Origin of the sequence: Sinorhizobium mexicanum (genome assembly GCF_013488225.1) — a bacterium.
Classification (GTDB): domain Bacteria; phylum Pseudomonadota; class Alphaproteobacteria; order Rhizobiales; family Rhizobiaceae; genus Sinorhizobium; species Sinorhizobium mexicanum.
In genome coordinates, this window is sequence record NZ_CP041238.1 from 1,787,355 (window position 1) to 2,014,806 (window position 227,452).

The window sequence follows — 227,452 nt, forward strand, 5'->3', positions numbered from 1 at the left end:
CGTTGACAAGCTGCGCGCACGCGTTCGTCTCAGACAGACTGCAGCTCCGCAGGCGGCGTGAGTTCAGAGACAGCACATGAAAAACCACAATCCGCACTCGGACGGGTTCGCGCCCGAGTTTGCCCTCGGCCATTGGGGACTGCACAGAGTCGTGCGCGACGGCGCGGGCAAACCAGGTCTCCGACAGTGGGAAGCCGATGCGAATCCCACCCGCATTGGCCTCGACCAGCTGTCTCCGGAAGTCCAGTCACTTCGCGTCCGGCGTCCGTCGTTTCGGGAGAGCTGGCTGAAGAACGGTCCCGGTGCCGACAGCGACCGCCGCGGATGCGACAGGTTCGTGGAGCTTCCTTGGGACGAAGCTCACGAGCTTGTGGGGCGGGAACTCGGCCGCGTCATCGGCGAGTACGGAAACCGCGCCATATTCGGTGGATCGTACGGCTGGGGTAGCGCGGGCCGCTTCCATCACGCCCAAAGCCAGATCCACCGCTTCCTGAATATCCTCGGCGGCTATGTCCGTGGACGTGATTCCTACAGTTACGGCGCTGGCTCGGTGGTGCTGCCCCACATCGTCGCCCCGATGGAGCAGCTTCTGGACGAGCACACCGACTGGACCACACTCGCGGAGCATAACGAGCTGTTCGTCGCGTTCGGTGGCATACCGCTACGCAACACGCAGATGACGGCTGGCGGCCCGAGCAGTCACCGTGTTCGGGAAGCTATGGATCGCATGAGGTCGAGGGGCGTTCGCTTTGTGAACATCTCACCCCTCAGACAGGATATCGAGGGAGCGGCCGAGTGGATACCCATTCGTCCGAACACGGACGTCGCATTGATGTTGGCGCTTACCCATGTGTTGCTTACCGAGCGCCTGTACGACGCGTCCTTCCTCGAGCGCTTCTGCGTCGGGGCCGAACAGGTAAGATCGTACGTACTTGGCGAAAGCGACGGAGTACCCAAGACGCCGAATTGGGCTTCCGGCATTACTGGCATTCCCGTGGCAAAAATGATTCAACTTGCCCGGGACATGGCATCCTTGAGCACCATGGTAAACGCCTCGTGGTCGCTTCAGCGTCAAAGCCACGGCGAGCAATCCTACTGGGCTTTGGTCACGCTAGCCGCTCATCTGGGACAGATCGGGCAACCCGGAGGCGGCTTTGGCATCGGATACGGGACACTGAATTCTGTCGGTTCAAACGAGCTGAGGATATCCGGTCCGCGCCTTTCGCAGGGGCGAAATCCCGTCGGCGAGTTCATCCCTGTCGCGCGCATCGCGGACATGCTCCTGAATCCGGGCGGAAGTTACCAATATGATGGCGGAACGTACCGGTATCCGGATATCAGACTGGTTTACTGGGCGGGCGGAAACCCGTTTCACCATCACCAGGACCTTAACCGCTTCATGTCGGCATGGCAGCGGCCGGAGACAATCATCATCCATGAGCAGTTCTGGAATAGTAGTGCGAAGGCGGCCGACGTCGTCCTGCCCGCAAGCATGACGTTCGAGCGAAACGATGTCGGCTACGCATCCCGAGAAGGACACCTCGTGGCCATGCGGAAGCTACAGCAGCCTATCGGTGACGCCCGGAGTGACTTCGACATTTTCAACGGCATCGCGCGGGCAATGGGGAAGGGCGAAACGTTCAGCGAAGGACGTACCGCGGAACAGTGGTTGGAGCACATATACGCGGAATTCCGCGCCCGGGTAGGACAGCAAATAAGCCTGCCGGATTTCGAAAGCTTCTGGGAAGCGGGAAGGATTGAAATTCCGCAATCGGTTGGCCCGACCGTCATGCTCGAGGCTTTCCGGGCTGACCCCGAGAAACATCCCCTCACAACGCCTTCGGGGAGGATCGAGCTTTTCTCAGAGACGATTGCCAGCTTCGGCTACGAGGACTGCCCAGGGCAGGCGACCTGGATGGAGCCCGTAGAGTGGCTCGGTTCAGACGCTACCTCGCGCTTTCCCCTGCATCTGCTCAGCCAGGAGCCCCGCCGCCGGCTGCACAGTCAGCTCGACCATTCCGCCTACAGCCGCGAAGGCAAGGTTCACGGACGGGAGCCTGTCCTGATCAGCCGGGCCGACGCGCGAGCGCGGGGCATTTCGGAGGGCGATGTCGTCCGGGTATTCAACGACCGGGGAGCCTGTCTGGCCGCTGCCAAGGTAACGGAAGACCTCGTGCAAGGCGTAGCGATCATCGCGACGGGTGCTTGGTTCGACCCCGTGCAATGGTCACCGGAAAACCGCCTCGAAAAACACGGAAACCCTAACGCGTTGACGATCGACGTCGGGGCTTCGAAGCTGTCGCAGGCGACCGTCGCGCAGTCGTGTCTCGTTGAAATCGAGCCATTCCAAGGAAACCTGCCCGAAGTCACGGCGTTCCGGCTGCCGGAATTCGTCGGGGAATCGCCGAACCGATGAACGTCATTGTAGACACAATACTGATGGGGATGTATGTATACTCATTGGTATAATTGGGCAAGTTCACGTGCCGGATCGCCGGGCCGAAGCGACGGCCTGGAGTCACGCGGCCGCAAGAGCGAGGAGCAGCATGGAAAACGCGCACAGATTCTACATTGACGGAAAGTGGGTAGAACCCGCGGGCGGAACGACGAGCGACCTTATCGATCCCGCAACGGAGAAGGTCTACGCGACCGTCGCCATGGGCTCTGCGGAAGACATCGACAGAGCGGTCAAGGCCGCCCGCGAGGCTTTCGCCACGTATTCTCGGACGACCGTAGAAGAACGCATAGGGCTCCTGCAGAAGATCGAGAAAGCGTTCGTCAAGCGCGAGCGTGAGATTTCCGAGACCGTTACGCAGGAGGTCGGAATGCCCATCTCCGTGAGTTCCGGCTTCCTCTTGGACTGGTGTAAACTTCACATTGCCGAGACGATCGAAATTCTCCGGAGATATGAGTTCTCGGAGAACCTCGGCACCACGACGGTCTATAAGGAACCGATCGGCGTTGTCGGGATGATCACTCCGTGGAACTTCCCGATCGGGCAGATTTTCACGAAGATTCTTCCGGCGCTCGCGACTGGCTGCACGATGGTGCTGAAGCCCAGTCAGCTGACGCCCCTCGACGGCATCATCGTTGCCGAAATCCTGCACGAAGCCGGGGTTCCCGCGGGCGTGTTCAACCTTGTCAACGGGGATGGCCGGGTGGTCGGCGAGGCGATCTCGCAGCATCCCGACATTGATATGGTATCCTTCACCGGTTCGACCCGTGCGGGTATCCAGATCGCGAAATCCGCCGCCGATACCATTAAGCGCGTCGTGAACGAACTGGGCGGCAAGTCCGCGAACATTCTCTTGGACGACGCGGATTTCGAGACGGCAGTAGAGAACGCGGTCGGAAATTGCTTCTTCCTCAACGGTCAGGCCTGCGATGCCGGAACCCGTCTGCTGGTTCCGCGCAACCGCATAGAGGAGGCTACGAATATCGCCGTCAGGGTAGCGAACGGCTACGTTTCCGGCCCTCCTAGTGATCCGTCCACGACCCTTGGTCCCGTTATGAACGAGAACCAGTTCAAGAACGTCCAAAAATACATCCAGTCGGGCATCGACGAAGGCGCTCATCTGGTAGCTGGGGGTGTGGGCAAGCCTGACGGCATCGATGCAGGATACTTCGTAAAGCCGACGATCTTTTCGGACGTAACGCCGGAAATGACAATCTACCGCGAAGAGATTTTCGGTCCGGTTCTCAGCATCAGCGCGTACGAGGACCTCGCGGACGCAGCCAGGATGGCCAACGACACCGTTTACGGTCTGGCTGCCCACGTGACGGGCAAGGACATGGACAAGGTCCGCCAGCTGTCTCGCGAGCTGCGCGCGGGCTCGGTTTACGTCAACTCGCCGGACTTCGACCCCAAGGCTCCATTCGGCGGATATCGGCAGTCGGGCAACGGCCGCGAATGCGGTGAACATGGTTTCACCGAGTTCCTGGAAATAAAGGCGGTAGTCGGCCACGGCTGATCCCACTTCCGAGGGCCGCGGCAACGCCACGGCCCTCTCCCTACTCGCAAATCCGTTAGTTCAGTGCTCCCGTGATTGCCGCGCAAAGTAGAACAAACGGGAAGCCGAGGGGTGGTCGTATTGGACATCCAAACCAACGACCCGAAAAGCTCGTTCCCTCGACGGTGTGACTCAGACCCATCCATTCCGAACGGACTACAAAAATCGGAGGCAAGGTCTTCATGATGACCACGGAGGTCCCGAGAGACAGGATCGTGACCGCCAAATGCGATCCGGATAATCTGTGACGCTGCGCGATCTCCGAGCGTTCGTCCCGGCTATCACATGAACAAGATGCATTGGATCTCCATTGCGGCAGGTGAGGAGCATAAATGAGGATCTGACCGAACGCGTTGCCTCCGACGCCTACAGTCTGATCGCTGGGAAATTGCCTCGAAGCAAGCGACCCACGAAATAGCGTAGGCGTTTGTAACTATATCTGGGAGCGCACCCTGACGCCGAAATTCTCACTTTCGAAGGTGCGAGCCACGACCCTCATTGGGAGCATCCCAGATAGGCGGCGGAGGGTATCCTGAAATTCCTCGCTAGCGAGTGTTTACACTAGCAAACCGCGGTCACGAAAAAAGTGCTCGATCGTCGTTCGTGACGGTCAAGTAATTATACGAAGCCGCTTGATTTTCGGTGCAATCTTGTTACAAATTATACGCTATCGTATAATCGTGAACGTACGGGTACGTCGTTGGCCTTGAAACCAGATTGTTTCGTCCCTGCGATCTTTGAGAACTGAGTCCGCCAATGTCTGTCCTTTTCCAAGTCAAGAATTCGATCGGCGTAGTGACGATCGACCGAGCCGCGAAATTGAACGCGCTCGATCTCGAGACTTTCCGGAAAATCGAGGAGATCGTGGATAAGGCCAACGACGACCGCGCGGTCCGGGGTCTAATCTTCGCCGCAGCGCCCGGCAGGGCATTCAGCGCGGGCGCAGACATTAACGACTTGACCGGGTTGTCTCCGGAGGAAGCCGGAAGAAGGGCATCTTATCGTCGGGGCGTATTCCAGAAAATTGCGACAGCCGACGTGCCTTCTATAGCGGTTATTAACGGCTTTGCTATGGGCGGCGGCGTGGAGCTGGCTTTGGCCTGCACGTTCCGCTTCGCTACCAGGCAGGCGACCTTTTCCATGCCTGAAATCAATCTCGGGCTGCTACCGGGAGCGGGCGCTACCCAGCGGTTGCCCCGCCTCATTGGAATGGCCAAGGCCCTCGAAATGATGCTGACGGCAAGCAAGGTCGCCGCGGAAGAGGCGCTCCGGTGCGGTCTGGTTGATCGCATTATTGAAGATGTCGAGACCGAGCCATTGAACTTCGCCGTCGGATGGCTTCCGTTCAGTCGCTCCGCGATCAAAGGCATAATTGCGGCCGCGCGCGGTTCGGAATTGCCGATGGAAGAAGGCCTCGCTCGGGAAGGAGAAGAGCTTGCAATGCTCAGTGCCTCTCCAGACGGAATCGAAGGCGTTGCGGCGTTCCTCGAAAAGCGGAGGCCAGCATTCAATCAATAAGCCGGTTCGCGAAGTTCGCACGGCGAGCAGCCGCGAAGTTTCGCGATCGGCGGCAGAGAGCGCAGGAAGCGTTGGTACTCAACGTTCTGCAATGGCGTCACCGGTGCGTATGAAAGCCTCAAATCGATAAAAGAAGGCAGTCCGGTGCGCAGGGGAATAGGTGATTGTTAGCCGCGGGCGTTGCCGTGGCACACAAAAAAGGGAGAATCGGAATGCTGAACAGTTTCAAGAAGGCAGTACTTACCGCCGCGAGCGCGCTCGCCCTGGCGACAGGTGTGGCACATGCCGAGGAGACGATTACGTTCGTCACCTTCAGCGGTTATTATCCTCCAAAGCTATTCGAGGAGTTTGAGGCCGCCACCGGGATCAAGGTTGATGTGGTAGAGGTCGCGACAAACGAAGAGACCATGGGCAAGATGATGGCGTCCGACGGGACCGGTGTCGATGTTATGATCGTCTCGTCGCCGTTCGTCACAGCTCTGCAGAAGCTCGACATGCTCAGCGAAGTCGATCATCAGAAGATTCCGAATATGTCTAACCTTTATCCGGAAGCGATGAAGCTGTCCTACGATCCCGGGCTGAAGTATTCGGTTCCCTATGCTTGGGGTTCGTTCGGCATTTGCTACCGCGACGACATGCTGACGACGAAGCCCACGAGCTGGATGGATCTCCTGAAACCGTCCGATGAACTCAAGGGCAAGTACACGCTTGTGCCCGATGAGCGCTGGTTCATGGAGCCCGCGCAGCTCGTCAGCGGCAAGTCGATCAACGACGTTTCGCCTGAGACACTTGAAACCATCCGGCCGCTCCTTATCGAAGCGAAGAAAAACGTGCTTGCATTCGACAACTTCACAATGGGAAGTCGCCTTGTTTCGGGGGAAATCGCTGCAGCTGCCGCCTGGGAGGCGTGGTGTTCGATGGCGATGCGCGATGGTGGTGGCGAGAACATCAAGTACATCATCCCGAAGGAAGGCACCGACACTTTCGTCGACGTCTTTGTGATTCCAAAAAAGGCGGAGCACAAGGAAGCTGCAGAGAAGTTTATCAACTTCGTTCTCGAACCGGCACACCACGGCTGGATGATCAGCGAACTCCTTTACAAAATCCCGAACAAGGCTGCCATGGACGCTGCCGATCCGGAGCTTGCAAAGAAGTACTCGCCGCTGCGCATGACGGCAGAAGAGCTTCTGAAGAACGAGATTCTCGCGGACCTCGGCGCTGATGCCCCGCGCGTCTCCAAGTTCGTTACGGAAATTATGTCGGCACAGTGAAGCCTTCTATGGGGCCGGTCCGCGTGCTCGGTCCCAGTTCTCTTCTCGTGAAATCTGTCAGCAGGCCCTGCGAATATTGCCTGGCGTAATGCTGTGGCGGGCTGGATTTTTGGAGAGTTTTGACTTGGGTTCTCCGCTCAAAATTGTAACATTGCACGTGTCCGGCGAGCGCCACTCTTGCGTGGCTCCGGGGAAGAGCGTGCTGCCATGAACAGGAAGCTTGGTCCTTTCCTATTGGTTGCCCCCGGCCTCGCCTTTTGGCTGGCGTTCCTCATTATCCCCTGCGGACTTGTGCTCGCCTACACGTTCATGGAGCGTGGGACCTACGGCGGCGTCATCCCGAATTTGAACTTCGATAACCTCGCGAGAGCTTTCGACGGTCTGTATCTCGAAATCTTCGTTAGGTCTGCGCGCATTGCGCTCGAGGCCGCGATCGTGGCCCTCGTCATCGGTTATCCGGCGGCGTTGGCTATCTCGAAAGTTAGCCTTCGCTGGCAGATGCCGCTTCTGCTCATCGTGATCCTTCCGTTTTGGAGCAATTACCTGATCCGGACGTATGCCTGGATCGTGATGCTCAACCGGGCGGGCATCGTGAACCAGGCCCTCTTGTCGACCGGTCTCATAAGCCAGCCACTGAACCTGCTTTATACCGAGGCTTCGGTGGTAATCGGCCTTGTCTACAGCTACCTGCCGTTCGTGATCCTCACGATCTACGCTTCCATCCAGCGGCTCAATCCGGAGCTTACGGAGGCGAGCGAAGACCTCGGCGCTACACCGTGGAAAACGCTGACCAGGATTACACTGCCGCTCACGATGCCTGGCATCGCCGCAGGAGGTGTGTTCGTCTTCGTGCTCTCCATCGGGAACTTCGTGACTCCTCAGCTTCTCGGAGGTGGCCGCATGAAGATGGTCGGAAACCTGATTCAGGATCAATTTACCGCCGCTCGCGACTGGCCGTTCGGATCGGCGCTCGCGTTGGTGCTCATAACGATCATGCTGGCCCTTTTGACACTGCAGGGGCGCATCCAGCAGCGCATCCGGAAAATCGAGAAGGAGGAAGAGGTTGCCTAGACGTAATACTCTCCTGAACGTGCATCTCATAGGAACGCTTCTGTTTCTCTATGTGCCGATCCTCGTGCTCGTCGTTCTCAGCTTCAACGCATCGGGCCTTCCCACCGCCTGGGGCGGGTTCTCCTTCAAATGGTATGTGAAGTTGGCCGGGGATCAGAAAATCATCCGGCCCCTGATAAACACGCTGATTGTCGGCGGAACGACCGCCGTCCTTTCGACCGTGATCGGTACGATGCTGGCTCTGGGAGTCGAGAAGATGCGCTCGTCGTCTCTCCTCGACGGTCTCCTGCTAACGCCGATGGTTATTCCGGATATCGTCCTGGCGATCGCGCTGCTGAGCTTCTTCGTTGCGATCAACATGACGCTTGGCCTGCACACCATCGTAATTTCGCATGTCGTGTTTTGTATTGCCTTCGTCACGGCGGTCGTCAGGGCTCGGCTAGACGGTTTCGACGGTTCGCTTCTTGAAGCATCGACGGATTTGGGGGCGGGGCGGTTCACAACGTTCAGGCGGATCACCATGCCTCTCATCATGCCCGGTATCATCGCAGGCGCTCTGCTCTCGTTCACTCTGTCCTTTGACGAATACATGATCGCTTCGTTTACCGCCGGAACGTCGAGCGCGTCCGAAACGCTTCCGATGCGCATCTACTCGATGTTGAAGTTCGGGATTAAACCGGACATCAACGCGCTCGCCGCGGTCACGCTGCTTGTCAGCTTCGTACTGGTATTCACCGCCCAGCGGTTCAACAGGGAGGTTTTCGGAGACCTATGACTGCATCAGGCGTTATTCAGCTCAAGAACATCCTTCTTAAATACGGCAACTACTGCGCCATCGACAATGTCTCGGTGGACTTCAAGGAGGGCGAGTTTTTCGCGCTCCTGGGCCCTTCCGGGTGCGGGAAGTCCTCGCTTCTGCGCATCGTGGCCGGGTTCGTCGAGCCGACCTCGGGCGAAGTGCTGCTTGACGGGAAGGATATGACCAGCGTCCCTGCGCGGCATCGCCCGATCAACATGATGTTCCAAAGCTACGCGCTCTTTCCTCACATGAGCGTCGAGCAGAACGTCCGCTACGGGCTTGAGATGGCGAAGCTGCCGTCGGCCGAGATCAAAGTACGGGTCGACGAAATCCTCGAGACTACCCACCTGACAAGCATGGCGCGTCGGCGGCCGAACCAGCTTTCCGGCGGCCAGCGGCAACGCGTGGCGCTCGCGCGCGCACTAGTGATGCGTCCACGGGTTCTGCTGCTCGACGAGCCCCTCGGCGCGCTCGACAAAAAGCTCCGCGAAGCCATGCAGCTGGAGCTGAAAAGGCTCCAGCACGACATGGGCCTCACCTTCGTGGTCGTCACGCACGATCAGGAGGAGGCGCTCGTGATGGCCGACCGGATCGCCCTCATGCGAGCAGGGAAGATCGAGCAGATCGGCACGGCAAGTGAACTGTACGAGCGGCCTGCCTCGCGTTTCGTTGCCGATTTCATCGGAAGAACCAATTTTTTCGACGGCGTAGCCAGTGCCGGAAAGGTCGGCGTCGATCAGCTTGGTACGCTCACCGGGGATGTCGCCGCGGAGGGCAGGGTCACCTATTCGATCCGGCCAGAATGGATTCGCCTCTTCAACGACCGACCGGCCGGCTACGACAATTGTCTCGAGGGAACGGTAGAAGAATTGAATTACCACGGGCAGGGCGAAAACGTCATGGTCCGCCTACCCGGACAAACGCAGCTTGTCACAGTGCTCAAGCCCGCAAACCAGGCCACTCCGGCGACGGTCGCCTACGGCGGCAAAATCTGGTTGGCCTGGAACGGCCAAGACGCCCGAGTCCTTACTCGGTAACGCGGGCGGGGCAGGCAACACGGGCGGACAGCGCCTGCCCATTGTTTCGCCCAGAGCAGTGGGCCGATCTAAGCTCCTCAACAAGCGCGCCGACGCTCACCGCGCCATTCACGACCATGCTTTGCTTTCGATGTTGTTCCCCACTTCACAATGGAGCGGGGATTTCGCGCCCCGAATCGACCGAGCATACGAAAAAATTTCGCAACAATAAATTTTCAGTATTGTACTACTAAGAATGTGTTTGTACTAATGAGTACGGTCGCGCCTCGCAAAATTGGCGAACGCAGCGTCAGCGGTTGACGCCGAGCTGTCCGCATGGAGAACAACATGAAGATTCTCGTCCCCGTAAAAAGGGTAGTCGATTACAACGTGAAGATCCGCGTGAAGCCGGACGGCTCGGGCGTCGAGCTGGCGAACGTGAAGATGTCGATGAACCCCTTCGACGAAATCTCGGTCGAGGAAGCGCTGCGGATCAAGGAGCGCGGCGAAGCTACGGAAGTCGTGGTTGTTTCGATTGGGCCTTCGAAGGCCGAGGAGACGCTACGCACCGCACTCGCCATGGGCGCGGACCGTGCCGTTCTCGTAGAGACCGACGACGCAGTCGACCCTTTGGCGGTTGCCAAGATTCTCAAGGGTTTGGCTCAGGCTGAAGAGCCGAGTCTGATCATCGTCGGCAAGCAGGCGATCGATGACGACTCCAACCAGACCGGCCAAATGCTAGCCGCCTTGCTTGGCTGGGCGCAGGCTACGTTCGCCTCGAACGTAAAAATCGGCTCCGCCCAGGCGACGGTTACCCGCGAAGTGGACGGCGGCCTCCAGACCATCGAAGTCAAGCTTCCCGCCGTCATAACGACTGATCTTCGTCTCAACGAGCCACGGTACGCCAGCCTTCCCAATATCATGAAGGCCAAGAAGAAAGAGCTGGTCAAAAAGACGCCCGCTGACTTCGGTGTCTCTACTGAGGCACGGGTAAAGATTCTGAAGACCGAGGAGCCGTCCGCCCGCAAAGCAGGTGTTCTCGTCAAGTCCGTTGCCGAGCTCGTCGAGAAGCTCAAGACGGAAGCAGGCGTACTCTAAGGTTTAGGAAGGAACCCTATCATGGCCATTCTTCTTCTGGCTGATCACGACAACGCGACCGTCTCCGACCAAACCGCCAAGACACTGACTGCGGCTGCGAAGATAGGCGGTGACGTTCATGTGCTCGTCGCGGGCAAGAACGCGAAACCCGCCGCTGACGCAGCGGCTGCCCTCTCCGGAGTTGCGAAGGTGCTGCTGGCGGACTGCGAACCTCTTGCCGAGCCGCTCGCGGAACTCATCGTGTCACTGGCTGGCAAGTACGACACTATCGTTTCGGCCGCCACTTCGACCGGCAAGAACGTCCTTCCTCGGGTAGCTGCGCTCCTGGACGTGGCGCAGATTTCCGAGATCGTCGAGGTAGTATCATCCGACACCTTCAAGCGCCCGATCTATGCGGGCAACGCGATCCAGACCGTCCAGGCCACCGACGCAAAAAAGGTCATTACCGTCCGGACGGCTTCGTTTTCCCCGGCCTCCCAAGGCCCGACTGCTGCCGTCGAGCCCATCTCGACGGCAGCTCTTTCTTCCGGACTGTCGGCAGAGATCTCGACTTCGATCGCTTCGTCCGATCGCCCCGATCTGAACTCCGCCAAGGTCGTGATCGCAGGTGGACGCGCCCTTGGCTCGGCGGAAAACTTCCAGGAACTCCTTCTTCCGGTCGCGGACAAGCTCGGCGCTGCCGTGGGCGCAAGCCGCGCCGCGGTCGACGCAGGCTACGCGCCGAATGACGCGCAGGTCGGCCAGACAGGTAAGGTCGTCGCCCCGCAGCTTTACGTCGCCGTCGGTATTTCCGGTGCCATCCAGCATCTCGCCGGGATGAAGGACAGCAAGGTGATCGTTGCCATCAACAAGGACGAGGAAGCGCCGATCTTTCAGGTTGCCGACTACGGACTTGTCGGTGATCTCTTCGAAATCCTCCCGGAACTCGAAAAGGCGATTTGACGGGAGGTCGTTCGGGTGACATCTCAGGCGTCGAGGAAACGGAAAGAGGATCTCCTGCTCTGTGAGTTCGGGCCAGTAGCCCCGGGGCCGGAGCCACGAAAGTTCGCTGGCGGCCGGCCGGCGGACTTGCATGATGTCTTTCTGGCGATGGGCGACATCCTTCTCAAAGAATCCGTTCCGCTCATGGCCAAGTTCACGGCCGGAAAGCTCATCGGTCTTCTGGATCGGCGAGGGGTCGTCCTCGATATAGCGAAACCCGAGTGCGACACGTCGCTGACCTCCATCGCGTGCGCGATCCTGAGGGACGCCGCCCTTCATTCCGCCTCCCACAGACGCCTTTCGACCGGACTTCAGTCACTCATCGGCCGATTGAATTGGTATCGGGGTAGGGGCGGGCCATTCGGCAGCGTGAAATTCGAAGACAACCACATCCACGCCCTGCTTGCTGGGCCCAGAGCACTTGAACACCGCGAAGACCTGAGGATCGGGCTCACGGTCCTTGGCCCATACACGCGCTTCCCGGATCATAACCAGTTCCACTCCCGCGTCTTCCTGCCACTCTCAGATGGCGAGTTCCGTTTCGGAGAAGGAGAGTGGGTTCGTGCGGACATCGGTGACGTCATGTTCAACGCAGCCGGATATCAGTGTGCAATCCGATGTACGCGAAATCCAATGCTGCTGCTTTGGTGCCAGCTGGAAGCGCCCGAACGGCAGTAATCACACGCGACAATTCGAAATGCGGCCGACAACACGACGGAGAATTTCATGCGATTAGTTCTGCTCGGCCCGCCCGGCGCGGGGAAGGGTACCCAAGGCCAAAAGCTCGCCGAAGCGTTCGGCGTGCCCCAGCTCTCGACTGGCGACATGTTGCGGGCCGCGGTACGCGCCGGAACCGAGATAGGTCTCGCGGCGAAAAGCGTCATCGAGTCAGGTGGTCTTGTCGGCGACGACATCGTGATTGGCTGCGTACGGGAGAGGCTTGAACTCGAGGATGCCAAACGGGGCTTCATTCTGGACGGCTTTCCGCGCACGACCGCACAGGCGGAGGCGCTGGATCGCCTGCTGGCCTCCGACCAGCGCCGATTGACCGCGGTGATCGAGCTGTGCGTGGACGAGGAGCGCCTGGTGGAACGCATCGAGCGGCGCGCGCAGGAGGCAAGGGAACAGGGCGAAAGCCCTCGTTCTGACGACAACGCCGAGACGATGCGCAAGCGATTGAAGACCTACCATGAAAGCACCGCCGCGCTTTCGGAGTTCTACCGGGCGCAAGGTCGGCTCAGCGTCATCGATGGGATGCGGGACATCGACCGGGTGAACTCTGACATCTTGGGAGCGCTGTCATGATCGCGTCCCTGGAGATCGAAGGGGGAGCACCGCTTCGCCTTTGGCGCGGTGTGGTCCTACCAGACTGGCTCGACTACAATGGTCATATGACGGAACACCGCTACCTGCAGGCGTTTGGCGAAACCTCGGACGCCCTTTACGGGGCGCTCGGCGTTGACTTCAGCCGGGCCGTCGAGAGCGCATATTACACGTTGGAAACACACATTCGTCATCGCGCGGAGGCGAAGGTTGACACGCCGCTCTGGAGCGAAACCGAGATTCTGGGGTATGACGAGAAGCGTCTCCACCTCCACCATACCCTTTTCGATGCCTCCGGAAAGTTGCTTGCCACAGGAGAACATCTGTCGATCCACGTTACGGCTTCCTCGGCGGCTCCAGCGCCGGAAGCGATGCTCGAGACGATCAAACGGTTGTTCCTGCTTCAAAGAAACCGTCCGTTACCCGATGGAACCGGTTCCGTTCTGAAGAGGCGACTGTCACATAGCAGGGGCGCATAACGCCAGCATCGCATCGCCCGATGCCGCTCGAGGCATCGTCTACCTACTGAACAAAGCTCGGCATCACAGCCGGGCTTTTTCGTTTTGCGGGCCCCGGGACGATCCGGGTCCGACACTTGAACGACACTCAACTGTCACGAAAGCATTCAATTGCGCCATTCCGCAAATGAATATCATATAGCTCTCAAGGAGATGCACTTGGAAGTATCGGCCCAGTAGTATCTGAGCGCACGAGCTTCCTAACGTGTCGCCAGCTTCAAAATACCTCAAAGCAATAGGCGCGGCCGTCAGCCGCGGAAGGCGACGCATTTTGTCGTCTGAGGGGAACCGCGTGCGCAGTCAGGAAATCAGATACTTTGACTACATCGTTGTAGGTGGCGGATCTGCCGGATGCGTGATCGCTTCACGTCTCTCCGAGAACCCCCGAAACCAGGTGCTGCTGATTGAGGCGGGCCCCGACAACAGAAGGTGGCGGGTCGATATGCCCGCGGCGGTTGCCGACCTCGTACTTGATAAGCGGTACACGTACCAGTATCGGACCGCTCCCGAACCGTATCTTGCAAGTAAGGTGATCAACCAACCGCGCGGACGCGTTTTGGGCGGCTCTTCCTCCATCAATGGAATGGTATTCACGCGCGGCAATCCCGGCGACTTCGATATCTGGGAGAGCGAATACGGCTGTGCGGGGTGGGCATACAAAGACGTCTTGGCGTTCTTCCGTAAGCTCGAGACTTCGGACTTCGGAGAGACCGAATACCGGGGCGGTCATGGCCCGATGCGGATCGTGGTGCCCAAAATGCGGAACCCGCTCAATCAGGCATGGATGAAGGCGGGAAAACAGGCGGGGTATCCGCTTCTTCGGGACTCGAACTCCGCCACGCAGGAAGGCTTTGCACCACACGAGCAGAATATCGTGAATGGGTATCGTTGCAGCACCGCGTACGCATACCTGACACCCGACGTGCGGCTCCGCCCCAATCTAACAATCTACACGGACAGCACGGTCGAAAAACTCGTTCTCGTGGGCAAGCGCGTCACCGCTGTCGAGATTCGTCGACTTGATCGTCATGAAGTGGTCGAAGCTGGACGGGAGATCATTCTGAGTGGCGGAGCCGTGAATAGCCCGAAACTGTTGATGCAATCGGGAATCGGCAATGCCGAAGAGCTCAAACAAGTCGGCGTGACGCCAATCCACCATCTCCCAGGTGTAGGCGAAAATTTCCAGGATCACCCCGACGTCGCCATACACATGGCCTGCAAGGTGCCGTCGGCGTCCCTGCTTTCCGCGTCCCGTTTCCCGAGGAAGTACCTTATCGGGTTGAAGTGGTTTCTTTGCAAAAGAGGCTTTGCAGCCACAAATCACTACGAGGCGTGCGCGTTCCTCAAATCACGCCCGGAACTGGCAGAGCCGAACTTCAAGTTCGAGCTATTCCCGGCCGCGATGCAACCCGACAGCTACGAATTCTACCCGCAGCCCACGTTCCAGATGAATATCGGTTTGATGACCGTGGCCAGTCGGGGGAAGGTGAGTATCTCCGGCCCGCGCCCCTCGGACCCACCCGTTCTGCTTTTGAACTACCTCAAAGACCCCATCGACCTCCAGTCGCTCCGCGAAGCCACAAGGATCGCGCGTAGGGTATTGGCGCAGCCAGCAATGTCGGAATACGCGGGCGCGGAACTCGACCCCGGCTCCGACGTGCAAACTGACGAAGAGCTCGACGCTTGGATCAGGAAACGCTGCACGACCGCTTACCACCTCGCGGGCTCATGCAGAATGGGACCTGCCACGCACCCGGACACCGTAGTTGGGCCCGACTTGCGGGTTCACGGCCTCCATGGGCTGCGCGTGGCGGATGCCTCGGTAATGCCGACGATCGTGTCCGCGAACACGAATGCAACCTCGATAATGATCGGTGAACGGGCCGCGGACTTCATCCGGACCGCCTGAACAGGCGCTGTCACGGCGGCAGGAAGATTGTGCGGTCCGCGCCAGGCGGTACAGCCAAGCGGCCTGTACTCAAGGCGTCAGTTGAAAGGAAGATTTACGTGTTCGAGAACAGCACCCGCTTCTACATCGACGGTGAATGGATACGGCCATCCACGGATGCGACAATCGACGTCATCGACCCGTCCACGGAACAGCCCTTTTCGAAGGTGGCAGCAGGAAACGCGCAAGACGTGTCACGCGCCGTCGCCGCCGCGAGGGCCGCGTTTCCGGCCTTCTCCAGCTGTAGTCGCGTCGAACGACTGGAAATCCTCGACCGGATATTGAAGGTTTACGATCGACGTTCCGATGAAATGGCCCGCGCGATAAGCCGCGAGATCGGCGCTCCGATCACGCTCGCACGCCAATCCCATGTGCGCGGCGGACGAGCACATCTGGAGGTGACACTCGCCGTATTGTGCGAGTACGAGTTCGACCGCCAGCAAGGCTCGAGCCTCATTCGGAGAGAGCCGATCGGTGTCTGTGCATTGATCACACCCTGGAACTGGCCGATCCACCAGATCGCGGCAAAGGTCGCTCCTGCGATCGCGGCCGGGTGCACTATGGTACTCAAGCCGAGCGAAGTCGCTCCGCTTTCCGCGATCCTGTTCGCGGAAATCCTCCACGAGGCGAAGGTGCCTCCTGGCGTATTCAACCTCGTTAACGGAACGGGTCCGGAAGTCGGTCAAGCACTGTCCGCCCATCCCGACGTCGACATGGTGTCCTTCACCGGGTCCACCCGCGCGGGCATCGCGGTCGCCGAAGCTGCCGCACCGACGGTCAAACGCGTGGCTCAGGAGCTTGGCGGAAAGTCGCCGAACATTCTTCTCGATGACTGCGATCTCAGGTCGGAGGTCACGACGGGCGTGCATAAGGTGCTGCGCAACTCGGGCCAGACTTGCGATGCGCCGACACGGATGTTGGTGCCGAAAGACCTTCACGATCAAGCCACGGCCATAGCCAGGAGTGCTGTGGAAGAGTTCGCCATTGGCGACCCGCAACGCGTCGGAACACAGATGGGCCCAGTGGTAAGCGCCCAGCAGTACGACCGAATACAGACACTGATTTCCGCCGGCGTGGCGGACGGTGCCGAAGTCGTCGTAGGCGGTGTGGGCAGACCCGAAGGGCACGACCGAGGTTACTACGTCAAGCCGACGGTCTTCGCGAACGTGCGTGCCGGGATGAAAATCGAACGCGAGGAAATCTTCGGACCGGTACTCTGCGTCATTCCCTATTCCGATGAGGAGGAGGCGATACGCATCGCCAACGACACGCCCTACGGCCTGGCGGCCTATGTGTCGTCTGCCAGCCTCGATCGTGCGCGAAAAGTCGCCGAACGCCTGCGCGCTGGGCAAGTCTTCCTGAACTACGCGCCCGGCGACCTGACGGTGCCCTTCGGCGGATACAAGCAGTCGGGCAACGGCCGGGAGTACGGTCGATGGGCGATTGATGACTTCACCGAACTGAAAGCGGTCGTTGGGTTTGCTCCGACAACGATGCCCGGAGGCTGACGCGAACGAGCGTTGGCAATCAGGAACTTCAACGGAAAACTCTAAATGCTTCTCTTGGAAAACACTGGAAAAGAACTTCTCAGGGCGCAGGGTGTGCGCCTCCCGCGCGGTCATCTTGTGAAAGACGACGTCGAGTTTCGCAGCGCAATCGTCCGCTTCGACGGACCTGTCGTCCTGAAGGCGCAAATCTTGTCGGGAGCGCGCGGTAAAAACGGGGGAATTCTCTTCGCCCGAAACCATGATGAAGCCAGCCGGGCGTTCCTGAGCCTGTTCGAGAGCACGGTGAACGGTCACGTCGTTAAAGAAATCCTGATCGAAGAACGGCTGGAAATCCTGGCTGAAAGGTACATGGGCGTCCTGGTGGATTCCGGCGACGTGTGGCTGCTCATCGGGCGTGACGGGGGTGTCGACGTCGAGGAGGCCAGCCAGAGAGATCCGGACAGCATCGTCCGCATCCCCATCGATTTTCTTCGGGGCATCCCGAGCGCGGAGGTCTTCGCGTCGTGTGAGCGCCTCGGGCTGACAGAGCCTCAAAGGTTCGTGAACATGGCGGAGCGTCTGTGGAAGGCGTTCCGCGCTGCCGACGCGACCACCGCGGAGATCAATCCCGTTGCCGAACTGGCGGACGGATCGTTGGCGGCGCTGGACTCCCGCGTCGTTGTCGACGACTCCGCTCTGTTCCGGCATCCCGAGCACGCGCAGAAGCAAACCTGCACAAACGACGGCTCGCTATCGCCGCCGCTCGAGAATCTCAAGGAACTCGGCGGCGGGAAGGTCCTGTACGCCGGGATCGGTGGCGGGATCGGGCTGACGATCGCCGACTGGATTGCCGACGAAGGTCAGAACGTTGCCGCGCTTCTCGACATCGATGACCTCATCCTGCACCACCGGACCCGCGAGGGTACACTGGCCCTGTTGGATCGGCTGGACAACGACGAGTCTCTTCGCGTCGCCTTCCTGAACATAACGACCTGCGGGTACGACCTCGCAATCGTTGCGAACGATGTGTTCGCCGCGTTGGCAGCGCGCCCGCGCGATCGCGCCAAGCCCGTGGTCTTCCATTTTCATGGCAAGGGGGAGGACGAATCCAGAAGGCTGTTCGACGCCAGCGGAATGCGGAACTTCGAAAACCTCAAGAGCGCGATTACGGAAGTCGTGTCGATCGCGAGCAGGGAGGCGGGCAAATGAGCATCCTGCTAAACGCGCTGACGCGGATCGTCTTTTACGGTGCCGACACGCCGCACGGCGCGCGCCAACGCAAAGCTCTATGTGAATCCGGCGCTCTCCTGGTGGCGTCGGTGGGGCAGGAGGGGCCCTCCGGCCCGGGAAGCAAGGCGGTTTACACAACCGCACGCGAGGCCGTCTCCTCGTCGGGCATAATTGACCTCGCTGTCATCTTCAGTCCGCCTGCACGGGTACTCGAAGATACCAAGGATGCGCTTGCGGCGAATATTCGAAGCATACTGATCACTACCGAATACGTTCCGGTACACGACGCCCTCGAGTTGAAAGCCCTTTCCCATGCGGCGGGCGCGGTCCTCGTCGGTCCGAATTCCAGCGGCATTCTGACGCCGGGCGAGGCGAGGGCTGGATTTATCTGCAATTCAATCTGCATCCCGGGTCGGGTTGGGGTGGTCGCCAAAAGCGGCTCCGTGACCTTCGCAGCGATGTCGGAGATGAAATTTGCCGGGCTGGGGGTTAGCACCGTCGCTTCGATCGGTGGCGACCTCGTCAAGGGCACTGATTATCGCCGCCTGCTGGATCTCTTCGAGCGCGACCCGGAAACGGACTGCGTTCTCATACTGGGGGAGGTCGGCGGTGCCGACGAGGAACTCGCCGCAGCTCACATCGCGAAACATATCGGCAAGCCAGTCGTCGCGTTCGTGTCCGGCAGGCTCGTCAAGCCGGGCCAGAATATCGGGCATGCGGGCGCGATCGTCACCCAGGGTCGCGGTGGTTACGAGGGAAAGGTCCGCGCGTTCAAGGAGGCCGGGGTGAGCGTGGCCGAACAGTTCTCCGACATCGTTCCGATGCTTCTGCGGTGTCCCGCGCCTCGGACGGCGAGGCGCTGAGCAACTCAGCGTGACCAGGCGGACAGCGCCGCGACAATATGAGAGTCCGATTGACGAATTGATGCAACTCAACCGCAGAAGAGAAGGATACAGGGCATGACCATGAGCTCCCAGAGAACGAACCTTCGCAAACTCGTCACCGCCGCTTCTTTGGCGGTGTGCGCGACGTTTCCGGCCTACGCCGACGATTATCCGACTGATCCCGTAGCGGCAGGTCTCGTTCCCGCCGCGCTTCGCTCCGAAGGAACTCTGCGGATCGCGATGCCCGACCAAGGCAAACCGTATAACTATCAGGAGGGCAATGAGCTGAAAGGCATGGAGCCGGACCTGGCGCGCGCGATCGCGGCGACGTTGGGCCTAAAGCCGGAAATGACCTTGGTGCCTTACACAGCAGCGCTACCTGGCCTCCAGTCGGACAAGTTCTCCGTCTCGTTCGGACAGTTTTACATTCGCGCGGAAAGGCTCGAAGTCGTCGATTTCGTGAGTGACTGGAAAACTTTCAATGTCTTCCTGGTTACCGAAAAAAGCGGTCTTCGGCCGACCGACTTCAAGGACCTGTGTGGTCGCAGAGCGGGTGCGATGGCAGGAACGGTGAACCTCGAAGGACTGCAGAAGAATGCCGACAAATGCGCGGAAGGGAAAATCGACGTCCAGGCGTTCCCCTCAATGGCGAGTGCCGTTCTCGCACTGAGCAGCGGTCGCGTCGATGCCGTATTTGTCGACCCGCAGATATCTCGTGAAGCACAGAAAACCGAGAAGGGCCTTGTCGAAAGCGGCACGCTTGGGGAGGGCCTTACGGCGATCGCAATCGCCCGCAACGAGAAGACCAAGGGGCTTCCCGAAGCCATCCAGGCCGCCTTGGTTCATCTGGACAAAACGGGCGAATACAAGAAGCTCCTGACCGCGCACGAAACCGATTACGGTGCATTGACGCAATTCGACATTTATACGAAAGGCTCAACGCCTCCCGTTTACGAGTAAACCGGGGACGCGCCAGCCCACACTAAGGTTTGGCGCGTCAATCTCCACTGCTATAGCTGACTTCCGATGAGCACGCTTTCGATTGCGCGACGAGCCATCGCCGAAACGCCTTGGCGGCGCTGCTCAGCCTGATTTCTTCCCTCCAGCAAACATGGTAGCCGTTTTCGCCGTCCGTCGAGTGTTCGAAGAGGCGGACCAACCGCCCTTTAGCCAAGTCATCCGCGATCAGCGTACTCCTGCAAAGGCCTATCCCCTGGCCGTGCAGCGTCGCTGCAATGGCCATGTGCTGGTCGTGGAGAACGAGCTCATGGCTCAACGGGAAATCCGTTAGTCCCTGACTGGCGAACCATTGTCTCCAGCAGGAGAGATTCTGATCGTGGATCAGTTGGTGGCGGCGAAGATCTGTTGTTTCGCGCACCTGCCCGTGCCTTTTCAGGTATTCCGGCGTGCACACCACAATCAGCGACCCGCCGAGGATTTGCTGGCTCATGTACCCCTCCCAAGTGCCGCTTCCGTATCGTATGCGCAGGTCGGCGGCGTCGTTCGGGGCGGATTCGCCCATCAGGGTGTAACGGAGGTTAACGTTCACGCGCGAGTGCTTCGAGAAAAATTCCGACAGCCGCGGGATGAGCCAGTGTATGGCGAAAGATGGGAGGCTCGCCACGGTTACGGTGTCCTGCTGTTCGTTCTCGATCAGCGTTTCCGTTCGGTCTCGGACCAGCGCCAAGGCTTGAGCGACCGCCACGAAGTATTCGCGACCTGCCAGGGTAAGGGAAAGAGAGCGACCGCGTCTTTCGAACAGCTTGATCCCGAGAGCGTCTTCCAACTGTCTGAGCTGGTGGCTGATGGCGGATTGCGTGATGCACAACTCGAGGGCCGCGTCCTTTGCCGATCCCGTTCTTCCCACGGATTCAAACGCACGGAGGGCATGCAGGGGAGGTAAGCCTGACCGCAGTTTATGCGGGCCTTGCAACATCTTGGACCTCCTCCTGAGGTGGATCTAGCCTTCAGACAGCTTCCGGAGCGACTTCAAAATGCGGGGTACTCGCTCTTGAATGACGCTCTCGCATGCGCCATGCGCATGTCACCGCTCGGAGCCAGCTTTCGGTGCCAAGACTTCCCGCATTTGCGAAGCAGCGTCTGGATATCTTCGATGTAGCGTTCAGTGTCATGGCCCCGCAGTGCGGCACGAACGCCGCCGATGTCAGGAAACCGCTTTGCAGCTTCACCCCACATCACACGGCCCGCCAGGTAGCCGCTTGCGCCTGCCCGGAAAGCAAAGGTCAGGGTTCGCCGATAGGCATCGCGGCCAGCTCCGGCAGACATCATTACCCACGGCCGATCGAGCAGGGAGTCAATACGATTGTACGCGGACTGCACGTTAGCGCTGGCGGCGCTGCCGTCGTCGGGATCGACAAGATCGCGGTTGCGAATGGGATTTTCGAGTTGAAAAAGATCCAGCCCGTAGCGCTCCTTGCGCAGTTCGCAGAGCGTTTCTTCTAGGATCGCCGGTTGCTTGTGCGGTTCCCATTGATCCGGGTTCACCTCGCCCGGGAACGCGTAGGCCATGGGGCAAATGAGAAACGCGATGTCATGTCGCCTGCATTCACGCCCAATCGCTTCAACGAATTCTCTTTGGTGTCGCAGGGTGTCGGGAGAGGCCTCAGGCCGATACCAGACGGTTACCTTCACGGCATCGGCACCCAGTCGTTTGATTTTCTCTACCGACCAGCCCGGATTCAGGAAGTTCCGCCTTCCACCCTGGTCTTCGTCGCAGGTGCCTGCTTCGGCTGCCACGATCAATCCTCGGGACGGGTCCAGACTGCCATAACCATATGGATAGCCGTAGTCCGGATCGACCTGTATTGCCGTGCCAGACGACGACAGCAGTTCGATCAACGTCTTTTTCAGCGCGCCGATTTCGTCGTAAGTCGCGACATCGCGTCCTACACACTCGGCCACTAGCGCCTCCACGGCAGGACGCTGATCGACGGCATTCATCATAAAGAAGCCGTCGGGGCTCGAAAGACGGCGCATTGACCAAAGTTTTCCGGCCGACATTTCCATCGCGCGGCCGCCCCTATCGCCGCACCTTGCCGAAGAAGGCTTGTGCACGTTCGGTTTGGGGTGAGTTGAAAATGGCCTCCGGGGACCCCTGTTCGACTATGTAGCCTCCGTCCATGAAGGTGACCGTATCGGCGACCTCGCGGGCAAAACCCATCTCGTGAGTGACGACGACCATCGTCATGCCCTCGTTGGCGAGTTCCTTCATCACACCCAGCACCTCGCCGACTAGCTCGGGGTCCAGAGCGCTCGTGGGCTCGTCGAAGAGCATGACCTTGGGACGCATCGCGAGCGCGCGCGCAATGGCCACGCGTTGCTGCTGGCCGCCGGAGAGTGTGCGAGGATAGGCGTCGCGCTTATGCGCAAGACCAACCTTCCTGAGAAGCACCATCGCGTAGTCGATAGCCTCGGCCCTTGAGACGTTCTTTACACCGACCGGCGCTTCGATGATGTTTTGCAGGACAGTCATATGCGGAAAGAGGTTGAAGCTCTGAAACACCATCCCGATGTCTATCCGTGTTTTGGCGATCTCATTGGGTCTCAGTTCGTAGAGCTTTCCGTTACGCTCGCGGTATCCGACAAGTTTCCCGGCTACCGACAAACGTCCGCCATCGATGCGCTCCAAATGGTTCATGCAGCGCAGGAACGTGCTTTTGCCCGATCCTGACGGTCCAAGGATGCAGGCTACCTTGCCGTAAGACACGTCGAAATCGATACCCTTCAGCACTTCCAGCGGGCCGTAGCGTTTCCGCACGCCTTCCGCAACGACTGCCAGCGCGCCATTTTCGACGCCAGTTTTATTTGTGGTCATCGTCGTCGCTTTCCTCATCGATTGCTGTAGAACGAGTTGATGCAAGGTCACTCCTGCCGAAATGACGCTCGAGGTAATGTTGTCCAATCGACAGCACGGTCGTGATCAGGAGGTACCATAGCGACGCGACGATCAGCAGCGGTATCGTTTGGAAGGTAGTCGAGTAGATCAATTGTGCGGAATACAGGAGTTCCTGAAGCGCGATCACGCTTACGACGGACGTGGTTTTGAGCATTCCGATTAGCTGGTTGCCCGTCGGCGGAATGATCACCCTCATCGCCTGCGGGAGAATGATGCGGACGAGAATTCGGCGGCTGCTCATCCCAAGGGCCTCTGCGGCTTCGCGTTGTCCCGGATGAACGGCATTGAGGCCCGACCGCACGATCTCGGACATGTACGCAGCCTCGTTCAGGCCGAGACCGAGGGCGGCGGCGACGTAGACGGTGATGTATGTGTTGGCGTCCAGGCTCGCGAAAGTCGGGCCGAAAGGAATCCCGATCTCGATCACCGGATAGAGGGCCGCGATATTGTACCAGAAGATGAGCTGGACCAGCAGCGGCGTTCCGCGAAAGGCCCACGCGTATGCGGCTGCGGACTGGCTGAGAACAGGGTTCTTCGATGAACGCATGACGGCGACGACCGTACCGAGGGTGACGCCGATGAACATGGCCACGACCGTCAGCCACAGGGTGTTGTAGAGACCGGAAAGGATCGAGGCGTCAAAAAGATAGTCCCATACCACCTGCCACTGGAAGCGCGGGTTGGTTACCGCTGATCGAACCATGGCGGCGAGGACTAGAAGGATCAGCGCGCCCGCAAACCACCGTCCGTAGTAACGGACCCGAACGACGGGCATGTCGACCAGGCGAGATTGCTGTGCGCGTACATCGGTGTTGGACATCACCGTATTCCACTTCATTGGGAGACACGAAGAACGAGATTTCTTGCGCTATAACCGCCACCTGGCGATTGTCTGCATCAAGGCAGGTTCGGCGAGAGGGGATCGCCGCCCATGGCGGCGGCCCCGACGTCGGAACTATTCTTCCTTGTAGACGGGAGGGTTCGATCCTTCTGCATAGATCGCGGCTTCCTCGATCGCGCCGTATGCGGTCTCGTTCTTCTCGAGAATGCGCCTGTACTCTCCCGACTTGATGAGGTGATCGAGCGCCGCCTTGCTGGCGTCCAGCATCTGCGTTGAGTTTTCGTTGCGAGCTACCGCGATGGCACAGAAACCGCCCCCAAGCTTCCCGGTGTTCACGAGGCCGGGGGTTGCACGCATCATGTCACTTGCGACGCCAATATCGGCGCGGACGGCATCCACACGTCCGCTGACAAGAGCGAGAACTGCGCTGCTGCTGTTAGGAAACGCCTCGACCTTGATTCGCGTGCCGTCTGCGCAGTCGTTCTTGGCCTTCTCGAGCGCTACCTGGTCTACGGATCCGGTCATGACAGCCACCGACTTGCCGCAGACGTCGGAGACCGTCGCCGGCATAAAACCCTTGTCCTTGTTCACGAGGAAGGTCGCATATGTCTGCCAGCTCGTAATGAAGTCCGCGGTCTTCATTCTCTCCGCCGTGATGTAGAATTCGCCGAAAGAGATGTCGAACTTGTTTGCCTGCAGACCGGTAAGCGCAGAAGCAAAAGGTATCAGTGTGACTTCCGCTTCCAGCCCCATCGTCGCTGCCAACGCATTGGCAAGGTCGACGTCCATGCCCTTCAGTTCGTTTCCGACCTTGTACGCGAAGGGCTTGCCCTGGTCGGGCATCGCGATCCGAAGCTTTCCGGCTTCCTTGATCGCCGCAGGAACTTTCTCCACGACTTCGGGAACGGCCGCGCTGTCCTGGGCGAAAGCGGGAGCAACACCCGCGACGACGAACAGCATTACGGCCAAGCCTTTAAGCCCGCGGCTAAGGGGGTGCAGCATATTCTAACCTCCAGTTTGAAACGCGGCCGCACATGGTTTCCATTCCCGATTTCTATGAGGTACGGCTCGCGATGATTAGTATACGCACAAGTTTAATATATAGTCTAGTGCGTTTGTTTTTATCCCATCAGGATTTTCGAGTGTCGCGAATGCCTAACTCGGGTCGCTTTCTGGCTTCGCTGCGCGACCAAGCTGCTTCCCCGATGAACGTAAAAAGGCCCACCGCTGAAAGCGGCAGGCCCGGGCCGTTCGTTTGAAACGCGACGTCTAAACGCTGAGGCAGAGGTATTTCATCTCGGTGTAGTCATCGAGGCCGTACTTCGATCCCTCGCGGCCTTGGCCTGACTGCTTTACACCACCGAACGGCGCGACTTCCGTGGAAATTAAACCCGTATTGATGCCCACCATGCCGTACTCGAGTTCTTCCGCGACGCGGAAGATTCGGGAGACATCCCTGGAGTAGAAATACGAGGCCAAGCCGAATTCAGTGTTGTTCGCCAGGAGGACGACCTCCTCTTCGGTGTCGAACTTGAAAAGCGGGGCGACCGGTCCAAACGTCTCCTCGCGAGCGACCTTCATCTCGGTCGTCACGCCTGTGAGAACGGTAGGCTCGAAAAACAGGCCGCCTTTCTTGTGCGGCTTCCCGCCGACTACGATGGCGGCACCCTTTGAAACCGCGTCCTCGATATGCTCTTCGACCTTGGCGAGGGCTTTACGATCAATGAGCGGCCCCGCATTCACTCCGTGTTCGAAGCCGTCGCCAACCGTCATCGCCGCGACACGGTCGGCGAGCTTTCTCGCGAACTCATCGTAGATGCCTGACTGGACGTATAAACGGTTCGCGCAGACACAGGTCTGCCCGTTGTTCCTGTACTTCGAGACCATCGCGCCCTCGACCGCCGCATCGACGTCGGCGTCGTCGAAGACAACGAAGGGTGCGTTACCGCCCAACTCCAAACCGAGTTTGAGGATCTGGTCGGCTCCCTGGCGCGCCAGGACCCGTCCCACCTCGGTAGACCCGGTAAAGGTGAGCTTTCGAACCTTGGCGTTTTCGGTGAACTCCTTGCCAATCGAAGGCGAGTCCTTGGACGTAATGACATTGAAGATGCCTGCCGGAACTCCTGCGCGTTCGGCGAGCAGCGCGAGAGACAGCGCGGAAAGCGGCGTCTCTTTTGCGGGCTTTGAAATCATCGCGCACCCGGCGGCGATCGCCGGGGCCATCTTTCTCGCCAGCATAGCGTTCGGGAAATTCCAAGGGGTGATAGCCGCGACGACGCCGACTGGCTGCTTCACAACCAGGATACGCTTGTCGGAAAGGTGTCCGGGTATCACGTCGCCGTAGAGCCTCTTGGCCTCTTCGCCGAACCACTCGACGTAGGATGCGCCATACAGGATCTCGCCGCGCGCCTCGAGGAAGGGCTTGCCCATCTCAAGCGTGAGGATGGTGGCGAGGTCGTCCGCATTCTGGACGATGAGATCAAACAGCTTGCGGAGTACGGCGGCTCGCTCCTTGCCCGTCTTTTTGGCCCAAGCCTTCTGTGCCCCGTATGCAGCTTCGATCGCTCTCCTTGCTTCCGCGCGGTTCATGTCGGGAAGGGTTGCAAGAACTTCCCCGGTGGAGGGATTTGTGACGTCGAATGTGCTTCCGCTGTCGCTGGCGGCAACCCATTCACCAACGATCAGCGCCTTGTCGACTGCGAGGCTCGGGTCCTTGAGCCTGGAGAGGACGGAATCTGACAGCGTCATTCTCAAGCCTCCTTGGCGGTGTCGCGGATAGCCTTCTCGAGTATGTTGAGGGCTTCGGAGAACACGCTGTCCTGAATGGTGATCGGTGCGAGGAAGCGGATTACGTTACCGTGGACCCCGCATGTCAGCAGAATCAGTCCGTTGTCGAGTGCCTTCAGCCTTACGGCATTTGCGAATTCCGGGTTAGGCGCGCCAGAACCGGCTACGTTGAATTCGACCGCGTTCATGAAGCCCGGGCCTCGGATGTCGGCGATCTGTGGCACCGCTTCGCGAAGCGAATCGAGTCGCTGCTTCAGTCGGTTCCCGAGCAGGTCGGCCCGTTCGTTTAGGCTCTCCTGCTCGATGACGTCGAGCACCGCATTGCCAGCGGCAACGCCTACCGGGTTTCCGCCATACGTTCCACCGAGACCGCCCGGGCCGGGAGCGTCCATGATATCCGCGCGGCCGGTTACGGCCGCGATCGGAAAACCGCCGCCGAGCCCTTTCGCCATGGTCGTGATATCCGCCGCAACGCCGTAGTGTTCCATCGCAAAATGCTTGCCCGTGCGCGCGAAACCGGTTTGCACTTCGTCGGCAATAAGCAGAATGCCGTACTTGTCGGCCAGTTCGCGGAGCTTATGCATGAAGGCACGGGGAACTTCGTAGAATCCGCCTTCGCCCTGAACGGGCTCGACGATAAAGGCGGCGACCCGGTTCGGATCGACGTCAGCCTTAAAGAGCTTGTCCAAGACCGACAGCGACTCTTCGACCGAGGTGCCGTGTAGCTCGACAGGGAAGGGGACGTGGAAGACATCACCCATCATCGCGCCGAACCCGGTCTTGTAGGGTACGACCTTGCCCGTAAGCGCCATGCCCATGAAAGTCCGGCCGTGGAACGCGCCCGTGAAGGCGATGACCGCCGAGCGTTTGGTGGCAGCACGAGCGATCTTGACCGCGTTTTCGACGGCCTCCGCTCCGGTGGTGACGAAGATCGTCTTCTTTTTGAAGTCGCCGGGCACGAGCGAGTTCAGGCGCTCCGCGAGCAGTACGTAGTTCTCGTAAGGCACTACCTGGTGGCAGGTGTGAGTGAAGCGGTCGAGCTGCTCTTTGACCGCCTCGATTACCTTCGGATGACGGTGTCCTGTATTGACAACCGCTATCCCGGCGGCGAAGTCGATAAAGCGGCGGCCCTCGATATCCCAGATCTCCGCGTTTTCTGCGCGTTCGGCATAGACCTGCGTTGTAACGCCCACTCCCCGCGAGATAGCTTCGGCGCGGCGGATGGCGATTTCGGTGTTCAGCATGCAAAAACTCCTGGGTAGGATATGTCGGGACTACATGTTCGGATAGACCGGGCCCTCGCCACCTTGGGGCGGTACCCACGTGATGTTCCCATTTGGGTCCTTGATGTCGCAGGTCTTGCAGTGGACGCAATTCTGCGCGTTGATAACGAACACGTCTCTGCCGTCCTTCTCTACCCATTCGTAGACGCCGGCGGGACAGTAGCGGTTCGACGGACCTGCATAGATGTCGTGCTCGGACCGCTTTTGTAGATCCATGTCCTTCACCTTGAGATGAACCGGTTGGTTTTCCTCATGGTTCGTATTCGACAGGAAGACCGAAGACAGTCGATCGAAGGTGAGGACACCGTCCGGCTTCGGGTAGGCGATCGGCTTGTGCTTCGAGGCGGGCTCTAGGCTCTGCGCGTCGGTCTTGCCGTGCTTGAGCGTGCCGAAAAACGAGAAGCCAAAGAGCTGGTTGGTCCACATGTCGAGACCACCCAATGCGACGCCGACGGCCGTTCCGAAGCGCGACCAGAGCGGCTTGACGTTGCGGACACGCTTCAAGTCCCTGCCGATGTCGCTCGCTCTCCAGTCGTTTTCGATCTCCACGACTTCGTCGTTGGCGCGTCCTCCGACAATCGCCGCCGCAATTCGGTCTGCCGCCAGAATCCCCGAGAGAACGGCGTTATGGCTGCCCTTGATGCGCGGGACGTTGACCAGTCCCGCGGAACAACCGATAAGCGCGCCGCCCGGGAACGACAGTCTCGGGACGGATTGATAACCACCTTCGGTAATGGCCCGCGCGCCGTACGACACACGCTTGCCGCCCTCGAAGGTGCCGCGGATGGCAGGATGCGTCTTGAAGCGCTGGAATTCTTCGAACGGATACAGGTAGGGATTCTTGTAGTTCAGGTGAACCACGAAACCCACGGCCACCATGTTGTCTTCAAGGTGGTAGAGGAAGGAGCCGCCGCCCGTGGACATGCCGAGGGGCCAGCCGAACGAGTGCTGTACCAGCCCCTGCTTGTGGTTCTCCGGCTTGACCTGCCAAAGTTCCTTAATGCCGATCCCGAACTTCTGCGGCTCGCGCCCCTTTGAAAGGTCATATTTCGCGATCAGTTGCTTGGCAATCGAGCCGCGCACGCCTTCGCCGATCAACGTGTATTTTCCGAGAAGCTCCATGCCACGCGCGAAGTTCTGGCCGGGCTCGCCGTTCTTCTCGATACCCATGTCGCCCGTCGCGACACCCACAACTGCGCCATCTTCGTTGTAGAGGACTTCGACCGCAGCGAACCCGGGGTAGATTTCGACGCCGAGCTCTTCGGCTTTCGCCGCGAGCCACCGACAGACGTTTCCGAGCGATACGATGAAGTTCCCGTGGTTGTTCATTAGGGGCGGCATGGCGAAATTCGGCAACCGAACGGAGCCCGCAGGACCGAGGAGCAGGAACTGGTCATCCGTGACCTCTGTCTTGAACGGATGGGCGGGGTCATCTCGCCATCCGGGCAGGAGATGGTCGATGCCGACGGGATCAACCACCGCACCGGACAGGATATGCGCGCCGACTTCCGCGCCTTTCTCCAGTACCACGATCGAAAGGTCCGGATTTACCTGCTTCAGTCGAATCGCGGCCGATAGCCCGGCAGGCCCACCGCCGACGATTACGACGTCGAATTCCATGCTCTCGCGATCGAGGCTCGTGTCCATGTTCACCGATTTCCGATAAGTTAATGGGCAGACGCCGAAGCGCCTGCCGCCAGAGAGTTGAGCCGCTCAGTCCAAATCAACGTAATTAGTACGAGGTGACGCTCTGCAGCTTGTCGACTGCCTCGACGTACTCGTTCAGCATGCGCTCAATTTCGGATTTGACGGTCGTATGCTCGTTCATATCACCGACGGCCTGACCGACAGAATAGGTCCAATAGTCGAGGTTACGGCCGCGCTCGGCCCGCTTGAAAGGATAGCCGTTCATGATCGACTGCATCGGCCAGTCGAGGGGTTTCGGCGAATCCGGCCGGTGCCATGCGTCCACATACTTCGTGTAAAGCATCCGGCCCTGCTTGCCCGTCATGGCCTTCGAGAGACGGGCGTCTTCCGAGACGGCCGCGAAAAGCTTTTCGCGCATTTCGATGCTCAGGTCGCTTTCAGCGGTTCCAAGCCACAACGAACCCATCCAGACGCCCTGGCAGCCCAGCGCCAGTGCCGCTAGAATCTGTGAGCCGCGCGTCACACCGCCTGCCGCGAGAACGGGTATACCCTCCGCCGCGTCAACCACCTGCGGCCACAACACCATCGAAGCGATATTCCCGACGCTGCCGCCCGCTTCCGTTCCTTGCGCGACGAGAACGTCGACGCCGGCCGCCCTCTGTTTGGCGGCATGCTTCGCATTACCGACCAGCGCGCCAACTTTCACGCCCTTGCTGTGGGCTTCTTTCGTCACCCACTCCGGGGTGACCCCGAGCGCGCCTACGATGAAATTAACCGATTTCCGGCTCAAAACGATTTCAAGCTGCTCGCGGCTCTTCTTGTGCGTCATCGCCATCTTCCGCGCATACTCCACGAGGTAGGCGTCGCGATCCGCGTCCGAAATGTCGGCGATCCCGGCTTCGTCGAGAAGGTTCTTCACGAAGTTCAAGTGTTCCTTGGGGATGAGCTTGCGGTATTCCTCAGGCGTCTTCTCCACGTCCTCGCCGCCGGTGCCGGGGAAGACCAGATCGACCGAGAAAGGCTTGCCTTCAACGCGCTGCTCGATCCAGTCAAGGGACATCTCGAGTTCTTCCGGCGTCATCCATGCCGCGCCCAAGGACCCCATGCCCCCGGCTTTCGTAACTGCAGCGACCACGTCGCGGCAGTGCGAGAAGGCAAAAATCGGCAGATCGATACCGAGAGTCTTCGTCAAATCCGTTTGCAAGTTAAGCCCTCCGACGCTTTTCGGGATCCGCCGTTTAAAGTCCACCGGCCCCATGCATTTGTCTACTCATGAGTATAAATTACATTATCATCGGTATGTTTGTAAAGAGGGGATTGCGACGGTGACGCTTTTACCGCCGTGATCGACCATGCGAAAAACAGCAATCATCCCGATGAAGCCATTGCGCAATCCAAGGAGTACTGTATTGTACGCGCGGGTATGTTGTCGGATTTAGGAGGGGCGACCCCCGTGGTGGTTCCGTCGAAGGCCGATCGCATTCGTTTCAAGGGTCCCTTCGAGTGGACCGATTCTAGCGCAGCTGAAGGAGCTTGAGCATGTTCGACTTTAAGGGAAAAGTTGTTGTTATTACAGGCGGCGAAACGGGGATAGGTGCCGCAACTGTCGAAGCATTCGCTCGTGCAGGGGCTGACGTGACGATCGCCGGATACCTGGAAGACAAGGGACAGGAAGTCGTCAGCGCGCTCGCGTCCGAGGGCTTTACGGTCGATTTCATCCAGACCGACGTCACGCAGGAAAGCTCGATTAACAACTTCGTTGATGCCGTTACCAGAAAGCACGGCCGTATCGACGTGCTCGTTAACAATGCGTCCATCTTTGACGGTTTTGCTGGTGCCCTCGATACCTCGAACGCGCTGTGGGACCGCGTCATCGATACAAACCTCCGCGGCACTTTCTACTGCTGCCGTGCGGTCCTCAAGGACATGGTGGCCCGCGGCGAGGGCCGAATCGTAAACGTCGCTTCAGTCGGCGGTATCATCGGCGGGGCCGACGGTCTGGCATACACGGCTTCGAAATTCGGCGTAATCGGTCTGACCCGACAGATGGCCGTGGAATTCACCAAGGCGGGCGTATGGATCAACGCGGTTTGCCCCGGCATGATCCAGACGGACATGCGTGGAAACTCGGCCCGTATTCTCGGCGGCGATGCCCCGAACATGGCTCGCGGGGTTGGCGTAAATCCCGATGCGCTGAAGCGGGTTCCCGCTGGCCGTAAGGGCGTTCCGCTGGATATTGCGAACGCCATCATGTTTGCGGCGTCTCCCTACGCTGGCTACATGGCTGGGCACTCGCTCGTAATCGACGCAGGCTGGACAATCCAATAACACTCACGGCCGTCGCCATTGGAAACCGAAACTTGGCTCTCGTTCACGGGGGGCAAGCCGATATGCAGATCTCCGCAATCTGCGGTGACGGCCGTGTCATCGATCCGCCGGCGAGCGCGTTCTGGGCGGTTCTTTTTCTATTAGCGGAACTGTGTATGCGCGCGGTCGCGCGAGTGACTTCGCTGAAGCGGTTGGGAATTCAACTGGCCCGAATGGAAGTTCGATTTCCCGACCTATTTCGAAAGGTCGGAACTCCCGTCCCGCGGCGATTCGTCCGTGGCGGCTTTGAGTCGCCGCACACCTATGTACCGGATGCCAAGGCCGATCAGTCGAGCGTTATCAAGGCAGGCCGCAATACGGGCTTACCCGATAAGGATACTAAGTCATGAACGAAGTTGTTATGGATCGGACAATGAGCCAGAACGTCTCTACACCGTATGATTCATTGCTATCGGTCGCCAAGGGCCGCTACTCCTGCAGGGCGTTCCAGAAGAGACCCGTCCCGAGAACCGATATTGACCGGATTTTGGAGGTTGCCCGGACGGCACCGTCGGACTGCAATACGCAACCTGCGAGTATGTTCATCCTGAGCGGCAGCGCCCTCGAAGCCCTGCGGGCTGAAATGTACGAAGCTGCCGCCACCGGTCGGGAACGTACATCCGACGTGCCCCCGATCGGGACCTATACGGGGGTTTTCCAGGAACGGCGTCGAGAGTGCGGCTTGTCGCTCTACAATGCGGTCGGTATCCAGAAGGGCGACCGCGAGGCGTCAGGTAGACAGGCGCTTGAAAACTTCCGTTTCTTCGGTGCGCCGCATCTGGCGGTGGTCACGGTACACAATGATCTGGCAGAGCGCGGCCTGTTCGATACAGGCATCTACCTCGGGCACTTCCTGCTCGCAGCGCAGGCGCTCGGAGTCGCGGCAGTTCCGCAAGGCGCGATCGCGCATTATGCGGACGTTATCCGTAGACACGCTCCGATTGCTCCCGAGCTTCGTGTGGTTTGCGGCGTGTCGTTCGGCTACGAGGTCAAAGATCACGCAGCCAACAGCTTCCGCACGGATCGCGTCGAAATCGCTGACAGCGTTGTATTCGTTGATTGAAAAGGGAAGGGGGCGGACGCCGCGGCGTCACGCTCCCCGCGCGACGCCCTTGATGAGCTGGTCCGCGAATGCGGACGCGACGTCTTCTGCACTATACTTAGACGATCTGCGGAACCACGTGTATGGCCAATTGCAAGCGCCGATAACGCAGCAAACAGCGAGGAAGGGGTCCGTTTCACGAAACTCCTTGGACGCGATGCCCTGCGAATACAGGTCCTGAATCTGCTTGTTGTATTTCCGACGATTAGACGTAACCGCGGCGCGCTGCTCCTCGGTCAGCTCGTTTTCGTCGCGGTTGTAGATCGTTGACCAATCCTGGTGTTCCATCACGTTGAGCGAGTGCATCTTGACGATCTTCGCAAGTAGCTCCGTGGGAGTTCCACCGGAACTCAGCGCTTCTTCCAGACCCTTCGCGTAGGTATGGTCGATCTTCTCGAAAATCCTCCAAAGGATCTCGTTCTTGTTTTTCATATAGTAATAGACGATGGATTTGGTGAAACCCATTTCAGCGCTAATATCGTCAACGGTAACGGCGCGGAAGCCACGCGCTGCGATCAACCGGGCGGCAGCGTCGAGAATCTCCTCTTGGATCAACTCGGTTTTCTGCTGCTTAATTCTGCCCCGGATATTCGGCTTCGAAGACTCTTGCGGTGCGTCCATGTCCATCAGGTGCCTCTATGAGTATGTTTTCGTTCTTTACGGTATAAAAAACCGAAACACAAGCTTTATCGCCGTCCTAACCGGTTTGCCCAACGAGAGCGCTTGAAACCTGTTCATGCTAAACCGTTGTTGCCATTGAGGCTTCTCTTGGTTCATGTATTGTATGACCCGGCGTGCCACTGTTTCTCCGCCTTCCAGTTCGGAGAGAGAGTGGAGAAGCGTTCGAGGCCGAGTCCTTTAATGGGAGCGTTGGTCGCCCCGTTTAACGTAAGTTCGGACATGGCAATCCCGATCGCGGGGGCCATGCCGAAACCGTGTCCCGCTCCCGCCGCAACCAGCAGTCCCTCGGGATGGTCGAACCGGTGGATAATGGTTTTCTGATCGCGCGTGATATCGAGCACCCCGGCCCAAGTGCGCAGCAACTGCGCTCCTTTTGCTACGGGGAAGGCTTCGATCATGCGACGGACAAGGTTCCGGACGATCGGGGTGTTGGGTTTGTTCGGCTCGCTGTCCGCGTCCACGTCCACCCACTCGTGCGGGCCGCCGTTCGCGTGGAGGTTTCCACGCCTCGTCTGCCGGATGGACAGCCCGTTCAGCCCGATAAAGCCAACCTCATACATTGGTGGCAGGGGAGTGGTTACAAGTGCTTCGAGGCGCACGGTGGCCACCGGGAACAGGACGCCGAACGGCTCGAGGAGCTTTGCGTTATAACCACCCGCGCAGAGAACGACGCGCTCGGCGTATAGGTCGCCGGACTTGGTCTTCACGCCTTTCACCTTTCCTGCTTCCTCGATGACCGAATAGACCGGAGTATGCTCGAGGATGGTCCCGCCATGGTCCTGGAAGGCCCAGGCGAACGCTTGCGACACACGCTGCGGGTTCGCATGACCGGAGCGAGGCGTGTACAGCCCGGCGCGCGTTTCCGGCGAAAGGATGGGTATCAGCTTGCGACAGGCGTCCGCATCAATTAGCTCGAAGCCGAAGTCGGCGCGCGTGAATGCCTTGTAGGTTCCCTTGAGCTCTTCGACCTGCTTGTCGGAGAACGCCACCCAAAGGCGTCCCTTCTGCGTCCACTCCGTTGGATAGCCGAGTTCCTCATCCAGAGTGTCCCACAGCTTTTCGGCCATTCCGGCGAGCGGGGCTTCATCCGGATCGTCGGCGCGGAGGCTCAGGTAACCGGTTGCCCGCGAGGACGCTTCGTATGCTACCGAGCCACGATCGATGACGAGTACACGTGCCCCGGATTTTTGTGCATGGTATGCCGTCGAGAGGCCGAGGAGGCCGGAGCCGACGACGATCACGTCGTAATTGTTCATCTTCTTTACCTCTGTGCGGAGCCTGCGACGCTTTCAGGCACGACTTCCTCATGCATCCAATGCGGCCACTTTTCGCGGGTGTGATAGTCGTCGTCTTCAGCTGCGATCAAAGCCATGTCGATCGGGCGGACAGGGAACCGATAGCTCCCCGGCTTGATGTCCTTGAGAGGTACGCCGAAACGCTGCGAGAGAAGGATCGCCGCTTCGTCACGGCACCTTTTGCCTTGGCAGTGTCCCATTCCCACGCGGGTCATCCGCTTCAACAAATCCTGGCTGATCTTGGGTCCGACGTCTCCCCCCGTGACGGCGTCGTGGGGGTGACGTAGTCCGCTCTTCAGGTAGCGAGGCGGCTGAAGGTCGAGGAATTCACCCCGGGTAACCGTCTCACATTGGCAGAGGATTACGCCAGTTCCGCCCGTCTCGGAGAGCTTGGAAACCCAGAGATTGATATATTCAGCCGGGTTTGTACCTTCAGCGGTGCGCTTTTGCTGGACTGCTGACCGGGACTCGTCGCCATCGATGGCGGCAAGTGCGCGGGCTACCTGGTCGTCCACGTCGTTGAACGTCGACACCCAATACACATCGGGGACGGTCGTCTGGAAATTGGCGTCCAGAATGGGGACCCATGCAGGGATAGCCTCGGCGAACTCCAGACCGCACCCCATCGCCGCCGGGAGCTCGATGTTCGGGAGCTCCGCGATAGCAACGCAGATCGTGTCGCAAGTAACTTCGCTCTTGTCATCCTCACCATCCAGGCGAACAACGGTCGCCGAAGATACCTTGTCGGTACCGCTGGCCTCCAGGATCACGCTCTCGAAATGTATCGGGATACCTTGTTCCCTTGCCCACGCCTCGTCCGCTTGTCCGGCACGGAATGCCGACGTCGGTTCCACGAAGCCAGCGATATCCAGTCCCCGCTCGCGGGCGGCGCGGGCAAACTCCACGGCGAGGGAAGTGGTACCTAACACGAGGCAGTTGCTGCCGTTGAAGCACTGATAGGAGACGAGGAGTTTCGTCGCTGCCTTGCCGCCAAGAACGCCCGGCAGCTCCCATCCTTTGAACGATGGCACGAAATCCCGCGATCCCGTTGCCAGAACGAGCGCGTCGTACTCGAGCAGTTCGTTGCCCTCGCGGGAAACGACGCCGACCTTGGGCGTGCCGATATGCTGCGAATTGGCAGCGTTGTGGAACGCGCCCCAGGCGACGACGCCGACTTTGACGTCCACTTCGTTCTCCACGCATTCGAGGAGAGGCTCGTTCGAACTCAGGACATTGTCGAACGCGGCCGTTTCGTCGCTCAGCGACGCCGGCAGCCCCGAACCGTAGAAATACGGCGCGTCGAATGACATGTTCTTGAGTTCCTGCGGATGCTCGTCGACCAACGCCACCTCGTGGCCTGCCGCCCGGGCCGCCAACGCGAACTCACATCCCAGTCGGCTCGCTCCGACGATCACGATACGCTTGCCACTCATTTTGCGTTCCCTCTTGTGAACCGGCCCTAGCCTGGTCGTTATTCAGTTTGTTGAGCCGGCCCGGGAAGACGGCGAGACCATCCCCGGCCGCATAGGTTAGAGCTTCCGCATCGCGGCTGACAAAATCTGCTCGTAGTCACCCACGATACCGATATCCGCTACCTTGAAGATACCCGCTTCCGGATCCTTATTGATAGCGATGATCTTTTTCGCTCCGCCAATCCCGGCAAGGTGATGGACCGCTCCCGAGATGCCGACGGCAACGTAAACGTCCGGACTTACCTTTTGGCCGCTGAAGCCAACCTGGCGCGACGACGGAACCCAGCCCATCTCGACCGCGGCGCGGCTTGCGCCGACCGCCGCACCCACCTTGGCAGCGAACTGCTCGATAACCTGCCACTTATCGGCGGAGCCGACGCCGAGACCGCCGGAAACGACCCGGCTGGCTCCGCGGAGGGGAATCCCGCCCGTGTCCGGCAGCGCTTCCGAAGCGATGAACCGAGCGCGGCCCTGCTCGACGGCCGTCGAAGAGACCTGTGCGTCGACATCGGTACCGGAAGAAGGAGCGAGGGCTTCGCCGCTGTACAGAAGGACCGCCTTTCGATCCCCGAGCGAGACGGACTTCTGCACCATTGCGCCCATAACGGGGGCGGTAACGCGCAGGCCGCCATCGGCAGCCTCGATTGCCTCGCATGCAGTCAAATACTCGGCAGACAACGAAGCCGCGACCTGAGGTGCCCAGTTTCTGTTGGCGATGGTTCCAAGGCCGACTACGAGCGACATCGATGCATCCGCTACGGCTTTGCCCACGGCGTGCACCAGGAACTCGGCACCGTCGCCGACCGGACTTTCCGGAGCGATCGCCGACACGGCGCGGAAGACGTTGCCGTGCTTGATCGTCACGGAAGCCGATCCGGTGGTATTCAGGACGAGCAGATCGGAGGTGTAGCCTGCGCTGGCGACCGCAGAGGCAAGAGCGGCGAGGGTGGCGAACTCCGAGGCGCGGGTGTCGGGGGAATTATGAATGACAAAGAGAGCGTTCTTCATTTCCCGTACCTCACTTGTCGAGCGCCGCGAGAAGGGCGGAAGCCTTGTCCTCGTCGGAACCTTCTATGAATCTCGTCGCCTGGACGGCACGCTGGCCTTTCTTCGGCGCGTACTTCGGCGGCACGGTCGAATGACCGCCGACGTCCGTTTGGATGACCTCGATAGTCGCCTTTTTGGACGCCATCACTCCTTTGAGTCCCGGTGTTCTCGGCTTGTTGATCTCGTTGGAGACAAGCAGCATCGCCGGAAGCGTCACCTCGTATTCATCGATCGTGGTGTCGGCCAGCTTGCCGACAGTGATCGTCTGCTCGGAGGCCGCCTTGATCGAAACGATCGGGGCGAGCGCCGGAATGCCAAGGCCGTTGGCGACAAGATAAGGCACATATCCGGCATCGGCATCGGACGACTGACGCCCGGCGATCAGGAGCGACGCGGCTTCTTTCTGCTTGAGGGCCGAAACGATAGCCTCGGCGGTCTTGAACGGATCGCGGCGCGACTGGCCGTCGAGTTCGACCCGAATCGCGTTATCGGCACCCATCGCGATTACGCGGCGAAGATACTGATCTGCTGACGCGTCATCGGCAGTGACCACGGTGACGGTCGCGCCCTGTGCTTCCTTCAAACCGACCGCGGCCTCGACCGCATTCAGATCGTACTGGTTGATCGTGTATTGCGAGGAAGCATGAAGCACTATCTCGTCCTGAGACTCGGAGATCGACACGAGCTGCTCGGGAGTGTTCGGATCTGGAACCCTCTTGATTAAAACGACAATATTCATTCGACTTCAGCGCTCCTGCCGCTGGTAGCTCCGCACCATTTCGACACCGTTCGGATCGTCCAAACCTCAGAGCCGTAGACGGGCGGTTATTTTGACGTTCAAGCACCGGTTCGGGCATGGAACATGACCTTCCAGATGCCCTGCTGACAAACCTCGCCACGCTGGTTGCGGACTTCAAGCCAGAAATTCACGATCCCGCGGGAGGGATTGGACGTACGACGGACTTCCTCGACACGCTGGTAAACGTGGATCGTATCGCCCATTTTCACCGGAGCCTTGAGGTCCCAGGTCATGCCGAGGAAGGCGATTGCCGTACCTTCTTTAATGCCAAGGCGGAATTCGAGACCCGTGATAATCGCGAAGACGGCGGGTCCGTGAAGGATACGGGCACCGAAGGGCGTCTGGCTGGCGAAGATTTCGTCCGTGTGTACCGGGTTATGGTCACCCGTAAGCGCAGCGAACATCACGATGTCCGTCTCGGTAATCGTGCGGCGCGGGGTGATCCACTCCTGTCCGACCTCGAAGTCATCGAAGTACATTGCGTTCGAACCAACCACGATTGCCTCTTGAGTGTTCGTCGCGTCCATTAAGTCCCTCCTAGTGCGCCTCTGCGCATGGATTGCCGCGCCAGGCGCTGCAGTCGATGTGTGAATCTGATTTACATACTGTTGAGAATGGATTTTCTACTAGCGAGTGCGTGCTGTCAAGCGAACAGTACGTCGCCGCTGGTCCGAGGCAGCGGGTTTCCGCTGGCCTTAGACCCAACCCGCTTCCCGAAGCGCTGTCGCCAGATCGCGCTGGGCAACCGAGTATTCAACGTGCGTGTCGGGGATCAGGCGGTTACGAATGCCGGACTGCATTTCCTCGGAGATGTGGGCGATCAGGCCGGGGAAGGTCGACAGAATGGCCAGGCCGCACATCTCCTGAGGAGTGAAGCCCATCTGCACCATAATCGCGGCAAGCATGCCGACGTCGTTTAGTACGAGATCGGGTTTGTTGCTGGCGACCTGGAACGCCCTGTGGACGGCTTCGTACCACTCGGTGGCTTCGCCCCAGACGCCTTCTGCTTTCGCGATGGCCTTCAGCCGCTCGGAACGGGGATCGACGCCACGGAATACCTGATGTCCGAAGCCCGGTACCCGGCGTTTGACCGAACGCAGTTCCTCGACCAACGAAGCCGCAGCCTCGTCCATCGGTCGACCGCTTTGCTTCCATGCGGCGAAGTTCTCGGAGATGAACCGCCCGGTATCCTCGGGAGAGAGGGCGTACTCACCAGCCGCGAGTACCGCAGCGCCCAAACCGGCCGTCATCACGGGATTTACCGACACGACCGCCCTTGCAGCCACGGTGCCTGATTTCTGAAGGCCGTAGTCCAGGATCGAAGAAAGAATGACGTCCATCATCTTAGCTTGACCCCGCGTGGGGAGCTCTCCGCGCACGAGAAGGTACGTGATTGCGGAGAAAGGCACGCTGCCCACCAACTCGCTCATCGCATATCCGCGGATATAGATGTCCTGAGGAGTTATCTGGCTCACACCAGTGATCCAATGCGACGGCGTTCCTTTGGTCATTTTCTCCCCCGGGGTGTGGAATTTCGCGAAGTGCGGGCCATTCGTTGAGGAGGTCCCTTCGCCGTGCCGCCAGAAAGAGGGCGGGACGATCCGGAAACCGGCCGCAACGCCGTCCGATGCTGTCGCATACTAGATAATCCGTGGAACATACTCAAGGGTACAATTGAGGTTCTGTGAAAATCTCTAGTGTACGCATGGGGATAAAAATGGGTGCCGAAGGGAGTTTCGTACTTTCAAGTATGGAATAAGGCGCTATTGGTATGTGGTGGCCCTCGGCCTCCGGGGCCCGGCATGGATCTTTTACAGTGGAAGGAATCGTTAAATGTTGACGCCAGTGAATCCGCCCGAAGCCAAATGGCCGGGCCTTTCCCAGGGAATGGTTTTAAAGGGCAGCGGAATATTTGTTTCGGGAGGACATTGCGGCCTTGATGCGTCTGGCGAGCCAGTCACGACCTCGCTCGAGGACCAGATCGTCGCTATGTTCGAAGGCTTGAAGCTGACACTCGCCGAAGCGGGCCTCGGATTCGAGCACGTCGCCCGTACGACGTGCTTCGTCACGGAGTTCCGGCCGGAACTGTTGGCGACTATCAAACAAGTACGTGCTCGTTACTACAACGGCGACTGCCCTCCGGCGAGCGTCATGGTCCAGGCTGGACTGTACGACGAGCGCCTCTACGCCGAGATCGAAGTGATCGCTGTCGTGCCGTAATGCTCTCAGGCACGGGCGGCTCGAACCGCCCGTGCCGAACGCGCCTAAAGAGCGTTTGCGATCTCGCGGGCGAGGGAGAAAGTGTTCGAGGTCCCGCCGCAATCGGGTGTGAGCAGGAGGGTCCGGCGAGTGATCCGGGAGAGGGCGGCGAGGAGATCGGCGGAAGCTTCCCTCTCACCGAGGAAATCCAGCATCATCGCACCGCTCCATACCGTCGCGATCGGATTGGCCGCGCCGGTACCCGCAATATCGGGCGCAGACCCATGTACCGGTTCAAACATCGACGGGACGCCGCCAAGCGGATTTATGTTGGCGGATGCGGCAAACCCAAGGCCACCTTGTATTGCCGCCCCGATATCGGTGAGGATGTCTCCGAACAGATTGGAGGCGACGACCACGTCCAGTGTCTCTGGATGCGTGATCATCCGAGCCGACAAGGCATCGATATGGTAACGGGTAACTTCGACGTCCGGGTACGCCGGAGCGAGTTCTTCCGTAATCTCGTCCCACATTACCATCGTGTATTTCTGTGCGTTAGATTTCGTGGTTGACGCCAGTTTCCCGCGCCGTAGTCGCGCTTGCTCGAAGCCGAAGCGGAGAATGCGTTCGACCGAGTGCCGCGTGAAGATCGACGTCTCGACGGCGACTTCCTGAGGCGTGCCGACATGAACTCGCCCGCCTGCTCCCGAGTACTCTCCCTCCGTATTCTCTCGGATGCACAGGATATCGAAGTCGGATTTCGCCAGTGGTCCCGAAATGCCGGGCAACAGCCGATGGGGCCGGATGTTGGCATAGAGATCGAACTGCTTGCGGATGGGCAACAGCAGGCCATGTAGCGATACGCTGTCGGGTACCGTCTTCGGCCATCCAACCGCTCCAAGTAGTATGGAGTCAAAATCGCGAAGCGTATCGATGCCGTTCTCCGGCATCATCCGCCCCGTCTTCAAGTAGGTTTCGCAACTCCAGTCGAAAGAAGTCTCCGTCAGTTTGGCACCGTGCTTCGAGGCGGCTGCCCTGATAGGAATCAGTGCCGCTTCGATAACCTCTTTCCCGATACCGTCACCGGGGATGACTGCGATCTTGTAGTCCTTCACGTTGTTATCTCCTCTTGCGTTGCACCGTCGCCTCACCAGGCGGGGCAGAATGCGGCCTTCATACCAATAAGTACGGTGAACATACGTATATGAATAATCGAGGGGCGCGCAAGCATGTGAAGCTTGCAATGCGCGCGCTTAATGGATACACATACCGAATAGCATGTGTAACATACGTAACGGTACATCTTGGGTGCCCTGGATTGTGCGACTGAGGACGAGGGGCGATAGGCTGAAAATGACAAATGTCTGTCTCACGTTCGATTTCGACGCGGTCTCCCTCTGGATCACCACCATGCGGCAAACGAGCGCGACCCCTCTGTCGAGGGGCGAGTTCGGAGCGCTGGTAGGCGTCCCTCGAGTTCTTGCGCTACTCGCGGAAAAGGACATCCGCGCGACATTTTTCGTTCCCGCGCACACAGCGGCAGCGTTTCCCGCGGAAACGCTGCAAATCCGAGACGCCGGTCACGAAATCGCGCTTCACGGTTATTGCCACGAGACCCCTGTGGGGCTCTCCCGCGACGACGAAGGCCGGATGCTCGACCGCGCGCTGAAGAAGATGCGGAAGGTGCTGGGAGCCGATTTCAATCCCAAGGGCTATCGCTCGCCAGCATGGGATCTGACGGCTGATACCGTCTCGCTCCTCGCGGAAAGGGGACTTCTCTACGATTCCAGCATGATGGCCGACGACTATCGTCCATACCGAGCTCGGACGGGATACGTCGCCACCGAGGATCAGTACGAGCGCGGAGAACCGAGCGACGTGATAGAGATTCCGGTTGCTTGGGAACTGGACGACTTTCCCCATTTCACGTTTTTGAACAAGCCCATGTATCTCGGCATGCGGACCCCCGTGGAGGTGTTCGAACTATGGAAAGAGGAGTTCGATTTCTGTCACTCCCTCGGGGACGGCGTTTTCACGCTCACATTGCATCCTCAGGTCATCGGCCGCGGTCCAAGGATCGCGATGTTGTCGCGTCTGATCGATTACATGCGCCAAGCGCCAGGCGTCGAGATTCGGACAGTGGCGGAGGTCGCCGAGGAACGCGGCCGCCGCTTGCTCAGGACGTAGCAGGCCTTCCGAACCCCTGAAGAACACAGGATATAGAAACTGAGAACTCACATGGAAAATTTCGAGTCACAAAAGGCGTCCGTCTATAATGTATTGCTGCGCGCTGCCCGGGACCGAATGGATAAGGTCGCGATCGTCTACGAAGATTCGGAGATCACGTACGCCGCACTGCTTGAAAAGATTGAGCGAGTCATCGCGCGCCTACGATCGCTGAACATTCGTCGCGGCGATGTTTTCGCAGTCTACGGACAAAACCATCCGGAACAGCTGTTCTGCTACTACGCGGCCTCGAAGACCGGTGCTGTTTTCGTGCCGGTCAATCCCAACCTGACGGCAGCCGAAGTCGCCTACAACTTCGATCATAGCGGTGCCAAGGTCCTCTTCTACGACGATCACGTCGCCGACACCGCACGGGAGGCCGTCGCCGCGGACAAACTGGTCCATATTTCGGAACTCACGTCGCTTCCCGGGGAAGGCGAACACGTCGCCGCGGTTGCGTCGCCCGACGCCGATTTCATCATCACCTACTCGTCCGGGACTACCGGTAACCAGAAAGCGGTCGTCCTCGACCAGCGTGCTCAAACCGATGTCGCGTCATCACTGGCGAGGATGTGGGGTATCAGCGAAACCGATACGACCTTGGTTGCCTTGCCGCTCGGATATCTTTTCGGTGTTTCAACAGCCGCGGCGACGGGACTTTCCGTCGGCGGTACCGTCGTTCTGCTCCGACGCTTTCACCCCCGCGACGTGCTTGAAGCGCTCGCGAGATACAGCGTTAGCGTCTACCACGGCGTCCCGACCATGTTTTCCATGATGATGGAATACTGCGAGCAACGAAATCTATCTTTCGACCTGTCACACACACGCCTACTGATCTGCTCGGGTGCACCGCTCCCGGATGAGGTAGCCGAAAGGTTCGTCGCCAGGTTCGGCAAACCACTACAGAACTACTACGCACTGACCGAGGTCACTCCGGTGTTCGGACGTTACTACGACGATCCCGTCGAGCTTCCGCGGGGTGCTATCGGCAAAGCGGCCCCCGGCGCGGTTATCAAGGTACTCGACGCGGACGGCGCGGAATGCGGCACCGACGAACCCGGGGAGGCGTTCGTGCGCGGGGCCGCGACGCTCAAACGCTATGCTAAAGACCCGGAACTCACGGCTGCGACGCTAAGGGACGGCCTTTTCCGTACCGGAGACCTGGTCAGTCGCGACAGTAACGGTTTCTACTACATCGTCGGCCGTATCAAGGACATCATCATCCGCGGCGGCCACAACATCTCCCCCGCCGAGGTCGAGAAGACGATTGTGAGCCATCCGGCTGTCCAGGATGTAGCGGTCGTCGGCGTGGCCGACGGCATATTCGGCGAGGTTCCGGTAGCGTTCGTCGTTCCGCGGGCCAACTCGAAATTGTCGCCGGACGAGTTGATCTCGTTCGTCGAAGAACGGATCGCGGACTTCAAGGTCCCCAGGACGATCCACTTCGAAAACGAGCTTCCGCAGGGAAAAACGGGAAAAACCGACAAGAAAGCGTTGAAGACATTGGCGGAGCGCCGGGCCTCCGGGACTTGAGCCCCGAAAGAATGCGAAAGGCTGCCCAATGAACAGAAATGACTACCGGAAGCGGGACGCGCTCGACCTGGCGAAAATGCTGCACAGCAAGGAGCTCACGCCACTGGAGCTCATGGAATGCGCGATCGAACAGGCTGAAGACCTCAATCCCAAGATTAACGCGCTCTGCCACACCGAGTACGACCACGGGCGTGAAATCGCACGGGAAGCGACGCTCAAGGGGCGGTTCGGTGCGCTTCCGTTTCTGCTGAAGGATTCGGGTCTTGCCTATCCGCCGCTCGCGAACTCCCTCGGCTCACGCCTTTTCTCGGGCTTGAAGATCAATTTCAATTCGACTTTGACTGACCGTTTCCTTGGCGATGGCATGCTTCCGTTCGGAAGGACAACGGTGCCGGAATTCAGCATGGCACCCACCACCGAAGCGGTTGCCAATGGCGGTCCCACGCGAAACCCGTGGGACCGGACGCGCTCTCCGGGGGGCTCAAGCGGAGGTGCGGCGGCGGCTGTCGCCGCCGGAATCATTCCTTTAGCCCACGGCAGTGACGGTGGCGGTTCAATCCGGATACCCGCGTCGTGCTGTGGCATCTTTGGCCTGAAGCCTTCCCGCGGTCTGATTCCTGCCGGTCCGGCGCGGGGCGAGGGGTGGGGCGGTCTAGCGACTGACGGCGTCCTCTCGCGATCCGTCCGTGACACTGCCGCGGCGCTTGACGGGATCGCCGGAATGGAAGTCGGCGCGCCGTATGCAGCGCCAGCACAGGACAGACCCTACTCGTTCGTGATGAACGAGGCGTTCGACAAGCCGCGCCGGATAGCGATGTGGTCCAAGGGATTCGAGGACATCGCGATCGACCCCGAATGCCTGGCCGCTCTGGCGACCGCGAAGAGCCTGCTGGAAAAGCTCGGACACGAAGTGGTGGATGCGCCGCTGCCACCCGTCCAGTTCTCGAAGTTCGTCGAGGCACAGGTCAACATAATGGCCGCCAACGTGACAGTGACGGTAAACGGCAAGGTGCGAAACAATCCGGACTCAGGCTGGGAGCAGATGCTGGAGCCTGCGATCCTGGATGCCTATAGTCGGGGCAAGTCTCTGAGCGCTGAAGCCTATGCATTGGCAATCACGCGGTTTCACACCATCGGTCGGCAGCTCGAAACGTACATTCAGGAGTACGACTTCATTCTGACGCCGACACTCATGGAACCTCCTGCCAAGCTTGGGGCGATTTCGACGAATGACGATTTCATGGGGTTCAGAACGAAAGTGAGCCGCTACGCCACGTTCCTGGCGATCATAAACGCATCGGGGCAACCTGCCGCCAGCCTGCCTCTTCACTGGTCTGCTTCGGGCCTTCCGATCGGAGTGCAACTTATCGCCCCGTTCGGGGGCGAGGCCGATCTTCTGAGAATGTCGGCCCGCATAGAGGAGGCCCAGCCATGGTTCGATAAGGTTCCCCAGCTATGACCCTGCGAGCGCTCTTTTCCCGGTTTTTCGAGAGGTATCTCGCGGCTTTCGAGGGCGGAGAAACGAAGAAACATTTCACCGTCGCGCTGGGGGGAGGCTGCCTCATGGTCTGGCCGGACGGGTCTGACGCCGACAAGAAGTACGGCGAGCGCCGTCTACAAAGCGCGAGCGGCCGCCGCGATTCGTGGACAAGGTGACACTGTAAAATCTGGAACACGGTCGCCCTATAGTGGGATGACATGCGACTTCTGCGCCGCGTCACGGCGCTCTTGTTGCCAGAGGACACCGCATGATGTCCTCTGGCAATTTCGTTTATGCAGGCTGCGCGGCCGCCGCTTCGTCCCAGATCGCCCGAAGGGCCTTCTTGTCGATCTTTCCGGTCTTGCCAAGCGGGAGCTTCGCTTCGAAGTAGACTGTCGCGGGGAGCTTGAACTTGGCAAGTGACTGCGAAGCGAACGTGATCAGTTCCTCGCCTGTCAGCGGGGAGTCATCCTTCTTGACGACATAGGCGACCGGTACTTCCGCAAAGATCCGGTCCGGCACGCCGACAACCGCGGCGCTCAGAACATCTGGATGCTTCAAGAGGACGTTCTCGATCTCGACGGGCGCGACATTCGCGCCGCCGCGCCGGATAAGGTCCTTGATCCGACCCGTGATATACACGTAGCCCTGTTCGTCTTCGTAGCCGATATCACCGGTCTTGAACCAGCCGTCCGCATACGACGCCGCCGTAAGTTCAGGGTCTTTGTGATAGCGCTTTACCATCGAAGGCGCTTTCAGGAGGAGTTCTCCGTGGGTTCCCTTGGGGCAATCGCGACCGTTTTCGTCAAGCACCCTGACCGCTGCGCCGGGGGCGAGTTTGCCAACCGAACCACCCGGCGGCTCGACCGGATCGTCGGAGCGACGGCCAAACACCGGGTAGCATTCCGTCATGCCGAAATAGTTCTGGAGGTCCTTGCCGAAACGGTCCTTGAACCGCTTGCGAAGTTCATCGAGTAGGGGCGAGCCGGAGCAGATTAGCGCGCGCATCTGGGAGAGGTCGTATCTGGCATTCTGCTGTTCGGCATACTCGAGCATCATCGAGAACATCGTCGGCACGCCGTGGAATAGCGTAGCTTTGTGTTTGATCAGTGCGTCAAGGATTTCGGCCGGGTGGAAGCGGCGGTTCACGACGACCTTAGCACCAGCTAGAAGCGATACCATCGAGATCGTGGAAAGACCGAGAAGGAACCCGAGCGGCGCTCCGAGGACGGTCGTATCCTCGGGGGAAAGGCCGAACATTTCCTTGAAGGACGCGGCGGCGTTCAGCTGGGCGCGGTTGCTAAGTGCTACCGCCTTCGGTTGACCAGTCGATCCCGAGGTGTAGGCGATCAGCAAATCCTCGTCAATGTCGATGTCGACCTGCCCGGCGGACGAATCGACGCCCGACAGGTCCGCGAGGTCCTCGATTCGATGGCTCGTTCCTTCCGGCAGATTGAGTGCCTTGAGGTCCGCGACGTGCTCGTCGTGGAAGAGCAGCTTCGCCTCGCTGTGGTCAAGGATGTACTCGACCTCGGCCGTCGTCAGGTTAAAGTTTAGCGGTACGAATATACCGCCCAGTTTGGCGGTGGCGAAGTAGCAGAAAAGGAACTCGGGGCGGTTCTGGCTGAAGACAGCGACCGCGTCGCCCTTGGAGATGCCGAGAACTGCGAGTTTATCTGCGACGCCGTCGATGCGCTTCACGAGTTCGTCGTAGGTGTACTCGCGGCCGTTGAAGATGAGCGCCACCTTGTCGGGTTGCCTCTTACTGACTTCTCGAAGTGCCTGATAAATTGTGCTGTTGGTTGTCGGCGCGGACATGCCGTGGTTCCCTTTTTGCATCGTGGTAGGCCTGAAGGACTGTACCGAGTGGTTCTTTTTAGGTACGCATAAGTATAATAACAATGCGAGTCGCCGAGCAAGGGGAAACGGTTCGACAAGTCCAATCCAGCGGTAATGGCGGACGAAGCTTATTGACCGCATACTGTAGGGCACATTATTGTACTTAGTCGTACCAATAGGTCGTGGCACTAACATAGGGTCGTCTGCCTGCGCGCTCATGCGTTCCGATCAAACCAGTGCCTCCTTCGAAACACTCATCAGCAAACGGACATCCGCCATGAAGACCGGAGAAACCTTCAAGACCGAAACGCTTGAGGTGTCGAGCAAGGACATCATTGATTTTGCCGCTCTCTGGGACCCGCAGCCCTTCCATCTCTCGGCAGAAGCCGGGAAGGGGACTCAGTTCGGGGGATTGATCGGCAGTGGCCTGCAATCGCTCTGCTCGATGGTCAAGCTCGGAGTGGAATCGGGTTTTCTCACGAAGAACGGCATCGCCGGGCTCTCGGTCGAGAACCTGCGCTTCCGGGCTCCGCTTAGGCCGGAGATGGTCGTGTATGCCGAATTCGAGGTGAAGAACGCCCGTCCGTCGAGCAAGGACCCTCAACGCATCATCGCGACCCTGGCCGCAACCTTGAAGGATGTTGCCGGGCCGACGATCATAACGGCCGATCTGGTGAACCTGTACCACAACACAGAGGGAGTGTAGCGGTTATCCGTCACCGGCCGATCACGAAAAAATTGGATGACGAGGAAAACCGCGCCGGAACTCCGTGGGTGAACCTTCTGGATGACCGCGGGAAGTGCAAGTAGCCGGAACCGCGGAGTTGGACGGCTTGAAGCGGGATCTCAAGGCAGGCCCATCAAGCCGCTCGTCGATTGGGCAAGACGCCTGTGCAGCAGGCCTCAGGCCGATGATGCCCGACATGATGCCTCACGTTAAGCGGACCAGCGACACGAAGTCTTCTATAACACCCGGCACGGCCGCGAAGGGTGGACCCTCTCGTCGGCGACTGCCCAGATCATAGCCCCCGCTGTCGAAGGACATGTGAAGGTGAAAGGAGGGAAAACGGCTGCGATGGGCAGCACTAAGACATCTTTATTTAAACAGGGGTTCGCGCTTCTCTAAGAATGCGCGCGCTCCCTCCCGTAGGTCTGATCCCGCGAAGAGTTCGGAATACGTCGGTCTAAGGCGCTCGCAAAGCGACGAGGATGGCTCTATTAGGGAGTTGACGATGCTCTTTATGGCTTTCAACGATGCGGGCGAACGGCTGGCAAGTGTCTCAGCATAAGCCCTTACGCCGGATGCAAGTTCTCCGGGCGGGAATACCTGATCCACAAGGCCCCATGCCATGGCTTCGTCCACTCCGACGGTTCTAGCCGAGAAGAGCAGGTCTTTAGCACGAACAGGTCCGATCTTTTCGATGAGGCGGGCGGAGTCCTCCGCTCCATAGGCTATCCCCAACTTGGACGCCGTGATGGAGATCATCGCAGTTGAATCGGAGAACCTGAAATCAGCCGACAGCGCCAAGCCGAGACCACCCCCGAAACACGCACCCCGAACTTCGGCTATGACGGGGCAGGGAATACGACGGAGCGCGTCCTCCACATCCCGGTATCTTCCGTTGTATCGGTCAGCGGAAGCTTGGGAGCGGTAAGTGTCCGCGAACTCGGTTATGTCGGCCCCGGCGCAGAAATGCTTCCCCGCGCCGGAAAGCACCACAACCCTGGTCCCGTCGCTCTTCGAGATGAAGTCACAGGCGTCTAGCAGCGCGCTCCACATGGCTGCGTTGATGGCGTTACGTTTGTCTTGCCGATTGATCAAGACCTTCGCGACGCGTCCGGACTCCACCAGAATGGCTCCATCCGCAAAACTTGTCGTTTCCATGTCGAGTCCCTGTCTTATCCGTAGGATTGCGCTTGACCCGTTGATTCACGCCCCGCAAATCCAGCAAAGCGGGTGTCGTTCCCGATCCCGTCGGGTCTAACGACGGACCATTACCTACTGAGCACTACGCGGACTGACAAGTCTCCCCAGCGTACCGCACGGTCGGAAGGTCGTGGCCCGCAACAACCGCGCTGCCACAGGCTCGCGAGTGATATCCTCATTCGAACTAAAACATACCAAAAAGACAGTTGCAAGAACTAATCAGTAGTGGCAACATACTCATGGGTAGGAGAAACCAATGAGCGTGCATGCCACTTTAGCAGCCAGTCACCCTCAAACGCGAAACACGTCCACGGACGCGTTGGATAAGACACCCGACCCCGATGGGTATGTCGTTTTCGACCGCGTCCAGAAAAGCTACGACGGTGTTTCCCTCGTCATTAAGGACCTCAATCTCTCCGTTTCGAAGGGCGAGTTCCTCACGATGCTCGGCCCCTCCGGGTCCGGCAAGACGACCTGCCTCATGATGCTGGCAGGTTTCGAGATCGCCACGCATGGCGAAATCCGCCTCTCGGGCCGGGACATCAACCTCGTGCCGCCTCACAAGCGCGGGATCGGCATGGTGTTCCAGAGTTACGCGCTTTTTCCCCACATGACGGTCGCGGAAAACCTGTCCTTTCCATTGGAGGTGAGGGGGATCGCTAAATCGCAACGCGAGGCCCAGGTAAAGCGGGCGCTGGACATGGTAAAGATGGGGTCGTTCGCCGACCGCCGCCCGGCACAGCTATCCGGCGGTCAGCAGCAGCGCATCGCATTGGCCCGTGCCCTCGTTTTCGACCCAGCGCTCGTTCTAATGGACGAACCGCTCGGCGCGCTGGACAAACACTTGCGCGAACACATGCAGCTGGAAATCAAAAGCCTTCACGAGCGGATCGGCATAACGGTCGTCTACGTCACCCACGACCAGGGTGAAGCCCTGACCATGTCGGACCGCATCGCCGTCTTCAACGACGGGAAAATCCAGCAGCTGGCCCCGCCCTCCGAGGTGTACGAGAAGCCGCAAAACAGCTTCGTCGCCCAGTTCATCGGAGCAAACAACAGCTTACGCGGCGTCGTGGAGCAAATCGCGAACGGGCGCGCCAACGTCCGACTCTCCAGCGGTGAACTTATCGACGCGACCGCTGTCGGCGTGAGCGAGAAAGGGCAGCCAACCTCGGTCTCGATCCGTCCGGAACGGGTCGAATTCAAACCCGACCTCATACCTCAAGGGGCCAATAGCATCGACGCGGAGGTCATCACGACCGTCTACATGGGTGACATCCTTCACTGCCGCCTGCGGGCGGCGGGCAGCGACAACTTCGTGGTGAAGATGCGCAACACGCTTGGTCAGGCCAGGTTGTCTCCCGGCGACCGCATCAAGATCGGATGGCATCCCGAGGACGCGCACGCGCTCGATCCCGCATAACGACCTGTTGGCTCGCCGACGGGAAAAAAGAGTGCCGCGAAGGCACCGACGACTGGGAACTATAACCTATCAAACTGGGAGAACTGCACATGAAGAAGTATCTTCTCGCGACCACGATGTTCATGGCGATCGTGACCGGGGCAAAAGCCGACGTCGTTGTCATGTCGTGGGGCGGCGACTACGGTGCCGGACAGGTTGCCGCGTTCAATAAGCCTTTCACCGAGGCGACCGGAATCAAGTCCAGCATGGTCGACTCCGACAATCCGACGGCGTTGATCAAGTCCATGGTGGAAGCCAACAACGTGACGGTCGATGTCGTCGAGGTCGAGTACCCGGACGCGATCCGCGGGTGCGACGAAGGACTGCTCGAACCGGTCGATCCGGCTATCCTCCCGGCGTCGGCGGATGGCGCGTCCGCGAAAGACGATTTCATGGAAGGAGCCATCACCGAGTGCGGCGTGGCTACCGTTGTCTATTCGTGGGTGTTCGCGTACGACAACAAGAAGTTCCCGCAAGGCCCTGTTACGATGGCGGATTTTTTCGACACGAAGAAGTTTCCCGGAAAGCGCGCCCTGCGCAAACAGCCTAAGTTCGCTCTTGAGATGGCGCTGATTGCCGACGGTGTTCCTGCCGCGGATGTCTACAAGGTTCTTGGCACGCCGGAGGGCATAGATCGTGCCTTTGCGAAGCTCGACAGCGTCAAAGGCGACCTCGTATGGTACCAGGCCAATGCCGAGGCCGCGCGCCTCCTCGCTGACGGCGAGGTGGCAATGTCCTCCGGTTCCGCGAACCGCTTCTTCAATGCTGCCGTGTCCGAAGGCAAACCGTTTACAACGGTCTGGGACGGCCAGATCTACGACTTCGCCATGTTCGTCATTCCCAAGGGCGCTCCTCACCTGGAAGACGCCAAGAAATATCTCGCGTTCGCGACAGATACGAAGCAACTGGCCGGGATGGCGACCGAACTACCCTTTGGTCCGGCGCGCAAGTCGGCCGTTCCGCTCGTCCACTTCTTCAAGGACGGGAAGACTGACATTCGTCCGCACATGCCAACGAACCCGGACAACCTCAAAAACGCTCTGGCGGTGTCCTCCGACTTCTGGGCCGATCATGAGTCCGAGCTGACAGAACGCTTCAACACCTGGCTCACCTCCAACTGACCGTACGTCGGGGCGGGTCCGGAAGGGCCCGCCCGTTCACTGTCGTAGGCGAGGAGGGGACATGAATACGATCACTCAGTTAACCACGGCAGACGGCCGTCCGTTGACGCTGGCGCTTTCGACGGCGCGTCAGAAGGCTCGGCGGCGCGCCATGTTGCTCGTCGCGCCGCTTTTTCTCTTCATCGTTGTCACGTTCGTGGTGCCCATCGGACAGGTCCTCTTCCTTTCGGTCAACAACGACGGGTTTTCTCAGACCGCGCCCAAGCTCGGCGCGTGGTTCTTGGCCAATACCGATGGCACGGTCCCAGACGAAGCGGCTTACGCTGCGCTCGCGGCGGATCTCGACCAGATGCGGCGGGAGAAGACTGCTGGAGCAGCAGGGACGAGAATAAACGACGTTGTCCCAGGCTCCCGCTCACTCTTTACGTCTTCCGCGAGAGCGTCCCGCGACTTTAAGCCACCCTACAAGGAAGCCCTGATAGCGAAAGACGCGCGCTGGGCCGATCCTCGCGTATGGCACGCGATGCGAGCCGCCGCCAACCCGAACTCGCTGGACTACTACATCATCGCGGCTGATCGCCAGCGCGCCGAGGACGGCAGCATCCAGCAAGTTCCGCCAGAGCGCCGGCTTTATATCGGATTATTTGCCAGCACGTTCGCCCAGTCGGCGCTCATCACGTTTCTCTGTCTGATGCTGGCTTTTCCCATCGCGCATCTGATCGCACACGTGCGCCAGTCGACGGCAAACCTTTTGCTGATACTGGTCTTGCTGCCGTTCTGGACGTCGCTTCTGGTGCGGACTTCCAGCTGGATCGTGCTGCTCCAGCGGCAGGGAGTGGTCAATAACGTCCTTGTAGCCCTCGGGCTCGTCGACACGGATCGACGTCTCGAACTCATATACAACAATGTCGGCACGATTATCGTGATGACGCATGTATTGCTGCCCTTCATGATCCTCCCGATCTACTCCGTTATGCGCATGATCAATCCCGCGTATGTCCGGGCCGCCCGCAGTCTAGGTGCCACGAGCTGGACAGCGTTCCGTCGCATTTACGTGCCTCTTACGCTCCCGGGCGTCGCGGCCGGGTCACTGCTCGTGTTCATTCTGGCGGTCGGCTACTACATCACTCCGGCTCTGGTCGGCGGTGCGGACGGACAGCTCATTTCGAACATGATCCAGTACCACCTGAGCGCGTCGAACTGGTCGCTGGCCGCTGCGTTGGCTTTCATTTTGCTCGTCGGAGTTCTCGTTCTTTACTGGATTTACGACCGCCTCGTCGGCGTCGAAAACCTCAAGCTGGGATAGCACCCCCTCGTCGAAGCGGAACATCCACGGAGCAACAAGATGAAGCTTCCCGCCCACGCAGACCTGACCGAGAGAACCTGGCGTTGGATATACCTGGCGCTTTGCGTGGGCATCTTCGCCTTCCTCGTCGCCCCGGTTCTGATCGTGATCCCACTGAGTTTCAATGCCGAGCCCTACTTTTCGTTCACAGAGAAGATGCTCACTCTCGATCCCGACGGCTTCTCCTGGAGATGGTATGAATTGCTCGCAAAGTTCGGGATGCAGCAGCCCGAAGCCGCTTTCGGTATGGGTTGGCTTGCCGATCTCTGGAACAACTCGACATGGTTTAACGCCGCCAAGAACTCCATGTGGGTGGGCATTTGGTCCACGGTACTCGCGACCGTTCTCGGCACGCTGGCGGCTCTCGGCCTGACGCGGCCCGAAATGCCTTTCAAGCGCACGATCACCGCCATCCTGCTGGCTCCGATGATCGTTCCAATCGTCATCATCGCCACCGGGCTGTTCTTTTTCTACTCGAACCCTTGCGGGATTATCGGGCTCGATTGCGGTCGCCTTACCTCGACGTTCACCGGACTGGTCCTCGCCCACACCGCCCTTGGCGTCCCCTTTGTAGTCATCACGGTGAAGGCGACGTTGACGGGCTTCGACCAGTCGCTGGCCCGCGCTGCCGCCAGCCTCGGAGCGTCCCCCACACAGACGTTCGTCAGGGTCGTTATGCCGCTTATTCTTCCGGGCATCGTGTCCGGCGCGCTGTTCGCGTTCGCGACCTCGTTCGACGAGGTCGTAACGGTGCTCTTCGTGGGCGGACCGCAGCAGGTAACGGTCCCGCGTCAGATGTGGGGCGGGCTCCGCGAGCAGGTTAGTCCCGCGATCCTCGCGGCCGCTACCATTCTCACTTTGGTGTCGGCGGGGCTGCTTGCTACGGTGGAGCTCCTGCGGCGGCGTTCCGAGCGGCTTCGCGGCATTAGGGCTTAGCATCCGCGGACGGGAAGAGCTGGCGATCGTTGTCGCCAGCTCTGTGCGCGTCCGTGATCACGGTGTTATTTGAAGACCGCTATCGGCGCTCCGAGAACTTCCATATCGGGTTCGACACCCAATCCGGGCAAGTTTGGGGGAGGCATGTGCCCGTTGATCGTGCGCGCACCGCGCTGCGGGGCGGGGTCGACGGTGATGTAATCCTGGCACGACCACGCGCCGTAGAAGCGGTTGGCCGGAATGGTCTGGGCGAAATGGGCCGCTACCGTGTCATTGATGACCGTGCCCGCCATGCACATCATGAAAAGGTTGATGTCGTACGCAAGGCAGAGGTCGCGGATCGCGCGTGCTTTCGTGAGGCCGCCAACACGAGCCAGCTTAATGCTAACCAGTTCACAGCCGCGGTCTGAAAGCGCGCGCACGAAGTCCTTGAGTTCCACCATGCACTCGTCGAGCGAGATCGGCTGCCGGGTTCTCGTGCGCACGTCGAGGCACTCCTCGTATGTGAGGCAGGGCTGTTCGAAGGTGGTGTCCAGATGACTCACGGCGTTCATCAGGCGCGTAGCTTCGTGAGGGCTCCAGCCGCCGTTTGAATCGAAGATGAAGAACTCCCCGTCCTTCCGTTGCTCCATTACGGCCTTGATCGTTGCCACGTCCGATTCGAAACCCTGACCGACCTTGATCGAGTAGTTCTTATAGCCAGCGATCCTCTTCTGCTCGATTTCGGCTTTGGTCTCATCAAGGGAGTGAAGGTGGATCGATGCCATGCGCGGTACGGCGTTCTCTTCCTTTCCGCCGAGGAGTTCGTAGATGGGCTGCCCGGTGGCTTTGCCTATGATGTCGTAGAGCGCGAAATCCACGGCGGCCTTCGCATAGATGTGGCCGGCCAGGATGCGGTCCATGTACCGCACCAGAACATCAGGTCGCGTGGGGTCGCAACCGATCAACTGGGGAGCCATTTCCATGAGGGCTGCTCTTACCCCGCCGGGAAACGCGGGTAGATAAGAAGAGCCCCAGGGGCAGACCTCGCCCCATCCGGAAATGCCCGCGTCCGTGTCGATCCGGATAAACGTCGAGTGGAATTTGTCGAACACCCGGCCTCGGGAGAGCACCTGCGGTGTCTCGAGCGGAAGTTCCAGCGCGTACAGGGATATTCCGGATATTTTCATAGTTGTCCTCCACTTGTAACGAATGATCTGAGTGCCTTAGTCCTCCGGCACAAGCGCGATTGGCGGACTTCAAATCTCCGAGAATCGCTTTCCACTTGGGGCGAACCGTTTCTACTCGGGGGCACACTCCGCTGCGCGCAGATTGGGATTGCGGATTCGGTCAGTCAAGCAAAAACATACGCCATGCCCCATTTTGCGAACGTATAAAGACGAGTGAAAAACCTTTGAGTATCTCGGGCCGCCGTGAGCTTCAAGGCAGTGTTCTCAGCCAAATTATACTACTAAGTATCTTTAGGTACCCGTCCGTTTAGCAGAACATTAAGTTTGTAATCGTAATTTTTGCTCGTGTCCGCGGGCTGGGCGGGGATGCGGTTTCAGCGCTGAAAACAATGGGCATTTGATCAACGGCGCGGCAGCTTCGCGCTCTCCGAAGGATTCGAGAATATGAGTAAACCTAGACAAGTTTCGCTGGCGACCAAACTTATGCTGGTCACGGGGGTGATCGTTTCAGGCGTGCTGATTGCGTCGAATGCCGCGCTGATCCTGGAGACGCGCGATCGCGTTTCGGATCTCGTCCGCGATAAAGCTGCTACCGAAGCCCGGGCGATCGCATCGCAGATCGTGGGCGAGGTATCGCTGCTCACCGGGGCCGCGACAGCTACTGCGAAGTCGATCGCGCACAGCCACAGCGAGAAGACGATCGACAGGAGAGGTCTGATCACCCTGCTCAAGGCGAACATGGACAATCCGCTCGCGCTCGGCAGCTACTTCGCGGAAGTCGATAAAGGCTTCGATGGTCAGCGAGACGAGGTGAAAGGCAGAACCGAACTCGGTGCGAACGAGGAGGGGCACATGAGTCCCTACTGGACCCGCAACAAGGCGGACTCTTCGCTAGGTCTCTCGACATTTCCCTATTCCGAGAGCGAGCCGTATTTCGCCACCGCGGCAAAAACCCTTCTTCCGCATATGAGCCTGCCGACGATCGGCACCGGTGATACCGAGGGCGTGCTAATGGTCACCGTGGCCCATCCGGTCATCTCAGCTGGCAAGTTCATAGGCGTGGCAGGCATCGACGTTTCGCTTTCAAGCCTTTCCGAGCAGGTCGAGAAGGCGCAGCCTTTCGGCACGGGTAAGGTGATGCTGCTCTCCCAGGACATGAAATGGCTCGTGGCGGACCGTCCGGAAAACGCCATGAAGACCTATGAGGGCAGCCCGATCGACGGCGATGCAGGAGCGTCCGGAGAGGTGCAGCCGTTCGAAATCGGTACGGTGAGCGACGTCAACGGGGAGTTCATGCGGTTCGCATACCCGTTCAATCTTCCGGGCTTGAACGCCCAGTGGACGCTCCTGCTAGACGTGCCTACCTCCGCCATTCTCGCGCCCGTTCGAAACCAGACCTATTTGATGCTCGCGGCAGGCGTCTGCGTTATGCTGACGGTCATCCTCGGTCTTTACATGGCCGTCCGACACCTCGTTCAGCGTCCGCTCGACGGTCTGGTGGGTGCGGTTGGGAAGCTGGCGCGCGGCGACTTCGCGACCGAGGTGGAAGGACAGCATCGCGGCGACGAGATCGGCAAGGTCGCGCAGGCACTCGATGGCTTCAGGCACCGCCTTGCGGAGACGAAGACACTTGATTCTCGGCAACTCGCACGGCGAGCGAGTTGGAAAGGCAGCAACGTGAAACCGAACGCCAGGCTTCCGACGCAGCACAGCGCGACGTCGTGAACTCCCTTGGCGAGGGGCTGCGGCACCTGTCTGCTGGCGATCTCACATTCCGCCTTTCCCAACGCTTTGAGGAAAACTACGACCAGCTTCGCGTCGACTTCAATTCGGCCGTCGATGGGCTTGTCGATATGGTCACGAAGGTCAACGCTTCGGTGGCCAACATAACGAACGGCTCGCGGGATATCAGTTCGGCTGTGAATAACCTGTCCCAGCGCACAGAACAGCAGGCCGCTAACCTCGAAGAGACCGCCGCCGCGCTTAGCGAACTGACCGCGCAGATCAACGCGAGCGCCGAGCATGCGAAGCAGGCTGCGATGACCGTCGGCGAAGCCAGCAAGGACGCCGAACGTTCGGCCAATGTTGTAGTCCAGGCCATCGAAGCGATGCATGATATCGAGCGGTCCTCCGCCGAAGTTGGCCGGATTATCAGTGTCATTGACGAAATCGCATTCCAGACAAACCTCCTGGCCCTTAATGCCGGGGTAGAGGCAGCGCGGGCAGGGGAAGCCGGAAAGGGTTTCGCCGTCGTCGCGCAGGAGGTAAGAGAACTCGCACAGCGGTCAGCCGCCGCTGCAAAGGAAATCAAGACGCTCGTCCAGAACTCATCCTCGCAGGTAGCAACAGGAGCTGGGTTGGTCGGAACTGCGGGTGATGCCCTTCGCGGAATCTCTTCTCAGGTCCTCCAGATCAACGAGGTCATCCGTCACATTTCCGCTTCGGCATCCGAGCAGGCGACCGGACTTAGGGAAATCAATAACGCAGTTGGCCAGCTTGATGACTTTACCCAACGGAATGCCGCGATGGTCGAGGAGACGTCTGCAGCAAGCGCCGGCTTGACTGACGAGGCATACTCGCTCAGCCATCTCATCGAGCAGTTCCGCATTTCGCCGTCGCCGGCCACCAACGTAGTGCGGTTCGCGGGCAAGGTGAGCGTCGGCTAGGCATCGCAAGCGTCAGAGCCATGCCCCCCAGAGCCCGCCGCCTTCGCGCGGCGGGCTGTCGTTTTGGAACCGCTGTGCCGCACGACCCACCGACGCAAGCTAAATGGGTTGCGTGAGCATTCTTGTGGTAATTTTTTCTTGACCACCGGGTATGTCGATGTGCTAACCGACGCCGCAAGCGCGAGCTGTGGAGGATAGCATGGACGGATTCGCAACGAGGAATGTTTCTCGAGCTGTGCAGGAGGAGGCGGGCCGTCTCACCGGCAGATTGGGCACCTGGGACATCATTTTCACTGTCCTGGCCTTCAATGCCCCTCTGACTGTCGTGACCAACTTTACTGTCCTCGTCATTAGCATGGGGAATGGTCTCGGCACGCCCGTTACATACCTCGCCGGGGCGCTACTCCTTGCGCTATTCGCGGTCGGTTTCACGACGATGGCCAAGCACGTTCCCAATGCCGGGGCCTATTACGCCTACATCACCGTAGGTCTGGGCAAGCGTCTCGGGCTGGGGTCCGCGTTCCTTGCAATCCTATGCTACGTGCTCCTTCTCATGGGTATCTACCTTTTCACGGCGATTGTATGGGGGCAGCTCGCAAAGACGATACTCGGCTACGATGCACTGTCATGGTGGCAATGGGCATTAATCGTCTGGGTGCTTGTGTCGCTGTTTGGCTATTGCCGGATCACTCTTTCTGCTCACGTCCTCACCGTGGCATTGATAGCTGAGGTCCTCATTGTCGCGGTCTGGATAGCAGTCGTGGTCTACACTGACGGCGGATCCAGCGTGCAGACGTCCTGGCTAACACCGCGCAATATCCTTTCGGGTAATATCGGGATCGGACTTCTTTTCGCGGTGACGTCTTATGCAGGCTTCGAGGCGACGGCCGTGTTCAGGGAGGAAGCGCGCGACCCCGACAAAACCGTACCGAGGGCGACGTATGGTGCAATCGCGGTCATGGCTACCATGTTCGCGGCGGGCAGCTTCTTCCTGATTAATGCAATCGGGGCGGGGAACGCGGTTTCGATAGCGTCCACCGATCCCGCGGGTGCTGCAGTCGCGACGTTCGGAAAGTACCTCGGCCATTTGGGCACGATGACCCTCGAGGTCCTCCTGTGTTCCAGCACGTTCGCCTGCGCGCTGGCGCTTCACAATGTGCTCGCCCGTTACGTCTACTCGATGGGGATGGACGGCGTCTTCCTCAAGTCCTTTGCCGCGGTACATCCCAATCTAGGGTCGCCTTATAAAGCCTCGGTGCTGCTGAGCGCGGTCTTCCTTCTCTTTATCGGCGCGCTGATCTATTTCGACGCCGATCCCGTGGTTGGCTACGGCGCATTCGCAGGAGCGGGAGGGCTGGGCCTGCTATACCTCCTCATCTTGACGTCACTCTCCGTCATCTTTTTTTTCAATAGGCGCGGATCCAAGGCTTCGGTGTCCTCCTGGAAGATTCGATACGCTCCTGCGGTCAGCCTAGTTGCGTTTGCGGTTTGTGCTGCACTGGCAACGGTGAACATCGATCTAATGACTGGGAGCGTTGAACTCGGCTATGCATTGGTGGGCTTTATGGTCTTGGCGCTAGTGGGCGGCATGGTCTACGCAAGCCACCTCAGAAGGAGCTCGCCGGACGTCTTCGAGGCGATCGGGCGTCAAAAGGTCTAGTTAAGAGCCGCCAAAGCGGCGGCGGAGAATAGAAGATAGTGAAACTGCTGCCGCACCATCGGATATATGTCTGCTTCTTCCTGTTTGCGGTGACCATGGGAGCCCTGATGGCAAGACTTCCGGATCTGCAGCAGAAGCTGGGGCTGAACGAGTCCGAGCTTGGACTGACCCTGACCGGCGCGGCGATCGGGGCGCTCCTGTCCCTGACGTTCGGGTCGTCGATCGTCGAAAGGCTCGGCCCGCGCAACACGGCGTTGCTGACTGTGCTCGGAATCCCTGCTGTGCTCGTCTTTGTGCCGTGGATGCCGAGCGCCCCTCACGTTTTCGGTCTGCTTGTCGTACAGGGACTCCTCGCTGGCCTTCTCGAAATCAACCTCAATGTGGAAATCGACCGTATTGAAGCTCAGTTGGGCAGGAGCGTAATGAACCGCTCCCATGGGTTCTGGAGCGTCGGGTTCTTCGTTACCGCGCTCATATCTGCACCGATCCGACAAGCCGAAGTCTCGATGCACGTCCACCTAGCCGCGATGCTTGGCGTGGCCCTTGTCGTCGGTAGCGTCGCGATCCTTGGAATGCGTAAAGCTCCGCCACGCCATACAAGCACTGCCGCTCACGCGCAGCGTATTGCGGTACCAACATTGGGCATGCTGCCGTTCTGCCTCATAGGGATCGCGGCACTACTCGTGGAAGGCGGCGGCATAGACTGGTCGGCGATTTACATGCGGGACGTCTTCGAAGTTGAGCCACTCGTTGGCGGGGCGGGGTTGACCCTCTTCGCGCTTTTCATGGCAGTCACGCGCCTCACTGCGGACCCCGTTGTCGACCGGTTCGGGGCGAGGGCGGTCGCTTCCGCTCTGCTGGTGGCAGCGGGAGCCGGGCTTGCCACGGTGTGGCTGGCTCCCACCCCACAGATCGCTCTCGTCGGCTTCGCTATGATGGGAGCGGGGTGTAGCGCGGTGTATCCTCTCGCCATTTCGGCCGTGGTGCAGAGGACGGACAGGCCTGCCCACGTCAATGTTGCTGCCCTCGGGCAGGTGTCGTTTATCATCTTCTTTCTGGGGCCGCCTTTCCTCGGGCTCGTGGCGCATGGTTTCGGCATACGCAACGCCTTCCTCGTCTGCCTGCCTGTCATCTGCGCTGGATTGGTCTGCACCGCCGCCTTCCCGCAGCGAGGTCGGGAGTGCTTTGGGGTCAAAACGCAATCTTGCTGCCGCGCTCGCACGGCTGGGACGTATCGCACAAGCGCGCAAGGTGGGGAGGGAATTTCTTTCAGAATTTCCGAGTTTTTCGGCCCAGCATTGGGGCAAAACGCAGCCGTTCCGCGATAATGCCGATCGTCAGCACTTTATCCAGGGCTATCTCAAGGCAGGTCTGCCGGAGTGAGCAGCAGACCGATGTACGTGATGAATAACTCCCACAATCCGCTAGAGAGATGCCTCGGCTAAATCCATTTCTGCGCGAGACCTGTAGGCTCATATACACGGCTACGTAGTTGTGCTTATCTTTGAGCGCACTAATGGCCGTCGAAGGCTGCGATTAGTTCAGCGAAGATTCGTTTTCGGTCTGGGGGACGAAATGCGTCTGGTTATCGGCCTAGCGACCACATGGCTCGCGGCGTCTTCTGTGATGGCGCAGCCCATCACCATTGTTTCTTACAACGCTGAAAACCTGTTCGACACGGAAGACGACCTTTCGAACCCGCGGGATGACACGTACCTGCCTCTGGCGGTCAAAGATCAGAACCGGCAGGCCCACGACGCCCGGTGCGAGCAGTTCAACGGGACGTCCGGGTTCTACGTCAACGAATGCAAGACGTTGAATTGGGATAGCGCGACATATGCCACCAAGCTAAAGCGCTACGCGGACGTGCTCTTGGCCATGCCGGTTCTGCCGGATATCGTTGTTATTCCCGAGACCGAGAACAAAAAAGTGCTGGATGATCTCGTTTCCCAGCACCTGGGAAGCGCAGGCTACAACGTCGTGCAACTCGACACGAGCGACGAGCCAGCAAGTCGCGGTATCGATGTCGGCATGCTGACGAAGCTGCCGCTCGTGGGCACTCCCCAGGCGCATGTCGTCGATTTCGGCAGTGCGGCTCAAACGTGTGGCAAGACCCGCGATATTCTTCAGGTCACCGTCAAGCTCCCCGATGGGGAGAACTTGACGATCTTCGGGGTTCATTTTCCGTCGGGCGCAAGCCCATTCGAGTGCCGCGTCCGCGCACTGAAGCAGGTGAGCAGTCTCTCAGCTGCCTTGCCTGCGGGAAGTCTTGCCATTGCTGCCGGTGATTTCAACGTGAACTGCGGCGAGTCTCCGACTGAGGGTTTTTCGCGGCTCCTACAGCGCGGGAACTGGTATGTGTCGCCCTTGGTCACCCATGGCTGCAACGCTCCTGGCTCTACCAAGTTCGTGGATCGCGTTATGGATAATTGGAACACCTGGTCTTTCCTCGACATGATCCTGGTGAACCCTGAACTCAGCGCGACCCGCCCGTCTGAAAAGAACTGGTTTGCCGATCTGGGCAGCTTCGGGACTGTCGTCGTGCACCCGGAGCAGACCATGGTAGACGAGGACAACAAGGGATTCATCGAACCCCGCCGCTTTGATGCGACGACGGGCCGTGGCGTCAGCGATCATTGGCCGGTTATGATGCGGTTACTCCCTCGTCGCAGTTAACCCCATTAGGGCGGCAGGAAACCAAGAGGACGACTGGGGGGCGAAATCCAGGATATCCTACAACGTGACGAACAGGCGAGGGTCAATATGCCGACTGGCAAGGTGACGTTTTTCAACGTCGACAAGGGCTTCGGTTTCATAACGCCAGATTCAGGCGGAACTGACGTTTTCGTTCATGTCTCAGCCCTGCAATATGGAGACGTGCTGAGAGAAGGGCAGACGGTGTCATACGACTTAGGACAAGATCACAAGACTGGAAAATCGAAGGCTGAAAACGTTAGGCCGTCCTGACACCGAAATTCCTGGCGTGAGGCCCCGACTACGCCGGAGCCTCATTAATCCATTACTTGTTGAGCGCATCCTTGAGCGCCTTCGCCGGCGAGAAATTGAGCTTCTTCGCAGCCGCGACTTTTATCGTCTGTCCCGTTGAGGGACCAAGGGTTCGACGTGTGATCGACTTCCACTGCCATCTGGACCTGTTTCCGTCGCCCGAACGGACGGCCGATGCCATCGAGCGGGCAGGGACGTATCTGCTCTCCGTCACCAACACTCCGAAGGCCTTCCCCAAGACCGCGCAATCGGCCAAAGGAAGAAAGCGCATCCGGACTGCGCTCGGGCTGCACCCCCAGCTGGTAAAAGAGCGGCACAACGAAGTTGCCTTGTTCAAACGCCTGCTTGGTGAAACCCGGTATGTGGGAGAGGTTGGAATCGACGGAGGCGACGATTGCGCTCCGTTTCTCGACCTCCAAAGGGAAGTTTTTGACGAATTGCTGGAGGCGTGCTCGTCGGTCGGTGGCCGCTTCCTATCAATTCACAGCCGGCATGCAAGCGGCGAGGTCGTGGAAGCTCTGACGAAACATCGAGCAGCTGGCGTGCCGATCCTTCACTGGTATTCAGGTTCGCAGTCTCACGCCGACAAGGCCGTCGAAATAGGTGCATGGTTTTCCGTCTGCCTGCCGATGTTGAGAAGTCGCCGGGCAGGCTCCTTGATCAGACGGCTTCCGCGCGATCGTATTCTGACCGAGACCGACGCGCCGTTCGTTTCGACCCCGGATATAGACTACCCAGTTCGAGCGGTGTCCGATGCGGAAAACGCGTTAGCACGACACTGGGAATGCGATGTTACCGAGGTTCGTCGTCAGCTTCACGCTAACCTAGCCTCGTTGGTCGAAAAGTCGTCAAAGTTTCCTCTTTCGAACGCAGGATGATTACCAGCAATTAAAATGGAAAAAGGCCGCCTCCGAAAGGGGCGGCCTTTGCGTCCTAGCAAGCCAAGCTTAGCTCCAGGGCTGTTCCGGCTTTCCGTCGGTGCCCTCGATGAGCAGGATGGGTTTGCCTCCGACCATTCTCATGTGCACTCCTCTCGTTTAACTGAGCTTGAACTTAGCGCACTTTCGTCGGCAAGTCTTACCGGATGGACGCACTTCGTGTAGGAGCTGGCTTTTTGAAAATCTCTCGAAGGTTCAGTTCTTTAATGAGGATTGGATGCGTTTTCTCAAAGTAATCCTTCAAGATTTTTTGGTCTTTCAGCGGCTTCTCGTCTTCGAAAAGGGGCGCGCGGTAATTGATAACCGGGTGAGAACGGTTGAACGTGCCTTTGTTGAGGGCACAATGCAGCGCGACTGCGACTGCCTTCAAGGCGAGAGCGCCGAATTGACTCAATAGCTGCGGGTCGTTTCCGGTATGGGCGGCAATTATGAGGGCCTGCGTCGGCTCCTCGATCCGCCACGGAAACAACTGGTTGAACCACAGCACTCTCTCGAAGTATTTGGTTTGGTCTGCCCGGTCCTTGATTGCCGACGGCTTGACCGCGCCGAGCGAAGCCAGCTCGGCAAGGATATCCATCTCGTTCGTCAGATTTTGGAAGTGGAAGAGCGTGGCCAAAGGAGACCGAGTAGGCACTTCCATCTTCTGTAGTGTGGCCAATTGTTCTCGCGCAGCTGACTTCAGGTTCGCCCGTTCCTTCGCTACGGATTTGCTGTCATCACCGCGATGAATGCGCCCGTAAATGTATGAATTCCAGAAATGGTAGTGGCATACGATCGCCTGGGAATCCACCGTCCTACTGCCGAACGGCAGGTAGGTCAGAAGGTCGACGATCCCGCCATAATGGTTCCGGAACGAGAGAAGCGTCTCGGGGTCGGAAGCTCCTTTGCCATCGACATAGAGCTCCATTTCCGCGAGAGCCCTCGACGTCATCGACTTAAAGATCGGCTGATATGTCTCCTGCACGAAAGAGATAACCGCGTTTGTCAGAGGAGGCGGTGCTTTGTCTACGCCCGAGATGCCATACGGGTTCGCCGGAAAGCGGTACAGATGGGTATCCGTGATGTCGGTATCAGGAAGGCGTCTGAAGACCTCCGGGAGCGTCAGCTCCCTTTCACGAAACCCGGTAGCCTCCAAGTCCTTTGCGTCATCGCGGAAGCGACGGAGCACACCGAGGCGTATTGCCGCTAGGACAACATGCGGAGATTTCTCTTTCGGTTCCCAGAAATCGAATTCGTCATCGACGTCATCCACTGGCAGCCCTCCATCCACCCGAGCTTAACAGAGTACACGAAGCGCTTCTCCACGAAAGGGGCGTCCAGTGTAGGACGCTTCAGTGAAGTTCGGTACAGTGTACACGCTATGCGGTAATCAGAGAAATTTTACAACCATGTTCAGCTTGCCTCGATCGGAGCCCATCCGTGCTGGCTCCCAACCGTGGGTAAAAAGACATGGCCGCGAAAGTCATCGAATCGTTCGGCAGCTTCATGAAGATGCTGGCGACAGCGAGCGTGATCGCGATCGTCGCCGTACATGGGGAATCCATGCGGCACAATACTCAAGTCAACTCCGGGGCAGCCTGCGTGGAAGTCGCGCCGGAAGCGCTCAATACCCTGACGCTGAGCCGCCAGGATATCGTCGACCTCAAAAAGGTCGCCACCACCGAAGTGGTCGGGTCGCTGAAAAGCCCGGCCTTCGAGAACCAGGTCCACGGCGTTGTCGACACCATTTTGAACCGGACGCGTTCTGGGCACTGGGGCTCGCTCAAGGATGTCGTCAACGCCAAGAACCAGTTCTCCGCGATCGCCGGTCCGCGATCCCTGAAGCCGTACGGTAACGTCGACAACATGCCGACCCGCGCCATCTCCTCCAAGATTGCCGAAGAGGTCGACCGCTGGCTTGAGATGCGGGCGCGGGGCGTTCCATCGGGCGTCGGCGACAATTTAAACTATCTCAATCCGCTGTACTCGTCGCAGAGCAGCCTCCGCGGTTGGGGCTGGTCGGTGGTCGCACAGGCCAAGAAGTCCGGCTACGTCATGGGTGCGGGTAAGGCAACGCATTACCATGGCACCTCGCGCGATCTCGTAAAGTACAAGCCTGGTGCCTTCCGCGTGGTCATCCACGACTAAAGCTTCCGGACTACCGCGCGAAGCCGCTCTTTTGGAGCGGCTTCGTTTGCGTTCGGACGAGGGCGCGTCAGTCGCTTGACGCGTAGTCAGAACTCGGTCCGCGTCGCCCGCGATCCACGTTTATGAGATCGTCTGCCTGACCAATGAGACGATCTTGGGCCTGATTTCCTCGTGATCGACCTGGCCCCGGAAGCACCGATAGATGATCTCGATTAGAGTGAGGCCAAACAGCGTCTGCATCGATCCGCTCACGCCTTCACCCACCGTGGCCTCCTCGAGGAAGGTGCGATCCAAGAACACGAACGTCGGCGTTTCGCCGCTGAAGTCGTCCGTACGGCTAACAGCACAGGCTAGCTTTGCAAGCGTTCCCGCCAAGTCGAACCGCTGTGTCGACATTTCTCGAATATCCTGTGGCATTTCCTCGAAGTTCGCCACCTGAAGGGAAAGCTCATGGACTTCGGTGTTGCCTATCAGTGCACCGATCTCGTTTTCGAAGGCTTTAAAAAAGTACGCCAGGCATTGTATCGCCGCGGCGGTTGTCGGAGTGTCGTCCATCGCCAGAAGGCTGATGGTTACAGGCTCGCGCAGTTCCAAAGTGACCGTCCAGATGCAATCGTCGTTTTGCGCGTATCTGACATCCAGACCTGGGACCGATCTCGTCGTTGCCGCTGCAAACCTGCTGAACACCGACAGCCCACGGTTATCTTGGGAAAGGAAGGGCAGCAGGAAACCGGGGTAGAGGAGTCGCCACCTTTCCCCGGCGTCCTTTACGTCAATCGAGAGCGCCTCGATGGCGTCGCAAACCACCTCAAGCAAAACTGGTCTTACCAATGGCGGCAAATTGCTGCGAAGACTTTCGAAATGGCGACCAAGCATCCGAGTGAAGAAATCTCGCGGTGCCTGCCGGAGCATCGGCTCGACGAGCTCGATAAACAGATCGCCCAATGCTTCATCACGAGGCGGCGGCAGCCCATACGCCTTGCACATCTGCTCGGCGTAGAAGGCTTCCTCGAAATCGAGAGCCAGCTCCGACGCGCGAACGATCGCGTGGTCGTATCCCTCGGTATCGGGGACTAGGAGGAATTGCGAGGCGGCGTTGAAATACGCGACCGCGGCAGCGGCGACATTTCCCATATCTCTTTCCGCGGATGCCAATTCGACATACGACCGGGCAAGCCCCTCGTGGTAGATGGTGTCGGTCAACAACCCGATAGCATGCAACGCAAATACCTTGGCTTCCTCGAAGCGATCAGCCACGACATCCTTGCTCTCTTCGAGGTCGTTGAGGACACCGGCTCGCAGGCGCGAACCGTCCGCCTCTATATCGCGGCGGGCGCAACGCTGAGCCATTCGCCCAGCCAGGTCGTAAGCCTCTAGGGCCTTGGCGACCTCTTTCTTGTCGCGGTAGACGTTTCCGAGGTTAATGTAGTTCAGTGCCGCGAGCTGCTCTTCGCCTATCTCCAAGCTGAGCTCGACGGTCTCCTTGGTCACCCGCTCAGCGTCGTCCAGCCGTCCCGAGGTCCTGTAACGACGACTGAGGATGTTGTTGTGCCACGCCCGCTGACGACGCGGATCGATAGTGGCGCTTGCCCGGATCGTGATTCGCTCGATAATCTGGTCGACCTCGACGTCGTTTCCGGGAATGCCTGCCAACGCCGCCGCGAGATTGCGCTCGGTAAGCTCGACGCCGTAGTCGTCTTCAATTTCGTGGAACTCTGCCAAGGTCGGGCGCAAAACCTCGACGGCCCGTTCAAACGACTTGCTGGAGATATAAAGCGCGCTGAGCTCCAGGCCAATTCGCGCGTGATCCCAGGTGAGGCCGAGTTCGGCGTAGCTCCCCCAGATTTCAAGGAGACCCTCGACATCGGCCGCCGACAACGTACGCCGTGCTTGCGATGCCAACTTAACCTCGGCAACCCGTGCAACCTGCTCTTCACCAAGGAGTTTAGCCAGCGCCTCCGCCTGCTGCAGCAGACTGGAGGCGCGTACTGCGTCTCCCATGAGGTCCATCGGATAGATGAGCATCAGCATCAAATCGAGCGCGTCATCTCCGCGGTCGTGGTCGGTGGCATCTTTCAGCAGGCTCTCTACAATCCGCCGTCCAGTGCGGTTGTCGCCGACCATTGCCGATTGCCGCAGCGCCGATTTGCTGAACTTTTCGGCTTCCTGCGCACCTAATAGTTCGGCGACCAAATATGCCGAGCGGAAGTCCGATGCCTCCTCGAAGTGCTGCTCCAGGCGCGTCACGTAGAACCGCAAGCGTTGTGGCGTCGAAATCACGGCGTTCTTGAGTTGCTGTGAAATATCGTCCCGAGCGAGCCGGAAGCCCACCGGACTGTCGTCGACCAGCCGGCTGACCGAACGAAGCTCCGCATAGAGCTTCTCTATCCCAGCCGTACCGTCGCCAATGAGGGCTAGAAGATCGTCTGCCGCCAAAGGTATCGGGCTGAGCACCATATAGTTGAGCGCCTCTTGAGCCACGACCGTCGCGTTCGATCGCAGCCACAAATCGATCGGCTCGCCTTTCGACCCCAAGAAGAGAAGTAGTGAGCCGCTTGCGCCCGCACGTGCGCCAATGGTCTCCGCCTCGGCACTGGAAAACTCGGGTATCTCGAGGAAGGGAAGGTCGGGTAGTGGATCGCGTGACGTGACTATTACCCGCCTCGCCGGAGACGTGTCCCCGCCCAACGCCAGGGCCCTCAGCAATTCGTCGGGGAACTCGCACTCGTCGATGACGAGCGTCACATTGTCGGCATCCGCCCAAGCAGAGGAAAACGCCAACATGGCACCCTGCAGCGTAGACGGCGTTTTGCCCGCTTCAGACCCATTGAGTGCTTGGGCGCAAACACCGAACAACTCGAAGGGCGTCAGGCCGTTAACGCGGACGTACTTCGCGCCGTGCTTCGCCGCGAACTGTGCCGTCAGCGTCGTTTTACCGATACCTGCTCGACCGACGACAACCAACGTCGGGTCTTGCTCCGATCGACGCTTCAGCTCTTCAATAAGGGCTTCCCGATCAAGGAGGGTTCCCTGTCTGCTGGTCGCACGATTGAGCAACTCGGCGGGCGAGTTTTCCAAAACGCCACGGGCGAGCTCCGGCCGAAGCACGGATCGTGTGATCTCGGCGGTGACATCGTCCCGGATTCGGTTCTCCAGCTCCTGCGGCTCGCCGTAAAACGAGATGACCAGATCGGAGGAAGTGCCTTCGATCATCTTCTTGAGCCGCTCCTCGCGGCCCGTATCGTCGCGCAATACGTAGAGCAGGGTAGGGATGCCGTGGTCGCGAGCATATCTCAGCTCGTCTTCAAGGCCCGAGATTGTCATCCCGCCCTGGACATCGATGTAACCGTATCCCAGGCGGTATATCGCCACCATGATCTGGGAGTCGCGAAGACGCGACAGGTACATCGACCGCGGGCTCATCGATCGCGCGCCGATGTGCTCGAACAGGATGGGGTTATGGTTGATGCCCTGGATCGCATTCCGGGCGACAGTTCGCTCTGCTCTGCACTCCTGCAGGCGCGAGCTTACGAAAATGTCCAGCTTGTCGCGGGTGATTACCCGATCGAGGTCCTCAACCCCCACCATAACCGAGCCTCACGAACTGCCGCTGATTGATATTGAATTTGGTGGATACCTCCGCGCCGTGGCCCCGGAGAACCGCTGCCACGTCCAGCTCCAGCTGGCGAGTCACGACGGCAATCTCGATCTTGCCGATCGTGTCGGGAAGCGTCGTCATCTCCACCCTGAAAAAGGTGCGATCCCACCATGTTTCCGCCGAGAAGTCTTCCATCGGATAATGGTCCAGTCCGCACCACTCGCGACTGAGCTGCACATTGATTGCGGCCTGAGTCGCCTGGGCGATAGTAATATCGTCGACCTTGAGATGGTCCACGAGCTGCTCATGGAGTTTCAGTCGGCGGACGCGGTCCCGCGATACCGCAAAGGCAATGTCTATCACGCGCTGGCGACGCTGTGCGATCTCTCGGGGTTTCGCGATTTTTGGTTTGCCAAGAGATGGCTTTCGACCGTCTACGATATCGAGCAGCAAGTGATTTGGATTTTCTTCCTCGGAAGCGATCTTGAGGTCGAACTTGACGAAGGTCAGTGCGCCGGGCACGCGCTTGATCGTGTCTATCTGCGGAATCCCAAACTTGGACTGCGCGGTCGCTAGGCTGACCAAAACCGGAGATAGCTTGGAACGTGTGTCGTCCTTCCATTGCAGGAGGATCGGATTGGTGGAGTCGATCTTCTTGATCCAGGTTGCACCGAAAAAAATGACGTCCTGCAGGTCCTGATCCTTGGACATACGGTACATTCCGCGACGAAGATTCGGCTGCATACCGAAAAGGTAGCTGCCATCACGGCGCAGAACGACCTCAATATCGACTGCATCACCGTCGTCCTCACATCCCCATTCCTTGAGGATTTCAGAGGCCGCAAGCAATTTGTCGGCTTTCTCTCCCACGATCGTCAGGGCAGGCACTGGAAACGGATATCCCGCAGCCGTGTCGTATCCATATGCGCAAGCGAAGACCTTGGCGTCGACCATATGTTGGTTGAACGCAATGCTCGACGTATGCGCGAAGAGGGATTTTCTCAGATGGCCGAATTCGAAGCCCCGAACCTTCATCGACGATTGTTCAGTCTTTGCTTTGCGTTGATGCCTGCGCTTTCCCATGCGCAAACAATAAGTTGTAGAGTGCGTGTTTCACAGGGGAACAGCTCAAGGACCTTCTTGGGATAAACGATATTCACAAATATTTTGCAGAGCTCGCCTGATCATTGCAAGCAGCTCTCTTGGCTTGATATTGACGCTCTTTGCCTTGGAGATAGGGATCTTCAGGTCCCCGGAGGGCATGACGGCCGTCACCGAGCGGCAGCGCTCGACGACCTCTGAAACCTGCTTTCGGGAGTATCTCGACCCATATGTTCCGCCCGTCGGCATATGTGCGTACTCGGCCACAAGACCAGCTTTGACAAGGAAGCCGAACTCGTGGCCGGGAATTCCAGTGATTCGATCGTCGTGCCGTACCACGGCCAGCTTCGACCGCCCGCGAAAGTCCGAGGGTCTTTCGGGTAGAGCACCTTCAACACTTCCTCCCTTTGTTCAAGAAAATTGACCTCAGATGTCCATTCTGACGGCGTTGGAGCGCGGCGCTGAGCTCGCTATGTCTCCTCCGAACGCGACCAGTCCGGTTCGCACGCGACCGACGGTTGCTCAGGGCGGTCGTGCTGGCTGTCAAATAGGGAAGATGGACGAATGGCCTACAACCTCAACGTCAATGGTCGCAGCATGACCGTGGAATCGGACGGCGATACGCCGCTGCTTTGGGCTCTGCGTGACATCCTCGGTTTCAAAGGCACTAAGTTCGGGTGCGGCGTGGGTCTCTGCGGTTGCTGCACCGTGCATATCGATGGTGTCGCGACGCGGGCTTGCCAGACGCCGATCGACAGCGTCGGGACATCCGAGATAGCAACGATCGAAGGGCTGGCGACCTCAGACCCCGGACGTCGTATTCAGAAGGCATGGCTCGATTTCGAGGTCGTCCAATGCGGGTATTGCCAGCCTGGTCAGCTGATGTCGGCAGCCGCATTGCTGACCGAAACCCCTGATCCGACAGATGAAGACATAGACGCGGCGATGTCCGGAAATCTGTGTCGTTGCGGAACCTACAACCGCATTCGCGACGCGATCAAGTATGCCGCTCACCTCGATGCGACGATGGAGAACGCACAATGAAACACGTCTCCGATCGGCCACACGCCGGACTGTCGCGTCGTTCCTTCCTCCTGGCCAGTGCCGCGGCCGGAGGAGGTTTTCTGATCGGCGTTTCCTTCGACCCGGCTTCCGCGAAGGAAGCTGCCCAACAGGCCTTCATCCCGAATGCCTTCATCAGGATCGAAACTGACGGCACCATTATCCTTACGATGCCGTACGTCGAGATGGGGCAGGGCACGTACACCTCCGTTCCCATGTTGATCGCTGAAGAACTCGAGGTCGGTCTCGACGCCGTGCAACTCGAGCACGCGCCGGCCAATGATGGGCTTTATGCTCATCCGATTATGGGCGCGCAGGAAACAGACGGGTCGCTCTCGATGCGGGCTGCATGGGAGCCCATGCGTCAGGCAGGTGCCGCTGCCCGGATGATGCTCGTCGCCGCCGCGGCCATCCGCTGGGGCGTGGACGCCGCCGAGTGCCACGCTGACCGTGGCTTCGTGGTGCACGGCAAGTCTGCTCGACGCATCGGTTACGGTGACCTTGCGGCGGACGCCGCGACGATGCCCGTGCCCAAGCAGGTCGTCCTCAAAGACCCGTCATCGTACAAACTGATCGGCACACCACAGAAGCGACTCGACGCACCGCAGAAGGTGGCGGCGACAGCGCAATACGGGATCGACGTCAGCCTACCTGGCATGAAGATCGCCGCAGTGATTGCGTCGCCAGTACTTGGCGGCCAGGTATCTAGCGTCGACGACAGTGCCACGCGAAAGATCGCGGGCGTGCGCGATGTCATACGCATCCATGACGCCGTTGCTGTCATCGCGGATCACTGGGCCGCCGCAAAGAAGGGGCTGGATGCCCTTGTGGTGACCTGGGATGGCGGGCCGAATGCCCAGTTCTCGACAACTCAGCACATGGCCAATCTTGAAAATGGGGCAGAACGCGATGGTGTCGTCGCTGTCCAGAAAGGCGACGTCGCCGGCGTCTTTTCACGGGCTGAGCGTCGCCTGGAGGCGGACTACCGGCTTCCGATCTTGGCGCACGCGCCAATGGAGCCGTTGAACTGCACGGCACACATTCACGATGGCAGGTGCGACGTCTGGCTCGGAACGCAAGCGGCAACGCGGGCGCAAAAGGCGGCGGCTGCCGCCGCCGGCCTACCGCTGGACCGCGTCGAAATCCATAACCAGTACCTTGGGGGTTCGTTCGGTCGGCGGGCCGAGGCAGACAATGTCACCCAGGCGGTACTGATCGCACGGCAGGTGGATTATCCGGTCAAGGTTATCTGGAGTCGGGAAGAGGATACCCAACACGACTTCTATCGCCCCGCCTACTTCAATAGGCTGAAGGCTAGCCTCGACACCGAGGGCCACATCACGAGTTGGTTTCACCGTGTCGTCGGTCCGTCGCCCCTGGCGCGGTGGCTGCCGGTAGCCGTGCAGAACGGTCTCGATCCCGATGCGGTCACCAGTGCGACCGGGCCGTATGAACTGTCGGACATCCATGTCGACTACGTCCGCCACGAGGATCACTCGTTCCAATCCGGTTTCTGGCGGGGAGTGGGCACCACTCACAACGTCTTCATCGTCGAAGGCTTCGTCGACGAACTTGCAGCCCTCTCCGGGAAAGACCCGCTCGAGTTCCGGCGCGCGCACGTTAAGAACAATCCCCGTGCGCTAGCAGTCCTCGATAAGGCCGCGGAAGAATCCGGCTGGGGCACGCCGCTACCCGAGGGCACCGGCCGAGGTATCTCGCTTCTCCAAGACTTTGGCGGAACGATCCTCGTGCACATCGCCGAAGCCACTGTTGACAAGGCAGGGGCGGTGAGAGTGTCGAAGGTCACCTCGGTGGTCGACTGCGGAAAAATCATCAATCCCGACACTGTCAAAGCCCAGATACAGGGCGGGGCGATATTCGGGCTCTCAGCGACTCTGTACGGGGAAATAACCTTCACCGACGGACGTGTCGACCAGGGCAACTTCGACACGTATGCAGCAGTCAGGATGGACGAGGCCCCGCGTGTGACGGTCCATCTGATCGATAGTGGTGACAAGCCCTTCGGCGTCGGCGAATCCGGCACCTCTGGTATCGGCCCGGCTGTCGCGAACGCGGTCTACGCTGCAACCGGGAAGCGGGTCAGACAGCTTCCGATCACGCCCGAACTGCTCAAGTCATAACCCACCGAACTCGCTCGCTTACACCGGATCGTCGCATCGATCGGCCCAGTAAAGGAGGCTACAATGTATCGCTCGTTTAAAATTGCCTTGGCCATGGTCTTGGTCATGCCGATCCACCTGTCTGCCGCACTGGCGGAAGGCAGCCTGGAGCAGGGAGAGAAAGTATTCAAACGTTGCGCTGCATGTCACGCAGCGACGGATCAGAACAAGACGGGCCCGGGACTTGCGGGGATCGTAGGAAGGACGGCCGGGAAAGCCGCCGACTACAACTATTCTCCCGGTTTGGCGTCCTCGACCCTGGTTTGGGATGAGAAGACCCTGGACAGCTTCCTTCAGGGCCCGCGAAAGCTCGTACCTGGGACCAAGATGACCCTCAGCGTTCCAAAGCCCGACGAACGTCAGAGCGTCATCTTGTACCTCAAGTCCTTGGCCGCGGGGAACTGACGCGCATCGGCGCGAACCTTGCATGTGTTTGGAAGCGCCGGCCCCCTTCCAGAGGCCGGCGCGCGCAACCGAGGCATCAACTCTGACAGAGCGAACGGGCCCTTACTGTGCTTTCAGTTGCCTGACCGCTCCCGCCCAGTCCTCCACATGATAGGAGTGCGCGATCTTGCCATCGCGGATCGTCTGGATGTCGATGGACATGATCGTGAAGGATTTGCCGGTCGGAGAGACTCCGAAAAAGTCCTTCACAGGCGTCCCGCTTGCCTGACCACGCACGATGACTTTGTCGCCGGCCACGGCCACGTCGCGGATTTCCCACTGTAGGTCGGGGATTGTCTCGCCCCGCGCCTTGAAAGCAGGGACCAATTGCTCCCGGTTCAGGCATGAGCCTTCTCCCCTACAAGTGATCCAATCGTCGGTGGTCGCCCTCGCGAGCAACGCCGCCACGTCCTTCTTCGCAGGCTGATTCAGGGCGTCGTAGAACGGCGCGATGATCTCCTTCGCCTGGTCGACACTAAGGTCGTCGGATTTCGCGGGCGCGGCGGGTTCGACCCAAAGACGTCTACGCGGCTCTTCCAGGTGACCACCGTCGACTACGTCGCCGCACTGCTCGCCCCTGCGCTACGCGCCGCGTTGGCGGACGAGGCTCCAGGAGTTCGGTTTTCTCTGCGGTTCGGTACTGGGCAGGCTGCACTGGATCACGTGCGCACAGACGACGTGGACCTCGCCATCGGGCGATTTGACCTCCTGCCGGATGGCTATCGGGCGTCCTCCCTGTCCGAAGACAGCTACTCGGTCGTCATGAGGAAAGGACACGTGTTTGCCGAGCAACCAGACCTGGAGCGCTATCTGGAAGCCGAACATCTGCTCGTGTCTTTCTCCGGCGAACATTACGGATCAGCCGACCGGGCGCTGCTGACGGCTGGGCGAAAGCGCCGTGTTGTAGCATCCGTGCCGCTCTTCATGGCCGCTCTGAGTACGGTTGCGAATACCGATCTATTTCTACCGTTCCCAAGAGGCTGGCAGATACTTATGCGGGCACCTTCAATTTGGAAAAGGTCCCGCCGCCGTTCCCGATGGAGACGTTCAGTCTCAATGTCGTGACCCACTCGCGCGCGAAGGATGCTGGCCTGATCTGGTTCGCCGACTTGCTACATCGTGTCTGGCAGGAAGTGTAGCCACGGCGGCAAGCATCCCCTTCAACGATCCCTGACGTCATACAAGACAACGGGACAAGCGTCGCGAAACTACGAGCCTCCCCAAGACGGAGCAACTCTCGATGACGAACGACGCAAAAGAGAAATCACTGACCACTGCCTCCGGAACTCCGGTCGTGGACAACCTCAACATCCAGACCGCAGGCCCCCGCGGTCCAGCGCTGCTGCAGGACGTCTGGCTGATCGAAAAGCTGGCACACTTCGACCGCGAGGTTATCCCGGAGCGCCGTATGCATGCCAAGGGCGCGGGCGCGTACGGGACCTTTACCGTCACCCACGACATCACCCGTTACACCCGCGCAAAGCTCTTCTCCGAGGTCGGCAAGACGACGCCCATGTTCGTGCGCTTCTCGACAGTCGCCGGAGAACGCGGCGCAGCGGACGCCGAGCGCGATATCCGCGGCTTCGCCATGAAATTCTACACCGAGGAAGGCAATTGGGACCTCGTTGGTAACAACACGCCCGTGTTCTTTTTCCGCGACCCGTTGCGCTTCCCCGACCTAAACCACGCCATCAAGCGCGATCCGCGAACTGGCATGCGCAGCGCCCACAACAACTGGGACTTCTGGTCGTTGCTCCCGGAAGCGCTTCACCAGGTGACTATCGTGATGAGCGACCGCGGTATCCCGCGAAGCTTCAGACACATGCACGGCTTCGGTAGCCACACTTTCAGCTTCATCAATGCCGAAAACCAGCGGTTCTGGGTGAAATTCACCTTGAAGACGCAACAGGGCATCGAAAATCTGACGGACGCCGAGGCGGAGGCGATCATCGCGAAGGACAGGGAAAGCAATCAGCGGGACCTCTTCTACAGCATCGAAAGCGGAGACCTCCCGCGGTGGACGATGTATGTGCAGATAATGCCGGAAGCCGACGCGGCGCGCTATCGTCTCAACCCATTCGATCTCACCAAGGTTTGGCCTCACGCCGACTACCCGTTGATCGAAGTCGGGGTCATGGAGTTGAACCGGAACCCCGAGAACTTCTTCGCGGAAGTCGAACAGGCGGCATTTTCGCCGGCGAATGTCGTGCCGGGTATCGGCTTCTCCCCCGATAAGATGTTGCAGGCCCGCCTGTTTTCTTACGCAGACACTCAGCGATACCGTCTGGGGGTCAATTTCAACCACATCCCCGTCAACGCTGCGCGGTGCCCCGTACACAGCTACCATCGCGACGGACAGATGAGGGTGGACGGCAACCTCGGCCGAACACCTTCGTACTTTCCGAACAGCGCAGGGGAGTGGCAGGATCAGCCCGACTTCTCGGAGCCACCGCTTTCCGTCGACGGTCCCGCGGCGCATTGGGACCACCGCGTGGACGAGGACTACTATTCGCAGCCGGGCAACCTCTTCCGGATGATGACCCCCTCGCAGAAACAGGTCCTGTTCGAAAACACGGCCCGAGCGATCGACGGAGCGAGCCAGGAGGGCATACGGCGACACATCGAGAACTGCCGGCGCGCCGATCCGGCGTACGGGGAAGGGGTGGCGAAAGCAGTCGGGTTCTCGCTCTAGCAGACCGCAGTCCCGAGCCGCGGTTTTGTCAGCTCCGCGATCGATCCAGGCGACACGTTTCGCCGTGAACGCCTGGACGCAATGTTCAATATCCGCCGCTACCGTGAGATTCTGCCGCGCAGCGCCCAAAGGAACCAATCCATGACTAACGTAGAAAAGTATGACCTCGTCGTCTTCGGTGGCGGTAAAGCGGGAAAAACGCTTGCCATGGACGAAGCCCGCGCGGGAAGGAAAGTGGCAATGATCGAGGCCGGGATGATAGGCGGCTCATGTATCAACGTCGCGTGCATTCCGAGTAAGACGTTCATCCGTAGTGCCGAGATCGCTCATACGCTCGGGCAGGCGGCGCAGTTCGGCTTCCCCGAAGCAACAGCCGAACCGGATATGGGAGTTGTCGCCGCCCGTACCGCGAACGTGGTGGGCGAGATGGTCAGGACAAACCAATCGGGGTTCGACGCCAGCGGCCTCGAGCTGTTGTTGGGGTGGGGCGCGTTCGTGGCACCCAGAATCATCGCGGTGGCGGGCACCGCTGGTCCGCGGCACGTGACAGCCGACAGTATTTTCATCAACCTCGGCACGCTCGCCGAAATCCCGGACCTCCCCGGACTCAAAGACGCCAATCCCCTCACACATGTTGAAGCGTTGCGCATCGGCGAACCTGTCCGCAAGCTGCTGATCCTCGGTGGCGGCTTCATCGCGCTTGAGCTTGGTCAGGCCTTTAAAAGACTGGGTACCGAGGTGACGATCATCGAGCGTGGCCAACGTCTCCTGCCGCGGGAGGACGCGGACGTCGCCGACAGTATACTGGCGGCGATGAAGACCGAGGGCTTGGAAGTGGTGCTCGGGTGCGACGTGGCTGCAGTTGAAGGGAAGTCCGGCTTAGCCGTCACGGTGACGGCTGCTGATGGGAGACGCTTTGACGGCACGCACCTGCTTGTCGCCACCGGCCGCCGGCCGCGGACCAAGGATATCGGCCTGGAGATCGCCGGCGTAGCGACCGACGAGCGCGGCTTCATTGAGGTCGACGATCATCTCAGAACCACGGCGAATGGTATTTGGGCCATGGGGGAGGTCGCCGGAACGCCGATGTTTACCCACGCGTCGCTCGACGACTACCGGATCGTCAAAAGTGACCTTAACGGCGGGACCCGACGCACGACCGACAGAACCATTCCATATTGTGTTTTCATCGATCCGGAATATGCCCGCATCGGGCTCAATGAAGAGGACGCTCGTCGGGAAGGTTTGGCCTACCGTGTTGCAAAGCTGCCGATGGACGTCATCCCACGCGCTCGAACGTTATCCCGCCGGGAAGGGTTCATGAATGCCATCGTTGCAGGACACACCGATGAGATACTTGGATTCAGCATGCTCGGCGAGAACGCCGGCGAGGTGATGAGCGTCGTCCAAATGGCGATGCTCGGGAAACTTCCCTATACGGCTCTGCGAGACTGCATCTTCGCGCACCCGACCATTTCGGAAGGCCTGAATATGCTTTTCGCGAACGTCCGCGCCCCGGATTGAGCGGAAATATGTAGCATCTCTGCAACAACCTGGGGAAAACCGGGACTTCAATAGTCGTACAACTTATACGCAGGTATGGTTGCGCCTTTCGCGACTTGCTGACGATTGACTCACAGCCACCCTGACGTGTTGTTTCGCACAGGACGCGTTAGATAAATCATGACCCCATAGCGTGCACGGAGTTGGAATGAAGGTCCTCGGTTCGCCCCGCCCCACGGATGAGCAGCTCAAGATAATTGCGGAGGTTCGGACCGGAACGGAAATTATCCGTGGCGCGGCCGGCAGCGGGAAAACGACCACGGCGTTGCTCCGCCTACGCAATCTGAGCGATATGTTCAAATCACGGCACGCTCGGCTGGAAATCCAGACCCCGGTCAGGGCGTTGGTTCTCACTTACAACCGTACGCTTTGCGGTTACGTTGAAGCTCTGGCTCAGCAACAGGCGTCCTCGGGCGGAGGCGTGGAACTCGAGGTTGCCACCTTCGCTCAATGGGCCATGAGGTTCACTCACAACAACGACGTGATCGGCCGCGACGCGCGCGAATACGCGCTGGCGAAACTTTCGGCAGTTCATGACCTCAAACTATCCTCGACCTTCCTCGCATCTGAGGTTGAATACCTCCGCGGCCGCTTTTCGCCCGCCGACTACAAAAGCTACTTGGATACGGAGCGGACTGGGCGGGGAATCTCGCCCCGTGTCGAGAAGGCCACCCGCGAAAAGATACTATCGGTCATAGATGCCTACAACGCGGAACTGATCGCCAAGAGACAGGTCGATTGGGAGGACATCACGGCCGCCGCGGCTAACGCAGCCAGCATGGGATATCAGATCATCGTTGTCGACGAGGCGCAGGATTTCTCCGCAAACCAAATCCGCGCGTTGCGCAAGCACCTCGCAGACGACGCCCATGCATTTACGCTCGTTGTCGATACCGCGCAGCGTCTCTACCCGCGGGGCTATACGTGGAAGGAAGCGGGCATCGACGCCGGTCAAGCCCAGTTTCACCGCCTGTCCAAAAACCACCGAAACACGGTGGAGATCGCGGCATTCGCAAGCGGAATCGTCGCCGGTCTCAAGCTTGACGACGATGGGACGATGCCTGACCTGAAAATGGCGACAAGCCATGGCCCCAAGCCCGCCGTCCTCAAGGGCAAGTACAACAAGCAACTGTCCGCGGCCATCGGCTATATCAAGGGCAATGTCGATCTGGCCAATGAGACGGTTGCGTTTCTAAAGCCGCAGGGCGGTGGATGGTTTGCAGACATCAGGGATCGCCTCGACGCGGAAGGACTGCCCTATGAGGACATCACACGCGAGCGCACGTGGGCAAACAACGACGTCAACATCGTTCTCAGCACGATGCACAGCGCCAAAGGCCTGGAATTCGACCACGTCATCATCATTGGTCTCAATCAGGAAAACACCCCCCACGACGAGGACGCTGATGACGACCAGCATCAGGTGCTTCGCCGACTTCTCGCGATGGCCGTCGCACGCGCGCGCAAAAGCGTCGTCATCGGTTACAAGCCCTCCGAGGCTTCGGGTCTGGTGAAGTATTTCGTCCCGACGACGATCGATGAAAGCGAACTGTAATGGGCGAAATCAGAGACTTCGCCGTCGGCCGTGGAATCACGGAAATCCTCCATTTTACGACAAACAAAGGCCTTACTGGATGCCTTCACACCAACGCTTTGCTTTCACGTCATCGTCTGAAAGACGAGGATAGCCTTGTTCATATCCTGACGTTGAATTCCAAGTTCAGAAAGGAAGAGGAGAGCACGTTCAATCAGCACGAGAATTGGATCGACTACGTCAATCTGAGCGTATCGGAAATCACAACAAACCTATTCAGGGCGTCACTGAGATGGCACGCGGGAAAGGATTTGTTCTGGGTCATTATGGCTTTCGACCCGGCCATCCTGGATGATGAAGGCGTATATTTCTCGACGACCAACAACATCTACAGCGGGACGCAACGCCAGAAGGGCCTTGCAGGGTTCAAGGCGCTATTCGCCGCGTCGGTCTCGCGATGGTGGAATAACACCGTTCTCCGCAAAGACAGACCCGACCACCTCACGACCTGTGAACAGGCTGAGGTTCTTTACCCGGGGCAGATTGACATGCGGAACCTCAAGCGTGTCTACGTAGCCGACGGCGACCTCGCCGACCGGATTGCAGCGTACCTCGGCACCTATAATCGTGCGGATGTGGAGGTAGTTGTGGCCCCGGCAAAATTCGAGGGTCAAGGCAATTGACGGAGGTTGAAGCTGTGACGTCCAGAGACCGACAAGCAGCCGTGATCGGATCGGCTCTTTGGGCCGCGGCCGGCGATGCTCTGGGCTGGATCACCGAGCTCGGGGACGAGGGAACAGTGCGCCATCGCACAGGTTCTTCGTCCGTATCTCGTACCGTTGAATGGCGACGCCGCATCGGCGGAAAGTTCGGCCCGACTGTAAGGCTGCCTGCCGGAACCTATTCCGATGACACCCAACTCAGGTTGGCTGTGGGAAGAGCTACAGGCCCTACGGGTGTATTCGATGCCGAAGCCTTCGCTAAGATCGAACTGCCTGTTTGGAGCAGCTACTCACTGGGCGCAGGACGCGGAACCTCGGCCGCAGCCTCAAATCTCGCGAAGACGAGCGTAAGCTGGTTTAATAACTTCTTCGGTCAGGCCGACGGCCGTAACTACTTCGTTGCCGGCGGAAACGGTGCCGCGATGAGGATACAGCCCCACGTATGGAAATCTGATCCCTCGCGGCCTGATACATTTCTGCCCGACGTCCTTCGTGATTCCGTGATCACGCACGGCGCTCCCAAAGGCATCGGCGGTGCCGTGTTCCATTCGCTTTGTGTTGCCTACGCGCTGAACGAAGGACGGGCTCCCGAACTCAATGAATGGCGCAATTTCATACAGCATCTGGAATACTGCGAAGCCATCATCAAGTCGGATGACAAGTTGGGGCTTTTCTGGCTCAAAGCCTGGGAGAGCAAAGCTGGCCGTTCCTTGGGTGATGCGTTCAAGGACGAAATTACGCAGGCGCAACGGGCTATCGGCGAGATAGCCGAATTTGCCGACAGCCCCGCAAGATATGAGGATGTGCTGCAGGCACTTGGCTGCCTTGACGAAGCCACGAGAGGGGCAGGCATCGGGACCGCTTTGGCAGCCGCAGTGGTCGCGAACTACGTGGGGAAAGTGGGAGAGGAAGACGCGCTGCTCATAGCTGCCAACGCACTCCATAGTGATACCGACACAATTGCATCGATGGCCGGGGCTATTTTCGGATGCTTCGCGTCGGTCGACATGACTTGGGATATCCAGGATAAGGATTACATCGCGAGCGAAGCCAGACGCATGGCTGCTTTGTCCAGCGGCCAGAAGGTCCCCTCATTTCACTACCCCGACCTCCTGTCATGGACTCCCCCAACAACGCAGAGCGATGGCGTCGGTCTTCTCAACGGCACGCTGTTCATGGCGGGCTTGGGCGGACTGAAGGAAATCGGCGAGGAATACGAGACCAACGACGCCATCTGGCAGTGGGCCTCGCTTCCCTTCGGACAGACTGTTCTAACAAAACGGAGGCGTAAACCCCGGTTGCTCGGCCCCGCCGATGCACCTCTAGTGCCGGTGCCAGCGAAACAGGCATCGCAACGATCGCCAGCACCATCTCCACCCAAATCTCGGCAACCCGACTTCTTCGCGGGAAGCCAATCCAGTTTCGTAACGGGTGGGAATGTCGAAGCTCGGCGCGTCGTCGAACCCGATCTGGAGAAGTTGGACTTGGACGCCCTGACGTCCCTGGTCATCGATAGTGGTTTTCCGGCTGCGCTGATTGGGCGAATACTTCTCGCGTTGGCCACTCGCGAAAACGGTGTCGAGGCCGCGATTGCTTTCTCGGCAATCGTAGCCAAGGCAGTAAGGTCGCGACGCAAAAGGGTTTAAGTGTGCGTTAGAGACGCATGGAGTCCGCTAGAGCGCCAACGGAATGGCGATAACCGCCGCGCACAAGGGCGGTGGCACTGAGAGCGGCATCGGACCATGCCTGGCGAGTCTCCGGTAAAACCGTCGTCCAAACGTCGTCAGCCTCCTCGACGGTTACGCGCTCGGGATAGACCCTCGCGACATACCTAAGCTGGGATGCATGGATTTCGCCGTCGCGGTGGAAAACGTCATTCAGGACAGAGGCTGCGGCCTCCCAATACGAACGAGAGTCGCGATCTGTAACTGATTCATGGAATATGGCTTCGTAGTCAGGCGGGTCAAGGCGATCGCTGGTGTGGGTCGAGAGGCAGTAGGCTGAAGCGGCGTCGATCATTGGGCAATCTCCATGGGGTTATTCTCCATGGTCAATCGATTGCTTGCCTCAGACAAGCGCCGGCGGAAGGTTGATCTGCGCATCTGAAGGCGGTGTCGGCGGCTCCCGACCCCGCCAGCAAGTCACCTCGCGAGGGCGACTTCGATAAAATGAATGAGGCAGTCGACTTCTACGGGCTTGGCGAGGAACGCCAAAGCGCCGCCATCCATCGCTGAACTGCGGGTTTTCTCGTCTCGATACGATGTCATGAAAATGATGGGCGGCTTGGGCGGTTGGTGATTTAGGCGGTCCTGAAGTTCCAAACCGCTGAGACCCGGCATTTTGACGTCCAGGAGGATGCAGCCGATCCCTTCCCTGTCGCCATGAGCCAGAAAGTCCTCTGCGGATGCAAAGACCTGGCTTGTGTACCCGCAAGACTTCACAAGGCTGTCAAGAGCTTCTCGGATGGCGTCATCGTCGTCAACGATGGCTACGGTCAAGGGCGAGGACACGGACGTGGAGCTTTCGTGGGTCTGGTTCAGGGTTGACGATATCCCGGAACCGGAGGCCGCGGTATCATACGTCGGTGTGAGGCTGATTGGCTTCCAGCATTTCAAACTTCTTGACGAGATCGGTGACGGACTTTGCCTCCATTTTCCTCATGCCGTTCCCGCGATGAATCTTCACCGTAATCTCGCTAATGCCGAGGTTGAACGCGATCTGCTTGTTCATGAGCCCCTTCACGACCTCCTGCATTACCTCACGTTCGCGCTGCGTGAGGCTCCTGTATCTTGCCGCAAGTGCGCCGATCAATTCGGATTGTTGCTGTCGCTTGGCGTTTACTTCGAAGGCCTCGCGGACGGCGTCGAGCACGTCCCGGTCTCCGAACGGCTTCGCGAGGAAATCCAGAGCACCCGCCTTCATCGCTCTCACGCTCATCGGAATGTCTCCGTAGCCCGTCATGAAGATAATCGGCATGCGGATTCCGGTTCGTTCGAGCTCACTCTGAAAGTCGAGGCCATTTACCCCAGGCAGGCGGACGTCCAGCAGTAGGCAGCCGGGTCCCCGGAGACCTGCAGAGTTCAGGAAGTCCGCTGTGTTCGGGTAGGTTACAACTGCGATATCGGCGGAGCGGAAAAGGTCAGTCAGCGATTCACGAAAAGCCTCATCGTCCTCGATAATGTGGACGGTGGGCACTGCTTCGGGAGATGTCTGCTGCGGGCTCACTGCGTCGCCCTGAGAGGTATCGTCATTTCGAACAATGCTCCATTGGTTGCATTCATTCCGGTCAGACTTCCTCCCATTCCCTCCATCGTGGCGCGGCTGATAGAAAGACCGATTCCCATCCCGTTCGGTTTGGTGGTGAAAAAGGGGGCAAAAAGCTTCTCCTTTATGTCGTCGCTCATCCCCGGACCAAAGTCTCTCACTTTCAGCGACAGCGCCTCACTGCCCTTTCGCCCCAGTGACAGCTGGATGAGTCGATCGCTCTCAGGAACACCCGAGACCGCGTGGATGCCATTTGAAATTAGATTGATCAGGACCTGTTGCAGCTCTATCCGGACCGCGTACACGGTCGGCAGACTTTCTTCGACCTCCAACGTCAACTGCACTGAGTCCCGCTGGAGCTCGTGATCCATGAGGGCACGAGTTTCCTCGACAAGGTCCGTTATCGAGACTTCCTCGAACTTCCGCCTCTTCTGTTTGATGAAATTGCGAGTGTTCAGAATAATGTCGCTCGCCCTTTGACTGTCTCGGATCATACGCTCGGCTGAGCCTCTCACCGCGACCAGATCGGGCGGGTTTTTGTCGAGCCATCGCACCAAGGTCTGAGCATTTACGACAAGCGCTCCCAGAGGCTGGTTCAACTCATGAGCAAGGGAGGCCGACATTGCTCCCATGGTGGCTGCACGGGCGGCGTTTGTGAGCTCCGCTTGGGCGTCACGTAACGCCCGATGGGTCTTTTCACGATGTGTGATGTCGAACATGGCAACGGCTACGCGCCTGAAAGCAGCAGGATCGTCTGGAAACCTCAGGCTCAACAGGACCTCGCGTTCGCTCCCATCGTAAGCGACGATGGTGCACTTGCCCTCGAAACGGTTGCCACCGCGGAAGATGCAGTCGAGAATCTCGGCCATCGACTCCATGTTAGTCGGAAGAAGCGACTGCAACGTAGCCGGAATCTGTTGTCCAGGAGGGAGTCCAATGAGCTCTCTAGCCGCGTCGTTGGCCGCGATCGTTCGAATTCGTGAGACCGCTTCTGCCATGACGTGCGGATTGGCGGAGGCGTGGGTGCGGAAATCATGAACACCTGCCGCCTTCAGCGAAAGGAGAAACTCCCGGACCAATGAGTAGTCCCGTTCCCAAAGCGCCACTCGGCTTTCTTCGAAGATCGAGCGGTAGCGACTCTCGCTTTCTGACAGCGCGCTGTTTGCTTGGATCAGCTGATTGTGGGCCGCATCGTTGCGGAGGATCAGGGCGCACGTGATAGAAAGCGCCGCCAGCGAAACGACGAGTCGCAAGGAACTGGCGAAATCAAGGCCGTCGCTATGACCTATGGCGAAGGCGAGAAAGGCTAGAACGCCACATATACTAGCTGCCGCGATCGTTGCGACCCGCGAGAGGACGGGAGCCGCGAGAAGAAGAGCGACCACGTACAGCACCGCGATTGCGCTTTCAATCGTCGTGAAGGCGTCAATGTAGAAGACCGCGCCCGTGAGCGGGAGCGCAAACATCGCTGTGCGGAGTTCCTGAGCTACGTCTTGGCCCGAGAGCCCATCTTTCATCCATCCACTCGTCGTCACCCGAGCACTCCCGCATTCGACGAAGTCGACAGTTACGTTGAGGACTCTTCAGCTCGCACGACAGCAGACTTTAGCAAGCCCCGTCGCGCCTCATCGAGCTTCCCACGAATACGGGTGGAAATTACCACAGGCCATCAGGTGGGATAGATTATACTCGAGCATAGTCACCACTACGGGACGACGTGGTTCAGGAAAGATAGCTGAAATGGAGGCCGTCCCCAGCGGCATGGGGACGGCCTCGGCGGACCTACTGTCCGCGCTGCCTCGGCGGGAGGGGAGACCGAAGCAGGCAACGCGCCTGCGCGCGTGGTCCGCTCTATTAGAGGAGGGGAGCTCTTTCGCTGCGGACAAGAACAGAACTACCATCGACGGCTGTGCTTTTAAATTATACTCAGGTTTGACCACGGATACTTTCCTGCATTGGAAGTGCCATTGGCATCCATCTCCAAGACTTCTCGAATTGAATAATGCAGGTTCACCGCATACATCATCCTTCATTTGAAAGACGAAGGAGGTCATGACCGTGGATCGTTTGAAAACCATGGAAGTCTTTGTGAGGGTGGTAGAGGCTGGCAGCCTCTCCAAAGCAGCCGCAACGCTCTCCGCACCTCGTTCGTCGGTCACGATGGCGATGAACCGCCTCGAAAAACACCTCGGCGTCCGGTTGCTGCAGCGGACCACGAGAAATCTCAGTCTTACAGCCGATGGTGAAGCGTACTATGCGGAATGCCGCCGGATTTTACACGACATCGACGCTGTCGAGGCAAGCCTTCGACGGGACCTCAAGTCTCTTGAAGGGAGGCTCCGTGTAGACATGCCGGTGTCGATCGCGACGTCGGTGGTCATACCTAAGCTGGACCTCTTTAGAAGCCGTCATCCAGGAATTCGGATCGCGATCGGAGCAAACGACCGCCGCCTGGACCTGGTTCAGGAGGGCATCGACTGCGTAATTAGAACCGGCGAATTGGCCGACTCTGCTTTGGTCGGCAAGCGCATTGGCAGATTCAACTGGATCACATGCGCAACTCCGGAATATCTCTCCGCAAACGCTGCGCCGAAAACGCCGGCCGACCTCGAGGCACACAAGCTCATTGGGTACTTTCATGGCAACGGTACCGCCGAAAAATGGACTTACATGAATCGCGGAAAACCGGAAACTATCCAAGTGGACAGCGAAGTCTCAGTCAACGAGACGTCCGCTTATCTTTCGTTGGGGCTAGGCCATCATGGGATTGTGAGACTGGCGGACTACATCGTACAGCCTTTTCTCGACAAAGGTCAGCTTGTGGAGCTACTGGCCGAATACCGACCTGTATCCACGCCAGTTTCGATCTTGTACCCGACATCCCGGCATCTATCACCGCTGGTTCGCGCGTTTGTAGACTGGGCTGCCACCCTCTTCGAACCAGCGGTTCCTGGCCTAGTCGAAAAATTCGACGGGCAGCAGGAGTGACCGCTTCGCTTCCCCTTTCAAGCCTGCTCTATCAGCGCGTCTTGGTACTGGTCGGCACTGTTGTGCCGCGTCATTTGGGATCGGTAGCTCCCCGGCGTGGTTCCGTAAACGCGGGTGAAAACGCGTGTCAGATGCGCCTGGTCGGTGAAACCGCATTCGTAGGCGATGCCGGCGATGGGCTCTTTTGATTCCGAAAGGAGGCGAGCCGCTTTCTCAACGCGCCGGTTGCGTAACCACTGATGAACAGCGAAACCCGTCGTCTCCTTGAACGCCTTCGTGAACGTGCTGACCGGCATCTCACAGAGGGCAGCAACGGCTTCGAGGGAATGGTCGTTCGTCAAATCGGCGAGCAGGTACTCTTCGATTTTGTTCATCTGCGATCGCGTGAGATTGCTGGAGCGAGCCAACGGCCTGGAACCGCCTCGATAGTTATCGAGCAAGTAGGCGGCGAGCGCTATGCCGACATGATCGAAGAACAGTCTGCCAGCTCCCGCGGGGTCGTCCAGTGCGGGAAGCAATGACCGACAAAGGTGCGCGGCGACGGGGTCGACACGCGCCTCCCGTCCTTCGAGCCCGTGGAACGCCGGGAGCTCCTCTTGTTCGCAGAGCTCGCGCAGCACAAGATCGGGAATGTGGAACATCAAGCAGTCATAGCTGGTGGGGAGGTGCGCCCGCGGCTCTTCCTCCAGGTGGACCATGCTTATCGTATCCTTCTCGAAGCCTCCAGAATAGAAGAGACGGTCGAACTTCCAAAGCTCGTGGTGCCGAAGCGTCTTCAGCTGAAAGCTGACCACGGATGCCTTCTCGACGGGGATGTTCGCCGTCATCTCTTTCGAGCCTTCGTCGGTCCACAATCTGGTGACCGTGATCTGAGATGACCTGAGGGAAGAGGTTTTCAGTGTCTGGTAGTTCGAAATCCCAAAAAGATGGGCGATCTGAGCGCCGGCTGCCGCTCGTGGACTTCGTCTCTCTTTACTCATCTGTTCCGTCTCCAGACGCTGGGCGTCATTCCGACGCCGGCGCTAAACGTCCTAGTCAGGTGTGCCTGGTCTGCGAAGCCGCATCTGGCGGCGATGTCCCTAAGGGCGAGTTGTGTGGTGAGAAGCAGTTCTTGCGCCAGGTCTATTCGGTAGCGGCGGACCCACTGACTCGGGCTCATTCCAGTGGCCGCCTGGAAAGCCGTCGTGAAGCTGGCTAGGGGAATCTGAAACTCACGCGCGAGGTCGACGAGACCGACGTCGCCGCGCTCGGAGACCAGCATCTCCTGCGCGGCCCGTATTTGCGCCGGCGACAGGTCCACATCGTTGCAGCGGGCGGGTACTTGGTCGCCATAGCGCGTTGTCAACTCGCTGAGCATGCCGAAGATGAGCTGGTCCACGTAAAGGCCAGATGCGGTATTCGACCGGGCGAGTGCTGGGAGCAAGGCTCTTCCGAGGTTTGCGATTACTTCGTTGATCTCGCCCGGTGTCACATGGAAGCCGGTGATATGTCGATCATGATTGTCTTCTGCAAAAGACTTCAGCGCTGCGCCTGTCAGGTGAAGCTGGAGACAATCGAAGGGGTTGGGAAGGAGGATGCGTGGCTCTTCGGCCAGGTGGACGATATTGATCGAGTCCCGTTCGTAGGGAAGGGCATTTGAGAGTTTCCCTCCCTTCCAAAGCTCGTGGCGGCCGATGCGCTCGATTTGGAGGCTTACGATGTAGGTATCTTCCACCGGAATTGGCGCGGTCATCTCCGCACCCAGGCCGCTCGAGATGAGGCGTACTGCTGTAACAGCTGTAGATTTAGGGTGCCCGGCGAGACGTTGCGATGCTCTCGTGGCACCGACGTACTTCTCCATCTGCAAGCCGTGCTCGGACGACATCGTTCCCTTCGCCTCTTTTGAAAACCGCGACGCAGCAGCACGATACCTTGGGGTCGCTCCCGGAAACTATTGGACGGGAAGTAGGGATACCCCCTACGATCGGAGGGGGTATTTGCCGAGCGCAGTAGAGTTCCCTACAGCAGCTCGTTGGCGCAGTTGTCGACCCCGCGCTATTTCGTCTCGTCGGCAGAAGGAGATGCTAATGAACAGCCGAACCGGGATTGAATACGAATGCCTCAAGCCGGAACTCGTCCAAGAAGCGCGACATGTGCTGCAAGAGCTATCTGCAGGCGGCCGAGTCACCGTTAGTCTCTCTTCTGAGCTCGCCCGCATAGTGGCCAAGTTTCTCACAGCTTCGTCGGAAGAAGGAGCAATCGGCTTCGGACCGATCAATCCAGAGCTCACGCCTGAGCAAGCGGCGATAATCCTCGACATCGACCTCGTACTCCTGGAAAGGCGAATCGGGGCAGGAGTGCTTCCTTGCCGGGAGCTCGGAGGTCAAACGACGATTAATCTTGTTGATGTGCTTGACTTGAAGAGAAACGAAGAGGCGCGAAACAATCTGCTGGTCGAAATAAACCGGGCGATGGAAAACAGTGATGCCGCAGGGTCGCACCCTCCGATTCGAGAATGACTGCTGCCGGCGGATAATGTCTTGTTCCGCGGGTTCAGCAGCCAGACACCCCACGATACAGGGCCTTCGCATTTTCGGTATTAGGTAGGAGATGCCACTAGCGGCCGCTTTCGGCCCAGTGCAGTCTTTCGCCGACAGCGAATGGAATTTCCGTTGCTGGGGTGAAAGTGGACTCCAGAGCGGTGCAGGAGTTTTGGCGGAGACCGATCACCTACAGCATCTGCGAGAACGCAGTCATAGATGCTCCCAGCTTTGGCATTAAACGAACGTCGAAGTGTGTCTGAGAATCGACCGTGTCGCGCGACCGCTGCCCTTGACCGAATACCGCTTCGGATAAGAAACGGCGACAGACAGGGGATATCGCTCGACAGCAACTCCGACATTGACTGCGGACATTTCCGCAATATCTTCCCGAGCCGGGAACCGGTATTCGATGGACGCGTGAATTTGCGCCATGCATGACGGGCGTCGACATCCTTGGCAATCCATTCGAGGTCCTCATGACAGCAACACAAGCCGGCCATCCGGACAAAGATCACGGCCGCTTCGCTACGCTCGTGCTAGGCTCGATCGGTGTTGTCTATGGCGACATCGGTACCAGCCCGCTTTATGCTTTTCGCGAGGCGTTACGGCCTTTCGCGCACGATGGCGTACACGAAAACGAAGTCATCGGGCTGATCTCGTTGATGATCTGGACGCTGACGATCATCGTGACCCTGAAATACGTGCTTTTCCTTCTTCGCGCCGACAATGACGGCGAAGGCGGGACTCTCTCTTTGCTCGCTCTTCTGATGAAGAAAGCAAAAGGCAGAACGGCGCTCCTGTTTCTGGCTGGCCTGACGGGCGCGGCCCTCTTCATTGGCGACGCCATGATCACGCCGGCGCTTTCCGTGCTTTCGGCCGTGGAGGGATTAAAGCTCGTTACGCCCGCTCTCGCGGACTACGTCCTGCCGATCTCGGTGACGATCCTGGTGCTGCTTTTTGTCGTGCAGTCGAGGGGCACCGCGGCCGTATCCAAGTTCTTCGGCCCGATCACGCTCGTCTGGTTCATCGTCATGGGGCTCGGCGGCCTCGCTCACATCAGTGACGATCTCTCGATCCTCAACGCATTCAATCCGATTTACGCGCTCGACTTCATTACCCATGCGGGTCTGGTTGGTCTGGTCGTTCTTGGTGCGGTGTTCCTAACCGTCACCGGCGCGGAAGCACTTTACGCGGACCTCGGTCATTTCGGGCGCGTACCCATTCAAACAGCATGGTTTCTGGTGGTTTTCCCGGCCCTTGCGCTGAACTATCTCGGACAGGGCGCACTGGTGCTCACTCACCCGACGGCGGTCGAGGATCCGTTCTTCCTGATGTTTCCCAAATGGGCGCTCCTGCCGGTGGTGATCCTGGCCACATTCGCGACGATCATCGCCAGTCAGGCGGTCATCACCGGTGCTTTCTCCCTGGCCCGCCAGGCGATCCATCTCGGTTTTCTGCCGCGCCTCGAGATACGCTTCACGTCCGAAACGACGACCGGCCAGATCTATGTGCCATCTGTCAACTCGCTGCTCTTCTTCGGCGTGCTTGCCCTCGTCATTATCTTTGGAAGTTCAGAGGCGCTTGCCACCGCTTACGGCATCTCGGTTACAGGGGCTATGGTGGTGACCACCTTGCTGGCATTCCCTTTCCTGACATGGATATGGGGGTGGTCAAGGCTCTTTACCCTAAGCGTACTCCTGCCTCTGTTCGTTCTCGAGTGCATTTTCCTCGCAGCCAACCTCTTGAAGGTCCACGATGGTGGCTACGTGCCCATCATGATCGCCGGCACGATCATGATGATGATGTGGACCTGGCAGAAGGGCACACGCTTCGTAAAGGAGAAGATTGGCCGCAACGACATGCCGCTGGAGGCGTTCATCAGACTAATCGAGCGAGAATCTGAACACGCTCCCTCGGACGTTCCCGGGACAGCCGTATTTCTGGCGAGCGTGCCGGACAAGGCTCCTGCGGTGCTGCTTCATAATCTCAAGCACAATCATGTGCTGCATGCGCAAAACATCATCCTTCACGTTAACACCCGTCGCATTCCGTTCGTGCCTGAGGCTGACCGGATCGAACTGACGAGGCTTTCAGATCGGTTCAGCAAGCTCACAATCAGCTTTGGCTTCATGGACGATCAGAATGTCTCCAAGGCCTTCGCAATGTGCAGGAAAGCGGGGCTGAAATTCGAGATCATGTCGACGTCCTTCTTTCTTGGGCGGCGCAAGCTGGTGTCAGACCCCACCACGGGCCTGCCGGGATGGCAGGACCGGCTGTTCATTGCGATGTCGCATGCGGCGATCGACCCTTCCGACTATTTCAGCCTGCCGCCCAACCGTGTGGTCGAGATTGGCGAGCAGGTGCTCGTCTGAGACCCCTGGCTCACGAAAGCGCGCCAAACGTGATTGGTGTTCGCAGCGGAAATCTCGACCTACGCAGCTAACGTGCGCAAACCCTTAGCTTGCGATTTCTGGCGTTATCATTCCCCGGTACTCAACATGCGGATCAGTCTTCCCAGTCTCGAAGTGCCCTGGCTTCGAAAGGAGCCCCGGAACCGCATGGTAAGGTTGCTCATCGCCGCGAAATCCGGCAACACCTGCTTCAGGGCATCCACCTGGCCTGGTCTGCTGAGAGCATTCCCCTCGGAGGGAGAAAGCATGACATCGACGCAGCGGGGAGGGCTATGTTATTCGCGTCTATCGCCCTGCGGTTCCGTTGTTCTTTGGTCAGAATGATTGAGTCAATCATGTGACGCCGAGCGCCAATCCGAAACCCGGAATGACGCTCGGCTGCCGAAACTGCCATCGCCTGCTGCTGCGAAAGGCCATGAAATATTATTGTCCCGGCTTGTAGATCTGGTCGAAAATTCCGCCGTCGGCGAAGAACTTCGGCTGAGCTTCCTTCCAACCGCCGAATTCGTCAATAGTGACTAGCTTCACATCCGCAAAGCGCGCCGTGTCCTTGGGGTCCGCGAGCTCCGGCTTGAAGGGCCGATAGTAGTGCTTGGCGGCCAGCTTCTGGCCGACATCGCTGTAGAGGTAATTCAGATAGGCTTCGGCCACTTTTCGCGTGCCCTTGCTGTCGACGTTGCCGTCCACAAGCGCCACCGGCGGCTCGGCCTTGATCGAGATCGATGGCGTTACGATCTCGAAATTGTCAGGCCCGAGTTCTTCCAGCGAGAGGTAGGCTTCATTTTCCCAGGCGAGCAGCACGTCGCCGAGGCCCCGCTGGACGAAGGTTGTCGTCGCGCCGCGTGCGCCGGTGTCGAGAACCGGCACGTGCTTGAACAACTGCGCCACATACTCCTGCGCCTTGGCATCGTCGCCGCCATTGGCAGCCCGTGCCCAGGCCCAGGCTGCAAGGAAGTTCCAGCGCGCACCACCCGAGGTCTTTGGGTTGGGCGTGATCACCTGGATGTCTTCCTTGACGAGATCGCCCCAGTCCTTGATGCCTTTGGGATTGCCCTTGCGAACGAGGAAAACGATGGTCGAGGTGTAGGGAGAGCTGTTGTTTGCGAAGCGCGTCTTCCAGTCGGCCGGAATTTTCCCGCTCTCCTTGGCAATCGCGTCGATATCGGCTTCAAGCGCCAGCGTCACGACGTCTGCCTCGAGGCCGTCGATCACCGACCGCGCCTGTTTGCCGGAGCCCCCATGAGAGGTCTGGATCGTCACCGTCTCGCCGGTATCGGCCTTCCATTTTTCGGCGAAGGCCGCATTGACTTCCTTGTAGAGCTCCCGAGTGGGATCATAGGAAACGTTCAGGATCGTTGTATCCGCTTGAGCGAGGCCAATGGAGCCAAGCTGCAGGCTGCCGACCACAAGCGCTAGTTTCATCATTCCGGTAAGTCTATTCGAGCCCATATCGCCCTCCATCCTTTGCCGGATAAAACTATCAATTTAATCGACTACTACAACGCAAACTTATGACGCGGCGGACGTGATCTTGGGAATGACCTATTCTCTTTGGCCTCCATCCGGGAATTTCTTGCCCACCTTGGAACCCAGTCTCTGAACGCGGACACTGGATGGTTTGAAATCGACGTCGTGAACCGATGACCGCAGGCTACTCCTCGCGAAACAGCTTCCACTTGGTAGGTCGGAAGGCGATATGGGTGCGGTCAGCCGAGGAAGCGCGCTCGGGCGACAACTCGATCTCGACCGAAGAGTGTTCCTTGCTGATATCCAATTCCAGGTGGCGCGTGCCTGCCACGCGCCGGCTTGCAGTAACGCGACCCGCGAGACAGCCACCAGATCCTTCGATGAGCTCGACATCGTGCGGGCGAAAATAGAGGGTTGCTGACCCATCCTGTTCGTTTGCCGCGCGCAGGCCGATCGGCCGATCTTCGAACCGGATCTCGCCGCTCGCAAGCGTGACGTTCAGGCAGTTCGACTGGCCAATGAAGCCGTAGACGAAGGGAGAAATCGGGTCGTCATAAATCTCGTCCGGCGTGCCCACCTGTTCAATCGCGCCTTTGCTCATCACAACGACGCGATCGGCAAGCTCGAGCGCTTCTTCCTGATCGTGGGTGACGAAGACCGTCGTGTAGCCGGTGCGGTCGTGAATTTCGCGCAGCCACCGGCGGAGCTCCTTGCGCACCTGTGCGTCGAGCGCACCGAAGGGTTCGTCGAGCAGCAGCACGCTCGGTTTGACCGCCATGGCACGAGCCAACGCCACCCGCTGTCGCTGACCGCCGGAAAGCTGGGCTGGGTAGCGTTTTTCAAGGCCCGAGAGCTGCACCAGTTCGATGAGGTCGAGCGCCCGACGGCGGATCTCGTCGGCCGGCGGCCGCTTCTTGCCCGGCCGCACCTTCAAACCGAAGGCAACGTTGTCGAGCACGGTCATGTGTCGGAAGAGGGCGTAATGTTGGAAGACGAAGCCGATGTTTCTTTCCTGCACCGTTCTTTTCGATGCGTCCTCGTCATCGAAGAAGATCATGCCTTCGGTCGGGCTTTCGAGGCCGGCGATCAGCCTGAGCAACGTGGTCTTGCCCGAGCCAGACGGACCAAGCAACGCGATCAGTTCGCCGGAGTGAATATCGAGGCTGACATCGACGAGCGCCGGAAAACGGCCGAATTCCTTGCGTAGGTTCTGGACGCGGACTTCCATGAATGTCTCGTCCTTTACAGCCTGCGGCTGGCAGCATCGCGTCGCGGCGGAACTCAACGCGCGACTGCCCAGGGCTTAACCCTATCGACCCGGCACATAGATCTGGTCGAAAATCCCGCCAATGTCGAAAAAGTTCCGTTGAGCTTCCTTCCAACCTCCGAATTCGTCAATCGTGACCAGCTTGAGATCGGCGAAGCGGGCTATGTCTTCGGGATCGGCAAGTTCGGGCTTATAGGGCCGGTAGTAATGCTTGGCGACGATCTTCTGCCCGACATCGCTGTAGAATAGTCAAGATAGGCTTCTGCCACCTTGCGCGTGCCCTTGCTGTCGACATTGCCATCGATGAGCGCCACAGGCGGTTCGGCCTTGATCGAAATCGACGGAGTGACGATCTCGAAATTGTCAGGCCCGAGTTCCTCGAGCGCCAGGTAGGCCTCGTTTTCCCAGGCGAGCAGCACGTCGCCGAAACCGCGCTGGACAAAGGTGGTCATTGCGCCCCAGGCACCAGTGTCCAGGACGAGAACATGCTTGAAGAGTTGCGCTACATATTCCCGGGCCTTGGCCTCGTTGCCGTTGTTAGCGGCACGTGCCCAGGCCCAGGCTGCAAGGAAGTTCCAGCGCGCACCACCCGAGGTCTTCGGGTTGGGGGCAATGATCTGAATGCCTTCCTTTGTCAGGTCTCCCCAGTTCTTGATGCCTTTGGGATTGCCCTTGCGAACGAGGAAAACGATGGTCGAGGTATAGGGAGCGCTATTGTTCGGTAGGTGGCTTTTCCAATTGGCCGGGATCTTGCCGGTCGCCTGCGCAATCGCATCGATATCGGCCTCGAGCGCCAGTGTTACCACGTCCGCTTCGAGGCCATCGATCACCAATCGCGCCTGTTTTCCGGAGCCGCCATGAGAGGTCTGGATCGTCACCGTTTCTCCAGTATCTCTCTCCCATTTTTCGGCGAAGGCGGCATTGAATTCCTTATAAAGCGTCCGCGTCGAGTCATACGACACGTTCAGGATCGTCGTGTCCGCGAGAACGATGCCGATAGAGCCAAACTCAAGGATTCCGACCACGAAGGCGCGCTTCGCGACGCCGGCAAGTCCATCCGTTCGCATCTCGACCTCCATGCTTAACCGGATGAAACTACCTCCCGAACGCCGTGCGGGAAAGCCAAGAAAGGGAGCGGTGCCCGTGCGCAATCAAGAATGCGCTGCACCGAAGGAGCGACAATCGCGCTTTCCTGCCGCAATGATTTCAGGGGTGGAATGGTTTTCGGAAGTCGCTAGACCAAGCGTTCAGTGCAGTCCGAACGCGCTCAGCAGCTGAAACCCGACCAAGCCGCCGCGTTCTTCAGGGAGCAGGGCTTCACAGTTCTGAAATAGCTGCGAAATCCGAAGCAGAGCAATTCTCTCCGAACGGACTGTCCAGCGGGTCGACAAGCCGATCGCACCCAGCGGCACTCCCTCGAGCAAGTCGGTTCCCAGTGTCGACTATGGCCGCTCTATGGTCATTCGTGCTGTGCGCGGCGGGCGACCGCATTCCACCCAATGCGGCCCGTACTATCCTGAGGTGCAAGGTCCGCCTCGGGTCGAGAGCAGCCATCGATCAGCCAGCCGCAAGCTTCCGCTTCTGGCGCAAAGCGGCCACCGCGCACGATCACCGGCTGGTGGCATTTGCTACATGATTCCGCGCTCTTTCGAGGAAATCGGCGACCGGTGTCGCGGCGAGCGCGACCAACAGACGGCTCTCTGCTGCCGACCCATTAATCCTTCCTACAATATGCAGTTGAAATCGGGCGGTCAGGTGCTCTACGGTTTTCGCGATTGTGGGGGCGAGAATGAAACTTGCGGGGCGCGCATTCTTGGCGGCTCTTCTTATTTTGGCGGCGGCAAAGCACGCGCTTGCGGAAGAGCCCAAATCGTCGGGCACGGGTTTCACGGTTACAGCCGACGGATGGCTGATGACCAACGCCCACGTCGTTGAGGGATGCGAGCGTATCGAGGTCAAGGGCAGGGGGATCGCCACCGATCCGCGTATCGATTCCACCAATGACCTCGCGTTGATCAAGGTATCATCGGATAAACCGTGGACGGCATTGACATTCCGCCGGGCACCGACGCGGCTCGGCGAGGACATCGTCGCCATAGGTTATCCCCTTGCCGACCTCCTATCTGATTCGGTCAAGATCACCACGGGCAACGTGAACGCGCTGGCGGGCCTGAAGAACGACACCCGATACATCCAGATATCGACTCCGATCCAGCCCGGCAATTCGGGTGGACCCGTCGTGGATCGTGACGGCTTTCTGCTCGGCATAACAAGCGCCACGTTTTCGAAGAAGGCCGCGGATGAAATTGGCATCACCGCTCAGAACGTGAATTTTGCTATAAGAGCGTCGGTTGCCGACCTCTTCATGCAGTCGCAAAGCGTTATCAGCCTTTCCGGCGATAAGGCGACCGGGCAACCCGTCCTATCCACCGCCGACCTGGCGGATAAGATTGCGCCCTCGGTTCATCAGGTCCTGTGTTACGGCAAGTTGGAGCCGCAGGCGTCGGTGCAGCGCGAGGAGACTGTTACCAGCTTGCCGCGACCGGCGGTTTCCGGGACGCTGCTGGATGCCACAGGTTATGACGCCATCGGCTTCGACTACGCGACCCTCAAGGACGTCAGCTATCAAGACTGTCGGAACGCTTGCGACAGTGACGGCCAGTGCAAAGCGATGACGTACAACGCCAAGCACCGTTTCTGCTTCCTGAAGAATGATGTCGTCGCCCTCATCAGGAACCGGGATGCCATGGCCGCATATTCGTCGTCGAAGGCCGCCGAGATCATCATGTCGGACTTCACCAGCTACTCGGGCATGGACATCCCGGGAGGCGACTACAAGCGGATCAGGCAGACGAACTACCTGGAGTGCTTTGTATCCTGCATCGGTGACAATGCTTGCAAGGCCTTCGCTTACGTCGCGAAGAAGAAGGAATGTTGGCTGAAGGACGTTTTGGGGCGGCCGAAAGCAACGAAGGGCATAGAGCTGGGTGTGAAGTGATCTGGATCGCTCTGCCACGTCCTCGGGCATTGAGCTAAGCCTTACTCGGGCCTTCGACATCAAGTTCGCGGGCGAAACGAACGAGATCGGGTAGCGACTGCATGTTGAGCTTCTTCATCACTTGGCCCCGGTGCGCTTTGACCGTGGGCTCGCTGATGCCGAGCAGAATGGCCGTTTGTTTGTTTCCATGGCCAGCCACGATGAGTGACATGACATCCTTTTCCCTGGGCGTGAGACCATTGTAGAGCCTCTGCGAAGCATTCGTCGCGGCGAACCGTGCTCGCCGCTGCGAGTCGCTCTCCAAGGCAGCATGAATCGCATCGATCAGGTCTTGGGGCCGTACAGGCTTGGTCAGGAACTCCGCAGCGCCGGCTTTTATGGCCTTGACCGCCATCGGGATGTCGCCGTGCCCGCTGATGAAGATGATAGGTATCTCGTTCCCCATCCGGTTCAAATGGTTCTGAAGAGCTATCCCGCTTTGCCCCGTCAACCTGACGTCGAGCACCAGACATCCGGGTTTGTCGAGATCGACGCGAGACAGAAACTCCTCTGCAGAACTGAAAGTCGTGACCTGAAAACCAATCGAGTCGAGGAGGGCTTCCAGAGCTATCCGGATATCCTCGTCGTCATCAACGATGTAGACGGACCGCGAATGAGGCATGGCGCTACTTAGCAAGGTTCCCATTGGCTAGTGGAAGGCTGAAACGGAAGGTGGCTCCCGGTTCAGAGTGAGAGATATCCGCTCTGATCGTGCCACCATGAGCTTCGATGATCGAACGGCATATTGAGAGCCCGAGGCCCATGCCTTCTCTTTTGGTCGTGAACATCGCATCGAACACTCGCTCCCCGTCGACCGGCCCGAGACCGGGGCCAGTGTCCGAGACGAAAAGCTCGATTTCGCTGTCCTCCGGGCGATGCGATCCGATAGAGATTGTCCTGGTTGATACCGCTGCCGCTGACATTGCCTCGAGGGCATTCATCACGAGGTTCAGGATTACCTGCTGAAGCTGGACGCGGTCCCCCTGAACGAGTGAAGGTGCAGGCGTCAGGGACGTTTCCACGCTCGCGCCGTGCCTTTTAATCTCACCCCGCAGCAGACCGACCACCTCCATCACCACCTCGTTCAGATCGATTTCGGTGAATTTGTCCGGAGCATTGCCTGCGAGGCTGCGGATGCTCCTGACAACCTCGCCAGCACGATGGCTATTCTGCGACATCCGCTCGGCAGCGGCCTTGGCCTGCTCGAGAAAGCGCAGGCAGGTCTCTGCATTCGAAACGATGGCTGTGAGCGGCTGGTTGACTTCGTGTGCGATAGAGGCGGCGAGTTCTCCTAGTCTGGTCAGGCGACCGACAAGCGCAAGGTCGGCCTGTGCCTGGCGCAAAGCATCGTCCATCTGCTTTCGGTGGCCAATGTCGCGGAAGACGAGCACGGCCCCGGAGATTTCGCCGTGGTCGTCGATAATCGGGGCACCACTGTCATCAATATGGATTTCGGTACCGTCCTTGGCGATGAGCAGCGTGTGGTTGGCGAGCCCGACGATCGTCCCGAGGCGCAGAACTTTGGCCACGGGGTCTTCCACTGTCTGTCGGCTGTCCTCGTTGATGATCCGAAAGATATTGACGACAGGTTGACCAACGGCCTCTGCCATCTTCCATTTGGTCAGCCCCTCCGCCACTGGGTTCATGAACGTGATCAGGCCGGCGGAGTCGGTCGCGATGACGGCGTCGCCAATGCTGGAGAGGGTGGTTGCATAGCGACGTTCGCTCTCATGAAGGCGCTTCTCGGCGGCGTGCTTGTAGAGCGCCATCTCGATGGCCGCTCTCAGCTGGGTTTCTTCGAACGGCTTGAGAAGGTAGCCGAAGGGCTCGGACTCTCCGGCCCTGCGAACTGTTTCATCGTCCGCGTAGGCAGTCAGATAGACGATCGGTACCCGCATCCGTTCGCGGATCGCAGTTGCCGCCTGAATGCCGTCCATATCGCCCTCCAGCCTGATGTCCATAAGGACCAGATCAGGCTTCTGACTAGCAGCCATGGCGATCGCCTGTTCACCGGAGACTGCCGCGCCCGCGACGTCGTAGCCAATATTGCGAAGCTGGAGTTGAATGTCGCGGGATACGACACGATCGTCTTCCACGACGAGGATTGACTTGCGGCTCACTCGTTGTCCTCAGGCCTGTGCTATCTTGAAGGTGATAAGAAATCTCGTTCCGACGCCTGTGTCGACCGTCATACTTCCGCGTAACTGGTCGACAAGGTCCTTTACGAGCTGTAAGCCAAGGGTTTCAGCGCTCTCCCAGCCCTCTCTAAGTCCCACGCCGTCATCCTCGACGACCAATTCATAATGGGTCGGGTGCCGCGCTGACAATGCCACGCTGACTTGACCGCGTGAAACGGCTGGATAGGCATGCTTGAGAGCGTTAGACACCAGCTCGTTTACGATGAGCCCGCATGATACGGCGCTATCGAGATCGAGATCGACTTCATCGACATCGACGTTGAGGGCGACTGATTTTTCCCGGGTGCCGTACGCCCGAGCGAGATGGGCGCACAGCGTTTTGAGGTGGTTCGCCATCGAGATGCGAGCAAAGTTGCCGGCACGATAGAGGTTTTCGTGAACCAGGGCCATCGAGCGAACCCTGTTCCGACTATCTTGAAAGAGTTCGGCCATCTTTGTGTCGTTCACCCGGGAGGCCTGAAGGTTCAACAGACTGCTTATGAGCTGCAGGTTGTTCTTTACTCGGTGATGTACTTCCCTGAGCAGGGATTCCTTCTCGTCGAGCGAAGCGTTTTCAAGCGAGATCGCCGCCTGGGCGGCGATCAGTTTAAGAACGGCAACCCGAGCCGGCGAGAATGCGTTTTCGTTGAGCCGGTTTTCGAGAACGAGGATGCCGACTGATTTTCCTCGAGCCACCAAGGGGACGGCGAGCCCGGTTGAAATGCCGTTCTCGTCCATGTTGCGATCATGCCGAAGCTCGTTGGCGTCGAGAACGACCGGTTCCTGGTGTCGGAATGCATCACGCAGCTTCTTCCCCGGCGCGTCGCTCTCCCTGAGTGGTTCCCGCCGGAACCTCACGTCGGTCTCCTCGCCGTTGGCAACGGCCTCCGCCTCTGTCCAGAAGCTTTGCTGCTTAGGCAACACCAGCAGCGCCCGCTGCGCTCCTGCGTTTTCAAGCGCAACCGTCAGCAGCGTGCGGACCATCTTGGATTGGACGACCTCGCCGGCGACGCTCGCCGACGAGCGGACGACGGATTGAAGGTCCAGCTCTTTCGGAAGAGCTCCGCTCGCGTTGGAGAACGGCAGGGCATAGGTGGTCGGAAGGTGAGGGTATTTGACCTCCAGGTCTCTCAGCTTGCCGCTTGCTCCCCAACGTCGGTAGGCCGCGTAGGCCCTCTCTCGGTGGGCAAGCGCCATCGTCCCCAGACCTATGCTTTGTGCGAAGCTGGCTGCAAACTCATGCGTCAGGGCTTCGATATGGAGAAATTGGCTTTCGTCCGCAGCCGAAATCGCATCTTCATAGTGCCTAAGGGCGTCAAGCGGGCGGGCCTCGAGACGGTCGAGTTCGGCCAACGCGATGGAGGAATGCGCTGCAAAGTTGTCCGGATTGTTCGTGCTCCAGGTCTTTAGTCGCTCTACGTACTCCCGAATTTCCAGCATCCCTGGCTGGTCGGAAGCTGCGACCGTCCGGGTCAGTGCGAGACATTTGTAGAACGTGTATTCAACCCACTCGAGGTGGCCCGCCGTCGTCCATAGCAGCGGCTCGGCCCTTTTTCCGAGACAGACCGCCGCCTCAAAGTCCCCGGCGAAGATCGCCGCCTGCATTTTTCTGATCCAATGCCAGCAAGCGGCGATTTCGAGACCAGGAGTGCTGTCCAGCCGGCTCTCGAAGGCGACTTCGTCGAAATCGCCGTCGTCAAAGGTCTCCAGCGAAAACGTCAACCCCTGAAGGCTCCGGACGAGCATGGCCTGGCTGGTTATGATGTCTGCGATCAGTCCGAAATTGATCTGCTTCGCGAAGTCAAGCGCGGAGCTCGCGCGGCGCTCGATTACCCCAAGCTGATCGCCGGCAAGGAGCATGTTGCTGATCGTCGTACAGCTGCAAAACCCGGCATAGGTCAGGTCGCCCGATTCCTGGGAGATTGTCAGCGCCTGTCGATGGAGCTCCCGGCCCGCTCTTATCGGCTCCGAATAGGGAAGCACATGATATGCAAACGTCATCGAAACCCGGCCGCGGAAGCGGGCGAAGGCCGGGTCCTGCACCATCTGGAGCGCTAGCCTGCCGAACCGGTAGCCCGCTGCATATTCCCCGAACATGGGACCGAGCACCATCCCAAGATACGCATAGCCGAGCGGAGACGCCGGCGAGTTCCCGTTCGCGCGGCTGACATTGGCCATCCGGCAGAGGACGAGGCAGACGAGCTTCTGGTCGGTGAAGAAGGCGGGTGGCAGGACGGCACCGAGAACGTCAAGGATGGGCGCTTCCGTCGACGCGCGCGCTGGCAGCTCCAGTCGGGTCTCGATGGCGTTCGCGCGTATCTCCTCCTCGATCTGTCGGTACTCCTCCTTCACCATGTCCCAGGTGGGATTCGCCGGCCAGTCAACGCCTTCGTGGCGTAGGAAGTCGAGGCAAAGATCAATCGCCAGGCGAAGCTGCCCTAGCGCCGTATATAGAGTTATCTGCGACCAGGTCACGCGGGCGAGCTTCCCGCGGTCTAGCGTTTGCTGTCGGAGTGCACTGAGCCGCCGCTCCGCGCTTGTAGACTGACCCAGAACGAATTCACAGTCGGCCATTCCGATCTCGAAATCGACCGTCAAATCGGTCGCCTCGTCGCCGAGCTGCCGCGCCGTCCGTGCTCCGGCTTCGAAATACGACAGCGCGGATGCAAAGGCGGATGTTTGCTCGGCTTTGCGCCCCGCGGCTAAATTCAACTGGGCGATCCGAAACAGCTCTTCATGCCCGGCGACGAGATCGATCGCCCTGTTAAACTGCTCCGCCACCGTAAAGATGCGGTCGCGGATTTCTTCAGGCGACAAGGAAGAGATCATGCGTCGCGCGATACTGAGGTGCAGAGCTCTGCGTGTTTCACCCGACGGCGCGAGATAAGCCGCCTCTTGGACCCGGTCATGAACGAACACCAAGCCTTCTTCCCGCGCGAATATGAGACCGGCCACGATGGCTTCATCGAGGCATGATTCGTATGTGTCCTGAGGAAGGTCGGTCACCAGGCGAAGCAGATGGCGGCAAACGATATTCCCGAGCAACGCCATGCTGGAGATCACGTCCCGGGTCGTCGGGCTCAGCTTAGCCAACCTCACCGCGATCAAATCCGAAACGTCCTTGGACGAACTCTGCTCTATCTCCTCGCGCTTCCACCTCCACTGTCGCTCTCTCGTGTCGAAAGCCACCCTGCCGTCTTGTACCAAGGCGGCGAGGAGTTGCGTCGTAAAGAGAGGATTTCCTTCGGCCTGTTCAACAATCATTTCGGCGAGAGGATGCACCTCGCCTTGATCCACCCCAAGGCTGTCGGAAACGAGGTGGAGCACTTCAGCCTTGGACAAAGGCGACAGCTCTATCGTCGAAACGGTTGTTTCCGGCTGGTTGATTTCGTCAAGCCACTCACGCAAGGGATGGCCGGACGGAACCTCGTTTTCACGGAAGGCCCCGATGACGAGAGTGTTCCCTATCGACTGGGTTCGGATTGTCCTTTTAAGAAAATCAAGCGTAGCGTGGTCGATCCACTGGAGGTCATCAAGGAACAGCACCAGGGGATGACCAACCCGCGAGAAAGCGCCGGCGAAACGGGAGAGTACGTATTGAAACCGGTGCTGGGCCTCGTTGGGCGGAAGTTTGGGCACGTCGGTTTGCGGGCCGACCAGCGGATCAAGTTCGGGGATGAGCGATGTGATCAGGCGGCCGTTCGGACCAATCGCGGCCTTGACGAGGTCGCCAATCTCATCCTGCCCGAGACGATAGTGAGACGGTAGATGGGAGATCAGGCCCCGAAAAGCCTGCACGATCGTGGAGAGCGGAACGTGATGGTTGATCTGGTCAAACTTCCCTTCAGCGTAGAGGGCAACCTGGGGATCAAGCCGGCGCTGGAAAGCCCTTACGAGGGCCGATTTGCCAATGCCCGACAAACCCGACACGAGAACCAGCTCGGTCTTTCCTGAGAGAGCGACGCGGTCCAAAATCTCCGTCAGCCGGAGAATTTCCGCCTCCCGACCGTAGAGTTGGTCCGGGATCACCAGTGTTCCGCGAGCGTCCTTGGTGCCGAGTTCGAAGAGTTCGATCCTGCCGTGGCTGGTGAACTCCGACCGACAACGTTCGAGGTCGACCCTGAGCCCTTCGACGGTCTGGTATCTCTCCTCCGCCGCCTTCGAAAGAAGCTTGAGAAGGATGGACGCGATGGCGCTCGGTATCTTTGTGGCCCATCTGCCCGGAGGCAGAGGAGGCCTTGCGAGGTGGCTGTGAAGCCACTCCGCCGGCGTATGCGCTGCAAAAGGAAGTCTCCCCGTCAGCAACTGATAGAGCGTGACCCCGAGGGAGTATAGGTCGCTACGGGTGTCGGCCCGGCGGTCGAGCCTACCTGTGAGTTCCGGGGAAATGTAGGGCAGGCGGTCAACGTTCAGGGCATCTCCATCCCGTACCGTTGGAGCGCGGGACGCGGGAAAAGCCCAACCGAACCCGATGAAGTAGACCTTCCCCGGATCGACGACCATGATGTTGGCCGGCCTGATATCTCCATGGACGAGGCCAATCCCGTGGATGCGCGCCACAGCATCGCAAATCGAGACCGAAAGTTGAAGGAACTCCTTGAGGGGGCGTCCGGAATCCCATGCGCTGTCCAGCGAATTCCCACCATGGTCTTCGAGGAGGATCCCTTGGCGACCTCCGACTGCCAAGCCGCGTAGCGCCTTTGCTCCGCCGGCACTCGCGACCAGACCGGTCAGACGGAGTTCGTTTTCAACTTTCATCTGCTGAGCGGACGCAAGATCACCTCGCGTTTCCGAAAGCACAGCGAGGTTGGATCGACCGCCGGCAAGCGTAAGGCGGACCAGACTGGAAACACTGTCGGTCCTCAGCACCTTCAAGTCATAGCCAGGCTCTAGGTCGAAACTCTTCATATACAGGACCTTGATGCGTCCGCGACGACCGGAACGCCGCCGTCGACATAGATATTAAGTCCTTCCGCGCTTGGCAACGCGGCTGATCTCGATCAGCCATCTCGGCCGTCGGGCGGACTAGCACGGGCGGAAAGGGCAGCTCCCATGAGCTCCGCGTGGGCGGCATCGACGAGCGCTCGGACTTCGCCCGGCATCCTGCGGCAATATCGCGCCGCCTCACGCAACGTGAAGCCGGCCACTTCCACCAAGGTGTAGGCGAGACGGCGATCAAAGGGGACGTGGGTCAAGAAACGGAGCACTTGAGCGGCATCATCGTCGCCGCTCGCCACCGAATGGCTCCTAATACATGGCGCGCAGATCGTTTCAGATACTGCCTTTGCCTGGTCAAGCAAGTACAAGAGGAAGTTCTGAGGGGTTTCCAGCGGTACCAGGCTCGGCATCGCGAGGGCGGCCGTGAGAAGCGCGTCCGCTTCCTCAAGCCCGCCCAGCAATAACGCGATGACAGCCCTGGCCGTTCGAAGGACTTCGGCCAATTGCGCCGCGCGGCCGTCACAGGCCGGCATGGGAGCCCTCGCCAGATTGGTCCGCCCCCGAGGGGGCGAGTCTCCAGCATGATCGGATTTCATGATTGCGGGCCAACATAGTACCCGAGCCTTTTCTCAATGTCGCTCGGTTGCTGAAGACCGAGCTTGACGAATTTCGAAAGCCGATCCTGCGCGAAGGGTTGACCGACCGACGTGACGAAAGCGTCCCACGCGGGCTGCATCTCGGAGTCGGCCGGTAAGCTGACGTCGTCTACAAACCGCTTCGTCGCGGCGATAGCCTCGCGGTTGAAGGATGCGATGCGCTGGGCAAGCTCGTCGACGAACCCGTCAAGCTGGTCATCGGGAAGGGCGCGATTCACGTAGCCGTAGAGTTCCGCCAGGTCGCCGGAGATATCGTCCGCCCCAAGGAGCACCTCCAGAGCGCGACCGCGCCCCATTAGGCGCGGCATTCTGGCCATCGGTCCGCCACCCGGTACAAACCCGGCTCCGACCTCCCAATGAGAGAGAATAGCCTTCTCCCGGCTGGCAAAGCGGATGTCACAGGCCAGCGCTATCTCGCTTCCGGAACCGGTCGCCCTGCCGCGGATCGACGCGATCGACACGACAGGCAGGCGACTAAGCCTAACGAAGGAATCCGGCACTGGATGCATGCCCGTCGGCCCCGGTGCCATGTTGATGGATTCCGATGGGTCGCGAAGGACATCATAATGCGCCATGAAATAGTCCGGGTTGGTGCTGCCGATGACAACGACCTTCAGTTCGGGGTCGTTTTCCATTTCGGTAACAAGGCCCGCGAACTCCTGGACCATCTGCGGCCCCATAATGTTCAGCGGAGGATTATCGAGGTTGACCCGCCAATAATATGGGGAGCGCCGGATGATCTCGAGTTGGGAGCGTTGCGCGTCCGCCCCCGGTGTTTTGGTTGCATCCATGTGACGGACCTTTCAGCGATGTGACCGTGGTGGTCGGAACCGGTCCAGAATAGAAATCTCCGCGCAGCGCTCTTGAACCGTCATCCATTTCCTAGAAGGCGGGCATTGGAACGGACCTCGGATTGTTCCGACTGACGCAATAGTGACTTTCGCCGGAGGTCAATTCCGTCGGCGGGCGAAATTCTCTAACCCTTGTACATCGGACCGAGGCTTCCGAAACGTCAACGACAGGAGACAACAATGACGACTGCCCGCACCACTTTCCCTGCGATCCATCACAGAACTATCGATATCGACGGCCTGGAAATCTTCTATCGCGAGGCAGGCCGCGCCGACGCGCCGACCGTGCTCTTGCTTCATGGTTTCCCGACGTCTTCGCACATGTTCCGCAATCTCATCCCGGCGCTCGCCGACCGCTACCACGTTGTCGCTCCGGACTATCCGGGTTTCGGTCTCAGCTCCATGCCGGCCAGGGAAGAGTTCGCCTACACCTTTGAGCGCTATGCCGAAATCGTCGACGCGCTGGTCACAAAGCTCGGTATCGATTCCTACACCATCTACGTCATGGACTATGGCGCTCCGACGGGCTTCCGCCTCGCGCTTCGGCATCCCGAGCGGATCACGGGCATGATCGTCCAGAACGGCAACGCCTACGAGGACGGCCTTTCGCCGTTCTGGGATCAGCTCAAGGCCTACTGGGCGACCAATTCGCAGGAAGGCCGCGACGCTCTGCGTCCGTTGATGTCGCTGGACGTAACGAAGTTCCAGTACCTCGACGGCGTTCGTGATGCTACCCGTATCGACCCTGCCAACTGGCTCTACGACCAGCAATTCCTCGACCGCCCCGGCAATATCGAGATTCAGCTCGATCTCTTCTACGACTACCGCAACAACGTCGCCCTCTATCCGCAGTTCCAGCAGTTCTTCCGCGACCGGCAACCGCCGACCCTGATCGTCTGGGGCAAGAACGACACCATTTTTCCCGCTCCGGGAGCCGAAGCGTTCAAGCGCGACCTGCCAAATGCCGAATTCTACCTGATCGATAGCGGGCATTTCGCGCTTGAGGATCGGGCCGACGAGATCATCCCGCTGATTCAGGACTTCCTTGGCCGGACCCTGTCGCTTGAGGGGTGAGGGGACCCGTTTCTGGGTTTCCCGTCATCGACCAGACTGTGCTGACGTAATAGGGAGGGCGGGGGCATTTTTCCCGCCCCCCCGGTGAGGTGCGTGCCGTTGCGAGATCAAAACCTTTCGTTCAGAGGATCGCCCCTCAAAAAGACATTGCGGGGCGTCTGCAGCAATGATGGCTGGGGCGTGCAGGTTGGAAACCTATAAGTCGAAGAGGCTCAGTTGCCGCCCTTCGATTTCGGCAATGATGCGCGCCTTCGTTTTAGAACTCCGGAATAACTGATACTGCGCAGCGCTCTTCACATTCGCACACGCATTGGAGACAAGTGTCAAAGCTTCAAGAACAAGCCTTCGCGCATCGTCGCCTGTAGGCAGGCGACGGTCCTTTTGCGTGAGTATCAAACGTGCGGCGTACAGCACAAACCAATGGCCATAAACGAGGTACTGGTGCTCGCCTGTGGGCTCGATAGCATCTCGCTGTTTGGAGAGGTGCGCCTCGCGCATTTCCTCGATAAGCCGATAAACTTCCACGAGGCGGCAGAGGTCCTCGATGACGTAGGACTCGTGGAAAATCGCATTGAAACGTTCGCCGAAAATTGTGTCAGAATCCGCTTTGGCACGGTCCGGCTCTCCGAGGTGAAAGGAAAGCAGGATCTGCCCGAGTTTCAATGCATCGATTCTCTTCCTTGGATCGCGATCGACATGCATATTGCGCTTGCGCTCGAAGAAATAGCCTTGGTCATGGAATGCGATCTCGAGCTTCTTCAGAATAGGATGGTTGGCCATCAAATCGCGCGCCTGAATGCGAGCTTGGCTATTCGTCGCGACGGCGACCCGTTCAGTAATATCGCTGCGGGCTGTGGCATAGACCCTGACCATCAACACCACGTTCTCGAATGCCTCGGGTGACCGCTTGTACGCCTCCAGCAGGGAATGAGAGGTTTGCGCTCCGTTGACGATCTGAAAGTCTTCGATCCTGATCACCGGGTTAGCGTGACTTTTGTTGTACGCGTATTCCTTGCAGGTGATCGTGATCCCGTTATTTAAATACCAAAAGAGATGGCTGTCGTCCGACACCGCCGTCTGTATGATGTTGCTGTTGTATCCACCGTTTGCGCCTAGAAAGATTCGCAAGTTCTCGTCAAAGAGGTGTCGCTTAATCGATCTCTTGTCGGGCGTCTGGATCATCTCAACAAACGACCGCGCGTCTACAGAAGCTATTACGCCTCGGATGTCGCCATCGGTTCTTTCAAACGCCTCTCGGCCTATGACTTGGAGCTTTCCTGTTTCGCGTTCTCGACCGGTCGCCCCGATGTCACGCATCATCTCCGCCGGACCGTAGACCTCGTAGTCCACATTGAACATCGACCTGAGCGTACTCTCCAAGATGGTCTTGGCAGACGGTGACAAACCCTTCCCGTTACTGCATAGGATGACCCGGTAACGGCATATCACTCCGTTACGGTGAAGCTGCCATATCCGCAATACGGCCTCGGTCAATTGCAGGTTGCCCGTCTTGGATAGTCGCTCCTCCTTGTCGAAGAGCGCGTGCAAGAAAGAACCGATTTTCAAGACCTCGTTGTCGTTGATCGTTCGATCCGTCGAATTCAGCGACGTCCGATGCTTCGACTGGAATATCAGAACTTCCGCCCTGTCTTCGCGCTCCAGAATTTCGATGGCGTCAACGCCAAGATCGTTGCCGCCGTCGACGATCATTTCCGGATAGTCAGACGAGCGGTCGGGAAAATACTGCTCCAACACGAGATACAGGAAGGCAAGCGATAGACCTGATAGCTGATATCGATCCTTCGCTGCCGAAACGCGGGCGTCTATAATATCCCATTCAAGTGCTGAAACGGCGGGCATCCAAGTTCAACCTCGATTGAAGCAAACTTAGGTCTACCCGTTATACTCGTGCGGTGCACCGGGCAGGTTGATGTTATTCACTGCGATTTTGGTGACATCGGAGTCCCCAGGCACGCCCATCTGTTCGCCCATCTCTTCTACGGCGTGTAACTCTCGAAATGGGTCTCATCAATCTTGCAAATCCTAGATAGCTCAGCAAACTCATTTCGCAGTCGGGGCACGGCAAAATCCACGAACGCTCTGACCTTTGGCACGGAGAGCCGACCTTCAGGCGCGACGATATGTACGGGTAGAGGAGGTGGCTCGTCGGCCGCGAGGACAATTCTCAGCTCACCTCTCTTCACGTATTCCGCAATTTGGTAGGAAAACACCCGAGTCACGCCATTTCCCTCGAGCGCCGATGCGACCACGCCAGCTACGCCGTTTATCGTCAATCTTGGCTTGATGTGAACCAGCCGTTGGCTTCCACCACCCTCACGAGGGGGGAAGCTCCAGCTCTCCTGACCGAACTGAGCCAACGCGATACAGCTGTGGTCGGAAAGATCGGACGGACTTTCTATCGCGCTGGTATTGTCCAGATAGGACGGCGCGGCGCACAAAACTCGGCGTACCTCGCCCACACGAATTCCGATCATGGTCGAGTCGGTGAGGTGCGCGATGCGAAGCCCCACGTCTATACCCTCGTCGATCAGGCTCACGGTGCGGTCCAGCAGCAGCAGTTTTGCGCTGACCTCAGGGTGTTCGCGAAGGTACGCGTCAAGGATCGGGCGTAAGATCGAAACGCCGCTCACGAGGGGCGCGGTGACGGTCAGCGTTCCTCTGGGCGCTTTTGTTTCCCCGGCGGCCAGAAGGTCCGCTTCTTCAAGATCGGTCAGCACTCGGCGGCATGCGGACGCGTATCGCTCGCCTGCCTCACTTAGCCGAATGGTTCTTGTGGTTCGGTGGAGCAGCTGAACGCCGACGTGAGCTTCGAGAAAGCTGATGGCTCTTGTCACCGCAGCCGGAGAGCGGTTCAGCTTTCTGCCGGCTGCTGCGAGGCTTCCTTCGTCCAGTGCGCAGACGAAAACCTTCATCGCATCTATGCGGTCCATATTCTTCCTCTTCGCGGAATAGTGAGTTGCTGCCGGCGCGCATTCCGACGCCGCGAGGAAGCTACTAGATATTTTGCAGGCAAGGCAACGCCGCCGTGCCGGTAAAACTTCAACAACGATCGCCGCGGACTGGGAGGCGGGCAGGAACTCGCCCATGCGCTCCCGTGTGCCCGCGCGTAAGAAAGAGTGGAAAAATGAGCCAGGAAACAAAAGTAGCTGTCGTCACCGGAGCGTCCCAGGGGATCGGTGCCGCGATCGTCAGCGCCTACCGGGCCCGCGGGTATGCTGTCGTCGCCAACTCCCGCAACATCGCTGAGTCCGGCGACCGCGGCATCGTGGCGGTGGGTGGTGATATCGGTGAACGGGCCGTCGCCGAAAAAGTACTAGCGACTGCGGTAGAACGCTTCGGCCGCATCGACACGTTGGTCAACAACGCCGGCATATTTATCGCGAAGGACTTCACCGAATACACCGAGGAAGACTTCCGCAACGTCTTGAGCGTCAACGTCGCCGGCTTCTTCTATGTGAGCCAGCTTGCTGCGAAGCAGATGCTAAAGCGCGGTGAAGGGCACATCGTCCAGATCACCACGTCCCTCGTCAACCAGCCGATGGCCGGCGTTCCATCCGTCCTCGCCTCGCTGTCGAAGGGGGGCCTGGACGCCGCCACCCGCTCGCTGGCCATCGAGTACGCGCCCAAGGGTATCCGCGTGAACGCCGTGTCGCCTGGTATCATCAAGACCCCGATGCATCCCCAGGAGAACCACGCGTTTCTCGCCGATCTGCACCCCGTGCGCCGTATGGGCGAAGTCAGCGAGATCGCCGAGGCCGTCTTGTATCTGGAGGACGCCAAGTTCGTCACCGGCGAGACGCTGCATGTCGACGGTGGGCAGCACGCCGGACGCTGGTGAGTTCCCAACAACCATCTTTTGGGAGGCTGATATGCCGTACGTAAATATCCAGGTCACGCGGGAGGGTACCTCGTCCGGAGAGTCGAAGACCACCGCTGACCAGAAAGCCAGGTTAATCAAGGGCGTCAGCGACCTTCTGTTGGAAGTGCTCGGGAAGCCTCAGTCTTCGACCTTTGTTGTTATCGAGGAAGTGGAAATGGAAAACTGGGGCGTCGGTGGCCTGCCGGTCGCCGATTACCGGAAGCAACTGGCGGCGGAAAAGGCAAAATGAGATCATGGAGCCACTACGTATTCTAATGGTGGCTACGTCGCATGAAGAACTTGGAGCCACAGGCCGTAAAACCGGTCTGTGGCTCGAAGGCTTCGCAGCGCCGTACTATGTCTTCATGGAAGCGGGCGCGATCGTGACGATGGCATCGGTAGAAGGCGGAATGCCTCCGATCGACCCTGCCAGCCTCGGCGAGGAGACCGGCCCCGCAACCCACCGCTTCCGCACCGATCCGGCGGCGCAGACCATTTTGAACCACACCATGGAGATTTCTCACGCCCGGGCGGAGGAATTCCACGGTGTTTTCTATGCTGGCGGTCATGGCCCGATGTGGGACCTCGCCACCGACAGGTCTTCTTCGTATCTCCTGAGCGCCTTCGCGGAACAGGGAAAGTGCATTGGTGCGGTTTGCCACGCTCCGGCCGCGCTGCTTCAAGTTAGCGTCAACGGCATATCTTTCCTAGAAGGGCGGACGGTGACTGCGTTCTCCAATGAGGAGGAGGAAGCCTTGGGGCTGGTGGATGAAATGCCCTTTCTGCTGGAGGATGTGCTCAAAGCTTCCGGCGCGGTATACCGGAAAGGCCGAGCTTTCGAGCCTTTCGTCGCTGTCGACCGCAGGCTCGTAACTGGGCAAAATCCGGCCTCGTCCAAACCCGCTGCCTTGGCATTCCTCGACGATATACGAAAAAGAGCCGTGTTTGACTGATGGTCGGCATAGAAGGTGGGCAAAGCCTCGCTCGGGGTGACGAGGGGGCGCATACGGAACTATGTAGCAAATGCCACCCGCCGTGGTCCTGCGCGGCGACCCGCTTTGCGCCCCAAGTCGGTCATAGATGCCGTGGTCGGGTCGGCCTTGAAGCGGACATTGTTTTGGCCGGGGTTACGTCCCTTAGCGCCATAAGCGGTCGTTCAACATAGTTAGCGATCGTGGAGACGCGACTCAGATTTCTGCGTGAGATGGTTTTGCATGAGGCTGGTGGACTGCTGCCAATAATCCACGAATGCGCGGAGCTTCGGCAGCATCTGTTTACGGCTAGGAAAGAAGATGAAAAAGCCAGGACTAGTGGGCATGAAGGTTTCAAGGCACGTTTCAAGCAGTTCCTGCCGTATCAGCGGTTCGACAACAACACCGATGTTATAGGCCAGGCCTGTCCCCGCCTGCGCAGCAGCAAGAGAAGTTCCAGGCCCGTTAACGGTTAAAGGCCCCTTCACATCCATCGAGAAGGCTCTGGTGTCGCTCTCCTCAGAGGGCTCCACAAAATCCCACCGGTAGACCGCGCCTCCGGCGAGGCGAATATTGATACAGGCATGATGCTCAAGCTCTTCCGGCCGCAGAGGCTTCCCGCGATCTGCAAAGTAAGCAGGTGACCCCACAACCACCCTCGGAGAAGCTTGGGTGAGCCGTACGGCCACCATATCCTGTGCGATCATTTCCCCGACCCTGATGCCTGCATCATAGCCTTCTCCGGCGACATCGACAAAACGGTCCTCAAAGACCAGTTCGAGTTCGATGTCCGGGTATGCGTCAGTAAATCCCTTGAGCATGGGCTCGATAAGCGTCTGCGCCACATAGGGTACGCTCAGCCGCAGCAGTCCTCTTGGGTTATCACTGAGGCGCTGAGCCGCCTCATATGCAGCTTCAACGTAGGCGATGCCCGCTGTAGCCTGCTCCAAAAAAAGTTGTCCCGCTTGGGTAAGGCCGACAGATCGTGTTGTGCGGGTGAAAAGCGGCGCGCCCACACGCGCTTCCAGTTGCTTGACCGTCCAACTGATTGCAGCAGGCGTCACGCCGAGTTCAAGCGCAGCAGCGGTAAAACTGCGTCGTTCCGCGACACGGGTAAAGACGACTATTCCATCCAGTAGGTCCGCTCGCATTATCAAGTCTACCTTAAAAACCCTTTCATATTTTTCCAGATTATCAAACTGGATTCCACCAAATATTATTTGAGCGAATAATGAGGACGCGCCGCCAATGCCCATTACATCGATTACCCGCCGGAACCTCGGTCTTGCTGTTGGTGCGACTGCCGTCCTCCTCAGCGCAGGGGAAAACACCATGGCACTGACACTTACCGAACGAACCCAACCAGTGCCTGAAAAAGTCAGCTTCGAGAGCGGGGACGGGTTCGTCGTAGCCAATCTTTATCTTCCAGAGGGACATGATCCATCGCGCCGCTATCCAGCCGTGGCGGTCGGCGGTTCGCTAACCTCGGTGAAGGAGCAGATGGGCGGAAATTATGCCGGCGAGCTTGCCCGGCGCGGCATCATTGCGCTCGCAATTGACTATCGCAATTACGGCGAGAGTAGCGGTGCGATGCGGCAGTTCGAGGACCAAGCTTCAAAGGCAGAGGACTTGTCGGCCGCCTTGCGGTACCTGAAGAAACGTAGCGAAGTCGCCGGGACCGGTATCCTCGGAATTTGCACGTCCGGCGGCACGGCTCTTTACACGGCTGCGAAGGACCCCAATGTGGGCGCGTTAGCCACTGTCGCAGGTTTTTTCTCCGACCCGGAACTGGTGTCGAAGATGTTCGGCGGCAAAGAGGGTATCGACAGCCGGATCGCGGCAAGTCGAGAGGCGCGTAAGCGCTATGACGACGAAGGGGTAATCCAAACGGTCTTCGCCTATATGCCGAACGACAAAACTGCGGTGAGCTCCGGCCCCAACGAATACTATATGGATCATTCACGCGGCGGGAGCGTTCGCGCCTGGCGCAACGAGTTTGCAGTTATGGCGTGGGAGCCCTGGCTCGCGTTTGATCCTTTGGCCCAGGCTCCGCATGTTACGGCACCAGCTCTCGTAGTTCACTCAGATGGCGCAGCGTTCCCTGATCAGGCTCGCAAAATGTATGGCCTTTTGGCGGGTCCGAAAGAATCACATTGGACAGAGGGAAAACACTACGACTTTTACGACCAAGCCGAGACAGTGCGCCAGGCTGCTGACCGGGTTGCGTCGCACTTCCACAGCAAGCTCGGTTGACGGTCAGCCAAGCACGACAAGCAAGTCCGATGACGGCTTTGGGCCATTCAGCCCTTGGCGGCAAGAACTTCGATGTCCGCTTTTCCTGTTGGGTGTCTTGGCAGCGGACGCTCGGCCGTCGGCCCCGAAACGGTCAACGGTTAGACAGACCGCCGCTTTCGCTCAATCATTGCGTCGACGCGGCTTTCCAGTTCTGCGGTGGAAATCGTCGGACCTTTCAAACGACGCTGGAGCAGGTCGCGAAGCGCTTCCGTTACGACCGCCTCAGCTTCAATCTTTTGGCAGAGAAGTTCTAGGCCCTGCTGAAGAACGGAACTCATGCTGGAATACTGGCCGCTCTTCACCAGCGAACGGGCAAAAGCATCCTGCTGGTCGGTTAGCGAGATCGACGATTTGACACTCATCAGTTGATCTCCAGCGAACCGAGTCTGCTTTTCGTAGCGCCAAATATCATAAATGGGCCCGGTAATCATGTATTTTTCTACGACCGGTCCTGGCGCACAGTTGCCATAGCTTTCATGGCCGCTGGTCTTTGAAATTGAACCGGCATTTGCGTCAAGGTGTGATCGGAGCACCGCTTACAGACATTCATACCCGCGTATAAATGAGTCCAGGACGCGGGAGAGCTAAAGTCCGGAGCATGGTCACTTCCCCGGAGGGTTTCATGCTCGGGCAATCGCTTGCATCTACGTTCGGAATGCGCGCTTGGGGACGGTACACAAGAGAGCGCGTCGTTCACAGCACCATCACGGAGCAAGGGCATTCCGTTGCAGCCATCCACCAGGCAGTGAGGGACGACATAAAGGGTCCGACGCGACACCTAGAACAGGGTGAGGATGCCTATCTCATAACGAGCCATCTGGTCTCCAACCCTGCATATCAACTTTGGGACGGTTGCCGTCTCGTGAAGCAGGAGCCGGTCAGAGAGGCCAGCATCGCCGTACTTGATCTCCGCGACTGTGAACGCGAATATCTCCCGACAGCACCTGAGGGGGTTCATTTCTACCTGTCACGTCCCCGTCTCCGCGAATTACTGGAGGTAGAAGGTGATAGCGGCGAATTCGACCTCGACGTATCGACAGGCAGGGACGATGAGGAGCTCCATGGACTGGCGTTGCTGTTCCTTCCAATGCTGAACGGGCAGGTGCCCGCGGAGGCGATCTACCTCGGCCATCTTGCAATGGCAGTCTCCTGGCATGTGCTTACGAGATACGCCGGCAAACAGACGGTCACCCGCGTGAATGCCGAACGACTCAGTCCGACGCGCACGAGAAAAGCCAAGGAACTGCTTTCGATGATACCCGCGAACGGCGTTACCATTGAAGCCATTGCGGCGGAGTGCGGCCTCCCGCCCGCCCGGTTTGCAAAAGCGTTCGAGCGGACATGCGGCATGTCTCCGATGAAGTGGGCTCGATCACAACGTATCGAACTCTCCAAACATCGTCTCTTCGCCACAAAGCTCTCTCTCACCGAAGTGGCGTTCGAATGCGGTTTCGCAGATCAAAGTCATTTCACCCGATCGTTCTCGGCAGCGACAGGCTTAACGCCCGCTGCATGGCGTCAGGCAAGACGAGGGCTTTAATTTGGCCCACAGCCCAGCTTGTCCCGCCCGTCAAAACTCCGCCGTGTCGGGATTCGGGCCAAGACGACCCGCTGGATCGTCCAGTGATCGCATGCTGCGCATATCTTCCTGGCTCAGCTCGAAATCAAAGACGTCGAAGTTTTCGGCAATGTGCTTGCCGTTCACCGATCGGGTCAGCGGGATCAGGCCCTCTTGAAGGTGCCATCTAAGCACCACCTGCGCAGGCGTCTTGCCGTGCTCCCGAGCTATCGCCTGGATAGTGGGATTGAGGATCGAAGGCCTTCCATTCTTCCACATTCCCAACGGTGACCAGGACTGCGTGGCGATCTGGAACCTTTGGTGAAAACTCCGCAATTCTCGTTGTTGGAAGCGGGGATGCAACTCCACTTGATTGACGGCAGGAATGATTCCTGTTTCCGAGATCAACCTCGAGAGTTGCGGCACCGAGAAGTTGCTGACTCCGATTGAACGAACGCGCCCTTCCTGCTGCAGCCTGATGAGCGCTTGCCATGTCTCAACGTAAAGGCCGCGGACCCTCGATGGCCAGTGAAGGAGATAGAGGTCGAGCTGCTCGACGCCAAGGCGTCGCATGCTGGCATCGAACGCGGCCAAGGTAGTCGAGTAGCCGTGGTTCGTGTTCCACACCTTGGTCGTCAGGAAGTACTCCTCCCGCCTGAGCCCGGACCGCCTGAGGGCGTTCCCGACCTTTTCCTCATTGAAATAAGCCTCGGCGGTATCGAATGACCGATATCCGGAGGAGATCGCGGCCGCTACGGCGCGTTCGGTCGCGTCGGGCTCGATCTGCCAAACACCGAAACCGAGCGCCGGGATCGATCTGCCATCCCGCAACGTGTGCACAGGTACTTCCTGCATGGTTCTTTCCTTTTGTCACTGCGACCCTCGGTGTTCCTGGGTGAAGAGAGCCACCGCACTTCACCGACACGCTCTCGGCTAAGTCATGCAAAACATCGCGGCGAGGGCACATAGGAACAGTCCCAGTGACGCCCCGATGTGGTGCGCGGGTCGTTTTCTCAATTCGACTTGGCGTCTCAGGTGCTGATCGTATTCGAGGGTGGATGGCTGTCGGCAATCAAGTTTCATCATAGGCTCCATGTTGCCTACGATTTGGCTGTGGTCCGGCGCTGGCACAAGCAGCGTTGCCTTGAGCACATTGTTCATCTTGTGTGAACAGTCGCTCGCGGAAAACAGGCGCTTCGGAAGGAGCGGTGGGTCACACGTCGCTACGACCGCTTTCGAACAGGAACCAAATCCGCCCCTCCGTCTCGTCGAGCCAGTTTTCCAGAAGGCTCGCCGTCGCGAGGTCGCCGTGTTCGTCGCACAAGGTGTGGAGTTGCTTCATACGCTGTGCCAACTCGCCATTGTCCTCGCGGAGTTCGGCAAGCATGTCATCGGGCGTGACGAAATGGGCGTCATTGTCCGTCACGCGCTGGAGGCGACTGATTTCACCGATGGAGTGAACGGTGATGCCGCCGAGTTTGCGGACGCGCTCTGCGATGACGTCGGTCATGCCGATAAGCTGCCCAGCCTGGTCATCGAGCATCAGGTGGAGATCGCGGAAGTTCGGGCCGAACAAACGCCAGTGGAAGTTCTTCGTCTTGAGGTAGATTGCGAAAACGTCCGCCAGAAGAGCGTTGAGTGCGGCGGACAGGTCGATCGTCGCATTCGAGAGCAGATGGGTGGGGGTGCGAAGCGGCGACGTGCGGCGGGTTTCCAGGTCGAGGCGATCCATTTTGTTTGTCTTTCCAATTGTGGTTAGTAGCTACGTTGCAAATTCGCGCGGTCGCGAGGGACTTTCTTGGAGAAAGCAGCGAAACGTTGAACGCTATTTGGTCGCCGCCTCCGCGGCGACGTCGGTCAGCAGATGGCGCATCAGAGCGGCGGCACGGCGAGCTTCGACACCCAGGCCGTGTCGTTCGGCTATGACGACAGGATCGATGTACGTGATCCGAACCTCGCCGCGGCTGGTCTGATAGACGAGCATTTTCAGGGGCAGATCGAGTGCGGTGGTTTGGTCATCCTGCAAGAGGCGAGTGCCTATCGCTGGGTTCCCGAACATGATCATGGTGGTCGGCCGCAGTTCCATATCGGCACTCCAGGCATCCGCCGCGAAGTCGATCATGGCGAAAACCTTGAGTTGACGCCTTACGATCGCCTGACGGAGCCGTGCCAGGGTTTGCTCGAACGAAAGGTGGCTAATCGTCGAGTTTGCAGGCCTGGCCGGCAGCATTGGCATCCTCCGTCTTGTCAGAGCCTGCAGGTATGGCGACGGCGCGCATTTCCACGTCTGCCATGCTTAGCGCCAGGTCACTCGGATGGAGAATGCCTTTAGCCAGCAGAACGTCTGAGACACCAGATATGCAACGCTCGTAGGGGCCAAGCTTTCCAAACCTCGCCGTGGCGACGCGCTCGGTTAGCTCTTCGGTCGTCACGATCCGATACCGGTCGAGGAGACCTATTAAAGCTCGGCATCGCGTTTCCCAGGGCGTCAGTGGGAGAATCGTGTTGCTCCTACCATCAGCGACCGCTTCCGGTGCAGCTATCAGCGCAATCTCAGCCTTGGCTGCGACTGGGACGCTGACGACTTTGTTCGCCAGTAAATCGCGAACGGCTGTCTCCATCACCTCGTAGAAACATGGAAAGTGGATAGCTGACGCTGATGCGGTCGAACGATGCATTGGAAGTCCTTACGCGCCGACGGGGCAATGTGGAGACAAGGCAGCCCAAGTAGCTCGGAACTCCCCGAGCATCCCGTCGCGTGTCCCACACTACGTTCCGTTCCAAACTCGCTATTGAACGGCCGTCGCTCTCTTTGAACGGGCTGTCCTGCTACGTCCGCCAAGCCATTTCCGTGGCAGTCAACGGATGACTGCTGTGTGCAATCCCCCGCGGCTTGAACGGCGTAGATGAAGCGGGCGGCGGAATCCCTCCCGGACAAGCCGCGGCTACCGGCGGGAAAATCGACTATCCCAGTAATCACGGGTGCAGCCCACGTCTTCCGGGAGACCTTACGCCAACGACCCACGGATCGAGGAAGGACCTACTGATGCTCGACAAACTTGAGACAATCGCCGGAATCCGCATTCCGGACAGCCAAATGGCGCGCGACGCGACAGCTCTCGTGCGCGATACGGAGACTGACCTGCTTTATCATCACTCACGGCGCGTGTTCCTCTTCGGAGCGTTGACCGGCGAACGACGAGGACTGAAGTACGATCCGGAACTGCTCTATATCGGCGCGATGTTCCACGACATGGGACTGATCGACTCCCATGCCAGCGAAACCGAGCGTTTCGAGGTGGACGGCGCGAACGCCGCGAAGAACTTCCTGCATTCCTACGACATTTCCGAGCGTGACATCGACGATGTGTGGGACTCCATTGCGTTGCATACCACCCCCGGCATCCCTCAACACAAACGGCCCGTCGTCGCCTTGGTTACGGCAGGCGTCGAAATGGACGTCCTTGGCATCGCCTACGACGATTTTACCGACGAGCAGCGGCAAGAGGTGTGCGCCTGCCATCCGCGCGGGCTGAAGTTCAAACACGGCATTCTCTCCGCGTTCTGCTACGGAACGATCCGCAAGCCGCATACCACGGCCGGAAACGTGAAGGCTGACGTCCTCGAAGCGATGGACCCGACGTTCAAGCGTTGGAATTTCGTCGATACGATCCTCAATTCCAAATGGGAAAGCTGATCGGTCCCCGCTGGAAATAGGGCAAATCAGCATGTTTTATGGCGTCGCTCGGTGATCTGGGCGGCGTTTTTTGTGTTTCGTGCGGGGCGGAAGCGGCGCACAGTCAGTGGCAGAATGCCAAAATGCAGAACGGGGCCTTTCGACCCCGCTCGTCTGACTGCCGATAGTTCATCGCAATCCGATCACTCAGTTTCTGTTCTGGCTAGCCGACGCGCTGATGCCCGTCTTCTCCCAATAGTCAAGAACCGGAAGCCCGCCGACGCCCCAATCTTCGAATTCGACCTCGTCAATGACGACCCAGGTGGCGGCCGGGGCTTTGTCGATGACATCGCGCAGGACGTTGGTCATGCCTTCGATGATTTTTGCCTTCTGTTCAGGCGTCGCGCTGCCCTTGGTGAACTTGACATTGATATACGGCATCTGTGTTCGTCTCCTCACCAGTGCCCGGCGTGCTGGCCGCCGTCGACGTGAAGGGTCTCGCCGGTCACGAACGAGGCATCCTCGAGGTAAAGGACTGCCTGAACGATTTCCTCGATTTCGCCCATCCGACCGACCGGATGCAGCCCAGCCAACATCTCGTGGGTCTCCGGCGCGTGGAGCGGTGTCTTGATAATGCCGGGGGAGACGGCGTTCACGCGAATGCCGGAGGATGCATATTCGATCGCGAGACCGCGGGTCGCGGAATCGATGCCGCCTTTCGTCACGGAGGCTAGAACCGCCGGCACCCCGTTGATCGGCTGGTCGACGATCGTCGTGGTGATGCTGACCACGTGCCCCTTGGCGTTCAGCTTCTTGAGCTGGGCGATGAATGCTTGTGTGATGAAAAAGAAGCCCGCGACGTTGACCGCAATCTTCCTTGTGAAGTCTTCGGCGGTGTAGTCGGTGAACGGCTTGGCGATGAAAATGCCGGCGTTGTTGACCAACGTGTCCACCCGGCCGAACCGTTCGATGGCAGTTTCGACAAGACGGGCCGCTGTCTGCGGATCGGCAACGTCGCCGGCGACGGCGGCTACGCCGCTGTCCGCGCCGTAGACATCCTGCGATATGTTTCTCGAGTTTGCGACGACATTCCATCCCCGCTTGCGATATCCGGCGACGATGCCGGCTCCGATCCCCTGGGACGCGCCGGTGACGATGGCGACTTTAGTTTCGATGCTCATGTTTTCTCCATTGTGAAAGGCGCGACCACGCTCGGTGGCCGCGTTTCAGAGCTGAATTGGGCTTGATCAGTAGACGCGGCTCAGGAAATCGCGCATCAGCGGGACGATTTCATCGGCCTTGTCTTCGAACGCGAAATGGCCGCTGTCGAGCAGATGAAGTTCGGCACCCGGATTGTCGCGCAAGAAGGCTTTCGCGCCTTCGGCGGGGAAGATGCTGTCGTTCGCGCCCCAGACCAGAAGCGTGGGCGGGCGATGCTCCCGGAAGAACTTCTGAAACGCCGGGTAAAGCTCGACGTTCTTCCGGTAATCGTAGAAGAGACCGAGTTGGATTTCGACGTTGCCCGGCCGATCGAGAAAATGCTGGTCGACGATCCAGTTGGACGGGTCGATTCGGCTGATGTCCTTGACGCCGTCGACGTACTGGAACTTGGTGATCTCCAGCGTCATGAACGGGCGAAGGGCGTCCCGGTTTTCCTTCGAGTTGTCCTTCCAGAGAGCCTTGATCGGGTCCCAGAACTTCTGGAGGCCGTCCTCGTACGCGTTTCCGTTTTGGGACACGATGCCCGCCACGCGGTCAGGATGCATCAACGCGAGGCGGAAGCCAGTCGGCGCGCCGTAGTCCATGACGTAGAGAACATAACGATTTACTTGCAGTTGCTCGAGCAAGCCGTTGACAACGTTGGCGAAGCCGGCGAACCCGTAGTCAAATTCCTCGCGTGGCGGCATCGCCGAAAGGCCAAAACCCGGAAGATCCGGAGCGATCACATGGTACTCGTCCGCGAGAGCGGGGATCAAGTTGCGGTACATGTGGGACGAGCTTGGAAAACCGTGCAGCAGGACGACTGCGGGGGCGTCCGCCGGGCCGGCCTCGCGGTAAAAAATCTCAAGACCGTCCACGGTAGCGGTCCGGTGGTGAGTAACAGGGATGGCCTTAGAAGCGTTCATCAGCATTTGACACTCCGCTGGGTTGGGGAGCCGACCGAGGTTTCTCGGCCGACCTCGAGGGAATCAATTGAGGAGGGCGAGAACCTGGCGCGCGGCCTCGGCAGAAGACGCGGGATTCTGGCCGGTCACGAGATGGCCGTCCGTGATCGCGAGAACCTGCCAGTCGTCGACCTTCTCGTACTTCCCGCCGAGCCGCTTCAGTTCGTCCTCGACGAGGAACGGAACCACGTTGGTGAGGTGAACGGCCTCTTCCTCGGTGTTGGTGAAGCCCGAGACACGCTTGCCGCTGACGAGTGGCTTGCCGCCGATTTCGACGCGGTGCAGGACGGCGGGTGCATGACATACCGCGCCGACCGGCTTGCCCTCGTTGTAGAATTCGCCGATCAGCTTGATGGACGTCTCATCTTCGGCGAGGTCCCACATCGGCCCGTGACCGCCGGGGTAGAAGATCGCGTCGAAGTCGCCGGAATTGACTTCGGACAGAGGCTTGGTGTTGGCGAGTACACCCTGGGTGGCCGGATCGGCCTTGAAGCGCTCCGTCAGCTCGGTCTGCCCTTCCGGCGTGTCGCTCTTGGGATCGATCGGCGGCTGGCCGCCCTTCGGCGACGCCAGGGTGATCTCCGCGCCGGCGTCGAGGAAGGTGTAATACGGAGCCGCGAACTCCTCGAGCCAGAACCCGGTCTTCTTGCCGGTGTCGCCGAGCGTGTCGTGCGACGTGAGAACCATCAGAATCTTCATAGCTTTGTCCTTTGACTGGTTGTTGCTTGGAAGGCGCAACGAAGCGCACGGCGTCAGGCGGCCGTGACTTCGAGGACGACGTCCGTGTTCAAAACCTTTGAAACCGGGCATCCGGCCTTTGCCTCGTTGGCGATCGCCGTCAGCCCAGCGATATCGAGACCGGTGACTTGCCCTTTCAGCTTGAGGCGGCTGGAAGTGATGGCGAACCCGTCCCCCGCGCTCTCGAGCGCGACGCGAGCTTCGGTCTCGAGCTTCACCACGGTGTGGTTGGCCTTTGCCAGCATCATCGCGAGGGCCATCGTGAAGCAGCTCGCGTGGGCCGCTGCTATCAGTTCCTCGGGATTGGTGCCCTGAACACCTTCGAAACGGCTTCCGAAGCCGTATGGGTATCCCTCGAGCGCACCGCTGTCGGTCGATACGGCTCCCACGCCGTCTTTCATACCGCCTGTCCAGGTTACGGACGCGGACCGAACTATACGCACTGTCGTCTCCTTCATTTTCAGCGTCGCTGGATTTGGACGCGTGCAGATGGTGCGACAGCCTCAGCGGACGTTATTGAACGGACCACCGATCTCTTGAACCGCCGAACACGCCTGGAAACCGACCGTTCAACGGAATTCCGGTTCGTCCAATACATCCTCCGCGAGCAGTCGGATCGTCGCGACTGAGCCGACGTCCGGCCCTAGAGATGTTTAGGAGTTCACGATGAAAACCGTGGCAGCTGTCGCCCGCACTGAAAAGGCACCGTTCTCACTGGAGGAAGTCACCCTCCCGGAACCGGAGGGGGCTGATGTCCTTGTACGAATTGCGGGGGTGGGCATCTGCCATACAGACCTGGCCAGCCGGGATGGTACCCTTGGCGCACCGTTCCCGTCGATTTTCGGTCATGAGGGAGCGGGCGTTGTCGAGAAGGTGGGACCGCTGGTTACCAAGCTGAGGCCAGGTGATCACGTAGTTCTCGCTCCTGCATCGGACGGCACCTGCCGTCATTGCCAGACAGGCAATCCGATGTACTGCGAGCACTTCACCGAACTCAATTTCCAGACGGAGCCGCGCGCAGAGGGCGCGTCGCTGTCAGACGGTAAAACCGCGGCCCTGCGGTATTTTGGCCAGTCTTCCTTCGGGCATCACGCGCTTGCGTCCGAGCGCAACGCGGTCAAGGTCCCGACCGACATTCCGCTGCATCTTCTCGGTCCCCTCGGATGCGGCATCCAGACCGGGGCAGGGACGGTCATGAACGGTCTACGGCCAGAGGCCGGCCAGAGCATAGTTATTCTTGGCACCGGCGCGGTGGGTCTCGCCGCGATTATCGGCGCTGCGGTATGCGGATGCGGAGATATCATCGCCGTCGACCGCGTCGATAGCCGCCTGGAGATGGCGCGGGAGCTGGGCGCGACGCACACGATCAACACATCCAACGTAACGGACCTCGGGACCGCCATCATGGAAATCGTGCCTCACGGCGTCGATTTCATCGTCGATTGTGCCGGCGTTGCCGGACTGCTTGGAGCCGCAATCCTCGGGCTCGGCAAACTTGGCACTGTCGCGCTGGTCGCAGTTCCGCCGACGTCCGATCGCAAGCTCGAAGTCGCGTGGTTCCCGACGCTCCTTCAGGGGCAATCGGTACGCGGCTTCGTGGAAGGCAACTCCGTCCCCGACATCTTCATTCCGCGCATGATCGAACTTTATGTCCAGGGACGCTTCCCGTTCGACAAGATCATCAAGACCTATCCATTTGACCAGATCAACAGGGCGGTCGAGGATCAGCTGACGGGTGCGACGATCAAGGCGGTCCTCAAGGCAGGTGACTAGCAATGACGACATGGGAGACTCAAGGCCTCGATGCCCTCCAGATGGGCCATATCAGGCATTACGACAATCTGTCCCGCCAGCTCCCCAACGACTGGTCGCTGATGAAGGGAAGGGGCGTCGGGCAGGACGATTTTGGCGGCTACCGTTTCCAGCTGGCTTACATGGCCTATGCCCTGGCCCTGGTGCACCGCCATAGGCTGCCGGCAGCTCCCGCGGTCTTCCAGCCGATCATGAAGCGTCTGATCGACAAGCTGTTGCTCCCGGAAGTCTGGATGTACTGGCACAACGTCAGCCGGGGCGGCAGCGTCTTCAACGCCCACCTTGCCCGGAATTACAAGGAAGAATGGGACCCGGTCGGCCGCGACAACATCATGTACAGCGCCTATGTCCAGTCGCTGACGCTCCTCTACCACTACCTTTTCGATGACCCCGTTTATGAACAGGAAGGCTCCCTCACGTTCCGGTTCTGGTCGTATTTCTGGGGTGGGGAAGCCAAGGAATTCAAGTACGACCAAAAATCGCTGAATGATCACCTCTACTGGATGATGGTGAAGAGCGGTTACATCGGCGTCGCTTGCGAACCCAATTGCGTATTCCAGATATGCAATCAGCCCGCGATCCTCGGTTTCCGCATGCACGATCTGGTCTACGGCGGCTCGATCGCGGAGGAGGTGACCCGCGAATACGAAGCCGCCTGGAAAGAATTCGGCAGGATCGGCGAGAACGGCCACTACCACATCATGTTGGCGGAGGACACGCGGGTCCCCCGGGCCAATGCGGCCGCCTATCCGTGGGTCGATGCCTGGCTCGGCACTCTTATGAACATGTGGAACCGCGAGTTCGTCAGGGAGAACTATCCACGGCAGGTGAGGGACTACCTCATCGGGTCCGCGGACGGCCTGTTGTCCGTGCGTTCCACCCCCCGCCCTTCAATCAAGGGCGAAACGGTCGTGAATGATGACTGCGATTTTGGTTGGGTCGCGGCGTGGGCTTCGGAGATGGGCGATGAAGAAACCCTTTCGGGCCTTCTCAGGTATGCGGATCGCTACCTCTCACCGAACTGGCGTGACGGGGGCCTGTATTACCCGCGGAACGACGTGGAAGGCGATGAGTTCGGAAGCCGTCTCCTGGTTGAACCGCAGACCGGGAACGTTCTGCTCGGGTATTCCCGCCTGAACGTGGCCGACGGTCTCTGGAAGCTCTACAACGAGCCGTGGTCTAAAGAACGCTTCAAGCAACCCGCATTTAGGGAGGCAGCTGACGATATCGACGTCAGCGTGGCTTTCTACGATGCTGCGGACCGCACGCTGCACTTGGCGATGGGACGCAGTCGCGACCGCAAAGGCACGGGCAGGGTCGGTCTCGGCCCCGTTCCTTCCGAGGCACGTTGGGCGCTGGGATGCGACGGCGTCGAAGTGGCCTTAGGTCGGGGCAACGAAATCCTCTCCAGCGCCTTCGACACCTTGTCGGCGTCCGACGGAATGATCCGCTTCGATTGCGCCGGCGGCCCGAGCCGCAGTTTCAGGCTCGCTCTTTTGTAGGAACCGCACATGCTGTCCGATTCGCCGATCACATTTGCTTTGACAGATCATTTCGGGACGCAAGTCGACCAGTCGAGCTATGCAGGCAGATGGATGCTGGTGTTCTTCGGCTTTACGAACTGCAGGGCGGTTTGCCCGAGAAATCTCGGCAAGCTAAGCGAGGCTCTCGCTCTTGTCCCGGACCTCGCAGACGAAATTCACCCGCTCTACGTCACCGTCGATCCGGCGAGGGACACGCCCGCGGTGATGCGGGAGTTTCTCGAGGCGCGTTTCCCACGGTTCACGGGTCTGACCGGGAACGAGGCAGAGATCGGCCGCGCGAAGGATGGCTTCGGCGTCTTCGCGCGGCGGGTCGACGAAGGAGAGGGGCAGTATCAGATGCCTCATACTGCCCTCACGTACCTTTTGGACCGCCGCGGTCGATACCGAAGTCACTGGCCTTCCGTCCTCGAAGTAGAAGAAATCGGCGAACGTATCCGACAGACCTTTGAAGCCCAGCTGGACGAGGATTAGACGAGCTGCGAGCCAGTGGCACCCTTGCGGACAGCGCCCGGTGTGTTGCCCGTGAGCGCGACGAAAAGGCGCGTCATGTGCGCCTGGTCGGAGAATCCGCAGGCATAGGCGATTTCCGAGATGCTTAGCTTCGTATCGCGCAACATGGAGGTGGCCTTCTTTATTTTGTACTCTCGCAACCAACGATGAGGAGGAAGGCCGGTACTTCTCTTGAACGCCCGGAGGAAGCGCTCGACCGGAAGCTCGCATGCCGCGGCAAGCGCCTGGATGCTCACTCCGTCCTCTACCGAGGACGCGAGCAATTCGGTCGCGCGGCGAAGCTGCCAGTCCGCCAATGTCCCGGCTTGCGGAAGAGGTCGATTGAGCCCGCCGTAAGTTCGCGCGAGATGCAGGTAGGCCGCGATCGCGACGTGGTCGAAGAAGAGGGAGCCGTCATGAATGGGCTTCCCGAACAAGGGAGCGAGAACCTTCGCAAAGGTGTGCATTGCCGGATCGGAGACGGTGGGTAGGTATCGTAAGTCGCGTATCTGCGGCATGTCGTTTGACTGTGCGAGTTCCGAAATGATTATCTCCGGGATGTAGAATTTGACGCAGTCGTAGAACGTCGGCAGATGCAACTGCGGCTCGTCCTGCAAATTCATGATGCTCATCGTGCCTGCCTCGCAGCTGCCCTTCCAGGTCAGCTTTCCGGCGCGGAAGGACTCAAACTTGGCGATCCCCTGGAGCCTTACCGTTACGATGTAGGCTTTCTCCACCGGAATGTAGTCGGTGAGGCCGGAACCGCGGCTACCGGTCGTCACGCGGGTCGCCGCCAGCTGTTCGGATTTCAGCGTCGAAGTTCGCATGAACGGCGCGTCGTCGATGTTGAAGCGCCGGGCGAGTTCTACTCCATAGGCTCCGTACTGCATGTTCAGCCTCCTTTTGCCCGCTTATTTGCGGGCTAAGGCGGCTTGGTGTCCATTATACCGGGGTACATCGTTGAAGCGCTGCTTCCCTCGTGGCAAGCCTTCGCCATTCAATCAACGTCCGGAACGTACAAGACAGATCGACGGATCGGCATATCGTCGCGGAGCCATTAGTGGCCGGAGAACAATGATGTCACCTCAGCAAGACACGAATGAACCGCTATCGCCTCGCTTCGAAGACGAAGCCGGCGACAAAACCGAGACCACTCACAAAGGCCCGGCGAACGAGACAGAGCTGTTGCTTGACGAAGCGCTCGACGAGACTTTCCCCGCGAGTGATGCGATTTCCTCGATGCGATTTACGCCGGGCCGTTGAAAAATGTCCTACGTTGCAATCTACATATCCATCCTGTCGGCGCTGCTCGCAGCTGCGATTAGCCCGGGTCCCAGCTTTCTTACCGTTAGTCGCATCTCTGCCTCGCATTCGCGGAGCGACGGGCTCGCGGCTGCGGCAGCTATGGGGCTGGGTGGCTGCTTGTTTTCTGTCCTGGCGTTGGCCGGGCTGACATCGCTGTTATCGCGCTTCCAGTGGCTCGACGTGGTGCTGAAGCTCCTCGGCGGCGGGTACCTCGTGTACATCGGGATTCAGTCGTGGCGGCATGCGAGCTCGCCATTGCCGCGGACCACGGCGACATCAGGGGGAAAATCGATCTGGCGTAGCTTCCGCTCGGCATTCCTGGTTCAGGTGAGCAACCCGAAAACCATCGTGGTCTACGCGAGCGTCTTCGCTAGCCTTCTGCCCGCCGAAACGCCAACCGAATTCATCGCTACGATCCCCATCGGCGTATTCATGATCGAAACCGGTTGGTATGCTTTAGTCGCCCTTGGTTTTTCTTCGCACCATGTCCAGGGTGCATATGATTCCGCGAAAAGGCTCATCGACCGATCAGTCGGCATACTTATCGCGGGTCTGGGGGTGCGTCTCATCGGTCTCGCGCATCACTGACACGCCGTCCCACTCGTGAGATCGCGAATAAAATAAGCAACGATGGTTGATAAGGTCGAAAAGATCGCGCCGACGTCCTCTTCAAGGCCGGCGAACATATATGAGAGCACCTCGATAACCTGAGAGCCCGATGGGGCTTGGATCGCTCACCGGCAATCCACCATCACGGCAGGTCTCAAGGAGAGAGCGGACGCCAACGGCGCGACCCGTGACAGCAACCAACGCGAGTGTGCCGGCGGCAGTGATAGGCAACACCCTGACGATGAGAGGTCGAATGGGCACGCGGAGGATAGGCAACCTCCTGCAGACCTGCTGTCAGGCGAAAGCGAGCGGATCGGGACTGGGAACTGGGACGAAGACCTCCCGTTCAGCGAGCACGTCGGTTACCTTTGAAGCGCCGGAAGTAAAGGCCCCCACTTTGGTTTCGAGCAAAGAAATAGGCTTGAGGAGCTGAACCGTGGCTCGAGGTCGCCACCGTCCTTTCAACAATCGTGTCTGACGTTCAATAGGCGGCGCGTAGCCCTGAATATGTTCGCTCGGAAACTGGCGCGGAACGGCAAGTTCGGGGGCAGCCCCTAAGACGCGACCTGCGGCGGTTTCTCTTGTTCCTCTTCGAAAGGGTTCTTCATGTCCGCCACCCCGGGTTTCATCCGTAAGGAAGATGCCGTAGTTCTGATGCTCGATCACCAGACTGGTCTCTTTTCGCTCGTCAGAGACTTCCAACCCGACGAATTCCGCAACAACGTCCTGGCTCTCGCGGCCACTGCAAAGTATTTTGGCCTCCCCACCATTCTGGCGACGAGCATGGATCAGGGGCCAAACGGCGTGCTCCTCCCACAACTGAGGGAAATTCTCCCGGATGCGCCGGTGATCAAGCGTCCCGGTGAGATTAATGCTTGGGACAATCCGGAATTCCTCACAACCCTGAAGGCGACGGGCAAAAAGCAGATCATCGTCGCGGGCATCGTAACCGACGTTTGTGTGGCGATGCCGACCCTCTCGGCGTTGGCCGAAGGCTACGAGGTCTTCGTGGTAGTTGACGCATCCGGGACCTTCAGCAACGTCGCGCGCGATTCCGCCCACATTCGCATGGCGAACGCCGGCGCGCAGCTGATCAATTGGTTTGCCGTCGCGTGCGAACTTCAGCGCGATTGGCGAAATGGGCTCGAAGGCCTCGCGGCTCTCTTCGAGAAACACATCCCGGATTACGGCAACCTCATCAGCGGCCTGAAGCGCTAGCTCAGGACACTCTCCGGCAACTCGACCTGTACCCCTTTGGTGGGAAGACGCGGGGAGGGCGGTTTACCGCCCTCCCGACCCGTCCGGCACGACCCGAGCATGAGGGACATGGATCACCATTCGCATCACGGTCTCGCCCAAAGCCCACGGCTCAAACATCGTTCGGGCCAAATTGTCGCCGTAACCGGAGCACTGTCTCTTGCCGTTGCGATGGGCATCGGACGGTTTGCTTTCACGCCGCTCATGCCGATGATGGCCCAAGAAGAGATTTTGGACATTGCCGCTGGGAGCAATCTCGCCAGCGCCAACTATCTCGGCTATCTAACCGGAGCGATGCTACTGACGGGCGCGCCGAGGGTGATCCCGAACGGGGTGCTCGTACGATTGAGCTTGATCGCGACTGCGGTGCTCACGGCGGCGATGGCGATCAACTGGCCCGTCGGATGGCTTTTCTTCCGCTTCCTCGCCGGCGCATTCAGCGCGTTCGCCTTTGTGGGCACCTCGGCTTGGGCGTTCGCTCATCTAACGCGGTTGGACGCCAGCCATTTCGGCGGCATTGTCTTCACTGGACCAGGTCTGGGTATCGCGTTCTCGGGCATCGTGGCGTGGGAGCTCTTCGCAGTCGACCTGACGACCGCGAGCGCGTGGCTGGCGTTCGCGGCAGTTTCCTTTGTCGCGACGTTCATATTGTGGCCGGTGCTGGGGGACCGCGAGCTTCCGCCTCGGAAGGATGCAAACGCCCGGGGAGAACCTGCTGCGGGCCGGATCGACCGGATGGAAATGGTCGTATTCGCACTCGCTTACGGTTTCGCCGGCTTTGGCTACATCGTTACGGCCACCTTCCTCCCGGCAATGGCTCATGCCGAGCTTCCCCGGTCGATCTGGTTAGACGCCTTCTGGCCGCTCTTCGGCGCGGCGGCCGCCGTCGGCTGCGTCGTAGCTGTGAACGTTGCGAAGCGGTTTGATCCGAGGATTCTTCTGTTCGTCGCCTACGTGACGCAGGCGATCGGCGTGACGATAATCCTTCCTCTGCCGACTCTTGCCGGCTTCACCGCCTGCAGCATTTTGGTGGGGCTACCCTTCACCGCCATCAACTTCTTCGCGCTCAAGGAAGTGCAGCGCCTCCGTCCACACGCTCCCGCGAGGTACATGGGAATGCTGACCGCCCTTTACGGCATTGGTCAGATTGCCGGTCCGCCCGTCGTTGCCGTCTTGCTGTCGAACGCGGCATCCGTGGAAGCCGGATACAACGCTGCGCTTGTCGTCGCCGCCGCCTCGCTTGCGCTGGGTAGTCTCATCTATCTGTACATGTACTTCCGCTGGCCGCTGGGCGAACCGGTGATGGGAAGCACTGCTCCGCCGCATCGGACTGACCATGGCAAACCTGGAGCCAATCTATGACTTCTTCTTCCGCGCAAGCAACGTCGGATGGTCTCGAACGTGGGCGAGGTCTTCGGCTCCCATTGTTGCCAGCTTCGGCGTTCGGCATCGTCCTGGGGACTGCCGGACTTGCGAATTCCTGGCGTGCGGCGTCTTCGTATTGGGGCCTCCCTGAGCAAATCGGAGCCGGAGTCGCTATTGCGGCCGTCGCAATCTGGATCGTGCTGACAACGCTTTTCGCTATTAAATGGCTTGTCTTCCGTGGCGATGCCGTCGAGGAGGTTTTTCACCCCGTGCAGTGCTGTTTCGTCGGCCTGGTCGGTGTGTCCACGATGTTGGCGGCAGGGGCGATGCTGCCCTGGTGGCCGGGGTGCGCGAAGGCGCTCTTCTGGGTCGGCTTCGCCTACACGATCGCGTTTGGCGTCTGGCGCACAGGTGATCTTTGGCACGGCGGCCGCGATCCGTCGACGACGACCGCGGTGTTATACCTCCCCACCGTCGCCGGATCGTTCGTAACGGCGATCGTTGGCACCCATTTCGCCGGCCCGGTTTTCGGTCAGATGGCTTTCGGAGCGGGTCTGTTTTCCTGGTTGGCGATCGAGTCCGTGTTGCTCCACCGGTTATTGACGGCCGTCGAACTTGCTGACGCGCTTCGACCGACCATCGGCATCCAGCTGGCACCTCCGGCCGTCGGGTCGGTCGCCTATCTCAGCACAAGCTCGGGACATCCCGATATCCTGATCCTGACGATGTTCGGGTATGCGGTATTGCAGACGTTGCTGATGCTCCGGATACTGCCTTGGGTGATGAAACAGGGCTTTTCGGCGTCGTATTGGGCATTCACGTTCGGAGCGACGTCGTTGGCAACCTCCGCGATTAAGCTTGCGCAGCGCGACGCGGGAGAACCCATATATCAGCTGGCTAAGGTCGCCTTTGCGCTTGCCAACATCACCGTTGGCATCATCGCAGTGATGAGCCTGATCCTTCTCCTTCGGGGCGCTTTGTTTAGCATGAAGCGAGTCGAATAGCGGTGGCCGTCGGACTTGATCGCATCTTTGCCCCGCCGGCCGCGGGAAGCTCATGTCGCGCGACGACCAGCGGTTTGTAACTTTTCTGCTTTCCGTGCGTTCTGTCGGGCGACCTAACGAACGGAGGCAGTGATGTCGAAGCGCGAACTCATCGATGCCGGGACCGACAAAGCGCTACGTGCGGCGCGACGAAAGCGGGAAGTTCAAACAGTCGGTGGATGTCGGCCGTTCCCTGTCGTCGGACAGGAAACAGAAGGCGAAGCACGATGCGAAGCCCGGCCAGGGCGACAAGGGCGACCGCAAGAAGTAGGTCCGTGAAGATCGCCACCTATAACGTCAACGGGGTGAATGGCCGTCTGGATGTCCTGCTGCGGTGGCTGGAGGAGGCGTCACCCGACGTCGTCTGCCTTCAGGAACTGAAGGCACCAGACCCGAAGTTCCCCCTGAAAGCCATCGAGGCTGCCGGATACGGAGCGATTTGGCACGGCCAGAAGAGTTGGAACGGGGTGGCGATCCTCGCCAGAGACAGGGAGCCGACGCTGACGCGCAAGGGCCTGCCTGGTGATCCGGACGACACCCACAGCCGCTATATCGAGGCAGCGATCGACGGCATGGTGATCGGCTGCCTCTATCTGCCCAACGGCAATCCCTATCCGGGACCGAAGTTCGAATACAAGCTGGCATGGTTCCGCAGGCTGACGGCTTATGCGGCAGAGCTGCTGGAACTCGGCGCGCCGGTGATCCTCGCTGGCGACTACAACGTCATGCCGACGGAACTCGATGTCTACAAACCGGAGCGTTGGGTGAACGACGCGCTGTTCCGCGTCGAGGTCAGAGACGCTTATCACCGCCTGCTCGAACAGGGCTGGACGGATGCCCTCCGGCAGCTTCATCCCGGCGGACGCGTCTACACCTTTTGGGACTACTTCCGAAATGCGTTCGTGCGGGACGCCGGCCTTCGCATAGATCACTTCTTGCTCAGCCCGGATGTCACCAAACGGCTTTCGGCTGCGGTGGTCGACAAGCATGTCCGGGGATGGGAGCGCACAAGCGATCACGCGCCGGTTTGGATCGAGCTTTCAGATGTACCTAAGAGACGGAGGAAGACAAATGACGATGAATGACTGGCGCGCCGACCTGCATCTCGGGTTGGAAAAACTGGTCGATGCCGCCGTCGTTGCCGGCGCGCGCCAGGAGGATGTCTACGCCGCCGTTCTTGACGAGATTGGAAACCTTCGGCTCGCCTACGAACGAGACCCCGATCCCGCCGACGACGTCAGCGAACAGGTCGTCGAAGAACCGTCCAACAATTGGCCTGCCGCCGACAAAGGCTGAGCCGCACCGGCGGAGGGCACGGCAGGGAAGACGGTGGCCTTAGCCCATCACGCTCGGTCGGGGAGATCGATTCTCCCTAGTTTCGAAGCTATCCGCTGTCCGGCTGCTGCGCCTCCGCAGGCGATCCGTCTCCAGCGTATGATACCTGATGACTCTTGAGGAGTTCACTGCGCAACTAAAGGACTTTGCGGCGCTTTGGTGGACGTTCGATCGTGTACGCATCCGGTCCTATTCCGCGCTCGATTTCGCGCCAGGTAACCGGAGCCGCGACAGGATACCCTGGTCGCGCCCTCGGGGAGTAGGTACCGATGGCTGTAGTACCGCGGCCGTTCCTCAGATAATCGAGAAAGAGCTTTCCGGGTCGCTGCGAAAGCTGTGCCGACGTGATGTAGTGGTCGGGATCGGTGCTGGCAAACTGCTGCGCCAAGCGTTTGGCATAGGCGCGCGCCGCGTTATGCGACATCTTTGCCGGCAGAGGGGCCATGATGTGGACGCCCTTGCCCCCGGTGAGCTTTGGCCATGTCTTGAAGCCCTCCGTGTCAAGGAACCCCCTTAGCCGCAACGCGGTTTCGACGACGAACGCCCACGACACGCCTTCGCCGGGATCGAGATCGAAGATCAGCGCGTCGGCGTGTTCGATATCGTCCACGGTCGCCGCCCAGGGATGCAGTTCCACCGCGCCCATTTCGACAAGTCCCAGCAATCCAGCGAGATCGTCGACCCACAGACGGACCCCTTCGCCGCCCTCGCGCTTCTCTATGCGAAGCTGGTGGACCTCTGGCGGGATCGGCGGCAGCGGTCCCTTGTGATAGAAGGTGGTGCCGCGGATGTGTCTTACGAGTTTCAACGGGCGACCGCCGAGGAAATGCAAGGCGCGATCGGCAACGCGCGTCCAGTAGTCCGCAAGCTCCTCCTTCGATGGCGCGACGGCGTCTGGCAGCAACTGCAGTATGTTCTCCTGCGGCACCCGGACCGAGGCGGGACCAGCGGCCGGTCGCTGTTTAGCGGCATCTCGCGAGCCTTCCCGCAAGCCTTTGAACACCGGCTCCCGCAGCAGGCCGTCGTCCGTCACCCCGCCATAGTCGATCTCAGCGTAAACCTGCGGCTCCACCCAGGTCGCCTTGGGCTTGTTGATCGGGTGGGAGAGGGGGCTCTTGCCGATAATCAAGGGGTCGAGCCGCTCCCGCACCTCGCGCGCCGCCGCCAGGGTATACCCGGTTTGGGCCTTGCCCGCATACACGATGCGATCGCCGTCCCTGCGCCCGAGATAGAGCGAGGCAATCCTGCGCGGGTGCGCGCCGAGCTTTTCGACGAAGGCGACGATCGGGAAGGCCTTGCGCTTCTTGCATTTGGTCTTTGTCCAGATTTCCTGCCGCCCGGATCGGTATGGCGCGTCCTTGCGTTTCGAGACAATCCCCTCCAGGCCCATCTCGCAGGCGTGCCGATATATCGATTCTCCTTCATCAAGCTCGAGATAGTCGACATAGGCGATGGTGCCGGCCCCCTCTTCGAGTAGCTCGCGCAGCGCTCGTTTGCGCTCGATCAGCGGTACCCGTCGGAGGTCGTAGCCGTCCAGGTAGAGCAGGTCAAACGCTTGAAACGTAAGATGTTGCGACGAGCGTTTCGCGAGCTCTCGCCGAAGTGCTTGAAAATCGGGAAGCCCCGTCTTGCCGAAGACCGTAACCTCTCCATCCATCACCGCCTGGTGTCCGACTAGGTCCTTCGCGGCCGCCGCGATTGACTCGAATTCCTTCGTCCAATCCAGCCCGGTCCGCGTGTAGATCGTGATCTTGCCGCGCTCGATGTGCAGCTGCGCCCGGTAGCCATCAAGCTTGATTTCGTGGAGCCACTCCCCACCATCCGGTGGCCTTTTCTTCAGCGTCGGGTGGCAGGGTTCAATGAAGCTTGGAAAGGCGGATTTGGTCGCGCCGTGATTTGCAAGACGGGCGACAGAGGACGCCGCGGCATTTCGCCCCTCAGCGCTCTTCGAGATGCCTTCACGGGAAAGCAGGGGGTTGGCAGGCCGCCTCAAGACATGCCTCCATCTTCGGGCCAAGATTCAACCCCGCGGAACCGCATTTCGTTCCTGGGCTCGCCTCACGTAGGCAGCGGTCTGCTCACTTGCGGTTCCGCGCCCCCGACTTCCGCCCTTGCTTGGCTAGGATCATCGCCACTGTCGATTCGGTGCTCGCGTTCCCGAGAGCTGCTGATGTCGTCGCTGCGGTTAGTCTTCTAAGCAATGCCGAAACGTTCCCAGCCCCGCTAGTTCGGTGGTCGCTTTGATGTGCTATGAGGTCAATCGCCGACCGGAGAGCCTATATGAGCGACGACAACATTGTTAAGTTTGAACGACGGAAGCCAAAACAAGCGTCAAAGAGGGGCAGTCCAAGCCAGCGTAAGGCGTTTATCTGGCTCTTAGCGATCGTCGCAGTGGTCTTGGTGTGGGCTTATTACCAGTTCATCGCGCCTCCTAACCTGCCGTGAGAGATCGTCTCTCCACAGTAGTACCAGCTGCGGATGTTCCTCGTCCTAACCGGTCAGCCTCGCCCTCCTCACCGCCTTGTGGAAGGAAGCGTAGAAATATTCCGAGTGGCCGTGGCGCGGCACGGTCTTGAATTCGTCTTTTGTTTCGCCACTTGCTCCCGAACCGAGGTCCGTCGGACGCCTTGCAGGACGTGTTGAAGTTTGCCGTAAGCGCAGCCGCTCTAGCCGAAGAGCGACCCTGCAGCCCCATCTTGGTTGCAGAGTGAATTCTTCTAAGACAGACCTCGTAACAGGGTCGGGATCAGCTCCGACACGGTCGGGTGGACCGGTACCGCCCATTGAAGGTCCGTGAAGGTGGTCCTGGCGGTCATTGCGTCGATAAAACCGTGGATTGCCTCATCGCCTTCAATGCCGAGGATTGTCGCTCCCAGGATTTCCTTCGTGTCAGCATCCGCAACAACCTTCATGAATCCCAGAGTTTCACTGCGCTCCTTGGCGCGGCCAACGCGGGACATGGGACGGGTGGACACCACTACGTTTCGGCCTGACGCGCGGGCCTCCTTTTCGGTCATCCCGACACGCCCAAGCGGCGGATCGATGTAAAGCGCGTAGGCGGCCACCCTGCTCGAAACCCTGCGGTCCTCGGAGTCCAGGAGGTTCGCCGCAACGATCTCGAAATCGTTGTAAGACGTGTGCGTGAACGCCCCATGGCCATTGCAGTCGCCGAGTGCCCAGATGCCCGGTACGTTGGTTTCGAGACGGTCGTTGACTTGGATGTAACCGCGGGCGTCTGTTTCGACACCGGCCGTTTCGAGACCGAGATCGTCGGTGTTGGGCCGCCGCCCAGTGGCGACGAGGACATGGCTCACGTCACGAGACGTGCCATCCGCATTCAGAAGAATATCCTCTCCCTTCCTCGAGAACGAGATTTCGCTCACGCCGGTATGGACGGCGATGCCTTCGCCGGCGAGGATGTCCCGGATGGCGCTCGAGATGTCTTCGTCCTCGCGGGGCGCGAGCCGAGCGCCACGTTCGAGCACGGTGACCTCGGACCCGAAGCGCCGATACATCTGAGCGAACTCCAGACCGATGTAGCTCCCACCGATCACGGCCAAGTGGCGGGGTAGGGTGTCCATTTCGAGAATAGAGGCGCTCGTCAGATAGTCGACATCCTCGATCCCTGGGAAAGTCGGAATAACCGGACGTGCGCCAACGTTTATGAAGATGCGAGGTGCGGTCAGTTCTGAGCCGTTCGCGACCACTGTGTCAGCGGCAATGAACCGGGCATGGCCATAGATGATTGTTAAGTTGTTGAGGCCACCCAGCCACTCGATGAGCCCCTTCCTGGCATCCATGGTTACGGTTTGGGCGCGCTTTCGCACGGCGCTCATATCCACCGACACCTCTCTGCCGACACTCACGCCAAAATCGGCAGCCCGCCGGGCGACGTGAGCTGCCCGAGCGCTTGCGACTAACGTCTTTGTCGGCATGCAGCCGGCGTTGACGCATGTCCCACCGAGGAACTTCCGCTCTATCAATGCCACCTTGAGGCCGTTTTCCGCCATCCGGGCGGCGAGAAACGGCCCAGCCTGACCTGCGCCGATGAATATCGCGTCGTACTGCCGCATCAGACTGCTCCGACAACGAGGATCGCACCGATAATTGCGACGGCGTCTTCGATAAACGCGGCCGGCCTGTCCTTGCCGAATGCCGCCGCCATCTTCCCACGGGCTGCCGCGCCGCCGTATGTGCCGATGATCGCCCCGATCACGCCTGCGATCAGACCGCCGACCAAAACGTCTCCGGATGCGCCGATGGTTGCGCCCGTCAAAGCTCCGACAACAATTCTCGTGCCGAACTGTACCGGCACCTTGCGGCTCGGCGTCGTCGGAAGCTGGTCGCTGATCAGTTCCCCGATCGCGGCGACGGTGAATATCCAGGGGGTCCAGCGATAGCCCATGAATGCCAAGGACGATGAGGACACATCGAACCATCCAAGCCACGCGGCCCAGGCCACCGCAGCAGGTGCGGTCATAGCGCGAAGTCCCGCGATGACCCCGATGAGAAGAGCGAGGATGAGAAGCATTAGGATTTCCTTTGTCGAAGTTTCGGCGCTCAGCGCTTACGGCTGGATGGCTTCTTTCACCGCGTTGGCGGTGATAGGGATGTGTCTCAGGCGCGCACCCGAGGCGGCGAAGATGGCGTTTGCGATGGCTGGGCCGACTACCGTGGTCGGGGGCTCGCCAAGCCCCGTAGGAGCTTCGCGACTGTCCACGAAACTGATGTCGAGGTGCGGAGTGTCGGCGATCCTGAGAGGGGTGTAGGTGTCGAGGTTCCGATCGGCCACCTGGCCGTTTTCGAACCGGGTGCCCTCGAACAATGCCAGGCTCATGCCCCAGAGCGTCGCTCCTTCAGCCTGCGCCAGCGCTCCCCCGGGATCGACAATGGTTCCCGCGTCAATGACCGATGTCAGTCGCTCGACCTTCACGTTGCCGGTCGCCCTATCGACGGATACATGGGCCACGCAGGCAACCCACGTCGGCATCTCGCGTTCCTGACCGAAGCTCGTCGCGACCCCAAGTCCATGTCCGTCGGGAAGGGGATTGCCCCACCCCGCGCGCTCGGCCGCAGTCCTCAGCACGTGTGCCTGTCGGAGCGCGCCGCCGATGCTGTTCGGTGCAGAGCCGGCGTTGCGGCCGGTCCCTTTCAGCAGGCCAAGCCGGAATTCGACCGGGTCAGCTCCCACCTCGTGTGCGGCCTCGTCCATGAAGCTCTCGAGTGCCCAGTTCGTCCATCCGGGGCCCACGGACCTAAGCCAACCCGGACGAAACGTCGCTCGGGCGAGGTCGTTCGAAATAGCCCTGACCTTTTGCGCCCCGACCTCATACCAGTGATCGGCACCGTTGATGGAGAACGGATCGTACGGGACACCATTGGCACCTTTCGGCATGAAGGATGGAGCGAGGACTTCTGTTGGCCAGCCGGCGGCTGCATCGTGCTCCATAGCGACCACCTTCTTGTTCGAGTCGAACGCCATTCGAACGGTCTGAACGGCCGGCGAGCGCACAGAGTCAAACCTGCAGTCGTCCTCTCTGGTGAGGATCATCTTGACAGGGGTGTTCAACGCCTTCGCAGTCAGCGCGGCCGGCACCGCGTAATCGCCATTGAGCCGACGCCCGAAACCGCCGCCCAGCATGTAGGTCTTGAGGACGATCGTCTCCTCGGGACGACCGAGCGCCTTCGCAAGCGTCGGCAAAATCAGGCTCTGCCACTGGTTGCCCGTGTGAATTTCGAAGATGCCGTCCTTCTCGAATGCCAACGCGTTCGTCGGCTCCAGCTGGAAATGGAGAGCTGTGGCATTGGTATACGTCCGCTCCATCTTGTGATCGGTCGTACCGAACACCGCTTCGGTGTTCGTGTCCACTGTGTCGAGGATCGAGCCGACCTTGCCTTCGGCGATCAACGCCAAGGCATGATCCTGGAGGTCCTTCTCCGACACATTGCTGGTTGGGCCAGCATTCCAAGTCACGCGCAACTGATCTGCGGCGCGCATCGCGGCGACATAGGTTTCGCCGATCGCCATGACCCAGCCGGGTACCGTCTCCGACGGATCGTCCAGGACCACGGCACGGATGTATCCCTTCACATTGCGTGCGTCGCTTTCATCGACCGCCACCACCTTCGATCCGTACCTTGTCGGCGGGATTACCGGACGGGCGTAGACCATGCCATCGACGCGGGCATCTATGCCGTAGCGCGCGCTGCCATCGAGTTTCGGCGGAACATCAAGTGCAGCGACGGGGCGGCCGATGAGCCGGCGGTCTTCCACCGGCTTCGTCGGCATCGCCGCGAGCTCCTCTGAGGTGAACGTTCTGCTGATCCCGCTTCTGACGATCATGCCGTAGTCGACGTTCCGGTTCCCACTGACGACCTTGCCCGCTCGGGCAAGGCATTCTGTTGCCGGAACGCCGAGCAGTTCCGCTCCGCGCTCGAGCAGCGCCTGCCGTCCGGCAGCTCCCGCTTTGCTGAAGACCGGCCAGGTCTGGGACACCGACCAGCTGCCGCCGGTGACCATGAGGCCCCATTTGGCGGCGGAGTCGACATGCGTGATGCGGACCTGATCCCAGGAGACTTCGAGTTCGTCCGCTATAATGCGAGCAAGCGACGTTCCAACATGCTGTCCCATCTCCGCGCGGATGATGTTCACTTCCACAACGCCATTGCCGTCAATGGAATACCAGATGGTCGGCTCGAACGTCTGCTCCGGCACGAATTCGCCGCCCGAGGGCAGTTCCATAGAACCGATGGCGGACGTCGCGAAGCCGAATGCTGCCAGGGTGCCCGACGCGGCAATCAAGAATCTGCGCCTTGTCAGATTCCCCGCAGGGGGTCGAACATCTCCGAGCCTAGCCATGTGCCTGCATCTCCTGGGCGATCGTAACGGCGCGCTTGATCGCAGCGCGAATGCGCGGATAGGTCATGCAGCGACACAGATTTCCCGCCATCACTGAGTCGATGATCTCGTCTGTTGGTTCGGGGAAATCCGAAAGAAGCGTGACCGCCTGCATGATCTGCCCAGATTGACAGTAGCCGCATTGCGGAACCTGCACTTCGCTCCACGCCTTCTGAACGGGGTGCGAGGCATTCGACGACAAGCCCTCGATCGTAGTCACCTCGCCACCGTCCACCGCCGAAATCGGCGTGATGCAGGATCGGAGCGCCCGGCCGCCGACGTGAACGGTGCATGCGCCACACATGCCGATCCCGCATCCGAACTTGGTACCCGTGAGACCGACGTTGTCCCGAATGAACCAGAGTAGGGGTGTGTCTCCCGCGTCTTCCGTCGAAACGGGTTTACCGTTGACCGAAAACGATATGGGTTTCTGACCGTCACTCATGGGCTGCTCCTGCGCTACGGATTCTTGCGACGCTTTCCTCGAGGTTTGTCCATGGAGGGAGGTCTGTTCGAGTTGATCTCAGGTACTTGGCGATTTCGGCGAGGTCTCGATCGGTCATCGTCCTGAACGCTGGCATGACGACACCAGGCTTCCCGTCCTCGGCGCTCACCCCCTCAAGGACGGCGTGGAGCAGGTTGTCGGGCTTTTCCAGGAACAGCGCGGAATTCAGGCCGAGCTCTGGGCGAGCGTCAGCGACCTTTTCTCCGGCGTTGAAGTGGCAGGTGGCGCACGCCGTGACGTAGAGACGTTCACCTGATGTCGCCAGCGGAGAGGCGCTTTTGGCGGCGTCTTGCTCAAGCGATCTCGTTTCGGCTGCCTCTTGTTGGGCGGTCCTGCCGTCGCCGAGGGTGACCAGATACTGCGAGATCGCCTGGATATCGTCGTCCGGCAGCTTCGCCAGCCCCTGGTGAACGACTGGAGACATCGGACCCGCGGCGGTACCGTGCAAGCGGCTCGAGCCGGTTCTCAGATAGTCGTAGAAGTCCGAGGCACCCCACCCGGCTGGGGAGGGAGTGGTCCCATTCAGTCCGGGAGCGGTCCAGCCGTCGATGTCTGCTCCGTCCATCGAGCGATCGGCTATTTCGGCCCCAAGGGCGTTCCTCGGGGTGTGGCACGCCCCGCAATGCGCGATCCCTTCGACCAGATAGCGCCCCCGGGCTTCCGCCGTTTGTGAAATCGCGTTCTCCGGTTCAGGTGGGCGGAAAAAGAGCAGCTTCCATCCGGCCTGAAGGCAACGGATGTTCAGAGGAAAGGGAAGGGTGTTCGCTTGGTTGGCCTGCCGCACGGGAGTGCGGGTCATGAAGTAGGCATAAAGAGCGTCGACGTCGTCGTCGCTCAAAAGGGCGAAATGATCGTAGGGAAACGCCGGAAATAGGTGCGATCCATCTCGCGATACGCCTTCCCGCATAGCCCTCGCGAATGCGGATCGCGACCATGACCCGATGCCGGTGGTCGGGTCAGGAGTTATGTTCGTCGGGTAAATTGTTCCGAATTGCGTTACAAGGCCTCGACCACCCGCATAGGGTTTCTCCGGATCGGAGGTGTGACAGACGCCGCAGTAGCCCGCGCCCGCCAGAACTTCTCCGTGGGCGACGAGTTCCGGCGTGAATGTGCCCCCTGGAGACGGGGCGTCGGCTATTTCCGGTCGCCAGCCATATACGACGAACCCAGCCGCGGCGGTTGCACCCACGGCGGCCACAATGACCAACGCATTTCTAAGTTTTCGAAGACTTCCCCGCATATCCCGCCTCGTGGTTTTGTGGCGAGGATAGGTGAGGCGGGGTTTTGGCTATTGAACGCGGTGGGCATCTGTTTAACAGCGCCCACGTGCGTATCTCAACCAACCCGGTGTGATCATGTCGTGAGGGGGCCAGTCCGGTGGCCGATTGCTCGAGGCGACAAGCCGGAGAGGCCACCTGATGAAAGTCCGGTTCGACTGCGGGCAATATCAGGCGCACCACGACGGATTTCGGCAGACGCGCAATGGTTTGTGGCGCGGTTGCGCGGCTGCCGCGCTCGACTCTGATCCGCTTTTCCATGAACCAATACTCACGATTGCCGCATCAGAGCGATGATCTCCGACTGACTCGTTTTTTGTCACTATTCCCACGCAAAAATCCGATTGGTCGACGTCGTGCATTCCACGACAAAGGCGGCGATGCTAACGCGCCTTAAATGCGAAGCTAAATACCTGATTCGGTGTTGCCGTCCCGACGTAAGTCTTTAGCTTCCGACGCGATCGGCCAGCGAGGAAAACAATGACCGCCTCCTTTGAAAGTGAAGCGATTCAGTATTTTGCAGAGTTTCGGGAATCACATCTGACCGAATACGGGGAGGCAATGCGGGAATATCGCGTTGGGGGAAATTCGGGATATCCGCGCTTCGCAGGAAGCAATCGTGTCGTTCAGACGATGCAGGATATACACGGGGCTCTCGAAGAGACCTTCGCCGATCTTTCGGTGCCGAAAGGCTTCGTTACGCCGAAAGCCCGCAAGGACGCTTTGACAAATTTCCTTGCCATGTTGACGAAGCGCCAGCCAGAGTTCGATGAGATATCTAAACAGCTCATCGAAGAGGGCCGAGCCCAAACGAAACACTCCAAAGCAGATTGGCACGACCACGATTTCATTCCTGAGCCGTTCAAGCAGATTGACCGAATCAGGCGCGAGGTCATCGAGGCGCTTGAACACACACTCCAACTTTATGCTCCGGCGGCGAAAGCCCCAGAGCTGTCGATCCACGACCAGCTAAATAAGCTATTTCTGGGTTTCCATCGGTTCATTGTTCAGCTCGGAAAAAGGTATAGTTCAAGGACGACCCTAACGATTGAGGACGAGTACGACGTGCAAGACGCACTGCACGCCCTTCTGAAGCTTCATTTTACGGATGTCCGAGCCGAAGAATATACGCCATCGTACGCAGGCGGCGCTTCCCGTATCGACTTCCTCTTAAATGAGGACAGTATCTTAATCGAGGTCAAGAAGACTCGGCCGTCTTTAAAGGACAAGCAAGTTGGTGACCAGGTCGCCGTCGATATGGTCCGATATAAATCACATCAAAAATGCAAGGTGGTGTACTTTTTCATTTATGACCCCGAGCATTTCTTGACCAACCCTGATGGCCTGATCAAGGATTTGTCGAGGACGATAGACGGCATTGAGTATCACACGATGATCGCTCCAGCGATTTAGCCCGAGCTTGCGAGGTCTGGCGGATTGGTCGATCTCGGTCAGCGAAAATGCAGGTCCGACCATTCCCTACTGCTTGTATTTGGAAAGAAGTTTTTGAAGCCCGCGACTTCTCTCCGCCTGTTTCTCTGCCAATTCTTCGCGGACCTGCACGAGGTCCCGTAAGGCCGCGGCCGCCTCTCGGACACATCTCAATCGATTCGCTAGTTCGACGGGAAGCGTGGACAAGCTGAAGCGCTCTCCCGCTAGTTCCCTTTTGTGCGCAGCGAGAGCGGCCCTGTTGTACTGTACACCCCGTTCAGCAAAGTGCCGTTGTGTGTCGATATATTTCAAAATCTCCCCTGTATCGTCGTAGTACTTATCATCGTTGTTTATGACGTGCTTTGAGCCGCAGTATTCCCCGTGGACAAACGTAAGCGTGTTCCAATCGAATTTCGATTTATTAGCAAACACAAGGCCTTGTTGAAACCGTGGTGATCCTAAAGCGAGACTGACCAACTCTAAGTCCGACAGGTCGCCCTTCTGAAACACGTCGTCCAATGCCTTTAGCTTTGGTAGAAGCCAACCCTGCTCGATAGCCCCTTCGTTCAATTGCAATGCCATGCGTACCACGCCGTCCGTTCTGCCCCGGTGCATCAGTTCCTCGATGACTTCGAACACGTCAGCGGGGGGGATGCTAGTGACGAATAGCGCGGTGAAGTACTCTTGGAACGACCGATGAACGAAGGTGATGTAGTTTCCGTCTCTCTGAAGCACGCACACGGTGACGAGCAAATCTTTGAGGAAGGCTTCGCTGTCACACTCGAAGCCGCACAGTCTGACAGCAGCCTTTATATTCTCGATAACTTGATATTGAAGGAAGGTGAAACGCTCTTCCAGATAGGAAATGAAGCAGAAGGCGGCAAGCACGCGACGGAACTGTTCCACGTCCAAGCCCGATTCGATCTTTCTCGAGAACGCCCCCTTAATGAAATCGTGTTTGTGAAAAAGGGTTTGGAACGCCTGTTCATAAAACACATGGATGCGACTCGGCACGGCGGAGAACTCGCTGTAGGTGAGCAACATCAGCGTCGCGAGGAGCGGGACAGAGAGAAACTCCGAATGCTGGGCAAAATACTTCTGGGTAATATTGGAGATGAACTTTGTTTTGATGTCTGGCTCGAACTGCAATTTTGCCAGCATGAGTGTGGTCTGGTCCCGGGTCATTGGCAGCAATTTTGCCACCCGGAAAATTTCCCACGGCGCGTAGAAATCATCGGGTCGCGTCGAGAGCAGTATCGGCGCTTCGGTATACCGGTAGGCAAGATCGAGAATCTCGGCGGCATACCTGGTTCGGTTGTCGAGAGAAATTTCGTCAATGCCATCGAGAAGGACAATGAACTTTCCAGCCTGCATCCCAAATCGGAAATGCTCTTCGTTGAAGCCGGACACATAGGTGGAGACCTGCTTTACGAGATTGGAAATCAGTGTCTCGCTGTCGTCCAGATGCAAATTCCGGAGTTCGAACAAAATCGGTATAAAGTTCTTTTCGTATAATATCGCGTGCCGGAACATATACCGAACGAACAATGTTTTACCCAGGCCAGCGGTACCTTCAACGATAAGACGTTTCTGTGAGACGATTTTATTAAAGAAATCCTCATCCCGAAAGATTTCTCCACCTTCGCTAATATATGCTGGGACGTAGTTCTCCTTCAGATCGATCGGGTCGTAGCGATTGATCAATGTTTTGTATTTGGAGTAGCGCTCCATCGCCTCGGTCAGATACCTGGAAAACCCACGGCCAAAGCGAATCTTATACCGAGCGATCTGATCTTTGGTCGCAGTGCCTACGCTGGTGAAGAAATTCTCAATCAGGTCAGTTGCGGCATGACCCACAATCTCATTAACGTTCAATCCGATTTCGGACATATTTATTCACCCCCGCGACCATCTCCCGACTTTTACTAGAATGCGTCCGCGCTAAGCAACATCAAGTCTGGAAGGCGTGAAACGATCATCGCCCGGGACAAATTTTTCTACTTCTGCTGCCACCGGTCCGCAGTTCAAATTTCAGGTGCCGCTGTGAATTCGGGCGCTCGTCGTGTCGATGTAAACTTCAATCTGACGTGTCGTACAGCCTAGCCTGTTGGCGCGGCCAGGTCAGCATTGACGCGAGCCCGCCGAACCCGAGCACCGTCCGAATTTCTGCTTCCGATCATTGCATACGGTCGGACTAGCTGGAACGAGCGGCCGCCATCGCGCCAACCTCCCTCTTCGTACCACGTACTTCGACGGAAGCAGTTCATTGTCAGGCCCGGTTTACCGCAGGCGAGGACGGCAGTGAGCGTGTTGGTTAGAAACCGCGGGGGCCGCTCGCCCAGAAGCGAATGCCGCTGGCTCCTGTTCTCGCGCTCCGCTGCTTCGGACACCCCTCCGACTCCGTCTACGTCATCCGAGGTCTATTGCACCGCCCGGAACTCAAATCCTCTCGAGCGCCTGTTGGGCTCCCCTTGCGAGCGAGACCGTAAGTTCTCCCGCCGGGAGACGCTCTGCCAGCTTAGCGGCCTGTCCGGACCACAGGTTCGTAAAGTCATCTACGCCTGCCGGCTCCCGGTTGCTCCGGAGCGGGGCCAGAGCCGACCCAGCGGTCGGGAAAGCCGGAGCCAAGTCGCTCAACGGCCCGACCTCCCGCATCACGCGGTTCATCACCCCGCGAGCGGGGCGGCCGGTGAACACGTTCGTTATCGCCGTATTGTCATCCCGCGCGTTCATCAGAGCGGCGCGATGCACCGCCGGGATTTTCGCCTCCGGGCTGAAGAGGTAGGCGGTTCCGCATTGGACCGCTGCGGCACCAAGGACCAGTGCAGCGGCCACGCCACGGCCATCCGATATGCCGCCAGCGGCAATGACCGGAACACGTACCGCATCCACGACCTGCGGTACGAGCGCCATCGTGCCGACCTGGGTGGCCATGTCCATGTCGAGGAAATTGCCTCGATGCCCGCCGGCTTCGAAACCCATGGCGATGACAGCGTCCACACCGTGTTCTTCCAGCCAAACGGCCTCGGCGACAGTGGTGGCGGAGGACACGATTTTCGCTCCCGTGGCCTTCACGCGGTCCAGCAGGTCGGCAGGCGGCAATCCAAAATGAAAGCTGACCACTTCTGGCCGATATGCTTCTACGACCTCGCAGGATGTCTCGTCGAAGGGCTTTCGCCCTGTGACGGGTAGAGGGCAAGCCGGATCAAGTCCCACCTCGACGTAATAGGGCGCGAGCTTGGCGCGCCATCTCATGTCGCCTGCCGGATCGGGGTCGGGCATCGCATGTGCGAAGAAGTTGATATTGATCGGCCGTCTGGTTCGATCGCGTACGGACGCCATGATCTCGAGAAGTTGCTCGGCGGAATACTGAGCGCTCGGGATCGAGCCGAGGCCGCCGGCTTCCGAAACGGCAACGGCCATCTCCGGAGTTGAGGCTCCCGCCATGGGAGCCTGCAGGATCGGTAGTTCGATATTGAACAGCTCGAGAACGCGATTGTCATTCCAGCGCATCAAGGAAAGGTCCTTTCGGATAGGTGCGGGTCGGGGCGGCGAAACCCCTTGATCGCTCGGTCGTCTTTCAACCCCGCGACGAGCGCTGCTGCGATCGCGGCGACAACCATCGAGGCGAGCCACACGATCATGTAGTTGCCCGTGGCGTCAAAGAGAATTCCGCCGGCCCAAGCCCCCGCTGCGCCACCGAGAGCATGGCCCGCGGACAAAAGCCCCATCGACAGGCCCACTATCCGCACGCCCATCCGGCTCGCGATGTAGCTGGCGGTGATCGGAACGGTCGAGTAATCAAAGAGACCGAAGATCACAGCGAAGACCAACAGCGCCGCGTAGTCATCGCCAATGTAGATCAACAAGATGAAGCTGGCGGCGCGAACGGTGTAGATGACGGTCAGAAGCAGCGGCCGGTGCGTCCTGTCAGCCAGCCAGCCGGCGAGGATCATCCCGCCGAGATTGACGCCCGAGAGAACCCCGTAGGCGGTAGCGCTAGGGAGGGGGCCGAAGCCGCAATATGCGGCGTAGGGCATCAGATGTGTCTCGATCACGCCACTCGTCGTGAAGCCGCAAATCGTGTAGCTCCAGAAGACGGCGTGGAAAACCGGGCTTCTAAGTAGCGTTTTCAGATTGGCCGCGAGGGTGTCGGAATGCGCTCCCTCCGCGACGTCGTACTGCTTCGAGTTCGATTCAGCCGGCGACCCTCCCAGTAGCAGTAGGGATACAGGGATGAGCAGGATGCAGCCGACGGTCAGCACCAGGAATGCCGAACGCCAGTCGCCGCCCTGCATCATTGCCGCGATAAGCGGCATCATCAGCAATTGCCCGCCCGTCGATCCCGCCGTCCCGATCCCCGTCGCCAGTCCGCGGTTGCGGTCAAAACGCTGTGCGATGGCGGCTGCGACGACGTGCTGGGCGATCGCGCCAAAGCCGACGGCGGCTACGCCTGCGAAGCCGAGGGGTAGAAGCCATCCTGACGCACCGGGAGAGGCGGCCATCACCAATTCGAGCCCGATGGCGATCGCCAACAGCCCGCCGGCCAACAGCATGCGGGGACCCTGCCTGTCCGCAACCCCTCCGGCAAAGGGGGCCACAAGCGCCATCACGATCATGGCGCAGGCCGCGATTGAGGAGATCGCGCCTCGTGACCATCCAAACTCCGCCTGCCAGAAGGGCATTGCAAGCGAGAGCGACCCGCGGACAGTGAACGCGAACGCCAGGGTAGCGAATCCCAACCCGACGATCATCCATCGTGCCGCCCCGCCTTTGTCGACCCCGGTATATGACGCTGCTCTCATGCTCTATCCCCTTACGAGCCAAGTCGAGCACGAGGGTCCCGACGTTTGTAGACTTGACTAGATGCTCCTCATGGCGTCGGCCAACTCGGAAAAGGCGGTCTCAACGCGCTTGAAGTAGGTGTACTTGCCAATTCTCAGCGGTTGGACGAAGCCGGCCGCTGTCAGTATCTTGAGATGCACGGAAGCAGTCGCCGGAGTAACTCCCAGCTTCTCTGCAATGTACAACCCGCACACGCCTTCGGCCTCATCCACCGGATGTTCCGGGCCAAAGTAGGCGGAGGGATTTTTCAGCCATTCGAGAATCTGGAGGCGGTTTCCGTTCGCGAGCGCACTGACCTTATCTACAAAATCGTCTTCCATGATTTAACGATTAGCATATCGACTAATTGTTGTCGATCGGTGTATTGAGCTGTTTGCCGAAACTTGCTCGAGCGCGATCGCTGCGTCTTGAACAGATTGCGAGTTCGTTGAACGCGGGAACCGCTGGCGAAGCCGAGCATGCTGACTGGTACGCGAGGTTCAAATGCGTGTTTCCAGATACAAGACGCAGCGCGCACGCCGGGTAATGTCGCACGTGACTCTCGCCGGCCGATTGCGAGCCCGAACCCCGTTTCGACGACGGAGCGAGCCGCTTCTCCTGAGGACGATGCACTTGAGGATACGATGTTCTCGATCTTTTCAGATGAGACCGAGCCACCTGCCGAATGGAGAAAGGTCGTCATCGGCTTGGCGGCAATCACCTTCGGCGTGGTCGCCCAGTCGATCGACGGACCCTCTGGTCTCCAAAGCGTTGCACCCTTGTTTTACGTCGCCGGAATGCTGCCGGCAGCAGGAACGAATGGCGGAAACAGGCTATCAGCCAGTGCGGTCCTCTGTGCGATGTTGGCCTTCGCAAGCATCAGCCTTCGAAGCTTCGCAGACGGTGTCGAACTCCTCGCCGCGTGGGGAACGATCGTGATCTCGGCCTGCCTTATCTCCGCGCACCAGAGAGTGGGCGTTCGCCTCGAAACCGCGGCCGCTGAACTGGAGCATCAAGCTCGTCGATTCAAGCAGACATTCGACCTAAGTCCCGTCGCCCTTTTGGAGCAGGATTTCACTGAAATTGTGGAACACTTGCATGCCATCAAGGCAAGCGGGGTAGTCGATCTCGCCAAATACGCTCGCGACAACCCTTCTTTCGGCCCGGAGTGTGCAAGACGCATTTCGACGCGAGCGGTGAACCAAGCGGCGGTCGAAATGTTGGGGGCAGCCTCCCCAAACGAGCTCCTCGGAGGGCTACATAGGTTTATTCCGGAAGACGCTTCACTGTTTATCGAGGCGCTTCAAGCCTTGATGGACGGCCGTGAACGTTATGAGGGCCTCGCACGACTTCGAGGTCCGCGCGGAGACGTATCTACGGCATACGTCGCGATCAGGTTCCCGATCAAACGAGGCGGCGTCGCCCGGGTCATTGTAGGAATGATCGATGTCACGGAACGCCAGCGCATGCTTTCCGAACTTCGGGAAGCGCAGGCTGCCCTCACGGCAGCAAAGCGCTTTTCGGAGATGGGCGCGCTGTCGGCGACGATCACGCATGAACTGAGCCAACCCATCGCCGGCATGATGATGAACGCACAGACGTCGTTGAGATGGCTGCGGGAGAAGGGCGACATCCGAAGCGCAGTAGACTCCCTAGAAAGGGTCCTCCGCGACGCTCGACGGGCCAGGGACATTCTCGAGTTCACCCGATCCCGGCTCTCAGGCGACACCGGGACACAGGCGGACGACGTCGACGTTGAGAGCTTGGTGAAGGAAGTCGCCCAGATAATGCAGGATGAACTTCGCGCAGCAAATGTGCGCTTGGAAGTCAGCATGGAACACGGCTCGGGCGAGATTTCCGGTCCGCGCGTCGAACTCCAGCAGGTCCTGGTGAACCTTGTTTCAAACGCGTTGCAAGCGCTCAGGGATGCCGATGCTGCACGTCGACGAATCCAACTGAAAACGTCATCGGACGGCCGCGGCGCTATCACCTTTACGGTCGCTGATTGCGGACCCGGTATTCCAGAGTCCGTGGCCGACCGGCTTTTTGCCCCGCTTTTCACGACAAGGCCGGACGGCATGGGGATGGGGCTGTCGATTGCCAAGAATGCCGTGGAGCGTCGTGGAGGTCGCATAAGAGCCTACAACCTTCTCGATGGCGCGGTTTTCGAGTTCACGCTCCCAGCTCTCGGTGCCTCCCACGAGCTGGTCTCCCAAGAGGCGGCATCATGACGGAAGAGGAATCCCTCGTTCTGATCGTCGACGACGATGAGAGCGTCCGGGAGGCGATCGCCGACTTACTGCGCAGCGCCGGCGTCGACAGCGTTAGCTTTGGAAGCACTGGGGAACTGCTGAGTTTCGGGAAACCGGATCGCCCAGGCTGCATCATACTCGATGTCCAACTCCCCGATCTCAATGGCCTTGCCCTGCAAGAACAACTCAATGCCAACGGGCGGTCGATTCCCATCATATTCATAACCGGATTTGGCGACGTCCCGACTTCGGTTCGAGCCATGAAGGCGGGAGCCATCGATTTCCTATCGAAGCCAGTGGACGCCGACGAGTTGCTGGCCGCAGTCGACAGGGCCATCGAACAGGACCGGTCCAGCAGGGCGGAGGCCCGGCGACTGATCGAGGTCAGCGCCCTTGTCGAGGGATTATCGGCACGGGAGCGGGACGTGCTGCGGGGCGTTTCGTCCGGTTTGATGAGCAAACAAATCGCCTACGATCTCGGTCTCACCGAAATCACGATCAAGGTCCATCGCGCCAGCATGATGAAGAAAATGCAGGTCGGCTCGATCATCGAGCTAATAAGACTGATCGAGCCTGTGAAGGACCGCTTATAAGGGCATTCCTCGTGGGAATCGCGAAATCACGGTATCGTCGACAACGTCGGTCTCGGGACGCTCGCTCCCCTTAACGTATTCGGAGCGCCAGACCCCATCGTCTCCCTGGTAGATGATCTTAGCGTTCGCTCCGCCGATCCTCTGTCGCATTGCAGCGAATTTGGCGGCCATTACCGCGTCGTGATGGGTCGCGTAAGGCTCGGACCAAACTGTTCCGACGCGGTACGCGAAGCCGCCGTCGTGTATTCCGATATGATAGGTCACGTGCATGTCGTTCACTCCGAAAGCTCATCGCGCGGCGTTACAACCCGCTTATTGGACGGCTGCTTTTTCGTAATATCGAAGTACACGTTTGCGTGCTGCGGAGTATCCAGGTAATTCGTTCCAACAAACAGGTAACAAACGATGCATGCCATGATGGCAACGATAACTGTTATTGGGAAGACCGTGTAAAACTCTTCCGCCGCTTGGCGGTTTCGACGCTCCAACATCCTCTACTCCTGTCTGTATTGCACAAGAGGAGAGTATGCTCGGTTCAGAATTTGCTATTGAACGTTCCTTGCTTCACTGGAATGTTCTCCGCAACCGGCAAAGCCGAGCACCGCGATCGTTTTCCGTCGCACAGGCTCCGGCGTTCACTCTTCACATTTCTTGAACAACGAGTTGCGCCGTCGGTGGCTTCTGCCGCGTCGCAGCCTCTCCATATTTCTCGCTGACACAAACTTCAGCTTTTTGGAGCAGTTGCTTGCTACGGAACCTTTCGCAGAACGCGTGGCCGCTAGGTCCAGCCGCGCTCCGGTTTCGCGATCCTCACAAAGAACCTGGAAAACCTTCAAAACGCCCCGACCAAGTTTCGATAGATTCCGAGAGAGTTGGCTTCATCCGCTGACGCACTCCTTGTGAACCCCCAGGAAATCCGAACGTCGGGTGGTCTATCCGCTATGAATGCCAATGTAATACTTCCGGCTCCAGTCAGAGCGTTGCCGACAGATGACCCCGAGCAAATCCTCGCTTTTGCAGCCGACGCGATGTTACAGGGCGTGAAGGTGGCGTTGGCGACACTTGTCGCGGTGAGGGGAGGCGCGGCTCGATCGCTAGGGTCTCAGATCGCGGTGGCGTCGGACGGTAGGTTCTGTGGATATGTCTCAGGTGGCTGCGTGGAAGCTGCTGTCGCGTCTGAAGCCTTGCTCGCGATGAGCGCAGGAAAGGACCAGATCGTCAAATTCGGCGCTGGCTCTCGCTTTTTCGACATCGTTCTACCCTGCGGCGGCGGGATCACGATCGCCATTCATGTTCTGAAAGATGTTTCGGTGATCCTCCAGACTCTCGAATTGCTGAATAAGCGACTGTCGGCAGCACTCCGATACTCGCCTTGCGGGCAGATTCTCGATCTTGTCCCGTCCGGCGGGCGACCCCGCTGGATTGGAGGGGATTTCGTAACGGTGTACCACCCGCGCCCACGAATTCTCGTGTGCGGCGAGACTGTAGAGGCCATGGCGGTCGCATCGATCGGAAAAGCGGCGGGATACGACGTCGTCCGGACGGGACAGGGCCGGAAAGAAATGAGCGCTTCAATCGACGAGTTCACTGCGGTCGTCCTGTTGCGTCACGATCTCGAAGCCGAGCAGGCGACCTTGAATGAGGCGCTTCGCTCTTCGGCTTTTTACATAGGTGCTCTGGGTAGCACGCGGACCCACGAGAAGCGGGTTCAAAGGCTCCAAGCTAACGGCTGGTCAAGCACGGACATCGATCGCATCAAGGCTCCCATCGGAGTGTTCGGGCCAACCCGGGACGCCAGTTCGCTGGCTTTGTCCGTAATGGCCGATGTTGCCGCCAGTCGGCTTGCAGCGTCGTATGAGGACCGGCGTTGAGGACTGAGCTACGGAGTTGACGGATATGACGGCCTGCCGATTCGAGTCGGAGAACAGAGCCACATCCCAAAAGGTCTTTTGGAAGCCGGAGAAACCACGAGGGTACCAGCCGCTCGGGAGGCATTCGAAGAGGCCGGCGTAGTTGGAGTCTCGTTCTGGCGTACCGACCGACCTGGAGCCAAAACCATCCAATAGAGCGCCGAGATTGTGTCGCAGCGGTGCAGAGGGATGAACCATGGCGAACGAGTTCTGGCTAAACGACGAACAGTGGGCGGTGATCGAGCCTTGTTTGCCGAAGAACCAACCGGCGCGCGCCGGGTGGACGATCGGCGCGTTCTCAGCGGCATCATCCATGTCCTGAAATCCGGCTGCCGCTGGGTCTACGGTCCCTACACGACGGTCTACAATCGCTGGAACCGCTGGTCGCGGCGCAAGGTCTGGCGCAAGCTGTTCGAGGCGTTGCGCTCCCTCTCCCCGGATGACGACTTTCACGCCATCGACCCGACCACGGCCAACGCCCATCGCGCGGCGGCCGGTGGAAAAGGGGGACGGAGACGCAGGTCATCGGGCGGTCCCGCAGGGGCAGAAGCACGAAAATCCATGTGGTCTGCGACAGCCTCGGCAAAGCCATCGCGCTCGAATTGACGCCGGGCCAGCGCGGTGATGTGCGCGCCGCAATCCCCTTACTGACTGCGTTACCCCCATCGCATTCCTGTGCGGCCGACACCGCCTATGACGCAGACAGATTGCGCAAGTTCCTCCTCGAGCGCGGCGACATCCCGGTTATTCCCAATAACCCCACGCGCAAATGCATCCATCCCTTCGACAGAAACGCCTACAAACGGCGAAACCTGGTCTAACGCATGTTCTGTAGGCTCAAGGACTGGCGTCGCATCGCCACCCGATACGACAAGCTCGCGCGAAATTTCATCGCCGCCGTCGAGCTCGCCGCAACACTCATGTGGTGGGCTGGTTGAGTCCGGAACTTAGAGTCAGGTCGGTGAGGCTTTCCTCAAACAGCCTTTCGAGCTCGGCGACGGATTTCTGCAGGTAAAGTTTCTGACTCATCAATGTAATTCGCAAGGGCCATTTCGGCCGACGATGACGGCCATCGTCTTACTAAACACCGTAATGCATGAGTTGAAAACACACGGAGGCAATATTTCAAGTTGCGGCTTCTCTCACGTATCCTGCCGAGAATTATCGGCAGAAGGGCCCTCGCCGGGAAGGGCTTTAGGGCGCTCCGGCAGAGCGAAACGCGCCTTGGAGACGATTTCAACGGATGAGATCGGAAAAATCTGTAATTTCGCTGCTGAAAAAAATCTCGAAAGAATTGGATTTATGTCCACCTACGTTCAATATTTCTGAACTAAGGCGTAAGTTTATGTCTTGAATTAACGAGCCAACATGGACGATTTGTTGAATGCAAGACTTCGTTCCGGTCGCTGTAATTTAATTCAAGACTTCGTTCTGAAAAAAAATTTCGTCTGTGTAGCAGCACAAGATTTTATGGTTGCCGTTAGACTGAAATTTTTCTTTGAAAATTTCTTCGTTTGTGCTCCCTTTATCTTGTCCGTTGCCGCAAAGCGCCAATTTCGCGGAGAAAGCATCGAGGCGAGGCAGGCGTCTGATTGTCGGCTGCGGCTCCGTGAAGAGGAGTATCGCCGTTGCCGGTCCCTATGAATGACGAGCGCTTGATGACGGCCGCGGAAGTCGCGGCATTTCTTTCGATCTCGAAAAAGACCCTCCAGCGCCACGTCGAAGACGCTCGGATTGCCTGCGTCGACGTCGGAACGGGACGGCGCGCACATCTTCGCTTCGCACCCCGCCAACTCCACGACTTCATAGCCAGTCAAACAAGGGAGGTCACGTCATGTCCGTCTACAAGAGCAAAGTCAGCCCCTTCTATCAGTACGATTTCCAGATCAGTGGGCGTCGCTTTCACGGAACTACCAAGGCCCGGAACAAAAGAGATGCGGAAGCCTTCGAGCGTCTGCTGAAGGAGAAGGCAAAGCAGGAAGTCGAGCAGTTCCGCAAGACGGGAAACGTGCCGCTCACCATTGACATCGCCGTCGGCCGCTACTGGACCGAAAAAGCCCAGCATCGGGTCGACAGGAAGTATTTCTTTGCGGTCCTTGAGCGTCTTGTCCAATATTTCGGCAAGGACAAGCGGCTGGACGAAATCGACGACGACGCGATCATTACGTTGGTCGCCTTTCAACGCAAACAGCTGCGATGGGGAAAATCGAAACTCAAGCACGCCGAAGTGAAGACCCTCTCAAACGCCACGATCAACCGGCAAACGCTAGTTCCCCTCAAGGCCATTTTCAGACGTGCCAGGGTACTGTGGGGATACCATCTGCCGCATGAACCGCAGTGGAAAGAACATCTGCTGAAAGAGCCGAGGGAGCGCGTGCGGGAATTCCAACCCGAAGAACAGCAGGCACTGGACCGTTCCATCAGAGAAGATTACCAGCCGTGGTACCAGTTTCTTCATTTGAGCGGCCGCCGCTTCAAGGAAACACTCCTTCGGTGGTCCGACGTCAACTGGGAATCCGGCGAGATCAGGACGATGGGCAAGGGTGACGTCGAAGTCTGGACGCCGATCACCCCGAGCATACGAGAGATACTCGAATCCTGCCGTGGTCATCATCCGGAGTTTGTGTTCACATTCGTGGCGAGGGCGACGAGTCAAGGCAAAGTCGGCGGACAGCGGTATCCGATCACCTATCACGGCGCGATTAGTCAATGGCAGGGGGACCGCGCGCGCTCCGGCGTCAAAAATGCGCGCCTTCACGATCACCGTCACAACCGGGCGACAAAGCTACTTCGGGAGTGCCGAAACCTGAAGATTGTTCAGCGGGTACTGAACCACGCCAATATAACCACAACCGCGAAGTACGCGCACGTCATGGACGACGAGGTCGCCGAGGCACTCGAACGCAACGCCAAGTCCCGAAATCTGTCCCGAACAAGCTTTGGCGGCGAGACGCAAGCAACCGATTTGCGTTGATTATTCAGGATCATGACTTCCTGCCCGTTGGGCAGTGGCTCAATGTCTTCTAAGCAGGTTGTCGCAGGTTCGAGTCCTGCAGGGGTCGCCACTTCCGTTCTTTCCGGCCCGGAGACAGTGGTAACAGTTTGTCCCTAAGACATGGGTGACAATCTCGTGCCCCAGGTTTTATCTACGGAGAGGTCAACTCGATACCCCAGCATGCTTGCCGGGTAGCCGCCGACTATTTCGTGTTCGGTGGCGTCCGTGACACCTACTGGGAGGGAACCCAGCTTCTCTCCACTTGTGTGCCGGAGACGGGCAGCGGTTTCAATGGCTGGTTGATGACGGGCGATGGCGTCCTGCAGGCCTCCAACGAATGCATCCAGCACGGCGCCGCAGAAGGACGTACGACGGGGATGGTCGAAAATGACCAGCACCTTCATCTAACTTCTCCAAACCATGTGTCGCTGAGCGTTGAGCCTTGCTGATAGGGGTCAGTCGGGTCCATCCCCATCTGGCAAAGTCCCGTTATCCACGCCTGCCCGGCGAGGGCCGGTATTACGCCGCGATAGGGACCGACATCCGCCAACTCGTCGACGGTGCACGTGAAGCGACTGCCGGTAATGGATTCATGGATGAAAGTTTCGCCGATGGCCAGTTCGCCGCGCGCATGCATCAATGCCAGGCGGGCCGACGAACCGGCACCGCAGGGTGAACGGTCGCAGCGTCCCGGCGACACGATCACCGTGTTGCGCGCTGTCAGTTGGTCATTCTCGCGGCGCAGCGGACCCATGAACTCGGTGGCGGTGATGCCGGCTATGTGGGGGTTGCCTGGAAAGGCGACCGGTAGTTGCTCGGCTGCCGCGGCCTTGAGTTTTTGCCCAAGGTTGCAAAGCTCCCGCGCTTCGGAAGGCTCGATGGCGAAGCCGAAATCCGTCGCCTCGACCATGGCGAAGGTCATACCGCCATAAGCGATGTCCATGCGCACGCTGCCGTGGCCTTCGACTTCGACCATCGCATCGCGATAATAGCAGAAGGCCGGTTGGTTCACGAGCCGCACGCTGGTGACCTTGCCATCCTTGCACTCGCAGCGCAGGGATATCAGCCCGGCAGGCGCTTCAAGCACCAGCTCCGTCACCGGCTCCTTCATTGGCAGAATGCCGGTTTCCAGAAGCACCGTGGCCACGCAGATGGTGTTCGATCCGGACATGGCCGGATATTCGGTGGTCTCGATCATGATATAACCCATCGCCACCGCGGGATTGTTTGAGGGCAATATCACGTTAGCGTTGTGCCAGACCGCGCCGCGTGGTTCGAACAGCACCATCTTGCGGATGTCGTCCATATGCTCCTGCAAGTATAGCTTCTTGTCGAACATTGTCTGGCCGGACACCTGGCCCACACCGCCCGTGATGACGCGACCGACCTCGCCCTCACAGTGGCAATCGACGACGTTCAGGCTGCGCTTCCATCTCATCTGGGGATCCTTGTTTGCAAATGCGGTTACTGGCGCTGCGGCTTGGGCAAAGATCGCGATGTCCACTGGATCAAGCTGACGCCTGACAGGATCAACACCTGACATCAGAAATTTGCGAGAACTCCGCAAACTGATAACATTTGCCGCGTAAGCACACGAACCAGAACGATGCTCATCATCCAGTAGAAAAACTATCGTATGCCTGACGATATCCGGCGACTTCCTCCGCTGAACGCATTGCGCGCTTCGACGTCGCAGCGCGACATCTAAACTTCCGGCTCGCCGCTGAAGAGCTCGGAGTGACGCAGGGTGCAGTAGCGCAACAAGTGCGCGGCTTGGAAACTATCCTCGGACTGAAACTGTTTGAGCGTCATCCCCGGACGCTTGCACTCACTGAAGCTGGGCGCGGCTATGTCGGCAACATTCGCCGGGCCTTCGAGCTGATCGCCGATGCGACGGATGCCCTGAAACCGGAACCTCGTCATCTTACAATCAGCGTGACACCGACCTTCGCGTCGCGCTGGCTGATCCCACGGTTGCCGGAGTTCACAGAGATGCATCCCGACATCGACCTGCGCATCCTGGCGACGGACCGGATCTCCAATTTCCAAACCGACGCGGTGGACTTGGCGGTGCGTTACGGGCGTCCGCCCTTCGGACCCGGTCTTCTCGCCGACCTTCTCTACGAACACGTGATTGTGGCTGTCGCAAGTCCTCTATTGATCGAGAAGCTCGGACCGCCGGCAGAGCCTGAAAATCTTAGGCATTACGCGCTGCTACATGATGCCCACGATTTTTGGCCTCAGTTTTTGGATGTCGCCTTTCCCGGAGGGGCCGCCACTTCGGGCAAGAACATCCGGTTCAACCAAACCTCGCTTGCGATCGATGCTGCGGCCGCTGGACAGGGCCTCGCACTTGCCAGCCTGTTCTTCGTGACGGAGGACCTGGGTTCCCGCCGCCTTGTCAATCCATTCAAGACAGAATTGCGGGTTGAAGCAGATTTTTATCTGGTCTCGCCTCGCAAGCCGCGCCACCCGGGGGCCGTTCGGGAGGTTCGAGAATGGATGGGCATTGCCAAGGCGGGGGCGAGGGGTTGAGACATCTGCCTTGGATCAATTGACGCGCTATTTGGTCGTCTTCCCGCCATCAATCGGAAATGCGAGGCGCTTCTTATCGGCTTCCTTCGCGTAGACCTCGGCCATCGGGAGCAGGGTTCAGCCGTACATTGCCATCGCCGGGCTCGTGTTCCTCTGTGGCTGGTGGCTCATCGGAGGCACGGCCTCTTTTCGCTGGGCTGCGCTTGGCCGCTTGACGTAGGTCACCGCCGATGGTCTGGCTGAATTGAAGCGGCGGTCCGTCCTCCTCGAACCTCCTCACGCGCTGGTCGTAGTTCGGCGAAATCGTGCCGAGCAGGCGGTCCCAGAACGAGAAATAGTTGCCGTAGTTGTATCGAAATCCCGAATGATGCTGATCGTGGAAAGTCGTGCACAGCAAGGGCGACGGATAACGCGCGGTCGATGAGGCGAAATACTCGAACCCACAGTGTCCGAACATGCCGTTGAAATGTTCGAACAGCCTTTGTCCGATGAGAATCGCTGGCGGAAACGGCACGACGAAAACGATCACGGCCGAGAACCCCTGTAGTAGAAAATTGTCGAAGACATCCTCCGAATAGGTGCTCCAGATCGTCGGCGCGACACTCTTGTGATGAAGCGCGTGCAGGGGATAGAGCCACTTCGTATGGAGCAGCCGGTGCATGAAATAGAACCAAGTGTCGTAGAGAAACATGCACAGGACAAACAGCGGTACCGCCGCCCACCAAGTGAAGGCCCATGGCGCCGGCGTCCAACCCTTTTGCTGGGCGTAGAGGCCGATGGTCAGTGGCAGGCAAGCGCTGAACATCGAAGCCAGGCTCTGGCGGATTTCCGCATTGCGGCGTTTGTCGGAACCGCGCCCCTTCTGAATTTTTCGCTCAGGATTGCGGTCGTTGACCCAGGTGAGGCCATAGCCAAGGGCGAAATAGGTAACGACTGTCGTGGCGTAGAACCCAAAAAGAAACAGCAGATAGAACAGTTCGTCCGACATCGGCACCCCGCAGCCCGAGCCAAAATCGTGCCGCTGGAAGATGCCATGCTGTTTTGGCAATTCAAAGTGGAAATGCGCATTGGTGAGACCGCGGGAGGTCGCCGCAACTGAGGCCGCATGTCGAGGGCCTTCATCGTAGCGCGGGCGGCTGCAACCTGCGTTGTAGCTTTCGGGCGCTCACGTTGACAAATCTAGATTTAGCGATCTCTAAACGTTGAATGAACGCAAGGCGAACAATCGCCAAACGGTTGCGGAACACGGAATATTCGTCACATTGGTGTAACCTGTCATCACCGCCGCTGCGCCGGGAGCAGACCTATCTCAGTTTCAGCAGCAGTGTCCGCAGGCCGAGCTGACTGGCCGCCCTCGCGGCCTCATCAAGAGAGAACCATCTGGTCTTGCGAACCGCCTTTTCGGGAAACGACTTGGCCAACGTTTGCATTTCCAGCACGTGGACCGTCACCCTGTATCGCCGGGTGCTGCTGTCCTTGAAATAATAGAAGCTCCCGAGCGGGCTGGCATCAGCCGAGCCGATGATGCGCCTCTTCGAAAGCCCCTCGCTCAGCGGCCGATTTCGAATCCTCATCGTCTTCGATATGGTCTTTCGGCAATCCCCATCGGCCGTTGCGACGGCTGCCCACGAGGAGGACTTCTGGCCTCGCCGTCTTACTGCGGCGGATGCAGATTGCGCCGGCCTGCTCGATCTCCTCCGGCTCATTTGAGTTGTTTGACTCGAAATCCGGAGCTTTCTGCCGCATAGCGTCTCTCCCGGGTTCAACTTCGAATTTGCGGTCCAGCGACGCGGATATCGCCATCTTCGCTACGGGCGATTGGTGGGCTAGTTATCAAAAAAGAATGTCCGTGGGATGACCGCGAAGGCAGGCGACACTCTCAACACACGGGACCTCCTGCAGGCGGAACCGCGTATCGCGGCCCATGTGCAGTCCTCAACCACTAAAATCTGAGAGTTGAGTCGAGACGATCGAACCGCCAATATTCCTTCTGCCTAATTCGGGGAGATGACTATGGACGCCGATCTGACCGAGTTGTTCATGGGAATTGGTGCAGCATTGCTCGTGATTGTGACGTTAGTCGCGATTGCACCCGAGGTTGGGGCGCCGACCGATATCGTTGCAGTCTCTATTGCATCTGCATCGTAAAAGGTCTTTTCCGCTGGCGCCTGCAACGGGATTGACCGCCGATTTCTCGCTTGTTCTTTGCGCCCGGCGGCAGAACCCATCGCGCGATCGATCCTTGGCGGCCACAATTTCTGGATTGAGGAAGCGAAAGTGGCATCCTCGTCAGCGCTCTCTAAGCAGTGGCACCTACCAACAAAAAAGGCCGGGCTGAACCCGACCTTCCTGCAGCCATTGCCAGTACATCCGTGGTCAATGGCGATATGGCTGTTCTTTTAGTTGCTGAACGTGACGAGAGCGTGACAAAGGCGTGATGCAATCAGGCGTCCCGATATTGTGGATCATGGTGGATGAAGCCGACGAGAGCGTCTTGATGCCGAGCCGTTGCCCGACCATCACGGTGGAGATGCCCCGCAGGCACTTAAACATGGCGCATGCGGCGGCGGCGCCCGGGGGCAAAGCTCGGTATCGCGCCCGAGTTCGGCTGCCCGACGCGACGCGGCGAACCATCGCCTCAACGCGAGGAAGAAATGAAGGTCCCAGAACGGGGCAGAAGGGACTATTGGGGCGTCGCTCTGGGACCTCACGCGCTCACGCCGGCATTGGGATAATCCGCCGTTGGCGCTCAACGGCTGCAATATGTGTCAGGAGGAACGTTCCGCAACGGCCTTAGGACCTATGGCTGTGCAGCCTGGGACTAAGGTCCGACACATGTCCTTTTTCGGCTGCCTCCTGCGGCGGTCGCCGGAACACTCTTGAATTCAACGGGTTCGGTTTCGGAAGGGATTTTACTTGGAGTACTTCCGATGATGAAAGGTATCCTCATTAAAAGCGCAATCGCTTTGAGCCTGGGCGTCACCTACACGCCTGCTTTCGCGCAGACCGAGCAGCCGGCACAAGGTCAATCCACCGAATGTCCGGCAGGAACCGAATGTCCGCAAGGCGGTGCACAGGGGCAGCAGCCCGATGCGCAGCAACCGGGCGGTGAAGCTACCGGCCAAGGCCAGCAAGATCAGCAGCCCGGCGCTGAGCAGGGCGGAACCGGACAGCAGCTGCAGCAGGATCAGCAGCAGCAACCTGATAACGGCACGTCCAAGCAAAAACAGCAGCAAGATCAAGCCGCTCCGGAAACAGAGCAGCCGGACCAATCCAATACCGAAAAGAAGCCTGCGGACGGCCAAACGGACCAGCAGCAACCCGATCAAGGGCAGACCAAACAGCAGCAACCCGATCAGGGTCAAACCGAGCAGCAGCAGGGCGGAACCGATCAGCCCGCTGAGAGTGAATCGCAGCAGACCCAGAAGGGCGAGGCTACTGGCGGCGGCGATGTCAACGTGACGGTGGAGCAGAAGACGGAGATCACGCAGATCGTCAAGGAAGAGAAGGTCGAGCCTGTCGACGTTGATTTTAACGTGACGGTCGGCGCAGCCGTCCCCGAAACCGTCGAACTGAGACCTCTCCCGCAGCGTATCGTGAGGATCGTGCCAAGATATAAGGGCTATCGATTCTTCGTCTTGGCCGACGGCCGAATCGTAATCGTCGAGCCTTCGTCGCTTAAAGTCGTTGTGGTCCTGGCGTAGCGATTCCGAACCGGGAGGTTCGTTACGGTTTTGCAGCGAACCTGCCATCTCGCTGCCTTGGCGTGTGGCAGCCGTAAGGCTGACACAGCAAGGCGGCGGAACTTTTGGGCGGTAGTCTTGTTTGCCAGGTCAGGAGGAGCGCATGCCACCGCCAAAGGAGATGGATTTCGTGTTGGCCAGTCTTCCCTTGAGGACAGGGACCTATGTTCCCGATGACCTCATTGAAGACTGGTTTGGCCCAGGCACGGGAATGAATCCGCCGGCTTCGGCGGCGCTGGCGGAAGCTGCCTCCTACGGCCGGCGATTCGAGTGTGAATTCAAGCATTATCCCGAACGCAAGGAGGGTGTTTTCTGGAAATGGGTACCAGCGATTTAAATCAGGACACATTGGAGGCGAAAGCGATCGCCGCGGTCGCCGAAGAACTTGAACGGCAGGCAGCCGAAAATCCCTCGAAACTGCGTGTGAGCCGAACCGCGGGCAAACTCACCGTCAATGGTGAAATCGATGTCGACGCGGTGGTGATGGTGGTCGTCGGATCAATGGCAGGTGGTCCGTGAGGCACAGAATTGACCCGTAGCCGGAGAGGCTGACGCGCCAACGGACGGGGAGGCAGGCCGCATCGGGAACTTATCCGTTCCAGCACCGTTCAGCTTTAGAGACAACTTAAATGAGGACATGGAGGAGAAGCCATGAACATCGGCAAGGTTCTCGCAACCGGATTGACGATGGCCGGCGCCCTTATGGCCCTGCCATCCGCTTCGCCGGCACAGTCACTGGACTTGTATCTTGGCCCGGGTGGGCCTGACGTGCAGATGCGCGATCGAGACTATGACCGCGACGACTATCGATCTTATCGCGGTTGCAGCGAACGCCAGGCCATTCGCCGTGCCTACAGGATAGGGCTTCGTGATCCTGAGATTGACGCCATTACCCGCAGGCAGGTCGTCGTCGACGGCGTTGGGCGGGGCGGCCGATACACGACCGTATACTTTGCAAACCGGCCAGGTTGCCCTCGTATAGGCTAGGCTTAGCGATCGTCTCCCGGCCGGGAGGCCTGTCCTAGCGCTTGCACGCGACGGCACGCGCCCTACCGAGTCTAATATCGATCAGTGCTGCATGCCTCCTCAAATCGTAGCTGATTTAAAGAAACATGCAGCAGTTCAAGGCCTTTGCGCGTCTGATAAGACACGGCGGCACTTGGGGGGTATTGCGGATGCGAGCTGACAATAAATTCTTTACGCCGGCAGTCTGACCACAGTCGCGCCTGGCGCCTTGAGACCTTGGCCGCTGAGGCGACCGGCAGCATGGCCAATTCCATCACGATGTGGGTTTCACCGACTTCTGTGGACGTTCATGCCCGGTTCAGTCACGGCAGGGAAAGATCGCCGGATCGGAAACAGATTCGGTGATATGAATGAAGAAGATCGGTGTATTCATCCTTGCGGCGGTTACCGCATTCACTGGCTACACACCGGCTCAGGCCATACCCGTTGCACCAGTGTCGCAGTCGAAGCCGAGCGGGATGGAATTGGTCCATCACAGGCCATGGCACCATGGCGGACCGCGTCACGGTTGGCGCGGCAACGACGGACCTCGTTATGGTCATTACAACGGTTACCGCGGTTATCGCTACCGGCGCGACGGATATCGTCGGCATAGTGACGGGTGGTGGTATCCACTGGCAGCGTTTGGAGCGGGCATGGTTATCGGGGGCGCAATCGCAGCACCGCCACCACCGCGACGCGTCTATAGAGACGCGAGCCGTGCTCATGTCGATTGGTGCTATGCGCAGTACCGCTCTTACCAGGCGTACGACAACAGCTTCCAGCCTTATTACGGGCCCCGCCAGCAGTGCGTCTCGCCCTACTATTAAGCGTGTCCGAAGCTGATGGTCGCCTCATGCGCTGAACCGGATCAGCAACTCAAAGTCACCGCGCCGTGCGTCTCAATGACGTGCGGCGCGATCTCATCCAGCAGATGGGGCCCGCGAGTACGAAAGCCTACTGTGGCGTCGCGGGTTGCTGTGGCGTTGCCGGTTGGGCTGGCGTTTCCGGTTGCGCTGGCGTTGTTGGCTGTGCTGGTGTTGTTGGCTGTGCTGGTGTTGTTGGCTGTGCTGGTGTTGTTGGTTGTGCTGGCGCTGCCGGCGGAGTTGCTGGTTCCGTCGTCTTTGGAGCTGGAGTCGTTTCGGTTGTCTGTGGACCGGTTCCCGGCATCAGATAAATTACGGCAAGGATGATGAGTGCGACAACGATGATGCCGATGACCACATTTCTGTTCATGGCGACTCCTCCTCAGGTTGGTCGTCTCAACGTGAATATTGGGCCAGAAGTCAGATTTTTCAACCAGTAGAATTAAAGGCGCCCTCAATCTACCGAAGACTGCAGCGGCGTTCTTAGGTCATGCTAGCAGTAGAGGACCTCGACTTTACAATGATTCGCGCGGAACTTGTACTGCGGCGGCTGCTCCGTAGGAGGATTCTTATTCGGTCTTTGGCGGAACTCGTCGATCCAAGAGCTTCTGGAAGATTTCCGCCTGCATTTCCGCAGCTGAACGAATCGCGGCGAGATGGTCGAGCATCGAGCCGAAGGCGACCAGAATGAGTCCGCCGGCTATTGCAGGGAACGCCCAAGGGAGCACGGTGAGCAGGGTTCTGATGTCGGGAGAGGGCACCAGCGTCATTGCAAGCAAAGCGAGCGTGCCGATCGCGATGACGCCGCCCAGAAATTCGAGAAACTTTCCCATTGTTCCTCCCGGTTTTCGTTTGCCTTCGTGCGCTGGTTCCACGGTTTAATTGCCTGATACCTGGCGTCCGGCTGGTGGTCCCGTCCTCAGAAAAAACCCCCGGTAATTGGGGCCGGGGGCGTCGATCGAAATAATCTTACTGCATGTTTCCGTAAATCGTAGCCGATTTAACGAAACATGCAGCCCACTCGAAGTGCTGCAGCGTCCTTTGGGCGTCTGATCAGACGCGCGGCGCTGTAGCCGTCAGAATTTCACGCCGACGCCCACGGTGAACTGATGTTGGTCGAGATCGACATTGACGCCGTCGATGTCCTCGTCGCCGAAATCATTGTAGCGATACTCGGCACGACCGAAGACGTTGTTGGTGAAGCCGTAATCGACGCCGGCTCCGATAGTCCAGCCGTTGAAGGTCTCCTTCTCCTTCGGCGCGCCGGGAACATCCACGAAGCCGCGGGTCACCGCCCAGCCGCCGGTCGCGTACAGCAAGGCTTTTTCGTTCAAGGTGTAGCCGACGCGCCCGCGCACCGATCCGGAGACGTCGGTTCCGACCCCGGTGTTCGCGCCAAGAGCGTTGATAGTCTTGTCGTTCCAGTTGTAGGTGACGTCTCCTTCGATACCGAGAACCCAATCACCCTGCTGGTAGTTGTATCCGGCGAATGCGCCGAGAAGGCCGCCATTGAAGTCCTCCGACGCGCTTGCCCCGGGCACACTTAAATCGCTGTTGAGCCATCCGCCGCCGCCTTGAAGGCCGACATAGCCGCCGGTCCAGACGAATGTGGGGGCAGCTTCGACAACCGGCGCCGGCGCTGGAGCCTCCGTCAGGTCCGCTGCGTTAGACGTTCCCGCCAGCAGCGACGCGCCGAAGATCGCAACAAGCACGGTTCTGCTCATTCCAGATGTCTCCGTTGTCTAACTACAAAGAGTAGCAACTAATGAGGAACGAGTCTGCCAAAAATCAGTTCGGTGGCATCCCACGCATAGCGCAAAGAAAAACGGACCGGCGGGGTTGGATTCCGACCGGCCCGTCCCGGAAAAATCGCGGAAAGGGGAACGTCTCTGCGCGGGGCTGCAAAATGCCGCGCGAAGGGAGATCGATTGCCTCTCGATAATGCCCGAATCGCGATTTCGTAATTGACATATCACGCACAAAATTTGACGTTATCCGCATGTCAAAGCGCATCGAAAAACAATCTCCGATTGAGGTCGTGGTTGTCGTGCTGCCCGAGTCGTCGATCATGTCTCTGGCCTCGGTACTGGATCCGATGCGCGCGGCAAATCGCGTCGCAGGCAGGCAGGTCTTTCGCTGGCGGCTCCTGTCCGGCGACGGAGAGGCGACAATGCTGACTTGCGGTGTTCCGATCAATGCCGAGGGTCGATTCGCGCCGCCGCTCGGCGGTGATCTTCTCCTGGTGATCGGAGGCTTCAATCTCAACAAGCATGCCGGCAAGCGGTTTCTCGCGACGCTGCAGGAGTGCGCCCGTCATTTCGATATTGTCGCGGGGATCGAATCCGGCTGCTGGTTGCTCGGGCGGTCGGGGCTTCTCAATGGCCGCAAGGCAACGGCGCACTGGGAAGAACTCGAGGATTTCAGCCAGACCTTTCCGGCGCTTACCGTCATCGGTGACCGCTTTGTAACCGACGGCAAATATTGGACTTCCGGTGGCGCTTCGCCGACGTTCGACATGATGCTGCATCTGATCACCGAGAGGTTGGGGCCGGCCCTGGCGCTCGATGTGGCCAGCATCTTCGTTTACGACCAGATGCACAGCGCTACAGATGTCCAGCCCTTCGTGTCGCTTGGCCGCATCGAGGCGCGCGATCCGGAACTTGCCGGAGCGATAAGGCTGATGGAACGCACGCTGGAGCGGCCATTGACCGTCGCGGCGTTGGCGCGGCGGCTGTCCATCTCGCGGCGAAAGCTCGAACTCCTCTTCGCAAGGGGGCTCTCGATCAGTCCCGCGGCCTACTATCTCCGCCTTCGGCTTCAGGTGGCGCACCGGCTTGTTCGCGATTCGGCGATTCCGATACGCGACATTGCCTTGCGTTGCGGCTTCGATAGCCTCTCTGCCTTCTCGCGCGCTTACAGCCGCGAATATCAATCGAGCCCGTTGAAGATGCGAAGTGTCACCCGCGGAGAAATTTCTCGAGGCGGGGACGTGGCACGGCCGTAGAGCAAATTCGCTCCCGGTTTCAGACGCGGGACAGGTGTCAGCGGGACGACCGGGCCGACACGCTCGCCGCACAGGCCCGTTCGAACTCCTTGACCGTTTCGGGCGTGTTGTCCCCGGGCAATACGGCGTCGGCGGCATCGGTTTGCGCCGTGGCATCGCCTTCGTAGACATAGGACTGAATGTAATAGGCGATCTCACCCTTCCAGACCTTGCGGCCGTCTATCTGCTCACAGGCGACGGCGTGTTCGAAGTCCGCTTGCAAGTCGTCCACCGAGGCGACGTTCGAAGGCACCTGCGTGGGCGCCAGGAGCGAAGCGACGAACAGGGCGGTAAACATGAGGGCGGTCCTTTTGACGCAAACTGGAGGGGGAAAACAGTTGGAGGGCTCATTAGTTCCATCTGATAGAGACCGGATTGTGCAGTTAAGGAAGAGCGAATTTCGCGAGTCCAGGCGATATCCGCCCTGCGATGTGTATGAGCCACAGTTCGAGATTCGTCGAATGTTAGGCGCCTCGCGTCTGTGCCGAAGAACCTCCCACAATCGGCTTCAGACGCGAGCGGAGGCAGGAGCTGGCTGTGACGCTTCCTGAGCCCGAAAATGTTACGCGATGCCAAACAAAGATAGCGCTTTGCGTGAAGTATATTCAGTAAACTATTGAAATTATTGGTGAGCGCGCAGGGATTCGAACCCTGGACCTACTGATTAAAAGTCAGTTGCTCTACCGGCTGAGCTACGCGCTCCCGCGCCGCGGCCGTGAAGCCCGGTGGAAGTGGGCGGACATATGCACGCGAGCTTGGCTGCGGTCAACCTAAAAAATACAATCACACCATGCTTATCCATGCGGAGCGACGCGACCGGAAAGCAAGAATGCGACCGATTCGCGTAAATGGTGTGGCTGCATGCCGCGGAGCCGGATTCCATTGATCGGGTTTCGGTCAAGGGCCGGGCGCGTGCGGCAAAATGATCGCCAAAAGGTGATTGGTTTCACTGTATAGGTATACGTATAGAGAGGCGATATGCCGAGTGCCGGAGTTCTAGCCGTTGTCCATTGCCGATATTTCCATCTGGACCGCCATTCTCGCAGGCGCGCTGTCCTTTCTTTCACCCTGCGTGCTGCCACTCGTTCCACCGTACCTCTGCTATATGGCCGGCGTCTCCGTGGACCAGTTTCGTGGTGGTGACACCGTCGCGATCGCCAGCACCCGGCGCGCCGTGCTGCCGGCGGCGCTGTTCTTCACACTCGGCTTCGCGACCGTCTTTGTGGCGCTCGGCGCGGGGGCGTCGTCGATCGGACTCTTGCTGCGGCAATACATAGACCTGCTGTCGCGCATCGGCGGTGTTATCATCATCGTCATGGGGTTGCATTTCCTTGGCGTCTTCCGCATCGGTCTGCTTGCCCGCGAGGCGCGCTTTCAGGGCGGCGGCAAGCCCGCGACACTGTCCGGCGCCTATATCATGGGCCTTGCCTTCGCCTTCGGCTGGACACCCTGCATCGGCCCTGTTCTCGGTACCATTCTCGGCGTCGCTGCCGCACGCGACACCGTAAGCGACGGCGCACTGCTATTGGCGGTCTATTCGCTTGGCCTTGCCGTCCCGTTCTGGATCGCGGCCGGGTTTTCCGGAGCGTTCATGCATTTTCTCTCACGCTTCCGGCGCCATCTCGGTCTCGTCGAGAAACTGATGGGCGGACTGCTCGTTCTGGCGGGCCTCGCCTTCCTGTTCGGCTTGATCAGTTCGGTTGCGATCTGGTTCCAACAGACCTTTCCGATCCTGATGCAAATCGGCTAGAGCGTTTTCACCGTTTCATCGAACTGGCGAAACGCTCTAACTCTTTGAAACGACGCACTTCCGGCCGGAAAACCGGAATTGCTTTAGGCATTGTTGCGGGCGGGGAGGGCACATGACGGAAATTGCAGGTCTGGTGCTGCCGTTCTTCGGGCTGATCTTTCTCGGTTATCTTACTGCTCGCCTTGTCGATCATCCCGGCGAGGCGATGGGCTGGCTGAATACGTTCATCGTCTACCTGGCCTTGCCTGCGCTCTTCTTCAAGCTGGTCTCGCGCACACCTGTCGAAGAGCTGACGCGCGCAGATTTTATCCTGACCAGTGTCGGGACGACCTATGTGGTCTTTGCTCTGATCTTCTCAGTCGGGCTGTTTCTACGCCGGAACACGATTGCGGAGGCGACGATCCAGGGATTTGCCGCCGCCTATGGCAACATCGGCTACATGGGGCCGGGGTTGGCGCTGCTTGCGCTCGGTGAGGCTGCCGCTGTCCCGGTCGCGCTGATCTTCTGCTTCGAGAATGCGGCGCACTTTACCGTTGCACCGGCAATGATGGCGGCTACGGGTGGTCGTAAGGAGCCGCCCGCCACCCTCGCACTCGGCATTATGCGGAGGATCGTGCTGCATCCGTTCATTCTGTCGACCTTGGCCGGCGTCGCCGCGGCGTTCCTCGCAGTACAGCCGCCAGTGCCGGTTCAGCGGCTGATCGATTATCTGGCGCAGGCCGCCGCTCCCTGCGCACTGTTTGCCATGGGCGTTACGCTCGCGCTGCGGCCGATCAAGAGGATCCCTGTCGAAATCGGCTACATCGTCCCGGTGAAGCTCATCCTTCATCCCGTTTTGATGTATGTCGCGCTCAGCCTCGGCGGCGGCTACGATCCTGTCTGGGTGCAGACGGCCGTGCTGCTCGCGTCCCTGCCGACGGCAACGAACGTCTTCGTGATCGCCCACCAGTATCACGTCTGGCAGGAGCGCGCCTCGGCGACAATCCTCATTACGACACTGCTTTCGGTCGCATCCGTAACCGGCTTGCTTTTTCTGATCCGGTCAGGCGCTCTTCCCGCTGATCTTTTCCCGTAGACCCGCCTTGAGCGCATGAATCGCGCTGCCCGGATGAATGCCTTCGCGCATCAGCAGCCCGCGAAGCGGACCGGCCGACGAGAGCAGGTGCAAGCCGACAGCGCGCAGCGCCTGAACCGGAAGGAATCCGGAAAGCAGAGAGCGATTGAGAAGATCGACGCTGGCGGTTCGGCTGACGATATCGATCCGCCTGCGGCTGTCGAACCGGTCGCCGGTGTCGGCCGGCAGCCTGCCGCCGGTCGACGATCCGACGAGTTCGACGAGCGTCATGACATCCCGCAGACTCAAGTTGAGGCCCTGGGCGCCGATCGGTGGAAAGGCATGGGCAGCTTCGCCAACCAGCATCGTGCGCCCCTTGCCGAAGCGGCGGGCCGTCATGCCCGAGAGCGGGAAGGACTGTGGGATGCCTTCTGTTGTAACCTTGCCGAGTATCGATTGCATCCGATCCTCGATCGCGCGCGAAAGCACATCGGGCGCAAGCTTCAGCGTCTCGTCAGCATCGCGCGGTTTCTGCACCCAGACGAGGCTCGAGCGGTTCCCCGGAAGCGGAACCTGGGTGAATGGGCCAGCTTCGGTGTGGAACTCGGTCGACACGTCCTGGTGTGGAAGCTCATGGCCGAAATTCAGCACGACGGCCGTCTGCGGATAGGACCATGTGTGCACGGAAATGCCTGCCGCCTCGCGCACGGCAGAGCGCCGGCCATCGGCGCCGATGACCAGGTCGGCAGTGATCGTCCTCCCGTCGTCGACTCCGATCCGGACTTCCTCCTCCGCGAGGTCGAAGGTCGTTGCCGCCGCCGTCATTCGGTCGAGCGTCGGCAGCCCGGCTTCATGCTTCTCCAGAATTTCGAGGAAGGGCGCGTTCGGAATATTGTAGCCGAAGGCGTCCAACCCCACTTCCGATGCCCTGAAATTGACCGGCGGCGCACGCAGCAGACGCTTTGTGTCGTCGATGATACGAATGGCGACGAGCGGCGCCGTCAGCGGCACGGTCTCGTCCCAGAGATCGAGCTCCTTGAGGTATTCAATCGACTGGTCCATGAGGGCGGTGGTGCGTCCGTCGGCGATCACGGGCTTCGGCCCGATCAGCGCGACCCTGTGGCCGTTTCGCGCCAGCGCGATTGCGGCGAGCGAGCCGGCAAGGCCCGCTCCGATGATGACGATGTCATAATGATCCATAGCCGACAGGGGCCTCTTCCCGTGCGCATCCCTGCGCATTCTCTTAAAGTCTCGGTAGTCGTTCTACTCGCATAGCTCATTGAAATAAATGGGCTGAATCAACGCGGAAGCAAGCGTCGCGTGTCCACAAGACAATTCCATCGCGACGCTTTTGCAGTTGAATTTTGCTGGCGATGCATTGCAAACGGTGCATATTACGGCCAAAGCGCCAGCGATGCGGTTAAGGTGTGGCCTGGTCGCGCAAAAGGCGGGGATGTAGGGGATAGGCGACGTCGCCCATGAAGTTCTTTAATTACAGAAGAGTGCCCTATGCCGAGATACGGGCCTTCTCCGTCCACATCCTTACGGCCTCCGGTTCGTTCCTGGCTTTCCTCGGGGTCGTAGCGGCGGCCGAACATCGCTTCGTCGACATGTTCTGGTGGCTCGGGCTGGCACTGCTCGTCGACGGCATCGACGGGCCGATCGCACGCAAGGTGCAGGTCAAGGAAGTGCTGCCAAATTGGTCGGGCGACACGCTCGACAACGTCATCGACTACGTGACCTACGTCTTGCTGCCCGCATTCGCGCTCTATCAAAGCGGCATGATCGGCGAACCGTGGTCATTCGTGGCCGCCGGCGCCATTGTCGTGTCGAGCGCGATCTATTATGCCGACATGGGAATGAAGACGGACGAGTATTTCTTTTCCGGTTTTCCGGTTGTCTGGAACATGATCGTCTTCACGCTCTTCGTCATCCAGGCGAGCGAAGTGACGGCGTCAATCGTCGTTTTCCTTTCCGTCGTGCTGACGTTCCTGCCGATCAATTTTCTCCATCCCGTGCGCGTGGAAAGGTTAAGGCCGCTCAATCTCGGCGTTTTCCTGGCCTGGTCCGTGCTTGGCATGTATGCTCTGCTTCTGCATTTCGAGACACCTGACTGGGTGGCTATTGGCGTCGTGGCGACTGGGCTCTACCTCTACGTCATCGGTTTTGTTCTGCAGATATTTCCCAACCTCGGCCGCGCGTAGGAGTTGACCATGGCACAGGCGATCGTTGTTCGCGAACTCGGTGGACCCGAGGTTCTGAAGATGGAAGGCGTTACGCTTTCGCCGCCCGGGCCCGGCGAGGTCCAGATCCGGCAAGTGGCAGTCGGCCTCAACTTCATCGACGTCTATTTCCGCACCGGCCTCTACAAGTCGGCGACCGGCTTGCCCTTCATTCCGGGCAAGGAAGGCGCGGGCATCGTCACCGCCGTGGGTGATGGGGTGAGCCTGTTCTCGATCGGCGACCGCGTTGCCTATGCGTCAGCCGATGGCGCCTATGCGAGCGAACGCAATGTCGACGCATCGCAACTGGTGAAGGTCCCCGACGGGATCAGCCTGGAAACGGCGGCCGCGATGATGCTGAAAGGCATGACGGCCCAATATCTGCTCAATCAGACCTTCAAGGTTGGCCCGGAGACGACTTTGCTGTTCCACGCGGCAGCCGGTGGCGTGGGGCTGATTGCCGGGCAATGGGCGAAGGCGCTGGGCGCGACCGTGATCGGCACGGCCGGCTCGCAGGAGAAGATCGAGCTGGCGCTCGCGCACGGCTACGACCATGTGATCAACTACCGGACGGACAATTTCATCTCTCGCGTCAAAGAGCTGACCGGCGGCCGCGGCGTCGATGTCGTTTACGATTCGGTCGGCCGCGATACCTACCCGGGGTCGCTCGACTGCCTGAAACCGCGCGGGCTGTGGGTTAGCTTCGGCAATTCTTCCGGGCCGGTGGAGGCGTTCAACATCGGTATCCTGGCGCAGAAGGGCTCGCTCTTTGCAACACGCCCGACGCTCTTCAGTTATGTCTCGACGCGGCCGGCATTGGAGGCATGCGCAAATTCCCTGTTTGATGTTGTGCAAAGCAACAAAGTGCGTATCAATATCAATCAGACCTATCCGCTCCCCGACGCCGGTCGGGCGCATACGGATCTGGAAACAAGAAAAACGAGTGGAACGACGTTGTTGATTCCGTGACCGAAACCTGAAGGTGGGCAGGGATCAATAGAGGGGAAAAGAGGGCAGCGTGCCTGGTAAGGGACAAATTGCGAGCGGTCCGTTGTTGACCGTGAGCAACCTGACGAAATTATTCGGCTCGTTCGCAGCCTGCAACGCGATCAATCTGCAGATAGAGCCGGGAGAAATCCACGCCCTGCTTGGCGAGAACGGGGCGGGCAAGTCGACTTTGGTGAAAATGCTGTTCGGCGTGCTCGCGCCCACGGCAGGCGAGATTGCGTGGCAGGGTGAACCGGTCCGTATTGGCAGCCCCGGTGACGCGCGCAAGCTCGGTATCGGCATGGTTTTCCAGCATTTTTCCTTGTTCGAGGCGCTGACCGTCGCCGAGAATATCGCGCTTTCGATGGATCGGAACGTCTCGCTTGCCCGTGTCGCCGACGAGGCGTCGCGGCTTTCGCGTGCCTATGGCTTGCCTCTCGACCCCAAGGCGCATGTTGCGGATCTTTCTGTCGGCGAGCGCCAGCGGATCGAGATTGTACGTGCGCTTTTGCAGAATCCGCGGCTAATCATTCTCGACGAGCCAACCTCGGTGCTGACGCCGCAGGAGGCCGACCGTCTGTTCGAGACACTGCAAAAGCTGAAGGCGGAAGGCCGCTCGGTCCTTTATATCAGCCATCGTCTCGAGGAGGTTCAACGCATCTGCGACCGGGCGACGGTCTTGAGACACGGCAGGGTGACGGGGGCTTGCGATCCGCGCACGGAAACGCCAGCCTCGCTGGCGCGGATGATGGTCGGAAGCGATGTTGCGCCGGTGACCTCGGAAGGTACCAACACAAAGGGCGACGTCCAGCTGGAAGCGCGTGATCTTTCGGTCGCGGCGCGCACGCCGTTCGCGGTTTCATTGAAGAACGTCTGTCTCGAGGTCCGGGCGGGTGAAGTGCTGGCGATCGCCGGCGTGGCCGGCAATGGCCAGAGTGAGCTTTTCGATGCCTTGTCGGGCGAATACCCGGCCGCGGACGATAACGCGGTACTGATAAGGCAGAGGCCCGTCGGAACAAGGAACATCAACGCCCGGCGTCTGATGGGCGCGGGCTTCGTTCCCGAGGAACGGCATGGGCACGCCGCGGTCGCAGCGCTTTCGCTATCGGATAATCTTGTCCTCGCACGCAATCAATCCGACAAGCGCGCATTTCTCGGCGGCGGATTCCTCAGGATCATTCGCCAGAGCGCGGTGAAGGCTGCGACGAGGCGGATTTCCGAGGCGATGGATGTTCGCAAGAGCGGCGAGGACCCTCCGGCGGGTTCGCTCTCGGGCGGCAACCTGCAGAAATTCATCGTCGGCCGCGAACTCGACCGCCAGCCATCCGTGCTAGTGGTGAACCAACCGACCTGGGGCGTCGACGCAGGCGCGGCGAGCCGCATTCGCCAAGCCTTGGTCGATCTCGCCAAGACAGGTTCCGCCGTGCTGGTCATCAGCCAGGATCTGGACGAAATATTCGAGGTGGCGACCGAGATTGCCGTCATCAGCGAAGGGCGTCTTTCCGATCCCTATCCGGCTCGGGAACTCTCGCGCGAGAAGATCGGTCTCCTTATGGGCGGCATACACGGCGAAACCGGATCCGCGGGAGCTGCGCATGCGCATTGAACTCGAAAAGCGGGCGAAGATTTCGACCCTGTTCTCAATTCTCTCGCCGTTCATCGCCTTTGCGCTGACCATCGTCTTCGGCGGTCTCATGTTCGCGCTGCTCGGCAAGAATCCGGTGAGCGCGCTCTACAGCTTCTTTGTGGAGCCCTTGAGTGAGGTCTGGTCGCTGCACGAGCTGGCGATCAAGGCTGCGCCGCTGATCCTGATCGGTGTCGGCCTCTCTGTGTGCTTCCGGTCCAACAACTGGAACATCGGTGCCGAAGGCCAGTTCATCATGGGGGCGATCGCCGGCTCGATCCTGCCCGTCGTCTTCTACGACTGGCAATCGCCGCTGGTGCTGCCGATGATGATGCTGCTCGGCATGCTTGGCGGCGCTCTTTTTGCGGCCATACCGGCCTTCCTCAAGGCGCATATGAACACCAACGAGATCCTGACGAGCCTGATGCTGGTCTATGTCGCCCAGCTCTTCCTCGACTGGCTCGTACGCGGTCCCTGGCGCAATCCGCAGGGCATGAACTTTCCGGAAACCCGCACGTTTGCCGCCGATGCGATCCTTCCTGAAATGCTCGCTTCCGGGCGCACGCATTGGGGCTTCGCCTTCGCGATTATCGCCGCGGTCCTCGTCTGGTTCATGATGCGTTACACGCTTAGGGGGTTCGAGATCACCGTGCTCGGCCAGTCCGAGCGGGCAGGGCGCTTTGCCGGCTTCTCGTCGCGCAAGATGATCTGGTTTTCGATGCTGTTCTCGGGAGCACTGGCAGGACTTGCCGGCATTGCGGAAGTCAGCGGCGCCATCCAGCAATTGCGGCCGGTGATTTCGCCGGGCTACGGCTTCACGGCAATCATCGTCGCCTTCCTCGGGCGCCTCAACCCGCTCGGCATCATCGCCGCCGGGCTCGTCCTGGCGTTGACTTATCTCGGCGGCGAGGCAGCACAGCTTTCGATCGGCGTGTCTGAAAAGGTGACGCGCGTGTTCCAGGGGCTGTTGCTGTTCTTCGTGCTGTCCTGCGACACGCTCATTCACTACCGCATCCGGCTGGTTTGGGAGAGGCTTGCTGCAATCAAGACGGATGAGGCGCATTGATGGGTATCGCTGAAGCAATCCTCTTGAGCGTCATCACTGCGGCGACGCCGCTTGTGCTTGCGGCCATTGGCGAGCTCGTCGCCGAGCGATCGGGCGTCCTCAATCTCGGTGTCGAGGGCATGATGATCATGGGCGCGGTTTGCGCTTTTGCTGCCACGCAGCTTACGGGCTCCCCATATCTGGGGGCTCTCGCCGGTATGGCTGCCGGGATGCTGTTTTCTCTTTTCTTTGGTTTCCTTACGCTGACGCTTGTCGCCAATCAGGTTGCGACGGGCCTCGCGCTGACGCTGCTCGGCCTCGGCGTGTCCGGGATGCTCGGCGAGAGTTTCCTCGGAATGCAGGGCATCAAGCTACAGCCGATCGTGACGCCGGTCCTTTCGGAAATACCGTTCATAGGTCCGCTGCTCTTCAGGCAGGACGCGATCTTCTACGTGTCGATCGCGATCGTCGCAGGCGTCCATTGGTTCCTATTCAGGAGTCGCGCGGGGCTGAAGCTGCGCGCTGTGGGTGACAGCCATGCCTCTGCCCATGCCCTTGGGGTTGATGTCATTCGCACTCGATACCTGGCTGTTTTGTTCGGCGGCGCCTGTGCCGGTCTCGCCGGCGCGCAGCTCTCGCTGGTCTACACGCCGCAATGGGTGGAAAACATGTCGGCCGGCCGCGGCTGGATCGCGCTTGCCCTCGTCGTCTTCGCGTCCTGGCGCCCCTGGCGTGTCGTCGCCGGCGGATATCTGTTTGGCGCGGTTTCGATCAGCCAGCTTCATGCGCAGGCTTTCGGCATCGGAATTCCCTCGCAATTCCTTTCTTCGCTTCCCTATGTTGCGACAGTTGTCGTACTTATCCTCATCTCACACAACCGGCGCATGACTCTGATCAACACGCCGGCATCGCTCGGTAAGCCGTTTGTGCCGGACCGGTGAACAACAACAAGCCAGACGGACGTACTCAACCGACAGAGGTAAAAATGAAAAAACTACTGCTCGCCCTCGCAACAACAACTGCCGTGCTCGGCTTTACATCCGCAGCAAGTGCCCAGGAAAAGGCCAAGATCTGCTTTGTCTACGTCGGCTCGAGAACCGATGGTGGCTGGACCCAGGCGCATGACCTTGGCCGTCAGCAGCTCGAGAAGGAGCTCGGCGACAAGATCGAGACGCAGTTCCTCGAAAACGTGCCCGAAGGCCCCGACGCCGAACGCGCGATCGAACGCCTGGCGCGTTCCGGCTGCGGCCTGATCTTCACGACGTCATTCGGATTCATGGAGGCGACGGTCAAGGTCGCTCCGAAATTTCCGGACGTGAAATTCGAGCACGCGACCGGCTACAAGACGCTCCCGAACGTCGCGACGTATAACAGCCGCTTCTATGAAGGCCGCTACATCCAGGGCCAGATTGCCGCCAAGATGTCCGAGAAGGGCGTCGCCGGCTACATCGCGTCCTTCCCGATTCCCGAAGTGGTGATGGGCATCAACTCCTTCGTGATCGGCGCCCGCTCGATCAATCCGGATTTCAAGATCAAGGTCATCTGGGCGAACACCTGGTTCGATCCCGGCAAGGAAGCTGATGCCGCGAAGGCACTGATCGACCAGGGCGTTGATATCCTGACGCAGCACACCGACACGACCGCGCCTATGCAGGTTGCCGCCGAACGCGGCATCAAGGCCTTCGGTCAGGCCTCCGACATGATCGCCGCAGGCCCGAATACGCAGCTGACCGCCATCATCGATACCTGGGGCAACTATTATGTGAAGCGTACGCAGGCCTTCCTCGACGGAAAGTGGGAAACGAAGTCGAGCTGGGACGGCTTGAAAGACGGCATCCTGACCATGGCGCCCTATACCAATATGCCGGACGACGTGAAGGCGATGGCTGAGGCAACCGAGGCCAAGATCAAGTCGGGCGAACTGAAGCCGTTCACCGGTCCGCTCAACAAGCAGGATGGCAGCGCCTGGCTGAAGGCCGGCGAAAGCTCGGATGACGCGACACTGCTCGGCATGAACTTCTACGTCGAAGGCGTCGACGACAAGCTGCCGCAATAAGCTGACGGGACCCATGGTCCAGGCTGTAAAGTAGTGCGTTTCCAGTGCCGGCAAACCCCGCGTCGCAAACGCGGGGTTTTTCCAATTTCGCAGAGCGGTATCAGGTGCGACAAACCGACCGTCGGGGTGGTGTCGGATCGGCTTTGAGGAATCGCTTATTCGAACTAGAGTTGGCTACTTTCGCGCCGGGGATGAAGATGGCGGCAAACGCCACCCACCGATTGACGAGTGCGCGGCCTCCGCGGAGGTATTCTTGGGAGGGGAGAACGGGTTGAGCAAGAGCCTGTTTGAAACAGTGATATCCGGTGCTCCGAAGCGCACGAGCCATGCGCAAGTGGTGGACCAACTCGGAAAGGCAATCGTGTCAGGGGAGTTCCCGGTCGGCAGCATTCTGCCCGGCGATCCGGAACTGGCGGCTCGCTTCAGGGTTTCAAGGACCGTCCTGCGCGAAGCGATGAAGACCTTGGCGGCCAAGGGGCTTGTGGTGCCCCGCGCGCGCATCGGCACGCGCGTGAGGCCGAGGAATGACTGGAACCTCTTCGACAGCGACATCCTGACCTGGCATTTTGCATCCGGCGTAGATGACGAATTCCTCTATCACCTCAGCGAGGTTCGGCTTGCGTTCGAACCGCATGCCGCGGCGCTGGCGGCGCGAAATGCGACCGACGCGGAGATCGCCGGCATGATGCGTCTTGCCGTTGCCATGGGTGACGCGAACCATACCGCGGAAAGCCTCGCCGTTGCCGACCTCAAGTTCCATCTATCCGTTCTGGACGCTTCCGGGAACCCTTTCCTGCGAACGGTGGGCAGCTTGATCGAGGCGGCGCTAGTTGGCGTATTCAAGTTGAGCTCGCCTACCGCCGAAAAAAGCGGAATCGACGAGGTGGCCCGCAATCACATTCGAATCGTCGAAGAAATCGGCAGACGCGACGAGGCGGCCGCGCGTTCGGCCATGGAACATGTCATCAAGGTCGGGCGCGATCGCATTCGACAGGCGCTGCATGCGGATACCGCATGAAAGGCCGGCTGATCCGCTCGCCAGGAAATTGTAGCGTGACCTTGCCCGATCTCCGCGCGTAGCCTATCTGGGAGACGGTTGTTCCGTGCGGGGCGGCCCTGTATCAACGGCGACCTGGAGACCATGTCCGAGATTTTTGTGATTTTCGTTTTGCTCTTGATCAACGCCTTCTTTGCGCTCTCGGAAATGGCAATCGTCTCGGCAAGCAAACCGCTGCTTCGCCAAATGGTCAAACAGGGGAATCGACGGGCGGAGGCCGCACTGAAGCTGGCCGAGGATCCCGGGAAATTCCTCTCGACGGTGCAGGTCGGCATCACTCTTGTCGGCATCCTGGCCGGCGCCTACGGCGGCGCAACGATCGCCGCCAAGATTGCGCCGTTCTTCGATGAAGTGGCGTGGATCAAGCCCTATGGCCACACGGTCGCCGTCGGTCTCGTGGTGACGCTCATCACCTTTCTCTCGGTCGTCATCGGCGAACTCATCCCGAAACAGCTTGCGCTCAGGAATTCCGAGGCACTTGCGATGTTCGTCGCAAGACCGATGACCTTGCTCTCCCGCATAGCTGCGCCCGTCGTCTATCTTTTCGAGACCGCGGCTGCGATGGCCATGCGTCTATTCGGCATGCGTCCGGACGATCCGGATCACGTTACGGAAGAGGAAGTTCAGGCGATCATGGCGGAGGGCGTCGAAAGCGGCGCCATCGAAAAGACGGAACATGAAATGCTCCGCCGGATCATTCGGCTTGGTGATCGCAATGTAAAGTCGATCATGACCCACCGTACCGAGATGCGCTTCATCGACGTCAACGACGACCTCGCAGTGATCCGGCGCAAGGTCCGCGAGTTCGGCCACTCCCGCTATCCCGTTATGGATGGTCACACAGGCGATGTTCTGGGCGCGATTCTCGCCAAGGAGGTTCTGAACATTCCCGCAAACGCGTCGTTCAATCTGCGTGGCCACGTCCGCGAAATCCTGACGCTACCGGAAACGGCCTCATGCCTGAAGGCGCTCGATGCCTTCAAGACAACGAGCATCGACATGGCGATGATCGTTGACGAGTATGGCAGCACTGAAGGCATCATCACGACGGCTGACATCCTGGAAGCGATCGTCGGCGTGCTGCCATCGAACTACGATGATATCGAGCACGCGCTCATCCGGATCCGCGAAGACGGCAGCTACATTGTCGACGGGCGCACGCCGATCGACGAGATTCATCTGGAAATCGGCATCGAAGGCATCGACGCGGACGGCAATTTCGAAACGATCGCGGGTTTTCTCGTTCAGCAACTGCGCAAGACGCCGGAGGAAGGCGACATCGCCGAGGCCCATGGCTACCGTTTCGAGGTTATCGACATGGACGGACGCCGGATCGACAAGATTCTCGTCTCCCGCTGCGTCGATGACGCGGCCTGACGCGCAGCGCAAGGCCAAAAAAAGCAAAAGGCCGGGCGATACCCGACCTTTCCTCAAACTGTCTTGGCGCCTGCTAGTTCATCCGTAGTCAGCCGCCGGGACAGATGATTGAGTGATTTCTTTCCTATACGCATTCCATGTCTGCCATATGACAAGGCACCGGAAATGGCTGCGGGTTGAGCGCGTTCAGCGCAGCCGCAGGACGTTGCATGGATCGCCGCTCGAAGTCGCCGCGGCATGCGGGACGCGAACGATGAGCCCGTCGGATTGCGCGAAGACATTCATCATCGAGGAATCCTGGCGCGCGAACGGGTGGGCGACGAGCGAGCCGTCAGACTCGACGGTCAGCCGCGCGCGGACATAGTCCTGGCGACGGTCGTTGGCGGGCAGGGGGGTCGCAAGTCGCGCCGTCGTCATCCGCGAGCGAGGCGGCAGATGCGCCAGATGCCGCGTCAGCGGCTCTAGAAAAAGCAACGCGCACACAAGGCTCGAGACAGGATTACCCGGTAAGCCGAGGACCGTCATGCCGGAAAGCTCGCCAACCATCAGCGGCTTGCCCGGACGCATGGCGATCCGCCAGAAATCCAGCACCATGCCGCGCGACAGAAGAGTCGATTGAACAAGATCATGGTCGCCGACAGAGGCTCCGCCGAGCGTCACCAGAACGTCCGCTCCGGCATCTTGCGCCTTGGCGACAGCGGCCGAAATTGCCGCTTCGTCGTCGGGCACGATGCCAAGATCAAGGACTTCGCCGCCGTTCTCACGCACAATGGCGGCAACGCCATAAGTATTCGATGCGATGATCTGGTCCGCACCAGGGGCGCTTCCCGGTGGCAAGAGCTCGTCCCCGGTGGCGACGATAGCAATCCTCGGTTTCTCGAACACCGGCAGGCGTTCATGGCTCGTGCTGGCGGCGAGCGTCAGGCGCCCCGCGTCGAGCACGCTGCCGGCAGCCAGCGCAATGTCGCCCTCTACAAAATCCTGTCCCGCAAGGCGAATATGACGACCCTTTGCCGGGGCGAACAATGTGCGGATTTTCCCGCCCGAAAGCTTTTCGGTATCCTCCTGGATGATCACAGTGTCCGCACCGGCGGGCAGAGGGGCCCCGGTAAAGATGCGAACGGTTTCACCGGCGCGGACCTCTCCCTGAAATCCATGCCCCGCGGCCGACTGGCCGATCACCACAAGCTGTGCGCCTATATTGACGATATCCTCGTGGCGAACCGCATAGCCGTCCATCGCGGAATTGTCGAAGGCGGGATGCGTGACCCGTGCGGTGATATCCTCGGCCAGCACGCGACCGAGACAATCGTGCAGGGGGAGCCGTTCTGTCCGCCCGTGCGGGCGAGCTTTTTCAATCACCCTGGCGAGCGCATCCTCAACCGAAAGCAGCGACATCAGCGGTTGTCTCCTTGGCGCCGGTAATCGCCCGAACGTCCACCCGATTTGCTGACCAGCCGAACGCCGCCGATCTCCATTTCGCGATCCGCAGCCTTCGCCATGTCGTATATCGTCAGGCAGGCGATGCTGACGGCGGTCAGGGCCTCCATCTCGACGCCCGTCCGCCCCGTCAGCCTTGCCATCGCCTCGACGCGAAGCCCCGGCAGGGCGTCATCCGGCGCGATATCAACGGAGACCTTCGTCAGCATTAGCGGATGGCAGAGCGGAATGAGATTGGACGTCTGTTTCGCGGCCATGATCCCGGCAAGCCGTGCCGTGCCGATCACGTCGCCCTTCTTGGCATTGCCCTCAAGGATCAGCGCGAGCGTCTCGGGGCGCATTCGGACATAGCCCTCGGCGACGGCGACCCGCACGGTCTCGGTCTTGTCGCTGACATCGACCATGTTCGCTTCGCCGGCGCTGTCGATGTGGGTGAGGGACGGACCGCTCATTATTCTGCCGCCAATACGGTTCCGGAGCCTGTCAGCAGTGCCCGCGTTGCCGCCTCGACATCATCCTTTCTCATCAGGCTCTCGCCGACAAGAAAGGTGGTGATGCCGCTCCGTCCCAACCGCCGGCAATCCTCGTGCGTGAAGATGCCGCTTTCACCGACGAGAAGCCGATCTTGTGGAACCATTGCCGCCAGTCGTTCAGACACGGCGAGGTCCACTTCAAATGTCCGGAGGTTGCGGTTGTTGATGCCGACGAGCGGGGAGGTCAACGCCAATGCGCGGTCCATTTCCCGGGCGTCATGCACTTCGATGAGGACGTCCATGCCGAGTGCAAACGCCGAGTCCTCGAGGCGACGCGCATCGTCGTCGCTCAAGGACGCCATGATCAGCAGGATGCAGTCAGCTCCCCAGGCTCGTGCTTCGAACACCTGGTAGGGATCGAACATGAAGTCCTTGCGCAACGCCGGAAGCTCACAGGCAGCCCGTGCCGTCGTCAGGAACTCCGGCGCGCCCTGGAAGCTCGGCTTGTCCGTCAAGACGGATAGGCAAGCTGCGCCGCCAGCGGCATAGTCTTTAGCAAGCGCCGGAGGATCGAAGTCGGGACGGATCAGTCCCTTTGAAGGGCTCGCCTTCTTGATCTCGGCGATCAGCCCGAATTGGCCTTTCGTGCGACGCGAGGAGAGAGTGGCGTGGAAGCCCCGCGGCGGCGATTGGTCCGCGATCTGCGCCCTCAACTCCTCAAGGCGAACGCGCGATTTCGCTGAGGCGATCTCGTCGCGCTTGTAGGCTTCGATTTTCCGCAGGATGTCCGTCATGAAGCCATCTCTCCTCAAGCGGCGTTGGAGGCGCTGATCAGCCGCTGCAGGGCAGTCTTCGCCGCGCCGCTCGAGAGCGACTGCCGGGCGAGCGCCATGCCTTCGGCGAGATCCTTGGCGCGCCCCGCTATCATCAATGAAGCGGCGGCGTTCGCAAGCGAAATGTCCCGATAGGCATTCTCCGCGCCGTCGAGAACGGCCTGCAGCGCCACGGCATTGTGGGCTCCGTCGCCGCCTTTCAGTGCCTCGAGCGTGGCCATCTGAAGGCCGAAATCGGCCGGCGTCAACTCGAAGCTCGTGATCTTTCCGTCTTGGAGCGCGGCGACCTTGGTGACGCCGGTGGTCGTGATTTCGTCGAGCCCTTCGCCGTGAACCACCCAGACGTTCTCCGAGCCGAGATCGCGCAGTACTTCAGCAAGCGGGTCTACCCATTGCGGCGCATAAACGCCGACGAGCTGCCGCTTGACGCCGGCTGGATTCGACAGCGGACCAAGCAGATTGAAGATCGTTCGCGTACCGAGTTCGACCCGCGTCGGACCGACGTGCCGCATCGCGGAATGGTGCTGTTGGGCGAACATGAAACCGACGCCAGCCGCACTGATGCAGCGGGCAATCGCGTCGGGCCCGATGTCGAGTTTGACGCCCAGGCAAGACAGCGCATCGGCCGTACCGGATTTCGAGCTCAGCGCCCGGTTGCCGTGCTTGGCGACCGGGACGCCGGCTCCGGCGACAATCAGGGAAGCGAGCGTCGAGATGTTGTAGGTGCCGGCCCCGTCACCACCCGTGCCGACGATGTCGATCGCGCCTTCCGGCGCCTCGACAGTCAGCATCCGTGCGCGCATTGCGCCAACCGCTCCGACGATTTCGTCGACGGTTTCGCCACGCACGCGAAGCGCCATCAGGAAACCGCCGATCTGCGAAGGCGTCGCCGCTCCGGACATGATGATCTCAAAGGCCGCCCGCGCGTCTTCACGATTGAGTGCCTCGCGAGTTGCCACTTTCGCGACGAACGGCTTCAAATCACTCATGAGTTCGTTCCCCTGTCCGCAGCTTTTATACCTGTCAGCGCTGCGCCAATGCGGTTTCGGCGAGTGTCTGGTTGATCGCTACACCGTAAGCCGTCTGCAGGGTGGAGACCATCTGATCAAGGATGTCGTCCCCGCTTGCGCGCGCGATGGCTTCGATTTGACGGCTGTCGTTGTCGAGGACGTTCGCCGGGTCGCTGTCGTCGACAGCCGTTACCTGAACGAGGATTTGCCCTTCTCCGCCAATGCCCGGCGCGTTGGCAACATGCCCGCTGGCGCCGCCAAAGGCCGCTGCGACTGCGGCTGGGCTTAACGCAGCATCTTCGGTCGAGCGGGTCAGGCCAGTTTTCGTTTCGACGACCAGGCCAAGTTCACTCGCTATGTCGGCAAGCTTTGCACCCTTCTCGATGCGCTGCTTGAGTTCGGCCGCCTTGGTGGCAAGGGCGGCCCGCTGTTGTTCGGCAGTCCAGTCTGCCGCCACCTCATCGCGAACTTCATCCAGCGTGCGGTCACGGGCGGGGATGATCTCTTCGAGATCGAACCAGGCAGAGCCGTCGCGACCAATGTTGACGGAGAGCGTGTCCAGGCCCACTTCGGCCTTGAAGACTTCCTGAAGAAGCGCGCGCGCCTCCGGAATTCCCTGGACCTCGTCACCATTCTGGTCCTTGCCCGTGGCGTCGATCGCATCGATCGTGACGAGTTTCAGTTTCATCTGATCGGCGACCTGCTTGACAGTCGCGCCGGCGGCGCGCTCGTCCTCGATCCGATCGTGAAGGCTGACGACCTCTTCGCGCGCGGCTGAGAGGGCGATTTCCTTCCGCAGTTCATCCTTCACTTCGTCGAAGCTGCGTGTGGCTTCCGGCTTGATGTTGGTTACGCGCAGGATGACCGGGCCGAACGTGCCTTGGACGACCGGTGTAACGCCACCCTCTGCCGGAACGGCGAAGGCGGCATCGGCGATCTTGGCGTCGGGCATGCGCTCCTTGGTGAATTCGCCGAGGAGAACGTCCGCGGCAGTCTTGCCTTCGGCCTTGACCAGGTCGTCGAAGGAGGTGCCGGCGGAGAGCTTGGTTGCCGCGGCGTCTGCCGCCTCACGCGACGGGAAGGCGAGCTGTTCGACGGTTCTCATTGCCGCCGAGCGGAAAGTCTCCTTGCGTTTCTCGTAGTCGGCGCGCAACTCCTCCTCGGACACGGTCTCGGTCGAGATCAGGTCTTCCGGTTCCAACTTTATGTAGCTGAACTTGCGATATTCGGGAGCGCGATAGTTCGCCTTGTGGCTCTCGAACCAGGGCGCAAGCACGTCGTCGGCCGGCGCCTTGACCGCATCGATATTCGCATTCGATAGCAGCAGGTAGTCGATCGAGCGCTTTTCGTGGCGATACTTGCCAACGGCGTCGGTAAGTACTTTAGGAGGCGTGTATCCGTCGGACAGCGCATCGACGATCTGCGACCGTACCGCAACCTGGCTGCGGTTGTTGATGTAGTCTTGCTCACTCAAGCCCGCGTTGCGCAAAACGCTCGAGAAGGTCAGCCGGTCGAACTGGCCGTTGACACTGTGAAACGCCGGATCCTCGCCAATGAGCTTCGCGAGCCGATCCTCTGAAAGCCCGAGGTTCATATCCAGAGCGAGTTGATCGAGGGCGGCACCGGCGACCAACTGAGAATAAACCTGAGACTCGATGCCAAAGGCACGGGCCTGCTGGCGTGTCAGCGGCGTCCCGAGCTGCCTTGAAAGCAGGCTCAGCTGGCGCTCGTATGCCAGACGAAAGTCGCTCGGAGAGACCTTGACGTCACCGACCGTCACCACAGCGTTGGGAGTGCTCGCCACCATCAGCGTCTGACCGCCCCATACCATGAACGACATGACGAGAATGGCCATCAGGCCTTTAACGATCCATGTCTGGGAAGCTTTTCTGAGCGATTCGAGCATAGGGGCAGAAACCTTGTTGCAGTACGGTGGCGTCACGCCAAAAACGAATTCGTTCCTTAGAACAAACCAAACAGGAATTGAAGGGCGCTTTGCGGGCAAATTGCGACACCGTCGCTCGGGCCGCCGGCATTCATTCCTTCACCGCGACCTTCCGGCGCACAGCGTGCGGCGATGTGCTCGCCCTCCGGAAAATCACGGAGCCCCAGCAGGATCGGTCGCGAACGAGCAAGTTGATGTCGGATTCGTTAGCCGGCAATAGAAATCGTTCTGCAAAATTGTCAGTTGCGAGCGCACATCGCGTAGCGACGAAACGGGGATCCTGCGCTCGATAATGAGGTAAACTACTTTAATTCCAGTGGCCGTACGGGAAATCACGCCATGCAGTCAATGATCGTGATGGTCAATCTGTTCGGAGCGGTGGCGCTGCTTTTGTTCGGCCTGTCGCTCGTCAAGGATGGCGTCACGCGTGCATTCGGATCGAGGCTGCGCACCGGTCTCGCACAGGGAACGAGCGGCGCGGTTCGTTCGTTTGTTACCGGCCTTATCGCGACCCTTGCATTGCAGAGTTCGACGGCCACGGCCTTGATGACGGCGTCCTTCGTGGAGAAGGGGCTGGTACGCGCGCGGATGGCGCAGATCGTGCTTCTCGGTGCCAACGTGGGCACGGCGATGACGGCTTGGATCGTTGCTACCGGGATCGGTTGGCTGTCGCCGGCAATCATTCTCGCTGGCGTCGTTGTGCACCGGATGAGCCGGTCGAGTGCGCGTCAGGGTGCAGGCTTCGCGCTCGTCGGCATCGGTTTGATGCTGCTGTCGCTCGACCTGCTTTCCGCCGCAACGGAACCGATGCGCGAATCCCGCGCGCTCGCGGCGTTTCTCGGCATGCTCGACAGCGCCTGGCCGGTTGCCCTGATCATCTCGGCGGGCATCGCCTTCGCGTCCTCATCCAGTCTGGCGACCGTGATGCTTGTACTTTCCCTCTCTTCTGCCGGGGTGCTTTCCGCCGGACTGACCGTCGCGTTGGTGCTTGGCGCCAATCTCGGGGGAGCGATTCCGCCGGTTATCGCCACGCTCGGTTCGGCACCGCCCGCGCGCCGCGTCACGCTCGGCAACCTTGCCGTGCGCGGAATGGGCTGCCTCATTGCGCTTCCGATCGCAGGGATCGGTGCGGAGTGGCTGCAGCATCTGCCGTTGCCGAGACAGAACCTGCCGGTCGACGTCCATCTTGTCTTCAATCTCGTCGTCGCGATCGTCTCCTGGCCGTTCGCAGGATTGCTCGCGCAGCTGATGAGCCGCTTCGTTCCCGACGAGGAAGCTGGTGAGACGGGGCCGCGTTATCTCGATGAAGCGATGCTCGACACGCCCGTGATGGCACTTTCCGGGGCGACGCGCGAAGTATTGCGTGTCGGCGATCTGGTTGAAGCGATGCTGACACGCGCATCGAACGCCTTCAACAACAACGATCTCGGTGAGCTGCACGACATCGGTAGAATGGAAAAGCAGGTCGATCTCCTCCAGCAGGAGGTGAAGATATTTCTGTCCCGGCTCGGGCGCGACGGACTAGGTCCCGAGGACGGTCGCCGCTCGATCGTCGTCATCGACTATGCGATCAATCTCGAGCACATGGGCGACATCATCGAAAAAGGCCTCTGCGAGCAGATCGGCAAGAAGGTAACCAACGGATTGAAGTTTTCCGAAGACGGCTATCAGGAGCTGAAAAGCCTGTTCAACCTGACGATCGACAACCTGCGCATCGCTCAGACGATCTTTGTTAGCCGCAATGCGGACCTCGCTCGCCACCTGGTCGAGGTTAAGGTCGATGTCCGCCACATGGAAAAACGCTCGGCAGAGCGGCATCTCGAGCGCCTACGCGACGGCCTGCTCGAGAGCGTGCAGACGAGTTCGCTCCACCTCGACATGTTGAGGGACCTTAAGCGCATCAACGCTCACATAGCGTCCGTCGCCTACCCCATTCTCGAAGAAAGCGGTCTCTTGACGGAAAGCAGGCTGCGCCCGGAGGCTTGAGTTCGCGTCCGGCGACGTTCGTCAGGTTTTAACCGGGGTTACGCGACGTGATTGTGAGAATTGTGTTTCTCGCAATATCTTGCCTATAAGAACACGGTCGAGTCAGGCGATAGGGCATTCCGCCTGCAGCTAATACCAAGGAGAAATGCGAATGGAACGGACGTGCCTGGCGATCATGCTGGCGGCTGGCGAGAGCACGCGGATGAAATCGTCCGTATCGAAGGTGCTGCACCCTGTGGCGGGAAGGCCCATGATCGCCCATGTCGTCGACGCGCTCGCCAGCGCCTCGATCTCGGATGTCGCCCTCGTCGTTGGCCGCGATGCCGAGGCCGTTTCTGCCGCTGCCCAGAAAGCCGGCGTTACTGTCGCCTCGTTTCTTCAAAAGGAACGGCTAGGTACTGGGCATGCTGTGCTTGCGGCTCGCGAGGCCATCGCCAGAGGTTATGACGACATTCTGGTTGTCTTCGGTGACACACCGCTCATCACGGCAGATCCGCTGAAGGCAGCGCGCCAGGGCCTCGCCGAAGGCAACGACGTGGTTGTCATCGGATTCGAGGCCGCCGACCCGACCGGTTACGGGCGCCTGATCGTCGAGGACGGGGTGCTGGTCGCGATCCGGGAGCACAAGGATGCTTCCGAAGCCGAGCGTCGGATCACCTATTGCAATGGCGGGGTGATGGCAATCAACGGCCGCAAGGCCCTCGATCTTCTCGGGCGTATTGGCAATGCCAACGTCAAGGGCGAATACTATCTGACCGATCTCGTTGAGATCGTCCGCGCCGTCGGGGGGAGGGCGGTGGCTGTCGAAGCGCCCGAGGAGGAATTGACGGGCTGCAACACAAGGGCGGAACTCGCCTATATCGAGCGTCTCTGGCAGCAGCGCCGGCGGCAAGAACTGATGCTCTCAGGCGTGTCGATGATCGCGCCGGAAACGGTATTCCTTTCCTGGGATACCGAGCTTGCCCAAGATGTCCTGGTGGAACCGAGCGTCGTGTTCGGGCTTGGCGTCAGCGTGGAGAGCGGGGCGATTATCCATGCCTTCTCGCATATCGAGGGCGCACTTGTCCGCGCGGGCGCCACTGTCGGGCCGTTCGCACGACTTCGTCCCGGCGCCGATCTCGGCCCGAAATCGAAGGTCGGCAATTTCTGCGAGGTGAAGAAGGCTGAAATCGGTGCCGGCGCCAAGGTCAACCATCTGACCTATATCGGCGACGCGTTCGTCGGTGCCGGATCGAACATCGGAGCGGGAACCATCACCTGCAACTACGACGGGGTGAACAAACACGTGACCCGCATCGGCGAGAATGCCTTCGTCGGCTCCAACTCGTCGCTTGTGGCTCCCGTCACGATCGGCGATGGCGCGCTTGTCGCGTCCGGCAGCGTCATTACCGAGGACGTTCCCGCCGACGCAGTCGCCTTCGGGCGCGCGCGCCAGGAGGTCAAGCCGGGCAGGGCGCGGGTCCTGCGTGAGCGCCACGAAGCGGAGAAGGCCGCGAAGAAGAAGGCGAAGACCGCCGAATAGACCTCGTTAAATACTGAAATTGAAAGTGAAAACGAACCGGATTGCCTCGCGCGGCAATTTCGCTACCAAGGCCCAAAGGCGGCAAGCATCGCCTGGGTGATGACTGCGCTGTGACAGGCGCGAAGAGAACGCGGAGAGGGATATGTGCGGTATTGTAGGCATCGTGGGTAGTCAGCCGGTATCGGAGCGGTTGGTCGATGCGCTGAAGCGGCTCGAATATCGCGGTTATGATTCGGCCGGCGTCGCAACCATCGACGGAGGCCGGTTGAAGCGCCGCCGTGCCGAGGGGAAGCTGTTCAATCTCGAAGCGAAGCTGAAAGAGGAGCCGTTGGCGGGCAGGATCGGCATTGCCCACACGCGCTGGGCAACGCATGGCGCACCGACGGAACGCAATGCGCACCCCCATTTCACCGACGGCGTTGCCGTGGTCCACAACGGCATTATCGAGAACTTCGCGGAATTGAAGGATGAACTCGCGGAGTCAGGCGCCGAGTTCCGCACCGACACGGATACGGAAGTCGTGGCGCACCTCCTGGCGAAGTACCATCGGGACGGGATGGGGCGCCGGGAAGCGATGCATGCGATGCTGAAGCGCGTCACCGGAGCCTATGCGCTTGCCGTACTCTTCGAAGACGATCCGTCGACGATCATGGCGGCACGAAACGGGCCGCCGCTCGCGATCGGCCACGGCGACGGCGAAATGTTCCTTGGGTCGGATGCGATTGCCCTGGCGCCCTTTACCAATGAAATCACTTATCTGATCGATGGCGACTGGGCTGTTATCGGCAAGAGCGGCGCGCACGTCTTCGACATCGACGGCAACGCCGTGGCGCGCCCGCGTCAGCTTTCGACGGCTGCGGCCTATATGGTCGACAAGGGCAATCATCGCCATTTCATGGAGAAGGAAATCTACGAGCAGCCGGAGGTCATCTCCCACGCGCTCGGCCACTACATCAACTTCATCGAAAACCGTGTGACGGCTGTTTCCGATGACATCGATTTCTCCAAAGTGCCCAGTCTTGCACTTTCCGCCTGCGGTACCGCCTATCTCGCCGGGCTGATCGGCAAGTATTGGTTCGAGCGTTACGCGCGTCTGCCGGTCGAAATCGATGTTGCCTCGGAGTTCCGCTATCGCGAGATCCCGCTCTCGGCGCAATCGGCCGCTCTCTTCATTTCGCAGTCGGGCGAAACGGCCGATACGCTGGCATCGCTCCGATATTGCAAGGAACACGGCCTGAAGATCGGTGCCGTCGTTAATACCCGCGAATCGACAATCGCGCGGGAGTCCGACGCGGTCTTCCCGATCCTCGCCGGTCCCGAGATCGGCGTCGCATCGACCAAGGCCTTCACCTGCCAGCTTGCCGTGCTCGCCGCGCTCGCTATCGGGGCGGGCAGAGCCAGAGGCACGGTTAGCGAGCAGGAAGAACAGGCGTTGGTGAAAAGCCTTGCCGAGATGCCGCGCATCATGGGCCAGGTGTTGAACAGCATCCAGCCGAAGATCGAGTTCCTGTCGCGCGAATTATCGAAGTGCCGCGACGTGCTCTACCTCGGCCGCGGCACCAGCTTCCCGCTAGCGATGGAAGGCGCGCTGAAGCTCAAGGAGATTTCCTACATCCATGCGGAAGGCTATGCCGCTGGCGAACTGAAGCATGGCCCGATCGCGTTGATCGACGAGAACATGCCTGTCATCGTCATAGCGCCGCATGACCGTTTCTTCGACAAGACGGTCTCGAACATGCAGGAGGTCGCCGCTCGTGGCGGGCGGATCATTCTTATCACGGACGAGGCGGGGGCTGCGGCGTCGAAGCTCGACACGATGCATACCATCGTGTTGCCGAACGTCGACGAGATCATCGCGCCGATGATCTTCGCGCTGCCGATCCAGCTTCTTGCCTATCATACGGCCGTGTTCATGGGCACCGATGTCGATCAGCCGCGTAACCTGGCCAAGTCGGTAACGGTCGAATGATCATCCGGCCGGAGCGGAGCGACGATCACGGGGCTATCCGCGACGTGACCGCGGCCGCCTTTGCCGGTCATCCACACAGTGACCAGACGGAACCGCTCATTATCGAGCGCCTGCGCGCCGCCGGCGCGCTTGCCCTGTCGCTTGTTGCGGAAGACGCGGGCGAGGTGATCGCGCACGTCGCTTTCTCGCCGGTCACGATTAATCCCTCCGCCGCCGGGTGGTATGGCCTTGGTCCCGTTTCGGTGCGGCCAGACAGGCAAGGACGCGGCGTGGGCAGCGCGCTCATCCGCCAGGGACTTGGTATGTTAAGGAAATCCGGTGCGTCGGGCTGCGTCGTCGTTGGCGAGCCGGAGTTTTACCAGAAGTTCGGCTTTCGACATGAAGCCACCCTTGTTTTTCCGGGTTGTGCGCCGCAATATTTTCTAGTTCTGGCCTTGTCGAAGACGACGGTTTCCGGCAATGTCGCCTATCATCCGGCCTTTGGGCCGATGTGACGAATTGATGGCAACGGCATGACGGAAGGCTCCAAAAGCGGCATCATAGCGACCCGGCTGCGCAATTATTTCCTGACCGGGCTTATCATCTGCGCACCCGTGGCGATCACGGTCTGGCTGGTGCGCTCCTTTATCGAATGGGCGGACAGCTGGGTCAAACCTTACCTACCGAACTTTTACAACCCGGACACGTATTCGCCGGTGGCCATACCCGGTTTCGGCCTCCTCGTTGCCGTGATCGTCATAACACTCGTCGGATTCATGACGGCCAATCTCGTGGGACGGTCGATCGTCTCTTTCGGCGAGTCGCTCCTCAACAGGACGCCACTTGTCCGCACGATTTACAAATCGCTGAAGCAGATTTTCCAGACCGTTCTCCAGGAACAGTCTTCGTCCTTCAAGAGGGCAGGGCTGATCGAGTATCCGAGTCCAGGCCTCTGGTCGCTGGTCTTCATCGCGACAGACGTCAAGGGTGAAATCGCCGCGAAATTCGATGAACGGGGCATGGACATGGTCACGGTTTTCCTTCCGCCCACGCCGATCCCGACTGCTGGCTTCCTGCTGTTCGTGCCGCGCGATAAAATCATACCGCTTCAGATGAGCGCCGAGGACGCAGCCAAACTCCTCATCTCAGGCGGCCTTGTTGCCCCCGATTATAAGCCGCTCGCCAACGCGCCTCCGCGATCCATACCCCATCAGAAGACAGCCTAGAACTTGGCGCTAACCGGCGCGCAGAAAACGGATCGCCTCGTCGCGGCGGTGGAGATAGAGGAGCGTGCGCAGCGCTTCACCACGCTCGGACGTGAGCTCAGGATCGCGCTCTATGACATAGGCCGCATCCCTGCGGGCGATCTCCAGCAGGTCTCCGTGCGCCTCGAGGCTTGCGATACGGAAACCGGGAGTGCCGGACTGGCGCGTTCCAAGAAGCTCGCCTTCACCGCGCAATTTCAGATCTTCCTCGGCAATCAGGAAGCCGTCCTCCGTCTCGCGTAGAATGGAAAGACGCGCGCGTCCTGCCTCGCTGAGCGGGCTCTTGTAGAGGAGAATGCAGGTCGATGCCTCATCACCTCGGCCAACGCGGCCTCTCAACTGATGCAGTTGCGCCAGACCGAAACGCTCGGCGTGCTCGATCACCATGATCGTCGCATCGGGAACATCCACGCCGACTTCCACCACCGTTGTCGCCACGAGCAGACGAATCTGGCCGTTCTTGAAGGCAAGCATCACGGCATCCTTGTCCGGACCGGACATGCGGCCGTGAACGAGGCCGACGTCATTGCCGAAGCGCTGGACAAGACTTTGATAGCGCTCATCCGCGGACATTACGTCGCTTTCTTCGGATTCCTCTACCAGCGGGCAGATCCAGTAGGCTTTCTTGCCTTGACCGAGCGCCGCATCGAGCCTGTCGACGATCTCGTCCGTGCGCTCGGTGGGAATGGTCACCGTCTGTATCGGCTTTCGCCCGGCTGGCTTCTCGGTAAGCTTGGAGACATCCATGTCGCCGAAGGCGGCGAGCACGAGCGTGCGCGGAATAGGTGTCGCCGTCATGACGAGCATGTGTGGGGAAATGCCCTTGGCGGTGAGTCGCAGCCGTTGGTGAACGCCGAAACGATGCTGTTCGTCGACGATGGCGAGCGCGAGTTGATGATAGTTCACGGCCTCCTGGAACAGAGCGTGCGTGCCGATCACCATCTGCGTTTCGCCGGACGCAATCCGTTCCAGGATCGCATCGCGCTCCTTGCCTTTCGTGCGCCCGGTCAGGACGTCGATCCCGATACCGGCCGGCGCGGCCATTTTCGAAAGCGTGGCATGATGCTGCCGGGCAAGGATCTCGGTCGGCGCCATCAGCACCGCCTGGCCGCCGGATTCGATCGCCGCAAGCATGGACATCAGCGCCACCGCCGTCTTGCCGGAACCGACATCGCCCTGCAGCAGGCGCAGCATGCGATCGCTGCCGGACATGTCGGCAAGTATGTCGCCGATCGCGGCCGACTGGCTCGCGGTGAGCGAGAAAGGCAGCGCACGGATAACCGGCTGGCTCAATTTGCCGGTCGGATGAACGGGGCTTCCGGCGACCTTGCGCAGCCGTTGACGCACAAGCGAAAGCGAGAGCTGCCCGGCAAGAAATTCGTCATAGGCGAGCCGTCGCCGGGCGGGAGCCTGCGCATCGATATCGGTTTCATCGCGGGGTTCGTGCAGGCGGTGGAGACTTTCCGTTGCGCTTTGAAATCCCTGCTGACGGAGCAGCGCCTCGTCGAGCCACTCGGGCAGATCCGGCACTCGCGCCACCGCCGCCTCGATGGAGCGCCGCAATGTTCGCGGCGAGAGGCCTGCAGTCAGCCCATAGACCGGCTCGACGAGCGGCAGATTTTCCGCCTCGGCGACCCTCACCATATAGTCGGGATGCACCATCGACGCTCGGCCATTGAACCAATCGACCTTGCCGCTGACGATAACCGTTTCGTCGACGGGCAGCGTCTTTTCCAGCCAGTTTCCCTTGACGCGGAAGAAAGTGAGCGCCAGTTCGCCGGTGTCATCGTGTAGGAACACTCGGTAGGGTACGTTCGGTCTGCCGCGCGGCGACGGCTGGTGTCGGTCGACGCGGCCGGCGATGGTGACGACCGCCCCTTGCGGCGCATGGGCGATGCCTGGTTGCTGGCGCCGATCGATCAGCGAGTGAGGCGCATGAAAGACAAGATCGATCACCCGGCAATCGTCGATCGTTTCGCGGCCAAGCAGACGTGCATAGAGCTCGCCGGTTTTCGGGCCAATGCCGGGCAGCGTGTCGAGAGGCGAAAACAGCGGGTCGAGGAGGGCAGGGCGCATGACGATGAAATTGCGACGATAATTCCGGCTTTGGCAAGGCTGACAACCTGCCTTCCAGCGTTTATAGAGCCCAATGACTAAAAACCCGCCACCGTGGCTGCGGGCGGCAGGAAGGATTTCCATGACCGGCATCACACGCACAAGCGCCGATCTCGACCCACGTCGGCGCAGGATCCTCTTTCGCTCCTGGCATCGCGGCATTCGCGAGATGGATTTGATTCTTGGGCAATTCGCCGAAACGGAGTTGGTGAGCCTGTCGGATGCGGAACTCGATGAACTGGAAACGATCATGCGCGAGGAGGACAACGATCTCGTCCGATGGATCACCGGCGAACAGCCCCTGCCGGCGCGTTATGCGACGCCCTTGTTCAGCCGGATCGCGGCTTATCGCCCCGACTTCGACAAGCTTCGTCAGGAAACGAAATAGATTTGAGCAATGATATCTGGTCTTGACCCGAAGAAGATCCTTTCTGCCACACGGGAGGTAACGATCGGCCCGGTGCCGTCCGGCGCCGAAGCCCTGATCCTTGCCGAGTTGGCGCGAGCGGGGAGCCCCGTCGCTTATATCCTTTCCGATGGTCAGCGGATTGCGGACCTTGAGCAGGTTCTCGGCTTCGTGGCCCCGGACATTCCGGTTCTCACCCTGCCGGGCTGGGATTGCCTCCCCTACGACCGTGTTTCCCCGAGTGCGGACACCTCCGCGCGGAGGCTGGCCGCCTTGAGCGCGTTGATCGCGCACCGGGCGAAACCGCATGCGGCGATCGTGCTGGTCACCGTCAACGCGGCCCTCCAGAAGATCTCGCCGCAGGACGTGATCGAGAGCCTCGCTTTTTCGGCGAGGCCGGGCAACCAGGTCCGGATGGACGATATCGCGGCGCGGCTGGAGCGAAACGGCTTCGAGCGCGTGCCGACTGTGCGCGAGGTCGGCGAGTTCGCCGTCCGAGGTGGCATTCTCGATGTTTATGTGCCCGGCAGCGGCGAACCGTTGCGCCTGGATTTCTTCGGCGACACGCTTGAGACGATCCGCTCCTTCGATCCGGCGAGCCAGCGCACGACCGGCCAGGTGCGCTCACTCGATCTCAACCCGATGAGCGAAGTGTCGCTGACGCCGGAAACGATCAGCCATTTCCGCAAGCAATATTTGTCACTCTTCGGTGCCGCGACGCGGGACGACGCGCTCTACCAGGCGGTATCAGAAGGGCGCCGCTACGCCGGCATGGAGCATTGGCTGCCGCTTTTCTATGACGGCCTGGAGACAGTCTTCGATTATCTCGACGGTTTCCGCATCGTCACGGATCATCTGGTGCGCGAAGCGGCGGCGGAGCGGTCGAAGCTCATCCTCGATTACTATGATGCCCGCCTTGCCTCGGCATCACCGGGCAAGAGCCAGATCTCCCAAGGCACACCCTACAAGCCGGTGCCGCCGGAACTGCTTTACCTCAGCGCCAAGGGTTTTGGCGCGATGCTCTCTGAACGCAGCGCCGTCCGCCTGTCGCCATTTAACGAGCATGAAGGTGAAGCGCGACAGGTCGTCGCCATCGAAGCGCGTCAGGGACTGCGTTGGGCAAAGGCGGCGGGTGAGGTCGAGAGTGACGGCGAACGCGCGAATGTCTTCGATCAAGCCGTGAAGCACATCGCCGAAAGACGAGCGCAGGGCGCGAAGGTCGTGATCTCGGGGTGGACGGAAGGATCGCTCGATCGCCTCTTGCAGGTTCTCACCGAGCACGGGCTCGCAAACATTCGTCCTATCAAGGCTTTGTCCGATGTTCGCTCGCTGAAGCCGGGCGAGGCGGCCTCCGCCGTCCTCAGCCTCGAAACCGGATTCGAGACTGGCGATCTCGTGGTCATCGGCGAGCAGGACATCCTTGGCGACCGAATGGTGCGCCGATCGAAGCGTCGCAAGCGCGGCGCCGACTTCATCGCCGAGGTGACAGGCCTCGACGAGGGCAGCTATGTCGTCCACGCTGAGCACGGTATCGGCCGTTTCGTTGGCTTGCGCACGATCGAGGCGGCCGGCGCCCCGCACGATTGTCTCGAACTCGTCTATGCGGAGGGTGCCAAGCTCTTTCTGCCGGTCGAGAACATCGAGCTTCTGTCGCGTTATGGCTCCGAAGGCACGGATGCAATCCTTGACAAGCTCGGTGGCGTCGCGTGGCAGGCGCGCAAGGCGAAGCTCAAGAAGCGGCTGCTCGATATGGCCGGAGGCCTGATCCGCATCGCTGCTGAACGGCATACGCGCCACGCGCCTGTTCTGGCCGCTCAGGACGGGGTCTATGACGAGTTCGCCGCGCGCTTCCCCTACGATGAAACCGAGGACCAGATGAACTCGATCGACGCCGTGCGCGACGATCTTGGAAGCGGTCGCCCGATGGACCGCCTGGTCTGCGGTGATGTCGGCTTCGGCAAGACCGAGGTAGCGCTGCGTGCCGCGTTCATCGCCGCAATGAATGGCGTGCAGGTCGCAGTCGTGGTTCCGACGACTTTGCTTGCCCGACAGCATTTCAGGACGTTCAGTGAGCGGTTCCGCGGTCTGCCGGTCCGCATCCAACAGGCCTCGCGGCTCGTCGGCTCGAAAGACCTCGCGTTGACGAAGAAGGAAGTGGCCGACGGCAAGACCGACATCGTCGTCGGCACGCACGCGCTGCTCGGCTCCTCGGTCAAGTTTGCCAATCTCGGCCTGTTGATCGTCGACGAAGAGCAGCACTTCGGCGTCAAACACAAGGAGCGGCTCAAGGAGCTGAAATCCGACGTGCATGTGCTGACCCTGTCGGCGACGCCTATTCCGCGCACGCTGCAACTTGCCTTGACCGGCGTCCGCGAATTGTCGTTGATTACGACGCCACCGGTCGACCGCATGGCGGTGCGCACCTTCATCTCGCCCTTCGACGCGCTGGTGATCCGCGAGACACTGATGCGCGAGCATTATCGCGGCGGCCAGAGCTTTTATGTCTGCCCGCGGTTGAGCGACCTTTCGGAGATCCACGATTTTCTGAAATCCGATGTTCCGGAACTGAAGGTCGCGGTGGCGCACGGACAGATGCCGGCTACCGAACTCGAAGACATCATGAACGCTTTCTATGAAGGACGTTACGACGTGCTTCTCTCGACGACGATCGTCGAATCGGGCCTCGATGTGCCAACCGCCAATACCCTGATCGTGCACCGCGCCGACATGTTCGGCCTCGCCCAGCTCTACCAGCTTCGCGGCCGGGTAGGCCGGTCCAAGGTCCGCGCCTTTGCACTCTTCACCTTGCCGGTCAACAAGACTTTGACAGGGCCGGCAGAGCGCCGCCTGAAAGTCCTGCAATCGCTCGACACGCTGGGAGCCGGCTTTCAGCTCGCCAGCCACGATCTCGATATCCGCGGCGCCGGCAACCTGCTCGGCGAGGAACAATCCGGCCACATCAAGGAAGTCGGCTTCGAGCTTTACCAGCAAATGTTGGAAGAGGCCGTTGCCGAGCTCAAGGGCGAGGAGGAAATCCACGACACCGGCTGGTCGCCGCAGATATCGGTCGGGACGCCGGTCATGATACCGGAAGACTACGTGCCGGACCTGAACCTGAGGCTCGGACTCTACCGCCGCCTTGGCGAGTTGACGGACCTCAAGGAGATCGACGGTTTCGGTGCGGAACTGATCGATCGCTTCGGGCCGCTGCCGACTGAGGTTCAGCATCTCCTGAAGATCGTCTACATCAAGTCGCTGTGCCGCACGGCAAATGTCGAAAAGCTCGATGCCGGGCCGAAAGGTGTGGTTGTTCAGTTCCGCAACAAGGAGTTTCCGAACCCCGCCGCTCTCGTCGGTTATATCGCCAAACAGGGAACCGTGGCGAAGATCCGCCCGGACCAGAGCATCTTCTTCCAACGCGAACTTGCGACGGCGGAGAAGAGACTTTGGGGAGCAGCAACGGTGATGACGCAGCTCGCCGGGCTCGCGAGGCCCGCCTAAACGAAGATGCCGCCCGGATTGGGCGGCGGCATCTTGATAAGTTGAGCTGGACGCGGCCGCAAAACCGCAGACCTTCTATTGTGTGGGGCCGCTGGCTTTCATTTGCGCGATCTCCCGCAACGCATTCGTCAGCACATCGACCGACTGGGCGCCCATCACCGCATATTGCTGGTCGATGATGAAGCAGGGGACGCCACTGACGCCCATCTCGCGGGCGATGTCGATCTCTTGTTTCACTGCATCCTTATCCGCGTCGGAGGTCAAAAGGGCGGCGATGACGGGGCCGTCGAGGCCTGCCCGCTCGGCAATCTCCTGAAGCACTGCGTGGTCCCCCACATTTCGGCCTTCTTCAAAATTGGCCTTGAACAGCAGGCGCACGACCTCCGCCTGGGCTTCCTCGCCATTGGTTGCTGCCCAGCGAATCAGTCGATGGGCGTCGAGCGTGTTGGGGCTGATCTTCACGGCCTCGAAGTTGAAATCGATGCCATCTTCCCGACCGAGTCCTTCGAGCGTTTTGTGGGCTTTGTCGACCGCGTCCTGGCCGCCGAGTTTTGCTGCAAGGTGCCGTTTATGATCGACGCCTTCTGCCGGCAGGTCCGGGTTGAGCTGGTAGGGGCGCCATTGGACCGTGACATGGACGTCTCCTGCGACATTGGCAACCGCCTGGTCGAGGCGACTCTTTCCGAGGTAACACCACGGACAGACAACGTCCGAGACGATATCGATTTTGACGGTTTCCATCGCTCCAGCCTTTCTTGCTTAGTAAATCTTCGACATAGGCCGATAGGCGAGGCTTTCAATGCGTTAGCAAAAGGGAGCCTGATTACTGTGCGCGCTCGTCCCACCAGGTCGGTAGCTGGTAACCGTAGAGCGGAACCGTGGCCGGGCGCCCGATATGCTTCCATCGGGCGACCCATTGGGCGTCGAGATGGTAGAGCGGCACCACATAGGCGTTGGACACCAGCAGCCGGTCATGCGAGCGGACTGCGGCTGTGAAGTCCTCGGTCGTCCGCGCTTGCAACATATTGTTGATCAGCTTGTCCACATCCTTGTCGGCAACGCCGGCGAAGTTGGAGCTGCCTTGCCGGTCGCGCGACACCGATCCCCAGTACGATATCTGCTCGGTCCCTGGAGACAGCGAAGAGGGATAGGATTTTATGATCACGTCGTAGTCGAAGGATTGGCTGCGCTGCTGGTATTGGGAATCGTCGACCGTGCGCACGGTCGCGACGATTCCAAGCGGAGCGAGGAACCGCTGGTAGGCCAGCGCGATCTTTTCCTGCCCCGCGTTCTGGCTCATGATTTCGAAGGCAAGCGGCGTGCCCTTGCCGTCGACCATCTTGCCGTCCTTGATGGCGTAGCCGGCTTCACGAAGCAGCGTCACCGCCTCCCGCAGCACGTTGCGATCACGGCCGGACCCATCGGTGACCGGCAGCCGGTAGGTCCCATCGAGAATGGTTGGATTGATCCTCTCTCTGACCTCGCCCATGAGGCCAAGCTCACGGTCGTCTGCGGCGGCACCGAGGAAGGAAAGGGACGAGTTCTGCCAGTAGCTCTGGGTTCGCGTGTAGGCACTGTCGAAAAGGTTCTTGTTCACCCATTCGAAGTCGAAAACGAGAGCCAGACCCTGGCGCAGCTTTATGTTGTCGAACATCGGCCTGCGCGTGTTGAAGACGAAACCGAGCATGCCGGAGGGGGTCCTCGGCGTGAAACTGTCCTTGATCACGTCGCCCGAGCGCACCGCCGGAAAATCATAGCCACGTGCCCATTTGGTTGCGCTACCTTCCGGGTAGACATCAACCTCGCCCTTCTTGAAGGCCTCAAAAAGCGAGTTCTCCTGGAGGAAATACTCGACGGAGATCTCGTCGTAATTATCGAAGCCGATCTTGGAGGGCAGGTCCTTGCCCCAGTAGTCGGGATTCCGGCGGTAGACGATGCGTTCGCCTGTCTTTACCTCGGCAACACGATATGGGCCAGAGCCGAGCGGCGGCTCGAGCGTGGTCTTGTCGAATGTTTCGACGTTGATCGCATGTTTCGGCAATACTGGTGAAAGCGCGAGCAGCAGCGGGAATTCGCGGTCGACATCCTCGTTGAAGGTAAAGCGGACGCTGCGGTCGCCGACCTTCTCCATCTTCGAGACCTTGGAGAGGCGGTTGCTGAAGGGCGCGCGCCCCTTGTCGCGCATCAACTCGAAAGTGAAAATGACGTCTTCGGCAGTCACGGGCTGGCCGTCGGCCCAGCGCGCCTTGGGGTTCAGGTTGAATTGGATGAAGGTGCGATCGTCGTCCCATTCGACAGTTTCGGCAAGCAGTCCGTACATTGTGAACGGCTCGTCCTGGGAGCGCTGCATCAGCGATTCATAGACGAGGTTGCCGAAGGCCGGATCCCACATCCCTCGGGCGGTTGTCCGCATGCTCTTCAGGATGAAGGGGTTGAGGCTGTCGAACGTGCCGACGACGCCGTACGCAATCTTTCCACCCTTCTTCACGTTAGGGTTGACGTAAGGGAAGTTCTTGAAATCGGCGGGCAGGGCAGGCTCGCCGTGCATGGAAATGGCATGCACCGGCGCGGCCAGGGCTTCGTTGCCGAATGTGCTGGCGGCCACAAGCATGGCAAGACCGGAAAGAACTGCGCGCAACTTCACCTCCCGAGGGATTTCTACAGGCCGATTCCCGCCACGTTACCAATGCGGGCACACATTTCCAACCTTCGCGGAGTCTGACCAGGGAAAAGTGTGGGACGGTTTTCGACGGCGTCCATCAGCGCGCTCGGCATGCGTCGCCTGTTGGCGCAGCCGTGCAGCCTGATCGCGCCGTCGCCCGCCCTGAAGAATTTTTTCAGGCCATTAGCCATCTCTTTTTTCCTGCGACTACAGGGCGTGGATGTTGTCGACTTCTATATCAAGCGTGCCATTGTCGATGACAACGTTGCATTCGAGCGATAGATCGGATCGCCCTTCTTCCTGCGTCCAGAGGTCGAACCTAATGGACCAAATTCGCCCGTCGGAATTTGCTGCAGCGATGGCATCAATGTCCAAGAATGCTTCATCAGGAGGCATGACCAGCGTCCGGCCGTACTCCTCGACAGCTTGTCGCATCAGCTCAGCAGATAGTTGAACACCTCTTGAGCGAGCCTCAACAGCAACGAAATCTCGAGCGACAAGCCAGGCAACTACTTGCCTGAGAAGCGCAACGACTCGACGGTCCGATGTGCTCATCATCTTGTCCCCCGATATGCGCGTTCAGGAATCTCCCTTGGATATCAGGAATCGGCGACCGCGATTCTTGATCAGGTCAATCCTGATAGACCCTGAAGCCTGGGTATTTCCAGCTTCGGCGGCTGCAAAAATGCAACGAAACACTGGATAAACGCCACGAGCCAATGTAACAGGTGTTTCCGGAAACGGGGCCATTCAAATGCCTCATTTGGCCAACAGGACAACGGCGGCTGACGATATTCACCATCGGAACAGTTTGTTCCGGAACCGGATTTCAGGAGACGGAATCACAATGATCTTCAAGTCGAACTTCACCAATCGCGCGGCGATGGCAGCGCTGGCGCTCTCTGTTGCAGCCGCCGGCGCGCCAGGCGCTGCTTTCGCGCAGGCAGGCAAGCCGCCGCAGGGTTGGTTCAAGGTTTGCACCAAGCAGGAAGACAACGACGTCTGCATCGTTCAGAACCTGCTCACCGCCAATAATGGTCAGCTCATCACGGCGGTCGGCCTCATCACCGTCTCCGGCAAGATCAACCGCAAGGTCCTGCAGGTTTCCGTACCTTCTGCTCGCATGATTCCGCCGGGCGTTCAGATGCAGATCGATGGTGCCAAGGGCGTCAAGCTCGACTATGCGATCTGCATGCCCGACAAGTGTGTTGCCGAAGCACCGCTTTCCGATGCGCTGATCGCCAACCTGAAGAAGGGCAATGAAGTCGTCTTTACTTCGGTCAACTTCCAGCGCGCCCCGAACCCGATCAAGATGACCCTGGAAGGTTTCACCGGCGTCTTTGACGGTGAGCCGATCGAGCAGTCGCAGTTGGAGGAGCGCCAGCGCCTGTTGCAGGAAGAAATGCAGAAGAAGGCGGAAGACGCCCGCAAGAAGCTGGAAGAGGCTCAGAAGGCCGCCAAGCAGCAATAATCGCGGTCATTCCTGGATCAAAAAACGCCCGGTATTTGCCGGGCGTTTTTTTGTCGGAGACCCATCGTCCGATTCCTTGGGTGGGCGAAGCTTGCGCCGGCATCATGGACTGCTCCTGCCTCTGTTGGTCGCGCAACAAGACGCTCCGGCACCGGAGTGCCGGAGCGTCTCAGTGGGCGATCAGGCAGGGCCCCCGATCCCTTATCAGTGCTGATAGGTCGCCTTCGGCTTGTAATGTCCGACGGTTTCCTTCTTGAACAAGGCGCTCACCTGTGGGTGGCGGATCGGTCTATCACTTTCGTCGGAAACGAGGTTCTGTTCGGAAACATACGCGACGTATTCGGTGTCGTCATTCTCGGCGAAGAGATGATAGAAGGGCTGGTCCTTGCTCGGCCGAATTTCCGGCGGGATGGCATTCCACCATTCCTCCGTGTTGGCATATTCCGGATCGACGTCGAAGATGACGCCGCGGAACGGGAAGACCCGGTGGCGAACCACCTGTCCGATCTCAAATTTCGCGTTTCTTTGTTTCATGACGCAACACATCCTTTCAGACAATAATCTGGGTTGCCGCGTGCCGAACATCAATAGGTCTGCGGTCAACCATTCTTGAGGGCATTGCTCATGAAAAAGGCGGGCTTCGAATGAGGCCCGCCCTTTTTCATCGTCGTAAGCGGACCGGACGTGCCGACCGGTCCATTTTCTTTAGACCGAATAGTACATGTCGTATTCGACCGGATGCGGCGTCATTTCGAAGCGCATGACTTCCTGCATCTTCAATTCGATGAACGAGTCGATCTGGTCGTCGTCGAAGACGCCGCCGGCCGTCAGGAACTTGCGATCCTTGTCGAGGCTTTCAAGTGCTTCGCGCAGGCTGCCGCAAACGGTCGGGATTTTCTTCAGTTCCTTCGGAGGCAGGTCGTAGAGGTCCTTGTCCATCGCCTTGCCCGGATGAAGCTTGTTCTTGATGCCGTCGAGGCCGGCCATCAGCATGGCCGCGAATGCAAGATACGGGTTCGCGCTCGGGTCGGGGAAGCGGACTTCGACGCGCTTTGCCTTCGGGTTGGTGCCGAACGGAATGCGGCAGGAAGCCGAGCGGTTGCGGGCCGAATAGGCGAGCAGAACCGGTGCTTCATAGCCCGGGACGAGACGCTTGTAGGAGTTCGTCGAGGGGTTGGTGAAGGCGTTGAGGGCCTTGGCGTGCTTGATGATGCCGCCGATGAAATAGAGGCAGGTTTCCGAAAGTCCGGCGTACTCGTCGCCGGCGAAGGTCGGCTTGCCGTCCTTCCAGATCGAGAGGTGGACGTGCATGCCGGAACCGTTGTCGCCGAAGACCGGCTTCGGCATGAAGGTCGCGGTCTTGCCGTAGGCATTGGCAACCTGGTGCACGACGTATTTGTAGATCTGCATTTTGTCGGCGTTGCGAACAAGCGCATCGAACTTGACGCCAAGCTCGTGCTGGGCAGCGGCCACTTCGTGGTGATGCTTTTCAACCGTGACGCCCATTTCGGTAAGCACGGTCAGCATTTCGGAGCGCATGTCCTGGCAGCTGTCGATCGGCGGTACCGGGAAGTAACCGCCCTTGATGCGCGGACGGTGGCCGAGGTTACCGGTTTCGTAATCGGTATCGTCGTTGGACGGCAGTTCGGAAGAATCAAGCTTGAAGCCAGTATTGTACGGGTCGGCCTTGTACTTCACGTCGTCGAACACAAAGAACTCCGCTTCCGGACCAACGAAGACCGTGTCGCCGATGCCGGAGGCCTTGAGATAGGCTTCCGCCTTCTTCGCCGTGCCGCGCGGGTCGCGATTGTAAGCCTCGCCCGAAACCGGATCGAGAATGTCGCAGAGGATGACCATGGTCGACTGGGCGAAGAACGGGTCCATGTGAGCCGTTTCCGGATCAGGCATCAGCACCATGTCGGACTCGTTGATGGCCTTCCAGCCGGAAATCGAGGAGCCGTCGAACATCACGCCATCGGCGAACATGTCTTCATCGACGCAGACGATATCCATCGTCACGTGCTGCAGCTTGCCCTTCGGGTCTGTGAAGCGCAGGTCGACGAACTTGACGTCGTTGTCCTTGATTTGCTTCAGAACTTCACTCGCAGTCGTCATTTTTTGTAAGTCCCTGTTTTGAGATGACGAGGTTTGAAAAAATCGGGGCCGGACGGCCCCTCGGGATTTGAAGGCGTGATTAGGTGATTAGATGGCGTCGAGGCCTGTTTCGCCGGTGCGGATTCGGATGACTTCCTCCACATTGGACACGAAAATCTTTCCATCACCGATACGGCCGGTTTGCGCTGCATTGCGAATGGCCTCGATGACGGCCTCTGCGTTTTCGTCTGCCAGCACAACTTCGACCTTTACCTTCGGCAGGAAGTCCACGACATATTCGGCGCCTCGGTAAAGCTCCGTGTGTCCCTTCTGTCGCCCGAAGCCCTTTGCTTCCGTGACGGTGATCCCCTGCAAGCCGACTTCCTGAAGGGCTTCCTTCACTTCGTCCAGCTTGAAGGGTTTTATGATCGCTTCGATCTTTTTCATGAGAAAATATCTCTCCGCTTCTCCCTTTAAAGCAGGTTCATGCCCGCTCGGCGTCCAATATGCACGTAACGTGCCAGTTTTGTCGCAGAATGAAACCCCGGATGGTGAATTTTCACAGCTTCATCGGCCTACCGCATGTCTCCTAAAATCGACCTCGATTTAAGGACAAAGACATGCAGCAATTCAAGGTGGCTACAGCGCCCCTTGCGCGCCCGATAAGGCGCGCGGCGCTGTAGGCGAGATTGCGCTGCGCCCCCCGGGCCATTCTGCCTATTTTTTATGAAATTTGATCATTCGATGTTGGCGACATTGCTGCGACGGGCTCCAAAAGCACGTTATTTGAGCACTATTACTGTGCAAATGCATAAAAAATGCTCATCATGTGTGGTGGCATGCGCCTTCTTGCCTTGATGCGCTCGGCGCGGTTAGATCTGGTTCATGCTTGATGCGCTCCGAGACGTTCTGGTGACACCGGCCGAAATGACGGCGATCGATAATGCGGCCGCCGCTTCGGGCGTCGATAGTTTTGCGCTGATGCGTTCAGCCGGAATGGCGGTGTCGGCAGCCGCCTTGCGGCTCTTTCCGCAAGCGCTTCGTTTCGTTGTGCTTTGCGGGCCGGGCAACAACGGCGGCGATGGCTATGTCGCAGCTTCGGCACTTGCGGACGGAGGTGCCGACGTGGCCGTGTTCGCGCTCGGGAATCCGGGGACGGTAAAAGGCGATGCGGCACGAGCGCTAGGCGCATGTCCACTGGCAGTGCTGCCGCTTGCCGCCTACGAACCTAATCTTGGCGACGTCGTCATCGATGCCTTGTTCGGGGCGGGGCTTACCCGCGACCTGCCGGAACAGGCGCAAGCAACCATTGCGCGGGTGAGCGAGCGCCGGATACCGGTAATCGCCGTTGATCTGCCCTCGGGTGTCGACGGGCGCACGGGAGAGATCCGCGGCGCGAGCTTCACGGCTGCGCACACCGTCACATTCATGGCACGCAAACCTGGTCACCTGCTGATGCCCGGGCGCGTGCGTTGCGGCACGCTGGAGGTGTTCGACATCGGCATCCCGGCTCGGCTGGTCAGCGAGAGAACCGGTGAGTTGCGGCTCAACACACCAGCGGCATGGGGGTTGCACGCAAGTGCTCTTGATCCGGCCACGCACAAGTACCGACGGGGCCACCTGAGTGTGCTTTCGGGCGGATCACTCTCGACTGGTGCGGCGCGCCTGTCGGCAACCGCCGGCCTTGCGGCAGGTGCCGGTCTGGTGACGCTGGCGTCACCGGCAGAAGCGCTTGCGGTCAATGCGTCCCACCTTACGGCGGTTATGCTCAGGGAAATTCAGGGCACGGAAGAGCTTGCGGCTTGGCTCAAGGACAAGCGGGTGAACGCGTTCGTGCTGGGGCCGGGCTTCGGCGTCGGCAAGCAGGCGAGGGACTTCGCCCTGATGCTGTGCGATCGGGCGCTGGTCCTCGACGCCGATGGAATGACGTCTTTCGAGAAAGACCGGACAGACCTCTTCGAACGAGCGGCCCGCGGCGAGGGGCGGTTGGTAATGACCCCGCATGAGGGCGAGTTCGCGCGACTTTTCCCCGAGATCGCCGCGGACGCCGCGCTATCCAAGATCGAAAAGGCGCAAGCTGCCGCGAGGCTGAGCCACGCGGTCATCGTTTACAAGGGACCCGACACGGTCGTCGCCGCTCCGTCGGGCCGCGCCGTCGTCAACGCCAATGCTCCGCCATCGCTTGCGACGGCGGGATCGGGCGATGTTCTTGCCGGCATTGTCGGCGCCCACCTGGCGCAGGGCATGCCGGCCTTCGAGGCCGCCGCCGCGGCGGTCTGGCGTCACGGGGAAGCCGGGACGCGCGCAGGTCGCGGCATGACGGCGGAGACGCTCATCGAGTGCATCCCGCCGCTTCCATGACCGGCACCGTGGAGCTCAGCCGCGCGTGCCCTTGGCGATCGGTTCCTGGTAGGTGAAGCCCATGTCCCAGGGGAAATAGATCCAGGTATCCTGGCTGACTTCCGTCACGAAAGTGTCGACGAGCGGGCGTCCTTTCGGCTTCGCATAGACGGCTGCGAAATGGGCTTTCGGCAGCATAGCGCGCACCTCGGCGGCTGTCTTGCCGGTATCCGTCAGGTCATCGACGATCAGCACGCCTTCGCCGCCGTCCTTGGCGATCTCGGGCGAAATGCCCTTGAGGACCTTCATTTGGCCCTGCGAGTCGTAGTCGTGATAGGAGGCAATGCAGACGGTCTCGATCATGCGGATATTGAGTTCACGGCAGATGATTGCAGCCGGAACGAGCCCTCCGCGGGTGATGCAGACCATCGCACGCCATGCCTGTCCGTTGTCGGCCAGCCGCCACGCGAGCGCGCGGGCATCGCGGTGGAACTGATCCCAGGATACTGGAAAGGCTTTATCTGGAAGAGACATAGGCGGGCTCCGGCTTCAAGTCGAATACAAGCTGCGAAGCGCCGCGGCGGACCAGGAGGTCGCGCAACGCGCTTCGTCACGATTTGGATATGCAATACTGAAAATGAAGCCTGGAACGCAAGGGGCGGCAAGGCCGGAACGCAAGGCTTGTCCATCCATCGCTTGGCCCCCCTGCGCTCGTTCGCTTGTCAAGCGCCGGGCCGCGCATGGATGATGGTCAGCGGGAACCGGCAATTGTCTCGATCATTGCTATGACATCGACTTCCGCCGCAGCGAGCACGGCAGCGTCGCGAGCGCGGATGACGATATCTGTCGAGAAGTTCTTGCCGTCGAACTTGGGATAGGAGCCGATGCTCGTCTCCGGATGTTTCTTCTGGACTTCTGTCAACAGTCCGCCAATTTCGCCTTCGCCATAGGGCGAACGCACGGTGCGTGAAAGCACCGGTGTCCCCGTCTGCAGGCTGGGCAGCAAGCTGTCGAGCATCGCCTGAAAGACCTGCGGCACGCCGGCCATGACATAGACGTTGGCGATCCTGAAGCCGGGCGCAGTGGACACGGGATTGGAGATATGAGTAGCACCGACCGGCATGCGGGCCATCCGTCTGCGCGCGTCGGTAAACTCCATGCCACGGCGTTCATACATGGCGCCAAGCAATGCCATCGCGTCGGGATCGTGGACGCACTCGACTCCGAATGCCCTGGAGATCGCATCGGCGGTGATGTCATCATGCGTCGGTCCGATGCCGCCTGATGTGAAGACATGGTCATAACGGCCTCGCAAGGCGTTGACCGCCCCCACAATTGCCTGCTCGTCATCCGCCACGATGCGAACCTCACGCAGATCGATGCCGACCATTGTCAGCATCTCCGCCAGATGGCCGATATTCTTGTCCTTCGTTCGGCCGGACAGAAGCTCATCGCCAATGGCAAGCATGGCTGCGGTGACGATCCTTGCAGTGGTCATTGGTGCTCCTGAATTGTTGGCGACCGCCCGGTCGATCTCATCGCTGTTGAAGAAAGCTTGACAGTCTGTCGACCACCCACGCTCTGGCGACGATATGCCATTTGATAAAACTTGAGTCAGGTGACGATCAAGTGGAATTGCCTAACAGGAGTATCATGATGGCTAAGATACTGGTTCTCTACTATTCGGCCTACGGGCATATCGAACGGATGGCTTACGCCGTCGCAGAAGGCGCCAAATCGACCGGCGCAGACGTTGTCGTGAAGCGTGTCCCCGAGCTCGTACCGGAGGACGTGGCAAAAGCCTCCCATTACAAGATAGATCAGGTGGCGCCGATTGCGACCGTCAATGAACTGGCGGACTATGACGCGATCATCTTCGGTTCGGGTACGCGCTACGGGACCGTGGCGTTGCAGTTGCGCAACTTCATCGATCAGACCGGCAGTCTTTGGGCTCAGGGCAAGCTCGTCGGCAAGGTGGGCTCCGCCTTCACTTCGTCGGCAACCCAGCACGGCGGCCAGGAATCGACGATCCTCGGCCTGATCCCCACGTTAATGCATCTCGGCATGGTGGTCGTTGGTCTTCCCTATGCATTCGAGGGACAGATGGGACTGGACGAAATCAAGGGCGGATCTCCCTATGGCGCCTCGACCATTACTGGCGGCGACGGTTCGCGCCAGCCCTCACAGGTAGAGCTCGAAGCCGCCCGTTACCAGGGCGCGCATGTCGCGAAGATTGCCGCAAAACTCGCGTCCTGATACCGCCGTTGCAGGCACTCTTGGCGCGGTCCAATGAGGACTGCGCCTTTGAGCTTCCGTGAAGGCTTCGAAAGGTGGCGAGGATCATCGCAAAAGTGGCCTAGCAACGTCATTCTGTGCTAACATCACCGCCGTTCGGCATGTAAATGCCATCCATAAGGAGGAGCAGCAGGACCGTGCGGCGACGGTCTGCCGGGGCATGGACTGTCCCGGGAAATCCAGGGGAGTGAAGAATGGCGCGGATCACGTACTCGATCGTTCCACACGACGGAGGCTGGGCCTACAAGGCAGCCGACGCGTATTCAGAGTCCTTTCCCAGTCGCGAGATGGCAATAGCGGCCGCAAAGGCCGCAGCGGCGGAACAACAAGTCGGCGGCGACGACGAGGAAATCAGCTTCCAGGATGAGAAGGGAAATTGGCATTTCGAACACGCCGATGGGGGAGATCGACCTGAAGCAACCGTCGAGGATGGCTGAAGACGCTTGAAGGGGCAGTTGGGTGCGAGCGTATTGCCCCTGACGACGCCATCCCCGCACGCGGTGACAACGCCACGGAGGATTTCCAATGCATTATAGCGTTCAAATCTTCACCTGGACCGCCCGGTTGGGCGTTCATCAGGTCGGATCGGTTATCGAAGTCGACGCACCCAATCCGAAGGCAGCGGCGGTGTCGCTGCTTGGGTTGCGGTTGGACGATAACGGAAAATCGTCGAAACTGGCGGTCAGAGTCTGGCGCGGAGAAGACGCCTACAAGGCCGACTGCGATTGTTTTTATTATCACTGAAACCGGGCAGGAATCTCACCGCGAGATGTTGATGTCTCGCCTCGCGCAAGCCCGTTATCCCGCCATTCCTGCCGAGCGAATGACGGGACGTTTTCTGCGCGGCTGCGGCGCCTCCGGCCTTCAATCGTCCCGTGTACAGACCCTGAGCCGGTGGCCGTCGGGATCGAGAGCGACGAATGTACGGCCGAAGACTGCCGTCATCAGTTCCTGGTCTATGGTCACGCCCTCTTGCCGCCAAGCGTCGTAAAGCCGTTCGACGGCGGCATCGTTCTCCACCATGAAAGCGAGTTCGGTGCGGTTGCCTTCCCCGGACGTGTGGAAGTTCTCAGCACTCATCGACCACAGCCCCAAACTGAGGCTGCCGTCAAACTCGAACGCGACATAGGTGGGAAACGATGCCGACGGTTGGCGGCCAAGCAGGCGCGAATAAAATGCAGAGCTTTCCGCAGGATCCTGAACGTACAAGAGGATGAGGTTGGGCTTGAGCACGGTTGTCTCCTTTTTTCCGATAGCAGGATCATAGGAGCCGATGCTGTCAATTTCTGTCAGCATTCCGGGCTGTACCACAGTGATTCGGGCGGATCGATTCGCGTATTAGACCGCTCACCTCGTTTGCGAGAAAAGGCTCGCAAAACTTTGAATCTTTGAGAAAGGCTCTACGGCTCCTGGCCATTCAGGATTTCTTCCCGAGGAGGAGGGCCTTCCAGACCGAGCGCCGACGGAGCGCTTTCTGCGCGTGCAATTCGGCCTGGCGCGCAGCTATGGCGCTGGCAAAGGCTTCCTTCATCGCATCGATGCGACGGCGCTTTTCGTCCACTTCATCACGGTTGAGCCGGACATCCGTCATCACACGAAACTCCTTGCCTCGCGCGACCTGCTCACGAACAAGCGACCGGCCATGAGAAGATGGCGCTCGTTGGTGGTTCCGGCCTGATAGGCCTCGATCAGCATTCTGGCGTACCTTCGCGCAGGCGCGCTGTCGCGCGGCCATCGGTGCTCGTCGCAGAGGCGATCGAAAACACGCTGAAGCGCGCTCAAGTCTTCGGGAAGCAAAGGCACATCAGATGACGCTTGCAGTGGACGCACGCCAGTACCCTCTGTCATCAATGCAAGGACAAAATTTCGAGGCAGCCTAGCTTGCCAGCAACGGGCAGCGATTGAACCCCTGGCGAATCAGGGGTTCATATAATTTTTCGCTCGAGACGAGGACGCGTCATTCGGCCGGGCGCTACGGAGTGGTCTCGATTACCGAACAGACTGCAGAACCGGAGGCTGTGGAACGGACGGAAATGAGCCGCAAAACATTCCCTTGACTGAATCTCCTAAGTGTTTGATCTAGGCCGCAGGCGGACGTGGCGAAACTGGTAGACGCAAGGGACTTAAAATCCCTCGGCCTTGGCCGTACGGGTTCGACCCCCGTCGTCCGCACCATATTGAAATCATTACATAAAACTGCAACATTAGAGATTTCTTGCGAAAGCTCGAAAATTTCTAGGGTACGGATTAGGGTACACCCAAGGGAGAAAAATATTTCTTAATCCCTCGGCCGGTGATAACTTCTTTTTCGCCTCTTTCCGAGGCCGGGGCGCCTGAACCGGACTTAGCGCATTTGGATGATTCGGCGCCCTTTGCGTGATTTGCTCATTTCGAGCATATGGCCGGTATATTTTCCGCATGCCTCAAACCCCGCCCGATGAACCAGATTTCGAAGGAATGATTGCCGGTCTGCGCACCGAGGGCATGACGCCGGGCGCCATCGCCCGTGAGCTGCATATCTCCCGCGTCACCGTCTGGCGACTGGAAACGGGGCTTTCTTCGCAACCGAGCTACAGGATCGGCCGGGAGGTGGAAAGGCTATGGCAAGCGAGAGGATGCCCAACGGCGCCGAGGCCGGCAAGCTGGCGGAGCTGATCGCCACCGGCCGGCAACGCAAAGAGATCGCCGAAATGATCGGCGTATCCAGAAGCCAATTGCGCAACATCATGCTCGGCCGCAAGGTGCTTGATCAGACACGGGCAAAGCTTGACCGGCTCTTTCGCTGCTACTGCGGCAAGCACTCTTAGCCGAGATCGCGAAACCTTCCCAATCCATTGAACGGTGCGGGCGCATCCAGTTGGGGGAAAGCTGCAAAAACTCACCCTTTGTGCGAAGTCATCGTGCAACTGTTCTTGTACAATCGCACAAGTTGCACGTGATTCGGAGTATCCTAGTTTGCTACAGAAAGCTCTTGAACTTAGCGATATCTTCGCCCCTCATGAAGCGAAACGGCGCGATGAGCTTTTCCAGCTTAACCGGCGCCTGATCCACTACACGTCGGCGGCGGCCGCCGTCTCGATCATCCGGAACAGCGCGGTCTGGATGCGCAACGTTCTTTGCATGAACGACTACATGGAGGTCGAGCATGGCTTCCAGTTGATGCGGCGTTCGTTCGAGCCGCCGGTAGACTCCGAATCCGAACGAGGGCTTCGCGCCGTCGCGGCGGCACTTGACGCGATTTTCCCGGAAATATCCAAAGACTGTATCGACTGGTTCAATGGCTGGTTGTTCGCGCTTCGAAACAAGACTTATGTCACGTGCCTCTCCGAACATCATCCATCGGAAAATGAATATGGACGTTTGTCCATGTGGAGGTCTTATACTGCTAGTCAGGTCGGCGTCGGCTTAATTATAAATCCTCTGCCTCTATACAGTTTGAGTCAAACGTTTGGGGCTTTCAGTAGTCCTGTTTACTATTTTGGTGATGTAGAACTTAGGGATACGTTTTTTGAAATTGCCTCAAATGTCACGGCGAACAAGGATTTACTGGCATCCAAAGGTGCTGACGAAGTCAAAGGCTATTTCTGTATGTTGCTGCGTGGAATCGCTATGTGCACGAAACACCCCGGCTTCCATGAGGAAAAGGAGTGGCGAATAATGCACACTCAGGGACTGGATGAGCAAGGCGCGCTTTTACGGGAGGTCGAAATTATCAATGGCGTTCCCCAGCCCGTATTTAAGATACCCTTGAAAGATCATCTCGAAAGCGGGATGACCGGCATCTCAATACCCGACCTACTTGAGCACGTTATTATCGGCCCAACTGAGTTTCCTATGCCAGTAAAGGACGCCATTGTGATTGAACTTGAAAAAGCAGGGGTAAAGGATGCGGAGACGAAGGTTTCCTACTCAAACATTCCGCTTCGGACCTAGTTTTGCTTGAAGCTCCGGTGACGGACCGGAGCATGATCCTATCAGGCTGAATTCCTTGTCCGAGGCCAATATCGGAATGATCAAAACCGGCTTGCATCACTGGTGGCCGAAGGGCCTTTCGGGCTTCTGGGTCGGTGATGATGATTGTGTCACGCGTATCACCCCGCAGGGTACTGAACTCAGATCGCCGCCGGCGAAGTTTGGCGGCATTACCAATGGGCATGCAATAAAGCTGGGTGGCCCGTGGTCCTATTCATTTGAATCGAAATTTGATGCTGTTGACTCTCGACTCCCATATCTAACAACCGAGTTGCTGGCATTTGAAGCCAAGCCATCAAACGACACGGAATCGATCAAAGACAGGCTTGAAGCTCATGCGGTTTCGGAAGAATTTCTCCGGGAGATTGGGCTAACACTCGCTTCCCTAATCGTGCGTAGCCCGCGACATCGCAACACGATTGCATTGACGACAGAGTACTACAGGAGCCGGATGGGGTTTTCTGAGCCAGAGGTGAGCAAAAACCTAATTAATATGAATCTAGCGCACAAATTTGATTTGATCGGCCCCAACTTCAGTGGAGGAAAATATATTATCGCGTACAGCGACGAGTGCGAATTCATATTTGGTGATGGGTTTTATACAAATATGGCCCACGAACATTCTATCGGCCACCAAAAGACGGTCACGCCGATAACACCCGTTATGACTGTAATTTATACAAAGCCGACGCGATATTCCACGCAGCCGAAATTAATGACCATTAGGCTGACAAAACAAGAAGTTTTATCCTTTAACGATCTCGTCCAAATATATTCTAAAGATCAGCTTTTCTATCGTAGCCAAAAACCAGTTTTGGCCGAATCCTTTGTCCGACAAGAATTTCTTGAGTTTCGATACCACGAAGTTCCTTGGCTGGAAGGTTTTCTTGCAGATGCCCACCAGTTTAGAGGGTAGGCGTCTATCCCCGCCCGAACTTCCCCGAGGCGGTCCGGCCCAAGCTCATCGGAAAATCCAAGGCTGCTGTATGCACGGCACAATCAAAGCGCCCGAAATGCCGCCGGGCTATAAAGCTCCATCAACGCGGCGATCATGTCGGCGCGGCTCAATTCTTCGGCCTCAAGCCCCGATTCCACCGGATAGCAGCGGAAGCCCCACCCGTCCGGCGTGACGGCAAGGATGAAAACACCGCCGCCGTTAAAGGCATGGCGATGGCGCGCGAAAGCGTCGGGAAGGGTGTCAATCCGGTTTTTCATCTTGGCCCCCTGACGAGGGTTACAACTGGCAAGCTCGCCTGTTTACTTCACCGCGCGCAAGCCGGCGCCCTTGAGCCGTTCGATTTCGCCCTTGAGCCGCTGGACCTCGGCGCGCAAGGCGACATCGGTTTCAAGCCGGGCCTCGACGCGCTCGACGCGTGTGATAAGCCGTTGCTCCAGATCGGCGAAATCGCGGTGCATGCGGTCGCGTTCCTCGCGGAAACGCTCACCCGCATGCTTCGTGAGCTTATCAAATTCGGCAGCTAAATTGCTGCGTTCCTCGGCGAAGCGGGCGCCGACGAATTCGCCGAACCGCCTAAGACCGGCTTGCGACGCGGAACGGCGGGGCGCCGGGACGTTGGCGTTTGCCGCCATTGCATCTTCCGCCGCTTGTCGCCGGACCTCCTCGGCTTGCCGCCGGGCGGCCTCAAGTCCGGCTCGCCTGTCGCGGCGCATCATCCGTTGCGCGTCCGGCGAATAGCCTTCAAGTGCCTGTTCGAATTCGTCGGGGGTCATCTCGTGATACTGCATGGCCGCCTCCCTGAGTGGACACACTCCGTTTAGTCACCATCCGAGCGGTTCGACAAAGGCGGCACCGCCTGATCGCGCGTACCAGCTCACCGGCAAGGCCGCTTTCAGCGCGGCGCTGTCGGTTTGCCACAAGGATCGCGTCGGGGCGGCGACAACGTTCGGCGTTCCCGGTGTCGAGATCGGCCCGACCGTGTCTTGCGTCTGTTCGACGAGCGTTGCTTCCCTCGAAACCGAAAACGTCGGTTCGCCACCGAAGCCCGTCGCCAGCGCATCGGCATCGACCGCGATCATGCGCGTATCCGGGACGGAGGACGAGGCAAAAACGGGATAGTCGAAGCCGAGGAGACCGCCGCCGGCCGCAAGGCCCGCGCGTGTCGCCGGACTGACGACGAAGACCGGATCGGCGACGGTGGTAAGCGCCGCGACAAGCGCTTTTGCATCCTCGGCGAAGCTCGTTCCAGGCGGCGTCACTGTCACCCCGGCAAGGATGCCGGCCGGGGCAACCGCCGTTGCCGCCTGATCGCCGAAAAAGGTTTCGTCGAGACAAGTACCGACCGCGTCGCCGAGCACCTTGCGAAGCAGGGCTTCAATCGACGGCTGCGAACGTTCGGCCAAATCCTCGGTGAACGTCGAAATCAGCTTGACCGCATAAGGCCGCAACGTCGCCCGGACGACTCCGTTCGACTGCCCCGCCCGGACCCCAACGCAACCGCGGTTATTTCGGACCATCCCCCCCGGTACGCCCCCGGCTGAGGCGAATGATTTCACCAAGCAGCACATCGAGATCGGTCGAGAAATCCACCTGAACAGCGGTCGGCACATCTTCACGTGGTCTGATCGGTAAATGCAGATGCATGTCTGCAATATTGCGAAGCGAGCCTTGGAGACGTTCAAGCGAAGCCTTGAGGGACTTGCCTCCATGGTTGTTCGCCACCTCCGCGAAGGTGCCGAGACCAAACACAGGAGGAACATGGTTCAATATCGTGCGGAGAAGCATTGCGGTTGACAGGTGACACCGATTGGCGGCGGCAACATTCAGTTCACGGCATAGCTCCACAAGCCGGGCAAAGTCCCACGGCCCATTGCCGAGAGATTGAAGCGCGACGATCCGGGAAGGGTCAACGTACGGTTTGGCAGGAGTGGCTTGCGACAACGGCGCCTTGATCCTCTTACGCTCTATCGCACGTGCGCCGGCCCGAACAATTTGCGCCGCCTCCTGCACCGATGCATAGGACGGGCCATCATCAAACATCCCGCTAAGGCCAAGGTTGGCGGTGGTTATAAGACTTATCGAGTAATCGTTGATCCCTCCAAGCTCATCGGCCAGTATCCCCTTTGCCTCTAGTGCCAGTGCCTTGAACGTTGCGGCATGGTTCGTTGGCAGAATCCGGCCGAACATGTTGCCGCCATCCTCGAATAGCGGCAGCAAACGTTCCATCTTATCCGCGATTGCGCTGAGTTCTTCGATCACAGGGCGAAAGCTAACTTGAGGCCGGGTGAGCGCGGGAGTCCCATTTCAGGGGTGGGGCGATTTACCCACAAGCAATTTGACTTTGCGCCGCGTTCATTGCCTTCCCTTCCTGTGCCTCCGATGCAACCGCTTTCGCTTCATCCTCGATCTTCGAAAAGGGGCGCGCTTGAAAGCGCCCCTTCTATATCAAAGATATAGGGGGTAGTGGAGAGAGTTTGCATGTCGTTGTTTTCATTGCCGAAACCCGTTTGCATGGAGAGGCCGAAAAATTAGCGTGGAGCGAGGGACTAGAAGTTGCAATTTACAACCTCTAACCGCCATGTATCGTCCGATGGCGCACCGTAGCGGACGGCCCGGATTTTGCCTTTGTCGAACAGCGCTTCCATTGCCGCCGCCAACATCTTCGGCGTCGTTCCCTCCCGCTTCGGATGGCCGCCAAAAACCCTCGGCCCATAGTTCTGTGCCTTTGGATTGGCGGAAACATTGATGCCGCGTCCGGTATGCAGCGAGAGCAAGGCCAGGAACACCCGTTCGGCCCTGTCCGCTTGCCCGATATCGGCGCCGGCCCGCTTGGGCTTGTCGGTGCAGCGATAGCAGCCGAGTTCCCATTTGAGGTTCACGACGCGGCCCAACGGGCCATAGTTCGACTTCCTGTTGACGAGCTGCCGCCGGCCGTCATCATCCGGCCCTTCGGTATCGTCCGGGCGGCACATGTCGATCTGATTGCGGATGGAGTTCAGCCAGCCGGTGGAACCAGAGTTGCCGGTCTTGTCGCGCATGCCGGAAAGCGACGGATGCGCAAGCAAGATCACCGTCGTCCCCCATCCCTTGGCGAGACGGCGAAGATACCCGCCGATCTTGGTCGCGGCCGAACGGTCGAGTTCCTGCACCTCGGCGGTCTGCGCTCGGTTGTCGATGATGACAAGCACCGGGGTGATTGCGTCGACGGTGTTTTGTAGCGTGTCGAACAGCGGCGTCTTTTTGACGGCATTGCGGCCTTGAAACAGCACCTTGTCGTGCATAACGAGATCGGCGATTTGCAGCCGGTAGAGCCTGCGAATTTCGAAAATCTCGGATGCGGCGATATCGCGGATGCGTCGCCAGCATTCGTCTTGATCGTCCTCGGTGGTGAGATAGAGCACCGGGCCGCGCAAATTGACGGGACGTCCGAGCCAAAAGCTTTCCGGGTAATCCCGAGGGGAAAGCGCGACGGCGCAAGCGAGCTGCAGCATGAGGAGACTTTTGCCGACGGCCCCGGCGCCGGTCAGATAGTTGACGTCGTTTTGCAGAAACAGGCCGTGGCCGTCCACGTATTCGAGCGGCGGCGGTTCGCCATAGGCAAATTCGCTTGCCTTGACGAGCGGCAGGAGCGGCGGTTTTCGGGTCTGCCCGCCTCCACCATTTCCCCCGTCGTTCGGATCGTGCCTCATTGCCGTGTTCCCGGCTCGACAACGGCAACGCCGTCAACATCGATCACCGCAAGACGGATGCCCGCAACGGTGGCGACATCGCTCAAGAAATCGGCGCGGGCCTCGCGATAGGCGGCAAGGAAACGGCGCCGGGCGCGTGGTTGCCGAATCGCATCCGGGAAATCCGGTTCCCATCCGCATTCGAGGTGATTGCCGTCGAGCTTGAACGTCACGCGATAGCCGAACGGTAAAGCGAAAGAACGATTGTGATCCATTGTCGGAGTCTCTCCTGCCAAGTCGCCTTGACGAGGAGGCCGGGAAACCGCAGAATCGTGTCCTCAAGACAATATCGTGTGGTTTCCCGGCCGTCGCCTCATCAAGGCGACGGCTTTTTGGTTCTCTCCATCAAGCCGGGGTTTTGTGCGGGCCTTGCCGGCCGCTTGGTTAATCTTGGCGATCTTGCCGTGGCTAAAGGTCTTCACTTCACTCGGCGGCGATCACCGGGCCAGGCTTCACATATCGGTCGCGAAGATAGCGGCAATACTCGTGTCGCATAAGTGCGCAGCACGTTGCCCTCGCGATACCAAGACGGCCCCTTGCCACGACGGCGCCGGGCGCGGATGGCATCGGGGCCGATGCCTTCAATGGCGGCAATATCGTAGATGGTGAGCATGAGCGGCAAGGCGGGATCGGCCGCCAGCTTGTCGAAGACATCGCCGCCGGAAAACCCCTGTTCAGCAAAATAGGCCGCGCGGCGGTTGAATAGTTCTGCTGTCTCAGTCATGGCGCGTGTTCCTCAATAGAACAGCGCAGAAGCTATCACACTAGCAAGAAGAGAAACAATACAAGAACACACAAAAAGATATTGCCCGCAGGACAATATTATACCAAAGAACGCGGTAAATATTGCCCGCGGGACAATATATCAGTGCTTTATCTTAACGATTTCAGCATTTTCCTTGCCGAACAGATTGATGACGTTGGCGCCGCGCTCGACTCCCTTGCGGGCCAAACTTTCGGATTTTTTCACGTAACGCATCGCCATTGCCGGGGTCTTCCAGCCATAGGCTTGCATCAGCTCGGCGACGTTGGCGCCGTCGATGGCGCTGTGTGTGGCAATCGTCGCCCGAAGCCGGTGCGGGCCGATGCGTGGAATTTCGGCTTCCTTGCAGATTTCCTCCAGCATCGCCAGCACGTCTTTGTAGCTCACCGGCATCCGCCCGGTTGAATTACTAAACACAAAACCAACCTTATGCGCTTGCGCCGCGATGATCGTCGCGCCGTCGCTGGAAAGCGCCGTGGCGGTGATCTTCGTCGCCTTGTCGCCGAGTCTTACTTCCATGCGTTTCAGATTGACTTGATCCCACCGGAGGAGCCGCGCCGCCGAAATCCGCCAGCCGGAAACGGTAATAAACTTGATCAGGTCGGCAACCGGGCCGGTGCGCGTCATCAACGCCGCGATGAAGGCCGGCAACTGTGTTTCGTCAAGCCATGTATCGTTCACGGTCTCGGTGAAGCGCGGCAGCTTGGCGCAAGGATTGTCGGTGCGAATGTCGTGCAGCATCGCATGCGAAAACATCTTCGACAGAACCGCCAAGGCCCGGTTCAGGTCGGTCTTCTTGTGCTTGAATTTCAGCTTCATCGCCGCAATCTCGGCGCGGGTGATATCCTTCACCTTGCGGCCCTTGAAGGTCGGCAGGATGATGCGGCGATAGCGGCCGGCATAGTCCTTGCGCGTTGACGGTTCCTTGAGTGCCAGATGCTCGGTCTCGAACAGCTCCCAAAGCTGTTCGATTGTCGGTGCCGATTTCTTTTCAGCCCGAAGCGACTTCGGATCGTCGCCGCCGGCCGCCGTCTGCAAGATGCGTTGCGCTTCGGCCCGCGCCGTGTCGGCGGTGAAGACACCATGAGCGCCAATCGACATCTTCCGGCCGTCGTCATAGATCGCGAAGTAGGTGAGGGCGAGACCCTTGGCGCCTTTCCTTGCACGAAGGGCAAAGCCGGTCGTTTTCGAGTCCCTGAACAGCTTTTCCGTCGCGCCGTCCATGAGGCCGTGAACCTTCCGCTCAACGAAATTTTCGGTGATGTGATATTGCTTGCTCATGAAAAATCCCTCGGTCGGCTAGGGTACGGATTAGGGTACGGGACGCGCAGGGACTTTCTGTTCCATCTCATACCAAGTTGATACAGCTAATACCGTTCAACACGCTGGAAATCAATGCTTTCAAGATAATTTAGCGTAATGAGATATAACAAGCCAGAACGAGGGATTTTTGACTTAAAATCCCTCGGTTAACACCGTACGGGTTCGATCCCCGTCGTCCGCACCAAGGCCCCCTTGCGCGGCCGGCCTATCAATCATCCGCCAATATTGCGCAATAGCGTTTCAAGCTGACTGAGGTCGGCAATTTCGCGAAAGCGCGGGTGACCTTCCGGTTTCTCGTGATGTTCGAAGGACCAGGTGAGGGTGTGCGGGACGTAGACGCCCCAACTGCCTGCCGCGAGCGCAGGGACGATGTCCGATTTCAATGAATTGCCGACCATGAGGCTCCTCGACGGTCCGTCGCCGTGTTGCGAGAATATCCGCTCATAGGTGGACATGGTCTTGTCGCTCACGATCTCGATGGCGGCGAAGAAGTCGCCGAGACCGGAGGCGGCGAGCTTTCGCTCCTGATCGAAGAGATCTCCCTTGGTGATCATGACGAGGCGAAAGCGACCGGCGAGGGCCTCGAGTGTCTCCTGGACGTTCGGCAGCGGTTCGACCGGATGGCCAAGCATTTCCCGTCCGGCGGCGAGAATTTCGGCGATCACGGACGGCGGCAGGCTGCCACCGCTTACCTCGAGCGCCGTCTCGATCATCGACAGGGTGAAGCCCTTGATGCCGAAGCCATAGAGGCCGAGATTGCGCTTTTCGGCCGCGAGCAATCGCGCGGGCAATTCATTCGCGTCGGTGTGGTCTTTCAGCAAATCGACGAAACGCTGTTCGGTGAGGCGATAGAACTGTTCGTTCTGCCACAGCGTATCGTCGGCATCGAAACCGATTGTCGTAATCCTGTTCGGCATGACCTATTGCGCGGCGATCTTGAATGGCTGGTCGACAGTTGCGCTCTTGCCGCTGTTGATATCATTGAAATGGAAGCGCAGCACGTAGTCGCCGGCCGGCGCGCCGGTCACGTCGATTGTCAGCGTCGAGTAGATTTCCTGATTGCGCAGGTAACCGGTGAAGGTGAAATCGCCGAATGCCTTCTGGCTGGCGAGGATTTCGCCCTTTGGGTTGAGGATATCGAAATCCACCGTGAAACGTGTCTGGATCTTGCCCTTGACGCTCGCTTCCTTCCAGGTGAGCCCCACCGGCTCTACGTAGGATACGATTGCTTCTCCGGTCTTGAAAATCGGGTCGGTTTTGGGCTCGTACATCGCGTAACCCGCCGGTTCGGCCGTAACGAAGACCGCTTTGCCGATCGCGAAGGGAAGGGTCTGGGAAAAGTCGCTCACTGCCTGGCGCAGCGTCTCCCGCGCGCCCGCCACGTCGCCAGAGGTCGCCTGCTGTTCCGCTTTCGTGGCGGCATCAGAAAGCGGACCGGCCAGCGCCGCCGCGTCGGTCGTCGCTACCATCGCGCTTACTGTTGCAAGCAAGAGCAGGTGTTTCGGCATCGAGTTCCTCCCCTGTGCCCATTGCCTCAAGACTTTCGGTATTTGCAAGGCAAGTCAAGGCATTGCCAAGTCGAGACCAATCGAGGCGCTCAGTGTTTCCAGAAGATCGGGGTCAGGATGACGAGAACGGTCAGGACCTCGAGGCGTCCGAGCAGCATCATCAGCGACAAAAGATAGAGTTCCGGGTCTTCGAGCGTCGAGAAGTTGCCGGCGGGACCGACAATGCTGCCAAGCCCGGGACCGACATTGGAAAGGCAGGTAATGACGGCCGAGACTGCCGTGACCAGATCATAGCCGAGCGCTCCCATCACCAGGCTCCCGAAAACCCAAAGGAGAATATAGGTTATGAAGAACAGGAAGATTGCGCGCTGCGTATCCCCATCGACGGTGTTGCTGCCGTAGCGCACCGCATAGATCGCATTGGGATAGACGAGTTTGTTCAATCCGGAGCGGATCGCGTTGAAGAGCACGACGAATCGATAGGCCTTGATGCCGCCGGCGGTCGAGCCGGAGCAACCCCCCATGAAGGTGGCGATGAACGCGGTCATGACGACGAAAGGTCCCCATAGACTATAGTCTTCGCTTGCATAGCCGCTGGTCGACAGGATTGAACTGATGTTGAAGAAGGAGTGCGCCAGCGCGAGATGAAATTCGACGCCGTTCGCCAACCGGTGGTAGACGGCCACCGCCACCGAAAACACAGTGAGGTAGCCGAGAAAGACGCTGATTTGCGGGTCGCGCAGCGCGTCGAGGCGTCCACGGACGACGAGCACGATCAGGATCGAGAAGGGGAGGCTACAGAGCGTCATGAAGAAGGTGCCGGTCCACAGCAGCGGAATGCTGCCGAAATAGGCAAATGACGCGTCGTGGGTTGAAAAGCCGCCGGTCGCGACGGTCGACATCGCGTGGTTGATCGCGTCGAAACGGTTCATGCCGGTGATGTTGTAGCCGATCGCACAGAGCAGTGTGATCGTGAGATACACGGTGAGGAAGGCGCGGCTGAAGCTTGCGATGCGTGCGAATGGCTTGTCGCTCGTGTCGGAGGATTCCATCTTGAAGAAGGACATGCCGCCGACCCGCAGGTAGGGGATGACGAAGAGGCCGAGAACGACGATGCCGATGCCGCCGAGCCAGCAAAGGAGCGAGCGCCATACCAGAAGGCCGGGCGGTGCGTTGTCGAGCCCGACAATGACGGTCGAACCGGTCGTCGTTACCGCGGAAACGGACTCGAACAGCGCTTGCGCGAAGTCAATGTCGAGCGAGGAGAGCCAGAGCGGGATTGCACCGACGACGGAAAAGACGAGCCAGAGCAGGTTGACCAGAAGGAAGCCGAATTTTTTCGAGAACGGCGGAGGTCCCGCGCGTGTCGCCATGAAGGTCGCCGCCGAAAGGCCGCCGGTCAGGAAGGCCGTTACTGCGAAGATCTGCCAGTCCGCATGTCCGTAGTAGAGGTCGACAAGCGCCGGGACCAACATCGCGCCAGAAAGGTAGAGGCCGAGGATCGCCGCGATGTGGACAGCGTGCCGGAACAGGGTTGCATTCAAGCTTCGATTTCCCGGAAACAGTTGTCGAACAGGCCAGCGGTTGCCCAGAGCGGTGGCCATACTGTCTTGCCCGATCGATTCGTGTCAAATCGATGGCCTCGCGCCAGTCAATGTGCGATAGCGTGAGCCTCGGTAAACGCAATGGATGAGCCTACGTGATGAAGCAGGATGTTGAAAATGCAGCGCTCGCGCTCCGTGAAATCTTTCCGGCGACGCCACTGCAGCTCAACGATCACCTCAGTGCCCGCTACGGTGCGACAGTCTATCTGAAGCGCGAGGATCTCTCGCCCGTGCGCTCCTACAAAATCCGCGGCGCCTTCAACTTCTTCCGCAAGGCGCTTGCCGCCGGGGCTGCGGGAAAGACCTTCGTCTGTGCTTCGGCCGGAAACCACGCGCAGGGCTTTGCTTTTGTCTGCCGTCACTTCGGCGTTCCGGGCGTCGTCTTCATGCCGGTGACGACGCCGCAGCAGAAGATAGACAAGACTCGCATGTTTGGTGGCGAGTTCATTTCCATCCGTCTCGTCGGCGACATTTTCGACCAGTGCTATCAGGCGGCTCGCGACCATGTCGAAGCGATTGCCGGCGTCATGGTGCCGCCCTTCGACCATGCGGACATCATTGAGGGGCAGGCAACTGTAGCCGCCGAAATTGCCGAGCAGTTGCCGGGGGGTGTCGTTCCCGATCTCGTCGCCCTGCCGGTCGGCGGTGGCGGGTTGTCCGCCGGCGTCACCGGCTATCTCGCCGACACGCTTTCGTCCGATCGTTTCGTATTTTGCGAGCCGGCGGGAGCGCCAAGCCTGAAGCGGAGCCTGGAGGCCGGCAGCGTGATCACGCTCGACCAGGTGGACAACTTCGTCGACGGCGCGGCTGTCGCGCGAGTCGGCGACCTGAACTTCGCCGCGCTGGCTGCCTTTGCGCCGGAGCAGGTGATGTTGTTGCCGGAGAATGCGATTTGCCTGACGATCATAGACATGCTGAACGTCGAGGGCGTGGTTCTGGAGCCGGCCGGCGCGCTTTCCATAACTGCGCTGGAGATCCTCGGGCGCGAAGGGCTGGAAGGCAAGACGGTGGTTGCCGTCGTATCCGGAGGCAATTTCGACTTCGAACGCCTTCCCGACGTCAAGGAGCGGGCGATGCGGCATGCCGGGCTCAAGAAATATTTCATCCTGCGCATGGCCCAGCGCCCCGGCGCGCTACGCGATTTCCTCAATCTGCTCGGCGACGAGGACGATATTGCCCGGTTCGAGTATTTGAAGAAATCGGCGCGCAATTTCGGCTCGGTCCTCATCGGCATAGAGACCAGGCACGCGGAAAACTTCCCGGCTCTGAAGGCGCGCTTCGACGCGGCTGGCCTGCGCTACCAGGACATTACCGAGAACGAGATTCTCGCCAATCTCGTCATTTGATCTCTGCGTCTACCGCGCGTCTAGTCAGACGCGCAGGGGACGCGGTAGCACTCTGAATTGCTGCTGGTGGACGGCATTGCCGCGCACTTAGCCTTTGACAGCGCCAGCGGCCACGGCTAACCATGAGATATGGCATCGTTTTTCTCGAAATTGTTCGGCTTCTCCGGTGGTGGTTCCAAAGAAGAAACGGCGCAGGCCGCCGGCAAGACGGAATCCTATGGGGACTGCTTGATCCGCGCGACTCCGATGCGCGAGGGACCGCAATATCGCCTGGCGGGCAGCATCGAAAAGACGATGCCCGATGCCGGAGTGAAGGTGCGCACCTTCATTCGTGCCGATCTTTTCGCGTCCGAACAGGATGCCATCGATGCAGCTCTCAGAAAGGGCCGGCAGATCGTCGACGAGCAACGCGCCGCGCTCTTTCAGGACGACTCGCCATCCAGGCCGGTGTAGCGCCGCCGTCGCCGGGCGCCAGTCGATGAATATCGTCGCATAATGCCGTTTAGAGGGTTTTTCTGAACCTTTGCGTTAGCTTCCAACCGCGCCTCGCATCTCGCGGCAAGATTCTGAACGTGAACACGGCGGGCCGGCTTCTCAATATAGCGCCTGTCGGCCCACCTCCACGTTCGGGCGTCTCAGAGCTTAATACGGAATCGGGCGAACCCTTCCGCGCTTTCGCCAGCGTCTTCGATCGCAACGGCTTTTACCTGCGACAGGAACTGTCTCGCCTTTGGGCTACTGTCGAAAACCACGCTCGTGTCCTTGAGCCGCACAAATTTCCAGTTCGCATCGGCCGACGGGTTGATCGTTCCCTGTTCGACGATGTAGCGGACGATGACATCGCGATTGGTGTCTGGCGCGACGAAGATCACCTTGTCGGAAGCGATATCGGGGAAGTTGCCGCCACCGCCGGCGCGATAGTTGTTGGTCACCACCACGAATCTTTGCGTGGGATCGATCGGCTTGCCGTCGAATTGCAGGTTCTGGATGCGCGTTGCCGCGGCGCTCACCAGATTGCCGTCCTTGTCGAACTTCGCCGGTTGGGTGAGGTCGATTTCATAGGTGACGCCGTCGATTACGTCGAAATTGTAGGACGGAAATCCCGCGTTGATCAGCTCCGCGTCGACCGATCCGGGAGCAACCTGGTTGAAAATTCCGGCCGACATTTCGAGCCAATTGCGCACCTGGTCTCCATCGATGACGACGGCCTGTACCGTGTTCGGATAGAGGTAGAGATCGGCAACGTTCTTGATGGCAATGTCGCCTGCCGGTACGTCGGTATAATAGTCGGCGCCGCCACGACCGCCGGCCTTGAACGGAGCCGCCGCGGACAACACCGGCAGGTCCTTGTGCTCGGTGTCCTTGAGCATGTCGCGGATGTACCAGATCTGCGCCTGGCTGACGATCTGGACCGAGGGGTCGTCGGCGACAAGGGCGAAATAGGAATAGAGCGGTGCCGAGGTCTTGCCGACCGGGGTGCGGACATAGGCAAGCGTCGCCTCATGATCTTTCTGCGCGGCGGCCAGAACGTCCGCCTTGTCGCCGACTTGAGCGATCACCTTCTTCTCTTCCCGCCGATAGATGGGGCGAGCTTCGCTCGTCGAGCTGATCACCCGCCACGCGGTACCATCGCGCTCGAGGAGCAGGTCGATCAGGCCAAGATGCGAGCCCCAGAAGCCGCCCATCACGCCCGGCTTGCCGGAAATCAGCCCCTTCGTGTTGTCGACACCGGCGAAGCCCTCAAATTTAGGTCCGGGAAAGTCGAGGTGGCTGTGACCGGTCACAATGGCGTCAATGCCGTCGATCGCAGCCAAGGGTACCGATGCATTTTCGAGGTTTTCGGCATAGTCCTGCTGCCCGATTCCAGAGTGGGAAAGCGCGACGACGATATCGGCGCCTTCCTCACGCATCTGCGGCACAAAGGCTTCCGCCGCCTTCACGATGTCGCGTGCATTCGCCTTGCCCTCGAGGTTCTTCGCATCCCAGGTCATGATCTGCGGTGGGACGAAACCGATCAGGCCGATGCGAATTGCATGTTCCTGGCCGGCGCCGTCTTTTACCTTGCGGTCGAGGATGACATAGGGCTTGAGAAAGAGCGCGTCCTCACGTGCGTTCGCCGCGAGCGCGCCCCTGGTCAGGTTGGCGCAGACGATTGGAAAATTGGCCCCGTTGAGAACGTTGAACATAAAGTCCAGGCCGTAGTTGAATTCATGGTTGCCGAGCGTGCCGCAATCATATCCGAGCACGTTCATCGCGGCGATGATGGGGTGCAGATCGCCT

General features: G+C 59.4%; 216 protein-coding genes, 2 tRNA genes and 3 pseudogenes (2 of these 221 only partly in view). 116 read left to right on the top strand and 105 right to left on the bottom strand.

What is annotated here, in order from left to right:
* The 18 genes from FKV68_RS08465 to FKV68_RS08550 all read left to right on the top strand — a co-directional run.
* On the top strand, positions 1-61 hold the 3' end of the coding sequence (locus FKV68_RS08465) for an ABC transporter permease (RefSeq protein WP_180941049.1). It extends 1,022 nt beyond the left edge of the window; 61 of the gene's 1,083 nt are visible here — the last part of the coding sequence; its start codon lies beyond the left edge, outside the window; it ends in the stop codon at positions 59-61.
* A gap of 90 nt (positions 62-151) precedes the next feature.
* A complete protein-coding gene (locus FKV68_RS08470; protein WP_246452558.1) occupies positions 152-2,416 on the top strand; it encodes a molybdopterin-dependent oxidoreductase in 2,265 nt (754 codons plus the stop codon).
* 130 nt (positions 2,417-2,546) lie between these two features.
* Positions 2,547-3,971: an aldehyde dehydrogenase family protein gene (locus FKV68_RS08475; RefSeq protein WP_180941051.1), complete on the top strand. Its 1,425-nt coding sequence runs from the start codon at positions 2,547-2,549 to the stop codon at positions 3,969-3,971.
* Positions 3,972-4,766: 795 nt separating this feature from the next.
* The gene (locus FKV68_RS08480; protein ID WP_245181155.1) at positions 4,767-5,528 is read left to right on the top strand and encodes an enoyl-CoA hydratase/isomerase family protein; all 762 of its coding nucleotides are present in this window, start codon (positions 4,767-4,769) and stop codon (positions 5,526-5,528) included.
* A gap of 212 nt (positions 5,529-5,740) precedes the next feature.
* On the top strand, positions 5,741-6,799 hold the full coding sequence (locus FKV68_RS08485; RefSeq protein WP_180941053.1) for an ABC transporter substrate-binding protein: 1,059 nt from the start codon (positions 5,741-5,743) through the stop codon (positions 6,797-6,799).
* 207 nt (positions 6,800-7,006) lie between these two features.
* Positions 7,007-7,870: an ABC transporter permease gene (locus tag FKV68_RS08490; protein WP_180941054.1), complete on the top strand. Its 864-nt coding sequence runs from the start codon at positions 7,007-7,009 to the stop codon at positions 7,868-7,870.
* Positions 7,863-8,645 (top strand): ABC transporter permease, encoded by a 783-nt coding sequence (locus tag FKV68_RS08495; protein ID WP_180941055.1) that lies wholly within the window; start codon positions 7,863-7,865, stop codon positions 8,643-8,645. Before FKV68_RS08490 ends, FKV68_RS08495 begins: the two co-directional genes overlap by 8 nt.
* Positions 8,642-9,706 carry an ABC transporter ATP-binding protein gene (locus FKV68_RS08500; protein ID WP_180941056.1) on the top strand — a complete coding sequence of 355 codons (1,065 nt, stop codon included), beginning with the start codon at positions 8,642-8,644 and terminating at the stop codon, positions 9,704-9,706. Before FKV68_RS08495 ends, FKV68_RS08500 begins: the two co-directional genes overlap by 4 nt.
* Positions 9,707-10,033: 327 nt before the next feature.
* Complete coding sequence (locus FKV68_RS08505) at positions 10,034-10,783, top strand: electron transfer flavoprotein subunit beta/FixA family protein (RefSeq protein WP_180941057.1); 750 nt, start codon at positions 10,034-10,036, stop codon at positions 10,781-10,783.
* Positions 10,784-10,804: 21 nt separating this feature from the next.
* Entirely contained in the window at positions 10,805-11,725 is a 921-nt protein-coding gene (locus FKV68_RS08510; protein ID WP_180941058.1) for an electron transfer flavoprotein subunit alpha/FixB family protein, read from the top strand.
* 183 nt (positions 11,726-11,908) lie between these two features.
* A complete protein-coding gene (locus FKV68_RS08515; RefSeq protein ID WP_180941059.1) occupies positions 11,909-12,442 on the top strand; it encodes a dimethylsulfonioproprionate lyase family protein in 534 nt (177 codons plus the stop codon).
* Positions 12,443-12,490: 48 nt separating this feature from the next.
* Complete coding sequence (locus FKV68_RS08520) at positions 12,491-13,069, top strand: adenylate kinase (RefSeq protein WP_180941060.1); 579 nt, start codon at positions 12,491-12,493, stop codon at positions 13,067-13,069.
* Complete coding sequence (locus FKV68_RS08525) at positions 13,066-13,566, top strand: thioesterase family protein (RefSeq protein WP_180941061.1); 501 nt, start codon at positions 13,066-13,068, stop codon at positions 13,564-13,566. The genes FKV68_RS08520 and FKV68_RS08525 overlap by 4 nt, the downstream gene beginning before the upstream one ends.
* A gap of 331 nt (positions 13,567-13,897) precedes the next feature.
* Positions 13,898-15,514, top strand: coding sequence for a choline dehydrogenase (locus FKV68_RS08530; protein WP_180941062.1), 1,617 nt, complete (start codon positions 13,898-13,900; stop codon positions 15,512-15,514).
* Between the two features lie 98 nt (positions 15,515-15,612).
* Entirely contained in the window at positions 15,613-17,061 is a 1,449-nt protein-coding gene (locus FKV68_RS08535) for an aldehyde dehydrogenase family protein (protein ID WP_180941063.1), read from the top strand.
* A gap of 45 nt (positions 17,062-17,106) precedes the next feature.
* A complete protein-coding gene (locus FKV68_RS08540) occupies positions 17,107-18,249 on the top strand; it encodes an ATP-grasp domain-containing protein (protein WP_180941064.1) in 1,143 nt (380 codons plus the stop codon).
* Positions 18,246-19,133, top strand: a complete 888-nt coding sequence (locus tag FKV68_RS08545; RefSeq protein ID WP_180941065.1) for a succinate--CoA ligase subunit alpha — start codon at positions 18,246-18,248, stop codon at positions 19,131-19,133. Before FKV68_RS08540 ends, FKV68_RS08545 begins: the two co-directional genes overlap by 4 nt.
* A gap of 96 nt (positions 19,134-19,229) precedes the next feature.
* A complete protein-coding gene (locus FKV68_RS08550; RefSeq protein ID WP_180941066.1) occupies positions 19,230-20,114 on the top strand; it encodes a transporter substrate-binding domain-containing protein in 885 nt (294 codons plus the stop codon).
* Between the two features lie 37 nt (positions 20,115-20,151).
* On the opposite strand, the gene FKV68_RS08555 is transcribed toward FKV68_RS08550, so the two are convergent.
* From FKV68_RS08555 to FKV68_RS08595, 9 genes are all read right to left on the bottom strand, one after another.
* A complete protein-coding gene (locus FKV68_RS08555; RefSeq protein ID WP_180941067.1) occupies positions 20,152-21,090 on the bottom strand; it encodes a LysR substrate-binding domain-containing protein in 939 nt (312 codons plus the stop codon).
* A 53-nt stretch (positions 21,091-21,143) separates the two neighbouring features.
* The gene (locus FKV68_RS08560) at positions 21,144-22,181 is read right to left on the bottom strand and encodes a tagatose 1,6-diphosphate aldolase (RefSeq protein WP_180941068.1); all 1,038 of its coding nucleotides are present in this window, start codon (positions 22,179-22,181) and stop codon (positions 21,144-21,146) included.
* Between the two features lie 13 nt (positions 22,182-22,194).
* Positions 22,195-22,989 carry an amino acid ABC transporter ATP-binding protein gene (locus FKV68_RS08565; protein WP_180941069.1) on the bottom strand — a complete coding sequence of 265 codons (795 nt, stop codon included), beginning with the start codon at positions 22,987-22,989 and terminating at the stop codon, positions 22,195-22,197.
* Positions 22,976-23,845: an amino acid ABC transporter permease gene (locus FKV68_RS08570; protein WP_209647201.1), complete on the bottom strand. Its 870-nt coding sequence runs from the start codon at positions 23,843-23,845 to the stop codon at positions 22,976-22,978. The genes FKV68_RS08565 and FKV68_RS08570 overlap by 14 nt, the downstream gene beginning before the upstream one ends.
* A 180-nt stretch (positions 23,846-24,025) precedes the next feature.
* Complete coding sequence (locus FKV68_RS08575; RefSeq protein WP_180941071.1) at positions 24,026-24,913, bottom strand: transporter substrate-binding domain-containing protein; 888 nt, start codon at positions 24,911-24,913, stop codon at positions 24,026-24,028.
* 267 nt (positions 24,914-25,180) lie between these two features.
* Positions 25,181-26,659 carry an NAD-dependent succinate-semialdehyde dehydrogenase gene (locus FKV68_RS08580; protein WP_180941072.1) on the bottom strand — a complete coding sequence of 493 codons (1,479 nt, stop codon included), beginning with the start codon at positions 26,657-26,659 and terminating at the stop codon, positions 25,181-25,183.
* 2 nt (positions 26,660-26,661) lie between these two features.
* On the bottom strand, positions 26,662-27,942 hold the full coding sequence (locus FKV68_RS08585) for a 4-aminobutyrate--2-oxoglutarate transaminase (protein ID WP_180941073.1): 1,281 nt from the start codon (positions 27,940-27,942) through the stop codon (positions 26,662-26,664).
* Between the two features lie 30 nt (positions 27,943-27,972).
* On the bottom strand, positions 27,973-29,628 hold the full coding sequence (locus tag FKV68_RS08590; protein ID WP_180941074.1) for an electron transfer flavoprotein-ubiquinone oxidoreductase: 1,656 nt from the start codon (positions 29,626-29,628) through the stop codon (positions 27,973-27,975).
* Between the two features lie 85 nt (positions 29,629-29,713).
* Positions 29,714-30,832 carry a nitronate monooxygenase gene (locus FKV68_RS08595; protein WP_180941075.1) on the bottom strand — a complete coding sequence of 373 codons (1,119 nt, stop codon included), beginning with the start codon at positions 30,830-30,832 and terminating at the stop codon, positions 29,714-29,716.
* Positions 30,833-31,167: 335 nt separating this feature from the next.
* Here FKV68_RS08595 and FKV68_RS08600 point away from each other — a divergent pair, with 335 nt between their 5' ends.
* The 3 genes from FKV68_RS08600 to FKV68_RS08610 all read left to right on the top strand — a co-directional run bounded on the left by FKV68_RS08600 (position 31,168) and on the right by FKV68_RS08610 (position 33,058).
* Positions 31,168-31,956 carry an SDR family NAD(P)-dependent oxidoreductase gene (locus FKV68_RS08600; protein WP_180941076.1) on the top strand — a complete coding sequence of 263 codons (789 nt, stop codon included), beginning with the start codon at positions 31,168-31,170 and terminating at the stop codon, positions 31,954-31,956.
* Between the two features lie 62 nt (positions 31,957-32,018).
* Positions 32,019-32,345, top strand: coding sequence for a hypothetical protein (locus tag FKV68_RS08605; protein ID WP_180941077.1), 327 nt, complete (start codon positions 32,019-32,021; stop codon positions 32,343-32,345).
* On the top strand, positions 32,342-33,058 hold the full coding sequence (locus FKV68_RS08610) for a nitroreductase (RefSeq protein ID WP_245181157.1): 717 nt from the start codon (positions 32,342-32,344) through the stop codon (positions 33,056-33,058). The genes FKV68_RS08605 and FKV68_RS08610 overlap by 4 nt, the downstream gene beginning before the upstream one ends.
* A 27-nt stretch (positions 33,059-33,085) precedes the next feature.
* On the opposite strand, the gene FKV68_RS08615 is transcribed toward FKV68_RS08610, so the two are convergent.
* From FKV68_RS08615 to FKV68_RS08645, 7 genes are all read right to left on the bottom strand, one after another.
* Positions 33,086-33,724 carry a TetR/AcrR family transcriptional regulator gene (locus FKV68_RS08615; protein ID WP_180941078.1) on the bottom strand — a complete coding sequence of 213 codons (639 nt, stop codon included), beginning with the start codon at positions 33,722-33,724 and terminating at the stop codon, positions 33,086-33,088.
* A gap of 146 nt (positions 33,725-33,870) precedes the next feature.
* Positions 33,871-35,034, bottom strand: a complete 1,164-nt coding sequence (locus FKV68_RS08620; RefSeq protein WP_180941079.1) for an NAD(P)/FAD-dependent oxidoreductase — start codon at positions 35,032-35,034, stop codon at positions 33,871-33,873.
* A 5-nt stretch (positions 35,035-35,039) separates the two neighbouring features.
* Positions 35,040-36,422, bottom strand: coding sequence for an FAD-dependent oxidoreductase (locus tag FKV68_RS08625; RefSeq protein ID WP_246452570.1), 1,383 nt, complete (start codon positions 36,420-36,422; stop codon positions 35,040-35,042).
* A gap of 180 nt (positions 36,423-36,602) precedes the next feature.
* Positions 36,603-37,553 (bottom strand): electron transfer flavoprotein subunit alpha/FixB family protein, encoded by a 951-nt coding sequence (locus FKV68_RS08630; RefSeq protein WP_180941081.1) that lies wholly within the window; start codon positions 37,551-37,553, stop codon positions 36,603-36,605.
* A gap of 10 nt (positions 37,554-37,563) precedes the next feature.
* Positions 37,564-38,331 carry an electron transfer flavoprotein subunit beta/FixA family protein gene (locus FKV68_RS08635; protein ID WP_180941082.1) on the bottom strand — a complete coding sequence of 256 codons (768 nt, stop codon included), beginning with the start codon at positions 38,329-38,331 and terminating at the stop codon, positions 37,564-37,566.
* A 98-nt stretch (positions 38,332-38,429) separates the two neighbouring features.
* Positions 38,430-38,918, bottom strand: a complete 489-nt coding sequence (locus FKV68_RS08640; RefSeq protein ID WP_180941083.1) for a MaoC/PaaZ C-terminal domain-containing protein — start codon at positions 38,916-38,918, stop codon at positions 38,430-38,432.
* A gap of 168 nt (positions 38,919-39,086) precedes the next feature.
* Complete coding sequence (locus tag FKV68_RS08645; RefSeq protein WP_180941084.1) at positions 39,087-39,902, bottom strand: citryl-CoA lyase; 816 nt, start codon at positions 39,900-39,902, stop codon at positions 39,087-39,089.
* Positions 39,903-40,224: 322 nt separating this feature from the next.
* On the opposite strand from FKV68_RS08645, the gene FKV68_RS08650 reads away from it, so the two are divergent.
* Positions 40,225-40,611, top strand: coding sequence for a RidA family protein (locus tag FKV68_RS08650; protein ID WP_180941085.1), 387 nt, complete (start codon positions 40,225-40,227; stop codon positions 40,609-40,611).
* A gap of 44 nt (positions 40,612-40,655) precedes the next feature.
* On the opposite strand, the gene FKV68_RS08655 is transcribed toward FKV68_RS08650, so the two are convergent.
* On the bottom strand, positions 40,656-41,705 hold the full coding sequence (locus tag FKV68_RS08655; protein WP_180941086.1) for a tartrate dehydrogenase: 1,050 nt from the start codon (positions 41,703-41,705) through the stop codon (positions 40,656-40,658).
* 238 nt (positions 41,706-41,943) lie between these two features.
* Between FKV68_RS08655 and FKV68_RS08660 the strand changes: the two genes are divergently transcribed.
* The 3 genes from FKV68_RS08660 to FKV68_RS08670 are packed head-to-tail and all read left to right on the top strand — an operon-like array spanning position 41,944 to position 45,808.
* The gene (locus FKV68_RS08660; RefSeq protein ID WP_180941087.1) at positions 41,944-42,777 is read left to right on the top strand and encodes a polysaccharide deacetylase family protein; all 834 of its coding nucleotides are present in this window, start codon (positions 41,944-41,946) and stop codon (positions 42,775-42,777) included.
* Positions 42,778-42,828: 51 nt separating this feature from the next.
* Positions 42,829-44,349, top strand: a complete 1,521-nt coding sequence (locus FKV68_RS08665; protein ID WP_180941088.1) for a class I adenylate-forming enzyme family protein — start codon at positions 42,829-42,831, stop codon at positions 44,347-44,349.
* 28 nt (positions 44,350-44,377) lie between these two features.
* Positions 44,378-45,808: an amidase gene (locus tag FKV68_RS08670; protein ID WP_180941089.1), complete on the top strand. Its 1,431-nt coding sequence runs from the start codon at positions 44,378-44,380 to the stop codon at positions 45,806-45,808.
* Between the two features lie 312 nt (positions 45,809-46,120).
* On the opposite strand, the gene FKV68_RS08675 is transcribed toward FKV68_RS08670, so the two are convergent.
* Complete coding sequence (locus tag FKV68_RS08675; protein WP_180941090.1) at positions 46,121-47,647, bottom strand: class I adenylate-forming enzyme family protein; 1,527 nt, start codon at positions 47,645-47,647, stop codon at positions 46,121-46,123.
* Positions 47,648-47,945: 298 nt separating this feature from the next.
* On the opposite strand from FKV68_RS08675, the gene FKV68_RS08680 reads away from it, so the two are divergent.
* Positions 47,946-48,374, top strand: coding sequence for a MaoC/PaaZ C-terminal domain-containing protein (locus tag FKV68_RS08680; RefSeq protein ID WP_180941091.1), 429 nt, complete (start codon positions 47,946-47,948; stop codon positions 48,372-48,374).
* A 390-nt stretch (positions 48,375-48,764) separates the two neighbouring features.
* Here the strand turns inward: FKV68_RS08680 and FKV68_RS08685 are convergent, their stop codons facing one another.
* Entirely contained in the window at positions 48,765-49,553 is a 789-nt protein-coding gene (locus tag FKV68_RS08685; RefSeq protein ID WP_180941092.1) for an enoyl-CoA hydratase/isomerase family protein, read from the bottom strand.
* Between the two features lie 298 nt (positions 49,554-49,851).
* Between FKV68_RS08685 and FKV68_RS08690 the strand changes: the two genes are divergently transcribed.
* The 4 genes from FKV68_RS08690 (at position 49,852) to FKV68_RS08705 (ending at position 54,459) form a co-directional block, all read left to right on the top strand.
* The gene (locus FKV68_RS08690; protein ID WP_180941093.1) at positions 49,852-51,018 is read left to right on the top strand and encodes an ABC transporter ATP-binding protein; all 1,167 of its coding nucleotides are present in this window, start codon (positions 49,852-49,854) and stop codon (positions 51,016-51,018) included.
* An 89-nt stretch (positions 51,019-51,107) separates the two neighbouring features.
* A complete protein-coding gene (locus tag FKV68_RS08695; RefSeq protein ID WP_180941094.1) occupies positions 51,108-52,178 on the top strand; it encodes an ABC transporter substrate-binding protein in 1,071 nt (356 codons plus the stop codon).
* Positions 52,179-52,281: 103 nt separating this feature from the next.
* Positions 52,282-53,484, top strand: a complete 1,203-nt coding sequence (locus tag FKV68_RS08700; protein WP_245181159.1) for an ABC transporter permease — start codon at positions 52,282-52,284, stop codon at positions 53,482-53,484.
* Positions 53,485-53,523: 39 nt separating this feature from the next.
* Positions 53,524-54,459, top strand: a complete 936-nt coding sequence (locus FKV68_RS08705; RefSeq protein ID WP_180941096.1) for an ABC transporter permease — start codon at positions 53,524-53,526, stop codon at positions 54,457-54,459.
* A gap of 65 nt (positions 54,460-54,524) precedes the next feature.
* Here the strand turns inward: FKV68_RS08705 and FKV68_RS08710 are convergent, their stop codons facing one another.
* Complete coding sequence (locus tag FKV68_RS08710; RefSeq protein ID WP_180941097.1) at positions 54,525-55,628, bottom strand: mandelate racemase/muconate lactonizing enzyme family protein; 1,104 nt, start codon at positions 55,626-55,628, stop codon at positions 54,525-54,527.
* 444 nt (positions 55,629-56,072) lie between these two features.
* Here FKV68_RS08710 and FKV68_RS08715 point away from each other — a divergent pair, with 444 nt between their 5' ends.
* The 6 genes from FKV68_RS08715 (at position 56,073) to FKV68_RS08740 (ending at position 62,921) form a co-directional block, all read left to right on the top strand.
* The gene (locus tag FKV68_RS08715) at positions 56,073-57,353 is read left to right on the top strand and encodes a PDC sensor domain-containing protein (protein WP_180941098.1); all 1,281 of its coding nucleotides are present in this window, start codon (positions 56,073-56,075) and stop codon (positions 57,351-57,353) included.
* Positions 57,350-58,294, top strand: a complete 945-nt coding sequence (locus tag FKV68_RS08720) for a methyl-accepting chemotaxis protein (protein WP_180941099.1) — start codon at positions 57,350-57,352, stop codon at positions 58,292-58,294. Before FKV68_RS08715 ends, FKV68_RS08720 begins: the two co-directional genes overlap by 4 nt.
* Before the next feature lie 199 nt (positions 58,295-58,493).
* Positions 58,494-59,954 carry an APC family permease gene (locus FKV68_RS08725; protein ID WP_180941100.1) on the top strand — a complete coding sequence of 487 codons (1,461 nt, stop codon included), beginning with the start codon at positions 58,494-58,496 and terminating at the stop codon, positions 59,952-59,954.
* Positions 59,955-59,992: 38 nt separating this feature from the next.
* Positions 59,993-61,282, top strand: a complete 1,290-nt coding sequence (locus FKV68_RS08730; RefSeq protein ID WP_246452560.1) for an MFS transporter — start codon at positions 59,993-59,995, stop codon at positions 61,280-61,282.
* Between the two features lie 247 nt (positions 61,283-61,529).
* Positions 61,530-62,630 carry an endonuclease/exonuclease/phosphatase family protein gene (locus FKV68_RS08735; protein ID WP_180941101.1) on the top strand — a complete coding sequence of 367 codons (1,101 nt, stop codon included), beginning with the start codon at positions 61,530-61,532 and terminating at the stop codon, positions 62,628-62,630.
* An 87-nt stretch (positions 62,631-62,717) separates the two neighbouring features.
* On the top strand, positions 62,718-62,921 hold the full coding sequence (locus FKV68_RS08740; RefSeq protein WP_180941102.1) for a cold-shock protein: 204 nt from the start codon (positions 62,718-62,720) through the stop codon (positions 62,919-62,921).
* Between the two features lie 52 nt (positions 62,922-62,973).
* Here FKV68_RS08740 and FKV68_RS08745 read toward each other — a convergent pair.
* Positions 62,974-63,063 (bottom strand): annotated as a pseudogene (locus FKV68_RS08745) (HU family DNA-binding protein); the annotation flags it as partial.
* A gap of 16 nt (positions 63,064-63,079) precedes the next feature.
* Between FKV68_RS08745 and qatD the strand changes: the two are divergent.
* Positions 63,080-63,838 (top strand): Qat anti-phage system TatD family nuclease QatD, encoded by a 759-nt coding sequence (gene qatD, locus FKV68_RS08750; RefSeq protein WP_180941103.1) that lies wholly within the window; start codon positions 63,080-63,082, stop codon positions 63,836-63,838.
* A 199-nt stretch (positions 63,839-64,037) separates the two neighbouring features.
* Here the strand turns inward: qatD and FKV68_RS08755 are convergent, their stop codons facing one another.
* On the bottom strand, positions 64,038-65,150 hold the full coding sequence (locus tag FKV68_RS08755) for a hypothetical protein (protein WP_180941104.1): 1,113 nt from the start codon (positions 65,148-65,150) through the stop codon (positions 64,038-64,040).
* 197 nt (positions 65,151-65,347) lie between these two features.
* Here FKV68_RS08755 and FKV68_RS08760 point away from each other — a divergent pair, with 197 nt between their 5' ends.
* A complete protein-coding gene (locus FKV68_RS08760) occupies positions 65,348-66,025 on the top strand; it encodes a cell wall hydrolase (RefSeq protein WP_180941105.1) in 678 nt (225 codons plus the stop codon).
* A 120-nt stretch (positions 66,026-66,145) separates the two neighbouring features.
* Here the strand turns inward: FKV68_RS08760 and FKV68_RS08765 are convergent, their stop codons facing one another.
* Both FKV68_RS08765 and FKV68_RS08770 read right to left on the bottom strand, forming a co-directional pair.
* Positions 66,146-69,613, bottom strand: a complete 3,468-nt coding sequence (locus tag FKV68_RS08765) for a DUF4062 domain-containing protein (protein WP_180941106.1) — start codon at positions 69,611-69,613, stop codon at positions 66,146-66,148.
* Positions 69,600-70,658 carry a hypothetical protein gene (locus FKV68_RS08770; RefSeq protein WP_180941107.1) on the bottom strand — a complete coding sequence of 353 codons (1,059 nt, stop codon included), beginning with the start codon at positions 70,656-70,658 and terminating at the stop codon, positions 69,600-69,602. The genes FKV68_RS08765 and FKV68_RS08770 overlap by 14 nt, the downstream gene beginning before the upstream one ends.
* 630 nt (positions 70,659-71,288) lie before the next feature.
* Between FKV68_RS08770 and FKV68_RS08775 the strand changes: the two genes are divergently transcribed.
* From FKV68_RS08775 to FKV68_RS08785, 3 genes are all read left to right on the top strand, one after another.
* Positions 71,289-71,768 (top strand): (2Fe-2S)-binding protein, encoded by a 480-nt coding sequence (locus tag FKV68_RS08775; RefSeq protein ID WP_180941108.1) that lies wholly within the window; start codon positions 71,289-71,291, stop codon positions 71,766-71,768.
* A complete protein-coding gene (locus FKV68_RS08780) occupies positions 71,765-73,927 on the top strand; it encodes a xanthine dehydrogenase family protein molybdopterin-binding subunit (protein WP_180941109.1) in 2,163 nt (720 codons plus the stop codon). The genes FKV68_RS08775 and FKV68_RS08780 overlap by 4 nt, the downstream gene beginning before the upstream one ends.
* 63 nt (positions 73,928-73,990) lie before the next feature.
* Positions 73,991-74,371: a c-type cytochrome gene (locus FKV68_RS08785; RefSeq protein ID WP_180941110.1), complete on the top strand. Its 381-nt coding sequence runs from the start codon at positions 73,991-73,993 to the stop codon at positions 74,369-74,371.
* 102 nt (positions 74,372-74,473) lie between these two features.
* On the opposite strand, the gene FKV68_RS08790 is transcribed toward FKV68_RS08785, so the two are convergent.
* Positions 74,474-74,950, bottom strand: coding sequence for an ester cyclase (locus tag FKV68_RS08790; RefSeq protein WP_180941445.1), 477 nt, complete (start codon positions 74,948-74,950; stop codon positions 74,474-74,476).
* Here FKV68_RS08790 and FKV68_RS08795 point away from each other — a divergent pair, their 5' ends adjacent.
* The 6 genes from FKV68_RS08795 to FKV68_RS08820 all read left to right on the top strand — a co-directional run bounded on the left by FKV68_RS08795 (position 74,951) and on the right by FKV68_RS08820 (position 82,567).
* Entirely contained in the window at positions 74,951-75,475 is a 525-nt protein-coding gene (locus FKV68_RS08795) for a LysR substrate-binding domain-containing protein (protein WP_180941111.1), read from the top strand.
* Between the two features lie 175 nt (positions 75,476-75,650).
* Entirely contained in the window at positions 75,651-77,102 is a 1,452-nt protein-coding gene (locus FKV68_RS08800; protein ID WP_180941112.1) for a catalase, read from the top strand.
* 141 nt (positions 77,103-77,243) lie between these two features.
* Positions 77,244-78,626, top strand: a complete 1,383-nt coding sequence (locus FKV68_RS08805; RefSeq protein ID WP_180941113.1) for a dihydrolipoyl dehydrogenase family protein — start codon at positions 77,244-77,246, stop codon at positions 78,624-78,626.
* A gap of 187 nt (positions 78,627-78,813) precedes the next feature.
* On the top strand, positions 78,814-80,220 hold the full coding sequence (locus FKV68_RS08810) for a 3'-5' exonuclease (RefSeq protein WP_180941114.1): 1,407 nt from the start codon (positions 78,814-78,816) through the stop codon (positions 80,218-80,220).
* Positions 80,220-80,882, top strand: coding sequence for a DarT ssDNA thymidine ADP-ribosyltransferase family protein (locus FKV68_RS08815; protein WP_180941115.1), 663 nt, complete (start codon positions 80,220-80,222; stop codon positions 80,880-80,882). Before FKV68_RS08810 ends, FKV68_RS08815 begins: the two co-directional genes overlap by 1 nt.
* 14 nt (positions 80,883-80,896) lie before the next feature.
* The gene (locus FKV68_RS08820) at positions 80,897-82,567 is read left to right on the top strand and encodes an ADP-ribosylglycohydrolase family protein (RefSeq protein ID WP_180941116.1); all 1,671 of its coding nucleotides are present in this window, start codon (positions 80,897-80,899) and stop codon (positions 82,565-82,567) included.
* Between the two features lie 7 nt (positions 82,568-82,574).
* Here FKV68_RS08820 and FKV68_RS08825 read toward each other — a convergent pair whose 3' ends face one another.
* The 4 genes from FKV68_RS08825 to FKV68_RS08840 all read right to left on the bottom strand — a co-directional run bounded on the left by FKV68_RS08825 (position 82,575) and on the right by FKV68_RS08840 (position 85,702).
* Positions 82,575-82,940, bottom strand: coding sequence for a hypothetical protein (locus tag FKV68_RS08825; protein ID WP_180941117.1), 366 nt, complete (start codon positions 82,938-82,940; stop codon positions 82,575-82,577).
* A gap of 122 nt (positions 82,941-83,062) precedes the next feature.
* Positions 83,063-83,431 carry a response regulator transcription factor gene (locus FKV68_RS08830; RefSeq protein ID WP_180941118.1) on the bottom strand — a complete coding sequence of 123 codons (369 nt, stop codon included), beginning with the start codon at positions 83,429-83,431 and terminating at the stop codon, positions 83,063-83,065.
* A 64-nt stretch (positions 83,432-83,495) separates the two neighbouring features.
* Positions 83,496-84,146: a response regulator transcription factor gene (locus FKV68_RS08835; RefSeq protein ID WP_180941119.1), complete on the bottom strand. Its 651-nt coding sequence runs from the start codon at positions 84,144-84,146 to the stop codon at positions 83,496-83,498.
* Complete coding sequence (locus tag FKV68_RS08840) at positions 84,143-85,702, bottom strand: sensor histidine kinase (protein ID WP_180941120.1); 1,560 nt, start codon at positions 85,700-85,702, stop codon at positions 84,143-84,145. The genes FKV68_RS08835 and FKV68_RS08840 overlap by 4 nt, the downstream gene beginning before the upstream one ends.
* A 535-nt stretch (positions 85,703-86,237) precedes the next feature.
* Here FKV68_RS08840 and FKV68_RS08845 point away from each other — a divergent pair.
* Complete coding sequence (locus FKV68_RS08845) at positions 86,238-87,173, top strand: LysR family transcriptional regulator (protein WP_209647180.1); 936 nt, start codon at positions 86,238-86,240, stop codon at positions 87,171-87,173.
* Positions 87,174-87,190: 17 nt separating this feature from the next.
* On the opposite strand, the gene FKV68_RS08850 is transcribed toward FKV68_RS08845, so the two are convergent.
* Complete coding sequence (locus FKV68_RS08850) at positions 87,191-87,871, bottom strand: helix-turn-helix domain-containing protein (RefSeq protein ID WP_180941121.1); 681 nt, start codon at positions 87,869-87,871, stop codon at positions 87,191-87,193.
* Between the two features lie 278 nt (positions 87,872-88,149).
* Positions 88,150-89,037 (bottom strand): helix-turn-helix transcriptional regulator, encoded by an 888-nt coding sequence (locus tag FKV68_RS08855; RefSeq protein ID WP_180941122.1) that lies wholly within the window; start codon positions 89,035-89,037, stop codon positions 88,150-88,152.
* A 202-nt stretch (positions 89,038-89,239) separates the two neighbouring features.
* On the opposite strand from FKV68_RS08855, the gene FKV68_RS08860 reads away from it, so the two are divergent.
* A complete protein-coding gene (locus tag FKV68_RS08860; protein WP_180941123.1) occupies positions 89,240-89,671 on the top strand; it encodes a hypothetical protein in 432 nt (143 codons plus the stop codon).
* Positions 89,672-90,171: 500 nt separating this feature from the next.
* On the top strand, positions 90,172-92,067 hold the full coding sequence (locus FKV68_RS08865; protein WP_180941124.1) for a potassium transporter Kup: 1,896 nt from the start codon (positions 90,172-90,174) through the stop codon (positions 92,065-92,067).
* 462 nt (positions 92,068-92,529) lie between these two features.
* On the opposite strand, the gene FKV68_RS08870 is transcribed toward FKV68_RS08865, so the two are convergent.
* The 3 genes and pseudogenes from FKV68_RS08870 to FKV68_RS08880 form a co-directional block, all read right to left on the bottom strand.
* A complete protein-coding gene (locus tag FKV68_RS08870; protein WP_180941125.1) occupies positions 92,530-93,555 on the bottom strand; it encodes a sulfate ABC transporter substrate-binding protein in 1,026 nt (341 codons plus the stop codon).
* A 202-nt stretch (positions 93,556-93,757) separates the two neighbouring features.
* The gene (locus FKV68_RS08875) at positions 93,758-94,801 is read right to left on the bottom strand and encodes a sulfate/molybdate ABC transporter ATP-binding protein (RefSeq protein WP_180941126.1); all 1,044 of its coding nucleotides are present in this window, start codon (positions 94,799-94,801) and stop codon (positions 93,758-93,760) included.
* Between the two features lie 81 nt (positions 94,802-94,882).
* Positions 94,883-95,907: pseudogene (locus tag FKV68_RS08880) on the bottom strand (sulfate ABC transporter substrate-binding protein).
* 722 nt (positions 95,908-96,629) lie between these two features.
* On the opposite strand from FKV68_RS08880, the gene FKV68_RS08885 reads away from it, so the two are divergent.
* The gene (locus tag FKV68_RS08885; protein ID WP_180941127.1) at positions 96,630-97,838 is read left to right on the top strand and encodes a trypsin-like peptidase domain-containing protein; all 1,209 of its coding nucleotides are present in this window, start codon (positions 96,630-96,632) and stop codon (positions 97,836-97,838) included.
* Between the two features lie 34 nt (positions 97,839-97,872).
* On the opposite strand, the gene FKV68_RS08890 is transcribed toward FKV68_RS08885, so the two are convergent.
* The 5 genes from FKV68_RS08890 to FKV68_RS08910 all read right to left on the bottom strand — a co-directional run bounded on the left by FKV68_RS08890 (position 97,873) and on the right by FKV68_RS08910 (position 106,439).
* Entirely contained in the window at positions 97,873-98,499 is a 627-nt protein-coding gene (locus FKV68_RS08890; RefSeq protein ID WP_180941128.1) for a response regulator transcription factor, read from the bottom strand.
* Between the two features lie 4 nt (positions 98,500-98,503).
* Positions 98,504-99,997, bottom strand: a complete 1,494-nt coding sequence (locus FKV68_RS08895) for an ATP-binding response regulator (RefSeq protein ID WP_180941129.1) — start codon at positions 99,995-99,997, stop codon at positions 98,504-98,506.
* Positions 99,998-100,006: 9 nt separating this feature from the next.
* The gene (locus FKV68_RS08900; protein ID WP_180941130.1) at positions 100,007-104,962 is read right to left on the bottom strand and encodes an AAA family ATPase; all 4,956 of its coding nucleotides are present in this window, start codon (positions 104,960-104,962) and stop codon (positions 100,007-100,009) included.
* A 92-nt stretch (positions 104,963-105,054) separates the two neighbouring features.
* Positions 105,055-105,525 (bottom strand): hypothetical protein, encoded by a 471-nt coding sequence (locus FKV68_RS08905; protein ID WP_180941131.1) that lies wholly within the window; start codon positions 105,523-105,525, stop codon positions 105,055-105,057.
* Positions 105,526-105,584: 59 nt separating this feature from the next.
* On the bottom strand, positions 105,585-106,439 hold the full coding sequence (locus FKV68_RS08910) for an enoyl-CoA hydratase/isomerase family protein (RefSeq protein WP_180941132.1): 855 nt from the start codon (positions 106,437-106,439) through the stop codon (positions 105,585-105,587).
* A gap of 240 nt (positions 106,440-106,679) precedes the next feature.
* Between FKV68_RS08910 and FKV68_RS08915 the strand changes: the two genes are divergently transcribed.
* Positions 106,680-107,573 (top strand): alpha/beta fold hydrolase, encoded by an 894-nt coding sequence (locus FKV68_RS08915; RefSeq protein ID WP_180941133.1) that lies wholly within the window; start codon positions 106,680-106,682, stop codon positions 107,571-107,573.
* Between the two features lie 195 nt (positions 107,574-107,768).
* On the opposite strand, the gene FKV68_RS08920 is transcribed toward FKV68_RS08915, so the two are convergent.
* Both FKV68_RS08920 and FKV68_RS08925 read right to left on the bottom strand, forming a co-directional pair.
* Positions 107,769-109,433: an AIPR family protein gene (locus FKV68_RS08920; protein ID WP_180941134.1), complete on the bottom strand. Its 1,665-nt coding sequence runs from the start codon at positions 109,431-109,433 to the stop codon at positions 107,769-107,771.
* A gap of 137 nt (positions 109,434-109,570) precedes the next feature.
* Positions 109,571-110,524, bottom strand: a complete 954-nt coding sequence (locus FKV68_RS08925; protein WP_180941447.1) for a LysR family transcriptional regulator — start codon at positions 110,522-110,524, stop codon at positions 109,571-109,573.
* Between the two features lie 194 nt (positions 110,525-110,718).
* On the opposite strand from FKV68_RS08925, the gene FKV68_RS08930 reads away from it, so the two are divergent.
* The 3 genes from FKV68_RS08930 to FKV68_RS08940 are packed head-to-tail and all read left to right on the top strand — an operon-like array spanning position 110,719 to position 112,406.
* A complete protein-coding gene (locus tag FKV68_RS08930; RefSeq protein ID WP_180941135.1) occupies positions 110,719-111,432 on the top strand; it encodes an SDR family NAD(P)-dependent oxidoreductase in 714 nt (237 codons plus the stop codon).
* 31 nt (positions 111,433-111,463) lie between these two features.
* Positions 111,464-111,703 carry a tautomerase family protein gene (locus FKV68_RS08935; protein WP_180941448.1) on the top strand — a complete coding sequence of 80 codons (240 nt, stop codon included), beginning with the start codon at positions 111,464-111,466 and terminating at the stop codon, positions 111,701-111,703.
* A gap of 4 nt (positions 111,704-111,707) precedes the next feature.
* Positions 111,708-112,406: a type 1 glutamine amidotransferase domain-containing protein gene (locus FKV68_RS08940; RefSeq protein WP_180941136.1), complete on the top strand. Its 699-nt coding sequence runs from the start codon at positions 111,708-111,710 to the stop codon at positions 112,404-112,406.
* Between the two features lie 212 nt (positions 112,407-112,618).
* Here FKV68_RS08940 and FKV68_RS08945 read toward each other — a convergent pair whose 3' ends face one another.
* A complete protein-coding gene (locus tag FKV68_RS08945) occupies positions 112,619-113,680 on the bottom strand; it encodes a LysR substrate-binding domain-containing protein (protein ID WP_245181162.1) in 1,062 nt (353 codons plus the stop codon).
* A gap of 76 nt (positions 113,681-113,756) precedes the next feature.
* Between FKV68_RS08945 and FKV68_RS08950 the strand changes: the two genes are divergently transcribed.
* On the top strand, positions 113,757-114,677 hold the full coding sequence (locus FKV68_RS08950) for an alpha/beta hydrolase (protein WP_245181164.1): 921 nt from the start codon (positions 113,757-113,759) through the stop codon (positions 114,675-114,677).
* A 140-nt stretch (positions 114,678-114,817) separates the two neighbouring features.
* On the opposite strand, the gene FKV68_RS08955 is transcribed toward FKV68_RS08950, so the two are convergent.
* Entirely contained in the window at positions 114,818-115,081 is a 264-nt protein-coding gene (locus tag FKV68_RS08955) for a ribbon-helix-helix domain-containing protein (protein ID WP_180941450.1), read from the bottom strand.
* A 260-nt stretch (positions 115,082-115,341) separates the two neighbouring features.
* Between FKV68_RS08955 and FKV68_RS08960 the strand changes: the two genes are divergently transcribed.
* A complete protein-coding gene (locus FKV68_RS08960; protein ID WP_180941138.1) occupies positions 115,342-116,259 on the top strand; it encodes a helix-turn-helix domain-containing protein in 918 nt (305 codons plus the stop codon).
* Between the two features lie 30 nt (positions 116,260-116,289).
* Here the strand turns inward: FKV68_RS08960 and FKV68_RS08965 are convergent, their stop codons facing one another.
* The 4 genes from FKV68_RS08965 to FKV68_RS08980 all read right to left on the bottom strand — a co-directional run bounded on the left by FKV68_RS08965 (position 116,290) and on the right by FKV68_RS08980 (position 118,898).
* The gene (locus tag FKV68_RS08965; RefSeq protein WP_180941139.1) at positions 116,290-117,132 is read right to left on the bottom strand and encodes an aldo/keto reductase; all 843 of its coding nucleotides are present in this window, start codon (positions 117,130-117,132) and stop codon (positions 116,290-116,292) included.
* 358 nt (positions 117,133-117,490) lie between these two features.
* Positions 117,491-118,009: a Dps family protein gene (locus tag FKV68_RS08970; protein WP_180941140.1), complete on the bottom strand. Its 519-nt coding sequence runs from the start codon at positions 118,007-118,009 to the stop codon at positions 117,491-117,493.
* A 93-nt stretch (positions 118,010-118,102) separates the two neighbouring features.
* Positions 118,103-118,507 carry a DUF302 domain-containing protein gene (locus FKV68_RS08975; protein ID WP_180941141.1) on the bottom strand — a complete coding sequence of 135 codons (405 nt, stop codon included), beginning with the start codon at positions 118,505-118,507 and terminating at the stop codon, positions 118,103-118,105.
* Positions 118,473-118,898: a hypothetical protein gene (locus FKV68_RS08980; RefSeq protein ID WP_180941142.1), complete on the bottom strand. Its 426-nt coding sequence runs from the start codon at positions 118,896-118,898 to the stop codon at positions 118,473-118,475. The genes FKV68_RS08975 and FKV68_RS08980 overlap by 35 nt, the downstream gene beginning before the upstream one ends.
* 425 nt (positions 118,899-119,323) lie before the next feature.
* Here FKV68_RS08980 and FKV68_RS08985 point away from each other — a divergent pair, with 425 nt between their 5' ends.
* Positions 119,324-119,974, top strand: coding sequence for an HD domain-containing protein (locus tag FKV68_RS08985; protein ID WP_180941143.1), 651 nt, complete (start codon positions 119,324-119,326; stop codon positions 119,972-119,974).
* Positions 119,975-120,160: 186 nt separating this feature from the next.
* On the opposite strand, the gene FKV68_RS08990 is transcribed toward FKV68_RS08985, so the two are convergent.
* From FKV68_RS08990 to FKV68_RS09010, 5 genes are all read right to left on the bottom strand, one after another.
* On the bottom strand, positions 120,161-120,394 hold the full coding sequence (locus FKV68_RS08990) for a tautomerase family protein (protein WP_180941144.1): 234 nt from the start codon (positions 120,392-120,394) through the stop codon (positions 120,161-120,163).
* A gap of 14 nt (positions 120,395-120,408) precedes the next feature.
* Positions 120,409-121,134: an SDR family NAD(P)-dependent oxidoreductase gene (locus tag FKV68_RS08995; protein ID WP_180941145.1), complete on the bottom strand. Its 726-nt coding sequence runs from the start codon at positions 121,132-121,134 to the stop codon at positions 120,409-120,411.
* A 66-nt stretch (positions 121,135-121,200) separates the two neighbouring features.
* Positions 121,201-122,079, bottom strand: a complete 879-nt coding sequence (locus tag FKV68_RS09000; RefSeq protein WP_180941146.1) for an alpha/beta fold hydrolase — start codon at positions 122,077-122,079, stop codon at positions 121,201-121,203.
* Positions 122,080-122,142: 63 nt separating this feature from the next.
* Positions 122,143-122,817, bottom strand: coding sequence for a type 1 glutamine amidotransferase domain-containing protein (locus FKV68_RS09005; protein WP_180941147.1), 675 nt, complete (start codon positions 122,815-122,817; stop codon positions 122,143-122,145).
* A 53-nt stretch (positions 122,818-122,870) separates the two neighbouring features.
* Positions 122,871-123,299 (bottom strand): OsmC family protein, encoded by a 429-nt coding sequence (locus FKV68_RS09010; protein ID WP_269808446.1) that lies wholly within the window; start codon positions 123,297-123,299, stop codon positions 122,871-122,873.
* Positions 123,300-123,522: 223 nt separating this feature from the next.
* Here FKV68_RS09010 and FKV68_RS09015 point away from each other — a divergent pair, with 223 nt between their 5' ends.
* Genes FKV68_RS09015 through FKV68_RS09025 form a run of 3 tightly spaced genes read left to right on the top strand, consistent with a single transcriptional unit; the run spans position 123,523 to position 126,683 of the window.
* A complete protein-coding gene (locus tag FKV68_RS09015; protein WP_180941149.1) occupies positions 123,523-124,629 on the top strand; it encodes an NAD(P)-dependent alcohol dehydrogenase in 1,107 nt (368 codons plus the stop codon).
* 2 nt (positions 124,630-124,631) lie between these two features.
* On the top strand, positions 124,632-126,170 hold the full coding sequence (locus FKV68_RS09020; protein WP_180941150.1) for a linalool dehydratase/isomerase domain-containing protein: 1,539 nt from the start codon (positions 124,632-124,634) through the stop codon (positions 126,168-126,170).
* A 9-nt stretch (positions 126,171-126,179) separates the two neighbouring features.
* Complete coding sequence (locus FKV68_RS09025; protein WP_180941151.1) at positions 126,180-126,683, top strand: SCO family protein; 504 nt, start codon at positions 126,180-126,182, stop codon at positions 126,681-126,683.
* On the opposite strand, the gene FKV68_RS09030 is transcribed toward FKV68_RS09025, so the two are convergent.
* Positions 126,680-127,591: a helix-turn-helix domain-containing protein gene (locus tag FKV68_RS09030; RefSeq protein ID WP_180941152.1), complete on the bottom strand. Its 912-nt coding sequence runs from the start codon at positions 127,589-127,591 to the stop codon at positions 126,680-126,682. The two genes, FKV68_RS09025 and FKV68_RS09030, sit on opposite strands and share 4 nt — an antisense overlap.
* 376 nt (positions 127,592-127,967) lie before the next feature.
* Between FKV68_RS09030 and FKV68_RS09035 the strand changes: the two genes are divergently transcribed.
* A complete protein-coding gene (locus FKV68_RS09035) occupies positions 127,968-128,594 on the top strand; it encodes a LysE family translocator (RefSeq protein WP_180941153.1) in 627 nt (208 codons plus the stop codon).
* Positions 128,595-128,909: 315 nt separating this feature from the next.
* On the opposite strand, the gene FKV68_RS09040 is transcribed toward FKV68_RS09035, so the two are convergent.
* Entirely contained in the window at positions 128,910-129,281 is a 372-nt protein-coding gene (locus tag FKV68_RS09040; protein ID WP_180941594.1) for a hypothetical protein, read from the bottom strand.
* On the opposite strand from FKV68_RS09040, the gene ycaC reads away from it, so the two are divergent.
* The 6 genes from ycaC to FKV68_RS09070 all read left to right on the top strand — a co-directional run bounded on the left by ycaC (position 129,270) and on the right by FKV68_RS09070 (position 133,576).
* A complete protein-coding gene (ycaC, locus tag FKV68_RS09045) occupies positions 129,270-129,833 on the top strand; it encodes an isochorismate family cysteine hydrolase YcaC (RefSeq protein ID WP_245181166.1) in 564 nt (187 codons plus the stop codon). The two genes, FKV68_RS09040 and ycaC, sit on opposite strands and share 12 nt — an antisense overlap.
* Before the next feature lie 108 nt (positions 129,834-129,941).
* On the top strand, positions 129,942-131,234 hold the full coding sequence (locus tag FKV68_RS09050; RefSeq protein ID WP_180941155.1) for a YbfB/YjiJ family MFS transporter: 1,293 nt from the start codon (positions 129,942-129,944) through the stop codon (positions 131,232-131,234).
* Positions 131,231-132,241: a dicarboxylate transporter/tellurite-resistance protein TehA gene (gene tehA, locus FKV68_RS09055; protein WP_180941156.1), complete on the top strand. Its 1,011-nt coding sequence runs from the start codon at positions 131,231-131,233 to the stop codon at positions 132,239-132,241. The genes FKV68_RS09050 and tehA overlap by 4 nt, the downstream gene beginning before the upstream one ends.
* Positions 132,242-132,395: 154 nt before the next feature.
* Positions 132,396-132,551: a hypothetical protein gene (locus FKV68_RS09060; protein ID WP_180941595.1), complete on the top strand. Its 156-nt coding sequence runs from the start codon at positions 132,396-132,398 to the stop codon at positions 132,549-132,551.
* Positions 132,552-132,555: 4 nt separating this feature from the next.
* Positions 132,556-133,365: an exodeoxyribonuclease III gene (gene xth / locus FKV68_RS09065; protein ID WP_180941157.1), complete on the top strand. Its 810-nt coding sequence runs from the start codon at positions 132,556-132,558 to the stop codon at positions 133,363-133,365.
* Positions 133,352-133,576, top strand: coding sequence for a hypothetical protein (locus tag FKV68_RS09070; RefSeq protein ID WP_180941158.1), 225 nt, complete (start codon positions 133,352-133,354; stop codon positions 133,574-133,576). Before xth ends, FKV68_RS09070 begins: the two co-directional genes overlap by 14 nt.
* Before the next feature lie 175 nt (positions 133,577-133,751).
* Here the strand turns inward: FKV68_RS09070 and ligD are convergent, their stop codons facing one another.
* The gene (gene ligD / locus FKV68_RS09075; protein ID WP_245181168.1) at positions 133,752-135,608 is read right to left on the bottom strand and encodes a DNA ligase D; all 1,857 of its coding nucleotides are present in this window, start codon (positions 135,606-135,608) and stop codon (positions 133,752-133,754) included.
* 287 nt (positions 135,609-135,895) lie between these two features.
* Between ligD and FKV68_RS09080 the strand changes: the two genes are divergently transcribed.
* A complete protein-coding gene (locus tag FKV68_RS09080; RefSeq protein ID WP_180941160.1) occupies positions 135,896-136,060 on the top strand; it encodes a hypothetical protein in 165 nt (54 codons plus the stop codon).
* A 272-nt stretch (positions 136,061-136,332) separates the two neighbouring features.
* Here the strand turns inward: FKV68_RS09080 and FKV68_RS09085 are convergent, their stop codons facing one another.
* Genes FKV68_RS09085 through FKV68_RS09105 form a run of 5 tightly spaced genes read right to left on the bottom strand, consistent with a single transcriptional unit; the run spans position 136,333 to position 142,207 of the window.
* The gene (locus FKV68_RS09085) at positions 136,333-137,688 is read right to left on the bottom strand and encodes an FAD-containing oxidoreductase (RefSeq protein ID WP_180941161.1); all 1,356 of its coding nucleotides are present in this window, start codon (positions 137,686-137,688) and stop codon (positions 136,333-136,335) included.
* Positions 137,688-138,146, bottom strand: coding sequence for a DUF4126 domain-containing protein (locus tag FKV68_RS09090; protein WP_180941162.1), 459 nt, complete (start codon positions 138,144-138,146; stop codon positions 137,688-137,690). Before FKV68_RS09090 ends, FKV68_RS09085 begins: the two co-directional genes overlap by 1 nt.
* A 36-nt stretch (positions 138,147-138,182) precedes the next feature.
* Positions 138,183-140,417, bottom strand: a complete 2,235-nt coding sequence (locus FKV68_RS09095; protein WP_245181169.1) for a xanthine dehydrogenase family protein molybdopterin-binding subunit — start codon at positions 140,415-140,417, stop codon at positions 138,183-138,185.
* A gap of 49 nt (positions 140,418-140,466) precedes the next feature.
* Entirely contained in the window at positions 140,467-140,958 is a 492-nt protein-coding gene (locus FKV68_RS09100) for a (2Fe-2S)-binding protein (RefSeq protein WP_180941164.1), read from the bottom strand.
* The gene (locus FKV68_RS09105) at positions 140,951-142,207 is read right to left on the bottom strand and encodes a c-type cytochrome (RefSeq protein ID WP_246452563.1); all 1,257 of its coding nucleotides are present in this window, start codon (positions 142,205-142,207) and stop codon (positions 140,951-140,953) included. The genes FKV68_RS09100 and FKV68_RS09105 overlap by 8 nt, the downstream gene beginning before the upstream one ends.
* A gap of 568 nt (positions 142,208-142,775) precedes the next feature.
* Here FKV68_RS09105 and FKV68_RS09110 point away from each other — a divergent pair.
* Complete coding sequence (locus tag FKV68_RS09110) at positions 142,776-143,708, top strand: PD-(D/E)XK nuclease domain-containing protein (protein WP_209647186.1); 933 nt, start codon at positions 142,776-142,778, stop codon at positions 143,706-143,708.
* A 66-nt stretch (positions 143,709-143,774) separates the two neighbouring features.
* Here the strand turns inward: FKV68_RS09110 and FKV68_RS09115 are convergent, their stop codons facing one another.
* The 4 genes from FKV68_RS09115 to FKV68_RS09130 form a co-directional block, all read right to left on the bottom strand.
* Positions 143,775-145,616 (bottom strand): NACHT domain-containing protein, encoded by a 1,842-nt coding sequence (locus FKV68_RS09115; protein WP_180941166.1) that lies wholly within the window; start codon positions 145,614-145,616, stop codon positions 143,775-143,777.
* A gap of 549 nt (positions 145,617-146,165) precedes the next feature.
* Positions 146,166-147,239 carry an NAD(P)H-dependent flavin oxidoreductase gene (locus tag FKV68_RS09120; protein WP_425347573.1) on the bottom strand — a complete coding sequence of 358 codons (1,074 nt, stop codon included), beginning with the start codon at positions 147,237-147,239 and terminating at the stop codon, positions 146,166-146,168.
* A complete protein-coding gene (locus tag FKV68_RS09125) occupies positions 147,239-148,531 on the bottom strand; it encodes an MFS transporter (protein ID WP_180941168.1) in 1,293 nt (430 codons plus the stop codon). Before FKV68_RS09125 ends, FKV68_RS09120 begins: the two co-directional genes overlap by 1 nt.
* A gap of 57 nt (positions 148,532-148,588) precedes the next feature.
* Positions 148,589-148,891, bottom strand: a complete 303-nt coding sequence (locus tag FKV68_RS09130) for an ArsR/SmtB family transcription factor (protein ID WP_180941169.1) — start codon at positions 148,889-148,891, stop codon at positions 148,589-148,591.
* Positions 148,892-149,257: 366 nt separating this feature from the next.
* Between FKV68_RS09130 and FKV68_RS09135 the strand changes: the two genes are divergently transcribed.
* Both FKV68_RS09135 and FKV68_RS09140 read left to right on the top strand, forming a co-directional pair.
* The gene (locus FKV68_RS09135; protein WP_180941170.1) at positions 149,258-150,781 is read left to right on the top strand and encodes a sensor histidine kinase; all 1,524 of its coding nucleotides are present in this window, start codon (positions 149,258-149,260) and stop codon (positions 150,779-150,781) included.
* Positions 150,778-151,395 carry a response regulator transcription factor gene (locus FKV68_RS09140; protein ID WP_180941171.1) on the top strand — a complete coding sequence of 206 codons (618 nt, stop codon included), beginning with the start codon at positions 150,778-150,780 and terminating at the stop codon, positions 151,393-151,395. Before FKV68_RS09135 ends, FKV68_RS09140 begins: the two co-directional genes overlap by 4 nt.
* A 275-nt stretch (positions 151,396-151,670) precedes the next feature.
* Here the strand turns inward: FKV68_RS09140 and FKV68_RS09145 are convergent, their stop codons facing one another.
* Positions 151,671-151,886: a hypothetical protein gene (locus FKV68_RS09145; RefSeq protein ID WP_180941172.1), complete on the bottom strand. Its 216-nt coding sequence runs from the start codon at positions 151,884-151,886 to the stop codon at positions 151,671-151,673.
* A gap of 450 nt (positions 151,887-152,336) precedes the next feature.
* On the opposite strand from FKV68_RS09145, the gene FKV68_RS09150 reads away from it, so the two are divergent.
* The 6 genes and pseudogenes from FKV68_RS09150 (at position 152,337) to FKV68_RS09170 (ending at position 156,279) form a co-directional block, all read left to right on the top strand.
* Positions 152,337-153,266 (top strand): XdhC family protein, encoded by a 930-nt coding sequence (locus FKV68_RS09150; RefSeq protein WP_180941173.1) that lies wholly within the window; start codon positions 152,337-152,339, stop codon positions 153,264-153,266.
* A 63-nt stretch (positions 153,267-153,329) separates the two neighbouring features.
* A complete protein-coding gene (locus tag FKV68_RS33000) occupies positions 153,330-153,461 on the top strand; it encodes an NUDIX hydrolase (RefSeq protein WP_269808452.1) in 132 nt (43 codons plus the stop codon).
* A 40-nt stretch (positions 153,462-153,501) separates the two neighbouring features.
* Positions 153,502-154,243: pseudogene (locus FKV68_RS09160) on the top strand (IS5 family transposase).
* A gap of 430 nt (positions 154,244-154,673) precedes the next feature.
* Positions 154,674-154,949 (top strand): hypothetical protein, encoded by a 276-nt coding sequence (locus FKV68_RS09165; protein WP_180941174.1) that lies wholly within the window; start codon positions 154,674-154,676, stop codon positions 154,947-154,949.
* Between the two features lie 14 nt (positions 154,950-154,963).
* Positions 154,964-155,266, top strand: a complete 303-nt coding sequence (locus FKV68_RS33720) for a helix-turn-helix domain-containing protein (RefSeq protein ID WP_425347574.1) — start codon at positions 154,964-154,966, stop codon at positions 155,264-155,266.
* Entirely contained in the window at positions 155,191-156,279 is a 1,089-nt protein-coding gene (locus FKV68_RS09170; protein ID WP_425347582.1) for a tyrosine-type recombinase/integrase, read from the top strand. The genes FKV68_RS33720 and FKV68_RS09170 overlap by 76 nt, the downstream gene beginning before the upstream one ends.
* Positions 156,280-156,413: 134 nt before the next feature.
* On the opposite strand, the gene FKV68_RS09175 is transcribed toward FKV68_RS09170, so the two are convergent.
* Positions 156,414-156,704 carry an NAD(P)H-dependent oxidoreductase gene (locus tag FKV68_RS09175; RefSeq protein ID WP_180941176.1) on the bottom strand — a complete coding sequence of 97 codons (291 nt, stop codon included), beginning with the start codon at positions 156,702-156,704 and terminating at the stop codon, positions 156,414-156,416.
* A complete protein-coding gene (locus tag FKV68_RS09180; RefSeq protein WP_180941453.1) occupies positions 156,701-157,738 on the bottom strand; it encodes a proline racemase family protein in 1,038 nt (345 codons plus the stop codon). Before FKV68_RS09180 ends, FKV68_RS09175 begins: the two co-directional genes overlap by 4 nt.
* A 299-nt stretch (positions 157,739-158,037) precedes the next feature.
* Between FKV68_RS09180 and FKV68_RS09185 the strand changes: the two genes are divergently transcribed.
* Complete coding sequence (locus FKV68_RS09185) at positions 158,038-158,835, top strand: LysR substrate-binding domain-containing protein (RefSeq protein ID WP_425347575.1); 798 nt, start codon at positions 158,038-158,040, stop codon at positions 158,833-158,835.
* A 73-nt stretch (positions 158,836-158,908) separates the two neighbouring features.
* Here the strand turns inward: FKV68_RS09185 and FKV68_RS09190 are convergent, their stop codons facing one another.
* From FKV68_RS09190 to FKV68_RS33010, 3 genes are all read right to left on the bottom strand, one after another.
* Positions 158,909-159,823 (bottom strand): sterol desaturase family protein, encoded by a 915-nt coding sequence (locus tag FKV68_RS09190; RefSeq protein ID WP_245181172.1) that lies wholly within the window; start codon positions 159,821-159,823, stop codon positions 158,909-158,911.
* Positions 159,824-160,139: 316 nt separating this feature from the next.
* On the bottom strand, positions 160,140-160,409 hold the full coding sequence (locus FKV68_RS33005; protein WP_245181242.1) for an NUDIX hydrolase: 270 nt from the start codon (positions 160,407-160,409) through the stop codon (positions 160,140-160,142).
* Positions 160,345-160,638 (bottom strand): NUDIX domain-containing protein, encoded by a 294-nt coding sequence (locus FKV68_RS33010; protein WP_342454678.1) that lies wholly within the window; start codon positions 160,636-160,638, stop codon positions 160,345-160,347. Before FKV68_RS33010 ends, FKV68_RS33005 begins: the two co-directional genes overlap by 65 nt.
* Before the next feature lie 210 nt (positions 160,639-160,848).
* Here FKV68_RS33010 and FKV68_RS33510 point away from each other — a divergent pair, with 210 nt between their 5' ends.
* The 7 genes from FKV68_RS33510 to FKV68_RS09225 all read left to right on the top strand — a co-directional run bounded on the left by FKV68_RS33510 (position 160,849) and on the right by FKV68_RS09225 (position 164,776).
* On the top strand, positions 160,849-160,983 hold the full coding sequence (locus FKV68_RS33510) for a hypothetical protein (RefSeq protein WP_269808447.1): 135 nt from the start codon (positions 160,849-160,851) through the stop codon (positions 160,981-160,983).
* Positions 160,984-161,768: 785 nt separating this feature from the next.
* Complete coding sequence (locus FKV68_RS09200) at positions 161,769-162,539, top strand: DUF1236 domain-containing protein (protein ID WP_180941455.1); 771 nt, start codon at positions 161,769-161,771, stop codon at positions 162,537-162,539.
* A 142-nt stretch (positions 162,540-162,681) separates the two neighbouring features.
* The gene (locus tag FKV68_RS09205; RefSeq protein WP_180941177.1) at positions 162,682-162,915 is read left to right on the top strand and encodes a hypothetical protein; all 234 of its coding nucleotides are present in this window, start codon (positions 162,682-162,684) and stop codon (positions 162,913-162,915) included.
* On the top strand, positions 162,897-163,097 hold the full coding sequence (locus FKV68_RS09210; protein ID WP_180941178.1) for a hypothetical protein: 201 nt from the start codon (positions 162,897-162,899) through the stop codon (positions 163,095-163,097). The genes FKV68_RS09205 and FKV68_RS09210 overlap by 19 nt, the downstream gene beginning before the upstream one ends.
* Positions 163,098-163,229: 132 nt before the next feature.
* Positions 163,230-163,565, top strand: coding sequence for a hypothetical protein (locus tag FKV68_RS09215; RefSeq protein ID WP_180941179.1), 336 nt, complete (start codon positions 163,230-163,232; stop codon positions 163,563-163,565).
* Between the two features lie 389 nt (positions 163,566-163,954).
* Positions 163,955-164,413 (top strand): BA14K family protein, encoded by a 459-nt coding sequence (locus tag FKV68_RS09220; protein ID WP_180941180.1) that lies wholly within the window; start codon positions 163,955-163,957, stop codon positions 164,411-164,413.
* 132 nt (positions 164,414-164,545) lie between these two features.
* Entirely contained in the window at positions 164,546-164,776 is a 231-nt protein-coding gene (locus tag FKV68_RS09225; RefSeq protein ID WP_180941181.1) for a hypothetical protein, read from the top strand.
* A 242-nt stretch (positions 164,777-165,018) separates the two neighbouring features.
* Here the strand turns inward: FKV68_RS09225 and FKV68_RS09230 are convergent, their stop codons facing one another.
* Positions 165,019-165,282, bottom strand: a complete 264-nt coding sequence (locus tag FKV68_RS09230) for a hypothetical protein (RefSeq protein ID WP_180941182.1) — start codon at positions 165,280-165,282, stop codon at positions 165,019-165,021.
* A 243-nt stretch (positions 165,283-165,525) separates the two neighbouring features.
* A complete protein-coding gene (locus FKV68_RS09235) occupies positions 165,526-166,173 on the bottom strand; it encodes an outer membrane protein (protein WP_180941183.1) in 648 nt (215 codons plus the stop codon).
* Positions 166,174-166,448: 275 nt separating this feature from the next.
* Between FKV68_RS09235 and FKV68_RS09240 the strand changes: the two genes are divergently transcribed.
* Positions 166,449-167,453, top strand: coding sequence for a GlxA family transcriptional regulator (locus tag FKV68_RS09240; RefSeq protein ID WP_180941184.1), 1,005 nt, complete (start codon positions 166,449-166,451; stop codon positions 167,451-167,453).
* Positions 167,454-167,490: 37 nt separating this feature from the next.
* Here the strand turns inward: FKV68_RS09240 and FKV68_RS09245 are convergent, their stop codons facing one another.
* Together FKV68_RS09245 and FKV68_RS09250 are read right to left on the bottom strand one after the other, a co-directional pair.
* Entirely contained in the window at positions 167,491-167,790 is a 300-nt protein-coding gene (locus FKV68_RS09245) for a hypothetical protein (RefSeq protein ID WP_180941185.1), read from the bottom strand.
* A gap of 328 nt (positions 167,791-168,118) precedes the next feature.
* A tRNA-Lys gene (locus tag FKV68_RS09250) sits at positions 168,119-168,194 on the bottom strand.
* Positions 168,195-168,495: 301 nt separating this feature from the next.
* On the opposite strand from FKV68_RS09250, the gene FKV68_RS09255 reads away from it, so the two are divergent.
* Positions 168,496-169,242, top strand: a complete 747-nt coding sequence (locus tag FKV68_RS09255; RefSeq protein WP_180941186.1) for a cytochrome c biogenesis CcdA family protein — start codon at positions 168,496-168,498, stop codon at positions 169,240-169,242.
* Positions 169,243-169,354: 112 nt separating this feature from the next.
* Positions 169,355-170,317: an AEC family transporter gene (locus tag FKV68_RS09260; RefSeq protein ID WP_180941187.1), complete on the top strand. Its 963-nt coding sequence runs from the start codon at positions 169,355-169,357 to the stop codon at positions 170,315-170,317.
* Here the strand turns inward: FKV68_RS09260 and FKV68_RS09265 are convergent.
* Positions 170,285-171,496, bottom strand: coding sequence for a UbiH/UbiF family hydroxylase (locus FKV68_RS09265; RefSeq protein WP_180941188.1), 1,212 nt, complete (start codon positions 171,494-171,496; stop codon positions 170,285-170,287). The two genes, FKV68_RS09260 and FKV68_RS09265, sit on opposite strands and share 33 nt — an antisense overlap.
* Before the next feature lie 278 nt (positions 171,497-171,774).
* Between FKV68_RS09265 and pcsA the strand changes: the two genes are divergently transcribed.
* The 8 genes from pcsA (at position 171,775) to FKV68_RS09305 (ending at position 180,664) form a co-directional block, all read left to right on the top strand.
* Positions 171,775-172,500: a phosphatidylcholine synthase gene (gene pcsA, locus FKV68_RS09270; RefSeq protein WP_180941189.1), complete on the top strand. Its 726-nt coding sequence runs from the start codon at positions 171,775-171,777 to the stop codon at positions 172,498-172,500.
* 9 nt (positions 172,501-172,509) lie between these two features.
* Positions 172,510-173,487, top strand: coding sequence for a quinone oxidoreductase family protein (locus FKV68_RS09275; protein WP_180941190.1), 978 nt, complete (start codon positions 172,510-172,512; stop codon positions 173,485-173,487).
* A gap of 49 nt (positions 173,488-173,536) precedes the next feature.
* Entirely contained in the window at positions 173,537-175,111 is a 1,575-nt protein-coding gene (locus tag FKV68_RS09280) for an ABC transporter ATP-binding protein (RefSeq protein WP_180941191.1), read from the top strand.
* Positions 175,101-176,195, top strand: coding sequence for an ABC transporter permease (locus tag FKV68_RS09285; protein ID WP_180941192.1), 1,095 nt, complete (start codon positions 175,101-175,103; stop codon positions 176,193-176,195). Before FKV68_RS09280 ends, FKV68_RS09285 begins: the two co-directional genes overlap by 11 nt.
* A complete protein-coding gene (locus tag FKV68_RS09290; RefSeq protein WP_180941193.1) occupies positions 176,195-177,115 on the top strand; it encodes an ABC transporter permease in 921 nt (306 codons plus the stop codon). The genes FKV68_RS09285 and FKV68_RS09290 overlap by 1 nt, the downstream gene beginning before the upstream one ends.
* Before the next feature lie 44 nt (positions 177,116-177,159).
* Positions 177,160-178,230: a BMP family ABC transporter substrate-binding protein gene (locus tag FKV68_RS09295; RefSeq protein ID WP_180941194.1), complete on the top strand. Its 1,071-nt coding sequence runs from the start codon at positions 177,160-177,162 to the stop codon at positions 178,228-178,230.
* Between the two features lie 271 nt (positions 178,231-178,501).
* On the top strand, positions 178,502-179,248 hold the full coding sequence (locus tag FKV68_RS09300) for a FadR/GntR family transcriptional regulator (RefSeq protein WP_180941195.1): 747 nt from the start codon (positions 178,502-178,504) through the stop codon (positions 179,246-179,248).
* A 123-nt stretch (positions 179,249-179,371) separates the two neighbouring features.
* A complete protein-coding gene (locus FKV68_RS09305) occupies positions 179,372-180,664 on the top strand; it encodes a hemolysin family protein (protein WP_180941196.1) in 1,293 nt (430 codons plus the stop codon).
* A gap of 186 nt (positions 180,665-180,850) precedes the next feature.
* Here the strand turns inward: FKV68_RS09305 and FKV68_RS09310 are convergent, their stop codons facing one another.
* Genes FKV68_RS09310 through FKV68_RS09330 form a run of 5 tightly spaced genes read right to left on the bottom strand, consistent with a single transcriptional unit; the run spans position 180,851 to position 186,326 of the window.
* Positions 180,851-182,062 carry a molybdopterin molybdotransferase MoeA gene (locus FKV68_RS09310; RefSeq protein WP_180941197.1) on the bottom strand — a complete coding sequence of 404 codons (1,212 nt, stop codon included), beginning with the start codon at positions 182,060-182,062 and terminating at the stop codon, positions 180,851-180,853.
* Complete coding sequence (moaC, locus tag FKV68_RS09315; RefSeq protein ID WP_180941198.1) at positions 182,062-182,556, bottom strand: cyclic pyranopterin monophosphate synthase MoaC; 495 nt, start codon at positions 182,554-182,556, stop codon at positions 182,062-182,064. Before moaC ends, FKV68_RS09310 begins: the two co-directional genes overlap by 1 nt.
* The gene (gene trpC, locus FKV68_RS09320) at positions 182,556-183,371 is read right to left on the bottom strand and encodes an indole-3-glycerol phosphate synthase TrpC (protein WP_180941199.1); all 816 of its coding nucleotides are present in this window, start codon (positions 183,369-183,371) and stop codon (positions 182,556-182,558) included. The genes moaC and trpC overlap by 1 nt, the downstream gene beginning before the upstream one ends.
* Before the next feature lie 14 nt (positions 183,372-183,385).
* Positions 183,386-184,399, bottom strand: coding sequence for an anthranilate phosphoribosyltransferase (trpD, locus tag FKV68_RS09325; RefSeq protein ID WP_180941200.1), 1,014 nt, complete (start codon positions 184,397-184,399; stop codon positions 183,386-183,388).
* A 34-nt stretch (positions 184,400-184,433) separates the two neighbouring features.
* The gene (locus tag FKV68_RS09330) at positions 184,434-186,326 is read right to left on the bottom strand and encodes a peptidylprolyl isomerase (RefSeq protein WP_180941201.1); all 1,893 of its coding nucleotides are present in this window, start codon (positions 186,324-186,326) and stop codon (positions 184,434-184,436) included.
* Positions 186,327-186,704: 378 nt separating this feature from the next.
* Between FKV68_RS09330 and FKV68_RS09335 the strand changes: the two genes are divergently transcribed.
* From FKV68_RS09335 to FKV68_RS09355, 5 genes are all read left to right on the top strand, one after another.
* Positions 186,705-188,351, top strand: a complete 1,647-nt coding sequence (locus FKV68_RS09335) for a Na/Pi cotransporter family protein (protein WP_180941202.1) — start codon at positions 186,705-186,707, stop codon at positions 188,349-188,351.
* Positions 188,352-188,502: 151 nt separating this feature from the next.
* Positions 188,503-189,873 (top strand): bifunctional UDP-N-acetylglucosamine diphosphorylase/glucosamine-1-phosphate N-acetyltransferase GlmU, encoded by a 1,371-nt coding sequence (glmU, locus tag FKV68_RS09340; RefSeq protein ID WP_180941203.1) that lies wholly within the window; start codon positions 188,503-188,505, stop codon positions 189,871-189,873.
* A gap of 142 nt (positions 189,874-190,015) precedes the next feature.
* Positions 190,016-191,842, top strand: a complete 1,827-nt coding sequence (gene glmS / locus FKV68_RS09345) for a glutamine--fructose-6-phosphate transaminase (isomerizing) (protein WP_180941204.1) — start codon at positions 190,016-190,018, stop codon at positions 191,840-191,842.
* Entirely contained in the window at positions 191,839-192,336 is a 498-nt protein-coding gene (locus FKV68_RS09350; RefSeq protein WP_180941205.1) for a GNAT family N-acetyltransferase, read from the top strand. Before glmS ends, FKV68_RS09350 begins: the two co-directional genes overlap by 4 nt.
* Before the next feature lie 18 nt (positions 192,337-192,354).
* Entirely contained in the window at positions 192,355-193,047 is a 693-nt protein-coding gene (locus FKV68_RS09355) for a DUF502 domain-containing protein (RefSeq protein WP_180941206.1), read from the top strand.
* Positions 193,048-193,056: 9 nt separating this feature from the next.
* Here FKV68_RS09355 and recG read toward each other — a convergent pair whose 3' ends face one another.
* Complete coding sequence (recG, locus tag FKV68_RS09360) at positions 193,057-195,162, bottom strand: ATP-dependent DNA helicase RecG (protein ID WP_180941207.1); 2,106 nt, start codon at positions 195,160-195,162, stop codon at positions 193,057-193,059.
* Between the two features lie 121 nt (positions 195,163-195,283).
* Here recG and FKV68_RS09365 point away from each other — a divergent pair, with 121 nt between their 5' ends.
* Together FKV68_RS09365 and mfd are read left to right on the top strand one after the other, a co-directional pair.
* The gene (locus FKV68_RS09365) at positions 195,284-195,589 is read left to right on the top strand and encodes an FAD assembly factor SdhE (protein ID WP_180941208.1); all 306 of its coding nucleotides are present in this window, start codon (positions 195,284-195,286) and stop codon (positions 195,587-195,589) included.
* A gap of 9 nt (positions 195,590-195,598) precedes the next feature.
* Positions 195,599-199,108: a transcription-repair coupling factor gene (mfd, locus tag FKV68_RS09370; protein WP_180941209.1), complete on the top strand. Its 3,510-nt coding sequence runs from the start codon at positions 195,599-195,601 to the stop codon at positions 199,106-199,108.
* A 75-nt stretch (positions 199,109-199,183) separates the two neighbouring features.
* Here mfd and FKV68_RS09375 read toward each other — a convergent pair whose 3' ends face one another.
* From FKV68_RS09375 to FKV68_RS09390, 4 genes are all read right to left on the bottom strand, one after another.
* Entirely contained in the window at positions 199,184-199,849 is a 666-nt protein-coding gene (locus FKV68_RS09375; RefSeq protein WP_180941210.1) for a DsbA family oxidoreductase, read from the bottom strand.
* An 82-nt stretch (positions 199,850-199,931) separates the two neighbouring features.
* On the bottom strand, positions 199,932-201,719 hold the full coding sequence (locus FKV68_RS09380) for an extracellular solute-binding protein (protein WP_245181214.1): 1,788 nt from the start codon (positions 201,717-201,719) through the stop codon (positions 199,932-199,934).
* Between the two features lie 47 nt (positions 201,720-201,766).
* Positions 201,767-201,961: a hypothetical protein gene (locus FKV68_RS09385; RefSeq protein WP_180941212.1), complete on the bottom strand. Its 195-nt coding sequence runs from the start codon at positions 201,959-201,961 to the stop codon at positions 201,767-201,769.
* Positions 201,962-201,977: 16 nt separating this feature from the next.
* Positions 201,978-202,325, bottom strand: coding sequence for a DUF7668 domain-containing protein (locus FKV68_RS09390; RefSeq protein WP_180941213.1), 348 nt, complete (start codon positions 202,323-202,325; stop codon positions 201,978-201,980).
* A gap of 292 nt (positions 202,326-202,617) precedes the next feature.
* On the opposite strand from FKV68_RS09390, the gene FKV68_RS09395 reads away from it, so the two are divergent.
* Complete coding sequence (locus tag FKV68_RS09395; protein ID WP_180941214.1) at positions 202,618-203,241, top strand: invasion associated locus B family protein; 624 nt, start codon at positions 202,618-202,620, stop codon at positions 203,239-203,241.
* 204 nt (positions 203,242-203,445) lie between these two features.
* Here FKV68_RS09395 and hspQ read toward each other — a convergent pair whose 3' ends face one another.
* The 3 genes from hspQ to FKV68_RS09410 all read right to left on the bottom strand — a co-directional run bounded on the left by hspQ (position 203,446) and on the right by FKV68_RS09410 (position 205,782).
* A complete protein-coding gene (gene hspQ / locus FKV68_RS09400) occupies positions 203,446-203,775 on the bottom strand; it encodes a heat shock protein HspQ (RefSeq protein WP_180941215.1) in 330 nt (109 codons plus the stop codon).
* 171 nt (positions 203,776-203,946) lie between these two features.
* Positions 203,947-205,356: a type I glutamate--ammonia ligase gene (gene glnA, locus FKV68_RS09405; protein ID WP_180941216.1), complete on the bottom strand. Its 1,410-nt coding sequence runs from the start codon at positions 205,354-205,356 to the stop codon at positions 203,947-203,949.
* Between the two features lie 87 nt (positions 205,357-205,443).
* Positions 205,444-205,782 (bottom strand): P-II family nitrogen regulator, encoded by a 339-nt coding sequence (locus FKV68_RS09410; protein ID WP_003528058.1) that lies wholly within the window; start codon positions 205,780-205,782, stop codon positions 205,444-205,446.
* Between the two features lie 438 nt (positions 205,783-206,220).
* Between FKV68_RS09410 and FKV68_RS09415 the strand changes: the two genes are divergently transcribed.
* Positions 206,221-207,696, top strand: a complete 1,476-nt coding sequence (locus FKV68_RS09415; RefSeq protein WP_180941217.1) for an NAD(P)H-hydrate dehydratase — start codon at positions 206,221-206,223, stop codon at positions 207,694-207,696.
* Between the two features lie 15 nt (positions 207,697-207,711).
* Here the strand turns inward: FKV68_RS09415 and gpt are convergent, their stop codons facing one another.
* Positions 207,712-208,209 (bottom strand): xanthine phosphoribosyltransferase, encoded by a 498-nt coding sequence (gene gpt / locus FKV68_RS09420; protein WP_180941218.1) that lies wholly within the window; start codon positions 208,207-208,209, stop codon positions 207,712-207,714.
* Between the two features lie 217 nt (positions 208,210-208,426).
* Positions 208,427-209,173 carry a competence/damage-inducible protein A gene (locus FKV68_RS09425; protein WP_180941219.1) on the bottom strand — a complete coding sequence of 249 codons (747 nt, stop codon included), beginning with the start codon at positions 209,171-209,173 and terminating at the stop codon, positions 208,427-208,429.
* A 158-nt stretch (positions 209,174-209,331) separates the two neighbouring features.
* On the opposite strand from FKV68_RS09425, the gene wrbA reads away from it, so the two are divergent.
* The 3 genes from wrbA (at position 209,332) to FKV68_RS09440 (ending at position 210,714) form a co-directional block, all read left to right on the top strand.
* Positions 209,332-209,931 carry an NAD(P)H:quinone oxidoreductase type IV gene (gene wrbA / locus FKV68_RS09430; protein ID WP_180941220.1) on the top strand — a complete coding sequence of 200 codons (600 nt, stop codon included), beginning with the start codon at positions 209,332-209,334 and terminating at the stop codon, positions 209,929-209,931.
* A 233-nt stretch (positions 209,932-210,164) separates the two neighbouring features.
* Complete coding sequence (locus tag FKV68_RS09435; RefSeq protein WP_180941221.1) at positions 210,165-210,407, top strand: DUF2188 domain-containing protein; 243 nt, start codon at positions 210,165-210,167, stop codon at positions 210,405-210,407.
* Between the two features lie 88 nt (positions 210,408-210,495).
* Positions 210,496-210,714 (top strand): hypothetical protein, encoded by a 219-nt coding sequence (locus FKV68_RS09440; RefSeq protein WP_180941222.1) that lies wholly within the window; start codon positions 210,496-210,498, stop codon positions 210,712-210,714.
* Between the two features lie 120 nt (positions 210,715-210,834).
* Here FKV68_RS09440 and FKV68_RS09445 read toward each other — a convergent pair whose 3' ends face one another.
* The 3 genes from FKV68_RS09445 to FKV68_RS33630 form a co-directional block, all read right to left on the bottom strand.
* Entirely contained in the window at positions 210,835-211,203 is a 369-nt protein-coding gene (locus tag FKV68_RS09445; protein WP_180941223.1) for a VOC family protein, read from the bottom strand.
* Between the two features lie 184 nt (positions 211,204-211,387).
* Entirely contained in the window at positions 211,388-211,561 is a 174-nt protein-coding gene (locus FKV68_RS09450) for a hypothetical protein (RefSeq protein WP_180941596.1), read from the bottom strand.
* A complete protein-coding gene (locus FKV68_RS33630; protein WP_342454694.1) occupies positions 211,561-211,800 on the bottom strand; it encodes a hypothetical protein in 240 nt (79 codons plus the stop codon). The genes FKV68_RS09450 and FKV68_RS33630 overlap by 1 nt, the downstream gene beginning before the upstream one ends.
* Positions 211,801-212,060: 260 nt before the next feature.
* Between FKV68_RS33630 and FKV68_RS09455 the strand changes: the two genes are divergently transcribed.
* From FKV68_RS09455 to FKV68_RS09470, 5 genes are all read left to right on the top strand, one after another.
* Positions 212,061-212,145 (top strand) — tRNA-Leu (locus FKV68_RS09455).
* 309 nt (positions 212,146-212,454) lie between these two features.
* Positions 212,455-212,625, top strand: coding sequence for a hypothetical protein (locus FKV68_RS33940; protein ID WP_483414537.1), 171 nt, complete (start codon positions 212,455-212,457; stop codon positions 212,623-212,625).
* A complete protein-coding gene (locus FKV68_RS09460) occupies positions 212,571-212,777 on the top strand; it encodes a helix-turn-helix domain-containing protein (protein ID WP_180941224.1) in 207 nt (68 codons plus the stop codon). The genes FKV68_RS33940 and FKV68_RS09460 overlap by 55 nt, the downstream gene beginning before the upstream one ends.
* Positions 212,778-212,925: 148 nt before the next feature.
* The gene (locus tag FKV68_RS09465) at positions 212,926-213,903 is read left to right on the top strand and encodes a DUF2971 domain-containing protein (RefSeq protein WP_180941225.1); all 978 of its coding nucleotides are present in this window, start codon (positions 212,926-212,928) and stop codon (positions 213,901-213,903) included.
* Between the two features lie 55 nt (positions 213,904-213,958).
* Complete coding sequence (locus FKV68_RS09470) at positions 213,959-214,858, top strand: hypothetical protein (protein ID WP_180941226.1); 900 nt, start codon at positions 213,959-213,961, stop codon at positions 214,856-214,858.
* Positions 214,859-214,941: 83 nt separating this feature from the next.
* Here FKV68_RS09470 and FKV68_RS09475 read toward each other — a convergent pair whose 3' ends face one another.
* From FKV68_RS09475 to FKV68_RS09525, 11 genes are all read right to left on the bottom strand, one after another.
* On the bottom strand, positions 214,942-215,157 hold the full coding sequence (locus tag FKV68_RS09475; protein WP_180941227.1) for a hypothetical protein: 216 nt from the start codon (positions 215,155-215,157) through the stop codon (positions 214,942-214,944).
* Positions 215,158-215,199: 42 nt separating this feature from the next.
* Positions 215,200-215,688 (bottom strand): hypothetical protein, encoded by a 489-nt coding sequence (locus tag FKV68_RS09480; RefSeq protein ID WP_180941228.1) that lies wholly within the window; start codon positions 215,686-215,688, stop codon positions 215,200-215,202.
* Between the two features lie 33 nt (positions 215,689-215,721).
* Positions 215,722-216,417 (bottom strand): phage major capsid protein, encoded by a 696-nt coding sequence (locus FKV68_RS09485; protein ID WP_180941229.1) that lies wholly within the window; start codon positions 216,415-216,417, stop codon positions 215,722-215,724.
* Positions 216,404-217,159, bottom strand: coding sequence for a hypothetical protein (locus FKV68_RS09490; protein ID WP_180941230.1), 756 nt, complete (start codon positions 217,157-217,159; stop codon positions 216,404-216,406). The genes FKV68_RS09485 and FKV68_RS09490 overlap by 14 nt, the downstream gene beginning before the upstream one ends.
* Before the next feature lie 287 nt (positions 217,160-217,446).
* A complete protein-coding gene (locus tag FKV68_RS09495; protein WP_180941231.1) occupies positions 217,447-218,589 on the bottom strand; it encodes an AAA family ATPase in 1,143 nt (380 codons plus the stop codon).
* Positions 218,586-218,843 carry a hypothetical protein gene (locus FKV68_RS09500; protein ID WP_180941232.1) on the bottom strand — a complete coding sequence of 86 codons (258 nt, stop codon included), beginning with the start codon at positions 218,841-218,843 and terminating at the stop codon, positions 218,586-218,588. Before FKV68_RS09500 ends, FKV68_RS09495 begins: the two co-directional genes overlap by 4 nt.
* A gap of 203 nt (positions 218,844-219,046) precedes the next feature.
* Positions 219,047-219,352 carry a hypothetical protein gene (locus FKV68_RS09505; RefSeq protein ID WP_180941233.1) on the bottom strand — a complete coding sequence of 102 codons (306 nt, stop codon included), beginning with the start codon at positions 219,350-219,352 and terminating at the stop codon, positions 219,047-219,049.
* A gap of 141 nt (positions 219,353-219,493) precedes the next feature.
* On the bottom strand, positions 219,494-220,672 hold the full coding sequence (locus FKV68_RS09510) for a tyrosine-type recombinase/integrase (RefSeq protein ID WP_180941234.1): 1,179 nt from the start codon (positions 220,670-220,672) through the stop codon (positions 219,494-219,496).
* A gap of 254 nt (positions 220,673-220,926) precedes the next feature.
* Entirely contained in the window at positions 220,927-221,631 is a 705-nt protein-coding gene (locus tag FKV68_RS09515) for an HAD family hydrolase (protein ID WP_180941235.1), read from the bottom strand.
* 3 nt (positions 221,632-221,634) lie between these two features.
* Complete coding sequence (locus tag FKV68_RS09520; protein ID WP_180941236.1) at positions 221,635-222,222, bottom strand: hypothetical protein; 588 nt, start codon at positions 222,220-222,222, stop codon at positions 221,635-221,637.
* Positions 222,223-222,311: 89 nt separating this feature from the next.
* Positions 222,312-223,766 carry a TrkH family potassium uptake protein gene (locus FKV68_RS09525; RefSeq protein ID WP_180941237.1) on the bottom strand — a complete coding sequence of 485 codons (1,455 nt, stop codon included), beginning with the start codon at positions 223,764-223,766 and terminating at the stop codon, positions 222,312-222,314.
* Positions 223,767-223,924: 158 nt separating this feature from the next.
* Between FKV68_RS09525 and ilvA the strand changes: the two genes are divergently transcribed.
* Positions 223,925-225,172 (top strand): threonine ammonia-lyase, encoded by a 1,248-nt coding sequence (gene ilvA, locus FKV68_RS09530; RefSeq protein ID WP_180941238.1) that lies wholly within the window; start codon positions 223,925-223,927, stop codon positions 225,170-225,172.
* Between the two features lie 129 nt (positions 225,173-225,301).
* Complete coding sequence (locus tag FKV68_RS09535) at positions 225,302-225,625, top strand: HlyU family transcriptional regulator (protein WP_180941239.1); 324 nt, start codon at positions 225,302-225,304, stop codon at positions 225,623-225,625.
* Positions 225,626-225,807: 182 nt separating this feature from the next.
* Here the strand turns inward: FKV68_RS09535 and FKV68_RS09540 are convergent, their stop codons facing one another.
* A protein-coding gene (locus FKV68_RS09540; protein WP_180941456.1) for a bifunctional 2',3'-cyclic-nucleotide 2'-phosphodiesterase/3'-nucleotidase crosses the window boundary here: on the bottom strand, positions 225,808-227,452 show its 3' portion. It continues 329 nt past the right edge of the window; the window shows 1,645 of its 1,974 coding nt (coding positions 330-1,974); the start codon falls outside the window, past its right edge; it ends in the stop codon at positions 225,808-225,810.

Excerpts from the sequence above, each read along its gene's own strand:
- FKV68_RS09260 (WP_180941187.1), top strand. The coding sequence starts at position 169,355 with ATGACGGAAATTGCAGGTCTGGTGCTGCCGTTCTTCGGGCTGATCTTT.
- FKV68_RS08870 (WP_180941125.1), bottom strand. The coding sequence starts at position 93,555 with ATGGGCTCGAATAGACTTACCGGAATGATGAAACTAGCGCTTGTGGTC.
- FKV68_RS08580 (WP_180941072.1), bottom strand. The coding sequence starts at position 26,659 with ATGACGCTGTCAGATTCCGTCCTCTCCAGGCTCAAGGACCCGAGCCTC.
- FKV68_RS09090 (WP_180941162.1), bottom strand. The coding sequence starts at position 138,146 with ATGCTTCTCATCCTCGCTCTTCTCATCGGGGTCATCGCGGGACTTCGC.
- tehA (WP_180941156.1), top strand. The coding sequence starts at position 131,231 with ATGACTTCTTCTTCCGCGCAAGCAACGTCGGATGGTCTCGAACGTGGG.
- FKV68_RS08785 (WP_180941110.1), top strand. The coding sequence starts at position 73,991 with ATGTATCGCTCGTTTAAAATTGCCTTGGCCATGGTCTTGGTCATGCCG.
- FKV68_RS09365 (WP_180941208.1), top strand. The coding sequence starts at position 195,284 with ATGACCGGCATCACACGCACAAGCGCCGATCTCGACCCACGTCGGCGC.
- FKV68_RS08995 (WP_180941145.1), bottom strand. The coding sequence starts at position 121,134 with ATGAGCATCGAAACTAAAGTCGCCATCGTCACCGGCGCGTCCCAGGGG.
- FKV68_RS08940 (WP_180941136.1), top strand. The coding sequence starts at position 111,708 with ATGGAGCCACTACGTATTCTAATGGTGGCTACGTCGCATGAAGAACTT.
- FKV68_RS09305 (WP_180941196.1), top strand. The coding sequence starts at position 179,372 with ATGTCCGAGATTTTTGTGATTTTCGTTTTGCTCTTGATCAACGCCTTC.
- FKV68_RS08985 (WP_180941143.1), top strand. The coding sequence starts at position 119,324 with ATGCTCGACAAACTTGAGACAATCGCCGGAATCCGCATTCCGGACAGC.
- FKV68_RS08980 (WP_180941142.1), bottom strand. The coding sequence starts at position 118,898 with ATGGAGACAGCCGTTCGCGATTTACTGGCGAACAAAGTCGTCAGCGTC.
- FKV68_RS09050 (WP_180941155.1), top strand. The coding sequence starts at position 129,942 with ATGGATCACCATTCGCATCACGGTCTCGCCCAAAGCCCACGGCTCAAA.
- FKV68_RS08935 (WP_180941448.1), top strand. The coding sequence starts at position 111,464 with ATGCCGTACGTAAATATCCAGGTCACGCGGGAGGGTACCTCGTCCGGA.
- FKV68_RS08770 (WP_180941107.1), bottom strand. The coding sequence starts at position 70,658 with ATGAAGGTTCGGGGCTTCGAATTCGGCCATCTGAGAAAATCCCTCTTC.
- FKV68_RS09435 (WP_180941221.1), top strand. The coding sequence starts at position 210,165 with ATGGCGCGGATCACGTACTCGATCGTTCCACACGACGGAGGCTGGGCC.
- FKV68_RS08615 (WP_180941078.1), bottom strand. The coding sequence starts at position 33,724 with ATGGACATGGACGCACCGCAAGAGTCTTCGAAGCCGAATATCCGGGGC.
- FKV68_RS09440 (WP_180941222.1), top strand. The coding sequence starts at position 210,496 with ATGCATTATAGCGTTCAAATCTTCACCTGGACCGCCCGGTTGGGCGTT.
- FKV68_RS08975 (WP_180941141.1), bottom strand. The coding sequence starts at position 118,507 with ATGCTGCCGGCCAGGCCTGCAAACTCGACGATTAGCCACCTTTCGTTC.
- FKV68_RS08515 (WP_180941059.1), top strand. The coding sequence starts at position 11,909 with ATGGCCAAGTTCACGGCCGGAAAGCTCATCGGTCTTCTGGATCGGCGA.
- FKV68_RS08560 (WP_180941068.1), bottom strand. The coding sequence starts at position 22,181 with ATGGAAATGTCGGCCGGAAAACTTTGGTCAATGCGCCGTCTTTCGAGC.
- FKV68_RS09165 (WP_180941174.1), top strand. The coding sequence starts at position 154,674 with ATGGACGATTTGTTGAATGCAAGACTTCGTTCCGGTCGCTGTAATTTA.
- FKV68_RS08915 (WP_180941133.1), top strand. The coding sequence starts at position 106,680 with ATGACGACTGCCCGCACCACTTTCCCTGCGATCCATCACAGAACTATC.
- FKV68_RS09110 (WP_209647186.1), top strand. The coding sequence starts at position 142,776 with ATGACCGCCTCCTTTGAAAGTGAAGCGATTCAGTATTTTGCAGAGTTT.
- FKV68_RS08740 (WP_180941102.1), top strand. The coding sequence starts at position 62,718 with ATGCCGACTGGCAAGGTGACGTTTTTCAACGTCGACAAGGGCTTCGGT.
- FKV68_RS08695 (WP_180941094.1), top strand. The coding sequence starts at position 51,108 with ATGAAGAAGTATCTTCTCGCGACCACGATGTTCATGGCGATCGTGACC.
- FKV68_RS09285 (WP_180941192.1), top strand. The coding sequence starts at position 175,101 with ATGCGCATTGAACTCGAAAAGCGGGCGAAGATTTCGACCCTGTTCTCA.
- FKV68_RS08680 (WP_180941091.1), top strand. The coding sequence starts at position 47,946 with ATGAAGACCGGAGAAACCTTCAAGACCGAAACGCTTGAGGTGTCGAGC.
- FKV68_RS08950 (WP_245181164.1), top strand. The coding sequence starts at position 113,757 with ATGGCACTGACACTTACCGAACGAACCCAACCAGTGCCTGAAAAAGTC.
- FKV68_RS09060 (WP_180941595.1), top strand. The coding sequence starts at position 132,396 with ATGCCGGGACCGACAAAGCGCTACGTGCGGCGCGACGAAAGCGGGAAG.
- FKV68_RS08825 (WP_180941117.1), bottom strand. The coding sequence starts at position 82,940 with ATGATCGACGCCGCTTCAGCCTACTGCCTCTCGACCCACACCAGCGAT.
- FKV68_RS08920 (WP_180941134.1), bottom strand. The coding sequence starts at position 109,433 with ATGCCCGCCGTTTCAGCACTTGAATGGGATATTATAGACGCCCGCGTT.
- FKV68_RS09220 (WP_180941180.1), top strand. The coding sequence starts at position 163,955 with ATGAAGAAGATCGGTGTATTCATCCTTGCGGCGGTTACCGCATTCACT.
- FKV68_RS09330 (WP_180941201.1), bottom strand. The coding sequence starts at position 186,326 with ATGCTCGAATCGCTCAGAAAAGCTTCCCAGACATGGATCGTTAAAGGC.
- FKV68_RS08645 (WP_180941084.1), bottom strand. The coding sequence starts at position 39,902 with ATGACCAAAGGAACGCCGTCGCATTGGATCACTGGTGTGAGCCAGATA.
- FKV68_RS33010 (WP_342454678.1), bottom strand. The coding sequence starts at position 160,638 with ATGGCGATATCCGCGTCGCTGGACCGCAAATTCGAAGTTGAACCCGGG.
- trpC (WP_180941199.1), bottom strand. The coding sequence starts at position 183,371 with ATGACGGACATCCTGCGGAAAATCGAAGCCTACAAGCGCGACGAGATC.
- FKV68_RS08610 (WP_245181157.1), top strand. The coding sequence starts at position 32,342 with ATGAACGAAGTTGTTATGGATCGGACAATGAGCCAGAACGTCTCTACA.
- FKV68_RS08490 (WP_180941054.1), top strand. The coding sequence starts at position 7,007 with ATGAACAGGAAGCTTGGTCCTTTCCTATTGGTTGCCCCCGGCCTCGCC.
- FKV68_RS09425 (WP_180941219.1), bottom strand. The coding sequence starts at position 209,173 with ATGACCACTGCAAGGATCGTCACCGCAGCCATGCTTGCCATTGGCGAT.
- FKV68_RS09100 (WP_180941164.1), bottom strand. The coding sequence starts at position 140,958 with ATGAGTGACGGTCAGAAACCCATATCGTTTTCGGTCAACGGTAAACCC.
- FKV68_RS09310 (WP_180941197.1), bottom strand. The coding sequence starts at position 182,062 with ATGTCGCTGCTTTCGGTTGAGGATGCGCTCGCCAGGGTGATTGAAAAA.
- FKV68_RS09350 (WP_180941205.1), top strand. The coding sequence starts at position 191,839 with ATGATCATCCGGCCGGAGCGGAGCGACGATCACGGGGCTATCCGCGAC.
- FKV68_RS08475 (WP_180941051.1), top strand. The coding sequence starts at position 2,547 with ATGGAAAACGCGCACAGATTCTACATTGACGGAAAGTGGGTAGAACCC.
- FKV68_RS09450 (WP_180941596.1), bottom strand. The coding sequence starts at position 211,561 with ATGACGGATGTCCGGCTCAACCGTGATGAAGTGGACGAAAAGCGCCGT.
- FKV68_RS33510 (WP_269808447.1), top strand. The coding sequence starts at position 160,849 with ATGGACGCCGATCTGACCGAGTTGTTCATGGGAATTGGTGCAGCATTG.
- FKV68_RS09480 (WP_180941228.1), bottom strand. The coding sequence starts at position 215,688 with ATGCAGTATCACGAGATGACCCCCGACGAATTCGAACAGGCACTTGAA.
- FKV68_RS09520 (WP_180941236.1), bottom strand. The coding sequence starts at position 222,222 with ATGCCGAAACACCTGCTCTTGCTTGCAACAGTAAGCGCGATGGTAGCG.
- FKV68_RS08810 (WP_180941114.1), top strand. The coding sequence starts at position 78,814 with ATGAAGGTCCTCGGTTCGCCCCGCCCCACGGATGAGCAGCTCAAGATA.
- FKV68_RS08885 (WP_180941127.1), top strand. The coding sequence starts at position 96,630 with ATGAAACTTGCGGGGCGCGCATTCTTGGCGGCTCTTCTTATTTTGGCG.
- FKV68_RS08800 (WP_180941112.1), top strand. The coding sequence starts at position 75,651 with ATGACGAACGACGCAAAAGAGAAATCACTGACCACTGCCTCCGGAACT.
- ilvA (WP_180941238.1), top strand. The coding sequence starts at position 223,925 with ATGAAGCAGGATGTTGAAAATGCAGCGCTCGCGCTCCGTGAAATCTTT.
- FKV68_RS09005 (WP_180941147.1), bottom strand. The coding sequence starts at position 122,817 with ATGAAGATTCTGATGGTTCTCACGTCGCACGACACGCTCGGCGACACC.
- FKV68_RS08815 (WP_180941115.1), top strand. The coding sequence starts at position 80,220 with ATGGGCGAAATCAGAGACTTCGCCGTCGGCCGTGGAATCACGGAAATC.
- FKV68_RS08715 (WP_180941098.1), top strand. The coding sequence starts at position 56,073 with ATGAGTAAACCTAGACAAGTTTCGCTGGCGACCAAACTTATGCTGGTC.
- FKV68_RS08620 (WP_180941079.1), bottom strand. The coding sequence starts at position 35,034 with ATGAACAATTACGACGTGATCGTCGTCGGCTCCGGCCTCCTCGGCCTC.
- FKV68_RS08725 (WP_180941100.1), top strand. The coding sequence starts at position 58,494 with ATGGACGGATTCGCAACGAGGAATGTTTCTCGAGCTGTGCAGGAGGAG.
- FKV68_RS09335 (WP_180941202.1), top strand. The coding sequence starts at position 186,705 with ATGCAGTCAATGATCGTGATGGTCAATCTGTTCGGAGCGGTGGCGCTG.
- FKV68_RS08765 (WP_180941106.1), bottom strand. The coding sequence starts at position 69,613 with ATGGTGGGGGTTGAGGACCTCGATCGGGTAATCACCCGCGACAAGCTG.
- FKV68_RS09020 (WP_180941150.1), top strand. The coding sequence starts at position 124,632 with ATGACGACATGGGAGACTCAAGGCCTCGATGCCCTCCAGATGGGCCAT.
- FKV68_RS08575 (WP_180941071.1), bottom strand. The coding sequence starts at position 24,913 with ATGCTGCACCCCCTTAGCCGCGGGCTTAAAGGCTTGGCCGTAATGCTG.
- FKV68_RS08780 (WP_180941109.1), top strand. The coding sequence starts at position 71,765 with ATGAAACACGTCTCCGATCGGCCACACGCCGGACTGTCGCGTCGTTCC.
- FKV68_RS08670 (WP_180941089.1), top strand. The coding sequence starts at position 44,378 with ATGAACAGAAATGACTACCGGAAGCGGGACGCGCTCGACCTGGCGAAA.
- FKV68_RS09375 (WP_180941210.1), bottom strand. The coding sequence starts at position 199,849 with ATGGAAACCGTCAAAATCGATATCGTCTCGGACGTTGTCTGTCCGTGG.
- FKV68_RS09080 (WP_180941160.1), top strand. The coding sequence starts at position 135,896 with ATGAGCGACGACAACATTGTTAAGTTTGAACGACGGAAGCCAAAACAA.
- FKV68_RS09215 (WP_180941179.1), top strand. The coding sequence starts at position 163,230 with ATGAACATCGGCAAGGTTCTCGCAACCGGATTGACGATGGCCGGCGCC.
- FKV68_RS08760 (WP_180941105.1), top strand. The coding sequence starts at position 65,348 with ATGGCCGCGAAAGTCATCGAATCGTTCGGCAGCTTCATGAAGATGCTG.
- FKV68_RS09415 (WP_180941217.1), top strand. The coding sequence starts at position 206,221 with ATGCTTGATGCGCTCCGAGACGTTCTGGTGACACCGGCCGAAATGACG.
- FKV68_RS08520 (WP_180941060.1), top strand. The coding sequence starts at position 12,491 with ATGCGATTAGTTCTGCTCGGCCCGCCCGGCGCGGGGAAGGGTACCCAA.
- FKV68_RS08710 (WP_180941097.1), bottom strand. The coding sequence starts at position 55,628 with ATGAAAATATCCGGAATATCCCTGTACGCGCTGGAACTTCCGCTCGAG.
- FKV68_RS08505 (WP_180941057.1), top strand. The coding sequence starts at position 10,034 with ATGAAGATTCTCGTCCCCGTAAAAAGGGTAGTCGATTACAACGTGAAG.
- FKV68_RS09515 (WP_180941235.1), bottom strand. The coding sequence starts at position 221,631 with ATGCCGAACAGGATTACGACAATCGGTTTCGATGCCGACGATACGCTG.
- FKV68_RS09475 (WP_180941227.1), bottom strand. The coding sequence starts at position 215,157 with ATGAAAAACCGGATTGACACCCTTCCCGACGCTTTCGCGCGCCATCGC.
- FKV68_RS09380 (WP_245181214.1), bottom strand. The coding sequence starts at position 201,719 with ATGCTTGTGGCCGCCAGCACATTCGGCAACGAAGCCCTGGCCGCGCCG.
- FKV68_RS08480 (WP_245181155.1), top strand. The coding sequence starts at position 4,767 with ATGTCTGTCCTTTTCCAAGTCAAGAATTCGATCGGCGTAGTGACGATC.
- FKV68_RS09295 (WP_180941194.1), top strand. The coding sequence starts at position 177,160 with ATGAAAAAACTACTGCTCGCCCTCGCAACAACAACTGCCGTGCTCGGC.
- FKV68_RS08905 (WP_180941131.1), bottom strand. The coding sequence starts at position 105,525 with ATGCCGGCCTGTGACGGCCGCGCGGCGCAATTGGCCGAAGTCCTTCGA.
- FKV68_RS09070 (WP_180941158.1), top strand. The coding sequence starts at position 133,352 with ATGACGATGAATGACTGGCGCGCCGACCTGCATCTCGGGTTGGAAAAA.
- FKV68_RS09245 (WP_180941185.1), bottom strand. The coding sequence starts at position 167,790 with ATGTTTACCGCCCTGTTCGTCGCTTCGCTCCTGGCGCCCACGCAGGTG.
- FKV68_RS08570 (WP_209647201.1), bottom strand. The coding sequence starts at position 23,845 with ATGCCCGTCGTTCGGGTCCGTTACTACGGACGGTGGTTTGCGGGCGCG.
- FKV68_RS09265 (WP_180941188.1), bottom strand. The coding sequence starts at position 171,496 with ATGGATCATTATGACATCGTCATCATCGGAGCGGGCCTTGCCGGCTCG.
- FKV68_RS08665 (WP_180941088.1), top strand. The coding sequence starts at position 42,829 with ATGGAAAATTTCGAGTCACAAAAGGCGTCCGTCTATAATGTATTGCTG.
- FKV68_RS08485 (WP_180941053.1), top strand. The coding sequence starts at position 5,741 with ATGCTGAACAGTTTCAAGAAGGCAGTACTTACCGCCGCGAGCGCGCTC.
- ycaC (WP_245181166.1), top strand. The coding sequence starts at position 129,270 with ATGCTCGATCACCAGACTGGTCTCTTTTCGCTCGTCAGAGACTTCCAA.
- trpD (WP_180941200.1), bottom strand. The coding sequence starts at position 184,399 with ATGAGTGATTTGAAGCCGTTCGTCGCGAAAGTGGCAACTCGCGAGGCA.
- FKV68_RS08525 (WP_180941061.1), top strand. The coding sequence starts at position 13,066 with ATGATCGCGTCCCTGGAGATCGAAGGGGGAGCACCGCTTCGCCTTTGG.
- FKV68_RS08540 (WP_180941064.1), top strand. The coding sequence starts at position 17,107 with ATGCTTCTCTTGGAAAACACTGGAAAAGAACTTCTCAGGGCGCAGGGT.
- FKV68_RS08500 (WP_180941056.1), top strand. The coding sequence starts at position 8,642 with ATGACTGCATCAGGCGTTATTCAGCTCAAGAACATCCTTCTTAAATAC.
- FKV68_RS08855 (WP_180941122.1), bottom strand. The coding sequence starts at position 89,037 with ATGTCGTCCGAGCACGGCTTGCAGATGGAGAAGTACGTCGGTGCCACG.
- FKV68_RS09030 (WP_180941152.1), bottom strand. The coding sequence starts at position 127,591 with ATGCAGTACGGAGCCTATGGAGTAGAACTCGCCCGGCGCTTCAACATC.
- FKV68_RS08545 (WP_180941065.1), top strand. The coding sequence starts at position 18,246 with ATGAGCATCCTGCTAAACGCGCTGACGCGGATCGTCTTTTACGGTGCC.
- FKV68_RS08900 (WP_180941130.1), bottom strand. The coding sequence starts at position 104,962 with ATGAAGAGTTTCGACCTAGAGCCTGGCTATGACTTGAAGGTGCTGAGG.
- FKV68_RS08850 (WP_180941121.1), bottom strand. The coding sequence starts at position 87,871 with ATGGTCCACCTGGAGGAAGAGCCGCGGGCGCACCTCCCCACCAGCTAT.
- FKV68_RS08875 (WP_180941126.1), bottom strand. The coding sequence starts at position 94,801 with ATGGAAGTCCGCGTCCAGAACCTACGCAAGGAATTCGGCCGTTTTCCG.
- FKV68_RS09390 (WP_180941213.1), bottom strand. The coding sequence starts at position 202,325 with ATGAGCACATCGGACCGTCGAGTCGTTGCGCTTCTCAGGCAAGTAGTT.
- FKV68_RS09200 (WP_180941455.1), top strand. The coding sequence starts at position 161,769 with ATGAAAGGTATCCTCATTAAAAGCGCAATCGCTTTGAGCCTGGGCGTC.
- FKV68_RS08860 (WP_180941123.1), top strand. The coding sequence starts at position 89,240 with ATGAACAGCCGAACCGGGATTGAATACGAATGCCTCAAGCCGGAACTC.
- FKV68_RS08635 (WP_180941082.1), bottom strand. The coding sequence starts at position 38,331 with ATGAATATTGTCGTTTTAATCAAGAGGGTTCCAGATCCGAACACTCCC.
- FKV68_RS09275 (WP_180941190.1), top strand. The coding sequence starts at position 172,510 with ATGGCACAGGCGATCGTTGTTCGCGAACTCGGTGGACCCGAGGTTCTG.
- pcsA (WP_180941189.1), top strand. The coding sequence starts at position 171,775 with ATGAAGTTCTTTAATTACAGAAGAGTGCCCTATGCCGAGATACGGGCC.
- FKV68_RS09385 (WP_180941212.1), bottom strand. The coding sequence starts at position 201,961 with ATGGCTAATGGCCTGAAAAAATTCTTCAGGGCGGGCGACGGCGCGATC.
- FKV68_RS08605 (WP_180941077.1), top strand. The coding sequence starts at position 32,019 with ATGCAGATCTCCGCAATCTGCGGTGACGGCCGTGTCATCGATCCGCCG.
- FKV68_RS09125 (WP_180941168.1), bottom strand. The coding sequence starts at position 148,531 with ATGAGAGCAGCGTCATATACCGGGGTCGACAAAGGCGGGGCGGCACGA.
- FKV68_RS08965 (WP_180941139.1), bottom strand. The coding sequence starts at position 117,132 with ATGCAGGAAGTACCTGTGCACACGTTGCGGGATGGCAGATCGATCCCG.
- FKV68_RS08585 (WP_180941073.1), bottom strand. The coding sequence starts at position 27,942 with ATGCTGAACACCGAAATCGCCATCCGCCGCGCCGAAGCTATCTCGCGG.
- FKV68_RS09290 (WP_180941193.1), top strand. The coding sequence starts at position 176,195 with ATGGGTATCGCTGAAGCAATCCTCTTGAGCGTCATCACTGCGGCGACG.
- FKV68_RS09395 (WP_180941214.1), top strand. The coding sequence starts at position 202,618 with ATGATCTTCAAGTCGAACTTCACCAATCGCGCGGCGATGGCAGCGCTG.
- FKV68_RS08960 (WP_180941138.1), top strand. The coding sequence starts at position 115,342 with ATGCTCGGGCAATCGCTTGCATCTACGTTCGGAATGCGCGCTTGGGGA.
- FKV68_RS09175 (WP_180941176.1), bottom strand. The coding sequence starts at position 156,704 with ATGAAGGTGCTGGTCATTTTCGACCATCCCCGTCGTACGTCCTTCTGC.
- FKV68_RS08650 (WP_180941085.1), top strand. The coding sequence starts at position 40,225 with ATGTTGACGCCAGTGAATCCGCCCGAAGCCAAATGGCCGGGCCTTTCC.
- FKV68_RS09230 (WP_180941182.1), bottom strand. The coding sequence starts at position 165,282 with ATGGGAAAGTTTCTCGAATTTCTGGGCGGCGTCATCGCGATCGGCACG.
- glnA (WP_180941216.1), bottom strand. The coding sequence starts at position 205,356 with ATGACGACTGCGAGTGAAGTTCTGAAGCAAATCAAGGACAACGACGTC.
- FKV68_RS08970 (WP_180941140.1), bottom strand. The coding sequence starts at position 118,009 with ATGGATCGCCTCGACCTGGAAACCCGCCGCACGTCGCCGCTTCGCACC.
- gpt (WP_180941218.1), bottom strand. The coding sequence starts at position 208,209 with ATGTCTCTTCCAGATAAAGCCTTTCCAGTATCCTGGGATCAGTTCCAC.
- FKV68_RS09500 (WP_180941232.1), bottom strand. The coding sequence starts at position 218,843 with ATGGATCACAATCGTTCTTTCGCTTTACCGTTCGGCTATCGCGTGACG.
- FKV68_RS09460 (WP_180941224.1), top strand. The coding sequence starts at position 212,571 with ATGGCAAGCGAGAGGATGCCCAACGGCGCCGAGGCCGGCAAGCTGGCG.
- FKV68_RS08550 (WP_180941066.1), top strand. The coding sequence starts at position 19,230 with ATGACCATGAGCTCCCAGAGAACGAACCTTCGCAAACTCGTCACCGCC.
- FKV68_RS09115 (WP_180941166.1), bottom strand. The coding sequence starts at position 145,616 with ATGTCCGAAATCGGATTGAACGTTAATGAGATTGTGGGTCATGCCGCA.
- FKV68_RS09035 (WP_180941153.1), top strand. The coding sequence starts at position 127,968 with ATGTCCTACGTTGCAATCTACATATCCATCCTGTCGGCGCTGCTCGCA.
- FKV68_RS08890 (WP_180941128.1), bottom strand. The coding sequence starts at position 98,499 with ATGCCTCATTCGCGGTCCGTCTACATCGTTGATGACGACGAGGATATC.
- FKV68_RS08925 (WP_180941447.1), bottom strand. The coding sequence starts at position 110,524 with ATGGACCGCATAGATGCGATGAAGGTTTTCGTCTGCGCACTGGACGAA.
- FKV68_RS09535 (WP_180941239.1), top strand. The coding sequence starts at position 225,302 with ATGGCATCGTTTTTCTCGAAATTGTTCGGCTTCTCCGGTGGTGGTTCC.
- FKV68_RS09505 (WP_180941233.1), bottom strand. The coding sequence starts at position 219,352 with ATGACTGAGACAGCAGAACTATTCAACCGCCGCGCGGCCTATTTTGCT.
- FKV68_RS09205 (WP_180941177.1), top strand. The coding sequence starts at position 162,682 with ATGCCACCGCCAAAGGAGATGGATTTCGTGTTGGCCAGTCTTCCCTTG.
- FKV68_RS09085 (WP_180941161.1), bottom strand. The coding sequence starts at position 137,688 with ATGCGGCAGTACGACGCGATATTCATCGGCGCAGGTCAGGCTGGGCCG.
- FKV68_RS09145 (WP_180941172.1), bottom strand. The coding sequence starts at position 151,886 with ATGTTGGAGCGTCGAAACCGCCAAGCGGCGGAAGAGTTTTACACGGTC.
- FKV68_RS09495 (WP_180941231.1), bottom strand. The coding sequence starts at position 218,589 with ATGAGGCACGATCCGAACGACGGGGGAAATGGTGGAGGCGGGCAGACC.
- FKV68_RS08690 (WP_180941093.1), top strand. The coding sequence starts at position 49,852 with ATGAGCGTGCATGCCACTTTAGCAGCCAGTCACCCTCAAACGCGAAAC.
- FKV68_RS08510 (WP_180941058.1), top strand. The coding sequence starts at position 10,805 with ATGGCCATTCTTCTTCTGGCTGATCACGACAACGCGACCGTCTCCGAC.
- FKV68_RS33940 (WP_483414537.1), top strand. The coding sequence starts at position 212,455 with ATGACGCCGGGCGCCATCGCCCGTGAGCTGCATATCTCCCGCGTCACC.
- recG (WP_180941207.1), bottom strand. The coding sequence starts at position 195,162 with ATGCGCCCTGCCCTCCTCGACCCGCTGTTTTCGCCTCTCGACACGCTG.
- FKV68_RS09015 (WP_180941149.1), top strand. The coding sequence starts at position 123,523 with ATGAAAACCGTGGCAGCTGTCGCCCGCACTGAAAAGGCACCGTTCTCA.
- FKV68_RS33005 (WP_245181242.1), bottom strand. The coding sequence starts at position 160,409 with ATGAGGATTCGAAATCGGCCGCTGAGCGAGGGGCTTTCGAAGAGGCGC.
- FKV68_RS09240 (WP_180941184.1), top strand. The coding sequence starts at position 166,449 with ATGTCAAAGCGCATCGAAAAACAATCTCCGATTGAGGTCGTGGTTGTC.
- glmS (WP_180941204.1), top strand. The coding sequence starts at position 190,016 with ATGTGCGGTATTGTAGGCATCGTGGGTAGTCAGCCGGTATCGGAGCGG.
- FKV68_RS08945 (WP_245181162.1), bottom strand. The coding sequence starts at position 113,680 with ATGGGCATTGGCGGCGCGTCCTCATTATTCGCTCAAATAATATTTGGT.
- FKV68_RS08555 (WP_180941067.1), bottom strand. The coding sequence starts at position 21,090 with ATGTTGCAAGGCCCGCATAAACTGCGGTCAGGCTTACCTCCCCTGCAT.
- FKV68_RS08630 (WP_180941081.1), bottom strand. The coding sequence starts at position 37,553 with ATGAAGAACGCTCTCTTTGTCATTCATAATTCCCCCGACACCCGCGCC.
- FKV68_RS33720 (WP_425347574.1), top strand. The coding sequence starts at position 154,964 with ATGACGGCCGCGGAAGTCGCGGCATTTCTTTCGATCTCGAAAAAGACC.
- FKV68_RS09190 (WP_245181172.1), bottom strand. The coding sequence starts at position 159,823 with ATGTCGGACGAACTGTTCTATCTGCTGTTTCTTTTTGGGTTCTACGCC.
- FKV68_RS09355 (WP_180941206.1), top strand. The coding sequence starts at position 192,355 with ATGACGGAAGGCTCCAAAAGCGGCATCATAGCGACCCGGCTGCGCAAT.
- FKV68_RS08845 (WP_209647180.1), top strand. The coding sequence starts at position 86,238 with ATGACCGTGGATCGTTTGAAAACCATGGAAGTCTTTGTGAGGGTGGTA.
- FKV68_RS09210 (WP_180941178.1), top strand. The coding sequence starts at position 162,897 with ATGGGTACCAGCGATTTAAATCAGGACACATTGGAGGCGAAAGCGATC.
- FKV68_RS09180 (WP_180941453.1), bottom strand. The coding sequence starts at position 157,738 with ATGAGATGGAAGCGCAGCCTGAACGTCGTCGATTGCCACTGTGAGGGC.
- FKV68_RS08735 (WP_180941101.1), top strand. The coding sequence starts at position 61,530 with ATGCGTCTGGTTATCGGCCTAGCGACCACATGGCTCGCGGCGTCTTCT.
- glmU (WP_180941203.1), top strand. The coding sequence starts at position 188,503 with ATGGAACGGACGTGCCTGGCGATCATGCTGGCGGCTGGCGAGAGCACG.
- FKV68_RS09485 (WP_180941229.1), bottom strand. The coding sequence starts at position 216,417 with ATGGTCCGAAATAACCGCGGTTGCGTTGGGGTCCGGGCGGGGCAGTCG.
- FKV68_RS08930 (WP_180941135.1), top strand. The coding sequence starts at position 110,719 with ATGAGCCAGGAAACAAAAGTAGCTGTCGTCACCGGAGCGTCCCAGGGG.
- FKV68_RS08660 (WP_180941087.1), top strand. The coding sequence starts at position 41,944 with ATGACAAATGTCTGTCTCACGTTCGATTTCGACGCGGTCTCCCTCTGG.
- FKV68_RS08685 (WP_180941092.1), bottom strand. The coding sequence starts at position 49,553 with ATGGAAACGACAAGTTTTGCGGATGGAGCCATTCTGGTGGAGTCCGGA.
- FKV68_RS08910 (WP_180941132.1), bottom strand. The coding sequence starts at position 106,439 with ATGGATGCAACCAAAACACCGGGGGCGGACGCGCAACGCTCCCAACTC.
- FKV68_RS08640 (WP_180941083.1), bottom strand. The coding sequence starts at position 38,918 with ATGGACGCGACGAACACTCAAGAGGCAATCGTGGTTGGTTCGAACGCA.
- FKV68_RS09025 (WP_180941151.1), top strand. The coding sequence starts at position 126,180 with ATGCTGTCCGATTCGCCGATCACATTTGCTTTGACAGATCATTTCGGG.
- FKV68_RS08990 (WP_180941144.1), bottom strand. The coding sequence starts at position 120,394 with ATGCCGTATATCAATGTCAAGTTCACCAAGGGCAGCGCGACGCCTGAA.
- FKV68_RS08775 (WP_180941108.1), top strand. The coding sequence starts at position 71,289 with ATGGCCTACAACCTCAACGTCAATGGTCGCAGCATGACCGTGGAATCG.
- FKV68_RS09235 (WP_180941183.1), bottom strand. The coding sequence starts at position 166,173 with ATGAGCAGAACCGTGCTTGTTGCGATCTTCGGCGCGTCGCTGCTGGCG.
- FKV68_RS09130 (WP_180941169.1), bottom strand. The coding sequence starts at position 148,891 with ATGGAAGACGATTTTGTAGATAAGGTCAGTGCGCTCGCGAACGGAAAC.
- FKV68_RS08840 (WP_180941120.1), bottom strand. The coding sequence starts at position 85,702 with ATGAAAGATGGGCTCTCGGGCCAAGACGTAGCTCAGGAACTCCGCACA.
- FKV68_RS08705 (WP_180941096.1), top strand. The coding sequence starts at position 53,524 with ATGAAGCTTCCCGCCCACGCAGACCTGACCGAGAGAACCTGGCGTTGG.
- FKV68_RS08865 (WP_180941124.1), top strand. The coding sequence starts at position 90,172 with ATGACAGCAACACAAGCCGGCCATCCGGACAAAGATCACGGCCGCTTC.
- FKV68_RS09510 (WP_180941234.1), bottom strand. The coding sequence starts at position 220,672 with ATGAGCAAGCAATATCACATCACCGAAAATTTCGTTGAGCGGAAGGTT.
- FKV68_RS09120 (WP_425347573.1), bottom strand. The coding sequence starts at position 147,239 with ATGCGCTGGAATGACAATCGCGTTCTCGAGCTGTTCAATATCGAACTA.
- FKV68_RS08955 (WP_180941450.1), bottom strand. The coding sequence starts at position 115,081 with ATGAGTGTCAAATCGTCGATCTCGCTAACCGACCAGCAGGATGCTTTT.
- hspQ (WP_180941215.1), bottom strand. The coding sequence starts at position 203,775 with ATGAAACAAAGAAACGCGAAATTTGAGATCGGACAGGTGGTTCGCCAC.
- FKV68_RS09150 (WP_180941173.1), top strand. The coding sequence starts at position 152,337 with ATGAATGCCAATGTAATACTTCCGGCTCCAGTCAGAGCGTTGCCGACA.
- FKV68_RS09140 (WP_180941171.1), top strand. The coding sequence starts at position 150,778 with ATGACGGAAGAGGAATCCCTCGTTCTGATCGTCGACGACGATGAGAGC.
- FKV68_RS08805 (WP_180941113.1), top strand. The coding sequence starts at position 77,244 with ATGACTAACGTAGAAAAGTATGACCTCGTCGTCTTCGGTGGCGGTAAA.
- FKV68_RS08590 (WP_180941074.1), bottom strand. The coding sequence starts at position 29,628 with ATGGACACGAGCCTCGATCGCGAGAGCATGGAATTCGACGTCGTAATC.
- FKV68_RS08565 (WP_180941069.1), bottom strand. The coding sequence starts at position 22,989 with ATGACCACAAATAAAACTGGCGTCGAAAATGGCGCGCTGGCAGTCGTT.
- mfd (WP_180941209.1), top strand. The coding sequence starts at position 195,599 with ATGATATCTGGTCTTGACCCGAAGAAGATCCTTTCTGCCACACGGGAG.
- FKV68_RS09000 (WP_180941146.1), bottom strand. The coding sequence starts at position 122,079 with ATGAACGCTTCTAAGGCCATCCCTGTTACTCACCACCGGACCGCTACC.
- wrbA (WP_180941220.1), top strand. The coding sequence starts at position 209,332 with ATGGCTAAGATACTGGTTCTCTACTATTCGGCCTACGGGCATATCGAA.
- moaC (WP_180941198.1), bottom strand. The coding sequence starts at position 182,556 with ATGAGCGGTCCGTCCCTCACCCACATCGACAGCGCCGGCGAAGCGAAC.
- FKV68_RS08675 (WP_180941090.1), bottom strand. The coding sequence starts at position 47,647 with ATGTCCGCGCCGACAACCAACAGCACAATTTATCAGGCACTTCGAGAA.
- FKV68_RS09410 (WP_003528058.1), bottom strand. The coding sequence starts at position 205,782 with ATGAAAAAGATCGAAGCGATCATAAAACCCTTCAAGCTGGACGAAGTG.
- FKV68_RS08600 (WP_180941076.1), top strand. The coding sequence starts at position 31,168 with ATGTTCGACTTTAAGGGAAAAGTTGTTGTTATTACAGGCGGCGAAACG.